At 72.4% G+C, this 225,205-nt stretch carries 198 protein-coding genes, 1 tRNA gene and 2 pseudogenes (2 of these 201 running past the window's edge); 102 read left to right on the forward strand and 99 right to left on the reverse strand.

Going from position 1 to position 225,205, the window contains the following annotated elements; genetic code table 11:
* Nucleotides 1–369: the 5' portion of a Cmx/CmrA family chloramphenicol efflux MFS transporter gene (locus Sspor_RS24220; protein WP_202203827.1), read on the reverse strand. 873 nt of this gene lie to the left of the window's left edge; 369 of the gene's 1,242 nt are visible here — the first part of the coding sequence; its start codon is at nt 367–369; its stop codon lies beyond the left edge, outside the window.
* 54 nt (nt 370–423) lie between these two features.
* Complete coding sequence (locus tag Sspor_RS24225) at nt 424–1,116, reverse strand: HD domain-containing protein (RefSeq protein WP_202200997.1); 693 nt, start codon at nt 1,114–1,116, stop codon at nt 424–426.
* A gap of 122 nt (nt 1,117–1,238) precedes the next feature.
* On the opposite strand from Sspor_RS24225, the gene Sspor_RS24230 reads away from it, so the two are divergent.
* On the forward strand, nt 1,239–1,925 hold the full coding sequence (locus Sspor_RS24230) for a copper homeostasis protein CutC (RefSeq protein WP_202200998.1): 687 nt from the start codon (nt 1,239–1,241) through the stop codon (nt 1,923–1,925).
* A gap of 117 nt (nt 1,926–2,042) precedes the next feature.
* Here Sspor_RS24230 and Sspor_RS24235 read toward each other — a convergent pair whose 3' ends face one another.
* Together Sspor_RS24235 and Sspor_RS24240 are read right to left on the reverse strand one after the other, a co-directional pair.
* Nucleotides 2,043–4,127: a HelD family protein gene (locus tag Sspor_RS24235; protein WP_202200999.1), complete on the reverse strand. Its 2,085-nt coding sequence runs from the start codon at nt 4,125–4,127 to the stop codon at nt 2,043–2,045.
* Between the two features lie 215 nt (nt 4,128–4,342).
* Complete coding sequence (locus Sspor_RS24240; RefSeq protein ID WP_202201000.1) at nt 4,343–4,816, reverse strand: hypothetical protein; 474 nt, start codon at nt 4,814–4,816, stop codon at nt 4,343–4,345.
* Nucleotides 4,817–5,033: 217 nt separating this feature from the next.
* Between Sspor_RS24240 and Sspor_RS24245 the strand changes: the two genes are divergently transcribed.
* A complete protein-coding gene (locus tag Sspor_RS24245; RefSeq protein ID WP_202201001.1) occupies nt 5,034–5,213 on the forward strand; it encodes a hypothetical protein in 180 nt (59 codons plus the stop codon).
* 47 nt (nt 5,214–5,260) lie between these two features.
* Nucleotides 5,261–6,028, forward strand: a complete 768-nt coding sequence (locus tag Sspor_RS24250; RefSeq protein ID WP_202201002.1) for a glycosyltransferase 87 family protein — start codon at nt 5,261–5,263, stop codon at nt 6,026–6,028.
* Here the strand turns inward: Sspor_RS24250 and Sspor_RS24255 are convergent.
* Both Sspor_RS24255 and Sspor_RS24260 read right to left on the reverse strand, forming a co-directional pair.
* On the reverse strand, nt 5,986–7,629 hold the full coding sequence (locus Sspor_RS24255) for a DNA repair helicase XPB (protein WP_189735079.1): 1,644 nt from the start codon (nt 7,627–7,629) through the stop codon (nt 5,986–5,988). The two genes, Sspor_RS24250 and Sspor_RS24255, sit on opposite strands and share 43 nt — an antisense overlap.
* 80 nt (nt 7,630–7,709) lie before the next feature.
* Nucleotides 7,710–8,327, reverse strand: a complete 618-nt coding sequence (locus Sspor_RS24260; protein ID WP_202203828.1) for a TetR/AcrR family transcriptional regulator — start codon at nt 8,325–8,327, stop codon at nt 7,710–7,712.
* Between the two features lie 68 nt (nt 8,328–8,395).
* Here Sspor_RS24260 and Sspor_RS24265 point away from each other — a divergent pair, with 68 nt between their 5' ends.
* From Sspor_RS24265 to Sspor_RS24275, 3 genes are all read left to right on the forward strand, one after another.
* Entirely contained in the window at nt 8,396–8,956 is a 561-nt protein-coding gene (locus Sspor_RS24265; protein WP_202201003.1) for a peroxiredoxin-like family protein, read from the forward strand.
* Nucleotides 8,953–9,444 (forward strand): N-acetyltransferase, encoded by a 492-nt coding sequence (locus Sspor_RS24270; RefSeq protein WP_237403999.1) that lies wholly within the window; start codon nt 8,953–8,955, stop codon nt 9,442–9,444. The genes Sspor_RS24265 and Sspor_RS24270 overlap by 4 nt, the downstream gene beginning before the upstream one ends.
* 219 nt (nt 9,445–9,663) lie before the next feature.
* The gene (locus Sspor_RS24275) at nt 9,664–10,206 is read left to right on the forward strand and encodes a DoxX family protein (protein WP_202201004.1); all 543 of its coding nucleotides are present in this window, start codon (nt 9,664–9,666) and stop codon (nt 10,204–10,206) included.
* A gap of 28 nt (nt 10,207–10,234) precedes the next feature.
* On the opposite strand, the gene Sspor_RS24280 is transcribed toward Sspor_RS24275, so the two are convergent.
* Nucleotides 10,235–12,721 (reverse strand): helicase-associated domain-containing protein, encoded by a 2,487-nt coding sequence (locus Sspor_RS24280; RefSeq protein WP_202201005.1) that lies wholly within the window; start codon nt 12,719–12,721, stop codon nt 10,235–10,237.
* Between the two features lie 86 nt (nt 12,722–12,807).
* Here Sspor_RS24280 and Sspor_RS24285 point away from each other — a divergent pair, with 86 nt between their 5' ends.
* Nucleotides 12,808–13,821: a hypothetical protein gene (locus Sspor_RS24285; protein ID WP_202201006.1), complete on the forward strand. Its 1,014-nt coding sequence runs from the start codon at nt 12,808–12,810 to the stop codon at nt 13,819–13,821.
* 5 nt (nt 13,822–13,826) lie between these two features.
* Here Sspor_RS24285 and Sspor_RS24290 read toward each other — a convergent pair whose 3' ends face one another.
* Nucleotides 13,827–14,669 carry a hypothetical protein gene (locus Sspor_RS24290; RefSeq protein WP_202201007.1) on the reverse strand — a complete coding sequence of 281 codons (843 nt, stop codon included), beginning with the start codon at nt 14,667–14,669 and terminating at the stop codon, nt 13,827–13,829.
* 9 nt (nt 14,670–14,678) lie between these two features.
* Nucleotides 14,679–15,176, reverse strand: a pseudogene (locus Sspor_RS24295) (SigE family RNA polymerase sigma factor).
* Between the two features lie 188 nt (nt 15,177–15,364).
* On the opposite strand from Sspor_RS24295, the gene Sspor_RS24300 reads away from it, so the two are divergent.
* Nucleotides 15,365–15,982, forward strand: coding sequence for an HAD family hydrolase (locus Sspor_RS24300; protein WP_237404000.1), 618 nt, complete (start codon nt 15,365–15,367; stop codon nt 15,980–15,982).
* A 29-nt stretch (nt 15,983–16,011) separates the two neighbouring features.
* Here the strand turns inward: Sspor_RS24300 and Sspor_RS24305 are convergent, their stop codons facing one another.
* Nucleotides 16,012–16,263, reverse strand: a complete 252-nt coding sequence (locus Sspor_RS24305; protein ID WP_189735097.1) for a hypothetical protein — start codon at nt 16,261–16,263, stop codon at nt 16,012–16,014.
* A gap of 179 nt (nt 16,264–16,442) precedes the next feature.
* Between Sspor_RS24305 and Sspor_RS41140 the strand changes: the two genes are divergently transcribed.
* Nucleotides 16,443–16,826 (forward strand): cold-shock protein, encoded by a 384-nt coding sequence (locus tag Sspor_RS41140; RefSeq protein WP_030012939.1) that lies wholly within the window; start codon nt 16,443–16,445, stop codon nt 16,824–16,826.
* Between the two features lie 75 nt (nt 16,827–16,901).
* On the opposite strand, the gene Sspor_RS24315 is transcribed toward Sspor_RS41140, so the two are convergent.
* The 4 genes from Sspor_RS24315 to Sspor_RS24330 form a co-directional block, all read right to left on the reverse strand.
* Nucleotides 16,902–17,765, reverse strand: coding sequence for a 1,4-dihydroxy-6-naphtoate synthase (locus tag Sspor_RS24315; protein ID WP_202201009.1), 864 nt, complete (start codon nt 17,763–17,765; stop codon nt 16,902–16,904).
* Nucleotides 17,746–18,477 (reverse strand): futalosine hydrolase, encoded by a 732-nt coding sequence (locus Sspor_RS24320; protein WP_202201010.1) that lies wholly within the window; start codon nt 18,475–18,477, stop codon nt 17,746–17,748. The genes Sspor_RS24315 and Sspor_RS24320 overlap by 20 nt, the downstream gene beginning before the upstream one ends.
* Before the next feature lie 13 nt (nt 18,478–18,490).
* A complete protein-coding gene (locus tag Sspor_RS24325; protein WP_202201011.1) occupies nt 18,491–18,982 on the reverse strand; it encodes a DUF2771 domain-containing protein in 492 nt (163 codons plus the stop codon).
* A 104-nt stretch (nt 18,983–19,086) separates the two neighbouring features.
* Nucleotides 19,087–20,448: an MFS transporter gene (locus Sspor_RS24330; protein WP_202201012.1), complete on the reverse strand. Its 1,362-nt coding sequence runs from the start codon at nt 20,446–20,448 to the stop codon at nt 19,087–19,089.
* 328 nt (nt 20,449–20,776) lie between these two features.
* Between Sspor_RS24330 and Sspor_RS24335 the strand changes: the two genes are divergently transcribed.
* The 3 genes from Sspor_RS24335 to Sspor_RS24345 all read left to right on the forward strand — a co-directional run bounded on the left by Sspor_RS24335 (nt 20,777) and on the right by Sspor_RS24345 (nt 23,568).
* Entirely contained in the window at nt 20,777–21,700 is a 924-nt protein-coding gene (locus Sspor_RS24335; RefSeq protein ID WP_189735105.1) for a DUF3027 domain-containing protein, read from the forward strand.
* A gap of 73 nt (nt 21,701–21,773) precedes the next feature.
* Nucleotides 21,774–21,977 (forward strand): NfeD C-terminal domain-containing protein, encoded by a 204-nt coding sequence (locus Sspor_RS24340; protein WP_505403309.1) that lies wholly within the window; start codon nt 21,774–21,776, stop codon nt 21,975–21,977.
* Between the two features lie 127 nt (nt 21,978–22,104).
* Nucleotides 22,105–23,568: a flotillin family protein gene (locus Sspor_RS24345; protein WP_202201014.1), complete on the forward strand. Its 1,464-nt coding sequence runs from the start codon at nt 22,105–22,107 to the stop codon at nt 23,566–23,568.
* 136 nt (nt 23,569–23,704) lie between these two features.
* Here the strand turns inward: Sspor_RS24345 and Sspor_RS24350 are convergent, their stop codons facing one another.
* A complete protein-coding gene (locus Sspor_RS24350) occupies nt 23,705–24,724 on the reverse strand; it encodes a PQQ-dependent sugar dehydrogenase family protein (protein ID WP_202201015.1) in 1,020 nt (339 codons plus the stop codon).
* A 76-nt stretch (nt 24,725–24,800) separates the two neighbouring features.
* On the opposite strand from Sspor_RS24350, the gene Sspor_RS24355 reads away from it, so the two are divergent.
* Together Sspor_RS24355 and Sspor_RS24360 are read left to right on the forward strand one after the other, a co-directional pair.
* Entirely contained in the window at nt 24,801–25,493 is a 693-nt protein-coding gene (locus Sspor_RS24355) for a GDSL-type esterase/lipase family protein (protein ID WP_202201016.1), read from the forward strand.
* 59 nt (nt 25,494–25,552) lie between these two features.
* Nucleotides 25,553–26,542 carry an aldo/keto reductase gene (locus Sspor_RS24360; RefSeq protein WP_202201017.1) on the forward strand — a complete coding sequence of 330 codons (990 nt, stop codon included), beginning with the start codon at nt 25,553–25,555 and terminating at the stop codon, nt 26,540–26,542.
* Nucleotides 26,543–26,722: 180 nt separating this feature from the next.
* Here Sspor_RS24360 and thpR read toward each other — a convergent pair whose 3' ends face one another.
* The 3 genes from thpR to Sspor_RS24375 form a co-directional block, all read right to left on the reverse strand.
* Nucleotides 26,723–27,277 carry an RNA 2',3'-cyclic phosphodiesterase gene (gene thpR, locus Sspor_RS24365; protein ID WP_202201018.1) on the reverse strand — a complete coding sequence of 185 codons (555 nt, stop codon included), beginning with the start codon at nt 27,275–27,277 and terminating at the stop codon, nt 26,723–26,725.
* Nucleotides 27,278–27,390: 113 nt separating this feature from the next.
* Nucleotides 27,391–28,749: an MFS transporter gene (locus Sspor_RS24370; RefSeq protein ID WP_237404001.1), complete on the reverse strand. Its 1,359-nt coding sequence runs from the start codon at nt 28,747–28,749 to the stop codon at nt 27,391–27,393.
* 26 nt (nt 28,750–28,775) lie between these two features.
* Complete coding sequence (locus Sspor_RS24375) at nt 28,776–29,213, reverse strand: MarR family winged helix-turn-helix transcriptional regulator (RefSeq protein WP_030010566.1); 438 nt, start codon at nt 29,211–29,213, stop codon at nt 28,776–28,778.
* Between the two features lie 130 nt (nt 29,214–29,343).
* Here Sspor_RS24375 and Sspor_RS24380 point away from each other — a divergent pair, with 130 nt between their 5' ends.
* Entirely contained in the window at nt 29,344–29,526 is a 183-nt protein-coding gene (locus Sspor_RS24380; RefSeq protein WP_030010567.1) for a hypothetical protein, read from the forward strand.
* Between the two features lie 19 nt (nt 29,527–29,545).
* Here Sspor_RS24380 and Sspor_RS24385 read toward each other — a convergent pair whose 3' ends face one another.
* Complete coding sequence (locus tag Sspor_RS24385) at nt 29,546–31,009, reverse strand: NCS2 family permease (RefSeq protein ID WP_202201020.1); 1,464 nt, start codon at nt 31,007–31,009, stop codon at nt 29,546–29,548.
* 128 nt (nt 31,010–31,137) lie between these two features.
* Here Sspor_RS24385 and Sspor_RS24390 point away from each other — a divergent pair, with 128 nt between their 5' ends.
* On the forward strand, nt 31,138–31,440 hold the full coding sequence (locus Sspor_RS24390) for a DUF2530 domain-containing protein (RefSeq protein WP_202201021.1): 303 nt from the start codon (nt 31,138–31,140) through the stop codon (nt 31,438–31,440).
* A 140-nt stretch (nt 31,441–31,580) separates the two neighbouring features.
* Complete coding sequence (locus Sspor_RS24395; RefSeq protein WP_202201022.1) at nt 31,581–34,046, forward strand: cation-translocating P-type ATPase; 2,466 nt, start codon at nt 31,581–31,583, stop codon at nt 34,044–34,046.
* Nucleotides 34,047–34,051: 5 nt separating this feature from the next.
* Here Sspor_RS24395 and Sspor_RS24400 read toward each other — a convergent pair whose 3' ends face one another.
* The 3 genes from Sspor_RS24400 to serC form a co-directional block, all read right to left on the reverse strand.
* On the reverse strand, nt 34,052–35,293 hold the full coding sequence (locus tag Sspor_RS24400) for an acyltransferase family protein (RefSeq protein ID WP_202201023.1): 1,242 nt from the start codon (nt 35,291–35,293) through the stop codon (nt 34,052–34,054).
* A 174-nt stretch (nt 35,294–35,467) separates the two neighbouring features.
* Nucleotides 35,468–38,599, reverse strand: coding sequence for a sacsin N-terminal ATP-binding-like domain-containing protein (locus tag Sspor_RS24405; protein WP_202201024.1), 3,132 nt, complete (start codon nt 38,597–38,599; stop codon nt 35,468–35,470).
* A 151-nt stretch (nt 38,600–38,750) separates the two neighbouring features.
* Nucleotides 38,751–39,872 (reverse strand): phosphoserine transaminase, encoded by a 1,122-nt coding sequence (serC, locus tag Sspor_RS24410; RefSeq protein WP_202201025.1) that lies wholly within the window; start codon nt 39,870–39,872, stop codon nt 38,751–38,753.
* 84 nt (nt 39,873–39,956) lie between these two features.
* Between serC and Sspor_RS24415 the strand changes: the two genes are divergently transcribed.
* From Sspor_RS24415 to Sspor_RS24425, 3 genes are read left to right on the forward strand one after another with little or no spacing between them, the layout of a single operon-like run.
* Nucleotides 39,957–42,677: an FAD-binding and (Fe-S)-binding domain-containing protein gene (locus Sspor_RS24415; RefSeq protein WP_373318817.1), complete on the forward strand. Its 2,721-nt coding sequence runs from the start codon at nt 39,957–39,959 to the stop codon at nt 42,675–42,677.
* 59 nt (nt 42,678–42,736) lie between these two features.
* On the forward strand, nt 42,737–43,693 hold the full coding sequence (locus Sspor_RS24420; RefSeq protein WP_202201026.1) for an EamA family transporter: 957 nt from the start codon (nt 42,737–42,739) through the stop codon (nt 43,691–43,693).
* The gene (locus Sspor_RS24425) at nt 43,693–44,049 is read left to right on the forward strand and encodes a DUF1801 domain-containing protein (RefSeq protein WP_202201027.1); all 357 of its coding nucleotides are present in this window, start codon (nt 43,693–43,695) and stop codon (nt 44,047–44,049) included. Before Sspor_RS24420 ends, Sspor_RS24425 begins: the two co-directional genes overlap by 1 nt.
* 1,907 nt (nt 44,050–45,956) lie before the next feature.
* Here Sspor_RS24425 and Sspor_RS24430 read toward each other — a convergent pair.
* Nucleotides 45,957–47,594 (reverse strand): alpha/beta fold hydrolase, encoded by a 1,638-nt coding sequence (locus tag Sspor_RS24430; protein WP_202201028.1) that lies wholly within the window; start codon nt 47,592–47,594, stop codon nt 45,957–45,959.
* A gap of 363 nt (nt 47,595–47,957) precedes the next feature.
* Here Sspor_RS24430 and Sspor_RS24435 point away from each other — a divergent pair, with 363 nt between their 5' ends.
* The 7 genes from Sspor_RS24435 to Sspor_RS24465 all read left to right on the forward strand — a co-directional run bounded on the left by Sspor_RS24435 (nt 47,958) and on the right by Sspor_RS24465 (nt 57,093).
* Nucleotides 47,958–48,788 carry a TIGR03084 family metal-binding protein gene (locus tag Sspor_RS24435; protein ID WP_237404002.1) on the forward strand — a complete coding sequence of 277 codons (831 nt, stop codon included), beginning with the start codon at nt 47,958–47,960 and terminating at the stop codon, nt 48,786–48,788.
* A 68-nt stretch (nt 48,789–48,856) separates the two neighbouring features.
* A complete protein-coding gene (locus Sspor_RS24440) occupies nt 48,857–50,539 on the forward strand; it encodes an acyclic terpene utilization AtuA family protein (RefSeq protein WP_237404363.1) in 1,683 nt (560 codons plus the stop codon).
* Nucleotides 50,536–52,134 (forward strand): acyl-CoA carboxylase subunit beta, encoded by a 1,599-nt coding sequence (locus Sspor_RS24445; protein WP_202201031.1) that lies wholly within the window; start codon nt 50,536–50,538, stop codon nt 52,132–52,134. The genes Sspor_RS24440 and Sspor_RS24445 overlap by 4 nt, the downstream gene beginning before the upstream one ends.
* 8 nt (nt 52,135–52,142) lie before the next feature.
* Nucleotides 52,143–54,047: an acetyl/propionyl/methylcrotonyl-CoA carboxylase subunit alpha gene (locus Sspor_RS24450; RefSeq protein WP_272934845.1), complete on the forward strand. Its 1,905-nt coding sequence runs from the start codon at nt 52,143–52,145 to the stop codon at nt 54,045–54,047.
* A complete protein-coding gene (locus Sspor_RS24455; protein WP_202201033.1) occupies nt 54,044–55,204 on the forward strand; it encodes an acyl-CoA dehydrogenase family protein in 1,161 nt (386 codons plus the stop codon). Before Sspor_RS24450 ends, Sspor_RS24455 begins: the two co-directional genes overlap by 4 nt.
* A 576-nt stretch (nt 55,205–55,780) precedes the next feature.
* Nucleotides 55,781–56,518, forward strand: a complete 738-nt coding sequence (locus Sspor_RS24460; protein WP_202201034.1) for an enoyl-CoA hydratase family protein — start codon at nt 55,781–55,783, stop codon at nt 56,516–56,518.
* Entirely contained in the window at nt 56,506–57,093 is a 588-nt protein-coding gene (locus tag Sspor_RS24465) for a TetR/AcrR family transcriptional regulator (protein WP_202201035.1), read from the forward strand. The genes Sspor_RS24460 and Sspor_RS24465 overlap by 13 nt, the downstream gene beginning before the upstream one ends.
* 64 nt (nt 57,094–57,157) lie before the next feature.
* Here the strand turns inward: Sspor_RS24465 and Sspor_RS24470 are convergent, their stop codons facing one another.
* Nucleotides 57,158–58,264: a citrate synthase 2 gene (locus tag Sspor_RS24470; protein ID WP_030390669.1), complete on the reverse strand. Its 1,107-nt coding sequence runs from the start codon at nt 58,262–58,264 to the stop codon at nt 57,158–57,160.
* A 200-nt stretch (nt 58,265–58,464) separates the two neighbouring features.
* On the opposite strand from Sspor_RS24470, the gene pdxH reads away from it, so the two are divergent.
* From pdxH to Sspor_RS24485, 3 genes are all read left to right on the forward strand, one after another.
* Nucleotides 58,465–59,127, forward strand: a complete 663-nt coding sequence (gene pdxH, locus Sspor_RS24475; protein ID WP_202201036.1) for a pyridoxamine 5'-phosphate oxidase — start codon at nt 58,465–58,467, stop codon at nt 59,125–59,127.
* A 394-nt stretch (nt 59,128–59,521) separates the two neighbouring features.
* On the forward strand, nt 59,522–59,971 hold the full coding sequence (locus Sspor_RS24480; protein WP_202201037.1) for a hypothetical protein: 450 nt from the start codon (nt 59,522–59,524) through the stop codon (nt 59,969–59,971).
* A gap of 104 nt (nt 59,972–60,075) precedes the next feature.
* Nucleotides 60,076–61,398 carry a PAS domain-containing protein gene (locus Sspor_RS24485; RefSeq protein WP_202201038.1) on the forward strand — a complete coding sequence of 441 codons (1,323 nt, stop codon included), beginning with the start codon at nt 60,076–60,078 and terminating at the stop codon, nt 61,396–61,398.
* A gap of 29 nt (nt 61,399–61,427) precedes the next feature.
* Here Sspor_RS24485 and Sspor_RS24490 read toward each other — a convergent pair whose 3' ends face one another.
* Nucleotides 61,428–62,183: an SIS domain-containing protein gene (locus Sspor_RS24490; RefSeq protein WP_202201039.1), complete on the reverse strand. Its 756-nt coding sequence runs from the start codon at nt 62,181–62,183 to the stop codon at nt 61,428–61,430.
* A 257-nt stretch (nt 62,184–62,440) separates the two neighbouring features.
* Between Sspor_RS24490 and Sspor_RS24495 the strand changes: the two genes are divergently transcribed.
* Nucleotides 62,441–63,133, forward strand: a complete 693-nt coding sequence (locus Sspor_RS24495; RefSeq protein ID WP_202201040.1) for an iron-dependent transcriptional repressor DtxR — start codon at nt 62,441–62,443, stop codon at nt 63,131–63,133.
* Between the two features lie 383 nt (nt 63,134–63,516).
* Complete coding sequence (locus tag Sspor_RS24500) at nt 63,517–64,440, forward strand: alpha/beta fold hydrolase (protein WP_202201041.1); 924 nt, start codon at nt 63,517–63,519, stop codon at nt 64,438–64,440.
* A gap of 93 nt (nt 64,441–64,533) precedes the next feature.
* On the opposite strand, the gene Sspor_RS24505 is transcribed toward Sspor_RS24500, so the two are convergent.
* The 3 genes from Sspor_RS24505 to Sspor_RS24515 form a co-directional block, all read right to left on the reverse strand.
* Nucleotides 64,534–66,267 (reverse strand): GumC domain-containing protein, encoded by a 1,734-nt coding sequence (locus Sspor_RS24505; protein WP_237404003.1) that lies wholly within the window; start codon nt 66,265–66,267, stop codon nt 64,534–64,536.
* On the reverse strand, nt 66,264–67,106 hold the full coding sequence (locus Sspor_RS24510) for an ABC transporter ATP-binding protein (protein ID WP_202201042.1): 843 nt from the start codon (nt 67,104–67,106) through the stop codon (nt 66,264–66,266). The genes Sspor_RS24505 and Sspor_RS24510 overlap by 4 nt, the downstream gene beginning before the upstream one ends.
* A gap of 138 nt (nt 67,107–67,244) precedes the next feature.
* Nucleotides 67,245–67,925 (reverse strand): bifunctional DNA primase/polymerase, encoded by a 681-nt coding sequence (locus Sspor_RS24515; protein ID WP_202203832.1) that lies wholly within the window; start codon nt 67,923–67,925, stop codon nt 67,245–67,247.
* A gap of 222 nt (nt 67,926–68,147) precedes the next feature.
* Here Sspor_RS24515 and Sspor_RS24520 point away from each other — a divergent pair, with 222 nt between their 5' ends.
* Together Sspor_RS24520 and Sspor_RS24525 are read left to right on the forward strand one after the other, a co-directional pair.
* Nucleotides 68,148–69,527, forward strand: coding sequence for an NsdA family TPR-like regulatory protein (locus Sspor_RS24520; RefSeq protein ID WP_202201043.1), 1,380 nt, complete (start codon nt 68,148–68,150; stop codon nt 69,525–69,527).
* Nucleotides 69,528–69,702: 175 nt separating this feature from the next.
* Nucleotides 69,703–71,001, forward strand: a complete 1,299-nt coding sequence (locus Sspor_RS24525; RefSeq protein ID WP_237404004.1) for a hypothetical protein — start codon at nt 69,703–69,705, stop codon at nt 70,999–71,001.
* 13 nt (nt 71,002–71,014) lie between these two features.
* Here the strand turns inward: Sspor_RS24525 and Sspor_RS24530 are convergent, their stop codons facing one another.
* Nucleotides 71,015–72,304 carry an ABC transporter substrate-binding protein gene (locus Sspor_RS24530; protein ID WP_202201045.1) on the reverse strand — a complete coding sequence of 430 codons (1,290 nt, stop codon included), beginning with the start codon at nt 72,302–72,304 and terminating at the stop codon, nt 71,015–71,017.
* A gap of 195 nt (nt 72,305–72,499) precedes the next feature.
* On the opposite strand from Sspor_RS24530, the gene Sspor_RS24535 reads away from it, so the two are divergent.
* Entirely contained in the window at nt 72,500–72,946 is a 447-nt protein-coding gene (locus Sspor_RS24535) for an SCO4402 family protein (protein ID WP_030774087.1), read from the forward strand.
* 14 nt (nt 72,947–72,960) lie between these two features.
* The gene (purU, locus tag Sspor_RS24540) at nt 72,961–73,851 is read left to right on the forward strand and encodes a formyltetrahydrofolate deformylase (protein WP_202201046.1); all 891 of its coding nucleotides are present in this window, start codon (nt 72,961–72,963) and stop codon (nt 73,849–73,851) included.
* 150 nt (nt 73,852–74,001) lie between these two features.
* Here the strand turns inward: purU and Sspor_RS24545 are convergent, their stop codons facing one another.
* Nucleotides 74,002–74,520, reverse strand: a complete 519-nt coding sequence (locus Sspor_RS24545) for an EF-hand domain-containing protein (RefSeq protein WP_202201047.1) — start codon at nt 74,518–74,520, stop codon at nt 74,002–74,004.
* Between the two features lie 306 nt (nt 74,521–74,826).
* Here Sspor_RS24545 and Sspor_RS24550 point away from each other — a divergent pair, with 306 nt between their 5' ends.
* Nucleotides 74,827–75,390, forward strand: a complete 564-nt coding sequence (locus Sspor_RS24550) for a sigma-70 family RNA polymerase sigma factor (RefSeq protein WP_202201048.1) — start codon at nt 74,827–74,829, stop codon at nt 75,388–75,390.
* A pseudogene (locus tag Sspor_RS24555) lies at nt 75,387–76,663 on the forward strand (maleylpyruvate isomerase N-terminal domain-containing protein). The gene Sspor_RS24550 and the pseudogene Sspor_RS24555 overlap by 4 nt, the downstream one beginning before the upstream one ends.
* Nucleotides 76,664–77,146: 483 nt before the next feature.
* Here the strand turns inward: Sspor_RS24555 and Sspor_RS24560 are convergent.
* Together Sspor_RS24560 and Sspor_RS24565 are read right to left on the reverse strand one after the other, a co-directional pair.
* Nucleotides 77,147–77,581: a VOC family protein gene (locus tag Sspor_RS24560; protein WP_202201049.1), complete on the reverse strand. Its 435-nt coding sequence runs from the start codon at nt 77,579–77,581 to the stop codon at nt 77,147–77,149.
* A 939-nt stretch (nt 77,582–78,520) separates the two neighbouring features.
* Nucleotides 78,521–80,074: a class I adenylate-forming enzyme family protein gene (locus Sspor_RS24565; protein WP_202201050.1), complete on the reverse strand. Its 1,554-nt coding sequence runs from the start codon at nt 80,072–80,074 to the stop codon at nt 78,521–78,523.
* Nucleotides 80,075–80,228: 154 nt separating this feature from the next.
* Here Sspor_RS24565 and Sspor_RS24570 point away from each other — a divergent pair, with 154 nt between their 5' ends.
* The 4 genes from Sspor_RS24570 (at nt 80,229) to Sspor_RS24585 (ending at nt 84,344) form a co-directional block, all read left to right on the forward strand.
* Nucleotides 80,229–81,434 carry an amidohydrolase family protein gene (locus Sspor_RS24570; RefSeq protein ID WP_202201051.1) on the forward strand — a complete coding sequence of 402 codons (1,206 nt, stop codon included), beginning with the start codon at nt 80,229–80,231 and terminating at the stop codon, nt 81,432–81,434.
* Nucleotides 81,434–82,591: an acyl-CoA dehydrogenase gene (locus Sspor_RS24575; protein WP_202201052.1), complete on the forward strand. Its 1,158-nt coding sequence runs from the start codon at nt 81,434–81,436 to the stop codon at nt 82,589–82,591. Before Sspor_RS24570 ends, Sspor_RS24575 begins: the two co-directional genes overlap by 1 nt.
* A gap of 4 nt (nt 82,592–82,595) precedes the next feature.
* The gene (locus tag Sspor_RS24580) at nt 82,596–83,525 is read left to right on the forward strand and encodes an acyl-CoA dehydrogenase family protein (protein ID WP_202201053.1); all 930 of its coding nucleotides are present in this window, start codon (nt 82,596–82,598) and stop codon (nt 83,523–83,525) included.
* A 342-nt stretch (nt 83,526–83,867) separates the two neighbouring features.
* Nucleotides 83,868–84,344, forward strand: a complete 477-nt coding sequence (locus Sspor_RS24585) for an ATP-binding protein (protein ID WP_237404005.1) — start codon at nt 83,868–83,870, stop codon at nt 84,342–84,344.
* A gap of 177 nt (nt 84,345–84,521) precedes the next feature.
* Here Sspor_RS24585 and Sspor_RS24590 read toward each other — a convergent pair whose 3' ends face one another.
* The 3 genes from Sspor_RS24590 to Sspor_RS24600 all read right to left on the reverse strand — a co-directional run bounded on the left by Sspor_RS24590 (nt 84,522) and on the right by Sspor_RS24600 (nt 87,026).
* A complete protein-coding gene (locus Sspor_RS24590; RefSeq protein ID WP_202201054.1) occupies nt 84,522–85,139 on the reverse strand; it encodes a TOPRIM nucleotidyl transferase/hydrolase domain-containing protein in 618 nt (205 codons plus the stop codon).
* Nucleotides 85,140–85,271: 132 nt separating this feature from the next.
* Complete coding sequence (locus Sspor_RS24595) at nt 85,272–85,958, reverse strand: hypothetical protein (RefSeq protein WP_202201055.1); 687 nt, start codon at nt 85,956–85,958, stop codon at nt 85,272–85,274.
* 141 nt (nt 85,959–86,099) lie between these two features.
* Nucleotides 86,100–87,026 (reverse strand): cyclase family protein, encoded by a 927-nt coding sequence (locus Sspor_RS24600; RefSeq protein WP_202201056.1) that lies wholly within the window; start codon nt 87,024–87,026, stop codon nt 86,100–86,102.
* Between the two features lie 120 nt (nt 87,027–87,146).
* Between Sspor_RS24600 and Sspor_RS24605 the strand changes: the two genes are divergently transcribed.
* The 3 genes from Sspor_RS24605 to Sspor_RS24615 are packed head-to-tail and all read left to right on the forward strand — an operon-like array spanning nt 87,147 to nt 90,334.
* Nucleotides 87,147–88,058, forward strand: coding sequence for an SDR family NAD(P)-dependent oxidoreductase (locus Sspor_RS24605; RefSeq protein WP_202201057.1), 912 nt, complete (start codon nt 87,147–87,149; stop codon nt 88,056–88,058).
* Between the two features lie 9 nt (nt 88,059–88,067).
* A complete protein-coding gene (locus Sspor_RS24610; protein WP_202201058.1) occupies nt 88,068–89,270 on the forward strand; it encodes an acyl-CoA dehydrogenase family protein in 1,203 nt (400 codons plus the stop codon).
* Entirely contained in the window at nt 89,267–90,334 is a 1,068-nt protein-coding gene (locus Sspor_RS24615; protein WP_202201059.1) for a Zn-dependent alcohol dehydrogenase, read from the forward strand. The genes Sspor_RS24610 and Sspor_RS24615 overlap by 4 nt, the downstream gene beginning before the upstream one ends.
* A gap of 88 nt (nt 90,335–90,422) precedes the next feature.
* Here the strand turns inward: Sspor_RS24615 and Sspor_RS24620 are convergent, their stop codons facing one another.
* Together Sspor_RS24620 and Sspor_RS24625 are read right to left on the reverse strand one after the other, a co-directional pair.
* On the reverse strand, nt 90,423–91,355 hold the full coding sequence (locus tag Sspor_RS24620; protein WP_202201060.1) for a D-alanyl-D-alanine carboxypeptidase family protein: 933 nt from the start codon (nt 91,353–91,355) through the stop codon (nt 90,423–90,425).
* A 187-nt stretch (nt 91,356–91,542) separates the two neighbouring features.
* Nucleotides 91,543–92,160 carry a flavin reductase family protein gene (locus Sspor_RS24625; RefSeq protein ID WP_202203834.1) on the reverse strand — a complete coding sequence of 206 codons (618 nt, stop codon included), beginning with the start codon at nt 92,158–92,160 and terminating at the stop codon, nt 91,543–91,545.
* A 246-nt stretch (nt 92,161–92,406) separates the two neighbouring features.
* Here Sspor_RS24625 and Sspor_RS24630 point away from each other — a divergent pair, with 246 nt between their 5' ends.
* The 3 genes from Sspor_RS24630 to Sspor_RS24640 all read left to right on the forward strand — a co-directional run bounded on the left by Sspor_RS24630 (nt 92,407) and on the right by Sspor_RS24640 (nt 94,935).
* On the forward strand, nt 92,407–93,225 hold the full coding sequence (locus Sspor_RS24630; RefSeq protein WP_202201061.1) for a hypothetical protein: 819 nt from the start codon (nt 92,407–92,409) through the stop codon (nt 93,223–93,225).
* A 22-nt stretch (nt 93,226–93,247) separates the two neighbouring features.
* Nucleotides 93,248–93,985, forward strand: coding sequence for a hypothetical protein (locus tag Sspor_RS24635; protein WP_202201062.1), 738 nt, complete (start codon nt 93,248–93,250; stop codon nt 93,983–93,985).
* 164 nt (nt 93,986–94,149) lie between these two features.
* A complete protein-coding gene (locus Sspor_RS24640) occupies nt 94,150–94,935 on the forward strand; it encodes a VOC family protein (RefSeq protein WP_202201063.1) in 786 nt (261 codons plus the stop codon).
* Between the two features lie 7 nt (nt 94,936–94,942).
* Here the strand turns inward: Sspor_RS24640 and Sspor_RS24645 are convergent, their stop codons facing one another.
* The 4 genes from Sspor_RS24645 to Sspor_RS24660 all read right to left on the reverse strand — a co-directional run bounded on the left by Sspor_RS24645 (nt 94,943) and on the right by Sspor_RS24660 (nt 100,029).
* Nucleotides 94,943–95,758: an enoyl-CoA hydratase/isomerase family protein gene (locus tag Sspor_RS24645; protein ID WP_202201064.1), complete on the reverse strand. Its 816-nt coding sequence runs from the start codon at nt 95,756–95,758 to the stop codon at nt 94,943–94,945.
* Between the two features lie 59 nt (nt 95,759–95,817).
* On the reverse strand, nt 95,818–98,052 hold the full coding sequence (locus Sspor_RS24650) for an acetate--CoA ligase family protein (protein WP_202201065.1): 2,235 nt from the start codon (nt 98,050–98,052) through the stop codon (nt 95,818–95,820).
* Nucleotides 98,053–98,302: 250 nt separating this feature from the next.
* Complete coding sequence (locus Sspor_RS24655; protein ID WP_202201066.1) at nt 98,303–98,875, reverse strand: hypothetical protein; 573 nt, start codon at nt 98,873–98,875, stop codon at nt 98,303–98,305.
* Nucleotides 98,872–100,029 (reverse strand): flavin-containing monooxygenase, encoded by a 1,158-nt coding sequence (locus tag Sspor_RS24660; RefSeq protein ID WP_237404006.1) that lies wholly within the window; start codon nt 100,027–100,029, stop codon nt 98,872–98,874. Before Sspor_RS24660 ends, Sspor_RS24655 begins: the two co-directional genes overlap by 4 nt.
* A 231-nt stretch (nt 100,030–100,260) precedes the next feature.
* Here Sspor_RS24660 and Sspor_RS24665 point away from each other — a divergent pair, with 231 nt between their 5' ends.
* Both Sspor_RS24665 and Sspor_RS24670 read left to right on the forward strand, forming a co-directional pair.
* A complete protein-coding gene (locus Sspor_RS24665; protein ID WP_202201068.1) occupies nt 100,261–100,713 on the forward strand; it encodes a DoxX family protein in 453 nt (150 codons plus the stop codon).
* Nucleotides 100,710–101,132, forward strand: coding sequence for a Zn-ribbon domain-containing OB-fold protein (locus Sspor_RS24670; RefSeq protein WP_202201069.1), 423 nt, complete (start codon nt 100,710–100,712; stop codon nt 101,130–101,132). The genes Sspor_RS24665 and Sspor_RS24670 overlap by 4 nt, the downstream gene beginning before the upstream one ends.
* 23 nt (nt 101,133–101,155) lie before the next feature.
* Here Sspor_RS24670 and Sspor_RS24675 read toward each other — a convergent pair whose 3' ends face one another.
* A complete protein-coding gene (locus Sspor_RS24675) occupies nt 101,156–101,869 on the reverse strand; it encodes a pyridoxine/pyridoxamine 5'-phosphate oxidase (protein ID WP_202201070.1) in 714 nt (237 codons plus the stop codon).
* Nucleotides 101,870–103,488: 1,619 nt separating this feature from the next.
* On the opposite strand from Sspor_RS24675, the gene Sspor_RS24680 reads away from it, so the two are divergent.
* Entirely contained in the window at nt 103,489–103,695 is a 207-nt protein-coding gene (locus tag Sspor_RS24680) for a DUF4287 domain-containing protein (RefSeq protein WP_150257893.1), read from the forward strand.
* A 21-nt stretch (nt 103,696–103,716) separates the two neighbouring features.
* On the opposite strand, the gene Sspor_RS24685 is transcribed toward Sspor_RS24680, so the two are convergent.
* The gene (locus Sspor_RS24685) at nt 103,717–104,934 is read right to left on the reverse strand and encodes a thiolase C-terminal domain-containing protein (protein WP_237404007.1); all 1,218 of its coding nucleotides are present in this window, start codon (nt 104,932–104,934) and stop codon (nt 103,717–103,719) included.
* Nucleotides 104,935–105,065: 131 nt separating this feature from the next.
* Here Sspor_RS24685 and Sspor_RS24690 point away from each other — a divergent pair, with 131 nt between their 5' ends.
* Together Sspor_RS24690 and Sspor_RS24695 are read left to right on the forward strand one after the other, a co-directional pair.
* Nucleotides 105,066–106,364 (forward strand): acyl-CoA dehydrogenase family protein, encoded by a 1,299-nt coding sequence (locus Sspor_RS24690; RefSeq protein ID WP_202201072.1) that lies wholly within the window; start codon nt 105,066–105,068, stop codon nt 106,362–106,364.
* Nucleotides 106,364–106,846 (forward strand): nitroreductase family deazaflavin-dependent oxidoreductase, encoded by a 483-nt coding sequence (locus tag Sspor_RS24695; protein ID WP_202201073.1) that lies wholly within the window; start codon nt 106,364–106,366, stop codon nt 106,844–106,846. The genes Sspor_RS24690 and Sspor_RS24695 overlap by 1 nt, the downstream gene beginning before the upstream one ends.
* A 62-nt stretch (nt 106,847–106,908) precedes the next feature.
* Here Sspor_RS24695 and Sspor_RS24700 read toward each other — a convergent pair whose 3' ends face one another.
* Nucleotides 106,909–107,556, reverse strand: a complete 648-nt coding sequence (locus Sspor_RS24700; RefSeq protein WP_030013555.1) for a TetR family transcriptional regulator — start codon at nt 107,554–107,556, stop codon at nt 106,909–106,911.
* A 307-nt stretch (nt 107,557–107,863) separates the two neighbouring features.
* Here Sspor_RS24700 and Sspor_RS24705 point away from each other — a divergent pair, with 307 nt between their 5' ends.
* The 3 genes from Sspor_RS24705 (at nt 107,864) to Sspor_RS24715 (ending at nt 111,865) form a co-directional block, all read left to right on the forward strand.
* Nucleotides 107,864–108,658 carry a VOC family protein gene (locus Sspor_RS24705; protein WP_202201074.1) on the forward strand — a complete coding sequence of 265 codons (795 nt, stop codon included), beginning with the start codon at nt 107,864–107,866 and terminating at the stop codon, nt 108,656–108,658.
* Nucleotides 108,659–108,884: 226 nt separating this feature from the next.
* A complete protein-coding gene (afsK, locus tag Sspor_RS24710) occupies nt 108,885–111,299 on the forward strand; it encodes a protein serine/threonine kinase AfsK (protein ID WP_202201075.1) in 2,415 nt (804 codons plus the stop codon).
* A gap of 68 nt (nt 111,300–111,367) precedes the next feature.
* Complete coding sequence (locus tag Sspor_RS24715) at nt 111,368–111,865, forward strand: peptidylprolyl isomerase (RefSeq protein WP_030009707.1); 498 nt, start codon at nt 111,368–111,370, stop codon at nt 111,863–111,865.
* Nucleotides 111,866–111,970: 105 nt separating this feature from the next.
* Here the strand turns inward: Sspor_RS24715 and Sspor_RS24720 are convergent, their stop codons facing one another.
* The gene (locus Sspor_RS24720) at nt 111,971–112,342 is read right to left on the reverse strand and encodes a DUF6193 family natural product biosynthesis protein (protein ID WP_202201076.1); all 372 of its coding nucleotides are present in this window, start codon (nt 112,340–112,342) and stop codon (nt 111,971–111,973) included.
* 9 nt (nt 112,343–112,351) lie between these two features.
* On the reverse strand, nt 112,352–117,205 hold the full coding sequence (locus tag Sspor_RS24725) for an RHS repeat-associated core domain-containing protein (protein ID WP_237404008.1): 4,854 nt from the start codon (nt 117,203–117,205) through the stop codon (nt 112,352–112,354).
* 290 nt (nt 117,206–117,495) lie between these two features.
* Between Sspor_RS24725 and Sspor_RS24730 the strand changes: the two genes are divergently transcribed.
* Nucleotides 117,496–118,110 carry a hypothetical protein gene (locus Sspor_RS24730; protein WP_202201077.1) on the forward strand — a complete coding sequence of 205 codons (615 nt, stop codon included), beginning with the start codon at nt 117,496–117,498 and terminating at the stop codon, nt 118,108–118,110.
* A 9-nt stretch (nt 118,111–118,119) separates the two neighbouring features.
* Here the strand turns inward: Sspor_RS24730 and Sspor_RS24735 are convergent, their stop codons facing one another.
* From Sspor_RS24735 to Sspor_RS24745, 3 genes are read right to left on the reverse strand one after another with little or no spacing between them, the layout of a single operon-like run.
* Nucleotides 118,120–118,896 carry an enoyl-CoA hydratase/isomerase family protein gene (locus tag Sspor_RS24735; RefSeq protein WP_202201078.1) on the reverse strand — a complete coding sequence of 259 codons (777 nt, stop codon included), beginning with the start codon at nt 118,894–118,896 and terminating at the stop codon, nt 118,120–118,122.
* The gene (locus tag Sspor_RS24740) at nt 118,893–119,348 is read right to left on the reverse strand and encodes a Zn-ribbon domain-containing OB-fold protein (RefSeq protein ID WP_202201079.1); all 456 of its coding nucleotides are present in this window, start codon (nt 119,346–119,348) and stop codon (nt 118,893–118,895) included. Before Sspor_RS24740 ends, Sspor_RS24735 begins: the two co-directional genes overlap by 4 nt.
* Before the next feature lie 4 nt (nt 119,349–119,352).
* Nucleotides 119,353–120,504 carry a lipid-transfer protein gene (locus Sspor_RS24745; RefSeq protein ID WP_202201080.1) on the reverse strand — a complete coding sequence of 384 codons (1,152 nt, stop codon included), beginning with the start codon at nt 120,502–120,504 and terminating at the stop codon, nt 119,353–119,355.
* A gap of 94 nt (nt 120,505–120,598) precedes the next feature.
* Here Sspor_RS24745 and Sspor_RS24750 point away from each other — a divergent pair, with 94 nt between their 5' ends.
* Nucleotides 120,599–122,257 (forward strand): FadD3 family acyl-CoA ligase, encoded by a 1,659-nt coding sequence (locus tag Sspor_RS24750; protein WP_202201081.1) that lies wholly within the window; start codon nt 120,599–120,601, stop codon nt 122,255–122,257.
* 6 nt (nt 122,258–122,263) lie between these two features.
* Here the strand turns inward: Sspor_RS24750 and Sspor_RS24755 are convergent, their stop codons facing one another.
* The 4 genes from Sspor_RS24755 to afsR all read right to left on the reverse strand — a co-directional run bounded on the left by Sspor_RS24755 (nt 122,264) and on the right by afsR (nt 127,255).
* On the reverse strand, nt 122,264–122,833 hold the full coding sequence (locus Sspor_RS24755) for a Uma2 family endonuclease (RefSeq protein ID WP_202201082.1): 570 nt from the start codon (nt 122,831–122,833) through the stop codon (nt 122,264–122,266).
* A gap of 64 nt (nt 122,834–122,897) precedes the next feature.
* Entirely contained in the window at nt 122,898–123,629 is a 732-nt protein-coding gene (locus Sspor_RS24760; RefSeq protein WP_202201083.1) for a class I SAM-dependent methyltransferase, read from the reverse strand.
* 130 nt (nt 123,630–123,759) lie between these two features.
* Entirely contained in the window at nt 123,760–123,945 is a 186-nt protein-coding gene (locus Sspor_RS24765; protein WP_202201084.1) for a hypothetical protein, read from the reverse strand.
* A gap of 175 nt (nt 123,946–124,120) precedes the next feature.
* Nucleotides 124,121–127,255, reverse strand: a complete 3,135-nt coding sequence (afsR, locus tag Sspor_RS24770; protein WP_237404009.1) for an SARP-family global regulator AfsR — start codon at nt 127,253–127,255, stop codon at nt 124,121–124,123.
* Nucleotides 127,256–127,387: 132 nt separating this feature from the next.
* Here afsR and Sspor_RS24775 point away from each other — a divergent pair, with 132 nt between their 5' ends.
* A complete protein-coding gene (locus tag Sspor_RS24775) occupies nt 127,388–128,614 on the forward strand; it encodes an amidohydrolase family protein (protein WP_202201085.1) in 1,227 nt (408 codons plus the stop codon).
* A gap of 119 nt (nt 128,615–128,733) precedes the next feature.
* Here Sspor_RS24775 and Sspor_RS24780 read toward each other — a convergent pair whose 3' ends face one another.
* Nucleotides 128,734–129,948 (reverse strand): MFS transporter, encoded by a 1,215-nt coding sequence (locus Sspor_RS24780; RefSeq protein ID WP_202203837.1) that lies wholly within the window; start codon nt 129,946–129,948, stop codon nt 128,734–128,736.
* A 225-nt stretch (nt 129,949–130,173) separates the two neighbouring features.
* Between Sspor_RS24780 and Sspor_RS24785 the strand changes: the two genes are divergently transcribed.
* On the forward strand, nt 130,174–130,668 hold the full coding sequence (locus tag Sspor_RS24785) for a GNAT family N-acetyltransferase (protein WP_202201086.1): 495 nt from the start codon (nt 130,174–130,176) through the stop codon (nt 130,666–130,668).
* 84 nt (nt 130,669–130,752) lie between these two features.
* The gene (locus Sspor_RS24790) at nt 130,753–131,616 is read left to right on the forward strand and encodes a trypsin-like serine peptidase (protein ID WP_202201087.1); all 864 of its coding nucleotides are present in this window, start codon (nt 130,753–130,755) and stop codon (nt 131,614–131,616) included.
* Nucleotides 131,617–131,635: 19 nt separating this feature from the next.
* On the opposite strand, the gene Sspor_RS24795 is transcribed toward Sspor_RS24790, so the two are convergent.
* The 5 genes from Sspor_RS24795 to Sspor_RS24815 form a co-directional block, all read right to left on the reverse strand.
* Complete coding sequence (locus tag Sspor_RS24795; protein WP_237404010.1) at nt 131,636–132,079, reverse strand: NUDIX hydrolase; 444 nt, start codon at nt 132,077–132,079, stop codon at nt 131,636–131,638.
* A 148-nt stretch (nt 132,080–132,227) separates the two neighbouring features.
* Complete coding sequence (locus Sspor_RS24800) at nt 132,228–133,454, reverse strand: ABC transporter permease (RefSeq protein WP_202201088.1); 1,227 nt, start codon at nt 133,452–133,454, stop codon at nt 132,228–132,230.
* A complete protein-coding gene (locus tag Sspor_RS24805; RefSeq protein WP_202201089.1) occupies nt 133,451–134,176 on the reverse strand; it encodes an ABC transporter ATP-binding protein in 726 nt (241 codons plus the stop codon). Before Sspor_RS24805 ends, Sspor_RS24800 begins: the two co-directional genes overlap by 4 nt.
* On the reverse strand, nt 134,173–135,294 hold the full coding sequence (locus Sspor_RS24810) for a peptidoglycan-binding protein (RefSeq protein ID WP_202201090.1): 1,122 nt from the start codon (nt 135,292–135,294) through the stop codon (nt 134,173–134,175). The genes Sspor_RS24805 and Sspor_RS24810 overlap by 4 nt, the downstream gene beginning before the upstream one ends.
* The gene (locus Sspor_RS24815; protein WP_202201091.1) at nt 135,291–135,776 is read right to left on the reverse strand and encodes a hypothetical protein; all 486 of its coding nucleotides are present in this window, start codon (nt 135,774–135,776) and stop codon (nt 135,291–135,293) included. The genes Sspor_RS24810 and Sspor_RS24815 overlap by 4 nt, the downstream gene beginning before the upstream one ends.
* A gap of 90 nt (nt 135,777–135,866) precedes the next feature.
* Here Sspor_RS24815 and Sspor_RS24820 point away from each other — a divergent pair, with 90 nt between their 5' ends.
* Genes Sspor_RS24820 through Sspor_RS24830 form a run of 3 tightly spaced genes read left to right on the forward strand, consistent with a single transcriptional unit; the run spans nt 135,867 to nt 138,660 of the window.
* Nucleotides 135,867–136,529 carry a response regulator transcription factor gene (locus Sspor_RS24820; protein WP_202201092.1) on the forward strand — a complete coding sequence of 221 codons (663 nt, stop codon included), beginning with the start codon at nt 135,867–135,869 and terminating at the stop codon, nt 136,527–136,529.
* Nucleotides 136,526–137,815, forward strand: coding sequence for an ATP-binding protein (locus tag Sspor_RS24825; RefSeq protein ID WP_237404011.1), 1,290 nt, complete (start codon nt 136,526–136,528; stop codon nt 137,813–137,815). Before Sspor_RS24820 ends, Sspor_RS24825 begins: the two co-directional genes overlap by 4 nt.
* Nucleotides 137,812–138,660 (forward strand): L,D-transpeptidase family protein, encoded by an 849-nt coding sequence (locus tag Sspor_RS24830; RefSeq protein WP_237404012.1) that lies wholly within the window; start codon nt 137,812–137,814, stop codon nt 138,658–138,660. Before Sspor_RS24825 ends, Sspor_RS24830 begins: the two co-directional genes overlap by 4 nt.
* Here the strand turns inward: Sspor_RS24830 and Sspor_RS24835 are convergent.
* Nucleotides 138,632–139,270 (reverse strand): transmembrane-type terpene cyclase, encoded by a 639-nt coding sequence (locus tag Sspor_RS24835; protein ID WP_237404013.1) that lies wholly within the window; start codon nt 139,268–139,270, stop codon nt 138,632–138,634. The genes Sspor_RS24830 and Sspor_RS24835 overlap by 29 nt on opposite strands.
* A 160-nt stretch (nt 139,271–139,430) precedes the next feature.
* Between Sspor_RS24835 and Sspor_RS24840 the strand changes: the two genes are divergently transcribed.
* The 5 genes from Sspor_RS24840 to Sspor_RS24860 all read left to right on the forward strand — a co-directional run bounded on the left by Sspor_RS24840 (nt 139,431) and on the right by Sspor_RS24860 (nt 145,774).
* Nucleotides 139,431–140,378, forward strand: coding sequence for a TIGR03619 family F420-dependent LLM class oxidoreductase (locus tag Sspor_RS24840; RefSeq protein ID WP_202201093.1), 948 nt, complete (start codon nt 139,431–139,433; stop codon nt 140,376–140,378).
* A gap of 52 nt (nt 140,379–140,430) precedes the next feature.
* A complete protein-coding gene (locus Sspor_RS24845) occupies nt 140,431–141,216 on the forward strand; it encodes an SDR family NAD(P)-dependent oxidoreductase (RefSeq protein WP_202201094.1) in 786 nt (261 codons plus the stop codon).
* 95 nt (nt 141,217–141,311) lie between these two features.
* Nucleotides 141,312–142,433 (forward strand): LLM class flavin-dependent oxidoreductase, encoded by a 1,122-nt coding sequence (locus Sspor_RS24850; protein ID WP_202201095.1) that lies wholly within the window; start codon nt 141,312–141,314, stop codon nt 142,431–142,433.
* 135 nt (nt 142,434–142,568) lie between these two features.
* Nucleotides 142,569–144,308, forward strand: coding sequence for an N-acyl-D-amino-acid deacylase family protein (locus tag Sspor_RS24855; RefSeq protein WP_202201096.1), 1,740 nt, complete (start codon nt 142,569–142,571; stop codon nt 144,306–144,308).
* The gene (locus Sspor_RS24860) at nt 144,305–145,774 is read left to right on the forward strand and encodes an aldehyde dehydrogenase family protein (RefSeq protein WP_202201097.1); all 1,470 of its coding nucleotides are present in this window, start codon (nt 144,305–144,307) and stop codon (nt 145,772–145,774) included. Before Sspor_RS24855 ends, Sspor_RS24860 begins: the two co-directional genes overlap by 4 nt.
* A 48-nt stretch (nt 145,775–145,822) precedes the next feature.
* Here the strand turns inward: Sspor_RS24860 and Sspor_RS24865 are convergent, their stop codons facing one another.
* Both Sspor_RS24865 and Sspor_RS24870 read right to left on the reverse strand, forming a co-directional pair.
* A complete protein-coding gene (locus Sspor_RS24865) occupies nt 145,823–147,622 on the reverse strand; it encodes an FUSC family protein (RefSeq protein WP_237404014.1) in 1,800 nt (599 codons plus the stop codon).
* A gap of 54 nt (nt 147,623–147,676) precedes the next feature.
* Nucleotides 147,677–148,765, reverse strand: coding sequence for a DNA alkylation repair protein (locus tag Sspor_RS24870; RefSeq protein ID WP_202201098.1), 1,089 nt, complete (start codon nt 148,763–148,765; stop codon nt 147,677–147,679).
* Between the two features lie 321 nt (nt 148,766–149,086).
* On the opposite strand from Sspor_RS24870, the gene Sspor_RS24875 reads away from it, so the two are divergent.
* The 4 genes from Sspor_RS24875 (at nt 149,087) to Sspor_RS24890 (ending at nt 152,641) form a co-directional block, all read left to right on the forward strand.
* Nucleotides 149,087–150,652, forward strand: coding sequence for an APC family permease (locus Sspor_RS24875; RefSeq protein ID WP_202201099.1), 1,566 nt, complete (start codon nt 149,087–149,089; stop codon nt 150,650–150,652).
* A 144-nt stretch (nt 150,653–150,796) separates the two neighbouring features.
* Nucleotides 150,797–151,087 (forward strand): hypothetical protein, encoded by a 291-nt coding sequence (locus tag Sspor_RS24880; protein ID WP_202201100.1) that lies wholly within the window; start codon nt 150,797–150,799, stop codon nt 151,085–151,087.
* 106 nt (nt 151,088–151,193) lie between these two features.
* A complete protein-coding gene (locus tag Sspor_RS24885; protein WP_202201101.1) occupies nt 151,194–151,988 on the forward strand; it encodes a bestrophin-like domain in 795 nt (264 codons plus the stop codon).
* Between the two features lie 284 nt (nt 151,989–152,272).
* Nucleotides 152,273–152,641 carry a hypothetical protein gene (locus tag Sspor_RS24890; RefSeq protein WP_202201102.1) on the forward strand — a complete coding sequence of 123 codons (369 nt, stop codon included), beginning with the start codon at nt 152,273–152,275 and terminating at the stop codon, nt 152,639–152,641.
* On the opposite strand, the gene Sspor_RS24895 is transcribed toward Sspor_RS24890, so the two are convergent.
* The 3 genes from Sspor_RS24895 to Sspor_RS24905 are packed head-to-tail and all read right to left on the reverse strand — an operon-like array spanning nt 152,622 to nt 155,077.
* Nucleotides 152,622–153,413, reverse strand: a complete 792-nt coding sequence (locus Sspor_RS24895; RefSeq protein ID WP_202201103.1) for an ABC transporter permease — start codon at nt 153,411–153,413, stop codon at nt 152,622–152,624. The two genes, Sspor_RS24890 and Sspor_RS24895, sit on opposite strands and share 20 nt — an antisense overlap.
* Nucleotides 153,410–154,372: an ATP-binding cassette domain-containing protein gene (locus Sspor_RS24900; RefSeq protein WP_202201104.1), complete on the reverse strand. Its 963-nt coding sequence runs from the start codon at nt 154,370–154,372 to the stop codon at nt 153,410–153,412. Before Sspor_RS24900 ends, Sspor_RS24895 begins: the two co-directional genes overlap by 4 nt.
* 33 nt (nt 154,373–154,405) lie before the next feature.
* Complete coding sequence (locus Sspor_RS24905) at nt 154,406–155,077, reverse strand: DUF4097 family beta strand repeat-containing protein (protein WP_202201105.1); 672 nt, start codon at nt 155,075–155,077, stop codon at nt 154,406–154,408.
* A 245-nt stretch (nt 155,078–155,322) separates the two neighbouring features.
* Here Sspor_RS24905 and Sspor_RS24910 point away from each other — a divergent pair, with 245 nt between their 5' ends.
* Nucleotides 155,323–156,078, forward strand: coding sequence for a GbsR/MarR family transcriptional regulator (locus tag Sspor_RS24910; protein WP_202201106.1), 756 nt, complete (start codon nt 155,323–155,325; stop codon nt 156,076–156,078).
* Here Sspor_RS24910 and Sspor_RS24915 read toward each other — a convergent pair.
* Nucleotides 156,075–156,446, reverse strand: a complete 372-nt coding sequence (locus Sspor_RS24915; RefSeq protein ID WP_202201107.1) for a MerR family transcriptional regulator — start codon at nt 156,444–156,446, stop codon at nt 156,075–156,077. The genes Sspor_RS24910 and Sspor_RS24915 overlap by 4 nt on opposite strands.
* 53 nt (nt 156,447–156,499) lie before the next feature.
* On the opposite strand from Sspor_RS24915, the gene Sspor_RS24920 reads away from it, so the two are divergent.
* Nucleotides 156,500–157,606 (forward strand): alkene reductase, encoded by a 1,107-nt coding sequence (locus Sspor_RS24920; protein ID WP_202201108.1) that lies wholly within the window; start codon nt 156,500–156,502, stop codon nt 157,604–157,606.
* Nucleotides 157,607–157,645: 39 nt separating this feature from the next.
* Here the strand turns inward: Sspor_RS24920 and Sspor_RS24925 are convergent, their stop codons facing one another.
* From Sspor_RS24925 to Sspor_RS24940, 4 genes are all read right to left on the reverse strand, one after another.
* Nucleotides 157,646–158,062 (reverse strand): VOC family protein, encoded by a 417-nt coding sequence (locus tag Sspor_RS24925; protein ID WP_202201109.1) that lies wholly within the window; start codon nt 158,060–158,062, stop codon nt 157,646–157,648.
* A gap of 114 nt (nt 158,063–158,176) precedes the next feature.
* Complete coding sequence (locus tag Sspor_RS24930) at nt 158,177–158,419, reverse strand: hypothetical protein (RefSeq protein WP_237404015.1); 243 nt, start codon at nt 158,417–158,419, stop codon at nt 158,177–158,179.
* A gap of 117 nt (nt 158,420–158,536) precedes the next feature.
* Nucleotides 158,537–158,725: a DUF397 domain-containing protein gene (locus Sspor_RS24935; protein ID WP_202201110.1), complete on the reverse strand. Its 189-nt coding sequence runs from the start codon at nt 158,723–158,725 to the stop codon at nt 158,537–158,539.
* Nucleotides 158,722–159,558: a helix-turn-helix domain-containing protein gene (locus Sspor_RS24940; RefSeq protein ID WP_202203843.1), complete on the reverse strand. Its 837-nt coding sequence runs from the start codon at nt 159,556–159,558 to the stop codon at nt 158,722–158,724. The genes Sspor_RS24935 and Sspor_RS24940 overlap by 4 nt, the downstream gene beginning before the upstream one ends.
* A 129-nt stretch (nt 159,559–159,687) precedes the next feature.
* On the opposite strand from Sspor_RS24940, the gene Sspor_RS24945 reads away from it, so the two are divergent.
* Together Sspor_RS24945 and Sspor_RS24950 are read left to right on the forward strand one after the other, a co-directional pair.
* Nucleotides 159,688–160,128: an ATP-binding protein gene (locus tag Sspor_RS24945; RefSeq protein WP_202201111.1), complete on the forward strand. Its 441-nt coding sequence runs from the start codon at nt 159,688–159,690 to the stop codon at nt 160,126–160,128.
* An 83-nt stretch (nt 160,129–160,211) separates the two neighbouring features.
* Nucleotides 160,212–161,420: a DUF4241 domain-containing protein gene (locus Sspor_RS24950; protein WP_202201112.1), complete on the forward strand. Its 1,209-nt coding sequence runs from the start codon at nt 160,212–160,214 to the stop codon at nt 161,418–161,420.
* A gap of 2 nt (nt 161,421–161,422) precedes the next feature.
* On the opposite strand, the gene Sspor_RS24955 is transcribed toward Sspor_RS24950, so the two are convergent.
* The 3 genes from Sspor_RS24955 to Sspor_RS24965 all read right to left on the reverse strand — a co-directional run bounded on the left by Sspor_RS24955 (nt 161,423) and on the right by Sspor_RS24965 (nt 164,124).
* A complete protein-coding gene (locus Sspor_RS24955; protein WP_202201113.1) occupies nt 161,423–161,989 on the reverse strand; it encodes a hypothetical protein in 567 nt (188 codons plus the stop codon).
* Nucleotides 161,990–162,052: 63 nt separating this feature from the next.
* On the reverse strand, nt 162,053–162,913 hold the full coding sequence (locus tag Sspor_RS24960; protein ID WP_202201114.1) for an LLM class F420-dependent oxidoreductase: 861 nt from the start codon (nt 162,911–162,913) through the stop codon (nt 162,053–162,055).
* An 89-nt stretch (nt 162,914–163,002) separates the two neighbouring features.
* Entirely contained in the window at nt 163,003–164,124 is a 1,122-nt protein-coding gene (locus Sspor_RS24965; protein ID WP_202203844.1) for an ADP-ribosylglycohydrolase family protein, read from the reverse strand.
* Nucleotides 164,125–164,897: 773 nt separating this feature from the next.
* Between Sspor_RS24965 and Sspor_RS24970 the strand changes: the two genes are divergently transcribed.
* The gene (locus Sspor_RS24970) at nt 164,898–165,962 is read left to right on the forward strand and encodes a tyrosine-protein phosphatase (RefSeq protein ID WP_202201115.1); all 1,065 of its coding nucleotides are present in this window, start codon (nt 164,898–164,900) and stop codon (nt 165,960–165,962) included.
* A gap of 80 nt (nt 165,963–166,042) precedes the next feature.
* Here the strand turns inward: Sspor_RS24970 and Sspor_RS24975 are convergent, their stop codons facing one another.
* From Sspor_RS24975 to Sspor_RS25000, 6 genes are all read right to left on the reverse strand, one after another.
* Entirely contained in the window at nt 166,043–168,619 is a 2,577-nt protein-coding gene (locus Sspor_RS24975) for a bifunctional FO biosynthesis protein CofGH (protein WP_202201116.1), read from the reverse strand.
* A gap of 40 nt (nt 168,620–168,659) precedes the next feature.
* Complete coding sequence (locus Sspor_RS24980) at nt 168,660–169,442, reverse strand: SDR family oxidoreductase (RefSeq protein ID WP_202201117.1); 783 nt, start codon at nt 169,440–169,442, stop codon at nt 168,660–168,662.
* A gap of 384 nt (nt 169,443–169,826) precedes the next feature.
* The gene (locus tag Sspor_RS24985) at nt 169,827–170,237 is read right to left on the reverse strand and encodes a contact-dependent growth inhibition system immunity protein (protein ID WP_202201118.1); all 411 of its coding nucleotides are present in this window, start codon (nt 170,235–170,237) and stop codon (nt 169,827–169,829) included.
* Between the two features lie 26 nt (nt 170,238–170,263).
* On the reverse strand, nt 170,264–174,829 hold the full coding sequence (locus Sspor_RS24990) for a putative T7SS-secreted protein (protein ID WP_202201119.1): 4,566 nt from the start codon (nt 174,827–174,829) through the stop codon (nt 170,264–170,266).
* Nucleotides 174,826–175,461, reverse strand: coding sequence for a hypothetical protein (locus Sspor_RS24995; protein ID WP_202201120.1), 636 nt, complete (start codon nt 175,459–175,461; stop codon nt 174,826–174,828). The genes Sspor_RS24990 and Sspor_RS24995 overlap by 4 nt, the downstream gene beginning before the upstream one ends.
* Nucleotides 175,458–176,033 carry a hypothetical protein gene (locus Sspor_RS25000; RefSeq protein WP_202201121.1) on the reverse strand — a complete coding sequence of 192 codons (576 nt, stop codon included), beginning with the start codon at nt 176,031–176,033 and terminating at the stop codon, nt 175,458–175,460. The genes Sspor_RS24995 and Sspor_RS25000 overlap by 4 nt, the downstream gene beginning before the upstream one ends.
* A 339-nt stretch (nt 176,034–176,372) precedes the next feature.
* Between Sspor_RS25000 and Sspor_RS25005 the strand changes: the two genes are divergently transcribed.
* The 3 genes from Sspor_RS25005 to Sspor_RS25015 all read left to right on the forward strand — a co-directional run bounded on the left by Sspor_RS25005 (nt 176,373) and on the right by Sspor_RS25015 (nt 178,558).
* Nucleotides 176,373–177,707 (forward strand): diacylglycerol/lipid kinase family protein, encoded by a 1,335-nt coding sequence (locus Sspor_RS25005; RefSeq protein WP_202201122.1) that lies wholly within the window; start codon nt 176,373–176,375, stop codon nt 177,705–177,707.
* A 75-nt stretch (nt 177,708–177,782) separates the two neighbouring features.
* The gene (locus Sspor_RS25010; protein ID WP_202201123.1) at nt 177,783–178,025 is read left to right on the forward strand and encodes an amphi-Trp domain-containing protein; all 243 of its coding nucleotides are present in this window, start codon (nt 177,783–177,785) and stop codon (nt 178,023–178,025) included.
* A complete protein-coding gene (locus Sspor_RS25015) occupies nt 178,022–178,558 on the forward strand; it encodes a hypothetical protein (protein ID WP_373318820.1) in 537 nt (178 codons plus the stop codon). The genes Sspor_RS25010 and Sspor_RS25015 overlap by 4 nt, the downstream gene beginning before the upstream one ends.
* A gap of 50 nt (nt 178,559–178,608) precedes the next feature.
* On the opposite strand, the gene Sspor_RS25020 is transcribed toward Sspor_RS25015, so the two are convergent.
* Nucleotides 178,609–179,850 carry an aminotransferase-like domain-containing protein gene (locus Sspor_RS25020; protein WP_202201124.1) on the reverse strand — a complete coding sequence of 414 codons (1,242 nt, stop codon included), beginning with the start codon at nt 179,848–179,850 and terminating at the stop codon, nt 178,609–178,611.
* Nucleotides 179,851–180,012: 162 nt separating this feature from the next.
* Here Sspor_RS25020 and Sspor_RS25025 point away from each other — a divergent pair, with 162 nt between their 5' ends.
* Entirely contained in the window at nt 180,013–180,870 is an 858-nt protein-coding gene (locus Sspor_RS25025) for a hypothetical protein (protein WP_202201125.1), read from the forward strand.
* A 229-nt stretch (nt 180,871–181,099) separates the two neighbouring features.
* Here Sspor_RS25025 and Sspor_RS25030 read toward each other — a convergent pair whose 3' ends face one another.
* The 3 genes from Sspor_RS25030 to Sspor_RS25040 all read right to left on the reverse strand — a co-directional run bounded on the left by Sspor_RS25030 (nt 181,100) and on the right by Sspor_RS25040 (nt 183,423).
* Complete coding sequence (locus tag Sspor_RS25030) at nt 181,100–181,309, reverse strand: DUF397 domain-containing protein (RefSeq protein ID WP_202201126.1); 210 nt, start codon at nt 181,307–181,309, stop codon at nt 181,100–181,102.
* Between the two features lie 220 nt (nt 181,310–181,529).
* Entirely contained in the window at nt 181,530–182,414 is an 885-nt protein-coding gene (locus Sspor_RS25035; protein WP_202201127.1) for a helix-turn-helix domain-containing protein, read from the reverse strand.
* A 274-nt stretch (nt 182,415–182,688) separates the two neighbouring features.
* Complete coding sequence (locus tag Sspor_RS25040; protein WP_030390041.1) at nt 182,689–183,423, reverse strand: GOLPH3/VPS74 family protein; 735 nt, start codon at nt 183,421–183,423, stop codon at nt 182,689–182,691.
* A 186-nt stretch (nt 183,424–183,609) separates the two neighbouring features.
* On the opposite strand from Sspor_RS25040, the gene Sspor_RS41145 reads away from it, so the two are divergent.
* From Sspor_RS41145 to Sspor_RS25060, 4 genes are all read left to right on the forward strand, one after another.
* The gene (locus tag Sspor_RS41145) at nt 183,610–186,276 is read left to right on the forward strand and encodes a D-alanyl-D-alanine carboxypeptidase (RefSeq protein ID WP_272934846.1); all 2,667 of its coding nucleotides are present in this window, start codon (nt 183,610–183,612) and stop codon (nt 186,274–186,276) included.
* 104 nt (nt 186,277–186,380) lie between these two features.
* Complete coding sequence (locus Sspor_RS25050) at nt 186,381–188,330, forward strand: DUF8823 domain-containing protein (RefSeq protein ID WP_373318821.1); 1,950 nt, start codon at nt 186,381–186,383, stop codon at nt 188,328–188,330.
* A 125-nt stretch (nt 188,331–188,455) separates the two neighbouring features.
* Complete coding sequence (locus tag Sspor_RS25055; RefSeq protein WP_237404016.1) at nt 188,456–188,659, forward strand: hypothetical protein; 204 nt, start codon at nt 188,456–188,458, stop codon at nt 188,657–188,659.
* A gap of 218 nt (nt 188,660–188,877) precedes the next feature.
* Entirely contained in the window at nt 188,878–190,224 is a 1,347-nt protein-coding gene (locus Sspor_RS25060; RefSeq protein WP_202201130.1) for an ATP-binding protein, read from the forward strand.
* Here the strand turns inward: Sspor_RS25060 and Sspor_RS25065 are convergent.
* The 3 genes from Sspor_RS25065 to Sspor_RS25075 form a co-directional block, all read right to left on the reverse strand.
* Nucleotides 190,127–190,969 carry a nitroreductase/quinone reductase family protein gene (locus Sspor_RS25065; RefSeq protein WP_202201131.1) on the reverse strand — a complete coding sequence of 281 codons (843 nt, stop codon included), beginning with the start codon at nt 190,967–190,969 and terminating at the stop codon, nt 190,127–190,129. The genes Sspor_RS25060 and Sspor_RS25065 overlap by 98 nt on opposite strands.
* 232 nt (nt 190,970–191,201) lie before the next feature.
* Nucleotides 191,202–191,274 (reverse strand) — tRNA-Arg (locus Sspor_RS25070).
* Between the two features lie 508 nt (nt 191,275–191,782).
* Nucleotides 191,783–191,938 carry a hypothetical protein gene (locus Sspor_RS25075; RefSeq protein WP_202201132.1) on the reverse strand — a complete coding sequence of 52 codons (156 nt, stop codon included), beginning with the start codon at nt 191,936–191,938 and terminating at the stop codon, nt 191,783–191,785.
* Between the two features lie 405 nt (nt 191,939–192,343).
* Here Sspor_RS25075 and Sspor_RS25080 point away from each other — a divergent pair, with 405 nt between their 5' ends.
* Both Sspor_RS25080 and Sspor_RS25085 read left to right on the forward strand, forming a co-directional pair.
* Nucleotides 192,344–193,837 (forward strand): FAD-binding oxidoreductase, encoded by a 1,494-nt coding sequence (locus Sspor_RS25080; RefSeq protein ID WP_202201133.1) that lies wholly within the window; start codon nt 192,344–192,346, stop codon nt 193,835–193,837.
* 339 nt (nt 193,838–194,176) lie between these two features.
* Entirely contained in the window at nt 194,177–195,664 is a 1,488-nt protein-coding gene (locus Sspor_RS25085) for a vanadium-dependent haloperoxidase (protein ID WP_202201134.1), read from the forward strand.
* 130 nt (nt 195,665–195,794) lie between these two features.
* Here the strand turns inward: Sspor_RS25085 and Sspor_RS25090 are convergent, their stop codons facing one another.
* Nucleotides 195,795–196,742: a LysR family transcriptional regulator gene (locus tag Sspor_RS25090; protein ID WP_202201135.1), complete on the reverse strand. Its 948-nt coding sequence runs from the start codon at nt 196,740–196,742 to the stop codon at nt 195,795–195,797.
* 71 nt (nt 196,743–196,813) lie between these two features.
* Between Sspor_RS25090 and Sspor_RS25095 the strand changes: the two genes are divergently transcribed.
* Entirely contained in the window at nt 196,814–197,548 is a 735-nt protein-coding gene (locus tag Sspor_RS25095; protein ID WP_202201136.1) for an SDR family oxidoreductase, read from the forward strand.
* Between the two features lie 148 nt (nt 197,549–197,696).
* On the forward strand, nt 197,697–198,626 hold the full coding sequence (locus tag Sspor_RS25100; RefSeq protein ID WP_202201137.1) for a hypothetical protein: 930 nt from the start codon (nt 197,697–197,699) through the stop codon (nt 198,624–198,626).
* A 110-nt stretch (nt 198,627–198,736) separates the two neighbouring features.
* Here the strand turns inward: Sspor_RS25100 and Sspor_RS41150 are convergent, their stop codons facing one another.
* Nucleotides 198,737–198,868: a hypothetical protein gene (locus Sspor_RS41150; protein WP_272934847.1), complete on the reverse strand. Its 132-nt coding sequence runs from the start codon at nt 198,866–198,868 to the stop codon at nt 198,737–198,739.
* A 300-nt stretch (nt 198,869–199,168) separates the two neighbouring features.
* Here Sspor_RS41150 and Sspor_RS25105 point away from each other — a divergent pair, with 300 nt between their 5' ends.
* A complete protein-coding gene (locus Sspor_RS25105) occupies nt 199,169–200,386 on the forward strand; it encodes a tetratricopeptide repeat protein (protein ID WP_202201138.1) in 1,218 nt (405 codons plus the stop codon).
* 167 nt (nt 200,387–200,553) lie between these two features.
* Here Sspor_RS25105 and mpaD read toward each other — a convergent pair whose 3' ends face one another.
* The 6 genes from mpaD to Sspor_RS25135 all read right to left on the reverse strand — a co-directional run bounded on the left by mpaD (nt 200,554) and on the right by Sspor_RS25135 (nt 207,695).
* Nucleotides 200,554–201,777, reverse strand: a complete 1,224-nt coding sequence (gene mpaD / locus Sspor_RS25110; protein WP_202201139.1) for a daptide-type RiPP biosynthesis aminotransferase — start codon at nt 201,775–201,777, stop codon at nt 200,554–200,556.
* Nucleotides 201,778–201,858: 81 nt separating this feature from the next.
* Complete coding sequence (locus Sspor_RS25115; RefSeq protein WP_237404368.1) at nt 201,859–203,139, reverse strand: MFS transporter; 1,281 nt, start codon at nt 203,137–203,139, stop codon at nt 201,859–201,861.
* A gap of 74 nt (nt 203,140–203,213) precedes the next feature.
* Complete coding sequence (locus Sspor_RS25120; protein ID WP_202201141.1) at nt 203,214–204,401, reverse strand: ATP-grasp domain-containing protein; 1,188 nt, start codon at nt 204,399–204,401, stop codon at nt 203,214–203,216.
* Nucleotides 204,398–205,597 carry an ATP-grasp domain-containing protein gene (locus Sspor_RS25125; RefSeq protein ID WP_202201142.1) on the reverse strand — a complete coding sequence of 400 codons (1,200 nt, stop codon included), beginning with the start codon at nt 205,595–205,597 and terminating at the stop codon, nt 204,398–204,400. The genes Sspor_RS25120 and Sspor_RS25125 overlap by 4 nt, the downstream gene beginning before the upstream one ends.
* Nucleotides 205,598–205,632: 35 nt before the next feature.
* The gene (locus Sspor_RS25130; RefSeq protein ID WP_202201143.1) at nt 205,633–206,868 is read right to left on the reverse strand and encodes an ATP-grasp domain-containing protein; all 1,236 of its coding nucleotides are present in this window, start codon (nt 206,866–206,868) and stop codon (nt 205,633–205,635) included.
* Nucleotides 206,869–206,885: 17 nt separating this feature from the next.
* Nucleotides 206,886–207,695, reverse strand: a complete 810-nt coding sequence (locus Sspor_RS25135) for a 2OG-Fe(II)-dependent halogenase WelO5 family protein (RefSeq protein ID WP_202201144.1) — start codon at nt 207,693–207,695, stop codon at nt 206,886–206,888.
* Nucleotides 207,696–208,082: 387 nt separating this feature from the next.
* Between Sspor_RS25135 and Sspor_RS25140 the strand changes: the two genes are divergently transcribed.
* The 11 genes from Sspor_RS25140 (at nt 208,083) to Sspor_RS25190 (ending at nt 219,804) form a co-directional block, all read left to right on the forward strand.
* The gene (locus Sspor_RS25140) at nt 208,083–209,207 is read left to right on the forward strand and encodes a 2-deoxy-scyllo-inosose synthase (RefSeq protein WP_202201145.1); all 1,125 of its coding nucleotides are present in this window, start codon (nt 208,083–208,085) and stop codon (nt 209,205–209,207) included.
* A complete protein-coding gene (locus Sspor_RS25145) occupies nt 209,207–209,932 on the forward strand; it encodes a cupin domain-containing protein (RefSeq protein WP_202201146.1) in 726 nt (241 codons plus the stop codon). Before Sspor_RS25140 ends, Sspor_RS25145 begins: the two co-directional genes overlap by 1 nt.
* Nucleotides 209,929–210,732, forward strand: coding sequence for an SDR family NAD(P)-dependent oxidoreductase (locus tag Sspor_RS25150; RefSeq protein ID WP_202201147.1), 804 nt, complete (start codon nt 209,929–209,931; stop codon nt 210,730–210,732). The genes Sspor_RS25145 and Sspor_RS25150 overlap by 4 nt, the downstream gene beginning before the upstream one ends.
* 66 nt (nt 210,733–210,798) lie before the next feature.
* The gene (locus tag Sspor_RS25155; RefSeq protein WP_202201148.1) at nt 210,799–212,061 is read left to right on the forward strand and encodes a DegT/DnrJ/EryC1/StrS aminotransferase family protein; all 1,263 of its coding nucleotides are present in this window, start codon (nt 210,799–210,801) and stop codon (nt 212,059–212,061) included.
* Nucleotides 212,062–212,073: 12 nt separating this feature from the next.
* Nucleotides 212,074–213,354 (forward strand): ATP-grasp domain-containing protein, encoded by a 1,281-nt coding sequence (locus Sspor_RS25160; protein WP_202201149.1) that lies wholly within the window; start codon nt 212,074–212,076, stop codon nt 213,352–213,354.
* Nucleotides 213,355–213,377: 23 nt separating this feature from the next.
* Nucleotides 213,378–214,610: an ATP-grasp domain-containing protein gene (locus tag Sspor_RS25165; protein WP_202201150.1), complete on the forward strand. Its 1,233-nt coding sequence runs from the start codon at nt 213,378–213,380 to the stop codon at nt 214,608–214,610.
* Nucleotides 214,607–215,830 (forward strand): MFS transporter, encoded by a 1,224-nt coding sequence (locus tag Sspor_RS25170; RefSeq protein WP_202201151.1) that lies wholly within the window; start codon nt 214,607–214,609, stop codon nt 215,828–215,830. The genes Sspor_RS25165 and Sspor_RS25170 overlap by 4 nt, the downstream gene beginning before the upstream one ends.
* Before the next feature lie 23 nt (nt 215,831–215,853).
* Nucleotides 215,854–216,558, forward strand: a complete 705-nt coding sequence (locus tag Sspor_RS25175; RefSeq protein WP_202201152.1) for a class II glutamine amidotransferase — start codon at nt 215,854–215,856, stop codon at nt 216,556–216,558.
* Nucleotide 216,559: 1 nt separating this feature from the next.
* Nucleotides 216,560–217,930, forward strand: coding sequence for a glutamine synthetase family protein (locus tag Sspor_RS25180; RefSeq protein WP_202201153.1), 1,371 nt, complete (start codon nt 216,560–216,562; stop codon nt 217,928–217,930).
* Nucleotides 217,931–217,959: 29 nt separating this feature from the next.
* Nucleotides 217,960–218,796 (forward strand): helix-turn-helix transcriptional regulator, encoded by an 837-nt coding sequence (locus Sspor_RS25185; protein ID WP_202201154.1) that lies wholly within the window; start codon nt 217,960–217,962, stop codon nt 218,794–218,796.
* 126 nt (nt 218,797–218,922) lie between these two features.
* Nucleotides 218,923–219,804, forward strand: coding sequence for an aminoglycoside phosphotransferase family protein (locus tag Sspor_RS25190; RefSeq protein ID WP_202203847.1), 882 nt, complete (start codon nt 218,923–218,925; stop codon nt 219,802–219,804).
* A gap of 224 nt (nt 219,805–220,028) precedes the next feature.
* Here the strand turns inward: Sspor_RS25190 and Sspor_RS25195 are convergent, their stop codons facing one another.
* The 5 genes from Sspor_RS25195 to Sspor_RS25215 form a co-directional block, all read right to left on the reverse strand.
* Nucleotides 220,029–220,826, reverse strand: a complete 798-nt coding sequence (locus Sspor_RS25195; protein WP_202201155.1) for an LLM class F420-dependent oxidoreductase — start codon at nt 220,824–220,826, stop codon at nt 220,029–220,031.
* Nucleotides 220,823–221,632 (reverse strand): phytanoyl-CoA dioxygenase family protein, encoded by an 810-nt coding sequence (locus Sspor_RS25200; protein ID WP_202201156.1) that lies wholly within the window; start codon nt 221,630–221,632, stop codon nt 220,823–220,825. Before Sspor_RS25200 ends, Sspor_RS25195 begins: the two co-directional genes overlap by 4 nt.
* Nucleotides 221,629–222,900 carry an FAD-binding protein gene (locus Sspor_RS25205; RefSeq protein ID WP_202201157.1) on the reverse strand — a complete coding sequence of 424 codons (1,272 nt, stop codon included), beginning with the start codon at nt 222,898–222,900 and terminating at the stop codon, nt 221,629–221,631. Before Sspor_RS25205 ends, Sspor_RS25200 begins: the two co-directional genes overlap by 4 nt.
* On the reverse strand, nt 222,897–223,970 hold the full coding sequence (locus Sspor_RS25210; protein ID WP_202201158.1) for a polysaccharide deacetylase family protein: 1,074 nt from the start codon (nt 223,968–223,970) through the stop codon (nt 222,897–222,899). Before Sspor_RS25210 ends, Sspor_RS25205 begins: the two co-directional genes overlap by 4 nt.
* 330 nt (nt 223,971–224,300) lie before the next feature.
* A protein-coding gene (locus Sspor_RS25215; protein WP_237404017.1) for a trypsin-like serine peptidase crosses the window boundary here: on the reverse strand, nt 224,301–225,205 show its 3' portion. It continues 1,105 nt past the right edge of the window; 905 of the gene's 2,010 nt are visible here — the last part of the coding sequence; its start codon lies off the right edge, out of view; its stop codon occupies nt 224,301–224,303.

Consider the following 225,205-nt stretch of genomic DNA (forward strand, 5'->3'; position numbering starts at 1 on the left):
GTCCTTGTCGACCATGGCGATGGCGACGGCCGCGCCCACGGCCCAGAAGCCGGCGCAGGCGAACGCGGAGACCACGCGGGAGGCGAAGAGGAGCTCGTACGAGGGGGCCAGCGCGCCCGCGACCTGCCCGAGGCCGAAGAGGCTGATGAGAGCGATGAGGGTGGTGCGGCGGGGGAGCCGCAGGGTGGCCACGGCCAGGAGCGGTGCGCCCACGACCATGCCGATCGCGAACGCGGATATGAGCAGGCCCGCCTGCGGGATGGTGACGCCCATGTCCTCGGCGATGGGCGGCAGCAGCCCGGAGAGCATGAATTCACTGGTGCCGAGCGCGAACACGGACAGTCCGAGGACGTAGACGGAGACGGGCATGCGGGGGCGTTCGGCTGAAGCGGGCATGACTGTCACCAACCAGCGCGAACGCGATCAAATTCCCCGAGGTGTTTCCGGTGCCGTGAGGGCGGCGAGCTCCGCGGCGAGGTTGGCCCGGGCCGGGGCCTCCCAGTGCGCGGCTCCGTAGGGGGTGCGGAAGAGCCTCGGCAGGTCGAGCAGCTGGCGCAGTACGGCGGCTCGGCCGGTGCGGAAGGCGTCGTCCGGGACGAAGCCGTACTCGGCGCGGACGGCGGCCGCGTAGGCGGCGTAGGCGTCGGGTGCCCCGGCGAGGACGGCCAGGTCGGCGTCGCAGAGGGCCTCGCCGTCGGTGTCGCCGGGGGCGGGGTCGTGGGTGACGGTGAGCCGGACCAGGCGGGCCACCTCGGCGGTGCGCGCGGGGTCGATGCCGAGCTCGGGGAGGGCGCGCTCGGCCAGGGCGGCGCTGCGCTCCTCGTTCTCGGACCGGTCGGGGCGGTAGACGGCGTCGTGGAACCAGGCGGCGAGCCGGACGGCGGCCGGATCGGCGGCGTGCGGGGCCAGTACGTCGATCCGTGCGAGTACGTCGGCCAGGTGGGCGGTGGTGTGGTAGCGGCGCTGCGGCTCCGCCCAGGCGGTGAGGAGCCGGTCGGCGTAGGGCGCGGGATCGCGGTCGGCGGGGGCTCCGGCCGCGGTGACGGCCGCCTGCCAGCGGGCCCGCAGGTCGGCGGTGTCCGGGTGGGTGTCGCTGCTCTGGGTGCCTGTGTCCATGGGCACATTGTGGGGTGGCGTGATTGTGCTGGTGAAGGGCGGGCGGAGGCCCGTATTCTGAATATTGGACTAGACCTATTTTCCGGAGTTTTCCCGAGCGTTCCGAAGAAGGATGGGATCGAATGAGCAACCGTGCGCTCCTGGAGGTGATCGCCCTCGACGTGGAGGACGCGGTCGCGGCCCAGGCCGGTGGGGCGGACCGACTCGAGCTGGTCACCGACATGGCCGCCGACGGGCTCACCCCGCCGCGCGAGACCTTCGCGGCGATCAGGGCGGCGGTCGACATCCCGCTGCGCGTGATGCTCCGCAAGGCGGACGGTTTCGCGGCCGGCGACGTGTCCGTCCTGGTTCGGGCGGCACGGGAACTGCGGGCGGAGGGCGCGCGGGAGTTCGTCCTCGGCTTCCTGGACGCCGACGGCGCCCCCGACCTGGCCGCCGTCGAGGCGGTCGTCGCGGAGCTGGACGGCTGCCGCTGGACCTTCCACCGGGCGATCGACCGCGCGGCGGACCGGGACCAGCTGCGCAAGGCCCTGGCGGACCTGCCCGGGCTGGACACGTACCTCACGGCGGGCTCGGCGGCGGGGGTGGAGGCCGGGCTGCCGGTGCTGCTGGCGGAGGCGGCGCGGGGTGGTGAGCCGGGGTACGGGCCGCGGATCCTGGTGGGCGGCGGGCTGACGCTCGCGCACGTGCCGGTGCTGCGCGCGGGCGGGATCGACGCCTTCCACATCGGCGGCGCGGCCCGTCCCTCCGGATGGAGCCGCCCCGTCTCGGCGGCGGCCGTCGCGGAGTGGCGCACCGCCCTGTCCTGACGGGGGCGCTGCCCCCGGCCCCCCGCTCCTCAAATGCCGCAGGGGCTGGAACATCCAGCCTCGCCGACGTTTGAGGCGCGGGGTCCGGGGCGGCGCCCCAGGAAGCGGACCCGCAGGTCAGGGCAGCAGTGCCTCGGGCAGGGCCGCCGTGTGCACCACGGAGAGGCCCGAGACCGCGCGGGTGAGGCAGACGTAGAGCCGGCGCAGGCCCGTCCGCTCGTCCGGCTCGCCGTCCACGATCGCCGCGGGCTCGTCCAGGACCACGTAGTCGTACTCCAGGCCCTTCGCCAGCGACGCCGGCACGAGCGTCAGCCGGGACTCGGCGGTCGTCTCCTCGCCGGGGGACAGGTACGGCAGGCCCGCCGCCAGCAGGGCCTCGCCCAGGACGGGGATCCGCGCGTCCGCCGCGATCAGCCCGATCGAGCCCTCGAACGCCAAGGAGTCCCGGCACGCGCCGACCACCTCCGCGTCGAGATCCGCGCTCTCCACGATCCGCAGCGAGCCCGGGGTCTCGCGCACGGAGGACACCGGGGCCAGGCCGGGGGAGATCGACGGCAGCAGCCGGGAGGCGTAGGCGATCACCTCGCGCGGCACGCGGAAGCCCGCCGTCAGCTCCTCCAGCACCGCCTGCGGCTTGCCCAGGTGCGTGAGGGCCTCGTCCCAGCTGCGCGTGGCCCACGGCGTGGTGCCCTGCGCCAGGTCGCCGAGGACCGTCGCCGAGCCGGTCGTGCAGCGCCGTCCCACGGCCCGGTACTGCATCGGGGAGAGGTCCTGCGCCTCGTCGAGGACCACGTGGCCCAGCGAATGCGTCCGTTCCACCAGGTCGGCCGCCTCGTCGATCAGGACCAGGTCCGCCGCCGACCACTTCGCCGACTTCACGCTCCGGAACGGCTTCGGCCACAGGAGCAGCTTCTGCTCGTCCTCCGTGAGGACGTCCGCCGCGTGCAGCGCGAGGAACCCGGGATCGGACAGCAGGCGCAGGACCAGCTTCGCCGGTTCGACCGGCGGCCAGATCTCCTTGACCGCCGCCTTCACCGCCGCGTTGCGGGCCACCGCGTCCTGCACCCGGTCGTCGGGGGCCTCGCCCGCCTGCTCCATCCTGACGAGCACCGCGTGCGCGATGCGCTGCGGCAGGGCCTCCCGGGCCGCGCCGTAGCGGATGTCGCGCTTCTGCAGCTCCTCGACCATCTCCTCCAGCTCGTACGCCGGTACCCGCCAGCGGCGCGAGCCGCGGACCACCATCAGCGGCTCCGTGGGGCGCGTGACGTGCGAGCGGACGGCGCGGTCCAGCACCACCGCCATCCGGGCGTCGCCCTTGACCACGGCGGTCTCGGCGGCGTCCGTGCCGCGAACCTCCAGGCCGGCGCGGGCGACCAGGTCGTCCACGGTGGCCTGCTTGACCTCCAGCTCGCCCAGGGCCGGCAGGACCTGCTCGATGTAGTGCAGGAAGGAACGGTTCGGCCCGATGACGAGCGTGCCCGTGCGGGCGAGGCGGTCCCGGTGCGCGTAGAGCAGGTACGCGACCCGGTGCAGGCCGACCGCGGTCTTGCCGGTGCCGGGGCCGCCCTGCACGCAGACGGAACCGGACAGGCCGGAGCGGACGATCTCGTCCTGCTCGGGCTGGATCGTCGCGACGATGTCGCGCATGGGGCCGACGCGCGGCCGCTCGATCTCCTGCTGGAGCAGCTTGCTGACCGCGGCCGCCTCGCCGGGGTCGGACAGGTGCTCGTCCTCGTACGCCGTCAGTTCGCCGCCGGTGTAACCGAAGCGCCTGCGCAGCGCGATGTCCTGAGGGTCGGTCTTGGAGGCCCGGTAGAACGGCTGGGAGACGGGCGCGCGCCAGTCGATGACCATGGGGTCGCCGTCGGCGTCGTGGACGTGCCGGCGGCCGATGTAGAACTGCTCGCCCTCCGCGCCCTCGGCGAGCTCCGCGCCCGGTGCGTGCAGGTAGTTGAGGCGGCCGAAGAAGAGCGGGGTGTGGGCGAGGTCGGCGAGGGCTTTGATGCGGTCGTCGATCTGGGCCTGGAGGACGATCGCGTTGACCCAGTTCGCGGTGACGTCGCGGATGTCGAGGGACTCGACGTCCTCGCGCATGGCGCGCAGGGCCGAACGCGAGGCGGTGAGGTGGGCCCGTTCGCGGCCCAGCGGGTCGGTGGGCGCGGACGGGTCGTCGTACGTGGTCTCGGGGGCGTGCGCGGGCACGGAACTGCCTCCAGCTGCTGGATGCGGAACAGATGGCCCGCCGGTTTCCGGCCGGAGGGCGGCTCTCCCCGATGAGGCGGCGGGAGGCGGCAAGAGCGGAGATTCTAGCCACCGGGGCGGTGCGGCGCGAACGAATTTATCCGGGGCGGGGATCACGAGGCCAAGGGGGCCAAGGGGACCCAGGGCGCCTGGGTGCCAGGGGGGGGCTGGAGGGATCAGGGGATCTTGAGGGAGTCGATGAGCTGCTGGTGCATTCCGTTCAGCTCCTTCTTGTCCGCCTCAAGACCGAGCGTCATGGCCAGGACCAGGTGGTCGTCGTCGGAGATGAGCCGGATGAAGCCGACCGTGGACTCGTCGCCGTTCTTGCCGGAGAGCCTCGCATCGAGGACCGGGCGGCCGTCCACCGTCGACTTGCGGACGTCATGACTGGTCACGGTCCCGAGGCCGACCAGGCTGAACGCGTCGACGAAGCCCTGCAGCTGCTCGTCCAGCGGATAGCGGTCGCCCGGCATGTCGTACACGGAGAAGCCGGAGGCTCCGGCCGTGACCGTGGCGAGGTACTGCGGGGCGGCGTACGCGTCGACGGCCGCGGCGGCAGGTCCGGCGGGGGACGTCAGCAGGGCTCCTGTGGCCAGGGCCGTCGACACGCAGAGCAGCGCGAGGCGATGCGTCCGGGAACGGTGGGTCATGCGGATCACTCCCCTGGCGTCGTCGCCGGTACCGCGGACCTTCCCAGGCTCCGTCCCGACCGGCACCCGTGCATCCGGACGGGTGTCGTACCGGGGAGTGTCAGACCTTGGTAGCCACCCCTAGGGGTGCGCATGCGACGGGAGGAGGACTCCGGGAGCCGTGAGGTTCCCTCCCGGGAGCGATGTGCGGGACGGCGCGGAAACGCACCATGGATCCATGAGCCCCGCAACCTTCACCTCGATCCAGGGCAGCCGTCCTAGCGGCGCCGACTCCGACTCCCTTCCGCGCAACGGCTTCGGCGGCATGCTGCGCGCCGTCAAGATCTTCGCGGCGACCGCCGTGAGCGTCGTCGTCCTCGGTGAGTACTCCGAGGACGCGGGCGTCATACGCCACTGACCTCGGGCCCCGCGCGGCACGTCCACTGATCCACTAGGGTCACGCGGGTGACCCGGAGTACCGTTCCCAGCCACTCACCGTCGTCGTTCGCCGGTGTGCTGCTGACCGGCTCGCTGCTGGTGCTGGGCGTTCTCTGCATCGCCCTGCGCATCCCGGTGGCCGACGCCCTCGTCCAGGGTTTCTCCGCCGCCGAGTGGGGGCCGCCCACCACGTATCCGCCGTTCGCGGCGATCCTCTTCACGCCCGCCGCGTGGCTGCCGAGCGGCGCGCTGAAGGCCGTCCTCGTCCTCGGCAACGCCGGCCTGCTCGCCCTGCTGATCACGCTGTCCTGCCGCCTCGCGGGACTTCGGTCCCGGCCCGGGCCCGTGCTGGCCGCCACCATCGCCGGGCTGTGGCTGCAGCCGCTGTTCCAGGCACCGCTGCCCGGTCTGATCAACCTGGCTCTCGCCTGCCTGGTCCTGTGGGACCTCGGCCGGCCCCGTTCCGCCCTCGGCAAGGGCTTCGCGCTGGGCGTCGCCGCCGGGATCACCCTCGCCCCGGCGGCCATCGCCGCCTACCTCCTGCTGACCCGCCGCGTCCGCGCCGGGCTCACCGCGCTGGCGGCCTCGGCCGGGACCGCCCTGCTCGGGCTGCTGGTCCTGCCGGAGGCCTCCGCCGCGTTCTGGACCCGGCACCTGGCCGACGCGGCCCGGGCCCTCGTGCTCGACTGGCCGCCGCTGTGGGTCTGGTGCGCCCCGTTACTGGCCGTCCTGACCGCCCGCGCCTGCCGGAGTCAGTCGCTGGCCAGCAGCTCGTCGGCGTCCATGATCCGGTAGGCGTACCCCTGCTCGGCGAGGAACCGCTGGCGGTGCGCCGCGAAGTCCTGGTCGATCGTGTCGCGCGCGACGACCGAGTAGAACCGCGCCTCGTGGCCGTCCGCCTTCGGCCGCAGCACGCGGCCCAGGCGCTGGGCCTCCTCCTGGCGGGAGCCGAAGGTGCCCGACACCTGGATGGCGACGGTGGCCTCCGGCAGGTCGATGGAGAAGTTCGCGACCTTCGAGACGACCAGCACGCTGATCTCGCCCTCGCGGAAGGCGTTGAAGAGCTTCTCGCGCTGCGCGTTGGACGTCTCGCCCTTGATGACGGGGGCGTCCAGGTGCTCGCCGAGCTCGTCGAGCTGGTCGATGTACTGCCCGATGACGAGGGTCTGCTCACCGCGGTGCTTGGCGACCAGGGCCTCGGTGACCTTCCGCTTCGTCGCCGTCGTCGCGCAGAAGCGGTACTTCTCCTCCGTCTCGGCGGTCGCGTACGCGAGCCGCTCCGACTCCGTCAGATTGACCCGGACCTCCACGCAGTCGGCGGGCGCGATGTAACCCTGCGCCTCGATCTCCTTCCACGGGGCGTCGAACCGCTTCGGCCCGATGAGCGAGAAGACGTCCGACTCCCGCCCGTCCTCGCGCACCAGCGTCGCGGTCAGGCCGAGCCGGCGCCGTGCCTGCAGGTCGGCGGTGAACTTGAAGACCGGCGCGGGCAGCAGGTGCACCTCGTCGTAGACGATCAGGCCCCAGTCGCGGGAGTCGAAGAGCTCCAGGTGCGGGTAGACGCCCTTCCGCTTCGTCGTCAGGACCTGGTAGGTGGCGATGGTGACGGGCCGGATCTCCTTGCGCGTACCGGAGTACTCGCCGATCTCGTCCTCCGTCAGCGAGGTCCGCTTGACCAGCTCGTGCTTCCACTGGCGGGCGGAGACGGTGTTCGTCACCAGGATCAGCGTCGTCGCCTTGGCCATCGCCATGGCCCCGGCGCCGACCAGCGTCTTGCCGGCGCCGCAGGGCAGGACGACCACACCGGAGCCGCCGTGCCAGAAGCCTTCGACGGCCTGCTGCTGGTACGGGCGCAGCGCCCAGCCGTCCTCGGCGAGCTCGATCGGGTGCGCCTCGCCGTCCACGTAACCGGCGAGGTCCTCGGCGGGCCAGCCCAGCTTGAGCAGGGTCTGCTTGATCTGCCCGCGCTCGGAGGGGTGCACGGCCACGGTGTCGGCGTCGAGCCGCGCGCCGACGAGCGGGGCGACCTTCTTGGACCGCAGGATCTCCTCCAGCACCGGCCGGTCGGTGCTGGTCAGCACCAGCCCGTGCACGGGGTGCTTGGAAAGGGTCAGGCGGCCGTAGCGCGCCATGGTCTCGGCGACGTCGACGAGGAGCGCGTGCGGGACGGGGTAGCGGGAGTACTCGACGAGCGCGTCGACGACCTGCTCGGCGTCATGCCCGGCGGCCCGGGCGTTCCACAGCCCGAGCGGGGTGATCCGGTAGGTGTGGATGTGCTCCGGGGCCCGCTCCAGCTCGGCGAAGGGGGCGATGGCGCGCCGGGCGGCTCCGGCGAGCTCGTGGTCGACTTCGAGGAGGAGGGTTTTGTCGCTCTGGACGATGAGTGGACCATTCACGCGCGGCGCCCCGTTTCATTCAGGTCAAACCTCCAGTGTGCCGTACGGGGCGGAGGCTGGGAACACGGCGCTTCGGAGGGTCAGCGGCCCAGACCGGCCAGCAGCATGGCGAGGCCGCCGTGGAACTCGCGGTCCGGGGTGAGGGAGCGGGCGCCGAGGGCGGCCTCGGTCATGTAGGGGAACTCGTCCGCCGGGAGTTCGGCGATCGCGGCGGTGCCCGCGCCGGAGAGGGCGCCGAGGTGTTCCTGCTGGATCGCGCCGATCACATAGGCGAGCAGGGTCCGCAGGGCGATGATCCGCTCCTCGGCCCCGAACCCGGCCTCGCCGAGCACCCCGAGGACGGTCTCGCCCCAGCGCAGCACGCCGGGGGAGCGGTGCCGGTGGCTCATGGTGAGCGGCAGCACGGCGGGGTGCGCGCCGACGGTGTCCCGCATCCGGTCGACGAGGAGGGTGACGCGGGCGCGCCAGGGGCCGGCGGTCAGGGGCGGCGGCGTGCTGTCGACGGCGCCGAGGACGAGTTCGACGACGAGGGCTTCCAGTTCCCCGCGGTCCGCGACGTACCGGTACAGGGCCATGGTGCTGATGCCGAGTTCGACGGCGACGGCGCGCATGGACAGCCCGGACAGGCCCTCACGGTCGATCACGGCGAGGGCCGCGGCGGCCAGTTGGTCCGGGGTGAGTGAGCGGGGGCGCGGCATGGTGTTGACAGCGTACGGCATACGCTTACGCTGTAGGTGTACGGCATACGCCTACAGAGGAGGCCCCAGTGCAGCTCGACACCGGTTCCATCGTCCGTACCCGCACCCTCACCGCCGTCGCGGACGGGGCGCCCGTGGCCGTCCCGGACCCCGGACACCTCGTCCACCTCCAGTTCCGCCGGTTCGCCGGCTGCCCCATCTGCCATCTGCACCTGCGCTCGGTGGTCCGGCGGCACGCCGAGATAGAAGCCGCCGGGATCCGGGAGGTCGTGGTCTTCCACTCCGCCGCCGGTGAACTGCGCGAGCACGTGGCCGACCTGCCCTTCGCCGTGATCGCGGACCCCCGCAAGCGGCTGTACGCGGAGTTCGGCGTGGAGTCGTCCCACCGCGCCCTGCTGGCCGCGCGCGCCTGGCGGGCGATCGCCGTCGGCACGCTCGACATCCTGCGCGGCCGGGCGAAGCCGCCGAAGCTCGTCCAGGGCGGCGGGCGCCTGGGGCTGCCCGCCGACTTCCTGATCGCGCCGGACGGGCGCGTACTGGCCGCCGGGTACGGGGTGCACGCGGACGACCAGTGGCCGGTGGAAAAGCTGCTGGCCCTGGCGGCACAGGCGCGTACCGTCCTGGCATGAGCCATGATCAGCAGCCTCTCGTACCGGCCGACTTCGCGGTGCCGCGGACCCTCGTCGCCGACGGCTTCCGGCTGGAGCCGCTCGGCGCCGAGCACAACGAGCGGGACCTCGCCGCCTGGACCGGGAGCATCGCCCACATCAGGGCGACGCCCGGGTTCGTGGGACGGGGCTGGCCGCCGGTCGCGGGGATGTCCGCCGAGGCGAACCTGGCCGACCTGGTCCGGCACGCGCGGGAGTTCGAGGAGCGCGTCGCCTTCGCCTACAGCCTCCTGGAAGGCGGAGGCGAGGGTGACGGCCAGGGCGAGGGCGACGTGATCGGCTGCCTCTACATCCACGGTTCCCGGGAGGCCCCCGGCCGGGTGTCCGTCAGCCACTGGGTGCGCGCCGACCGGGCCGCGCTGGACACGCGGGTCCACGAGCGGATCACCCACTGGCTCCGCGAGGTGTGGCCCTTCGACGCCGGGCTGGTCGACTACGCCCCCAGGTGAGGCGGGTGGCCGGCGGCGGGGTGTGGTCAGGCGTTCCAGGGCCGAACGGGTAGACGCCGGGGGCCGGGGGGGACGGGAGGCGATGTTGCGGCCCGTCCGGCGCGGCCGGGCGTCCTAGGGTGGCAGCCACCCCAGCCACCCCAGGCACCCCAGGCCCCCAGGCACCCCCACCCAGGCCCCGCAGGCGCCCACCGGCGACGTCGGAACGAACGGACCCTCATGACGCAAGCGCGCTGGGACCAGCCGCTCTTCAGCACCACCTCGGCCCCCGCCACCACCGTCACCCACGACGCCGGCCTGCTCCTGCTCCGGCTCGTCGTCGGCCTCAGCATGGCCGGCCACGGCACGATGAAGCTCTTCGGCTGGTTCGGCGGTCCGGGCCTCACCGCGACCGGCAAGGGCTTCACGATGGCCGGCTACCCCGCCGGGGACGCCATGGCCGTCATCGCCGGCCTCTCCGAGACCCTCGGCGGCCTCGGCCTCGCCCTCGGTCTGCTCACCCCGCTCGCCGGAGCGGCCCTGACCGGTGTCTTCATCAACATCATCGACGTCCGCGGCCTGAGCGCCTACTTCCCGCCCAAAGGCGTGGAACTCGAAGTGGTGCTGTTCGCCGCGGTCATCGCCCTCACCCTCACCGGCCCGGGCCGCTTCTCCGCCGACCACCACCTTCCGGTGCTGCGCGAGAACCGCCCCCGCCACGCCCTGGCCGCCCTGCTGCTGGGCGCCGTCGCCGGCTTCGTCGTCCTGATCGTCCGGGACTGACCCCCGCGCCCCCGGGTGGGGCGCTGCCTCAGAGGTGGTCGTCCGCCAGTTCCGCGACGCCGGTGATCCGGTGCAGCGCGTACGTCCGCACCTCGTCCGCCGTGTGGTCGTAACCCGTGACGAAGCCGCCCTCCACCCGGACCGGCGCGATGACCCGCTGGCTCGCCGCGCCCTCCGCGTTCACGTAGCCGATCCACACCGCCGACCCGGTCAGCGCGGCCGCCTGCACCGTCGCCAGGGTCTCCGCCGCGCTCGTGCGCGGGAGTTCGCCCGGCACCCCGGCGGCGGAGGCCGTCGCGGGCTCCTTGCGCACCGCCGTCGCCGCCACGTCCCCCGCGCGGATCGCCCGTACGGCCGCCGCCAGCAGCGTGGCGTCCGGCACCGGCGGGCCCTCCGGCACCGGTACGGGCGCCGAACGGGCCGGGGTGCGGTGGGCGTCGGCCCGCGCCACCAGCACGTCGCCGGTACGGGACTCCGCGGCCGGCGCGTAGCCCATCGCCCGCAACCCCTCCAGCAGGACCGTCGGATCCGCCTGCGCCGCCAGCACCGTCGGCGCCAGGCGGCGCAGCCCCAGCCCGGCCGAGCGCTTGTCGGCCAGGATCTCGCCCAGCATCGCGTCGTCGTCGCAGCGCACATACGAGGAGGCCGCGCCGACCCGCAGGTGCCCGTGCCGGCGGGCCACGTCGTCGATCAGGTAGGCCAGCGGCTGCGGCACCGGCGTACGGCTGTGCTCCTTGAGGAAGGCGTGCAGGTCGGCGGCCGCGTGCCCGGCGTCCAGGGCCCGGCGCACCGAGCCGGGCGTGAACCGGTACACCGTCGCCCCGCCCTTGGACTCCACGTCCGCGAGCACGGCCAGGGTGTCGCCCAGCGGGCGGCGCAGCGGGCCCGGGGCCACCGCCGTCAGGTCCGCCTGGAGCAGGACGTGGTCCACCGGCTCCGGCAGCAGCGGGGCCAGCAGCGGCGCCGGGTCGCGGTGCTCCAGCAGGGCCCGGCCGGGCCCGGACAGGGCGCCCCGCCCGGTCACGCCGAGGACCTCCGCCTCGGCCAGCGCCCACTGCGCGAGCCGGGCCCGCAGATCGCTCGCACCGCGTACGGGACGCTCCCAGGCGAGCCGCGCCAGCAGCGTCTCCGGATCGGGGGCCCCGCCCTCGGGCAGGTCGCCGAGGAGTTCCAGCACGCGCCGGCGCACCTCGGGGGCGGCGGAGCGGTCGAGTTCGGGGCCGAGGGCGGAGAGCGTGCGGCCCTTGGCGTCCTGCTCGCCGACCAGCGGGGCCGTGCGGGTCGCCGGCAGCCAGGCCGCCGCGAGCGCCGACCAGCGCTCGGCGGGCGGCAGTTCGACCCAGTCGTCGAAGGCGGGGGTGGGCGCGTACCGCTCGTCGGCCTCGCCGTCACTGGCCAGCAGACCGGCCGCGTAGGCCAGTTCCGCCCAGAAGGCCGCCTGCTGCTCGCTCGTGTCCAGCGCCGCCGCGGTCCGCTTCAGGTCCCGTACGGAGAGCCCGCCCGCCCGCAGCACCGGCGGACCGGTGTGCTCCCAGGACTTCACCAGCTCCTCGACGGTGGCCAGCGCGGCCAGCGCCTGCCCGGCGGCGTTCGCGTCCACAAGCTGTGGACGGTGCTCGCGGTGCGCGGGCACCGGCGGGGCCACGGGCGCGGTGTCCCGGTGCGCGAGCCCGCCCCGCAGGTGCAGCGCCACCTCGCGGGGCAGGACCACGGTCCGCGCCGTCGCGGGCAGCAGCAGCCCCCGGTCGCGCAGCCAGCGCACCGGCGGCGTCGGATTCGGGGTGACCTCTCCGTACGGCGGCCCCCACACGAGCCGCCCCAGTACCTGGTGCGCCTCCGCCGGAGCCTCGTCGAGCAGCGCCGACATCCGCTGCGGGTCGGTGAACAGGCCGGTCAGCGCCGCCACCGCGGACACCGGGTCATGGGTGGCGGGCAGCCCGACGGCCGCCACGATCTCCTGCACCCGGGTCGGCGACATCCCGGCGGTGGCCTCGGCGACGGTCGGACCCAGCCCGGTGGGCGAGGGCCGGGACGCGGACGGGGCCAGCAGCTCGCGCGCCGTGCGGACCAGCCGCAGCCGGTCCTCGTCGCCCCACACCAGGGCCTGGTCGCGCAGGGTGGCCAGGGCGTCGGGGAGCGCGGCGCGGGCCCGTTCGTCCTCGCCGCCCGTCAGCAGCCCCTCCAGCACCGGGTACGGGCACGGATCCGGGGCCACCGCGAGCGCCTCGGCGGTCTGCAGGGCGAACCGGTCCAGCCGGTCCAGGGCACGCACCACCGACGCCCGGGTCCCGGCCCGGGTGGCCAGCTGGGTCACGTCGCCCGGAACCGGGCCGAGCAGGTCCGGCCGGGCGCGCAACAGGGCCGCGAGCGCCGCGTCGTCACGGGCGCGCAGCGCCTCGGCGAGTGAGCGCGGGGAGCTTCCCGCCGGGCTCCCGCCGGCGGATCCCGCCGCAGTGCTTGCCTCGGGCACAGTCGCCTCCTGGTCGCGTCGGCCGGTCAGTCGGCCGGTCCCCATCCGGTCAACGGTATCCGCTGTGCCCGCAGCAGCTCCACGGGCGCACGCGCTACCTTCGGAGCAGGGGGTCAGGGAGGAGCCGGGGCGTGGGGATCGAAAGCGACCATCTGGTCTACGAATATCTGAGCCGCGTCGGGGACTTGGCGCAACAGCGGCAGCTGTCCTCCGGCGACCGGATGCGGCTGGTGTCGGGGCTGCGGGACGAGATCGACCGTCGGCGCGCCAAGTACGACCCGGACACCCCCGCCGCCGTACGGCGCATCCTGGAGCGGATCGGTACGCCCGAGGAGGTCCTGGACACCCTCGGCACGCCCGGCTCCCGGCAGGGCGCGGCCGCGGCCCCCGCGGCTGCCGCGCCCGCCGAACCCGGCCTGTCGGTCCCCGTCCAGCGGGGCCCGGGCCGCCTGCGCGGCCGGAACGCGCCCCCGGTGCCCGCGACGGAGCCCGAGAACGTGCCGCCGCACCTGGCCGGGCTGGACGAGCTCGGCCCCTCCGGCGGGGCCGAGCCCGACTGGTGGCGGGTGAGCCCGGGGACGTACGGGGCGGGCCCGCAGGTCGAGGGGTTCGCGGGCGGCATCGAGATCCCGGACCTGTTCAAGGAGGGCCCGGAGGAGGAGCCGGCGGAGGCCGGCAAGGACGGGTCGGCGCCGCCCGCGCAGGACGAGAAGGGCGCGCGGAGCCTCGTACGGTTCCTGCGCGAGCGGCGGCGCGCGAAGAAGGAGGCGGCGGCCGCCGCCGCGCCCGAAGCCGCCGCGGCCGCCGCCCGGCCGCGGCCGAACGCCTTCCTGCTGCTGGCCGCGGCCGTGCTCGTGGTCGGCGTGGTCACCGGCTACTGGCTGCTGCTCGTGGTGGGCTGGCTCCTTCCGTACGCCTCGCGGGTGCTGGGGCCCGCCGAGCGGAAATGGGCGGTCTTCGGCCCGCCCGGCGCCGTGCTCGCCGGTGCGGTGCTGTGGGTGTGGGGCCGGATGAACGGCAAGTGGGGCGAGACCCTGGCCGACGACCAGCTGAGCGGGGCGCTGCACGGGATGTGGCCGTGGGTGCTGCGGGGCGCCGCGCTGGCGTCCGCGCTGTACCTGGTGTGGCGGGCGCGGCGGCGCTAGGCGGGTCAGCCTGCCGGGACCGAGCGCTGCATCTCCTCCACCGGGTCGCGGTCGGCCGCCTTGACCAGGTCGAGGAAAGCGGAGGACGCGGCGAGGTCGAGGAGCTGTTGGGCGGTGACGGGCGCCGAGGTGTGCGACTCGTCGTGCGGGTTGACGCTCAGGGAGACGTCGCTGGCGCCGTAGCGGAACCAGACCCGGGACTCGGTGACGTCGCCGTTGTTGATCGGCGAGATCGACGCGGCGGCCTCGATGCCGCCGGGCAGGGTGGTCTTCGAGCAGACCGTGCCCTTGATCTCGCGGCAGGCCTGGGGCGCGGTGCCCGGTTCGAAGGGCCGCACCGAGAAGACGATGTGGAAGGTCTTGCCGTCCTTGGTGCCCTGGTAGTGCCGCACGCCCAGGTCGACCCGCTGAACGGTGCCGACCGACGGCGGCAGCAACTGCTGGAGCACACCGACGGCCTGGTTCTGGAAGTTCTCCTGCCGGGCCCGTTCGGCGGGCGGCAGGTCGGCCATCGACGATTCGCCCGGACTGGGTTCGAGGTGGACCGGCGGCGGCGGTGCGGAGCCCGTCGGCGGCGCGGCCACGTCGATCACCCCGGTGCTTCCGGTCGGCCCCCCGTCGTCGTCGCCGCCCGGCAGGACGAAGGCGCCGGCCAGGCCGAGCCCGGCCACGGCCAGGACCGCGCCGCCGATCGCCGCCCGGACGCGGGCCCTGTGGCGCAGGCCCTGGGCGCGGGCCGGGCCCACCAGGTCCGCCGTGACGGGCAGCTCCGCGGTGGCACGGGCCATCGCGTCCCGGACGAGCACGGCCGTGGCCCGGTCCTCGGTGTGGTCCTCGTTGGTACCCATGGCGTCTCCTCAGCTCTCGGTGGTGTAGACGTGGGCCTTGCCGAGCCGCGCGCAGCTTCGTCAGGGCGCGTGAGCACTGGCTCTTGACCGTGCCCTCGCTGCAGCGCAGCAGCTCGGCGACGGTCTCGACGCTCAGGTCCTCCCAGTAGCGCAGGACGACCATGGCCCGGGCCCGCGGCGGGAGTTCGTCCAGCGCGGCGAGCAGGGTGACCCGCAGGTCGGCGTGCTCGGGCGGGGCCGGCGGATCGGCGCGCCGGTGGGCCAGCAGGTCGCGCAGGCGCCGTCGCCGCTCGGCGAGGAAGGTGCGGGTCAGCACGGTTCTGGCGTACGCGTCGGGTATTCGGCGGTGGACACCCGCCGCCAGTGCTGGAACAGCTTCGCGAGCGTCGTCTGCGTCAGGTCGCGTGCGCCGTCGGCGCTCCCGCACAGCAGGTACGCGGTCCGGTACAGCTTGCGCTGACCGGCCCGGGCAAAGGCCTCGAAGTCGTGCTCGGTGCCTGGTGGCATCCGCCCTCCCCTTCACGTCGTGTCTCTCACCCCTGTCCTGAGCGCCGCCGCCGGGAAAAGGTTGAACACCGATGTGAAGGATTTCGAAGGAGCCGGGAACCCGCCGAGCACGAGGCGTTCTCCTGATGGTGGCCCGCGGTCGGCCCGCGGTCGGCCTCCCGTGCGGCCGCGTCGGCACAATGGACGGCATGAACCTCACCGTCGGCTTCGACCTCGACATGACCCTCATCGACTCGCGTCCGGGTATCAGGGCCGCCTACCAGGCCCTGTCGGCCGAGACGGGCACCTTCATCGACGCCGACGAGGCCGTCACCCGGCTGGGGCCGCCTCTGGAGGAGGAGCTCGCGCACTGGTTCCCGGAGGCCGAGATCCCGGCCATGGCCGACCGCTACCGGGAGATCTACCCCACCTACGCCATCGGGCCGACCCCGGCCATGCCGGGCGCCCGCGAGGCCGTCGAGGCCGTCCGGGCGCTGGGCGGCCGCGCGATCGTCGTCACCGCCAAGCACGAGCCCAACGCCCGGCTGCACCTGTCGCACCTCGGGATCGAGGCCGACGCGGTCATCGGCTGGCTGTGGGCGGAGGCCAAGGCCGGTGCGCTGCGCGAGCACGGGGCGCAGGTCTACGTCGGCGACCACGTCGGCGACGTACGCGGGGCCCGTACGGCAGGCGCGCTGTCCGTGGTGGTGCCGACCGGCCCGTGCCCGGAGGAGGAACTGCTGGAGGCGGGCGCGGACGTGGTGCTGCCCGACCTCACCGCGCTGCCGCAGTGGCTCGCGCAGTACGTCGCCGCGCAGCCGGCCTAGGGGCAGGGCCCGGGGAGGTGCCCGGGCGGCTACGCCTGTGAGGCCCGGGCCGCCCTGCGCTGCGCCGCCGCCGAGCGGAGCACGCCCGCCGCGGAGATGGCGAAGCCGACGCCCATGAGCATGCACACCGCCCACGCGTACGACGGGAACGGGTCGACGTCGAGGAAGAGCGGAGCCATGGTCGCCAGCGTGGCGACGGCCCCGGCGATGAACACGATGCCGCCGGCCTTGACGAGTCCGTCGCCGGGCCGCGCTTCGTCGGAATGAGGAGTAACAGTCACCTCACCAGGGTAGTTGCCTGGCCGAAGGCAGCCGACGGCGAAGGACCGGGGAACGTCTTGTCACCCGGCCCCTGACCATTAGCCTTGAGATGGCGGGTCACACATGGCCCGCTGCGCTGTTGTCCGGAGCCGTTCAGCGGCACTTCGGACCCCGACGAGCACAAGGACAGAGGACGGACGTGCCTACCGGCAAGGTCAAGTGGTTCAACAGTGAGAAGGGCTTCGGCTTTCTCTCCCGCGACGACGGCGGCGACGTCTTCGTCCACTCGTCGGTGCTCCCCGCCGGGGTGGACGCTCTCAAGCCCGGCCAGCGCGTCGAGTTCGGTGTCGTCGCGGGTCAGCGCGGTGACCAGGCACTTTCGGTGACGGTACTGGACCCGGCACCCTCCGTCGCGGCGGCGCAGCGGCGCAAGCCCGACGAGCTCGCCTCGATCGTGCAGGACCTCACGACCCTGCTGGAGAACATCACCCCGATGCTGGAGCGCGGCCGCTACCCCGACAAGGTGCACGGCACGAAGATCGCCGGACTGCTGCGCGCGGTGGCCGACCAGCTCGACGTCTGAGCCTCACCGGCACGCGCACGACCGCGCCCCGCCACTCGAAAGAGTGGCGGGGCGCGGTCGTGCGTACGGGGCGGCTCAGCCCCGCGGGAACTCCAGCGCGCCGGGCGCGATGGCCGGTACCAGTCCCTCGGCGGCCGCCCGGGTGAGCAGGCCGCGCACCGCCGCGTAGCCGGAGTCGCCGAGGTCGGCGGTGAACTCGTTGACGTAGAGACCGATGTGCTGGTCGGCGACGGCCGGGTCCAGCTCCTGGGCGTGCGCGCGGACGTACGGGCGGGAGGCCTCCGGGTCGTCCCAGGCCATCCGGACCGACGTACGGGCCGACTCGGCCAGCGCGCGCAGCCGTTCACCGCCCAGCGAGCGCCGGGCGATGATCGCGCCGAGCGGGATCGGCAGGCCGGTCGTGGACTCCCAGTGCTCACCCATGTCGGCCAGGCAGTGCAGCCCGTAGTCCTGATAGGTGAACCGGGCCTCGTGGATCACCAGACCGGCGTCCACCCGGCCGTCCCGGACCGCCGGCATGATCTCGTGGAACGGCAGGACGACGACCTTGCCGACGCCCTCCGGCAGCACGTCCGCCGCCCACAGCCGGAACAGCAGGTAGGCGGTGGAGCGTTCGCTCGGCACGGCGACCGTCTTCCCCGCCAGGTCCAGGCCCGGCTCGCGGGTCAGCACCAGCGGGCCGCAACCGCGCCCCAGCGCCCCGCCGCACGGCAGCAGCGCGTACTCCTCCAGCACCCACGGCAGCACCGCGTACGACACCTTCAGCACGTCCAGCTCGCCGCGCTCGGCCATGCCGTTGGTGATGTCGATGTCCGCGAAGGTGACGTCGAGGGCGGGCGCGCCCGGTACCCGGCCGTGCGCCCACGCGTCGAAGACGAACGTGTCGTTCGGGCAGGGCGAATAGGCGATCTTCAGCGGTTCACCGGTGATCGTGCTCATGGCGTTCTCCCCAGTTCGCGAGTACGGGCCCCAGCACGCGGAAGCCGTCGGCGAGCGCGGTGAGCGCGTCCCCGATCCGCCAGGCGGCACGGTCACGAGGGCCCACGGCGTTGGACACGGCGCGGATCTCCAGTACGGGCAGCCCGTGCGCGGCGGCCGCCTCCGCGACCCCGAAACCCTCCATGGCCTCGGCCCCGGCCATCGGGTGCCGGGCGGCGAGCCCGGCGGCCCGGGAGGCGGTCCCGGTCACGGTGGAAACGGTCAGCACGGGCGCGAGCAGCGCCCCGGTCGCCTCGGCGGCGCGGGCGGCGAGCTCGGCGGGCGGCAGGTGCACGCTGTGTCCGAAGCCCAGCTCCGTCACGTCGAGGAAGCCGCCGGGGGTCTCGGCCCCCAGGTCGGCGGCGACGATCGCGTCGGCGACCACGAGGGAGCCGAGCGGGGCGGCGGGCACGAACCCGCCGCCGATGCCGGCGGAGACGACGAGCGAGTAGTCGGCGAGGGCCAGGGCGGTGGCGGTCCCGGCGGCGGCCGCCGCCGGGCCGACGCCCCCGACGAGCACGTCGAAGGCGATGCCCGGAAGGTCCCGGCGGTGGATGAGGTAACCGCCGGGCAAGGTGCGTGGCTCAGGACCAGGAGTGTCCGGATGAGGGGTCAGCCCGGTGGTGACGGAGTCTGCCTCCGCCGCCACCGCGGTCACGACGAGCGCGCGCACCGCTGCCGCCCGGTTACTTGAGCTTGAGGTTGAAGGACCAGACGGCGAGCGGCTGGCCGTCCTCCGCGATCTGCAGGAACGCCAGCTTCTTCGAGGAGGGGGCCTCGCCCTGGCCACCGGTCGCGAAGACGTCGGCGCCCGGGAAGCTGCGGTAGGTGTTCGAGGAGGGCTCGGTGATCGGCTGGCCGTCCAGCACCGCCGACCAGCGCTTGCCGTCCTCGACGACCTCCGGCTCGACACCGAGACGCAGGGTGTCACCCCGGGCGTACTCGATGGTCTTGGGGTCCTTGAGGTTGGTGAGGCACTCCTGGACGCGTTCCATGGAGAGCGGCTCCTTGCCGCCGTGGCAGGACGCTTCGGCGGACACCGACGAGGTGCCGACCGTCACGGTCGCCAGCGGCGTCGGCTTCTCGCCACAGGCGGAAAGGAGGAGGAAGCCGGCGGACACGGCTCCGAGGGCCGCGACGCTGCGGCGGGCCCTACCCGAGAAAAGCGGTGCGGTCATGAGCCGAAGGCTATCGGGCCCCTGCGCTGCGCCGCTGCATGGGGTACCGGTGGCCTGCGGCGCGGCGTTGCTCCGGTTGCCCGAAGCCCCCGCCGGGCAAGGGGCTACGCCACGCGGGGGCGGGAGGTGCCCCGGTGGTGCGGGCGCGGGGCCGAGAGGACACCCCGGTAGGCCATCGTCGTGCCCATGGCCACGATCGCCGCGGCCACCGACATCCCCAGTACGCCGTTCAGCGGCAGCACGATCCCGATCGCGCCGCCCAGCACCCAGGCCACCTGGAGCAGCGTCTCCGAACGGGCGAAGGCCGAGGTCCGCACCGCCTCCGGCACGTCCCGCTGGATCATCGCGTCCAGCGACAGCTTCGCCAGCGCCTGGCAGAAGCCCGCCGTCGCGCCCAGCACGGCCATGAACAGCCCGCTGAAGAACACCGCCGCCAGAACCGCCACCGCCAGGGTCAGGCTCAGTACCGACGCGATGATGACCTCCGGCGCCCGCGCCCGCAGCCACGCGCCCGCCGCCGTCCCGCAGGCGTTGCCCACGCCCGCCGACACGCCGACGATGCCCAGCGACACCGCCGCGCTCTGCCCCGCCAGGGGATGCTCGCGCAACAGGAACGCCAGGAAGAAGATCAGGAACCCGGACAGCGCACGCATCGAGGCGTTCGCCAGCAGCCCGCACAGCACCGCCCGGCTGACCGTCCGCAGGCCCGGCCGCTTCGAATGCGCCTCGTGCGTGGACAGCCGCGCCCGGCGCTCGCCCTTGGCCTCGTCCACCTTGTGCGGCAGCGTGAACGCCGCGACCGTGCCCCACACGAAGATCACGCAGGCCCCGTACAGCGGCCACGGAGGCCCGATCAGGTGCAGGGCGGCACCCACCGGCGCCGCCGCGCCCGTGGCCAGCAGACCGGCCAGCGTGACCCGGGAGTTCGCCTTCACGAGTGAGAATTTCGGCGGCAGCAGCCGGGGCACCACCGCGCTGCGGACCACCCCGTACGCCTTGGACGCCACCAGCACGCCCAGCGCCGCCGGATACAGCTGAATGCCCCCCGTCGCCACCGCGCCCGACATCAGCAGCGCCAGCAGCGCGCGGGCCAGCATCGAGGCCGCCATGGCCGCCCGCCGGCCGTGCGGCAGCCGGTCCAGGAGCGGACCGATCACCGGGGCCAGCACGGTGAAGGGGGCCATCGTGATCGCCAGGTACAGGGCCACCCGGCCGCGCGCCTCGTCCGTGGGAACGGAGAAGAACACCGTCGAGGCCAGCGCCACCGTGATCATCACGTCACCGGCGCCGTTGATGGCGTGCAGCTCGATCAGCTTGCCGAGGCCCGATTCCCCGGCCCCGTGCGCGTGCGTGGCCCGCCGGATCCCGCGCGCCGGAAGGTGCAGCGCACGCCCGACAGCCCGGCCGGCCCGCCTGGCCGGTCCCGAGCCGTCGTCGGACGACCGTACGGGTGCCACACTCGACATAGTGCCCCACCCGGCCCCGTCCGGGCGCCTCTCGGCGCGTCGCGCACCCGGTGGCTTGTCCGCGAATCGGACCTTGCATGTGTGCCCGGGGCGTAAGACGAGGTAGCGTGCGTAGCGCGCCACCGGCGGTTGCTCCTGGCCGCGCGCCTCTTCGTGATCCCGCAGAATGGGTTGCAGTGAGGTGCGCCCGGAGTCCGATCGGGTGCGGACGTCGACGCGGCCCTCTGGTCCGCTCCGCCCGTGCCACGTACGGACAGCACCGACGGGTCGTTGTGGACGACAGTACGGACGGCGCACACGTGAGACGGCGTAGGAGAGAACGAGACCAGTGAGTGCTGCGACGACGCGAAGCCGTACCCCGCGTACCCCCGACCGCCTGTGCGTCGAGGCGGTAGAACTCGCCCGCGCGGCGGCCGAGGAGGCCGCCTTCCCCGGAGTGGTGGGCGCGCACGTCTCCGCCGTGGCGGAGGGCGACCGCGTCGTCACCCACTTCTTCGAGTCCAAGGAGCCCGGCTACCGCGGCTGGCGCTGGGCCGTCACCGTGACCCGCGCCTCCCGCGCGAAGAACGTCACCCTCGACGAAACGGTGCTGCTTCCGGGCGACGACGCCCTGCTGGCCCCCGAGTGGGTGCCGTGGAGCGAGCGGCTGCGCCCCGGCGACATGGGCCCCGGCGACCTGCTGCCCACCGACGCCGAGGACCTGCGCCTGGAGCCGGGCTGGTCGGGCGAGGACACCCCGCCGCCGAACTCCGTGGTCTCCACCGAGATGGCCGAACTGGTCGAGGCCGAGGACGCCGACGTCACCGACCGCGCGGTGGTCCCCGTACGCGGCTCCATCACCTCGGTCGCCGAGGAACTCGGCATGCGCCGGGCACGCGTGCTGTCGCGGTACGGGCTGCACACCGCCGCCGACCGCTGGGACGAGTCCTTCGGCGCCAAGACCCCGATGGCGCAGGCCGCGCCCGCGTCCTGCGTCTCCTGCGGCTTCCTCGTCGCCATCGGCGGCTCGCTCGGCCAGGCCTTCGGCGTCTGCGCCAACGAGTTCAGCCCCGCCGACGGCCGCCTGGTCTCGCTGTCCTACGGCTGCGGCGGCCACTCCGAGGCCGCGGTCATGCCGGCGCCGCTGCGGCCCGCGCCGCCGGTGCTCGACTCGATGGCCTCGGACGAGTTCACCCTGCGACCCGCCCCCGACACCGGCTCCGTCCCGGTCTCGGAGTCGGACCTGCCGGCCGCGGACCTCGGCCACTCGTAGGGCGCTCGTAGGGCGCTCGCGCCCGGCGTACCCTCGACCCATGGGGGACAGGGGCGCGGACACGGACACGGACATGGTGGGCATGACCGGCCGGGTGACCGGGACGGTCGGGCCGGGGCTGGTGGGCGAGGTCATCGTCCGGATCCGGGGCGGGGCGGAACACTTCCTCGCGCACCCGGTCGCCGGGACGGGCCGGCTCGCCGTCGGGACGGTGGTGACGGTCGTCGAGCACCTGCCGCCGCGCACGGTGTACGTGATGGCCGCCTACGACAACTGACGCCCCGTCCCACCTGTACGTATCAAGATGGCGACAAGACGCGGCCCGCATCTTCCAGCCGGGCCGCGGCAGGCGCAGACTCGGCCTCGTCGGTGCCGAACGGCACCGCGCTAAGGGGGCGTTGCCGATGGCTATCGGCGTCGTGGCGGGAATCGTTCTCGCCGCAATCGTGGCTCTGATCGGCCTGTTCAAGCTCATGTGGCGGGTGGCCGAACCGAACGAGGCACTCGTCATCTCCGGCTCCACGCACAAGACCGAGGGCCTCGGGCAGGGCATGGGGTTCCGGATCGTCACCGGTCGGGGGACGCTCGTACTTCCGGGCGTGCAGGCCGTGCGCAAGCTGTCCCTGGACCTCAACGAGACCCAGCTGTCCGTGGACTGCGTCACCCACCAGGGCATCCCGCTGCGGGTGAAGGGCGTCGTCATCTTCAAGGTCGGCGACGACCTGGTGTCGATCGCGAACGCGGCCCGCCGTTTCCTGGACCAGCAGAAGATGATGCCCGAGCGCGTGCATATCGTCTTCGCGGGCCATCTGCGCTCCATCGTGGGCGGTCTGACGGTCGAGGACATGATCCGGGACCGGGAGAAGCTGACGGGACAGACCCGGATGGCGTGCGGTACCGAGATGGAGAAGCTCGGCCTGATCGTCGACTCGCTGCAGATCCACGAGATCGAGGACCCGACCGGCTACATCAAGAACCTGGCGATGCCGCACGCGGCGGCCGTGCAGCGGGACGCGCGGATCGCGCAGGCCGAGGCGAACCGGCTGGCCACGGAGGCCGAGCAGGCCGCCTTCGCCCGGATGGCCGAGGCGACGCGCGACAGCGAGATCCTGCAGGCCGGATACCAGGCGGAGCGCGACAAGGCGGCGGCGACGGCCCGTCAGGCGGGCCCGCTGTCGGAGGCGGCCGCCCGCCAGGAGGTCGTCGTCCAGGAGACCCGGGTGGCGGAGCTGGAGGCGCACCGGCGCGAGCAGCAGCTGCAGGCGGACGTACGCAAGCCCGCGGACGCGGCGGCGTACGAGACCCGCACGCGGGCGGAGGCCGAGCGCGACGCGCGGATCTCGGCGGCGCAGGCGAAGGCGCGGGAGACGGAGCTCGCGGCGGCCGCCGAGGCGACGCGGGTGACGACGGCGGCGACCGCCGACGCGCAGGCCGTGGAGGCGCGGGGCATCGCGTCCGCGAAGGCCACGCGGGCGACCGGTGAGGCCGAGGCCGCGGCCACCCAGGCGCGGGGCCTCGCGGAGGCGGAGTCGGCGAAGGCCAAGGGCCTGGCCGAGGCGGAAGCGATCAAGGCGCGGGCCGCCGCGCTGGCCGAGAACCAGGAGGCGGTGGTCGCGCAGCAGCTGGCCGAGAACTGGCCGGCGATCGTGGAGGCGGGCGCCGGGGCCTTCGGGAACGTGGAGCACATGGTCCTGCTGAACGGGGCCGAGGGCATGTCGGAGATGTTCGCGAAGGCGCTCACGATGGGCGGCACGGGCCTGGGCGTGGCCCGCCAGCTCCTGGCCTCGATGGGCCAGGCCCCCGCCCCGGGAACTCCGTCCCCGGCCGCCCCACCGGTGAACGGCCGCATCCCGATCCGCGAGGAGTAACCCGTCAATTCAGCCCCTCCGGCGTTTGAGGAGCGGGGTCCGGGGCGGAGCCCCGGGTGCGGCTCCGCTGCCGGGGGCGCTGCCCCCGGACCCCCGCGCCTCAAACGCCGGCGAGGCTGGGATGATGCGGCGCCGGTCAGGTGCGGCGGCGTCGCAGGAGGCGCTTGGTGCCGAAGACCAGGATCAGGCCGCCCACCAGGACGAGGGCGCCCTTGCCGAAGCTGCCCGTCGGCTGCGTCGCGGGGGACGCGCCCGCCGGGGAGCCCGGCTTCGGAGAGGCCGAGGACCCGGCCGAGGGGGCGGCGGTGACCGGGACGGCGATGACGCGGCTGCCCTCGCCCTCCGCGCCGAACATCAGCGTCGAGCCGTCCGGCGTGTACGTCACCGACTCCGCCTGCCCCTGCCACGGCGCGTCCACCCGCTCGCCCTCGCCGACCGGCAGGCCGTCCTTCCACGGGTAGGTGCGGGCCGTGAAGTAGCCCCGCAGCGTCAGCCGGGTGCCGTCGGGCGAGAACGCCCCGTCCGTCACCCACGGCACGGCGGCGACCCGCCGGAACACGTTCGTGCCGCCCGTCGTCAGCTCCGCGGGACCCTCGTACAGGCCGCCCTTGTTCTCGTCCTTGCTCGCGATGTAGACGCGGCCCGTCACCGGATGGACCATCAGGGCCTCCGCGTTGCGCGCACCGTCCGCGTACTTCACCGTGAACTGCGCGGCCTCGACCGTGACATCACCCAGTTGCCTCGGTTCCGGGAAGCGGTAGATCCACACGTGGTCCCAGGTGCCGTTGCGGTTGTCGCCGATGTCCCCGACGTAGAGCTGCCCGTCCGGGCCGAGCGAGATCGCCTCGACGTCGCGCGGCGTGCCGATCCCCTTCAGCGTCACGCGGGCCACCGTCCGGCCCGTCGCCGAGTCCACCGCGTAGATGTACGGGCCGTCGTCGCTGTCGTTGTGCGTCCAGTACACGCCCGGGTGGATCCGGCTGGCGGCCAGGCCGCTCGACTCCTTGATCCGCGGGTCGGAGATGGTGAAGGAGGACGTGGCGGGGGACCCCGCCGCGAGGGCCGGGACCGGCGGCACGGCGAGTGCGGCGGCGGCGACGGCGGTGGTGACGGCAACGGCGGCGGACGCGGCGGCGGACGGCTTGGACAGGCGCATTCCCCCAGCCTGCCAGTACGTGCCGCGTGTCCGGCGTCACAGGGGTTTCTGTCGCGCGATCCGCGATGATGACCGGATGCGTTTCATGTTCGTCGGCGACTCCATGACCATCGGACGCGCCGGCGACTACACCTGGCGCTACCGGATGTGGCAGCACCTCAGCTCGACCTTCGGCGGTCCCTACCGGATCGTCGGTCCGCGCTGCGAGCTGTACGACACCGCCGCCGACACGCCCACCAGCCACGCCTACGCCGACCCGGGCTTTCCGGAGCGCGCCCGCCGCCATCTGGCCGGCTGGGGCGAGGGCTGGCAGCACATGGCCCCCCTCATCGGTCCCGCGGTCGACTCGACCGGGGCCGACGTCCTGCTGGTCTCCCTCGGGCTGATCGACCTCGGCTTCTACACCGACGCCGAGCAGACCGCCGCCAACGCCCGCCGGTTCATCGCCGGGGCCCGCGCCGCCCGCCCCGCCGTCCGCATGATCCTGCTGCCGGTCATCCCGAACAGCCGGGCCGAGGAGGACGCCCCCTTCGCGGCCGAGGTGGCCCGTTTCAACGAGCTCCTCGCGAAGGCCGTGGCCGACCTGACCACCGACGCCTCGCCGATCCTGCTGGCCGCGCGCCCGGACGCGTACGACATCCACCGCGACACCTACGACGGCACCCACCCCAACGCCTCGGGCGAGCACCGGCTGGCCGGGGAGTTCGCGGCCGTCCTGCACCAGGCGTGGGGCATCGGCGGCCCCTACCGCCGCGCGGGGGAGCCGTAACACGCCCTTCACGGCGGGGTCTTGCTTCGAGCGCACTCGAAGCAGTTGGCTAGTGGCCCATGAAGTACACGCAGCTCGGACGCACCGGCCTCAAGGTCAGCCGACTCGTTCTCGGCACCATGAACTTCGGCCCCCAGACCGGGGAGCCCGAAAGTCACTCGATCATGGACTCCGCCCTCGACGCGGGCATCAACTACTTCGACACCGCCAATGTGTACGGGTGGGGCGAGAACAAGGGCCGCACCGAGGAGATCATCGGCACCTGGTTCGCCCAGGGCGGCGACCGCCGCGAGAAGACGGTCCTCGCCACCAAGGTCTACGCCTCGATGTCCCGCGAGGGCGAGACCTGGCCCAACTACGACCGCCTGTCGGCGCTGAACATCCGGCGCGCCGTCGACGCCAGCCTCAAGCGGCTCCAGACCGACTACATCGACGTCTACCAGTTCCACCACGTCGACCGGCTGACCCCCTTCGAGGAGATCTGGCAGGCCGTCGAGGTCCTGGTCCAGCAGGGCAAGATCCTCTACGCGGGCTCCTCCAACTTCCCCGGCTGGAAGATCGCCCAGGCCAACGAGACCGCCGCCCGCCAGGGACGGCTCGGACTGGTCAGTGAGCAGTGCCTCTACAACCTCGCGGAGCGGCGCGCCGAGATGGAGGTCATCCCGGCCGCCGAGGCGTACGGGCTCGGGGTCATCCCGTGGTCCCCGCTGCACGGGGGCCTGCTGGGCGGGGTCATCAAGAAGGAGGTCCAGGGCGGCCGCCGCGCCTCCGGCCGGTCGGCGGACGCGCTGGCCAACAGCACGGTACGGGCCCAGGTGCAGGCGTACGAGGACCTGCTGGACAAGCACGGCCTGGAGCCGGGCGAAGTCGGTCTGGCCTGGCTGCTGACGCGTCCCGGGGTCACTGGGCCGATCGTCGGGCCGCGTACGCAGGAGCAGCTCGACTCGGCGCTGCGCGCGGTGGAGCTGGAGCTCTCGGACGAGGTCCTGGCGGGCCTGGAAGAGATCTTCCCCGGTCCGGGGGCATCGCCGGAGGCCTTCGCCTGGTAGGCCGGGGCCCGGGGCGAGGGGCTACTGGCCGACGGCAGCCGCCACGGCCACGACGACGAACATCAGTACGAGCACACCGGCCATGACGCGGTTTCTGGTCTTGGGATCCACCCGTCGAGCCTAACGCGGCCCGCCGGCTCTCCCGCACGCCCCCCGGCCCGAACCGGGGGGCGTGCGGGTTCAGCCGCGCAGCGGCCAGGCTCCGACGGTCTCGTAGCGGGGCTGCTCGCCCGGCACCCCGCTGACGGGGAGGTTGCTGCGGACCAGGCTGAGGGTGGCGACCTGCCAGGACGTGCCCTCGAAGGGGGCGAGGGCGTCCAGGTAGGGCCGCAGCGGGGTGGTGGCGCCGCGGCTGCGGGCCAGGGTGAGGTGCGGGGTGTACCGGTGGTGCTGCTCCATCGGTACGCCGGCCCGCCGGGCGGCGGCGTCGGCCCGGTCGGCGAGCATCCGCAGGGCGGCGAGCTCGCCGGCGGCGCCGACCCACAGGGCGCGCTCCCCGAAGTGGCCGCTGCCGTGCAGCCGCAGTGCGAAGGGGGCCGTGCGGTGGGCGGCCCGCTCCAGGCGGGTGTGCAGTTCCGGGAGCACCTCCTCCCGTACCTCGCCCATGAAGGCGAGGGTGAAGTGCCAGCCGGCCCGTCCGGTCCAGGTCAGCCGGTCGTCGTGGACCGCCTGCACGGCGGCGGCGAGCTCGGCGACGGCCGCCTCCGGCGGGAGGACGGCTGCGAACAGTCTCATGCCGGTGAGCGTAGCCGTGCGCGGCGCCGCTGTCGGGGGCTCCGCGCCCGACAGCGGCGCCGCAACGGCCGGCGGGGCTGGATGGCGCGGAGCCCCGGCAGGTCGGCTCCGGCTCAGGCCACCGTCACCAGTTCGCGGCGGGGCGGGGCGGCCGGGACGAAGGCCACGCCGCGGCGGCTCAGCCGCATGCGGAGGTTGCCGACCCGGGCCAGGACCACCGCGATCGCGACGGAGGCGGCCAGGGAGATCACGGCGCCCGAGGCCATGCCGATCCGGGCTCCGTAGGTGTCGGTGATCCAGCCCAGCAGCGGGGCGCCCAGCGGGGTGCCGCCCGTGAACACCATCATGAACAGGGCCATGACGCGGCCCCGCATCTCGGGGTCGGTCGCCATCTGCACGCTGGAGTTGGCCGTGACGTTGACCGTCAGGCCGAAGATCCCGATGGGTACGAGCAGGGCGGCGAACAGCCAGAAGCCGGGGGCGAAGGCGGTCACCAGGAGCAGGACCGAGAACAGTACGGCCGCGGCGACCAGGACCCGCAGGCGGGACTGTCCGCGCCGGGCCGCGAGCAGGGCGCCGGCCAGGGAACCGGCCGCGATCAGGGTGTTGAAGAGTCCGTAGGTGCCCGCGTCGCCGTGGAAGACGTCGCTGACGTAGGCCGAGAGCCAGATCGGGAAATTGAACCCGAAGGTGCCGATGAAGCCGACGAGCACGATCGGCCAGATCAGCTCCGGGCGGCCGGCGACGTAGCGCAGGCCTTCGCGCAGCTGTCCCTTGGCGCGGGGCCTCGGCTCGACCGGGTGCAGTTCGTTCGTGCGCATCAGCAGCAGGCCGGCGATGGGCGCGGCGAAGGACAGTCCGTTCAGCAGGAAGGCCCAGCCGGAGCCGACGGCGGTGATCAGCACACCGGCGATCGCCGGGCCGACCAGCCGCGCGGACTGGAAGTTGGCCGAGTTCAGGCTGACGGCGTTGGCCACCTGGTCCTTGCCGACCATCTCGGGGACGAAGGTCTGCCGGGCCGGGTTGTCGACGACGGTGACCAGGCCGATGGCGAAGGCGGCGAGGTAGACGTGCCACACCTGGACGTGTCCGGCCAGGGTGAGGACGGCGAGGGCGATGCCGGTCAGGCCCATCGCGCTCTGGGTGGCGAGGAGCAGTGGCCGCTTGGGCAGCCGGTCGGCGAGTACGCCGCCGTAGAGGCCGAACATCAGCATCGGCAGGAACTGCAGGGCGATGGTGATGCCGACGGCGGAGGCGGAGCCGGTCAGTGAGAGGACCAGCCAGTCCTGGGCGATGCGCTGCATCCAGGTGCCCGTGTTGGAGACGACCTGGCCGGTGGCGAAGAGCCGGTAGTTGCGGATCTTCAGCGAGCCGAACATGGAGCCCTTGCTCGCGGGTGCCGCGAGGGTCGCGGCGGTAGCGGGGGTGGATGTGTGGCCGGGTGCGGAGTCTGCTCCGGTTCCCGTACTCAAAAGCGTTCGCCTCCTGGCGTCGTTCCTCAGAGGTGCGCGAGCTTCTCCAGGACGGGTGCGGCCGCGCGGAGCTTGGCCCATTCGTCCTCGGTCAGCTCGGCTGCGAGCCCGGCCAGGAAGGCGTTGCGCTTGCGGCGGCTCTCTTCGAGCATCGCTTCGGCTTCCTCCGTCTGGCGGACCACCTTTTGGCGGCGGTCGTCGGGGTGCGGTTCCAGCGTGACCAGTCCCTTGGCTTCCAGCAACGCGACGATGCGTGTCATCGACGGCGGCTGGACGTGCTCCCGCCGGGCGAGTTCGCCGGGTGTGGCCTGGCCGCAGCGGGCGAGGGTGCCGAGGACCGACATCTCGGTCGGGCTCAGCGACTCGTCGACGCGCTGGTGCTTCAGGCGTCGCCCCAGCCGCATGACGGCGGAGCGGAGGTCGTTCACGGCGGCTGCGTCGTCGCCATGGGAGAGGTCATGCATGTATTTAGAGTAACTCATTACTCTCGCTAAGGAACACCAGTTTTCCGGCTCACACCTGGGGTCACTCATACGGGTGAGTCGGCGGCTGAAAGTGACACGCGTGCGCACCCCGTGCCCCGACTCTTTCGGCATGGGGACACATGTGCTGAGCATGCGCATAGACGGGGAGCTCCTCGACAGGCTCCGGATCCATGCGGCCAAACGCGGAATGAGCGTCCAGGACTATGTGGTCCGGACGCTCATTCGCGATGACTTCGACGAGCGCTTCAAGGCGGCCGTCGACGAGACAGAGAAGTTCTACGGGCTGACGTGAGCCGGGTCGTCTCCTCGACCTAGTGCGCGAGGCCGAGGGCGGGCATCGCGTAGTAGAAGACGAACACCGCCGACACCACGTACATGGCCACCGGGACCCCGCGGCCCCGGCCGGTCGCCAGGCGCAGGACGCAGAAGCTGATGAAGCCGATGCCGATGCCGTTGGTGATCGAGTAGGTGAAGGGCATCATCACCATGGCCAGGAAGGCCGGGACGGCGATGGTGAAGTCGCTCCAGTCGATGTCCCTGACCGAGCCCGCCAGGATCAGGAAGCCCACCGCCACGAGCGCCGGGGTGGCCGCCTGGGACGGGACCATGGTGGCGAGCGGGGCGAGGAACAGCGCCACGGCGAAGAGGCCGCCCGTCACGACGTTCGCCATGCCCGTACGGGCGCCCTCGCCGACGCCGGCCGTGGACTCCACGAAGCAGGTGGTCGCGGAGGAGGAGGTGGCGCCGCCCGAGGCGACCGCCAGGCCGTCGACGAGCAGGACCCGGTTGATCCCGGGGAACTCGCCGGTCTTCTTGTCGATCAGCTTCGCCTCGTCACCGACGCCGAGGATCGTGCCCATGGCGTCGAAGAAGCAGGACAGCAGCACGGTGAAGACGAAGAGGATGCCGGTGAGCATCCCGACCTTGCCGAAGCCGCCGAACAGGCTGACCTGGCCGACGAGCCCGAAATCGGGCGCGGCCACCGGGTTGCCGGGCCATTCGGGAACGGTCAGGCCCCAGCCGGAGTCGGGCAGCTGGACGATCAGCTGGACCACGACGGCGACGACGGTCATGGCCACGATGGAGATCAGGATCGCGCCCGGCGTCTTGCGGATCAGCAGGGCGAGGGTGAGCAGCACGCCGACCACGAAGATCAGGACGGGCCAGCCGTGCAGGTGGCCGTCGCTGCCGAGCTGGAGCGGGACCGTGGTGTGCGCGGCGTCCGGGATGCGCGAGACGAAGCCCGCGTCGACCAGGCCGATCAGCATGATGAACAGGCCGATGCCGATGGCGATGCCCTTGCGCAGGCCCAGCGGGACGGCGCTCATGACCCGCTCGCGCAGGCCGGTGGCGACCAGCAGCATCACCACGATGCCGGCCAGGACCACCATGCCCATGGCGTCGGGCCAGCTCATGCGGGGGGCGAGCTGGAGCGCGACGACCGTGTTCACGCCGAGGCCGGCGGCGAGCGCGATCGGGACGTTGCCGATGACACCCATGAGGAGGGTGGTGAAGGCCGCCGTCAGGGCGGTGGCCGTCACGAGCTGGCCGTTGTCGAGCTGGTGCCCGTACATGTCCTTCGCGCTGCCCAGGATGATCGGGTTCAGCACGATGATGTAGGCCATGGCGAAGAAGGTCGCGAAGCCGCCGCGGACCTCACGGGCGAGGGTCGAGCCGCGCTCGGAGATCTTGAAGTAGCGGTCCAGCGGGCCGGAGGGTTCCTGGGGGGAAGGCTCCGGGGCGGTCGCTGCGGGGGCGGGGGCCGGAGTGCTCATACGGTCCTCATTGGGTGGTTCATACGAAGAAAATGGGCCGCGCCCAAACCGTTTCAGTATGAACACATGAACGAAAGTGCGTCCATCTCCGCGCGTAGATGTCGTTTCGCGCCGCCTAGACTTGCCGCATGGCGAAATGGACTGCGAAGCACGAGGCGCCCGAGCCCCTGGAGGGCCCGGTCGTCGCCACCGTCACCGGTGGCACGATCCTGTGGTTCGCCCTCTTCCTGGTCCAGCTGCCCTTCTACGGGTGGTTCGCCGACCAGGGCCGCCTCTGGTGGGTCTGGACCTGCGCGGCCGGCGGCTTCCTCGGCCTGATCGGCATCTGGTACGTCCGCGGCCGCGACGCGGCGCTTGCGCGCCACGCGGCGGAACAGGTGGAACAGGCGGCCCAGGCTCCGCCGGAGCCGGAGCCCGGCCCGCAGGACTAGCGGCGGCGCGGGTGCGGGTCCGGCGGCTTCGGGGTGGGGCGACCCGCGGCGCTACCAGGGGACGATTCGGGTCATCCTGAGGTCGGATCTTCCTCCTGCTCGGCGGGTGAACAGTTCGCACCCCGTTTAACGTCGAAGGCATGACGCAGCGGGCTGGAACCGAATCCGACGGGCCGGAGCCGGGCGGCGGGACGGCCGCCCCCGCCATCGACGCGGGAGCCGAGCTGGACCCCGTACACCCGGTTCGCCCGCCCGCGCCCCTCTTCAAGCCGGGCGGCCTGAGCACGGCCGAGGTCGCCGAGCGCGTCGCACGGGGCGAGGTCAACGACGTTCCCGTCCGCAGCAGCCGCTCCACCACCGACATCGTCCGCGCCAACGTCTTCACCCGGTTCAACGCGATCATCGGCGTCCTCTGGGTGATCATGCTCTTCGTCGCGCCGATCCAGGACAGCCTCTTCGGCTTCGTGATCGTCGCGAACACCGGCATCGGCATCATCCAGGAACTGCGCGCCAAGAAGACCCTCGACAGCCTCGCCGTCATCGGCGAGGCCAAACCCAGCGTGCGCCGCGACGGCCGGACCGCCGAGATCTCCACCTCCGAGATCGTCCTCGGTGACGTCATCGAGCTCGGCCCCGGCGACAAGGTCGTCGTCGACGGATCCGTCGGCGAGGCCGACGGCCTGGAGATCGACGAATCCCTGCTCACCGGCGAGGCCGACCCCGTCCTGAAGAAGCCCGGCGACCGGGTCATGTCCGGTTCCTTCGTGGTCGCCGGCGGCGGCGCCTTCACCGCCACCAAGGTCGGCCGCGAGGCCTACGCCGCCCAGTTGGCCGAAGAGGCCTCCCGTTTCACGCTCGTCCACTCCGAGCTGCGCTCCGGCATCTCCACCATCCTCAAATACGTCACCTGGATGATGATCCCGACCTCGATCGGCCTGATCATCAGCCAGCTCCTCGTCAAGGACAACAACCTCAAGGACTCCATCGCCCGGACCGTCGGCGGCATCGTCCCGATGATCCCCGAAGGACTCGTCCTGCTCACCTCCGTGGCCTTCGCGATCGGCGTCATCCGGCTCGGCCGCAAGCAGTGCCTGGTACAGGAGCTGCCCGCCATCGAGGGCCTCGCCCGCGTCGACGTAGTCTGCCTCGACAAGACCGGAACCCTCACCGAGGGCGGCATGGACGTCACCGAGCTCCGCCCCCTCGGCGGCGCCGAGCCGGCGTACGTCAAGAAGGTGCTCGGCGCCCTCGGCGAGTCCGACCCGCGCCCCAACGCCAGCCTCCAGGCGATCATCGACGCCTATCCGGACATGGCGGAGTGGCGCTGCACCGAGTCCCTGCCCTTCTCCTCCACCCGCAAGTACAGCGGCGCCAGCTTCAGCGAGGGCGACGGCGAGAACAACACCTGGCTGCTCGGCGCCCCCGACGTACTGCTGCCCGCCGGGGACCCCGCCCTGGACGAGATCAACGACCTCAACGAGCAGGGACTACGCGTCCTGCTGCTGGCCCGTTCCGCCCGCGAACTCGACGACGCGGCCGTCGCCACCGGGGTCCGGCCGACCGCCCTGGTCGTCCTGGAACAGCGGCTGCGCCCCGACGCCGCCGACACCCTGCGCTACTTCGAGGACCAGGACGTCAAGGCGAAGGTCATCTCCGGCGACAACGCGGTCTCGGTCGGCGCGGTCGCCGGCAAGCTGGGGCTGCCGGGTGCGGAGAACACCGTGGACGCCCGCGGGCTCCCCACCGACCAGGGCGACATGGCGCAGGTCCTCGACGACAACTCCGTCTTCGGACGGGTGAGCCCGCAGCAGAAACGCGACATGGTCGGAGCCCTCCAGTCCAAGGGCCACACGGTCGCCATGACGGGCGACGGCGTCAACGACGTCCTGGCCCTCAAGGACGCGGACATCGGCGTCAGCATGGGCTCGGGCTCGGAGGCGACGAAGGCGGTGGCCCAGATCGTCCTGCTCAACAACAGCTTCTCGACGCTGCCCTCGGTGGTCGCCGAGGGCCGCCGGGTCATCGGCAACATCACCCGCGTGGCGACCCTCTTCCTCACGAAGACGGTCTACTCGGTGCTGCTGGCCATCCTGGTGGTCTGCTCGCAGGTCGAGTACCCCTTCCTGCCCCGCCACCTGACGCTGCTGTCCACGCTCACCATCGGCATCCCGGCCTTCTTCCTGGCCCTGGCCCCGAACAAGGAGCGCGCGAAACCGCACTTCGTGAAGCGGGTCATGCGCTACGCGATCCCCGGCGGCGTCATCGCGGCCGTGGCCACCTTCGTCTCGTACCTGATCGCCCGCCACCACTACACCGGCCAGGGTGCGCTCGAAGCCGAGTCCAGCGCGGCCACGCTGACCCTGTTCCTGACGTCCATGTGGGTCCTGGCGATCATCGCCCGCCCGTACACGTGGTGGCGGATGGCCCTGGTCGGCGCGATGGGCGGGGCGTTCCTGATCGTCCTCGTCGTGCCGTGGCTGCAGGACTTCTTCCAGCTCAAGCTGGTGGGCGCGGTGGTGCCGTGGATCGCGGTGGCCGTCGCCGTGGGCGCCGCCGTCCTGATCGAGTTCACCTTCAGGTGGGTCGACCGGAGGTTCCCGGCCTGACCGGGTCAGGCAACCGGTACGGGCCGCTGTCCCTCGGCCGGGGCGCCGCTGCGGGGAGCGGGGATGCCGGACGCCGGGCGGCGCGGGGCGCCGAGGTCCTTCAGGCGCATCGCCTGCCGTTCGACCAGGTGCCAGGAGAGGACCGCCGCGACCAGCGCGCCGCCCAGGGAGAGCCCCAGGTAGGCGGGGAAGCCCCAGCGCGCGCCGCCGAGGACGGCCAGTGACTGCTGGACGAGGAAGCCGTAGATGTAGATGCCGTACGAGTAGTCGTGCTTGGCGCCGATCCGCTGGAACGGCTTGGGCAGCCGGATGGCCAGCCACAGCAGCAGGTAGCAGAAGGCCGGCACGCCCAGGGCGAAGAAGTACCCGTAGTGCAGGGTCAGCAGGAACACCACGGCGCTGAGGCCCGCCAGCGGGTCGCTGACCGGGACGCGCTCCTTGTAGACCTCCAGCACCGCACCGAGGGCGAAGGCGAACCCGAGGTAGATGATGGTGTTCAGGCTCTGCGGGCCCATCAGCGGGACGATCACGTTCCCGCCGTGCGCCGCCGCCCCGGCCCCGCTGATCAGCCGGTTGCCGATCGCATCGCCGAAGACCAGGCCGCCCAGGATCACCGCCACCGCCAGGATGGTCCGCCGGGAGCGGACGAGCGAGCCGCCGAGCGCCAGCAGGGCGACGCCGAAGTAGCAGAGGATCTCGTACGCCAGCGACCACAGGGCCCCGTTCATCCCCACGTTGTGGGTGAGCCCCTTGGCGGAGGCGGTCTCCAGCACGTCGGATATGCCCCACTGGCCGATACCGACGGCCCAGTTCGCCTCGACGTAGGAGAAGGGCCCCTGCGGGTGGTCCCAGAACCCTGCCGTGCTGCCGTGCTGACGCCAGTACAGGAAGGGCGCCACGGCGAAGGCCGTGACGGCCATGCAGACCCAGAAGCCGGGCAGCAGGCGCAGCGCGCGATGCCACAGGAAACGGCCGACGGGCAGCCGGTTGCCGCTGCGCGTCACGAGGATGCCGGAGAGGAAGAAGAAGCCGAAGACGGCCATCTTCCCGAGGTCGATCTGACCCTGCGAGAAGCTGTGACCGAACTCATGGCGCCCGAAGCCGAGGACGCTCGCGTGCGAGACCACGACCGCCGACGCGAGGAGCAGCCGCAGGAGGCCCAGGCTGTTGTTCCGTCCGGAGAACAGCTCGGACACCGGCCCGCGGGACCAGCGGAAGGCTGCCGAACGGGCTCTCCTGTCGGACATGACGCTCCCCCTGAACGATTCCCTGAGGGCGCGTTCTCTACGTGGTCGTGGCTCCGCCGGTCGGACGAAAGCAACGATCAGTCTGAGTCGGCAGGTGCCGCCTGTCAAAGGGAACCCACAGCTTCCGGGCGGCCGCGCGGCCTCCTCCCGCCCCGCGGCCCTGCCCCGCGCAGGTCAGTCGAACCAGCGGTCCCGGGCCAGTTCCGCCGTGCGCGACGGGTCCTCCAGCAGCGCCGCCACCTCGAAGCGGCGCGGCCACTGGCCCGCCGACCAGGCAAGCCCGGCCGCCACGCCCTCCAGCGTGGCCGCGTGGAGGGTGCCGTCGGGGGTGCGGCGCCAGTCGAGCTCCGTGCCGCCGGCGACCAGCTCCTCGTGCTCGACGTACGTCGCGGGAGTGGCCGGACCCAGCAGGACGAGCACCGACTCCGGAACCTCGTGCGTCTCGCCGGGCGTGGTCACCTCCGCCGGAACCGTCTCCGAGAGGCGCCGGACCTGGAGCAGCTCCGCGAGATCCGCCGCGCGCGACGGGGGCACCGGCAGCAGCGGCAGCCCCGCCGTCAGCGGGAGCAGGTCCGGGGCGTCCGCGATCACCGCGTCGGCCGCGTCCACCACGAGCACCTCGCCGTCCACCACCGCGCGCAGCTCGTCCGGGAGCGTGACCTGCTCGGGGTCCAGATCGGCCAGCGCGCCGTACAGGCCGTGCAGCTGATGACCGGTGACCTCGCGGTCCGGGTCGGCGAGCCGGGCCAGCAGTTCGGCGGCGCCGCCGGGCTCGTCCAGCAGGGCCGCCACCGTCGTCCGTACGCCGAGCGCCCGCAGGACCTGCTCGTCCTCGAAGCCCGTGGCGTCCGCCGAGGTGTAGAGGCCGTCCAGCAGCGGGTCGCCGCCCGCCGCGCGCAGGCCCGCCGGGCGGCGGCCGTCGAACACCGGGTGGTCGCGCAGCCACCAGGCGGTGTACGGGCGCACCGACTGCGTGGTGCCGTCCGGCAGCAGGATCCGCACGGGCTGGGTCAGCGCGTCGCGCAGCGGCGGCTGCGCGAGCATGGCGAGCGCCTGCGGCCAGCAGTCGTCGTCGACCAGGTCGAGGTCCCGGACGGCGATCAGCTCGGTCGCCACCGGCGGTACCGGCAGCTCCGGCAGCTGGTCCAGGACGTCCTCGCACCACACGTCCACCGCGTCCAGCAGGCCCGCGTCGTCGGGCTCCGCGAAGTCGCCCTCGCGCGGTTCCAGCTCGTCCGGGTCGAGGACCACGTCGGTGGCGCGGACCAGCTGGAAGGTGGCCAGGACCCCGCACGCGGTGAGCGGGCCCGCGCCCCACCGCTCGGCGAGGTCCGCGTCCACGTACGGGACCTCGTCCTCGCGGATCACCGAGGCCAGCGGGCTGCCCGGCAGCAGGAGCTCGCCCGCCGGGACCAGTTCGCCGTCCTCGTCCGGGAGGGCCAGCGCCCCGAGCCAGGGCTCGTCGCCCGGCGCCAGATCGGCGTCCCGGACCAGCCCCAGGACCACCTCGGCCAGCTCGTCGGCGTCCAGGGTGTCGCCGTCCTCGTCCCAGATCTCCCCGGCGTCGAGGGAAGCGGCGACGGCCGCCCGCACCTGCGGGGTCGTCAGGACCGCCCGGGCCGTGGCCGGGAGCGCGCCCAGCTTCTCCAGCAGCGGGTGCGCCGCGTCCGGGTGAGCCACCTTCAGGCCCAGCCGGGCCAGACTCGCCGGCGTGTCCGCGCCGGGCAGCAGGATGTGCCGGGGCCCGATCGAGGTGCGGCCGTCGGCGAGCGGCACGGGCAGCCCGGACAGCCGGTCGGGGTCCACCCCGGCGAGGCTGTCGTAGAGCCGGTGCCACCACTCGGGGGTCCGCTCGATGCCCGCGATCCGCTCGATGGCGTCGCCCAGCGGGAGCCGGCCCACGCCCAGGGTGCGCAGTTCGGCCCGGCGCTCCAGGCCCGCCGGCAGCAGGGTCGGCAGGACCTCGGCGAGGACGCGTACGGTGTCGGCGCCCGCGCCCTCCACCACCTCGGCCTCGAAGGGGCGCAGGGCGCCCCGCTCCTCGGCGTGCTCGGGCGGCGCGGCCGGTGCGAGGAAGGCGGTACGGGGCAGGCGCTGGAGGACGGCGGCGCGCAGGGCCCCGTCGAGCTCGCCCTTGCCGAGCGGGCCGGGCACCAGGTCCACGAGGGCGGTGGTCACCGGGTCCCAGGCGCCGAGGAGTTCGGCGTACGCGTCGGCCGCGCGCTCCACGAGGAAGTCGAGCAGCGGCCCGGGCGCGGGGTGCCGGCGGGTGGTGTCGAGCGGCAGGGTCGCGATGAGCAGCGCCGGGATGCCCAGCGGCTCGTCGGTGGGCGTCGGCGCGTGCACCACGGGGGCCGTGACCGGGCGCACCGGGGCGCCTTCAGAGTCGACGGGCACCGCCCACGACACCGCCCAGGCGGGCCGCAGCCGCTCCTCGACGGGCCGGTCGGCGAGCAGCGCGCGCTCGATGGGGCCGTTGTGGCGGACGGTGCGCCAGCGGTGGGTGACCGTGCCGGAGGCGGTGGTGTCCTCGATGACCGTGTACGGGCCCTCGTCGCGCCGGTACAGGGTGCGCGTTCCCTCGGACGGGGTCTCCACGACGACCTCGCACAGCCCGGGCAGGGTGAGCAGCAGGGCGTCGTCGACGCCCGCCAGCAGCCGCTCCACCAGCCCCTCGGCGGCGGCGTCGCGCAGCGGGAGGACCACGACGGTGTCGTAGCCCTCGGGCGCGGTGCCCTCGGCCGGCAGCGGCAGGCGCAGCAGCGGAACGTGCCCGTCGCGGCGGCGCAGTTCGTCGCCGAGGCCGGGGCTGCCGACGGCCGCGCCCCGGGCCAGCTCGCGCGCCTCGGCCAGGGACCAGCGCACACCGCCGTGGCGGCCGAGCACCGCGGGTTCGTCGGAGACGGCCAGCACGGCCGCGAAGCCGACACCGAACCGGCCGACGCTGTCCCCGGAGGGCTCGCGCTTGGCGGAGGCGCGCAGGGTGCTCAGCGACTCCACGCCCGTCGCGTCCAGCGGGGCACCGGTGTTGGCGACGGCCAGCAGGGCGTGCCCGCCCTCGCCCTCGTGCAGGGTGAGCCGCAGCCGGCCCGGCACCTTGGCCCGGGCCGCGGCGTCGGCCGCGTTCTGCGCCAGCTCGACGACGAGCCGGTCCCGGTAGCCGCCCAGCGCGAGGTCCTCCTCGGCGTTGGCGTCCTCGCGGAACCGGGCCGGGCCCGCACCCCACGCGTCGAGCACCCCGCGCCGCAGCCGGGCCGTGCCGAAGGGGTCCACACCGCTCTGGGCCGCCGTCACTCGCACGCTCACGCCGCTGCCTCCAAGAATCGCCGCCGGAGCCCTGAAGGTACCGCGTACGGGAGAACCGCACGCCGGTGGCCTTCGGGGTGTCCGGGGATCGCCGAAGCCCCCGGCGACCGCAGGTCACCGGGGGCTTCGCGTCGTACCGGGCGGGTGGTGGTCAGAGCTTCTCGATCACGTGGTCGATGCAGGCCGTCAGCGCCTGCACGTCCGCCGGGTCGATCGCCGGGAACATCGCGATGCGCAGCTGGTTGCGGCCGAGCTTGCGGTACGGCTCGGTGTCCACGATCCCGTTGGCGCGCAGCACCTTGGCGACGGCCGCCGCGTCGATGTCGTCCGAGAAGTCGATCGTGCCGATGACGGAGGAGCGCTTGTCGGCGTCGACGACGAACGGGGTCGCGTACTTCGACGCCTCCGCCCAGCCGTACAGGTTGCGCGCACTGGCCGCCGTACGGCCGGTGGTGAACTCCAGACCGCCCTGGCTGTTCATCCATCGCAGCTGCTGGTCCAGCAGGAAGAGGGTGGACAGCGCCGGGGTGTTGTACGTCTGGTTCTTCAGCGAGTTGTCGATCGCCGTCGGCAGCGAGAAGAACTCCGGGATGTGCCGGCTGCCGGAGGCGTGCACGCGGGCGGCACGCTCCAGGGCGGCCGGGGAGAACGCGGCCAGCCACAGGCCGCCGTCCGAGGCGAAGGACTTCTGCGGGGCGAAGTAGTAGACGTCCGTCTCGGTGATGTCCACCGGCAGACCGCCGGCACCCGAGGTCGCGTCCACCAGAACGAGGGAACCGGCGTCGGCGCCCGCGACGCGCTTGATCGGCGCGGCCACACCCGTCGAGGTCTCGTTGTGCGTGTACGCGTACACGTCCACGCCCGCCTCGGCCACCGGCTCCGGGTGCGTGCCGGGGTCGGAGGAGATCACGGACGGCGCGTCCAGCCACGGCGCGAGCTTCGCGGCCGTGGCGAACTTCGAGGAGAACTCGCCGAAGGTGAGGTGCTGGGACTTCTGCTCGATCAGACCGGCGGTCGCGATGTCCCAGAAGGCGGTGGAGCCGCCGTTGCCCAGGATCACCTCGTAGCCCTCGGGGAGGGAGAAGAGGTCCCGGAGGCCCTGGCGCACCGATCCGACCAGGTTCTTGACCGGGGCCTGGCGGTGTGAGGTTCCGAGCAGAGAGGTACCGGTGGCGGCGAGGGCGTCCAGCGCCTCGGTCCGCACCTTGGAGGGGCCCGCGCCGAAGCGTCCGTCGGCGGGCTTGATGTCAGCGGGAATCTGGATCTCAGCCACGAGCGGAGCGTATCGGGTCCCGGTCCGCGGCTCTGAGGCGCGTCCACCCGATGAGACGGTTCCGGGCGGTGGCAGGGTGGAGTGGTGACGTCACCCGGTGAACTCGAACGGACATTGCGGGAGAACCTGCGCGGGGAGGTCGACTTCGGCGCCGCCGCGCGCGCCCTGACCACCATGGACGCCTCGAACTACCGGCGCGTACCGGTGGGAGTGGTCGCCCCGCGCGACGCCGACGACGTGGCCGCCGCCCTCGCGGTGTGCGCCGCGGCCGGGGTCCCGGTCGTCCCGCGCGGCGGCGGGACCTCCATCGCGGGCCAGGCCACCGGCGTGGGCGTGGTCCTCGACCTCACCCGGCACATGAACGCCCTGGTGTCGGTGGACCCGGAGGCCCGGACCGCCGTGGTCCAGCCCGGACTCGTCCTCGACCGGCTGCGGGACGCCGTGCGCCCGCACGGCCTGACCTTCGGGCCCGACCCTTCCACGCACTCCCGCTGCACCCTCGGCGGCATGATCGGCAACAACGCGTGCGGGGCCCACTCGGTGGCCTGGGGCACCACCGCCGACAACGTCACCGAGCTGGCCGTCACGGCGTACGGGGGCACCCCACACCGCATCGGAACCGGCTGGTCAGGCGCCCCCGCGGGCCTGCGGGACCTGGTCACCGCACATCTCGGGCCGCTGCGCACCGGGATGCCGCCCGGCTTCTCGCGGCGGATCTCCGGCTACGGCGGCCTCGACGCGCTGCTGCCCGAGCGCGGGGTCCAGCTGGCACGGGCGTTCTGCGGCAGCGAAGGCACCCTCGGGGTGGTCACGGAGGCGGTGGTGCGCCTGGTGGAGGCGCCGCGCGCACCGGTGCTCGCGGTGCTCGGGTACGCCGACGAGAGCGCGGCCGCGGAGGCGGCCGCCGGACTGCTGCCGTACGGCCCGCTGACGGTGGAGGGGATGGCCGAGGACCTGGTCGGCGGTGCGGCTTCGCAGCTGCCCCGGGGCGGGGCGTGGCTGTTCGCGGAGATGCCCGACGAGGGCGCGGCGCGGGCCCTGCTGCGGGCCGCCGACGCGGTGGACCGGCTGCTGGTCACCGACCCGGCGGCGCAGCGCGCGCTGTGGCGGATCCGCGAGGACGCGGCGGGCACGGCGACACGCATGCCCGACGGGACGATGGCCTGGCCGGGATGGGAGGACTGCGCGGTGCCGCCGGCCCGACTGGGGGCGTACCTGCGGGAGTTCCGCGCCCTGCTGGCCTCCCACGGGCTGCGCGGATCCCCGTACGGGCACTTCGGGGAGGGCTGCGTGCACGTACGGATCGACTTCGACCTGGTGTCCGCGGCGGGCATCGCCCGCTTCCGGGACTTCTCCGAAGAACTGGCCGATCTCGTGGTCGCGCACGGCGGCTCCCTGTCGGGGGAGCACGGGGACGGCCAGGCCCGCGCGGAACTGCTGCCCAGGATGTACGGGGCGGACGTGGTCCGGCTCTTCGGCGCGTACAAGGACGTGTGGGACCCGGCGGGCGGCATGAACCCGGGGATGCTGGTCAGACCGGCGCGGCTGGACGAGAACCTGCGCTTCGCGGTGCTGCCCGCCACCTCGTTCGCGGGCGAGGTCGCGCGGTGCGTGGGCGTCGCGAAGTGCCGGACCACCGATCCGGGCGGCGCCTCGGTGATGTGCCCGTCGTACCGGGTCACCGGGGAGGAACGGCACTCCACACGCGGCCGGGCCCGGCTGCTGCACGAGATGCTGGCCGGGGAGATCGTCACCGACGGCTGGCGCTCGGCGGAGGTCGCCGAGGCGCTGGACCTGTGCCTGGGCTGCAAGGGCTGCCGCAGCGACTGCCCGGTGGGCGTGGACATGGCCGCGTACAAGGCGGAGTTCCTGCACCGGCACTGGTCGGGCCGGATCCGCCCGCTGTCCCACTACACGCTGGGCGGCCTCCCGGGCTGGCTGCGCCTGATCGCCCGCCTGCGGGCGGCGGGGACGGTGAACGCCGTGGCGAGGCGCGTCCCCGTACCGGGGCTGGACCGGGAGCGGGGCGGGCGCCTGCCGGAGCTGGCGCGCGAGCCGTTCACGCGGTGGTGGCGGCGGTCGGCGAAATCGGGGCCGCCGGGGCAGGGGAGGTCCGTCACCCTCTGGCCGGACACGTTCACGGAGTACCTCGCCCCCGAGACCGGGCGCGCGGCGGTCCGCGTGCTCCGGGCGGCCGGCCTGGACGTCGACGTCCCCCGCGGGGGCACGGTCTGCTGCGGCCTGACCTACGTCTCCACCGGCCGCCTCGACCGCGCCCGCACGGTCCTGCGCCGGACACTGGACGCGCTGGGCGAGGTGCCCGGGCCCGTCGTGGTCCTGGAGCCGAGCTGCGCCGCGGCCCTGCGCGCCGACCTGCCCCCCCTGCTCCCCGACGACCCCCGCGCCGCCCGCCTCGCGGCTGCGGTGCGGACCTTCGCCGAGACCCTGGAGGAGTACGCCCCGCACTGGCGGCCGCCCCGCCTGGACCGGGAGGTCGTCGGCCAGACCCACTGCCACCAGCACGCGGTGCTCGGGGACGGCCCCGACCGGCGGCTGCGGGAGCGGGCCGGGCTGGTGGGCGAGCTCAGCGGCGGCTGCTGCGGCCTCGCGGGGAACTTCGGCTTCGAGCCCGGACACCACGAGGTGTCGGTGGCCTGCGCGGAGGAACAGCTGCTCCCGTCCCTGCGGACCGCTCCGCCGGGCACGGCGATCCAGGCGGACGGATTCTCGTGCCGCACGCAGATCGCCCAGCTCGGCGGAGCCCGGGCCCGTCACCTGGCGGAACTCCTGGCCGAGGGGCTGTGAGACAGGCCTGTAAGGCAAGACATGCGACAACACCCCTTACCTAGCCTTAGTCTGGATAAATGCCCGCACCTTCCTCTTCGACTCCGACGACCCCGACGGCCCCCGTCACCACTACGACCCCGCCGCCGACCAAGGGTTCCGGTTCCGGCTCCGCGTCCGGGCTCGGCCCCGTCGCGCTGGTGATCTCGGCGGGGATCTCGGTCCAGTTCGGCGCCGCCCTCGCGGTCATGATCATGCCGAGGGCGGGCGCCGCGGGCGTGGTCACCCTGCGCCTCGCGGCCGCCGCGATCGTGCTGCTGCTCCTGTGCCGCCCGAAGGTGCGCGGCTACTCCCGTTCCGACTGGGGCACCGTGCTCGCCTTCGGCGTCGCCATGGCCGGAATGAACGGCCTCTTCTACCAGGCCATCGACCGGATCCCGCTCGGCCCGGCCGTCACCCTGGAGGTCCTCGGCCCGCTCGTCCTCTCCGTCGTCGTCTCCCGGCGCCTGGTCAACCTCCTGTGGGCCGGCCTCGCGCTCGGCGGCGTCGTCCTGCTGTCCGGGCACGGCGGGGGCGGCCTCGGCTTCGGCTCCCTCGACCCGCTCGGCGCGGCCTACGCGCTCGGAGCGGGCGCGATGTGGGCGGCGTACATCGTGTTCAGCGCACGGACGGGCCGCCGCTTCCCGCAGGCGGACGGACTCGCTCTGGCGATGGCCGTGGCCGCGGTCATCTCGCTGCCGCTGGGCATCGCCGAAGCGGGCTCGGACCTGCTGGTCCCGAGCACCCTCGCCCTCGGCGTGGGCGTGGCCGTCCTCTCCTCGGTCCTCCCGTACACCCTGGAACTGCTCGCACTGCGGCGGATGCCGGCCCCGACCTTCGCGATCCTGATGAGCCTGGAGCCGGCCATCGCCGCCACCGCGGGCTTCCTCGTCCTGAACCAGGCCATGTCCGCCCTGGACGCCCTGGCCATCGCCCTCGTCATCGCGGCCAGCATGGGCGCGGTCCGCTCGCAGATCCGCAAGAAGGCAACCGCCTGATGGACGTCGCCACCTACCTGGCCGCGGTCCCGGAGACCCGCCGCGAGGCCCTCGTACGCCTGCGGGCGCTGTGCCTGGAGGAACTCACCGGGTTCGAGGAGCGGATCGCGTACGGGATGCCGGTGTACGTGCGGGCGGGCGGGACCGACGGCGAGATCGCCTGGGCGAACCAGAAGCAGTACATCTCCTTCTACCTGCTGCGCACGGACGTCCGCGACGCCTTCGCGGACCGCCTGGCCGCCCACGACATGGGCAAGGCATGCCTCCGCTTCCGCAACCCCGCCAAGGTCGACTTCGACCTCCTGCGCGACCTCCTGCGCGCGACGGCCCGGGCGGGGCGCGGCGAGGCCTGCTGAGGGGGTACGCATCCCGCCGGCCCCGCGGCGGCGGGGCGGTGCGCTGCGGGGCGGGGCCGCTGGGTGGTGGGGGGGGGCTTCGGTGTGCGGGAGCTTCAGGCGGCCGGAACCGGGAAGCGGGGCGGCGGCGCTGGAGGGCGGGAGCCGCTCGGGCGGAGTCGGGTGGTGGGGCGGTGGCTTCGGTGTGCGGGAGCTTCAGGCGGCCGGAACCGGGAAGCGGGGCGGCGGCGCTGGAGGGCGGGAGCCGCTCGGGCGGAGTCGGGTGGTGGGGCGGTGGCTGCGGAGGGCGGGAGCGAGGTGGGCGGGGTCGGGTGGTGGGGCGGGGGCTGCGGAGGGGCTGTTCCGCTGGGGCGGTGGTCAGTGATGTGTATGGGGGTTTCCCGTCAGTCTCATCGTCTCTCCGTGTCGGGCCGGTCCCTCAAGGGCGCTCCTTCGTCGCGTCGCTTCGCGATGGCCTTGCGGCCACCCTTGACCGACCGTCCCGCCCCGGAAATCCGAAGACTGCCGAGAAGCCCCCAAAAGAACGAGCCGGGCACTCAAGACAGGGACGGGGCGGCCAGAGACCCCCTGCCCGGTCCCGGGTGGGCACGCTCCCGAGACGGGGCCCATGACAGTCGCCGCCCGGGTCGGGGAGGCGCGTCCAATCGCTACGCGCTCCTCATCTCTCGGCGTCCGACGACCGTCTTGGGTTGGACATAGGCCGCCCACCACCCCCAGCGACTCCCCAGTCTCAGCGTCCGACGACCGTCTTGGGTTGGACATAGGCCGCCCACCACCCCCACTGACTCCCCGGTCTCAGCGTCCGACGACCGTCTTGGGTTGGACATAGGCCGCCCACCACCCCCACTGACTCCCCGGTCTCAGCGTCCGACGACCGTCTTGGGTTGGACATAGGCCGCCCACCATCCCCAGCGACTCCCCAGTCTCGGCGTCCGATGACCGTCTTGGGCTGGGCATGGGCTGCCCACCACTCACGGGTCTCTCGATGACGGCGTCCGACGACCGTCTGTGGCTGGTCATGAGCCGCCCACGCCCGTTGGGGGGCTCCCTTTTGGCGGCGGTCGGCGGTCGGCGAGCCCGCCCAGGCGCATGAGGGTCCTTTTTGGCTGCGTCTGGCCGTCGTTCGGGGTGAAAAGGCGTGGGACTGCGGCTATTTCGTCGTGGATGCAGGTCAGCGCATGTGGGTGGCCCAGAAGGCCGCCAGTTTGCCCTAATTGCCCTCGTTTGGGGGTGGGTTTGTGGTGTTGTGCTCGCGTTGACCCGGTTCCACGACGGAATAGGCGAGGTACCGGCCGTCAGTCCCTCTCAGCGGCTCTCTTCAGCACCAAACCGGCCGCCGGACGCAGGCCCGAAGAAGCACATCGGTCGTGGGCGGCTTATGAGCAGCCCCGGCCGGTCGTCGGACGCAGGTCGAGCGCCGGATTTGAGGCTGTGGGCGGCCTATGTCCAGCCCAGGACGGTCGTCGGACGCTGAGACGTGGGGAGCGCGTAGCGATGTGGTGCGCTTCCCCCGGTCCGGGCTGGGGTCTGGATGGGCCCCGTCTGTCGGGTGTCCCCGGCCCCCGTCCGGGCAGGGGGTCTCTGGCTACCCCGTCCTTCAAAGCCTGGACCGGCTCGTTCTTTTGGGGGCTTCTCGGCAGTCTTCGGATATCCGGGGCGGGACGGTCGGTCAAGGGTGGCCGTCAGGCCATCGCGTAGCGACGCGACGACGAAGGAGGAGCGCCCTTGAGGGACCGGCACGACACGGAGAGACGATGAGACTGACGGGAAACCCCCATACACATCACTGACCACCGCCCGAGCGAAACCGCCCTTCCGTAGCCACCGCCCCACCACCCGACCCCGCCCGCCCGGCTCCCGCCCCCCGCCCGGGCCGACGCGGGCGTACGGGCCCACGGGCCCATGGGTCAGCCGAGGGGGAGGTCCAGGTAGGACGGGGTGGCCTCGGGGGAGGTGAAGTCCAGGGTCGCGCGGGGGTGGTTGGCGTCGCCGTAGAACGGGTCGCGGGCGTCGATCACCAGCATCAGCCGGTTGCCGCGCGGCACGTCGTACGCCGTGGCCTGGAGCTCGATGTCCGCGCTGATCAGACTGTCGGGCGGGGAGTCGAGGTCGGTGTACGGGGCGTGCGTGATGATGTGGGCCGTGCCGTCGGGGGCCGTGTCGAGGAGGTACGCGACGAAGGTGGACCCGGGGTTCGCCGCCCGGTACGTCACCCGCAGCCGCGGTATGCCGCGCAGCCGGGTGGTCTCCCCGGCCGGGTCCGCGGTCCATACGGCGGCGACGGTGCGGTCGATGTCCTGGGTGCGGTAGATCTTCGGGCGGCCGGCGATCTCCGCGTAGCCGGACCGCACCACCGCGTCGGCGACGGTCGCCGGGGTGTCCATCCCGCACAGCACGGTCGACGTCCAGCCGGCCTGCGGTTCGTCGCCGAGTTCGCCGTCGTCCGTCAGGTGCAGCCGTTCCAGGCGTTCGGTGAGGGAGGGCCAGGTGGGGCGGGGTTCGAGGGTCTTGCTCCACATGACCTCGCCGAGTACCTGCCCCTCGGCGCCGATGCCGTTGTCGATGTCCCTGAGGTGGTGGTCGAGCCACCGGTGGGCGTCCGTCCAGATCCGGTTGGGCAGGCCGAGCATGCCCGTCATCTCCGGGCCGGAGTGGTCCCCGATGGAGACGGCGAGGCGTTTGGGGCCGGTCAGTTCGTTGAACATCTTCAGCGTCTGGTTGGGCGGGAAGAGCGTCTCGTGCCAGGCGTGCGAGAAGAAGACCGGCACCTGGCGGCGGTTGAGCTCTTTGATGTGGCTGAAGGGGGACCGCGTCTCCGCCCAGCGCAGGGTGCCCTGGACGTCGCGGTTGGCGAGGACGTTGTCGAAGACGCTCTGCGTCTGCGGGCTCAGCCGGGCCTTCGCGGCCGCGTCGAGCAGGGCCCGTACGGCCGCGATGTGCCGGGTGGAGTTCTCGTAGAAGGCCTCTCCGAGGTCGCCCCAGGTGCTGAGCGCGACGACGGCGTCGACGCGGGTGTCGTGCGCGGCGACGAGCTGGCCGATGCCGGAGCCGTACGAGTCCCCGAGGAAGCCGATCTTCGTCACCGGGCCGGAGCTGCGCTCGACGAGGTGCTCCAGGGCCCGGCTGCCGTCGGCGACGTCGAGCGGGCCCGCCACGTCGACCTGGCCCTCGGAGCCGCCGAAGCCGCGGGCGGAGTAGGCGAGGACGTTGTAGCCGCGGGCGGCGAAGAGGGAGGCCTGGACGGCGTACGGGAGCCAGCCGAGGCTGGTCCACGGCGAGGGCATGATGATCGCGGGGCGCGGCTGGGTGCCGGTGTGCCGCCAGAGCGCGGCGTCGAGGAGGTCCCCGTCGGCGCCGGTGACCTTGCCGCGGGTGAAGACGGCGACCGAGCGGACCTCGGCGATCTCGGCGGCGCGGGCGGGGGCGAGGCCGGTGACGTCGCCGCTCTCCAGGGCGGTGACGAAGGCGGTGAGGGCGGTCGTGTCGAGTTCGGGATAGAGCGAGAAGGGAGTGCGGGAGAAGGGGGTACGGGCGGCTGGAGTCACGTCGGTCCATCCTCTTCATCGTCTTCGACGTCTGCGTCGTCTTTGACGGCGTTCGTCGTCTTCGTCGAGTGACAGGAACGTGTGCGCCCGCCCGGGCCCGGAGCGGAACGTTCAGTATCGACGGGACATCCAGTGACGTATCGCGAGTTTCCGGCTTACGGCCTGAATCGCCCCCTCCGTTCCCGCGGGCCGCCGTGCGGCGGGACCTGCGGCCCGTATGCGGGCGCGGCAACTGGCGTTCCCCCGGGGCGGTTTGGTCCGGGTGGCGGGAAGACGTCGCCACCGAAGAAAATCATGCAAGCATGCTTGATTGTTTTGGTGGGTGCTGCCAGTCTTCCCCTCACGCCGAGAGGGGAGCACACCGTGCCCGATCCGTCCGCCGTCGACGCAGCCGTCGCCGTCTTCGCAGATCTGCGCGAGGAGGGCCGCGAACTGGACTCCCTGGTAGGGGATTTGGGCATTCCCGACTGGGCCCGGCCCACCCCCGCACCCGGTTGGACCATCGCCCACCAGATCGCCCACCTGCACTGGACCGACCGGGCCTCACTGCTCTCCCTCACCGACGCCACCGGCTTCGGCCACATGGTCGAGCAGGCCCTGAAGGCCCCCGACACGTTCGTCGACGAAGGCGCGCGCGAGGGCGCGGAGCTGGCCCCCGACGAGCTGCTCGCCCGCTGGCGCAGCACGCGCGCGGCCCTCGACCAGGCGCTGGCCGCGGCCTCGCCCGACACCCGCTTCCCCTGGTACGGGCCGCCGATGAAGGCCGCCTCGATGGCCAGCGCGCGGCTGATGGAGACCTGGGCGCACGGCCAGGACGTCGCCGACGCGCTCGGCGTGCGCCGTATCCCGACCGCGCGGCTGCGGCACGTGGCGCGGATCGGCGTACGGGCCCGCGACTACGCCTACGCCGTACGCGGACTGCCCGCGCCCGCCGAGGAGTTCCGGGTGGAGCTGACGGCACCCGACGGCCCGCAGGTGTGGACGTACGGCCCGCCGGAGGCCCCGCAGCGGATCACCGGCCCGGCGCTCGACTTCTGCCTCCTGGTGACCCAGCGGGCCCACCGCGCCGACCTGGCCCTGACCGCGACCGGCCCCGACGCCGACCGCTGGCTGGACATCGCCCAGGCCTTCGCCGGCCCGGCGGGGGCGGGCCGGGAGCCTGGGGCGGGCCGGGAGCCGGGGGCCGCGCGGTGACCCGGCGCCCGCTCCGCATCGGCAACGCCTCGGGCTTCTACGGGGACCGCTTCGACGCCCTGCGCGAGATGCTGACCGGCGGCCCGCTGGACGTGCTGACCGGCGACTACCTCGCCGAGCTGACCATGCTGATCCTCGGCCGCGACCGCCTGAAGAACCCCGACCTCGGCTACGCCAAGACCTTCCTGCGCCAGCTGGAGGAGGGCCTCGGGCTCGCCCACGAGCGGGGCGTACGCATCGTCGCGAACGCCGGCGGTCTCAATCCGGCCGGACTCGCCGACGCCGTACGGGCCCTGGCGGCGAAGGCGGGCGTCCCCGTGCGGGTCGCGCACGTCGAGGGAGACGACCTCACCGCGCGGGTGGACGGTGCGCTGACGGCCAACGCCTACCTGGGGGGCGCCGGGATCGCGGCCTGCCTGCGGGCGGGGGCCGACGTGGTGGTGACCGGCCGGGTCACGGACGCGGCCCTGGTCAGCGGCCCGGCTGCCTGGTGGTTCGACTGGGCCCCGGACGACTACGACAGGCTGGCGGGTGCGGTGGCCGCGGGCCACGTCCTGGAGTGCGGCACCCAGGCCACCGGCGGCAACTACTCCTTCTTCGCCCGGCACGACGTCCGCCGCCCCGGCTTCCCGCTGGCCGAGATCTCCGAGGACGGCTCGGCGGTCATCACCAAACACCCCGGCACGGGCGGAGCCGTCACCACCGGCACCGTCACCGCCCAACTCCTCTACGAGACCCAGGGCGTGCGCTACCTCGGCCCGGACGTGACCACCCGCCTGGACACCGTCCGGCTCACCGACGAGGGCGCCGACCGCGTCCGCATCGACGGCGTGCGCGGGGAGGCCCCGCCGCCTACCCTCAAGGTCGGCGTCACCCGGATCGGCGGCTGGCGCAACGAGGTCGTCTTCGTCCTGACCGGCCTGGACATCGAGGCCAAGGCGGACCTCGTCCGCACCCAGCTCGCCGAGGCGCTGGAGGGCGTGGCCGACACCACATGGACCCTGGCCCGTACCGACCACGAGGACCCCGACACCCAGGAGACGGCCGGCGCGCTGCTGCGGCTCGTGGTCCGCGACCCGTCCCCGGACCGGGTGGGCCGCGGCCTGACCTCGACCGCGATCGAACTGGCCCTCGGCAGCTACCCGGGCTTCCACGTCAGCGCCCCACCCGGCGCGGCCCAGCCCTACGGCGTCTTCGCCTCGACCTCCGCCCCCGCAGCGGACGCCGCCCACACCGCAGTCCTCCCGGACGGCACCCGCGTCCCGATTCCCGCCCCGGCCCCTCCGGCCGCCCCGGCCCCGCCGGCCCCGCCTGCATGTGAGGCGCGGGGGTCCGGGGGCACAGCCCCCGAGGGGGTCGGCGGCGCAGCCCCCGCCGGGTCCGGGGCGGAGCCCCGGGAGACCGTCCGCGCGCCCCTCGGGGCCATCGCCGGGGCCCGCAGCGGCGACAAGGGCGGCGACGCCAATGTCGGCGTCTGGACCGAGTCCGCCCCCGCATGGGCCTGGCTCCGCGCCACCCTGACCGTGGACCGCTTCCAGGCCCTGCTCCCCGAGACCCGCGGCCTCGCCGTACAGCGGCACGAACTGCCCAACCTCCGCGCCCTGAACTTCACCGTCAACGGCATCCTCGGCGACGGCGTCGCCTCCGGCCACCGCTTCGACCCCCAGGCCAAGGCCCTCGGCGAATGGCTCCGCGCCCGCCACCTCGACATCCCCGTCGCCCTCCTCCCGGCCCCGGAGGCCACCTCATGACCCGCCTCGGCACCACCGTCGACCCGCACGCCCCCGAGCACACCCGCGCCCGTACGGCCGCACTGGAGCGCCTCGCCGCCCTCGACACCGAGCACGCCAAGGCCCTGCAGGGCGGCGGAGAGAAGTACACGGCCCGCCACCAGGCCCGCGGCAAGCTCCTGGCGCGCGAGCGCGTCGAGCTGCTCCTGGACCCCGACACCCCGTTCCTGGAGCTGTCCCCGCTCGCCGCCTGGGGCAGCGACTACCCCGTCGGAGCCTCCATGGTCACCGGCATCGGCACCGTCGAAGGCGTCGAATGCCTGGTCACCGCCAACGACCCCACGGTCCGCGGCGGCGCCTCCAACCCGTGGACCCTCAAGAAGGCGCTGCGGGCCAACGAGATCGCCCGGCAGAACCGCCTCCCCGTCATCAGCCTCGTGGAGTCCGGCGGTGCCGACCTGCCCTCCCAGAAGGAGATCTTCATCCCGGGCGGCGCGATCTTCCGCGACCTCACCCGGCTCTCGGCCGAGGGCGTCCCGACCGTCGCGGTCGTCTTCGGCAACTCCACCGCCGGAGGCGCGTACATCCCCGGCATGTCCGACCACACCATCATGATCAAGGACCGTTCCAAGGTGTTCCTCGGCGGTCCGCCCCTGGTCAAGATGGCCACCGGCGAGGAGAGCGACGACGAGTCCCTCGGCGGCGCCGACATGCACGCCCGCACCTCCGGACTCGCCGACTACTACGCCCTCGACGAGTACGACGCCATCCGCCAGGCCCGCCGCGTCGTGGCCCGCCTGAACCACCGCAAGCCCCACCAGGACCCGCCGAAGGCCGAGGAACCCCTCCACGACCCCGAGGAGCTCCTCGGCATCGTCCCGCCCGACCTCAAGACCCCCTTCGACCCGCGCGAGGTCATCGCCCGGATCGTCGACGCCTCCGACTTCGACGAGTTCAAGCCCCTCTACGGCCCCAGCCTCGTCACCGGCTGGGCCACCCTGCACGGCTACCCGGTCGGCATCCTCGCCAACGCGCAGGGCGTGCTGTTCAGCGCCGAGTCCCAGAAGGCCGCCCAGTTCATCCAGCTCGCCAACCAGCGCGACATCCCCCTCCTCTTCCTCCACAACACCACCGGCTACATGGTCGGCAAGGAGTACGAGCAGGGAGGCATCATCAAGCACGGCTCGATGATGATCAACGCCGTCTCCAACTCGAAGGTCCCGCACCTGTCCGTACTCATCGGAGCCAGCTACGGCGCCGGCCACTACGGCATGTGCGGCCGCGCCTACGAGCCCCGCTTCCTCTTCGCCTGGCCCAGCGCCAAATCCGCCGTCATGGGACCCCACCAGCTGGCCGGCGTGCTCTCCATCGTGTCCCGGCAGTCCGCCGCCGCCAAGGGACAGCCCTACGACGAGGAGGCCGACGCCGGGATGCGCGCCTTCGTCGAAGCGCAGATCGAGTCCGAGTCCCTGCCGATGTTCCTGTCCGGACGGATCTACGACGACGGAGTCATCGACCCGCGCGACACCCGTACCGTCCTCGGCCTGTGCCTGTCGGCCGTCCACAACGCCCCCGTCGAGGGCGCCCGTGGCGGCTTCGGCGTCTTCCGGATGTGAGCCCGCACATGACGAACCTGACCTCCCTCCTCGTCGCCAACCGCGGCGAGATCGCCGTCCGGATCTTCCGCACCGCCCGCGCCCTGGGCCTGACCACCGTCGCCGTCCACTCCGACCCGGACGCCGACGCCCTCCACGTCCGCGACGCCGACGCGGCCGTCCGCCTGCCCGGCGCGGCCCCCGCCGACACCTACCTGCGCGGCGACCTGATCATCAAGGCCGCCCTCGCCGCCGGCGCCGACGCCGTCCACCCCGGCTACGGCTTCCTCTCCGAGAACGCCGGCTTCGCCCGCGAGGTCCAGGCCGCCGGACTGACCTGGATCGGCCCGCCCCCCGCGGCCATCGAGGCCATGGCCTCCAAGACCCGGGCCAAGGAACTGATGCGCGCCGCCGGAGTGCCGCTCCTCGACCCCGTCGACCCCGCCACCGCCACCCACGCCGACCTGCCCCTCCTCCTCAAGGCCGCGGCCGGCGGCGGCGGCCGCGGCATGCGCGTGGTCCGCGACCTCGACCAGCTCAAGGAAGCCCTGGACGCGGCCTCCGCCGAAGCCCGCTCCGCCTTCGGCGACGGCGAGGTCTTCGCCGAGCCCTACGTCGAACGCGGCCGCCACGTCGAGGTGCAGATCCTCGCCGACGCCCACGGCACCGTCTGGGCACTCGGCACCCGCGACTGCTCCCTCCAGCGCCGCCACCAGAAGGTCATCGAGGAAGCCCCCGCCCCGGGCCTCCCCGAAACCCTGCGCACGACCCTCCACGAGGCCGCCGTCGCCGCCGCCCGCGCCGTCTCGTACGAGGGAGCGGGCACGGTCGAGTTCCTCGTCACCGCCGACGGACGCCCGTACTTCCTGGAGATGAACACCCGCCTCCAGGTCGAACACCCCGTCACCGAAGCCGTATTCGATCTCGACCTCGTCGCCCTCCAGCTGCGCGTCGCCGAAGGCACGGCGCTGCCCCCGACACCCCCGCGGCCCACCGGACACGCCGTCGAGGCCCGCCTCTACGCCGAGGACCCCGCCCAGGACTGGCGCCCCCAGACCGGCACCCTGCACACCCTCGCCATCCCCGGCGGCGTCCGCGTCGACACCGGGTTCACCGACGGGGACACCGTCGGCATCCACTACGACCCCATGCTCGCCAAGGTCGTCACCCACGCCCCCACCCGCGCCGAGGCCGTCCGCGCCCTCGCCGCCGCCCTCGCCGGAGCCCGCCTCCACGGGCTCACCACCAACCGCGAACTCCTCGTACGCTCCCTGCGGCACCCGGAATTCGCCGCCGCGCAGCTCGACACCGGCTTCTACGACCGCCACCTCGACACCCTCACCGGCGGCGCCCCGGACCCCACCCCGGCCGCCCTCGCCGCCGCCCTCGCCGAGGCGGCCCCTGCCCCTGACGCCCCCCTCGCCGCCCGCCTGGGCGGCTGGCGCAACCTCCGCTCGCACCCCCACACCCGCCGCTACCGGGCCGCCGGCACCGAGTACGAGGTCCAGTACCACCCGGTGAACCACCCCGGGATCCGGGTCCTGGCCGCCACCCCCGACCTCGTCACCCTCGAAGTCGAGGGAATCCGCCGGGCGTTCCACGTGAAACAAAATTCGAACGAGATCTACGTGGACTCCGCCCTCGGCGCCCACACCTTCACCCGCGTTCCCCGCTTCCCCGATCCCCAGGACCGCACGGAACCGGGCTCGCTGCTCGCCCCCATGCCCGGCACCGTCGTCCGCATCGCCAAGGGCCTCGCCCCCGGCAGCCCCGTCACCACCGGGCAGCCCCTGCTCTGGCTGGAGGCCATGAAGATGGAGCACCGCATTCTCGCTCCCGCCTCCGGCACGCTCACCGCGCTCCACGTCGCCACCGGCCAACAGGTCGAGTACGGCGCCCTGCTCGCCGTAGTCCAGGAGGAAACGCAAGCATGAGCACCCTCATCGAAACCCAAGAGCACCACGCCCTGCGCGCCGCCGTAGCCGCCCTCGGACAGCGCTACGGCCGCGAGTACCTCGCCCGGATCGCCCGCGAAGGCGGCCACCCCGACGAGCTGTGGGCCGACGCCGCGAAGCTCGGCTACCTCGGGGTCAACCTCCCCGAGGAGTACGGCGGCGGAGGCGGCGGAATCGCCGAACTCTCCATCGTCCTGGAGGAACTGGGCGCCGCGGGCTGTCCCCTCCTCATGATGGTCGTCTCGCCCGCCATCTGCGGCACGGTCATCGCCCGCTTCGGCACCGACGCCCAGAAGCAGACCTGGCTGCCCGGCCTCGCCGACGGCAGCCGCATCATGGCCTTCGGCATCACCGAACCCGACGCCGGATCCAACTCCCACCGGATCACCACCACCGCCCGCCGCGACGGCGACGACTGGATCCTCACGGGCCGCAAGGTCTTCATCTCCGGCGTCGACATCGCCGACGCCACCCTCATCGTCGGCCGCACCGAGGACGCCCGGACGGGAAGCCTCAAGCCCTGCCTGTTCATCGTCCCGCGGGACGCCCCCGGCTTCGGCCGCACGGTCATCGACATGGAACTGGCGGCCGCGGAGAAGCAGTTCGAACTCACCCTGGACGACGTACGCCTGCCGTCCTCCGCCCTCGTGGGCGACGAGGACGCGGGCCTGCTCCAGCTGTTCGCCGGCCTCAACCCCGAACGCATCATGACGGCCGCCTTCGCCATCGGCATGGGCCGCTACGCCCTCGGCCGCGCCGTCGAGTACGCGAAGACCCGCCAGGTCTGGAAGACACCCATCGGCGCGCACCAGGCCGTGGCCCACCCGCTGGCCCAGGCCCACATCGAACTGGAACTGGCCCGCCTCATGACACAGAAGGCGGCCGCCCTGTACGACGCGGGCGACGACATGGGCGCGGGCGAGGCGGCGAACATGGCCAAGTACGCGGCCGCGGAGGCCTGTGTCCGTGCGGTCGACCAGGCCGTCCACACCCTCGGCGGCAACGGCCTCACCCGCGAATACGGCCTGGGCTCCCTGATCACCGCCTCCCGCGTGGCCCGGATCGCCCCGGTCAGCCGCGAGATGATCCTGAACTTCATCTCCCACCAAACCTTGCACCTGCCGAAGTCCTACTGACGGTGCGTCAGCCCCTGCGGGGTGCTCGGCGGTGTGCGGGTCGTCCCGGCCGGGGGTGCGCCTCAAGCGCCGGCGGGGCTGGGGTGTGCGGGCCTGTCGGCATGGGGCGGGGCGGGGTGCCGCGCCGGGGTGTCTCCTCGGCTCGCGCCTGCGGGCAGGGTCCAGCCATACGGGGTGGTTGCGCGCTCGTCCTGCGGGGACACCCCGCCACGTCCCCCCACCCCGCCGCCCAGGTGTCCGTCGAAGCCCTGCCGTGGGGCGGGGACACGCAGGAGGGTCCCCGCAGGACGAGCGCGCAACCCAGGCCGTCCAACTAGACCCCGGCCGCAGGCGCGAGCCGAGGAGACCCTCGTGCGGGGCCCCGCCCCACACCCCCCAGCCCCGCCGGCGCTTGAGGCGCACCCCGCGGCACGGGAAGGCCCGCACACCACCGAGCACCCCGCAGGGGCACGGCCCACCCGGGCCGGGACGGCCCGTACCGCACACCACCGAGCACCCCGCAGGGGAACACGTACCCTCCCCGGAGGGGACTCGGCTCCCCACGCACCCCCATCCGCACACCACTCCGGAGGAGACATGGCCCCACTCGTGCACGCCGCCCAGGCGACCGGCATCGCCACCCTCACCCTGGACTCCCCGGGCAACCGCAACGCCCTCTCCGCAGACCTCGTCGCAGACCTCCGCTCCGCGCTCGCCGCCGCGGCCGCCGACACCGCCGTCCGGGCCGTCGTCCTCACCCACACCGGCAACACCTTCTGCGCCGGGGCCGACCTCAAGTCCCCCTGCGACCCGGCCGACTTCCTGGCGCTGCTCCGCGAGACCGCCGAGCTGCCCAAGCCCGTCGTCGCCCGCGTCACCGGCCACGTACGGGCCGGCGGCCTCGGGCTGCTCGGCGCCTGCGACATCGCCGCCGCCGGACCGCAGTCCTCGTACGCCTTCACCGAGACCCATCTGGGCCTCGCCCCGGCCGTGATCTCCATGCCGCTGCTGCCGCGCCTCGAACCCCGCGCCGCCGCCCGCTACTTCCTCACCGCCGAGGCCTTCGACGCCGCCGAGGCCGCCCGGATCGGCCTCCTCACCCTGCACGGCGAGGACGTGGACGCGGCCCTGGAGCCCGTACTCGCCGGCCTGCGCAAGGCCTCCCCGCAGGGGCTGGCCGCGACCAAGGCGCTGACCTCCGCCGCCGTGCGCGAGGCCCTCACCCGCGACGGCTCCCGCCTCACCGAGCTGTCCGCAGGACTGTTCGCCTCCGCCGAGGCCCGCGAGGGCATCACCGCCCGCTTCGAGCGCCGGGAACCGTCATGGTCGCTGTGACCGGCCCCAAGCAGGCCCGCAGCCGTGTCACCCGCCGCCACCTCCTGGAGGCGGCCGTGTCCTGCCTGGCGGAGCACGGCTGGGCCGGGTCGACCGTCTCGGTCGTCGCCGAACGGGCCGGCGTCTCGCGCGGCGCCGCCCAGCACCACTTCCCGACCCGCGAGGACCTGTTCACCGCGGCCGTCGAGTACGTCGCCGAGGAGCGGTCCACCGCCCTGCGCGACCTCTTCCACGCCGGCCCGGCCGCCCGCCCCGCCGTGGTGGAGGCGCTGGTCGACCTGTACACGGGAGCCCTCTTCCGGGCCGCGCTCCAGCTGTGGGTGGCCGCCTCCAACGAGGAGCAGCTACGCCCGCGGGTCACCGAGCTGGAGGCCCGGGTCGGCCGCGAGACCCACCGCATCGCCGTCGAGCTGCTGGGCGCTGACGAGTCGGTGCCGGGCGTACGGGAGACCGTGCAGGGCCTGCTGGACATGGCGCGGGGGCTCGGCCTGGCCAACGTACTCACCGACGACACGGCCCGCCGCGCCCGGGTGGTGGCCCAGTGGTCGCGCATCCTCGACGCGGCCCTGGGCTGACGCGCGGGAACGCGAAGGGCGCCGTACCCCGCGAACGGGACACGGCGCCCTGAGCGAGCGGCGGTTACGCGGTCTCGGCGATGTCCGCGTAGCCCTCGATCTCCTGCGGGTTGCGCCGCCCCGGCCCGGTGTAGCGGGCCGAGGGCCGCACCAGGCGGCCCGTGCGCTTCTGCTCCAGGATGTGCGCCGACCAGCCGGCGGTACGGGCGCAGCTGAACATCGACGTGAACATGTGCGCGGGGACCTCGGCGAAGTCCAGCATGATCGCTGCCCAGAACTCCACGTTCGTGGCGAGCACCCGGTCGGGGCGGCGCGCGTGCAGCTCCTCCAGCGCGGCCTTCTCCAGCGCGGCGGCCACCTCGTAGCGCGGCGCGTCCAGCTCCTTGGCCGTGCGCCGCAGCACGCGGGCGCGCGGGTCCTCGGCCCGGTAGACGCGGTGCCCGAAGCCCATCAGCCGCTCGCCCTTGTCGAGGGCCTTCTTCACGTACGCCACGGCGTCGCCGGTGCGCTCGATCTCCTCGATCATGCCGAGCACGCGGGACGGCGCCCCGCCGTGCAGCGGCCCGGACATGGCGCCCACCGCGCCCGACAGCGCCGCGGCGACGTCCGCGCCGGTCGACGCGATCACCCGGGCGGTGAAGGTGGAGGCGTTCATGCCGTGCTCGGCGGCCGAGGTCCAGTACGCGTCGACGGCCTTGACGTGCCGCGGGTCCGGCTCGCCCCGCCAGCGGATCATGAACCGCTCGACGACGGACTCGGCCTTGTCGATCTCCCGCTGCGGGACCATGGGCAGGCCCTGGCCGCGGGCGGACTGGGCGACGTACGACAGTGCCATCACGGCAGCGCGCGCGAGGTCGTCGCGGGCGGTCTGCTCGTCGATGTCCAGCAGGGGTTTCAGGCCCCACACGGGGGCGAGCATGGCGAGTGCGGACTGCACGTCGACGCGGATGTCACCGGAGTGGACCGGAATGGGGAAGGGCTCGGCGGCCGGCAGGCCCGGGTTGAAAGCACCGTCGACCAGCAGGCCCCACACGTTCCCGAAGGAGACGTGGCCGACGAGATCTTCGATGTCGACGCCCCGGTAGCGGAGCGACCCGCCTTCCTTGTCGGGCTCGGCGATCTCCGTCTCGAACGCGACGACCCCTTCGAGCCCGGGTACGAAGTCGGACATCAGGCGGCTCCTCAGATAGTGCGAACACGCGCGGCTCCCGGCGTGACTCGCGGTCCGGCGCGGTCATCCCCGTTGATGCCCGGCACGGCCGTCGGTCACCCGCTCGGGGACCTTCGGACCGGCCCCAAGATTTTGGCCGTTCCGCCCCGACTGCGGAAGCGTGACATACGGCACACCGTCACCGGTCCGGCTGCGGCAGGATGGCCCGCGTGACCGATCAGGACATTGACCCCGCCATGATGCGCAAGCAGTACCGCTCGGAGATCGTCGACGAGGGCAGTCTCGCCGGGAATCCGATGGACCAGTTCGCCCTCTGGTTCCAGCAGGCCGCCGACTCGCACCTCTTCGAACCGAACGCCATGGTCGTATCGACGGCCACCTCCGACGGACGGCCGAGTTCGCGGACGGTGCTGATGAAGCAGTTCGACGGCCGGGGCTTCGTCTTCTTCACCAACTACGCCTCCCGCAAGGGCCGCGAGCTGGCCGAGAACCCGCACGTCGCGCTGCTCTTCCCCTGGCATCCGATCGCCCGCCAGGTGATCGTCACCGGTACGGCGTCCCGTATCGGCCGTGACGAGACGGCCGCGTACTTCCGCTCCCGCCCGCACGGCTCCCAGCTGGGCGCCTGGGCGAGCGAGCAGTCGAGCGTGATCGGCTCCCGCGCGGAGCTGGACCGGCGCTACGCCGAGCTGGAGGCCCGCTACCCGGAGGGCGAGCAGGTGCCGGTCCCGCCGGAGTGGGGCGGCCTGCGCGTGGTGCCGCGGGAGATCGAGTTCTGGCAGGGCCACGAGAACCGCCTGCACGACCGGCTGCGCTACACCCTGGACGGGGAGGAGTGGCACGTGGACCGGCTCTGCCCGTAGCCGTGCGGCGCCGGGGCGGTACACGCAGACGACCCGCGGGCTCGGGTTTCTCTCCTGCAGTGAGAGAAGCCGGCCGGACGTACCGGCGAGCCCGCGGGTCGGGTGACTGCTTGGGATTGGCGCCAGGCGTTCCGCCGGGCACCGCACTGGGTGCGTTGCTGACGACGGGCGCTTAGCCCGCAGTCACCTCACGCGTCCGGTTTCCGTACATTTCGGGAACCACCTCCCTTCTCGTGTAAGTCAGAGCCTAGGCAGGCGCACCGACGGCCACAAGCGTTTTATTTCTCGATCACCGCGAGCGAGGATGCCCCCACGGGAGCGATCGGCACGGGGGACACACGGACGGCGACCACGGGGCCCTTCCACGCCACTACGGGCACAGGGCCCGGAACTGGTGCTTCTACGGCACGGTCTCGGCCGGGCTCTCGTCGACCGGGAGGGCATCGTCGTGCGCGGCCTGCGCCCGCCGCGCCGCCTCGCCTGGGACGGCATCCACGACATCCGGTGCGTGGCCGTCCCCGCGGGACGCGGCTGGGGGCCCGGCACCGTCACGTATGCCTACCGCACCGACGGCCGGCGCGTCCTGTTGCTGTGTGTGGACGACGAGGAGCTCCCGGCCCTGGAGCCGGAGCTCGCCTTCCTGCGGGCGCTCCTGGTGCGGCGGCGGAGCGCCGGCCGGGTCCCCGATCCGCGGGCGGAGCCGCGTATCGCCCTGCAGAACGCGCGCGAGGAGGCCTGGGACCGGTGGTTCGACGGGTGGCGGTCGTACGTGCTCATCTTCGGTGTGGCCGCCGCCGTCCTCGCGGGGATCGTCCTCACGACATGGCTCGGCGGACCGGCCTGACCGGATTTCGTATCCCTAATCCGGCGAAAGCGGTGTGGTGTGGGTCACGTTCGAGTTCAATGATCTGACGTGCCGCATACGCGAACACCTGCTGGGGGTTCCAGGTGAGTGCTTACGGGCGTAACGAGACCGCTGACGATCTGCTCGCCGCGCTGTTGGACGGGATGGACGCAGCCCTGTGCGCGTTCGACTCCGACGGGGTGATCACCCACTGGAACCGCGAGGCCGAGCGGATCCTGGGGTGGACCGCCGCCGAGGCCGTGGGGCGCAAGGGCTTCGAGGGGTGGGCGGTGCGTGCCGCCGACGCGCACGACGTCCAGGACCGGCTGATGGCCGCCCGGCAGGTGCCCGGCCGGCAGGTGCACGAGTTCGCGCTGCTGACCAAGGACGGCGGGCGCGTCCTCGTGCGGACCCAGTCCGCCGGGGTGCCCGGTGCGGACGGGAAACCCGCCGGGGTGTACTGCGCCTTCAGCGAGGTGCACGCCCAGATCGACCTGGAGCGCTCCATCGCGCTGAGCGAGGCCCTGCTGGAGGACGCCTCGTGGGGCGTGGTCCTGGTCGACGTCGATCTGCGGCCCGCCGTGGTCAACGCGCACGCCGCACGGGCCTTCGGGGCCGGCCGCACCGCGCTCCTCGGGCGGCCCCTGGGGGAACTGCTGGTCCAGGGCGTCGAGGAGTTGGAGGGCGCGCTCCAGTACGTGCTCGCCGAGGGGGCCCCGTCCGCGCCGGTGGAGATGTGGGTGTCGGTGCGCACGCCGGAGGGGGTGCGGCGCAGGTGCTGGCGGTGCGGGTTCCTGCGGCTGGCTTCGCCGCTCGCGGAGGAGCCGGTACCGCTGGGCGTCGGCTGGCTGTTCCAGGACGTCACCGAGGCCCGCCAGGAGCAGCTGGACACCGCGCAGCTGCGGTTCCGCTCGCACCAGCTCCACCGCGCGGGGCGGGCCGCCGCCGAGTGCGAGGACCCGGCCGAGGCGGCCGCCGTACGCCTGGACTTCGCCCTGGCCGGCTTCGCGGAGCACGCGCTGCTGGACGTACTGGACCCGACGGCCGATCCCGAGCGGCGAAGGCTCGTACGGTCGGCCGCGTCGCCGCCGGCGCTGCCGGGCCCGGGGTCGATCCCGGTCCGGTACGCGGCCGGGCACCCGGCGCTGCAGGCCCTGGACCGGATCGGCTCGGTGCGTACGAGTGCCCCGCGCGGGGAGGCGGACGCGGAGTGGGCGCGGGCCCGCCGGTGGCCCGAGGACGCCGCGCACGGGCTGTGCACGGTGCTGCGGAGCCGGGGGCGGACCCTGGGGGCGCTGACGTTCCTGCGCGGACCCTCGCGGGTGGCCTTCGAGCGCGTGGACGCGGCGTACGCGGAGGAGGTCGCGGCCCGGGTCGCGGCCGACCTGGACCTGGCGGCGGGTCCGGCCGGCCCGGACGGGGGCTGATGGCGCGGCGCGCGCCCGCGCCGTGGGGCTCAGTGCCGGAAGAAGATCCGGTCGCCGTACTCCTGCATCACGCGGCCGTTCCACTCGTGGCCGCCGTCGACGTTGCCCGAGCGCAGCAGCGGGGGCTCGACCCCGCGGGCCGCGAGCTCGCCGGCCGCGGCCGCCATGACCGCCTGCATGATCGCGCTGGTCACGACGGTGGAGGCGGGGGCGAAGGGCGCGTCGATGCCGTCGATGCTCAGCTCGGCGTCACCGACCGCGATCTTGCTGTCGAGGACGACGTCGCAGTGGTCCTTGAGGAAGGTGCCGGAGAGGTGCCGTGACTTGGTCCCGGTCGCGTACGCCACCGAGGTCACGCCGATGACCTTGAGGCCGATGGCGCGGGCGTTCATCGCCATCTCGACGGGCAGGGCGTTGCGTCCGGAGAGGGAGATGATCACGAGGACGTCGCCGTCGGAGGCGGGGCTGCTGTCGAGGACGGCGCCGGCCAGGCCGTCGACCCGTTCCAGGGCGCTGCCCAGGGTCGCGGGCATGACGTCGATGCCGGCCGTGCCGGGGACGGCGAGGAAGTTCATCAGGGCCAGTCCGCCGGCCCGGTAGACGACGTCCTGGGCGGGCAGCGAGGAGTGCCCGGCGCCGAAGGCGAAGAGCCGGTTGCCGGAGGCGACCGCGTCGGCGACGAGGGAGCCTGCCTCGGCGATGTGCGCGGCCTCCTCGTCCCGCACGCGCTCCAGCAGACCGATGGCGGCATCGAAGAACTGACCGGCCAGCTTGCTCTCGCTCATACGCCGATGGCCCTTCCAGGGGTGGGGGAGCGTCCGTGTCCGCCGCTCACCGTGCGGTCTGGACCAAGGGCGTGTCAATACGAACGTCAATCCCGGGCCGAAAGCTCTGGTCGCGCGCCCCGCGCATCTCCGGTGGATCTTCCCCGGGATGTCCGGGAGATGTCCGTGAGGGCTCTTGACCCTTGGCACGGGACGGTTGTCGGCCCGATGCGTCAGAATTGGGGGCAGGGCCAGCGCACGCTATCCGAGGGGCACGAATGTCCGGACTGATCGATACCACGGAGATGTATCTCCGCACCATCCTCGAGCTGGAAGAGGAAGGCGTGGTACCCATGCGCGCCCGCATCGCCGAGCGGCTCGACCAGAGCGGTCCGACGGTGAGCCAGACGGTGGCGCGCATGGAGCGGGACGGCTTGGTGGCGGTCGCCAGCGACCGGCACCTTGAGCTGACGGAGGAGGGGCGTCGACTGGCTACGCGTGTCATGCGCAAGCACCGGCTCGCGGAGTGTCTGCTCGTCGACGTCATCGGGCTGGAGTGGGAGCAGGTGCACGCGGAGGCCTGCCGGTGGGAGCACGTGATGAGCGAGGCGGTGGAGCGGCGGGTGCTGGAGCTGCTGCGCCACCCGACCGAGTCGCCGTACGGGAACCCGATCCCCGGGCTGGAGGAGCTGGGTGAGAAGGCCGAGGCCGACCCGTTCCTCGAGGACGGCATGGTCAGTCTGTCCGAGCTCGACCCGGGTTCCGAGGGCAAGACGGTGGTCGTCCGCCGGATCGGTGAGCCGATCCAGACGGATGCGCAGCTGATGTACACGCTCCGGCGGGCCGGCGTGCAGCCCGGCTCGGTGGTGAGCGTGACCGAGTCCCCGGGGGGCGTGCTGGTCGGCAGTGGCGGCGAGGCCGCCGAGCTGGACGTGGAGGTCGCTTCGCACGTGTTCGTCGCGAAGCGCTGATCTCCGCGGTGCGTCGGCGTTCGCGTCGGTGCCCGCGTCGACGCGGATGCGTCCGGTGGACCGGTCCGTACGAGCCGTGACTCGGGGGTTCCTGCCTCACGGGTCGTTACCCGTATGGAAGACCAGCCCTTGGTGTGGGCGGTCCCGGCGCCTTTCGGCGCCGGGACCGGTCCTCCCCTTGTGACCTGGAGCCCCGAGCTCTCAAGGTCGTCCCCTCGGACCGTCTTCCCCGAGCGGCCCGCCTCCCTGTTGAAAGGATCTCCATCGGCAGTGGCGGCCAATCCTTGAGCAAGGTCACTCGAAAGAGCGGTGTTGGGGACGAGAAACCCGTTTTCGAATATGGGTTCGATAGTCTGGCGGGGAGCGAAGGGGGTGCATCTGCGGTGGTACAGCGCGTCGATGTGACAGGGGCCGAAGGTGTCCGCCTGGCTGCCTGGGAGTTCCGCGAAGCAGAGGCCGAGCCCGACACCCGCCCGGGCGTGCTGTTACTGCACGGCCTGATGGGCCGCGCCTTCCACTGGGCAGGCACCGCCCGCTGGCTCCGCGAGCGCCGCCGCGTCGTGGCCCTGGACCAGCGCGGACACGGCCAGAGCGCCCGCCCGCCCGCCGCCTCCGGCGGCACCCCGACCGCCCTGGGCCGCGAGGCCTTCGTGGCGGACGCCGAAGCCACCGTCGAGCAGCTCGGCCTCGCCCCCGTGACCCTGATCGGCCACTCCATGGGCGCCCTCACCGCCTGGCAGCTCGCGGCCCGCCGCCCGGACCTGGTCGAAGCCGTGGTCATCTGCGACATGCGCGCCTCCGCCCTGGGCGCGGCCTCCCAGCAGGAGTGGGAGGACTGGTTCCACCACTGGCCTCTGCCCTTTCCCACCCAGGACGCGGCCCGCCGCTGGTTCGGCGAGGACGACCCCCGGGTGGAGCGGCCCGATCCCGGCCGCGGCGCCTTCTTCGCCGAGGTCATGCACGAGGCGTCGGACGGCTGGCGTCCGGTCTTCTCCCGCCGCCAGATGCTGACGGCCCGCGAGACGTGGGTGTACGACGCCCACTGGGAGGAGCTCGCCCAGGTCCGCTGCCCGACCCTGGTGGTCCGCGGCCTGGACGGCGAACTGGGCCGGGCCGAGGCCCAGGAAATGGTCCGCGTCCTCCCGGCCGGCCAGTACGCGGAAATCCCCGACGCGGGCCACTACCTCCACTACGACCAGCCGACGGCCTGGCGCGAAGTCCTGGAACCCTTCCTCGACGGCATCAAAACCGAGACCCCCGACACCCACCCGACGCACCTGCCGCGGAGCCGACCGATGCCGGAGTGACGGGAACGGGCCGGGCTCCGCCCCCGTGAGGGAGCGGAGCCCGGCCCGTTCCGGCGCGGTCGCCGGTCAGCGGTCGGCAGTCGCGGTCGCCGGTCAGCCCTTGCTGACCGCCCACAGGATCTCCGGGAGCTTGCGCGCCACCGTGGGGGCCGCGAGTCGCAGGCCCGCCCAGGCGGCCAGCGTGCCCCAGGCCGCACCCAGCGGGAGCACGATCCAGGAGATGTCCTGGTGGTCACCCACGTTGAGCCAGATCGTCATGACGATCACCGGCGCGGAGACGATCGCCGAGACCACCATCCCGGCGAGGATTCCGCCCCAGGCGAGACCGCCCTGCCCCGGGGCGACGTTCTTGAAGGCGCCGTCCGACGGGATCGAGTACGGGAAGTGGGCCGAGGCCAGCGCACCCGTGCAGAGCATCGAACCCAGCAGGGCCAGGGCCAGGCCCGTGGCCGCCGGGAGGGCGGACCAGTCGCCGATCACCGCGGCCGTGACCGAGGTGACCAGCACCGTGTACGGGACGGTGACCAGGGCCAGCGCGGCGGCCCGCGCGCGCAGTTCGACGTACGCGTCGCGCGTGGAGGAGATGGTCTGCGCGACCATCCAGAACGCCGAGGTGTCCTGACCGAACTGGTTGTACATCAGCATGCCGAGCATGCCCGCGCCGAAGCAGCCGAGGTATACGGACCCCGAGCCCTGGAGGGCGTTGAAGACAGGGATGATCACGCCGATCGCCAGCGAGGTCACCCAGCCCGACTTGGTCTTCGGATCGCGGACGGCGTAGCGCAGGGTGCGCCGCATCGTCGCTCCCGTGCGTCCGGCGGGCAGCAGGGACCGCCGGCCGCCCGCGCCGCGGTCCTTCATCGGCCGGGCCGCGGTGATGGTCGAGCCGTCCGGGGTGACCATCAGCCGGGTCAGGGTCCGCTCCCAGAACCACAGGAGGGCGATCACCGCGGCCAGGGTCAGGGCCAGCTGGGCGGCCGCCACCCCGTACGCGCCCTCGCTCGCCGAGTCCACCATGCCGATGGCGGTCGCCGGCGGCAGCCAGCGCACGACATCCTCGACGGGCTCCAGCGAGGCCAGGCCACCCGCCTGGAACAGGCTCTGGCTGGCGAAGTTGGCCACCTGCCCGCCCACCGCGATCAGCAGGCCGCTGAGCACGGCCAGGTCGCGTCCCTTGCGGCTGGTGAGCAGCCGTACGTTGGCCGTGGCCACCGCCCGGGCGAGGGCCACGCAGCCGAGCACCAGCAGGGGCGCGGCCACCACCGCGGCCACCGCGCCGGCTGCGCCGCGTGCCACGGCCAGTACGGAACCGATGGCCAGGCACAGGGTGAACAGCGGCCCGATGCCGACCAGCGAGGAGGCGAGGAGGGCCTGTACGAGAGGACGCGGGCGCAGCGGCAGCATGACCAGCCGGCTCGGGTCGAGGGTCTCGTCCCCGGAGGGGAAGAACAGCGGCATGAAGGTCCAGCCGAGGGCCAGGATCGCGGCCAGCAGCACGACGACCGTGCCCGCGTGGGCGTTCCCGTGCAGCAGGGCCAGGCCGAGCGTCACGAAGAAGCCGACGACCAGGGCGAGGGCGAGCGTCGAGAAGTAGGCGGCCTTGCGCTTCGAGGAGCCCTTCAGTCCGTTGCGCAGCAGCGACAGCTTGAGGCGGACGAAGACCGGGGTCAGCGGGACCGACGCGGCGGACGGGACCCGGGTGGCGCCTGCGGCGCCTGCGGCGTCCGTGGGCCCCGGGGCTCCGGAGGCGGAGGCGGTCACGGTGCCGGCCGGTCCGGCAGCCGTTCCGGTAGCCGGGTTGGCGGGCGAGGGCGAGGACGAGGTCATCGCGATCCCGCCCCGGAGCCGCCGCCGAGCCAGTCCAGCGAGTCACCGGCCGCGTCCCGCCCGTGTGCGCCGACCAGTTCGAGGAAGGCGGCCTGCAGCGAGGGCGCGGAGCCCCGTACGTCGGCCAGCGGGCCCGCGGCGCGGATCCGGCCGGCGGCCATCACGGCCACCCAGTCGCACAGCGACTCGACGAGCTCCATCACGTGGGAGGAGAAGATGACCGTGGCACCGGAGGCCGTGTAGCGCTCCAGCACCCCGCGGATGGTCTGCGCCGACACCGGGTCGACGCCCTCGAACGGCTCGTCCAGGAAGAGCACTTCGGGGTTGTGCAGCAGCGCCGCCGCCAGGCCGATCTTCTTGCGCATACCGGTCGAGTAGTCCACGACCAGTTTGTGCTGCGAGCCCGCGAGGTCGAGGACGTCCAGCAGCTGCGTCGCCCGCTTGTCGGTCTCCTCGCCCGGCAGCCCGCGCAGCCGGCCCATGTAGCCGAGCAGTTCGCGTCCCGACAGCCGCTCGAAGAGCCGCAGCCCCTCGGGCAGTACGCCGATCCGCGCCTTCACCTCGGTCGGGTCCGCCCACACGTCGTGCCCCGCGACGTGGACCCGCCCCATGTCCGGGCGCAGCAGGCCGGTCACCATCGACAGCGTGGTCGTCTTGCCCGCGCCGTTGGGGCCCACCAGGCCGATGAACTGCCCCGCGGGCAGCTCCAGGTCTATCCCGGCGACGGCCACCTGCTCGCCGAACCGCTTCCACAGACCTTCCACGCGCACGGCGGGCGGCGCGGATCGCGCGCCACCCGTTCCGTACGTTCCACCCGTCGCATCGCCCTGGTCCGGCATGCGCCTGCCTCTCATTACGTCCCCGTTGGTCGTTCCTTCTTCACCATAGGAGGAGGGGGAGAGGCTTGAGCAGTTACTTATGTCATCAGTTTTCGCCCTGATTTCGCAGGTCGGCAGGGCGGGGTCCGGGTGTCCGGGTCAGCCCTGGCGGCGCTTGCGTTCCGCCGCGGCCTCACTGCCGCACGCGTACGCCAGAGCGTCGATCAGCTCCTCGGTGTCCGGCAGCCACCGGTTCGCCGGCGTGGGCCGCCGCGCCCACTGGACCGAGCCCCGGCCGCCGAACCGGGTGGGCGGCGCCGCCACGTACTCGCCCTCGCCCCGTGCCACCAGGTCGATCGTGGCGGCCGGCCAGCCCAGCTTGCGCACCAGGTCGGGCACCTTGACGCCGGCGCCCGGCAGGACGAAGAACAGCATCCGGTGTTCGGGCGTGAGCGTGACCGGCCCGAGGGTGCGCTCCATCCGCTCCAGCCGCGCCAGCGCGAGGAATCCGGCCGACTCGGGCACGTCGAGCGCGTCGAAGGTCCGGCCCGTCGGCAGCAGGATCGAGGCCTGCGGGTGCTTCGCCCAGATCCGGCGCACCTGCACCGCGCTGCCGGTGGCGTGCGCCGCCCAGTCCTTCACCGCCGGGTGCGCGCCGGGCGCCGGGCAGTCCTCGGCCCCGCAGGAGCACAGCTCGCGGCCGTCCCCGGGCTCCAACCAGGTGCCGGCGAAGACATCCCAGTGCCGTTCTTCCGCGTACCGCACGGCATGGTCCAGCAGCTGCTCGCCGCGCTGCTTGGGGATGGGTGCGGTCTCCGTGACTCCGATGGTCTCTTCCACGCCCATCACAACTCTCCGGGTCACCCGGGGTTACGGGCGTAAACCCGGCGGCGGGCGGAGCATCGATCCTGCATACGGGGCGCACTGATGCACGCGTGGGGGCGCGTAGGAGGCCGGGGCGCCGGAGTTGGGTAGCGACACGACGCAGAGCGGAAGATTCTCCGCACATCAGGCGGGAAGTGATCATTCCAACGGATCACCCGCGGTCAGCAGGGGGTTTTCATGGCAGCCAGGCCTCTCGTCGCCCGCCAGCCGAACGAACGGCTGCAGGCGCTCATCCAGGAAGCCGGGTGCTCCAACGCCGGGCTAGCCCGGCGCGTGAACATGTGCGGGGCCGAGCACGGTCTCGATCTCCGCTACGACAAGACCTCCGTGGCCCGGTGGCTGCGCGGCCAGCAGCCGCGCGGCCGGGCTCCCGGAATCATCGCCGAGGCGCTCGGGCGCAAACTCGGCCGGACCGTCACGATCGACGAGATCGGCATGGCCAACGGCAAGAACCTCGCTTCAGGGGTCGGCCTGCAGTTCTCCCCGACCGTCGTCGGCGCCATCGAGCAGGTCTGCGAGCTGTGGCGCAGCGATGTCGGCCGCCGTGACTTCCTCGCCGGCTCCAGCGTGGCCGCCTCCGCGCTCGTCGAGCCGAGCCGCGACTGGCTGATCACCGGGGCCGACACCCAGGTGGCCCGCAGTGGCGGCTCGCGGGTCGGCATGCCGGACGTCGAGGCGGTCCGCGCGACCACCGAGGCGCTCAAGGACCTCGACCACCGCTTCGGCAGCGGGCACGTCAGGCCGGTGGTCGTGCACTACCTCAACTCGGTGGTGTCCGGGCTGATCGGCGGCTCGTACCGGGAACCCGTCGGGCGGGCCCTGTTCGCGGCGGTGGCCCGGCTGACCGAGCTCGCCGGCTACATGGCGGTGGACACGGGCCAGCCGGGCCTGGCCCAGCGCTACTACATCCAGGCGCTGCGCCTGGCCCAGGCGGCGGGGGACCGGGCGTACGGGGGCTACGTGCTCGCAGCGTCCATGAGCCACCTGGCCGCCGAACTGGGCAACCCGAGGGAGATCGCGCAGCTGGCCCGGGCCGCCCAGGAGGGGACGCGCGGGCAGGTCACCCCGCGGGTCGAGGCCATGTTCTACGCGGCCGAGGCGCGCGGGCACGCGCTGCTCGGGGACACCCGGGCGACGGCGGTGCTGTCCGGGCGGGCGGTGAGCGCGCTGGAGCGGGCCGAGCCGGAGTCGGGTGACGACCCGGTGTGGATCCGCCACTTCGACGCGGCGTACCTGGCGGACGAGCTGGCCCACTGCCACCGCGACCTGGGCCAGGCGGACGCGGCGGCCAGGCGGGCGGAGGAGGCCCTGCGGGGTCTCCCGGCGGGCAAGGCACGCCGCCGGGCGATCGGGCTGCTGCTGCTGGCGGCGGCGCAGGTGCAGCAGCGGGAGGTGGAACAGGCCTGCCTGACGGCGACGCAGGCGGCGGAGCTGCTGGAGGGGCTCCGCTCGAACCGGGGCGTGGAGTACCTGGACGACTTCCGGGCGCGGCTGGAGCCGTACCGGGAGGAGGCGGCGGTGCGGGAGTTCGCGGCGCGGCTGGAGGTGACGGCCTAGGAATGTCCGGCGCCGACCGTTCGGGGCTGTGTTCCCGGCCCCGGGCCCCGGATGTCGGCGCAGCCGGTTCGGTCGGCCGGGGTGGGGTTCGGGGTGCTCTCCCGGTGGCGGTGCGTGACCGGGTAGCGTGAGCCGACGGTTCCGTAGGGTCGGGCGAGTCGGAGAAGGAGTCCCGGTGACGCAGAACGGACAAGGGGGCGCCCCCCAGCAGGGTGCCCCGTGGGGTCCGGACCCGGCGTCCGGATATCCGGCGTACCCGGATCAGCAGCAGCCGCCGCAGGAGCAGCAGCCGCAGCCCGGGGCCGCGTACGGATACCCGCAGGCCTACCCCGGCGCGGAGGCCGTGCCCGGGCACGTGGTGGGACCCGGCTACGAGGGGCCGGGGGATCCGCACGGCTACGGCTACCCCCCGCTGCCCGAGGCCGCGACCCAGTACATCCCGCCGGTCCCGGCCGCCCCGGCCCACGATGAGGCCGCGACCCAGTACATCCCGCCGGTCCCGGCCGCCCCGGCCCACGATGAGGCCGCGACCCAGTACATCCCGCCGGTGCCGGCGGGTCCCGGGCACGACGAGGCGGCGACGCAGTACATACCGCCGGTCCCGGCGGCCCCCGTGCACGAGGCGGCGACCCAGTACATGCCGCCGGTCCCCGCCGCCGAAGGGTTCGACGGGCTCTTCCGCGGCGACGACGCCGCCGGGCAGACGCAGCACCTGCCGCCCGTACAGGATCCCGTGCTGCGCCGGCCGTCGCCGCGTCCCCACCCGCAGCAGCCCCAGTACCAGCAGCCGCACCAGCCGCCGCAGCAGCAGTACGCCCCGCCCCCGCCGCCCCCGGAGCCCGCGCGCAAGGTATCGCCCGCGATCATCGCGGCGGTGGTCATCGGCCTGGCCGTCGTCGGGCTCGGCGTCGGTTCGCTGCTCGCCGACGGCAAGCCGCAGAACAACGACCCCGGCGCGGTCGCCGACGCCCCGGCCGCGAACGGCGGATCCGCGGCCCCCGGCGGTGAGGCTCCGGTCGACCCGGCCCGCCCGCAGGCCGTCCAGCTCGACAAGGTCCTCGCGGACAGCAACGACAGCCGGGCCGCGGTGATCAAGGCCGTGGAGGACATCAAGGCCTGCAGCAACCTCGACCAGGCGGCCGCCGACCTGCGCGACGCGGCCCGCCAGCGCGAGGAGCTCGTCACCCGTCTCCAGGAGCTGAAGCTGGACCAGCTGCCGGACCACGTCAAGCTGTCCGCGTCCCTGACCAAGGCCTGGCAGTCCTCCGCGGACGCCGACAACAGCTACGCGGCCTGGGCGGACGACGTGGACGACGACAAGTGCAAGGACGGCAAGGCCAAGGCCACCAAGAACGCCTCCGAGGGCAACAAGTCCAGCGGCGAGGCGACGAAGGCCAAGGAGTCCGCCGCGACCCTGTGGAACGCGATCGCCGGCAAGTACGGCCTCACCAAGCGGGACAAGACCCAGCTTTGAGAGCCGGTTCGGATCAGGCCGTGGGCGGGGCCGCCACCAGGGTCGGGGTCATGTCCAGGGACTGCTCGCCGGGCTGTGCCACGAGCCGCCCGGCCTGCACGATCTGGAAGGTGACCTGGCCGTTGACGATGCGGGGGAAGCCGGCGACGGCGCGCATGTCCTGGTAGCGCCAGCTCAGGGCCGGGGTGAGGCCGCCGGTGTTGACCGGCTGCGACTCGTTCAGGGCCCGCTTGACCGTGCGGCCGGTGACGGGCGCGTCCGACGCGAAGCGCTTGAGGATCTCGCTGAGCACCGTGTACGCGATCCAGGTGGTCTGCGCCCCGCTGTCGTCGGGGTCGACGCTGTCGTCGCCGAAGGCGAACTCGGAGACCACCTTCCGCATGGGCTCCCAGAGGGGATCGGCGGACACCGGGTACCAGCTGGTCAGGTAGGCGCCCTCGAAGGGGCTCTCCTTGCCGCCGGTGCGGTCCACGAGGGACTGGCTCACGCTGCCCAGGACGGAGGAGATCTGCGGCTTCTTGCGCTGGGCGTCGGTCCGGCGGAAGGCGTCGAAGAAGGTCTCGGTGCGCTCGCCGAGGACGGCGGTCACGCAGCCCTTCTCCTTTTCCTTCTCCTTGCCGGTGCCGCTGGTGTGCGCGAGGGCCTCGCGGGCCTGCGCCACGAAGTCGGCGGAGTCCTCGGCGGCCCGGATGTCGGATGCGTCCGCCATCTTGTTGGCCCGCAGTCCGGCGTTGAGGAGGACCGGCAGGGTGTCGCCCGCGATGGTGTCGGGGCGGACCAGGGCGACCTGGTTGCAGGCGCGGCCCAGCTGGTGGCCGGCCCCGGCGATGAGGACGGGCTGGCCGCCGTTGACCGGGTAGGACAGGGGGGACTGGAACTCCTCGGAGGAGACTCCGTAGCCGCCGATGAAGGGGATGCCCTCCGCCTCCAGCGGGGCCATGAAGGCGCGTCCGTGCTGGCTGTAGGAGCCGACGACGGCGACCGCCTTCTCGGCGACGGCCTTGCGGGCGCAGTCGGCGGCACCGGAGGGCGTGTTCTTCTCGTTGCAGGTCAGTACGCGCAGTTTGCGCCCGTTGATCCCGCCCTTGGAGTTCACGTAGCGCTCGTACGCCTTGGCCATGCCGGTCATTCCGGGCATGTTGGTCGCTTTGGTCTCTTCGGGGGCGAAGGTCATGACGGTGACGGTCCCGCCGGACCCTCCGGAACCCCCGGGGAGCGCCCCGCACGCGGCGATGAGGCACGTACCCATCGCCGTGGCCACGAAGGTGCGGGAGAGGGATACGGCGCGTCGCGAGATGGTCATGTCCATGCACCATTCCGCCCCGCTGGTAACTGTCGAGTGAGATGGACACAACATCGGGTGACGGCCAGGTGAATTGCGGGGGCGCCGTCGCCGTGGGCGCCTCAAGATCGCGCTGAACAGGAACGTACGATCGAAAGCGTGACATTCGCCCAAGGTTCGAAGAACTCTTCCCGACGCGGCGGCCGCTCCTCCACCATGGGCGGCATGCCCCTCAATGACATGCCGTGGTGGCGCTGGCGCAGCAACGTGCGCTCGGCGCTGCACATGCTTTCCGATCCGGTCTTCCACGAGGACACCTGGCTGACCGGCGACGAGGCGTACGGCGACATCACCGACGCCGTGTACCGGCTCGTCGAGGACACTTGGCTCGACAGCTGGTCCGCCGAGAAGTACGTCGGCACGATCTTCCGCGACTCGCAGGAGGCGGCCGTCGTCGACCTCGCCGTGCTGCGGGTGCTCCGCATCCTCCACCAGGTCGGGCCCGACGCCCCCGTCTCCGCCTACCTGGAGCACCACGCGTGGCCCGAGGCGGTACGTGCCGCGCGCGAGGCGCACGTACGGCTGGCGGAAGCCGACGGGGACGACCCCGACGTGCGACCGACATCGCTCGATGCGCTGAAGATCCTCACCCGCGCGGTGTGAAAGGCTGTGCGGTCATGAGCGACCCGCACACCGAGGCCCCGGCCCAGCACCAGCCCCAGCCGCAGTACGTCCTGACCATGTCCTGCCCCGACAAGCAGGGCATCGTGCATGCCGTGTCGAGTTACCTCTTCATGACCGGATGCAACATCGTGGACAGCCAGCAGTTCGGAGACCGGGAGACCGGGCTCTTCTTCATGCGGGTGCACTTCGAGGCCGAGCCCCCGGTGACGGTCGACAAGCTGCGCGCCAGCTTCGCCGCGATCGGCGACTCGTTCAAGATGGACTGGCAGATCCACCGCTCCGAGGAGCGCATGCGGATCATCCTCATGGTGTCCAAGTTCGGGCACTGCCTGAACGACCTGCTGTTCCGTACGCGGATCGGCGCCCTGCCGGTGGAGATCGCGGCCGTGGTCTCCAACCACACCGACTTCGCCGAACTGGTCGGCTCCTACGACATCCCGTTCGTGCACATTCCGGTCACGAAGGACACGAAGGCGGAGGCGGAGGAGCGGCTGCTGGAGCTGGTGCGCGCCGAGAACGTCGACCTGGTGGTCCTGGCGCGCTACATGCAGGTGCTGTCGGACAAGCTGTGCACGGAACTGAGCGGGCGGATCATCAACATCCACCACTCGTTCCTGCCGAGCTTCAAGGGCGCGAAGCCGTACCACCAGGCGCACGCGCGAGGCGTGAAGCTGATCGGCGCGACCGCGCACTACGTGACGGCGAACCTCGACGAGGGACCGATCATCGAGCAGGAGGTCGAGCGGGTCGGCCACGAGGTGACGCCGGACCAGCTGGTGGCGATCGGGCGGGACGTGGAGTGCCAGGCGCTCGCGCGCGCGGTGAAGTGGCACAGCGAGCACCGCGTGCTCCTGAACGGCGCCCGCACGGTGGTGTTCGCGTAGCGAAGTACGGCCCCGCCGGCGTGTGAGGCGCGGTCGGCCCGTGCGGGCCGGGCTGCCGGGGGCGCTGCCCCCGGACCCCCGCGCCTCGCACGCCGACGGGGCTGGATCGTGTCGGCGCAGCCGGATGTACGGCCGGGCGCGCCGCAGGCGTTACGCGTCGGGGGCTTCCACCCCGCAGTAGCCCGCGAAGGCCGCCAGGATCTCGTCCTCCGAGATACGGCCGTCGCGGTCCGCGTCCAGGGCCGCCGCCACCTCGGTGGCCAGCTCCGGGGCGGTGCCCAGGACGCGCAGCACCCGGGCCGCGTTCGGTGGCGTCGCGCCGCCGCCGTCCTCGTCCGCCACCGCGATCACGGCCCGCAGGAACGGCCGCGCGATCTCCGCGAACCGCTCCGGGTTGTCGCGCAGCCGCTTCGCGGCCCCGGTGATGAACTCCTCGCGGGACACCCGCTGGTCCCCGTCGACGTCCGCGATGCCGGCCATTCCCTGCCAGAAGGCCTCGGCGCCCGCGAAGACGGCCTGGCCCTTGTCCGACCGGGCGGTGGTACCGAATTCGGCCAGGACGGCCTTAGCGGCCGCGCTGAAGTCCTCCCGGTCGATATAGCCGGACCCGTCCTGGTCGAAGGTGGCGAATCGGGCGGCGATCTTGCGCTCGTATTCTGCGCTGTCCATTTCGGCGTTCCGCCTTCACGTGTGCAGTGGGGTTCAGATCAAGACAAGACAAGGCAGGAGCGTAAGGCCTATGTGGCCTGCGCGTTAAGCGAAGTGGTCAAGGAGGCGGCCGCATCGAACCCGCGCACGGGGAGCGCGGTGGGGCGCGTACACCTGTCCCCATGTGCCGTCGGCCGTACCACCGTTCACGCCCTGCCACGCGCCTATCACGCAGGGCGCACTTCCAGGGTGAGGTTCTCGCAAAAGAGGCGCGATCCGCCATGTGCCCACTACATTCGATGCGTCGACACACGGCTGGGGGCATTCATGCCGAAGGACGCACCACCGCGCTGGGACCGCCGCATGCAGCAGCGACTCGCCCGTGGCGAGGCCGCCGCGCTCGGGGAGCTGTACGACCGGTTCGCCTCGCTCGTGCACAGCCTGGCGCACCGGGTGCTGGGCGACGAGAAGGCGGCTGACCGGATCACCCGCGAGGTGTTCGGCTACATCTGGGAGAACCCGGACGCCTACGACCCCAAGCAGGGCTCCATGCGCTCATGGGTCGCCCGGATCACCCAGGGCCAGGCCGTTGCCCGGCTGCGCCAGGCCGAACTGGGCCGGGGCTCCCGCGAGGAGCTGGAGCAGAAGGTGCGCAGCGCCAACGCGGCCGCCCGCGCCGACTACATCGTCACCTCGATGCCCGCGCCCCTGCGCGCCGCGCTGGAACTCGCGTACTTCAAGCGGCGCGACTACCGGCAGGCCGCCGCCGACCTGCAGATCAGCGAGGACGAGGCGCGGCGCAGGCTGCGGCTCGGGCTGCAGTTGCTGTCGACCGCCAACGCCCTCCCGCAGGAGGAATCCGCCCAGTCCGGATATGGAACACCCCGATGAACGGCCCTCCCCAGTCGCCCGATGACGGATACGAGCGTCCCGGCGGCGGCCAGGCACGGATACCGGGTCCGCGCGGCGCCGCCGACGACCTCGACCCGGGGCACGCGCCGCGGTTGATGCCGCCGCCGATCGAGCTGCCGCCGTTCGAGCCGGTGCCGTTCGAGCCGGCGCCACCGCCCTCGCACTCCGTGCTGAAGTCCCTGCTCGGCGCGTGGGCACTGGCGGCCTGCTCCGCCGAGGAGACCCAGGCGGTGGAGGACCACCTCACCGAGTGCGCGCCCTGCGCGGAGGAGGCGCTGCGGCTGCGCGACGCGGTGGGGCTGCTGCACCCGGAGGAGAACCTCGACCTGAAACCGCTGCTGCGCTCGCGCGTCCTGGAGGACTGCCTGGGCAAGCGGCCGGCCCGCATTCCGGTGCCGGTGTGGGCGAGTCCGTACGACACCGAGACCGCGCGGCTCGACGCGCTGCTGCAGGACTTCGGGGACTCGGAATGGCACACCCCGGTGCGGCTCAAGTGGTTCGAGGAGGAACGGCGCCGGTCGCAGCGGACCACGGTGGCGGGGGTGATCGGCCATCTGCTGTCGGTGGACGGGCTGATCGCCTCGGCGCTGGGGCTCGACGACCCGCTGGGTCCGGACGCGCCGAAGGGCGGTCCGACCCTGCGGACCGAGCACTTCTGGGGTGCGTCGCCGTACCCGGTCACCCGGCAGGTCCGCGACCCGTGGCGGGAACAGGGCCACACGCTGGTGCGTACGGTCTCCTTCGCGGGCCGGGGAGTCGCCGAGCTGGCGGTGGACTACGGGGGCTTCGCGCTGCCGCTCGGAGACGCCTTCCTGGAACGGGCCTTCGAGTGCTGGGTGCACGCGTGGGACATCGCGGAGGCGGTGGACTACCCGTACGAGCCGCCGTCCGGGCCGCACCTGCACGGGATGATCGACCTGGCGGCGCGGCTCCTGCCGAGCGCGCTGGCGCAGCGCAGGCGTGCGGGTCTGGCCGCCCCGGCGCGGGGCCTGGTCGCGGCGGGCGCGCCCGGGCGGACCCTGCACCTGGAGATCGAGGGAGCGGGCGGCGGAGGCTGGGACATCGCGCTGGACTCGCCGGGAGCGAAACCGTCGCCGGAACGGACGGTCGCGGAGATCGCCCTGGACGGCATCGAGTTCTGCCAGCTGGCCGCCGGGCACATCTCCCCGGAGGAGGCGCGGTGGGCCAGCACGGTGACCGCGAGGCGATCCGCGATGTCCTGTTCGCGGCGGCCTCACTGAGCAGGCTGTAGGAGCGAGGCCGCTGCGGGCGGGGTCGGGTGGTGGGGCGGGGGCTCCGGAGGGCGGGAGCTGCTCGGGCGGTGGTCAGTGATGTGCTTGGGGGTTTCCCGTCAGTCTCATCGTCTCTCCGTGTCGGGCCGGTCCCTCAAGGGCGCTCGTTCCTCGCGTCGCTTCGCGATGGCCTTCGGCCACCCTTGACCGACCGTCCCGCCCCGGAAATCCGAAGACTGCCGAGAAGCCCCCAAAAGAACGAGCCGGTCCAGGCTCCAAGGGACGGGGCGGCCAGAGATGCCCGGCCCGGTCGGGGGCGGGGACACCCGACAGACGGGGGCCCATGGCAGCGGCCTGCCGGGTCGGGGGAGGCGCGTCCAATCGCTACGCGCTCCCGACGTCTCAGCGTCTCCAGCCCGTCGTGGGCCGGACATAGGCCGCCCCGGATCGCTACGCGCTTCTCGCGGACCGCGACCGGCGGCCGTCCGTGGCTGATCCGCCCGTCAGTCCAGGCAGAACTCGTTCCCCTCAGGGTCGGCCATGACGATGATCCCCTGATCCATGGCATTGCCGTCCAAGCGGTACAGCCGCTTCGCGCCCAGGCCTTCCAGCCGGGTGCACTCCTCCTCCAGCACGGCCATCCGCTCGTCCCCCTTGAGGCCGGGGGCGGAGCGCACGTCCAGATGCAGGCGGTTCTTGCCGGTCTTTCCCTCCGGGACCTGCTGGAAGAAGATCCTCGGCCCCTTTCCGTCCGGATCCGTGATGGCGGACCGGCTGTTGTGCTGCTCGGGCGGTACGCCCCAAGCGGTGAGTGCGGCCGGCCAGTCGGGGAACCCCTCGGGCGGGGGCTGGACCTGGTAACCCAGCGCCTGCGCCCAGAACACCGCCTGCGCTCCCGGATCCGCGCAGTCGTACGTCACCTGGAACTCCTTGGCCATGCTTCCTCCAACCGCCCGGAATCTGCTCGCGTCCTCGCCGAGCGCTCCCATCCTCCCGGCTGACGAGAAGAGTTCAACTCATTTGGCCCGCGTCAAACGATCACATTCGCCGTGCATCCGGCGGGTGGCTCGATGTCGACGGACGGACGCCGGACTGCGGCTATTCCGTCGTGCATCCGGGTCAGCCCACGTGTGCGTCTCAAAGGCCAGCCGTTTGGGTCTTATTGCCCCTATTTACACCCCAGCTCGTGAGCCCGGTGCTGCGATGACCCTTGTTCACGACGCAATAGCCGAGGAATGAGCCGCCAGTCCCTCTCCGCCGCCCCCGCCGGCCGTCGGACGCGCGCCGACGGGTGGTGGGCCGTCTTGCCCGGCCCCCGGCCGGTCGTCGGACGCAGGTCGAGCGCCGAACCGAGGCCGTGGGCGGCCTATGTCCAGCCCAGGCCGGCCGTCGGACGCAGGTCGAGCGCCAGATCGAGGCCTTGGGCGGCCTATGTCCAGCCCAGGACGGTCGTCGGACGCTGAGACATCAGGAGCGCGTAGCGATTGGACGCGCCTCCCCCGATCCGGGTCCGGGTCTGGATGGGCCCCGTCTGTCGGGTGTCCCTGCCCCCGTCCGGGCAGGGGGTCTCTGGCCGCCCCGTCCTGATCCTTGAGTGCCCGGCTCGTTCTTTTGGGGGCTTCTCGGCAGTCTTCGGATTTCCGGGGCGGGTCGGTCGGTCAAGGGTGGCCGTCAGGCCATCGCGTAGCGACGCGACGACGAAGGAGGAGCGCCCTTGAGGGACCGGCCCGCCGCGGAGAGACGATGAGACTGACGGGAAACCCCCAAGCACGTCACTGACCACCGCTCCCGTGGATTCCGCTCCTCCCGCAGCCGTCCCGCGCCTGGAAAGGTGGGTCCCCCGTCTCCCCATCCCCCCCCCGCCACCCCCGTCCCCCCTACGCGTATCGCTCGCGCAGTTTGTACTTCAGGACCTTGCGCAGAGTGTCGTTGCGGGGGAGGGCCTCCAGGAGTTCCAGTTGTTCCGGGAGTTTGTGGGTGGCCAGGCCTTGGGTGCGGAGGTAGGCGGTCAGCTGGGGGAGGGTCAGGGGGGCGGCCGACGGAGGTTGTTCCACGACCGCGCAGACGCGTTCGCCGCGGGTCGGGTCCGGGAGGCCGATGACCGCGACGTCCGTGACGCCGGGGAGCTGGTGGAGGAGGTCCTCGATCTCCTTCGCCGAGATGTTCTCGCCCTTGCGGATGATGACGTCCTTGCTGCGGCCGGTGAGGACCAGGTAGCCGTCCTCCGTGAGGTGGCCGAGGTCGCCCGTGACCAGGTAGCCGTCGCGGTCGAAGGCCTCGGTCCGCTCGTCGCCGTTCAGGTAGCCCTGGCAGACGGCCTCGCCCCGGAGGCGGACCTCGCCGTCCGTGTCCGGGGGCAGTTCGGTGCCGTCCGGGGTGGTGATGCGGATGGACATGCCCGCCGGGGGGCGGCCCTCGGTGGCGGCGAGGTTCTCGGGGGTGTCGTCCGGGGCGCCCATGGTGATCATCGGGACCTCGGTCATGCCGTAGCCGTGGGTCAGCTGGCAGCGCAGTTCCCGTACGACCGCGTGGTAGATCTCCGGGGGTTTGGGGGCGCCGCCGCCCGCCAGGAGGCGCAGGGTGGGGATCAGCGGGATGTCCGGGGCCTTGCGCTGCTCGGTCAGGAACATGGAGTAGAAGGCCGTCGATCCGCCGGCCACGGTGACCCCGTGGCGGCGGTACCCGTCCAGCGCGTCCGGCATCGCGAACTTCTCGAAGAGGACGGCGGGGAAGCCGTACAGGAGCAGCATCACCAGGTAGTCGGGGCCGCCTATGTGCGCGTACGGGAAGGCCATGGAGCCGACGTCGGAGGGGCGCAGGCGCAGGGCGTGGGCGAGGCAGGAGCCGCCCGCGATCAGGGAGCGGTCGGTGTGCAGGACGCCCTTGGGGTCGGAGGTGGTGCCGGAGGTCCAGTAGATCCAGCGGACGTCGGTGCCGGAGGCGGGTGGCGCGGGGAGGGTGGCCGGGTCGCCCTCGGGGAGGGTGTCGTAGGCCTCCAGGACGCCGCGCGCGCCGAGGCGGGAGGCCATGGCGGTGTGGTCGAAGCCGCGCCAGGTTCCGGGGACGGCGAAGTACTCGGCCTTGGACTCGCGGAGGGCGAAGCCGACCTCGCGGTCCCGGTAGAAGGGGATGACGGGGGTCTGGACGGCGCCGATGCGGGCGAGGGCGGCGGAGAGCAGCACGGTCTCGATGCGGGTGGGGAGCTGCCAGGCGGCGACGGTGCCGGGGCGTACGCCCGTGTCGTGCAGGCCGGCGGCGACGCGTTCGGCGCGGTCGTGCAGTTCGCCGAAGGTGAGCCGGCGGTCGTGGGCGGGGTGGTCGGCCGCCTCGATCAGGGCGGTGGTGTCCGGGGTCAGTGCGGCCCGGCGGGAGATGAGTTCCCACAGGGTGCGGGACCGGCTCAGTTCTGTCGCGGTCGCGGTGTCCGTCATCCCAGACCTCCCCTTGGCCGAGCTCGTGGCCGAACCTTGAGCTGACGGATAGTCAGATCAAGCGCAGAGCGTAGGGCGCCGACGCTTGTCGGTCCAGGGGTGGCGGGGCTAGCTTGTTTCTGACGATCCATCAGATCGGTGAATTGGGGAGACCATGGAACTGCCTCGGATCATCAGCGTCGACGACCACGTGATCGAGCCCGCGCACCTGTTCGATGTCTGGCTGCCCGCGAAGTACCGCGACCGCGGGCCCAAGGCGCTCACCGCCGGCATCGGCGAACTCGCCTACACCGGCGGCAAGTACGTCATCACCATGGACCCCGACGGACCGCCGACCGACTGGTGGATCTACGAGGACCTGAAGTTCCCGTACAAGCGCAACATCGCCGCCGTCGGCTTCGACCGCGACGACATGACCCTGGAGGGCATCACCCGCGAGGAGATGCGCCGCGGCTGCTGGGACCCCAAGGCGCGCCTGCTCGACATGGACCTGAACCATGTCGAGGCGTCGCTGTGCTTCCCGACGTTCCCGCGCTTCTGCGGCCAGACCTTCGCCGAGGCCCATGACAAGGAGGTCGCCCTCGCCTGCGTGCGCGCCTACAACGACTGGATGGTCGAGGAGTGGTGCGGGGACAGCGGCGGCCGGCTGATTCCGCTGTGCATCATCCCGCTCTGGGACATCGACCTCGCCGTCGCCGAGATCCGGCGCAACGCGGCCCGCGGGGTGAAGGCGGTGACCTTCTCCGAGATTCCCACCTACCTCGGCCTGCCCTCCATCCACTCCGGCTACTGGGACCCCTTCTTCGCCGTCTGCCAGGAGACCGGCACGGTGATCAACATGCACATCGGGTCCAGCTCCCAGATGCCCGCCGCCTCCCCCGACGCGCCCCCCGCCGTCCAGGCCTCGCTCAGCTTCAACAACGCGATGGCCTCGATGATGGACTTCCTCTTCAGCGGGGTGCTCGTCAAGTTCCCCACGCTCAAGCTCGCCTACAGCGAGGGCCAGATGGGCTGGATCCCCTACGCCCTGGAGCGCGCCGACGACGTCTGGGAGGAGCACCGGGCCTGGGGCGGGGTCCGCGACCTGATCCCCGAGCCGCCGTCCACCTACTACTACCGGCAGATGTTCTGCTGCTTCTTCCGCGACAAGCACGGGATCGCCTCCCTCGACGTCGTCGGCCGCGACAACGCCACCTTCGAGACCGACTACCCGCACGTGGACTCGACCTTCCCGCACACCAAGGAGGTCGCCCTCGACCACGTGAAGGGGCTCGACGACGAGACGGTCTACAAGCTGATGCGCGGCAACGCCATCCGCATGCTCGACCTGTCCTTCGACCGGGACCGCACGAGCCGCTGATGGACCTGACCTACACCGAGGAGGAGCAGGACTTCCGGGCCCGGCTGCGCGCGTGGCTCGCCAAGGTGCTCCCCGAGCTGCCCGCCCGGCCGTCCCCGGACGACTGGCCGGGCCGGCGCGCGTACGACCTCGGCTGGCAGCGCAGGCTGTACGAGGCCGGGTACGCGGGCCTGCACTGGCCGGTCGACGCGGGCGGCCGGGGGGCCACCCCGACCCAGCACCTGATCTTCCTGGAGGAGACCGAGCGCGCCGGGGCCCCCTACGTCGGCGCGAACTTCGTCGGGCTGCTGCACGCCGGCCCGACGATCGCCGCCGAGGGCACGGCCGCGCAGCGGGCGCGCTGGCTGCCGCCCGTGCTGCGCGGCGACGAGGTGTGGTGCCAGGGGTTCAGCGAGCCGGACGCGGGCTCCGACCTGGCCTCCCTGCGGACGCGGGCCGTGCGGGACGGCGACGACTACGTGATCAGCGGGTCCAAGATCTGGACCTCGCACGCGGAGGTAGCCGACTGGTGCGAGCTGCTCGTACGCACGGACCCCGACGCCCCCAAGCACCGCGGGATCACCTGGCTGGCCATGCCGATGGACGCGCCGGGAGTCACCGTACGGCCGCTGCGCACGCTCGCCGGGTCGACGGAGTTCGCGGAGATGTTCCTCGACGACGTCCGGGTCCCGGTGGCCGACCGGGTCGGCGCGGAGAACGACGGCTGGCGGGTCACCATGGTCACGCTGTCCTTCGAGCGGGGCACCGCCTTCGTCGGCGAGGTCGTCGCCTGCCGCCGGACCCTGGGGGAACTGGCCCGGACCGCGAAGGCCAACGGCCGCTGGGACGACCCGGTCCTGCGGCGCAGGCTGGGGCGGCTGTACGGGGAGTTCGGAGCGCTGTGGCGGCTCACCCAGTGGAACGTGAGCGAGGCCGGGCGGTCGGCGGGCGGGGTCCCCGGCATCGGCGGTTCCGTCTTCAAGCTCGCCTACTCGCACGCCCGCCAGGAGCTGTACGACACGGCGGCGGAGGTCCTCGGGGCCCAGTCCCTGTCCCTGGAGGAGGAGTGGACCCTGGACCGGCTCTCCTCCCTCTCGTACACGATCGCGGCGGGCACCTCGCAGATCCAGCGGAACATCGTCGCCGAGCGGATCCTCGGCCTCCCGAAGGGCCGGTGAGGGCATGGACTTCCAGCCGACCGAGGACCAGAAGGACCTGCGGGCGGGCGTACGGGACCTCCTGGCGGGCCGGTACGGCCGCGAGGCGCTGCGCGCCTCCCTGGACACGGGCACCGCCGTGGACCGGGGGCTGTGGCGGGAGCTGGGGGCGGCGGGCTTCTTCGCGCTGCGCCTGCCCGAATCCGAGGGCGGTGTCGGCCTGGGGCTGCCGGAGGCGGTCCTGGTCTTCGAGGAGGCCGGGCGGGCGCTGGTGCCCGGGCCGCTGGTGGCCACGCACCTGGCTGCCGGGGTGGTCCCGGGGGCGGCGGCGGGAACGGCGGTGGTGAGCGCCTTCGACCTGGGCGGGCGGCTGGTGGCCCACCTCGGGGAGGCGGACGCGGTGCTGGGGGCGTCCGCGGTGCCGGCGGGCGAGCCGGTGCGCTCGGTGGACCCGCTGACCCCACTGCACCGGGTGGCCTCGTACGGCGGCGGCGGCGACGGCAACGGCCGCAGCGTCGGCGACTGTTCCGCGTTCCGCGAGGCGGGCGCGCTGCTGACGGCGGCGCTGCAGCTCGGGAGCGCGTTGCGGACGGTGGAGCTGGCGGTGCGGTACGCGGGCGAGCGCGAGCAGTTCGGGCAGCCGATCGGGGCGTTCCAGGCGGTCAAGCATCTGTGCGCGGGGATGCTGGTGCGGGCGGAGGTGGCCCGTACGGCGGTCTACGCGGCGGCGGTGACGCAGGACCCGGGCGAGGTGGCCGCGGCCAAGCTCCTCGCGGACGGGGCGGCGGTGGGCAACGCCCGGGACTGCCTGCAGGTGCACGGCGGGATGGGTTTCACCTGGGAGGCCGACGTGCACCTGCACCTGAAGCGGGCCTGGGTGCGGTCCGAGCAGTGGCGGACGGCGGGGGAGGCGGAGGAGCTGCTGGCGCAGGAGCTGCTGGGCTCGGCCGGGTAGGTTCCCGGTCGGCGGACGTCGCTCACGGTGATGTGGAGGCACGGGAAGGACGGCGCGGGACGCATGTCCGATTACAGAGAGTTGATATCGGTTTGTGTCCTTCGCCCAACCCATTGCGGCCCGGAAGCGGGGGCCTGCTCCGGTACGCTCCCACGAATGCGAGCGGTTGAGCGGCGCGAGCGTCGCACAGTATGCACCACGCCCACTCCTTCGCGGGGGAATATGCCCGAAGCGCTTGTTGTGGTGACTGTATGTCAACCATGCTGCTACGGAAGGGGGTCACAGTCGGTGATCCCGTCCTGTCGCGAGGCGAAGTGTCCGCCGGTTCGGATGGTGTGAGCGGTGCAGGTGCTTCAGGTTCAGCTGGAGGTCGGTGCGGATCCCGCCGAGGTCGGCCGGGCCCGCCGGTGGGCGCGTTCCCGGCTGGCGGGGTCGGGCATAGGGGACGACGAACCGCTCGCCGAGACGCTGATCCTGCTGATCTCCGAACTGGTCACGAACGCGGTCGTGCACACGGGCTGTCCGGCCGTGCTGCGGATGCTGTTCGGGGGGCCGGGGGTGCGGGTCGAGGTGGCCGACGCGAGCGACCGGGCGCCGAGCCGCCGGCAGGCGTGCGGGGAGGACACGGGCGGGCGCGGGCTCGAACTGGTCGACGGGTTGGCGGACCGCTGGGGCTGGCAGCGCGAGGGCGCGGGCAAGCAGATCTGGTGCGAGATCGACCGCGCGGAGAAATCCACCTCGGACTGCGCCTCCGCATGCTCCTCGGACGGCCCGTCGGAATGTCATACCCCGCCTCGGGAACCGCGCGTGTACCTCTAACGAGGTGTTGACGGTTCGTCACATCTTGATCACCCTGGTGTGGAGCGATTCGACGCGAGGGGACGCCAAGGACAGGCCTTGACGAGTGCGGGTCGTGGGGTGGCGGCCGCTCGGGGCGTGCATGCGCGCCGCCGCCACCCGCAGAACCTGCCTGGTCCGGCCGCCAGCCGGCGCCGGTCACAGGCACGCCAGGAGATCGTCGAGCGGGGCCGGTGTCCGGTCGGGGGCCAGGGCCTCGACGAGCAGGCGGCCGTAGCGGATCTTGCGGCCCTTCTGCGTGCCGAGGAAGCGCCGCACCTGCTGCTGCCGGGGCCGGCCGTGCTGCGCGGGCTGGCGCAGGAAGGTCTGCCAGGCGCGGAGGTCGCCCTCGGCCCCGAAGATCTCCTCGACCGCCGCCGGGCCGAGGGCGCGGATGAGCTCCTCCTCCAGGTCCGCCACGCACACGAAGAAGCCCCGGCGCGGCGCCCGCGCCCGGTCCAGGCCGCGGTCGTAGAAGGGCTGCTCGCGCTCGTCGCACAGTCCCGTCAGGCGCAGGCCCAGGCCGGGCGGCCCGAGGAGTGCGGCGTAGCGGGCCACGCTCATCGCCCCGCCCATCGGTACGACGCACACTCCCTCGGCGGCGAGGTCGCGGCCGCGCCGTGCGGCCAGTGCCTCGACGGCCGCGTGATCGCTGGGCCCTTCCAGGAGCACCGCCGTCCGTACGTTGAGGCGGACGGCCAGTTCGCGTGCGGCCCCGCCGGGTCCGCCGCCCGCCCAGCCGGTGACCGCATCCCGGAACGCCCGCATGTCCGTCATAGGGCGAGTCTGCGCCTTCGCCGGCGCCGGAGCACGGAATTTTCGGGCCGGCCGCCCTCCCTGTGACCGGGCCGGGCGCGGGCGCGGCCTGCGGCGGTGGCGGTGGAGCGGTGCCGCCGCCGCAGGGGCCGCTCAGCCGTCGGTGCAGATCACGTCGTACGGGCGGCCGATCGCGATGGTCAGCTCGATCGGGTCGGTGGTGCCGGAGGGGCACTCGGACTTCGTCTTGACGAGGCCGAGCACCTTCTGGGCGCCCGAACCGCCGCAGGCGACCTCCTTGGCCTGGGAGGTCACGCAGTCACCCTTCACCAGCTGGCCGCCGCCGGCGCCGGCGTCACCGGGGTGGTCGCCCGAGAGGTTGCGGCCGCAGACGGTGTTGGTGGGGATGCCGCTCCCCTTGCCGCCGTAGGAGATGCTCACGTCGATCATCAGGTCCGTGCCGGGCGGGCACTGGACCGCGTTCGGGAGGATGCTGGCCTCCTTGATGTCGATGGCCTTGAAGGTGGCCCCGGAGTCGGAGCAGCCCGCCCGCTTGTATCCGTCCGGTGCCTTGGACGGGTCGGGGCCGCCGCAGTCGCCGACCTTCCACGAACTGGAGGTGTCGGAGGAGGACTCGGGGGATCCGGGGTCCTTGGCGGTGGGCTTGGTGGAGGGGGAGGCGGAGGGGGACGCCGTCGGCTTGCCGTCGTCCTTGCGGAGGGACTGCATGATGAAGTAGCCGCCGATGATGACCACGGCGAGGACGATGACGGCGACGACGTTGCCGCCCGAGCGGCGCCTGGGGGCGGGCGGCGGCGTTACCTGGTACGGGTTGGCCATGCGAGCTTCTCCTGCGGGGAAGGTGGTGGGGACGGGGCGTGACGCGCGTACGGTGACGCGGCATGTACACCTCATGGTTCCACCGCCCACGGCTCGCGGGTGGCCGGGGCCGTCCGGTCCGGCGCCGCCTGCCCGCCGGGCTCAGAGGACGGCCACCGGGGCCACGGGGGTGCCGGTGCCGCCGACGAAGGGTTCCGGCATCGCGGAGAGGAGGAAGGCGTACCGGTTTTCTTCTGCACAGGCTGTGGACAACTTTTCGAGGTTCCAGTTCTGGCCCTGGTGCATGCCCATCTCGACCAGGTGGAGGGCGTGGACCGGCAGCCACAGGTTCTCGACCTCCGGCGGGAAGATCTCGAAGGTCAGGGTGTCGTTCGCGACGGCCGCCACGTCCCGCGCGTGGAACCACTCGGGGGTGCGGACGGACAGTCCGGGCGAGGGGAACCCGTAGCCGTGCTTGTCGCCCGCCAGGTAGACCTGGATCTGGCCGGTGCGGACCAGGACGATGTCACCGGGGCGGACGGTGACCCCGCCGAACTCCTCGGCCTCCGTCAGGTCCCCGGGGGTCACCGCGTGGTCCCCCGGCAGCCGGTCCAGCCCCTTGGTGCGCGCGACGTCGAGGAGCACGCCGCGCGAGACGATGTGTCCGGCCTTGTCTATGCCGCTGAACTCGGCGCGGCCGTGTGCCGTGATGGTGCCGGCCGGGCGGCCGTTGTAGATCTTCCCCGAGTGCGAGACGTGGGTGAGGGCGTCCCAGTGGGTGCCCGCCTGGAGGCCCATGCTCACGGCGTCGTCGCTGCACGCCACCGTTCCGGGGCCGAAGAGCTCCTGGTTGATCTGCACCATCGTGTGCAGCGGGTTGATCCGGCCGGGGATCATGCCGACCTGGACCCCGTCCTCCTTGAGCGGCAGGGCGAGCGGGATCCGGCGGCCGGTGCGGATCTCGGCCGCGGCGCCCCGGACCACCTCGTCGGTGATCAGGTTCAGGGTGCCGATCTCGTCGTCGGCTCCCCAGCGTCCCCAGTTGTTGACGCGCTTGGCGATGTCGTGGAACTCGGCGGGCAGGGTCATGGGCGTCGACAGCTCCTTGCGTGGATGCGGTGGTTACGACGTCAACGAGGGCTTGTGCAGGTGTATCTGACTACCCATAGAATCTAACGGTCCGTCAGAAATCGCGGGAAGGGGCCGGACGTGGGGAACTTCTTGGCAGGCAAGGTCGTGGCCGTCACCGGCGCCGGCCGGGGCATCGGACGGGCCGTGGCACTCGCCGCGGCCGCCGAGGGCGCCAAGGTCGTCGTCAACGACTACGGGGTCGGGATCGAGGGCGCGGAGCCCACCAGCGAGATCGCCGAAGCCGTGGTGAAGGAGATCACCGCCCTCGGCGGGGAGGCCGTCGCCGTCGCCGACGACATCTCCACCATGGCGGGCGGCCAGCGCCTCGTCGACACCGCGCTCGCACGGTACGGACGCATCGACGGAGTCGTCTGCGTGGCCGGCATCCTGCGCGAACGGATGCTGTTCAACATGTCCGAGGAGGAGTGGGACCCGGTCGTCGCCACCCACCTCAAGGGAACCTTCACCGTCTTCCGCGCCGCCTCCGCCGTCATGCGCCGGCAGGGCACGGGCACCCTGATCGGCTTCACCAGCGGCAACCACCAGGGCTCCGTCGCCCAGGCCAACTACAGCGCTGCCAAGGGCGGGATCATCTCCCTCGTCCGCTCCGCCGCACTGGGCCTGGCCAAGTACGGGGTCACGGCCAACGCCGTCGCACCCGTCGCCCGCACCCGCATGTCCGCGAACGTCCCCATGGAGCTCAAGGAGATCGGCGAGCCCGAGGACGTGGCGGCGCTGGTCACCTACCTGCTCAGCGACCGGGCCCGGGCCGAGGACATCACCGGGCAGGTCTACACGATCGCCGGCCCGAAGATCGCCGTCTGGGCGCAGCCGCGCGAGCTGCGCGCCGGATACGCCGAGGGCTCCTGGACGCCGGAGAAGATCGCCGACTTCCTGCCCGGCACGGTCGGCACCGACCCGATGCCGATGCTCGCGCAACTGGAGGCGATGGCGAAGGCGGCGGCCGCCAAGGACCGCCCCAACGCGTAGGGGCGCGGCGTGGACTTCAGTTTCGGGGCCGAGGACGAGGAGCTGCGGCGGCGCGCCCGGGCGTGGCTGGCGGAGCACCTCGTGGGCCCGTACGCGCAGGCCGTCGGCCTCGGCGGCCCGGGCAGCGAGCACGAGGGGACCGGGATCCGGCGGGCGTGGGAGCGCGAGCTCGGCCGGGGCGGCTGGATCGGGCAGGGCTGGGAGGCCGACGGGTGGGGCAACCGGCGGCTGTCGCTGACCGGGCAGGTGGTGTGGGCGGAGGAGTACGCGGCCCTGCGCGCGCCCGGCCGGGTCGGCCACATCGGCGAGAACCTCCTCGCCCCGACCCTCATCGCGTACGGGTCGCCCGAGCAGCGGGACCGGTTCCTGCCCGGCATCGCGCGGGGGGAGGAGCTGTGGTGCCAGGGCTACAGCGAGCCGGGCGCCGGGTCCGACCTCGCGGGGATCCGTACGGCCGCGGTACGGGACGCGGCCGACGGGCTGTACCGGGTCACCGGCCAGAAGATCTGGACCTCGCTCGCCCAGGACGCCGACTGGTGCTTCGTCCTGGCCCGCACCGAGCCCGGCTCGCGCCGCCACCGGGGGCTGTCGTTCCTGCTCGTACGCATGGACCAGCCCGGCCGCGTCGAGGTCCGGCCCATCCGGCAGATGTCGGGCACGAGCGAGTTCAACGAGGTGTTCTTCGACGGGGCGGTCGCGGCGGAGGTCGTCGGCGCCGAGGGCGACGGCTGGACCGTGGCCATGGGCCTGCTCGCCCTGGAGCGGGGCGTCTCGACCCTGGTGCAGCAGATCGGGTTCGCGGCGGAACTGGAGCGCGTACTGGCGTCGTACGCGGCACGGGCCGCCGCCGGAGCCGGGGACGCCGTCCTGCGGGAGCGGCTGGTCCGGCAGTGGGCGCAGCTGCGCACCATGCGGTGGAACGCGCTGCGCACCCTGGGAGCCGAGGGGGACGCGGGCGCGCCCAGCGTGGCCAAGCTGCTGTGGGGCGGCTGGCACCGGCGGCTGGGGGAGCTGGCGGTGGAGGTCCGCGGCGCGGCGGCTTCCGCCGGGCCGGCGGGCTGGGCGCCCGGGCTCCCGTACGAACTCGGACTCGACGAGGAGCAGCGCCTGTTCCTGTTCACCCGCGCCGACACCATCTACGGCGGCTCGGACGAGATCCAGCGGAACATCATCGCCGAGCGTGTGCTCGGCCTGCCTAAGGAGCCCAGGTGAGAGGCGTCGTGTTCGACGGCAAGCAGGCCCAGGTGGTCGACGACCTGGAGATCCGGGACCCGGGGCCGGGGGAGGTGCTGGTCGCGATCGGGGCGGCCGGGCTGTGTCACAGCGACCTGTCGGTGATCGACGGGACGATCCCCTTCCCGCCGCCGGTGGTGCTCGGGCACGAGGGCGCGGGCATCGTGGAGGCGGTGGGGGCGGGCGTCACGCACGTGGAGCCGGGCGACCACGTGGCTCTGTCCACCCTCGCCAACTGCGGGGCGTGCGCGGACTGCGACCGGGGCCGGCCGACGATGTGCCGCAAGGCGATCGGGATGCCGGGCCGGCCGTTCTCGCGGGGCGGGCAGCCGCTGTTCCAGTTCGCCTCCAACTCCGCCTTCGCGGAGCGGACGATCGTCAGGGCCGTGCAGGCGGTGAAGATCCCGGCCGACATTCCGCTGACCTCGGCGGCGCTCATCGGCTGCGGGGTCCTCACGGGCGTGGGGGCGGTACTGAACCGGGCGCGCGTGGACCGGGGCGAGAGCGTGGTCGTCATCGGCACCGGCGGCATCGGGCTGAACGTGCTGCAGGGGGCCCGGATCGCGGGTGCCACGACGATCGTGGCGGTGGACGCGAACCCGGCGAAGGAGGCGGTGGCCCGGCAGTTCGGCGCCACGCACTTCATCGACGCCTCCGCCGTGGCCGACTCGTCGGAGGCGGTCCGCGAGATCCTGCCGACCGGCGCCGACCACGCCTTCGAGTGCGTGGGCAACGTCAAGCTGATCCGCCAGGCGATCGACCTCCTCGACCGGCACGGGCAGGCGATCCTGCTCGGCGTGCCCGGCTTCCGGGAGGAGGCGTCGTTCCTCGTGTCGTCCATGTACCTGGACAAGACGATCATGGGCTGCCGGTACGGGTCCTCGCGCCCGCAGCGTGACATCGCGCTGTACGCCGAGCTCTACCGGCAGGGCAGGCTGCTGCTGGACGAGCTGGTGACGGAGGTCTACCCGGTCGAGGACTTCGCGAAGGCCGTGGACGACGCCCACCACGGGCGGGTGGCGCGCGGCGTGCTCACCTTCTGACGCCCTCCTGCCGGTGCCCGCAAACGCCTCGGCTCCTCCGCCGGCGGGATCGCACCCGCCGGCGGAGGAGCCGTGAACCGTGTCACCGTCAGTCGAGGACGTCCGGGATCGGGTCGGTGTTGCCGCGCTGCAGTGCCGCCCCGGAGCCGGTGCTCGAACCGAGCGCCCAGTCCATCAGCGCCATGGAGTCCACGTAGCGCTCCTCGTCGTTCAGCAGCACGCCGATGACGGTCTTGCCGTTACGGGTCGCGGAGAAGACGAGGCACTTGCCGGCGGCGGTGCCGGTGCCGGTCTTGACGCCGGTCGCACCCGGGTAGGCGTAGCCGGTGGGACGCTCGCGGATCAGCAGGTTGCTGTTGCCCCAGGTGGCGTCGGTCGAGGTGCCGCCCGTGCTGTAGGTCGTCGCCGCCACGATCTTCGGGAAGGCGACGCCCGACATCGCGTACTTGGTGAGCTTCGCCATGTCGCGCGCGGTGGTGAGGTTGTTGCCGGTCGGCGAGATGCCGTCGAAGGAGTCGTAGACGGTCTTGGTCATGCCCAGTGCCTTCGCCTTGGCGTTCATCTGCGCGATGAAGTCCGCGGTGCGGGCCTGGGTGGTCGCGCCCTTGCCGAAGGTGTCGGCGAGGGCGTAGGCGGCGTCGCAGCCCGACGGGAGCATCAGCCCGTACAGCAGCTGGCGGACCGTCGGGGTGGACCCCACCTTCAGGTGGGCCGAGCTGGCGCCCTCGCGGACGACGTAGTCCGCGTACTCCTGCTTGATGGTGACCTTCTGGTCGTAGTTCAGGTCGGGCGTACGCATCACGACCTGAGCGGTCATGATCTTGGTCGTGCTCGCCATCTGCCGCTGGGTGTCGGCGTCCTTGCTGGTGAGCGTGGCCCCGCTGGTGGCGTCGATCAGGATCGCGCCGGCGGCCGTGACGGGAGGTGCGGCGACCGGGGCCGCCGAGGAGGTCGGCGAAGCGACCACCAGAAGGGTCCCGGTGGCGACCGCGACGGCGACGGCGCCGCGCGTGCGGCGCATCAGGTTCAGTATCAAGTCAAATCCCCGCGTATTCGAAGAATTCCGAAGGGGATGGAACGCCTGAGTGCCCCGCCCCCCGTGGGGAGCTTACGCAGCGGATCCGACACCAGGCACCGAACGGCGTGAGCGGGACCGGTCCACGGGTGTCCGGCGGGCGGCCGGAGGGCAGTCGGCGGTCACTCCATGGTCAGTCGGCGAGGCGGCCGAAGCGGCCCTTGTGGAAGAGGAGCGGTTCGCCCTCGCCTGCGGCGCCCATGGCCACCACCCGGCCCACGACGATGAGATGGTCCCCGCCGGTGTGGACGGCCTGGATCCGGCAGTCGATCCAGGCGGGCACGGCGTCGAGCTGCGGCGATCCCGTGACGGGGGCCGGGGTGTGGGTCACACCGGCGAACTTGTCCGCGCCGCTGACGGCGAAGGACCGGCACAGCTCACCCTGTTCGGCCCCGAGGATGTTGACGCAGAACACCCCGGCGCGGGCGATCCGCGGCCACGTGGTCGACGTACGGGCCACCATGAAGGTGACCAGGGGCGGGTCGAGGGAGAGCGAGGCGAAGGACTGGCAGGCGAAGCCGGCCGGGCCGTCCTCGTCCTCGCCGGGCGGCGCGGTGATGACGGTGACCCCGCTGGCGAAGTTCCCCAGCACGGCCCTGAACTCGGTGGGGGACACCGGCGCGCGCTCGTCCGCGCCGACGGCCCGCAGGTCGGGACGCGGCAGCGCGTCGACGGGCTCGGTCTCCTGCTGCGCCGAGGCGGAGGTGGGGGAGCCGACTGTCCTGAGGTATCGGACGACGGTGGCCGCCATCCCTGCATGTCCCATCACACCCACGATTGAAACTGACGAGCCGTCAGATAGGAAGGGGCCGGCATGCGGCATGTCGGCGGATCGCGCTGACCTCGGACCTTCGCGCCGGGCGCAGGCGACCCTCTGTGATCCGGCCACTGTCCTGAACTACCTTGTGAGCAAGGTGACATGAGGCGCCAGTCGGACCGCGGTACCCCGTGTGTATGGTCATGGCCAACGACAGGGACGTCGGGGGCTGGGGTGGTCATGGGCAACGGTTTTCGCTACCGGGCCGAGCGGATCTCACTGGGTGCGATGGCTACGGCGGGCATCGGGGTCCTGCTCGCCGACGTCCTCGGCTGGCTCGACAGGATGGCCCCCGGGGGCACGCTCCCGAAGATCACGCTGCTCATCCTGAGCACCGTCACGCTCTTCCTGCTGATGGAGTTCGACCGCCTGAAGGTGCTCGACAGCATCAGCACCCAGATCTCCGGCCTCACGCTCGACGGCCTCACCGGCGAGCTCCGCCGCCAGCACTACCTCGGTGTGACGAGGGTCCACCCGGAATTCCCCACCGCGGAGTTCAAGCGGCTCGTGGGCGGTGCCCGGCGCGAGGTGGCCGTGCTGCAGACCTGGATACCCAACCTCGACGGCCTCGAGACGGAGCTGGAGAAGGCCGTCACCGAACGGGAGGTCGAGGTGCGCATCCTGCTGGTGCACCCGAAATCCGCCGTGGTGGACCTGCGCGACCAGGCGCTGCGCAACACGAGCAGCTCGGTGTCGGTGGACGCCAGCCTCGACATCCTCCACAGGCTCCACGGCCGTCTTCCGCGGGAACTGCAGGGCAAGCTCAAGGTGCGGGTGTACAACTCCCTGCCGTCGATCGCCGTGTACAAGGCCGACGAGCACTATCTGGTCAGCTCCTTCCTGCACGGGCAGCTCGCCATCGAGTCCACGCAGATCGAGATAGACGGGTGCGACTCCGTGATGGGCCGGCAGGTCCAGAAGGAGCTGGACACCCTGTGGGACATCGGTCACGAAGTGGATCTGCGCGATCCGGCGAGATCGATCGACATCAGTCAGTGATCCGGGAGTGAGGAGTAGGACCGTGTGGGAACTGGACAGGTTCGAGGACGACCTGATCGAGCGGTACAGGCAGCATCCGGTGCTCGCGAACATCACGCGGCTCCCGGCGGAGGAGTTCGCCGAGATCCTGCTCCAGCGGCGTTTCCTGTCGCTCGCCTTCACCCCGGCCTACGACCTGGCGATCGACCTCCTGCAGGACGAGGTGGGGCTGAGGACCGCCCGGAAGATCCTGCGCGAGGAGTACCCGGACGCCCGCGGGAACACGAAGTCGCACCGCGAGGACATGACGGACGACATGCTCCAGCTCGGGATCTCCCGCACTGCCCTCGTCCGTTCGCGGCCCACGGCGGCGACCAGGCGGGCCATCGAGGACACCTTCGCTCTCATCGCCGACGCGGGCGACCACGACCGCGCCGACCTCGTGCTTCTGACGGTCCTGCGCTTCTGGGGCGAGATCCTGGTTTCCGTCGAGTACGGGCGGCTGTGGGAGCGGATGGAGCCCCTGCTGGTGCACGACGGCGAGAACCGCTCGCGCTTCTACTACCCGCACCACTGGCACGACGCCAAGAAGCACTCGCTGGAGACCGTGAACCTGCTGGCCACCAGCCACTCCGACCGGCTGGGCACCCGGCTGAGGGAGCTGCTCGGCGACGACGACGGGACGGTCGACTGCTTCAAGGACGCGGAGCGGCGCTCGCTGCGGCTCAAGGCGGACTTCTACGACCAGTTCCTGCCGGCACTGGAGCGGGTCCCGAGCTGAAACGGCGCCCGCGGACGGCGCACCCGCGGCGGCCGCGCCGGGCGGCCCGTACACCCGCACGGGTGAAACCCCCCGCCCCCGGGGGTCCGTACGCCCGGGTGCGGGGGGAGGCTCGGCATCGTGGCAGCGACCTCGTACCGCCGCCGTACCCCGGGAGGACCCCCATGCTCGGCACCGACTTCACCACCGGATCACCCAACTGGCTCGACCTCGGTAGCCCGGACACCGGGGTGGCCGCCGCGTTCTACGACGCCGTCCTGGGCTGGGAGTTCGTCTCCGCCGGGCCCGAGGCGGGTGGGTACGGGTTCTTCCAGGTGGACGGCAAGACCGTCGCCGCGCTCGGGCCGCTCACCGACGAGGGGGCCACGTCCGCCTGGATGCAGCACTTCATGAGCCCCGACATCCAGGCGACCACCGCGGCCGTGCGCGAGGGCGGCGGCACGGTCCGGATGGAGCCCATGGACGTCATGGGCGAGGGCTGGCTGGCCCAGTACACGGACCCGCAGGGCGCCGAGTTCGCCTGCTGGCAGCCCGGGAAGACCGGCGGACTCCAGCTGACCTCCGCCGACAACGCGCTGGTGTGGACCGAACTCCACGTCGCGGACCCCGTCGCCGACATCGCCTTCTACTCGGGGCTGTTCGGCTGGCGCAGCGCCGAGATGCCCGCGCCCGGAATGATGTACCGGGTGCTGAGCACCGCCGAAGGGGACCAGCAGGACGCCTCCTTCGGCGGGGCCGCCCCCTTCATGGGCGAGGGGGAGGGCGAGCGGGCGCGCTGGGTGCCCTACTTCATGGCGGCGGACGTCGACGCGACCGTCACCGCGGCCAAGTCGAACGGCGGCTCCGTGGTCATGCCGGCCACCGACCTGCCCGAGGTCGGCCGGATCGCCTGGCTGGCCGACCCGGCCGGAGCGGTGTTCGCGCTGCTCAAGCCCGACCCGCGGATGTAGCGGACGGTCAGCGGCCGAGGTACTTGGGCGTGCGGCGCTCCACGAAGCTCGCCACGCCCTCGTTCGCGTCCGCCGTACCCATGTTGATCTCCTGCGCGGTGGCCTCGGCGGCCAGCGAGGCCGCCCGGTCACCGTCCAGGGAGGCGTTGACCAGCTGCTTGGTCATGGCCAGGGCCCGGGTGGGCCCCTGCGCGAGCCGCTCGGCCCACGCACGGGCCGTCGCCTCCAGCTCCTCGGCCGCGACCACCCGGTTGACCAGGCCCAGGCGCTGCGCCTCGGCGGCCGGGACGGCGTCCCCGAAGAACATCAGCTCCTTGGCCTTCTGCGGGCCGACGAGCCGGGGCAGCAGATACGCGCCCCCGCCGTCGGGGACCAGGCCGCGGCGGACGAACACCTCGATGAAGCGGGCCGGTTCGGCGGCGATCACGAGGTCGCAGGCGAGGGCGAGGTGCGCGCCGATACCGGCGGCCGTGCCGTTGACGGCGGCGAGTACGGGCTTCTCGCAGTCGAGCACGGCGGTGATCAGGCGCTGCGCACCGAGCCGGATCATGCGGGCGACGTCCCCGGCGACGCGCTCGCCGCCGGGGCTGCCGGGGACGCCGGGGCTGCCGCGCAGGTCGGCGCCCGCGCAGAAGCCCTTGCCGGTGGCGGTGACGACGACCGCGCGGACCGCCGGGTCGGCGGACGCCTCGGCGAGCAGCGCGATGACGCGTTCGCGCTGGTCCCAGGTGACGGCGTTCATCGCCTCGGGGCGGTTGAGGGTGATCCAGGAGACGTTGTTCTCCGTGCGGTGGAGGACTTCGTCCTCGGGGTCGGCGGTCATGGGTGAACTCCCCTTCGTGGGTGGACGGACGTGGCCGGGGCCGCCGGGCCGGCGCGGCGTCAGCGGCAGATGGCCAGGGCGTCCAGGGCCACCGCACCCTGGCCGCGGGGGAGGACCATCAGGGGGTTGATGTCCAGCTCGGACAGCTCGTCGCCGAGTTCGAGGGCCATCCGCTGGATGCGCAGGACGACCTCCACCAGGGCGTCCACATCGGCCGGGGGCGCCCCCCGTACGCCCTCCAGCAGTGCGTGCCCGCGCAGCTCCCGCAGCATCGCCCGCGCCTGGTCCTCGCCGAACGGCGGCACGCGGACCGCCGCGTCGTGCAGGACCTCCACCAGGACCCCGCCGAGGCCGACGGTCACGGTGGGGCCGAAGAGGTCGTCCTGGGTCACGCCGACGACCATCTCCACGCCCCGCTCCACCATCTGGCAGACCAGGATCCCGTCGAGCGGCACGTTCTCGTAGCGCGCGATGTCGGTCAGCTCCCGGTACGCGTCTCGGATCTGGCTCGCCGAGGTCAGGCCGATCTTCACGAGGCCGAGCTCGGTCTTGTGGCCCAGCTGCGGGCCCGAGGCCTTCATCACGACCGGGTAGCCGACCAGCCCGGCCGCGCGGACCGCCGCCGCCGCGCTGGTCACCAGCTGCTCGCGGGGGACCCGTATCCCGTAGGCGCGCAGGAGCTGCTTCGCCGCGTGCTCGCTGAGCTGCTGCGACGGCCGCATGAGGGCTTGCGCCTTGCGGTACGAGGGCGACGGCGTGCGCGGTGCGTCCTCGAACGGGGAGCGGTAGCCGGAGGTGAAGCGGTGGTGGCCGAGGTAGGCGCGTACGGCGGTGATGCAGTTGCCGAAGGTACGGAAGGTGGCCACGCGGGAGGAGCCGAGGAGGGTGGTGCGGTAGGCGTCCTCGGTGCCGACGGGGGAGCCCCAGATCACGCAGACCAGCTTGTCGCTCTGCTCGGCGGCGTCCACCAGGTCCTGCGCGAGCCTGTCGCTCATGGGCGGGAAGGGGCCGGTGATCGGGCAGATCAGGACGCCTACGGACGGGTCGGCGAGGATCGCGTCGATGATCTTCCGGCCGCGCCAGTCGCCGACCGGGTGGCCGCCGTTGTCGACCGGGTTGGCGACGTTCAGGTACCCGGGGATCCACTGGTGGAGCTCGTCCTGCTTGGCCTGCGAGAGGGTCGGCAGGGTCAGGCCCGCCTCGGTGGCCAGGTCGGAGAAGTGCGCCCCGGTGCCGCCGGAGATGGAGTAGACGACGACCCCGTCGGCCTTGGGCTTGCGGGCCCGGGCGAGCAGGGCGGCCGTGTCCTGGAGCTCGTCGAGACCGTCGACGCGGATGACGCCGAACTGGCGCATGGCGGCGTCCACGACGGTGTCGGCGCCGGTCAGCTTCCCGGTGTGGGAGGCGGCCATGCGCGCGCCGGTCTCGGTGCGGCCGACCTTGACGGCGACGACGGGGACGCCGTTGCGGGCGGCCCGGTCGGCGGCGAGCAGGAAGGACCGGCCGTCCTTGAGGCCCTCCACGTAGCAGGCGATGGCCCCGACCTCGGGCTGCTCGGCGAAGTAGGAGATGAAGTCGGAGGTCTCCAGGTCCGCCTCGTTGCCGGTGGGTGCCCAGTGGGAGAGCCGGATGCCCAGTTCCTGGAGGGTGTAGACGGGCCGGCCCTGATGGCCCGACTGGGTGATGAGCGCGATCGCCGGGCCGTCGAGGTCCTCGCGGAACTCCTCGAAGGCGTTGAGGTTGGTGTTGGGGCCCAGCAGGCGCAGGCCGGAGCCCCGGACGGCGGCGCCGAGCCGCTCCTGGGCGGCGGCGCCCGTCTCGCCGGTCTCGGCGAAGCCGGAGGCGAAGGCGACCGCGAACTTGACCTTGGTCTCGGCCAGTTGCTCGATGACGGGGAGCGGGTCGGCGACGAGGAGGACGGCGAGGTCCACCTGTTCGGGGAGGTCGGCCACGGAGGCGTGGCAGGTCAGCCCGAAGACGGTGGGGCGGGTGGGGTGCACGGGGTGGATCCGGGCACCGACGCGCCCCGCCCAGGCGATGAGCTGGCGGGTGATGCCGGTGTTCGGCCGGCCCTCCGTGTCGGAGGCGCCGATGACGGCCACGGATTCGGGCCGGAAGAACCGGTCCAGGTCGGGCACGTCGGCGTGCAGCGGGCGTCCGCTGACGTCCAGGGCGGCCGCGTCGTCGGCGGAGGGGGCCGCCGACGAGTGGACGGCGGTCCTGGGAGACTCCCCGCAGGCCTCGACACGTGCGCGGAAGTCGGTGGTGAGGGTGCCGTGAGTAGATCCAAGCATCGTTGCCGCCCACTCCTGCTCGATGAACCTCGATGGAACTCGATAACTGACGTGCAGTCAGATTACTTAACTGACGTGCCGTCAGGAACAGGGCTGCGCAGGAAAGGTGTGGAGGTGGTGTGGTGAAGTGAACGGTGACAGATCCCGCCGGGACCGGTCCAGGGCGCGATTCGGCCGACCCGGACCGGCGGGCCGGTGGGGCCGGCGGGCCGGCGGGGCCGGTGGGTCGGTCCGGGCCGGCGGGCCGGTCTCAGAGCAGCGCCGACTCCACCCGGCCGGTGAAGGCGCCGCCCACCTGTTCCGCCAGCCAGTGGATGCGGGCGGTGTGTGCGGGCCAGGCGGCGTTCTTCACGTGCACGTGCACGGTGTGGTCCCCGAACAGTTCGTCCTGGAACAGGTCGCGCGAGTTAACCGACAGCGTGAGGTACGCGTACTTCTGCGAGACGCGTTCCAGCCCGGCCGCGGGCACCTCGGGCCAGGCGTCCAGGTCGAAGCGGACGGCCGCGGGATCGGAACCCAGCGCGGCGATGAACGGCTCGGCGAGATCGAGCGGGTGGCACCAGTCGAACACCCGGATCGGCAGGCACCGCGCCGGGTCGTCGCCGGCGTCCGACGAACCGTGCGCGCCCCCGGGCGAAGAGGACCATTTGAGGCCGGGCAGCAGCCCGAGCAGGCGCGCCAGGACTTCCGGCGACCGGATCACCGCTTCGAAGTCGACCTCCGAGTTCACGGTGTCGGCGATGTCCAGCAGGGTGCGCACGGCCCGCAGTGCCTCCCCCAGGTCGGGGGTCGTCAGGATGGCGGCGGCGTCGGAGTTGCTCATCGTGTCCCCTTGGCGGCACGGCGGGCGACCGCCTTGGCGATCTTCTCCGCGTCCATGGCCATCTCCCGGAACATCCCGCTGATGGGGTTGGAGAAGCCGGTGAAGTACAGGCCGCGGGCCTGCTCGGGGGTGCGGGCGCCCTGCGCGCGGGGCAGGCCGCCCTCGTCGAGCACCCCGAGGTGGCCGACCAGCCCCTCCAGCGCCCGGCGGTAGCCGGTCGCCGCGATCACCGTGTCCGGGGCGATCCGCGAGCCGTCCGCGAGTACCACCTCGGCGCCGTCGAAGGCCTCGACGGCGGCCACCGGTTCCACCTTGCCGCCGCGGACGGCGTCGACCAGCCCGACGTCCTGAACCGGTATCGACCCCTGCTTGACCCTGCGGTACAGGCCGGTGTCCGGGCGCGGAAGCCCGTAGGCGGACAGGTCCGGGACGGAGACCCCGGCGATGAGCACCGCCAGCCGGTCCACGACCGGCGCGGGCAGCCGCCGCGCGAGGATCCCGCTGCGCTGGGCCGGCCAGCCCGCGGTGGCACGGCGCATGATGTGCGGCGCGGTGCGCACCGCGAGCCGCACCCGGGCCGCGCCGCCCTCGACGAGGTCGACGGCTATCTCGGCGCCGGTGTTGCCGACGCCGACGACGAGGACGTCCTGGCCCGCGTACGGCTGGGGATTGCGGTATTCGCGGGCGTGCAGCAGCCGGCCCTCGTACGCGTCCCGGCCCGGCCAGTCGGGGAGTGCGGGGGTGTGGTTGTACCCGGTGGCGACGACCACGGCCGCGGCCGCCAGCTCCCGGCCGCCGCTGGCGTGCAGGATCCAGCCCTCCTCGCCCTCGGGCGCGGGCTCGATCCGGGTCACCTCGACGCCGGTCACCAGCTCCAGCTCGTGGAACTCGGCGTACTTCTCCAGGTAGCGCACGACGTTGTCGCGGGAGACCCAGCGCCCGAAGCGGCGCGGCATGGCCAGGCCGGGCAGGGCCGAGAGCCGGCGCGTGGTGTGCAGGTGCAGCCGGTCGTAGTGCTGCCGCCAGGAGGCACCGACCGCGTCGGACTTCTCGACGACGACCGCGCGTACCCCGCGGGCGCGCAGCGCGGCGGCCGCGGCGAGGCCGCCGGGGCCGGCCCCGATGACGTACACGGGGCGGGGCTGGGTGGTCATGTCGGGTGCTGTGGGGTCTCCGGGCATGAGGTGTGATCGTATCGCCACGCTGGGTTGATGGGTCTCGGTCGGGCGGGGAATCGATTGCGGATCGATCACGGCGCGCGGAACGCCCGCGGCGCCGTGGATCCGCGGCCGGCCGGGGCCTTGCGCGATCGCGCCGGATCCGCTCAACTGACGTACCGTCAGATAGAGCGTGCGCGTCGATCGCGAGAGGGGTGGGGGCCGCCGATGCAGACCATCTGGCTCAGTGGGGCCGAATGGCTCGCCGTGCTCCGGATAGGCCTCGGCCTGTGGTGGCTGGAGAGCTGGCGGCACAAGGACAAGAAGGGCTGGTTCGAGCGCGGCACCGGCATCGCCTGGGCCGCCGACGTCGCCGGCAAACACCGCTGGACCTTCGTCAAGGGCGGCTTCGAGCTGGTCGTCGCGCCGCGGCCGAAGGCGATGGCGTACATCGTCGTCTACGCGGAACTCGCCCTCGGGCTGGGCCTGGTACTCGGCTTCCTCACCCCGGTCGCACTGGCCGGCGGCCTCCTGCTGAACCTGCTCTACCTCGTGCTGATGATCCACGACTGGGCCGAGCAGGGCCAGAACGCGATGATGGCACTCATCTCGCTCGTCGCCCTCCTCGCCATGTCCTGGCAGACCTGGTCCCTCGACGCGGCGATCGGACTCTTCCTGTGACCGGCACGGCGCGGTACGACCTCCCCGAGGCCGACGCGTTCACCCGCCCCTACTGGGACGCGGCGGCCGCGGGACGGCTGCTGCTGCGGCGCTGCGCCGACTGCGGGCGGGCGCACCACTACCCGCGCGAGTTCTGCCCGTTCTGCTGGGCGGGCGAGGACCGCGTGACCTGGGAGAGCGCCGGCGGCCGGGCGACCCTCTACACGTGGTCGGTGATCCACCGCAACGACCTCCCGCCCTTCGGCACGCGCGTCCCGTACACGGCGGCGGTCGTCGACCTCGCCGAGGGCCCGCGGATGATGACCGAGGTGGTGGACTGCGAGGCGGCGGAGCTGCGCATCGGCATGCCGCTGGCGGTCACCTTCCGCGAGGCGGCGGACGGGGTGTGGGTGGCGGTCTTCCGGCCGGCGCCCGACTGAGGGCCTCCACCGGGCGGCGGCGGTCAGGGCCAGAGCAGCTCGCGGTCCCAGGAGCCCTCCGCGGTACGGGAGTACCGCAGGCGGACGTGCCGGCGCGCGGCATCCCCCTGGAAGAACTCCACCTCGGCGGGATCCAGCACGTACCGCGTCCACGTCGGAGCCGGCGCGTCCGGCTCGGCTCCGGCCCGCTCCCAGGCCGCCGCCGAGACCCGCGCCAGCTCCTCCACGGAGCCGAGCACCTCGCTCTGCCGGCCCGTGAGCGCGGCGGCGAGCGCGCCGCGCGAGCGGACCGCCAGGTCCGCCCGGCTCTCCTCGGGCCCGCAGGCGCTGACCCGGCCCCGCACGCGGACCTGGCGGCCCACGGACGGCCAGTAGAACCCGAGCGCCGCCTCCGGCCGCCCGGCCAGCTGCACGCCCTTGGCGCTGGTGGCGTGCGAGGCGAAGTGCCAGCCGCGCGCGTCGGCCTCGTGCAGCATCAGCGTCCGCACGTCGGGCCGCCCCTGCCCGTCCACGGTGGCCAGACTCATGGTGTGCGGCTCCAACTGCCCCGCCCGCGCGGCATGCACGAACCACTCCCGGAACAGCGCCACGGGCTCACCGGGCGCGGCCGCGGTATCGAACCCGGGGAGCGGGGAGTCCCACACGCGCAGGGAATGCAGGGTGGCGTGGAAGACGTCACTGCTGATCTCGCCGGGCTCACCGGTCTCGTGGATCTCGCCGATCTCGCTGCTGCTCATGGGGCCCATGGAACAGCAGGACGGGCCCGGCAGGCCAGTGGGGGCGGGCCGGGGCTCCGGGCGCGCGGGGCCGGGCGGCGGGGGGTCGGTTGGCGGGGCGGGGGCTGCGGAGGGGCGGTTCCGCTCGGGCGGTGGTCAGAGAGGCGTATGGGGGCTTCCCGTCAGTCCCATCGTCCCTCCGTGTCGGGCCGGCCCCTCAAGGGCGCTCCTCCTTCGTCGTCGCGTCGCTACGCGATGGCCTGACGGCCACCCTTGACCGACCGACCCGCCCCGGAGAAACGAAAGACTGCCGGGAAGCCCCCAAAGGAACGGGCCGGGCCCTCAAGGATCAGGACGGGGCGGTCGGAGATGCCCTGCCCGGTCCCGGGCGGGCACATTCCCGAGACGGGGCCCATGACAGCCGCCGCCCGCGTCGGGGGAAGCGCCCCACATCGCTACGCGCTCCCCACGTCTCAGCGTCCGACGACCGTCCTGGGATGGACATAGGCCGCCCACGACCTCGACCCGGCACTCGACCTGCGACCGACGACCGTCCGGGGCCGGTCATAAGCCGCTCACCATCCACGCGCTTCTCGCTGACGGCGGCCGACGGTCGGCGCGCGCCCAGGTGCGTTGAGGGTCCTCTTTGACTGCGTCTGGCCGTCGTCCGGGGCGAAAAGGGCGTGGGACTGCGGCTATTTCGTCGTGGATGCAGGTCAGCGCACATGGGTGGCCCAGAAGGCCGCTAATTTGCCCCAATTGCCCCTGTTTGGGGGTTGGTTTGTGGTGTCGTGGTCTCGCTGACCCGGTTCCACGACGGAATACCGGAGCTGTCAGCCGTGAGTCCCTCTCGACGGCTCTCATCAGCCCCTAACTGCCCGCCGGACGCAGTCTGGGAGAAGCAAATGGGTGGTGGGCGGCTTGCGTCCAGGCCCGGCCGGTCGTCGGACGCAGGTCGTGCGTCGGATCGAGGTCGTGGGCGGCTTGTGGCGGGCCCCGGACGGTCGTCGGTCGCAGGTCGAGTGCCGGATCGAGGCTGTGGGCGGCCTATGTCCGGCCCACGACGGGCTGGAGACGCTGAGAGATGGGGAGCGCGTAGCGATGTGGGGCGCTTCCCCCGACCCGGCAGGCTGCTGTCATGGGCCCCGCCTGTCGGGTGTGCCCGCCCCCGTCCGGGCAGGGGGTCTCTGGCCGCCCCGTCCTGATCCTTGAGTGCCCGGCTCGTTCTTTTGGGGGCTTCTCGGCAGTCTTCGGATTTCCGGGGCGGGTCGGTCGGTCAAGGGTGGCCGAAGGCCATCGCGTAGCGACGCGACGAAGGAGCGCCCTTGAGGGGCCGGCCCGACACGGAGAGACGATGAGACTGACGGGAAACCCCCATACGCGTCACTGACCACCGCCCGGGCGGCTCCCGCCTGCCGGAGCTGCCGCCCGGTCTGCCGGTTCGGGGCGCTTGGCTTTCGTCGTCCGGGGCGGGTGCCGCGCTGTCCGGGCCTGGCTCCCGCGTGCCGGGGCTGCCGCCCGGCTTCCGTGGGCTCGGTCTTGGCCGCGAAGAAATACGCCGTCTCACCGATGAGTTGCCCGCGCGGCGGGAGTCATCATTACGACACGCACCGCACGCCGCCATTCTGAGGAGATCCGTCATGGCCGAGACGGCCAAGGGCCCCGCCAGCTATTTCCCCTCGATCGAGAAGAAGTACGGACGTCCGATCGGGGAGTGGCAGGACCTCATCCGGTCCTCGCCGCTGACCAAGCACATGGAGCTCGTGTCCTGGCTCAAGACCGAGCACGGGCTCGGGCACGGTCACGCCAACGCGCTCGTGGCGCACACCCTCGCCGAGGGGAAGTAGGCCGCCCCCGGGCGGGGGCGCTCACCCCCGCCCCAGCAGGACCGTTCCCGACGAGCAGAACCAGCCGCCCGTGCCCGAGGCCAGGGCCACCTCCGGGAGGCGGCCGCCGGGTTTGGTGACCTGGCCGGCCCCCGCCTCGCCGCGGAGCTGGCGGACCGCCTCGACCAGGAGGAACAGGCCGCGCATGCCCGGGTGGCAGGCTGAGAGGCCGCCGCCGTCGGTGTTGACGGGGAGTTCCCCGTCGCGCAGCAGGCGCCCCTTCTCCACGAACGCCCCGCCCTCGCCCTTCGCGCAGAAGCCGAGGTCCTCCAGGGTCACCAGGGTCATGTAGGTGAAGGCGTCGTAGATCTCCGCGAGGTCCACGTCCGCCGGGGTGAGGCCGGCCCGCTCGAAGGCGATGCGGCCCGAGACGGCCGCCGGGGACACCGTGAAGTCCTCCCACTCCGACATGGTGGTGTGGGAGACGGAGGTGCCCGCCCCCAGGATCCAGACGGGGGCCTTCGCGGTGTCGGGTACGTAGTCCTCCGCGGCCAGGAGTACCGCGCAGCCGCCGTCCGAGCGGATGCAGCAGTGCAGCTTCGTGAACGGGTCCGCGATCATGTCGGAGGAGAGGACCTCGTCCACCGTGAGCGGGTCGCGGAACATCGCGTCCGGGTTCGTGGCCGCGTTCGCCCGGGCCTGTACGGCGACGGAGGCGAGCTGCTCCAGCGTCGTCCCGTACTCGTGCATGTGGCGGCGGGCGGCCATGGCGTACTTGGAGATCAGCGTGTGGCCGTACGGGACCTCGAACTGCAGCGGTCCCCGCGCTCCGAAGGAGAGGTTGGACGTGCGGCGCCGCGCCTTGATGTCCGCGCGGGCCGTGGAGCCGTAGACCAGGAGCACGGCGTTGGCGTGCCCGGCGGCGATCGCGTCCGCCGCGTGGGCGGCCATGACCTCCCAGGTTGAGCCGCCGACCGAGGTGGAGTCGACCCAGGTGGGGCGCAGGCCCAGGTACTCGGCCACCTCGACCGGTGCGAGCGTGCCGAGGCCGGCCGAGGCGAAGCCGTCGATGACGGAGCGGTCGAGGCCGGAGTCGGCCAGGGCCCGCCGGGCGGCCTGCGCGTGCAGGGCGTAGGGGGTGGGGCCGTCGACCCGTCCGCAGTCCGAGAGGGCGACGCCGACCACGGCGACCCTCCGGCGGGCGCGGGGTGCGGGTCCGGACGTGAGTCCAGGTGTGGGTCCAGATGTGGGTCCAGGCATGAGGGGACGGTATATCTGACGAAGTGTCAGACGCTAGACCCCGCCGCGCAACCCGCCCCCGCCGCCCCCTGTGCTTCTGTCCCCGCCGGGCCTAACATGACGGCCCGTCAGATACGGGGAGGAGCCCGACGATGGATGCCGCCTTCACCGCGGAGCAGGACGAGATACGCCGTACCCTGCGCGAGATCCTGGGCAAACGCTGCGGCCCCGACGAGGTCAAGGCCGCAGTCCGCACCGCTGCCGGACACGACCGCGAGCTGTGGCAGCAGCTCTCCCGGCAGCTCGGGCTGCCGGGCATCGCCGTCGCCGAGGAGTACGGCGGCGTCGGCTGCGCCCCCGCCGACCTGGCGCTGGCCTGCGAGGAGACCGGGCGGGTGCTGCTGCCCTCGCCGCTGCTGGCCACCGCCGCGCTGTGCGTGCCGCTGGTCACCGCCCTCGGTACCGCCGCCCAGCGCTCCGCGCTGCTCCCGCCGCTGGCGACGGGCGGGCTGACCGCCGCCCTCGCCGTCAGCGGCCCGGCGCTGGCCACCGCCCTTGCGCTGACCGGCGAGGACGCCTCCGGGCAGTGGTCCGGTGGTGGCCGCGCGGGCGGGGTCCAGGCCCGGGCCGTCGCGGCCGACGCCGCCGGGGGCGGCTGGCGGCTGTACGGGGAGGCCGCCCAGGTGCTCGACGGGCACAGCGCCGGCCTGCTGCTGGTCGCGGCCCACACCGGCGGCTTCGCGCGCAGCCGTACGCTGCTGTTCCTCGTACGGGAGGACGCGCCGGGGCTCGTACGGTCCCGGCAGGCCGTCCTGGACGAGACCCGCCCGCAGGCCAGGATCGAACTGCGGGACGTCCCGGCAGAGTTGCTCGGCGGCGAAGGGGCCGATGTGCTCGGCGCGCTCGCCGCCACCGGGCGCACCGCCTCCGCCGTACTGGCCGCCGAGGCGGTCGGCGCGGCCGGTCAGGCGCTGGCCCGCACGGTGGAGTACGTACGCGGGCGCGAGCAGTTCGGCCGGGCGATCGGCTCCTTCCAGGCGGTCAAGCACCGCCTCGCCGACCTGTACGTGCAGGTGCAGGCGGCCCGCTCGGCGGCCTACTACGCGGCCTGGGACCCGGACCAGGGCGGCCTCGCCCTCGCGCAGTGCCTGGAGGCCCTGCGGATGACCGCGGGGGAGGCGATCCAGCTGCACGGCGGCATCGGCTTCACCTGGGAGCACGACGCGCACCTCTACTTCAAGCGGGCGGCGGCCGACGAGCTGCTGTTCGGCCCGGTCCACCGGCTCCGGGCGCACGCCGCCAACCGCGCGGGCCTGTTCGCGGACCCGGCGGCGGCCATGGGGCCCCTTCCGGCGCCGGCCGCGCGGGAGGCCTCCGCGCCGCCCGCGTCGCCGTCCACGTCTGCGCCCCCGCCCGCGTCCCCGCCCGCACAAGAGAAGGTGGCCGTCTGATGGCTCGCGTGGCTCCCGGCGTCAAGCTGATGCAGAAGGTCTCCTCGACCATGCTGTTCGCCAAGATCGCACCGCACTTCATCCCCGCCATGGACAAGGCCGTGCACAGGCTGACCCGCGGCAAGGTCATCCTCAGTGCCCAGATGCTGCCGGGCGTGATCCTCACGGCCAAGGGCGCCAGGACCGGTGAGCCGCGCACGACCCCGCTCGCCTGCATGCCGGAGGACGGCGCGACGACGTGGATCCTGATCGGCTCCAACTTCGGCCGGCCCGGGCACCCGGCATGGACCGGGAACCTGCTCAAGCACCCGGACGCGGACGTGAGTTGGCAAGGCCGGGACATCCCCGTCCGGGCCCGGCTGCTGGCGGGTGAGGAACGCGCGGAGGCGTGGCAGGCGGTGCTGAGGTTCTGGCCGCCGTATGCGGCGTACCAGGCGCGCATCGAGCGCGAGATCCGGTTGTTCCGCCTGGAGCGTCGCTGATCGCAGGCGGAGGCGATCGGGCGTGGTCGGCGGGCCCCTGGAGGGCGTCCGGGGGTCCGCCGCTACTTCGTGGGCTTCTTGCCCGTGATGCCGAGGTGGACGAGCAGTGCCAGGTTCGGCTTGAGCTCGGCCTGCTTGACGCCCCAGGTCTGGAAGCCCTTCTGGTGCGAGGCGACCGCGGCCAGCATCGCGACCAGTGAACCGGCCATCGCCGCGGGGCTGATGTCCTTGTCGACCTTGCCCTTGGCCTGGAGCTCCTTCATCGATTCCGTGAGGGAGTTGGTGACCGAGTTCAGGATCTTCATGCGGATCTTGTAGAAGCGCTTGTCGCCCTCGGCCGCGCCGAGGTCGACGACCCGCAGGATCGCGTCGTTGCGGCGCCAGAATTCCAGGAAGCCCTCGACGAGTTCCTCGGCGGCGGCCCACCCTGACTTGCCGACCCAGGTCCGACCCTCGACGAGCGACGTCAACTGCGCGCCCTCGGTCGCCATTTGTTCGGCGATCTCCAGGACGGCGCCCTCGACGTCCGGGAAGTACTGGTAGAAGGTCGCGGGGGAGGTACCGGCCTTGCGGGCGACGTCGATCACTTTGACGTCGCGGTACGGCGAGGAGCTGAGCATCTCGCTGAGGCAGTCGAGCAGCTTCTGCCGCGTCGCCTGGCCGCGCCGGCCGGCGACACGCCCGTCGACGGTGCGTACTTGTCCTGTCATGCCGTCAGCTTACCGAGGGGTGATCGGCGCGCTATTCGGCCGCCTGCAAATGGGGTTACGGGGTCGCTGGCCTGGGCGGAAGACGGTCGCGGGCCGCGGCGCAGGCGCATTTCGGCCGGGAAACGGGTCCCGCGCGCCCCCGGCCGGGCCGCGCGGCGCGCCGGCCGCCGGCCCGGGCGTGTCGCCCGGTTCCACGGGATTTCCCCCGAATAGTCTTATCAACAGGCTGTGGACAAGTTTTCGGGCGGATCATGGCTGAGAGGGTTGGGAGGGTACACACCCCCGCACAACGGAAGGAAACGGGCCCATGGCCGCATTCGCGGAAGGCGCACCCTGCTGGGTGGACGCCTCGCTTCCGGACGTCGAGGCGGGCAAGCGCTTCTACGGTGAGCTCTTCGGGTGGACCTTCGCCGAAGGCGCGGGCGCCGAGTACGGCCACTACACCCAGGCCTACAGCCGCGGCCGCAACGTCGCCGCCCTCGCTCCCAAGCCCGACGGCCGCATGCCCACCGTCTGGGGGATCTACCTCTACACCACCGACGCCTACGCCTGCGCGCAGCGCATCCGCGCCGCCGGCGGCCAGATGGTGATGGACCCGATGCCGGTCGGCCCGTACGGCACCGCGGCGATGGCCGCCGACCCCGGCGGCGCCGTCTTCGGCCTGTGGCAGCCCGGCACCCACCACGGCTTCGACGCCCAGCAGGAGCCGTACACGTACTGCTGGAGCGAGGTCTACACCCGGGCCCGCGACGCCGTCGACGTCTTCTACGCCAAGGTCTTCGGCTACGTCCCGCAGGACCAGGACGACGCCGGCGTCGAGTACCGCATCTGGTCCCCGCCCGGAACCGCGCCCGGCACGGACACCGCCGTCCTCGGCCGCAGCCTGATCACCGAAGCCTTCCCCGAAGCCATGCCCGCGCACTTCCTCGCCTACTTCGCCGTACCGGACTGCGACCAGTCGGTCGCCATGGTGCAGCGGCTCGGCGGCCGGGTCACCGCCGACCCCTTCGACACCCCCTACGGGAGGATCGCGGTCGTCGCCGACAACCAGGGGGCGGTCTTCGGGCTGCTCTCGGAACCCCGGACCAAGCCGGCCGCGTAACCCCGCCCACCAGGCCGGGAAGCCCGCGCCGCCGCCCTCCCGGGAAGATCGCCGAGCAGATCACACCGCCCTGCTCGACGTGCCGGGGCCGGACCGGGTCCGGGCCTGACAGAATCGGGGTTGCTCGACCCGGGCGGCGCCCGGAGTGAGACGCTGCACGGGGCAGGGCCCCGTGCCGGTGGAAGCGGGCCCGCTGAGTGGCCCGTACGGGGAGGTGTGGAGGCGAGTGGTGGAGCAGCTGACGCAGCACGACCCGAGACGGATCGGCCCCTTCGAGGTGCTGGGACGGCTCGGCGCCGGCGGCATGGGGCTGGTCTATCTCGCGCGGTCCGCGTCCGGACGGCGGGTCGCGATCAAGACGGTGCGCACCGAGCTCGCCGAGGACCAGCTCTTCCGGGTCCGCTTCACGCGTGAGGTGGAGGCGGCCCGTGCCGTGTCCGGCTTCTACACGGCGGCCGTGGTCGACGCGGACCCGCGGGCCGCCGTGCCGTGGCTGGCCACCGCGTACGTCCCGGCGCCCTCCCTGGAGGAGATCGTCAACGAGTGCGGGCCGATGCCCGCCCAGGCCGTACGGTGGCTCGCGGCCGGCATCGCCGAGGCCCTGCAGTCCATCCACGGCGCCGGCCTGGTCCACCGCGACCTGAAGCCGTCCAACGTGCTCGTCGTCGAGGACGGCCCGCGCGTGATCGACTTCGGCATCGCGAGCGGGGTCTCCAACACCCGGCTGACCATGACGAACGTCGCCGTCGGCACCCCCGCCTACATGTCGCCCGAGCAGGCCAAGGACTCGCGCAGCGTCAAGGGCGCCAGCGATGTCTTCTCGCTCGGCTCCACCCTCGTCTTCGCCGCCACCGGGCACCCGCCGTACCACGGGGCGAACCCGGTGGAGACGGTCTTCATGCTGCTGCGTGAGGGCCCCAACCTGGAGGGGCTGCCCGCCGAGCTGCGGCCGCTGATCGACTCCTGCATGCAGATGGACGCCACGCTGCGGCCCACCCCCGCCGACCTGCAGGCGCAGCTCGCGCCGCACCTGTTCGACGGCGGCGACGACAGCGGTACGGCCTCGGCGTGGCTGCCCGCCCGGGCCGTCGCGATGATCGAGGCCCGGCGCGCGGGGCACCGTACGCCGCCCGTGCCCGTCCCCGCGGTGCCGGCGCCCGGCTCGGGCTCCGGGGGCCGCGGGTCGGGCTCCGAGGCCGCCACGCACCGCCGCCCGCGCGGGGCCGACTCGTGGGTGGACCCGCGTACCGGCCAGGCCGTCCCGCAGCGCCCGCACCACCCGCCGATGTCCCCGGTGCCCTCGGGTGAGCCGGTGCGCCTGGGCGGGTCGCCGGTGCCGATCGGGCCCGGGCCGCGTGCGAGCACCTCGGCGCCGGCCGCGCACGCCTCGTCCTCCGCCCCGGACTCGGCGACCGGCTGGATCCGCCCGCCGGGCGGGTCGGTGGCCGCCCCGTCGGCGGTGCAGCCCGTACCGGGCTCCGTACCGGGCCCCGGCCCGGCCCCGGACAGCGGCCGCTGGCGGCCGTGGCGCTTCCGCATGTCCAACGAGGTCTGGGGCACTCCGACCGTCGCCGGGAACCTGCTCTACGTGACCTCCTTCGAGGTCCACGCGCTGGACGTGGCGAGCGGCCGCCGCCAGTTCAAGACCCGCGACGTCGCCTGGTCCATGGCGGTCGCCGACGGCCGGATCCACGCGTCCGACGGCCCCTCCCTCTACGCGCTCGACGCCGGGGACGGCTCCGAGCGGTGGCGGCTGTCCACCGACGCCTGGGTGTACGCGCTGCGCGCCGAGCGCGGCACGGTCGGCACCGCCACGCGCGGCGGCGGCGTACAGGGCCGGGAGGCCTCCAACGGCCACAAGCTGTGGGAGCTGACCGGCGCGCAGAGCGACTTCGAGACCCCGGAGGCGGCCCCCGTCCTCCACGACGGCACGGTGTACGTGTGGCAGGACGCGCGGCTGCGCGCCCTGGACGCGCGCACCGGCCGCGAGTCCTGGTCCTATCCGATCGGTGACGCGGCCTCCTGCGGGAACGTACCCGTCCGGGTCACTCCGGCCCCGGACGGCAACGTCTACGTCGCGGCCGGCACCCGGGTCATCTCGGTGGACCGGGCCTCGGGCCGGGTCCGCTGGCACTTCGAGGCCCCCGCGGTCTTCCTGGCGCCCCCGGCCTTCGCGCCGGGCGCGGCCGTCACCGGCGGCGGGGTGTACCTCGTGGACTACCTGGGCACGGTCTACGCCCTCGACGCGGCCACCGGCCAGGACCGCTGGCGGATCGCGACGGAGGCACGGCAGTCCGCGGACCCGGTGGTGGTCGTGAGCGGCAACGTCCACCTGGGCGCGGGCAGCGCCCTGTACACGCTCGACGCGGTCACCGGCACCCCGAAGTGGCGGTTCGCGGCGGGCGGCGAGATCACCGGCCTGCCGGCGGTGGCGGACGGCCGGGTGCACTTCGGTTCGGCCGACCACTGCCTGTACACGCTGGACGCGGCGGGCGGCCAGCTGCGCTGGAAGCTGGCCACGGGCGGTGAGATCACGGGTGCCCCGGTGGCGGAGGCGGGCGTGGTCTACGCGTGCAGCAAGGACCGCTGCGTGTACGCCCTGGACGCGGCGAAGGGCACGGGCACCCGTACGAGCGGTTGACCTGCGCGGAGGCGGGGCTGCGGCCCCGCCGGGTAGCGCACCGCACCGGGAGTGACAGGATGGACCCCATGAGCAACGTCTACTTCGACATCACCATCAACGGCGCCCCCGCCGGCCGCATCGTCTTCAACCTCTTCGACGAGGTCGTCCCGAAGACCGCGCAGAACTTCCGGGAGCTGTGCACCGGCCAGAACGGCTACGGCTACGCCGGCTCGGGCTTCCACCGCGTCATCCCGCAGTTCATGCTGCAGGGCGGTGACTTCACCAACCACAACGGCACCGGCGGCAAGTCCATCTACGGCGAGAAGTTCGAGGACGAGAACTTCAAGCTGAAGCACGACCGCCCGTACCTGCTGTCGATGGCGAACGCCGGCCGCAACACCAACGGCTCGCAGTTCTTCATCACCACCGTCGTCACCTCGTGGCTCGACGGCAAGCACGTCGTCTTCGGCGAGGTCGTCTCGGGCCAGGAGCTCGTGGACCAGATCGAGGCCCTGGGCTCCCAGTCCGGCGCCCCCAAGGGCAAGGTCGAGATCGCGGCCTCCGGCGTCGTCGACGCCGCCTGACCCCACCCCGCCAGCCCGGCCGGTCGGCCCCGCCCCCTCCGGGGGCCGGGGCCGCCGCCATGTCCGGGGGCCGTCAGGCGCCCCGTGCCGTTCGCCGCGGCGGCCTCACAGGTCGTTCGCGGTGCCGTCGATCGCCGGGCCGCAGTCCTCGGGGAGGTGCGCCGCGATCAGGCGGTAGGCCTCCTCCGCCGTCTCCGTCACGCCGAGCAGGGTGCTGTCGGACTGCCTTCGTACGCGGTAGCCGCCGGCGGCCTGCGGGAAGGCGGTACCGATGTCCCGGGTCCACGGGTACCGGATGCACCGGCTGAGGTACAGCACACCGTGGCTGACCGCGGGGAACAGCTCCCGCAGTGCCGGATGGCCGTACGCGGCACGAGGCACGGCGGGATCGATCCGGTCCGGACCGTAGTCCAGGACGGTCTGCCATGAGCGCGCCACGATCTCCGCCGCGGCCGGGGAAACTTCATCGTTCGTCATGCGGTGACATCACTTCTTCTTGTGCAGCGCCGAGAGGTCTGGGGTGATCTCCGGGATATCCGGTTTGGGTACGTGGATCCGCTGGTTCTCCGAGTACCAGTGGATCTCCTCCCAGGGGCGTCCGGGACGCTCGTGGTCCGCATCACCCCAGGCGGCGGCTCCGTCATGCTGGGTGACGGCGAGCGCGACCTGGCTCATCTCCCATGCCGTTCCATCGCCTCGGAGAGGATAGTTGTCCTCGTGCAGGGTGTTGAATTGTGCGCCGTGCCGAGCCGCTGTCTGGAAGGCGTCCACGATGTCTTCGGGCGTATTCCAGTTGCCTACCCGGCCGGAACTGTTCGGCATCCCGTCAAGGGTGATCGACAACGTCGTGCCTCGATCGTTGACCGCGCTCATGACATTGGTCATCCAGACCGGACCGCCTGCCTCCGACGCTGCGTAGGCGGAACCGTTGTACGTGTGGGCCCCAGGATCCCGTGGTCTGGTCGGGTCGTGGTACTCAGGGTCGTTCGGGTCGTTCCGCAGATACCTGGCCAGACTGTTGGACTGGTCATCGGGGGCGACGTTCGGACCCAGCACCACGCTGTGCCGGTGCTCCGTATTCTTGCTGTGCGGGCACATCGCCAGGCCCAGCGGGTCGATCCACGTCGTCGGGTTGTCGACGTACGCGAAGGCGTTGGGCGCCGGGGTCAGACCGAGGGGGTCCGGGGAGACGTACCGGCCGGAAGCCGGGTCGTAGTGGCGGTGCCGGTTGTAGTGGAGCTCCGACTCCGGGTCGAAGTACTGGCCGGGGAAGCGGAGCGGAGTGTAGGCCGTCGCGTCCCGGTTCCAGGTGGTGATGCCCCAGAGCGTGGTGCGCGTGTGCCAGGCCACGTTGCCCTGCTCGTCGACGAGCTCGCGAGGTGTTCCGATCAGATCCGTGGCGATGGCGAAGAAGCGGCTGTCGATCTCCGCCTGGTCCAGCAGGCGGCGTTCCACCTGGGTGACCGGCTTCACGCCGTCGTGGTCCCACGTCAGTGCGACGGTCTCCCGGGAGCCGTGGGTGTGGGTCACCTGCTCGATGAGGGTGTCGCCGTCCCAGGTGAACGTCACTTCCTCGGCGACCGACGACGAATCCGCCGACAGGCGCTGCTTCGCGATGCGCCGGCCCAGCGCGTCGTACAGGTACCGCCAGCGACTGCCGTCCGGGGTGTCGACCGAGACGAGTCGGTCTTCCGCGTCCCAGCCGTAGCGCCAGGTTTCCGGCTTGCGCGAGAGACGGCGCTTCTGCCGCAGGACCACCCGCCCCTGTGCGTCATGTTCGTAGCGGACCGAACCTGCCCCTGTGAGGCGGGTGCCCACGTACGTGCGGGGACCCGCGGCGCTGTCGTCCGTAGGCCATGAGGCCTCGGTCTGGTTCCCGGACGCGTCGTAGGCGTACTGCTCGCTCCAGTTCGCGGCGGTCACACCCGTGACCCGGCCCTCGCGGGTCAGATCGAACCGGCGTCGGCCGGCGAGGTGGTCGTCGACCGTGGTCAGGTGGCCGTCCGGACGGTAGCCGTAGACGCGGTGCTGGACAGTCCGGTCGTCGTCGGCCCGGACCTGCTGGTCCGTCAGGCGCCCCTGGTCGTCGTACGCGTGGGCGATGGTCAGCGTTTCGCCGATGCGGCGAATGGTTTCGCGGCCCGCCTCGTCGAACTCGAAGGTCACCTGGCGGCCCGAGGCGTTGAGCAGGGCGCTGCGATCTCCGGGGAAGGCCCAGGAGCTGACCGCTCCGGTCGGAGTGGTGCGGCGGATCCGGCGGCCGGCCTCGTCATGGGTGTGGGTGAGCTCGCGGCCGTTGCACAGCTCGCGAAGGATCCTCCCCGCACGGTCCCGCACGTACAGCAGCTCCGCGTCGGGGCCGACAGCCCGTTCCAGGCGGCCGGAAGCGTCGTAGGTGAAGCGGGTGAGTACGCCTTCGGCGTCCTTGACCACCACTCGGCCGTCGGAGTCGCGCTCGTATTGGACCGTCTGGCCGATGCCATTGGTGCGGCTGGTCAGCCGACCGATCGCGTCGTGGGTATAGCGCATGACACGGCCGTCGAAGTCCGTCTCGGACGTGAGGCGTCCGGCTGCGTCACGCGTGTAGGTCCAGGACGAGCCGGCAGGATCGGTGACCTGAGTGAGGCGCAGTTCTGTGTCGTACGCGAAGGAGTGGCGAGCTCCCTCCGGTGTGATGCGGGCTGTGACCAGGTCGAAGTGGGTGTACTCGAAGCGGGACTCGCCTCCCGCCGCGTCCACGTGGGTGAGGCAGTTCCCCTCACCGTCGTACGTCCAGGACTGGGTGGATCCGTCGGAGTCGGTACGCCGCGTCGGTTTGCCCTCGACCGTCCACTCCAGCTGTGTGGCGCGGCCGTGAGGATCGGAGATCCGGGTAGGGCGGCCGAAGGCGTCCCGCTCGTACGTTGTGATCACGCCCGACGGACCTCGGACGGCCAGTGGGAGGCCGGCCGCGTCGCAGACCAGGCGGTCCGACGTGTCGTCGGAATGGTCCACGCCGGTCAGGTGGCCCGATGCGTTGTGGGCGAGCCGGGTTGTCGTGCCGTTCGGGCGGGTGAAGAGAGTCGGGTTTCCTCGGTCGTCGTACTCCTGGCGGGACGTCGAGCCGTCGGGGCCGGTGACGGAGGTGAGCTGGTGCTGGTCGTTGTACTCGACCGTGGCCGTGCCGCCGTCCGGGTGGACGATGCGCACGAGGTCGCCTCGCCCGTCATAGGTGTACGTCGTGGTCCGGCCGAGCGGGTCGGTCTGGGCGAGCAGGCGGTCGTACGGGTCCCAGAGCCGACGGACCGTGTGGCCGAGCGGGTCGGTCTCGGCGATGACCTGGAGGTGGTCGTTGAACCGGAAGACAGTGGCCGCGCCCGTGGAGTCGGTGTAGCGGGTGGTTCCGGAAGCGCTGTCGTACTCGAAGGCGGAGGAGAGGAAGCCGTCGGGGCCCGTGGTGCGTACGACCCGGCCGGCAGAGTCGTAGGAATAGCGGAAGGTGGAGTCGTTGCGGTCGGTCCACGACGTGATGCGGGCGTGCTCGTCGTAGGTCAGACGCTGAGCCCGACCGGAGGAGTCGGCGACGGTGGTGAGGTTTCCGGACTCGTCGTAGCCGTACGCCATGACGGTGACGGGCCCGTCCCCGGTACGCAAGTCCATGGCGTTGATCCGCTGGTCGTCCGTGGTGAGCCGGACGGTGTAGCCGCCGCTGTGCGAGACGGTGGTGGGGGCTCCGTCGGTGGCCCGGGCGAAGGCGATGACGTTGTCATTGCGGTCTTCGATCCTGGTCAGCCAGTACGCCGTGGAGGCGCTGTACGGGCTGCCGGTGAAGGACTTCGTCAGCCCGGACCGAGTGTCGGTGACGGTGTAGGTCGTCTCGTCGTCGTACTGACCGCCGTGGGTGAGGGCGAGCCGCGGGCCCTCGAGCGGCAGGACCGGGTCGTCGCCTGCCTGTGGGAACCGGGGGTAGACGAGAAGGGAGCCGTCCTCACGGGCCCAGATCAGGCCGCCGCCGAGCGCGTCGCTCTCCAGTCGCTCATCAAGGGTGGAGGCCCAACTTCGTCCGAACCACTGGCCGTAGCGGTACCCGGACAGGTGCGTGCGCTTGAGGACGAGCGGAAGGGTGCCGGGCAGCGCGAGGTCCGTCTGCGGCAGTGTCATCTCGCCGGTGACGACATCGATGGGGTCGTTCTCGCACCGCTTCTTCTCGAGCGAAATGCCGTTGCGGCGGGGCTCGTCCTTGGCCTTGTGCAACGAGTCGGGCTTCGTGCGGCTGCTCGCGTCCCGGCCGTCGGAACCGCGACCGTCGTTCCCGCCCTTGTTGTTGCCACCGTCCTTCTTCAGACGGTTGAAGTCGTCGTGGAGGGCTTGGTCGTTCTTCTTGTGGTCGGTGGATATCTGCTTGACGGCTCGGGGGAGGGTGGTACCGACATGGTCGCCCATGGCTTTGGTGGCTTTGGTGAGGGCGGCGAGGGCTTTGTCCGCGACGGGGTCGATGGCCTGAGCGATGGAGTCGCGGCCTCTGGTGCGGCCGTGGTGGGACTTGGCCTTGGTCAGCTTCGAGCTGGTCTTGCCGTGGATGCCGGTGCTGACGGCGTTGAGGTGAGTGCCGGCGCGGTCGTGCTCGCTGTGCTCGATGTGCAGGTCGGTCAGGCCGGTGCCTCCCCCGCCGGAGCCGCTGCCTGCGGAGGCGAGGTGGAGGGCTTCCTTGCCGGACTGGACGCCGTCGTTGAATCCGTCCTTTCCGGCGTTCTTGGTCTGGTCGAGGTCGACGCCGTCCTGGAAGCCGAGGGCCATCGAGCCGAGCTGGACGACGAGGTCGGCGGCCATCCCTTCCAGGGCGGCGACGGCCGGTTCGGTCATCGCGGAGACGATGTAGCCGACGGCCTCCTCGACGCACTCCTTGATGAGCCGCTTCACGACTTCCTGGGTCAGACGCATCGCCGCCGCGCCGAACAGGGCGGAGAGGCCGGCGGTGACCGGGATGAGGGAGAGGGCTATACCGGCTTCGGCGGCGAGATAGCCCAACTGGACGAGAGCCGCGTACTTCATGCCCTCGACGGCCCCGGCCGCCATGTCCATCGCTCCGGCGATGGTGCGGGCCGCCTCGGCAATGTCCTTGAAATGCTTGGTCTTTACGGTGTTCCAGTGCTTGTTGAGGGCCTCGATCGACTCGCCCTTGCTCGCCGAGAGCAGGCGCTCGACGTGGTTGTTGGCGAGCTGGCCGTCGTCCAACAGGTCCTCGGCGAACTCGCGGAGCGAGTCGGCCATGGCCCGGTAGGCGTCCTCGTCCACGTTCGGCCAGGCCACACCGATCAGATCCAGCAGTGTGTCCGCCCAGTCAGGCACCGTGACAGCCACGCGCCCACCCCCCCCCGTGGTAGTGAACATTCTCAGACGCTTGTGCGAATTCTTGCATGGCGGTCTGGCAATGCGGCGCAGTGAAAGCCCAGTTGGCCTTGGTGTACAGGGCGAGTGGGATGGTTTCGGCTTTCCTGTTCGGTTTGCTCGGGCTATCAGCGGGGGTTGCGCCGAGGGTCGTTCGCGCAGCCGTTGCCTGTGCCGCGGCGCAGAGTCTTTATGTCCCCCATACGTGGCGCGTCCCGGCTGGTAGCGTGGCCCGCCGTTGTCCACGGGGAGGGGTTCGGGCCATGGTGGCTGGACGTCGTATCAGGTTCACCGCGGTGCTGGTGGGCGTGGTGCTCGCGCTGACCGGGTTCTCGTCGCACGGCGGCAGCAGCGGCGGCAAGAGCAAGAGCAAGAGCAGCAGCGGTGGCGGATGCTCCAGCTCCAAGAGCAAGAAGAAGGGCCACGGCGGCAGCAACAACGGCAACGGCACGGCCTCCGCGTCGCCCTCGGCAAGTCCGAGCGGCGCCCCGGCCACGGCCGTCGTGGTCACCTGCGTCGGCGCCACCCCACCGGTCACCACCGTCAGGTTCACCTCGAACGCGGACCGCAAGGCGACCTTCGCGGTGACCCTGTACCGGGAGGGCGCGAACGGCACCACCGTCGAGTCCACCGAGGTCAAGGCGACCCTGGAGGCCCGTGAGACCCGTACGGTCGAGGTCGCTCTCCAGGAGCCCGCGCGCGCGGCCGAGGTCACCACGTGCCGCCTCGACCGGCCCCGGCAGACGTCCGACAGCTCGACGACGGGCTCGGCCGGGACCACCTCGGGCGGCTCCGGCTCCACGCCCGGGAGCACGCCCGGCTCCACGCCCGGGTCCACCCCGAAGAAGCCCGGCCCGAAGTCCACGCGCAAGCCCTGAGGCCCGCCCTCAGCGCAGCCTGAACTCCGTACCGGGCCGCCGGGAGGCGAACAGCTCCGCCTGCCGTTCCGGCGCCAGGTTCCCCAGCGCGATCAGCGCCGGAGCCTGGGCCAGGGCCTGCTGGAGCGCGGCCTGCTTCGCCGACCACAGGGCCCGTACGGTGCCCTGCACGGCCTCCGTCGGGAAGCCGGCCAGGGCCTGCGCCGCCCGCAGGGCCGCCGGGAGCAGTTCCCCGGGCGCGGTCAGCTCCGAGACGAGCCCGATCTCGTGGGCGCGGCGCGCGGAGAGCCGTTCCGCCGTGCCCATCAGGGACATCCGGGCCGCCTCGCCGAAGGGCATCCGCTGGGCCATGTAGACGGCCTCGTACGCGCTGACCATGCCGTAGGTGGTGTGCGGGTCGAAGAAGGTGGCGGTCTCGGAGGCGATCAGGAACTCCGCCTCGCCCAGCAGGTAGAAGGCCCCGCCGCAGGCCATGCCGTTGACGGCGGCGACGACCGGCTTCCACAGGTCGCCCGCCTTGGGGCCGATGGCGATCAGCGGATCGTCGGCGGAGTAGGGGGAGGCGGGCTGCGGCACGTCGACGCCCCGGTCGATGCCGGTGCAGAAGGCGGCCGTACCGGCGCCGGTCAGCACCACGGCCCGCATCTCCTCGTCGAACCGCAACTCCCGCCACACCGCGCCCAGTTCCGCGGCGGTCTCCAGGTCTACGGCGTTGTGCCGGTGCTCCCGGTCCAGGGTGACGACCGCGACACCGGTCTCCTTGTCCCGTTCCACCCGCACGGTCATGACTTCTCCAGCATCCAGCGGGGCACGGTCATGCCGCCCGTCTCGGTGAAGACCACGTGCACGCGGGCGCCGATCCGCAGCCGGGCCGGGTCCACCGAGTCGAGCGGGGCGTCGGCGGAGGTGACCAGGTTCCCGGCGAGCCGGATGTGGGGGGCGTCGGCGAGCTCCACGAGGATCACGTTGTACGGGGCCTGCGCGGCGTACGCGGGCAGCAGCGGCGGGTGCGGGCGAACGTAGGACCAGATGCGGCCGCGGCCGCTCATACGGCGCCACTCGCTGTCGAAGGACCGGCAGTGCGGGCAGCAGGGCCGGGGCGGGAAGCGCAGCCGGCCGCAGGCGGCGCAGGCCTGGACGCGGAGCTCGCCCCGGGCGGCGTACTCCCAGAAGGGGGCGCCGTCCTCGTCGGGGACCGGGAGGAGGAGTTCGTCGGCGGCTGCGGGCGTGGTGGTCATCGGGTCAGCTCCTCAGCAGGATCGCGGACGTCGGGACTCCCTCGCCCGCCGTCACCAGGCAGGTCGCGGCGTCCGGCACCTGGGCGGTGGAGATGCCGCGCAGCTGCTTGACGCCCTCGTTGATCAGGTTGAAACCGTGTACGTACGCCTCGGACAGGCCGCCGCCCCCGGTGTTGATGGGGAGCCGGCCGCCCCTCTCCAGGGCGCCGCCCTCGGTGAAGGCGGCACCCTCGCCGCGGCCGCAGAAGCCGTAGCCCTCCAGGGAGAGCGGGATCAGGGGGGTGAAGGCGTCGTAGATCTGGGCGACGTCGACGTCCTGGGGCCCGAAGTCGGCCTGCTTCCACAGGTGGCGGGCGGCGGTCCAGGCGGGCCCGGACAGCGGGTCGTCGTTCCAGTAGTTGACCATGCCGTGGTGCTGGGAGGGCAGGCCCTGGGCGACGGAGTGGACGTAGACGGGCTTGTGGCGGCAGTCGCGGGCGCGCTCGGCGGAGACGATCACGCAGGCCAGCGCGCCGTCGGTCTCCAGGCAGTTGTCGAAGAGGCAGAGCGGGTCGCTGATCATGCGGGAGGTCATGTACATCTCGCGGGTCAGCGGGCGCTCGTACATCATCGCTGCCGGGTTCTCGTTGGCGCGGTTGCGGCAGGCCATGGCGACGTTGAACAGGTGGTCGCGGGTGGCGCCGTACTCGTGCATGTAGCGGCGGGCGAGCATGCCGATCTCGTCGGCGGGCCGCAGCAGGCCGAAGGGGCGGGTCCACTGGCCGGGGGTGGGCAGCTGGACGGCGGTGTTCTTCCAGGGGCGGGGGCCCGAGCCGCGTTTGCGGGAGCGCCAGGCGACGCCGACGGTGGCCTGGCCGGTGGCGACGGCGGAGGCGAGGTGGCCGACGGTGGCGCAGGAACCGCCGCCGCCGTAGCCGATCTTGGAGAAGAAGGTGACGTCGCCGGCGCCGATGGCCTTGGCGACCTCGACCTCGTCGGTCTCCTCCATGGTGTAGGAGGCGAAGGCGTCGACCTCGGACGGTTCGATGCCGGCGTCGGCGAGGGCCGCGAGGATGGCCCGGCAGGCCAGCTCCTTCTCGGACTGCGGCAGTTGTTTGGCAAAGGCGGTCTGCCCGATGCCGACTATCGCCGTCGCGTCCTTGAGCGTTGCCGCCATCGCCACCTCCGGGGTGCGCCAGTACTGACAGCCGCGAAGGCTACAGCTAATCTGACGGATAGTCAGCTACTGGGTCTGCGGGAAGGTGGCACGCATGGGCGGCGACGGGCACGGCGACGGGCACGGCGACACGCGCGACGACCGGCACGAGGACGGACGCGGGGATCTGCGCTGGGGCAGCATCGCGCAGCTCGTCCGGTCGGCGGCGGCACGGTACGCGGACCGCGAGGCCGTCGTCGACGGGCGCACCCGGATCAGTTACGCGCAGCTCGGCGAGCGCGTCGAGCGGGCCGCCGCCGCCTGCGTCGCCGCCGGGATCGAACCCGGCGACCGGGTCGCTGTCTGGGCCCCCAACACCCTGGAGTGGATCGTCTCCGCCCTCGGCGCCGTCTCGGCCGGCGCGGCGCTCGTCCCCCTCAACACCCGTTTCAGGGGCACGGAGGCCGCCTACGTCCTGGAGCGGAGCCGGGCCCGGCTGCTCTTCGTCACCGGCACCTTCCTCGGCACCTCCTACGTCGCCTCCCTGCGCCGCGCGGCGGCCGAGGGCCCCGGCGGCGGCCCGCTGCCCGGGCTCCCGCACCTGGAGCAGGTCGTCGTCCTCGCCGACGACGCCCCCGACTCCTTCCGCACCTGGAAGGACTTCCTGGCGGGCGGGGACGGCGTACCGGCCGCGGCGGTCCGCGAGCGCGCCGAGGCCATCCGACCCGAGTCCCCCTCCGACATCATCTTCACCTCCGGCACCACCGGCAGTCCCAAGGGCGCGGTCATCACCCATGGCCAGTCCCTGCGCTGCTACGACGTGTGGAGCGAGCTCGCCGGCCTGCGCGAGGGCGACCGCTACCTGATCGTGAACCCCTTCTTCCACACCTTCGGCTACAAGGCCGGGATCATCGCCTGCCTGATGCGCGGGGCCACGATGGTGCCGCAGCCGGTGTTCAACGTGGACACCGTCCTCGCGAACGTCGCCGCCGAGCGGATCTCCGTACTCCCGGGGCCGCCCACCCTCCACCAGTCGCTCCTGGACCACCCGCAGCGCGACCACCACGACCTGTCCGCCCTGCGCCTGGTCGTCACCGGCGCGGCCGTGGTCCCGCTGCGGCTCGTCGAACGGCTGCGCGGCGAGCTGCACATCGCCACCGTCCTCACGGCGTACGGGCTCTCCGAGGCCAGCGGCATCGTCACCATGTGCCGGCGGGGCGACGCGGCGGAGACCGTCTCCGCCACCTCGGGGCGGGCCATCCCGGACACGGAGGTGGTGATCCTGGACGCGGACGGGCGGCCGCAGCCGGCCGGGCGCGCGGGCGAGATCGCGGTCCGCGGCTACCACGTCATGCAGGGCTATTTCGAGGACCCCGAGGAGACCACCAGGACGATCACCCCCGAGGGCTGGCTGCACACCGGCGACGTGGGGGTCCTGGACGAGGACGGCAACCTTCGGATCACCGACCGGATCAAGGACATGTTCATCGTCGGCGGGTTCAACGCCTACCCCGCCGAGATCGAGCAGCTCCTCGGCCTCCACCCGGACATCGCGGACGTCGCGGTGATCGGCATCCCGGACCCCAGGCTGGGCGAGGTCGGCAAGGCCTACGCGGTCCGCCGCCCCGGCTCCACCGTCACCGCGGACGACCTGATCGCCTGGTCGCGCCGCGAGATGGCCAACTACAAGGTGCCGCGCGCGGTCGAGTTCGTGACGGAACTCCCGCGCAACGCGAGCGGCAAAATCCTCAAACGCGCCCTGCGCACCGGCTGAGGCGGATCAGGGGACGAGGCCGCCCAGATCGATGGTCGCGGCGAACGGAACCGCCACCTTGAGCCACTCCCGGATTCCGGTCGCGACGTACGACCGGGTGACGGTGTCCAGCTCGTAGACGTGGACGGCGGGCCCGGTCGTCTCGTCCTCGACACGCCAGAAGTGGGGGATTCCCGCCTGGGCGTATTTGAAGGGCTTGATGGAACGGTCGCGGTCCGCCGACTCCTCGGACACCACTTCGATCACCAGAACCACCTCGTCGGGGAGGTAGCGGGTGCGGTCCGGGTCGTAGGGGACGGCCGCAGCCAGGATGTCCGGTTCCGGACGGCTCTTCCGGTCGAGCCGTACGGTCATCTCCCGTTCGATCTCGATGCCTTCAGGTGCCGCCTGCCGCACGGCGAAGGTCAGGTTCTCCACGAGCCGGGAGTGCCAGGACCGCTGTGGGGACACCATGAAGATCAGCGCTCCGTCGATGAGCTCGGTGTGCCGGGGAGCCTGGGGCAGGTGATCGAGGTCGTCCGCTTCCCAGCCGCTCGGGCGGGGCGGGAGCATCCATTCGGGGAGCTCGGCGGCCATGGTGTCCTCCAGGGGTGCGCTGGTTCAGCCTATTCGGCGGCGCCCTCGCGTACCGGGGAACGGCCTAGCGGCGGCGGGCCAGGACCAGGCGCCAGTTCGGGGTGCCGTCCGGGCGGTGGCCGAAGTGGGGGAGGGGGACCGTCTCCACCGTGAAGCCGGCCGCCCTCAGGTCTTCGCCGACCGGGCCCAGCGGGAAGGTGCGGTAGTACATGACGAACGGGGGGCGCCACACCGCGTTGCGCACCCGCATCGCCGCGTCGAAGCCCGTCGTCGCCCACCACACCCGGGAGCCGAGCGGCAGCGGGGCGCCGATCGGGAAGGCGAAGACGCCGCCCTCGCGCAGGGCCGCGTGGACGCCGGAGAAGAGCGCGGGCCGTTCCTTCGGGAGGAAGTGGCCGAAGGCGCCGAAGCTGACCGCCAGGTCGTAGCGGTCCGCGAGGGAGGCCGGCAGGGCCCGCGCGTCGGCCCGTACGAAGTCCACGCGGTCGGCGTCCGCGGCGTACCGGCGCTCGGCCTGCGCGAGCATGCCCGCGCTCAGGTCCACCCCGGTGATCCGGTCGCGGCACAGCCGGCGCAGCATGTCGATCCCGGCACCCGTGCCGCAGCACACGTCCAGGCCGGCCCCGAAGCCGCCCTCCACCTGGGCCAGGGTCTCCTCGACGGCGTCGAGCATCCGGTCCGGGGTGCGGAAGGGGGTGTGGTCGAACTTCGGCGCGAGGAGGTCGTAGCCCCGCTCGACCGAGGAGAGGCCCTGCACTGCCAGTTCGCGGACGCTCGGCCCGTGGGAGGAGAACACGCTCCCAGCCTATGCCGCCCGTGCCCGCACATACGTGTACGGCGGCCGCGGTGGCTCCCCCTCCGGGCCACCGCGACCGCCGTACTTCCCCCGTACTCCCCCGTGGAGTCCCCCGTACGTCTTGCGCGTGCTACGGGCGCGGACCGGACGCGTGGTTGTCCAGCGTCTGGATCTCCTCGTCCGTGGTGGGGACGGCCGGAGCCGGCTCCTTCTCGAGCGGCTTGATCTCGATGCCCGAGGCGTGGTTGTCCAGGGTCTCGATCTCGACGCCCGAGGCGTGGTTGTCGAGCGGCTTGAGGTTCTCGTTCGTCGTCATCGATTCTCCTGATGGTTTAGGGCTGGGCCCGTTCGGCGATTCCCCCGATGACCGCCGAACGGGTAGTCCACCAACCGACCCGGATGCTCCCCCGAGGCGCCGGGTCGATGCACTTATCGTGTCGGACGGCGATAAACGAACGATGAACGCCGTGTTCATCCGGTTCCGTCGCAGCTCAGGCAGCGATCTCCGAGGCCAGCAGGGCCTGCACCTCGCCCAGTTCGGCCGACCTCAGCTGCGTGAACACCGCCTCCGCGTCCCGCCAGCACGCCCGCGCGCGGTCCCGCTGCCCCAGCCGCCGCAGCGCCTTGCCGAGCACCGTCAGGACCGTCGCCCGGCGCCACTCCCCGCCGATGCCGCGCAGCGCGATCGCCTGCTCGGCGTGCGAGGCGGCCAGGGTGGGCCGGCGCGCCGCCAGGTGGGCCTCGGCGAGCCGGAAGTGGGTCACGCCCTCCCACAGCGGCTGGCGGTTCTCGTGGAACAGCGACAGCGCCTCGGCGAGCTGCGCCAGGGCCTCGCCGAGCCGCCCCGCCTGGGTGAGGGCGATGCCGAGCGCGTAGCGGCCGTTGGCCAGGCGCAGGCTCAGGCCCATCCGGTCGTAGATGGCGATGCCCTGCTGGGCCAGGTCTATGGCGCTGGGCAGGCGGCCCAGTTCCACATGGATGCGGGAGAGGTTGCACAGGGCGCTGGCCTCGCCGACGTTGTTGCCGTCGGCGCGGAAGCACTCGATGGCCTGCAGCAGGTAGCGCTCGCCGTCCGCGTGCCGGCCCTCGTACAGCGCGATGATCCCCCGGTCGTTGGGGGCCCAGCACATGGGCAGCGGGTCGCCGGCCTCCCGGGCGAGCACGGTGGCCCGCGCGGCCTCGTCGTCGGCCTCGGCGAAGCGGCCCGCGACCAGGTGGACGTTGGTGAGGGTGGTGCGGGCGCGGCCCTCGGCGTACGGGTCCTTCGCGGCCTGGCCGGCGTCGCGCAGGGCGACCGCGGCCGACTCGTACTGGCGGGAGTTGGCCCCGGACTCGGCGAGGTCCTTGGCCGCCCACAGCAGGTCCACGGCCCGGCGCAGGACCAGTGACTCGCCGCCCCGTACGGAGGCCTGCCGTACGCACGCCAGCAGCGGGTCGGCCTCGGCGTACAGCCAGTCCAGGGCGGCGCGCGGCTCGGCGAACACCAGCCCGGGGTAGTGGGTGTCGGACAGGTGCGCGGGCAGCCGGTCGCCCGGGCGTTCCAGGGCGTAGACCCCGGAGGCGGTGGCCAGGTAGAAGTCCAGCAGCCGGTCCAGGGCCGCCTCGCGCCCGCTGGGCGGCTGCTCGTCGCGTTCGGCGCAGGCACGCGCGTAGAGGCGTACGAGGTCGTGGAAGCGGTAGCGGCCGGGAGCGGCGGATTCCAGCAGGGAACAGTCGACTAAGGCCTCCAGGAGGTCCTCGGTGTCGTACTCGGGAAGGTCGAGCACGGCCGCTGCCGCCGAGAGGGAGATGTCGGGCCCGTCGGCGAGTCCGAGGAGGCGGAAGGCGCGCTGCTGGGCGGGCTCCAGCTGGCCGTAGCCGAGCTCGAAGGTGGCCTTGACGGCGAGGTCGCCGGTCTGGAGCTCGTCGAGGCGGCGGCGCTCGTCGGCGAGCTTGGCGGCCAGGACGGACACGGTCCAGGTGCGGCGGGCGGCGAGCCGGGAGGCGGCGATGCGGATGGCCAGCGGCAGGAAGCCGCAGGCGCCCACGACGTCGAGGGCGGCCTGGCGCTCGGCGCGTACGCGTTCCTCGCCGACGATCCGGGTGAAGAGCTGGAGTGCCTCCTCGGGGCTCATCACGTCGAGGTCGACGAGATGGGCGCCGGCGAGGCCCGCCATGCGGACCCGGCTGGTGACGAGGGCGGCGCAGCCGGCGGTGCCCGGCAGCAGCGGGCGGACCTGGGCGGCGTCACGGGCGTTGTCGAGGAGGACCAGGACGCGGCGGCCGTCGAGGATGGAGCGGTAGAGCGCGGCCCGCTCGGCGGGCGAGTCGGGGATGGCCGTGTCGGGGGTGCCGAGGGCGCGCAGGAAGGAGCCGAGGACGGCCTCCGGTTCGGCGGGGCGGGCCTCGGTGCCCTGGAGGTCGACGTAGAGCTGGCCGTCGGGGAAGTGCGGGCGGGCGGCGTGGGCCACGTGCACGGCGAGGGTGGTCTTGCCGACGCCGCCGATGCCGGCGAGCGCGGAGACGGCCATGACCTGGTCCAGGGCGCCGCCGCCGAGGATGGCGCCGAGTTCGGCGACGAAGCTGGCGCGGCCGGTGAAGTCGGGGACGGTCGCAGGCAATTGGGCGGGCCTCACGTGGACGGTCGCGGCGGCCGGGGCCGGGTCCTCCGCGCGGGCGAGATCGGCATCGGCGTTGAGGATGCGCTGCTGGAGCGCGGCCAGTTCGGGGCGCGGGTCGACGCCGAGCTCGTCGGCGAGGAGGCGGCGGGTGTCGGCGTAGACGGCGAGGGCCTCGGCCTGCCGGCCGCTGCGGTAGAGGGCGAGCATCAGCAGCTCGCGCAGGCGTTCGCGCAGCGGGTGGGCGGCGGTGAGGGCGGTGAGCTCGGAGACGGCCTCGGCGTGGTGGCCGACCTCCAGGTCGAGGTCGAGGCGGGTCTCCAGCAGCTGGAGGCGCCATTCGGCGAGCCGGATGCGCTCGGTCTCGGCGTGCGGGCCGGGGATGCCGGCGAGGGGCTCACCCTCCCAGAGGTCGAGGGCGCGGGCCAGGAGCGTCCGGGCGAGGGTGCGGTCACCGGCGGTCCGGGCCGTTTCGGCGTCGGCGGCGAGGCTGCGGGCGACGCCGAGGTCGAGGGTGGCGGCGGAGCGCAGCCGGATGGCGTAGCCGCCGGACTCGGTGACGAGGAGGCCGGGGGCGACGACCTTGCGCAGGCGGGAGGCGTACGTGCGGATGGTGGCCAGGGCTTGCTGCGGCGGGTCCTCGCCCCATATGGCGTCGATGAGTTCGGGCGCGGTGGCGGTGCGGCCGTCGCGCAGCAGGAGTACGGCGAGCAGGGCGCGCTGCTGGGGGGTGCCGGAGGGCAGGAGCTCGCCGCCTCGCCAGGCGCGGACGGGCCCGAGGACGGCGAAGCGGAACTCGCCGGGGCCGGTGGCGCCGGCGGTGTCGGCCGTGTCGGTGATGGTTCCGGCTCCGGTTCCGGTTCCGGCCGCGGCGGCCGTGCCCGCGGCGGTGTCGGTGGTCGGGGCGCCGGCCGCGGGTGCGGGGGTCGCGCGGGCGGGGGGCGCCCCCGGACCGACCTCGGGTGCGGCGGCAGCCGTACGGGCCTCGGGATGTTTCCGCGGGCTCGGGATGGCCGGTACGCCGTCCATCTGTCGTCCCCCTGCCTTCCGTTCGGTGTAAGGGTCAGTCTGCCCTGTCTCGCGCGTACACGTCAGCCCGTACATGACCGATCACAGCCCAACTAGCTGACGGTTCGTCAGATCAGCGCTACCGTATGCGTCATGGAGACCTTCCCGAAGATCATCTCGGTGGACGACCACACGGTTGAACCTCCCCACGTCTGGCGGGACCGTCTCCCGTCCAGATACCGCGACATCGGTCCCCGCGTCGTCCGCGCCCCCTTGAAGGAAATGACCTTCCTCGGCGGCAAGTTCGCGCCCGTGATGGGAGCCAAGGGCGACGACGGCCCCATCGGCGACTGGTGGGTCTACGAGGACCTGCACCGGCCGCTCACCCGCCTCGACACCGCGGTCGGGTACGACCGCGACGAGATCAAACTGGAAGTCATCACCTACGAGCAGATGCGCCCCGGGTCCTTCTCGGTTCCCGACCGGCTCGCGGACATGGACGTCAACCACGTCCAGTCGGCCCTCTGCTTCCCCACGTTCCCCCGCTTCTGCGGCCAGACCTTCACCGAGGCCAAGGACCGTGAACTGGGACTCCTCGGCGTACGGGCCTACAACGACTGGATGGTGGAGGAGTGGTGCGGCCCCGACGCCGGCGGCCGCCTCATCCCCCTCACCCTGATCCCCCTCTGGGACGCCCGCCTCGCCGCCGCCGAGGTCCGCCGCAACGCGGCGCGCGGGGTGCGCGCGGTCGCCTTCTCCGAGATACCCCCGCACCTGGGCCTCCCCTCCGTCCACACGGACGAGTGGGACCCCTTCCTGGAGGCGTGCAACGAGACCGGCACGGTCATCGCCATGCACATCGGCTCCTCCTCCCGCATGCCGTCCACCTCGGCCGACGCCCCGCCCGCGGTCGGCTCCACCATCACCTTCGCCAACTGCTGCTTCTCGATGGTCGACTGGCTGATGAGCGGCAAGTTCGAGCGCTTCCCCAACCTGAAGATCATGTACGCGGAGGGCCAGATCGGCTGGATCCCGTACATCCTGGAACGCGCGAACGTGGTCTGGGAGGAGAACCGCGGCTGGGGCGGAGTCGCGGACAAGGTGCTGCGCCCGCCGTCGGAGCTCTTCGCCGAGCACGTCTTCGGCTGCTTCTTCGACGACGCCTTCGGCCTGAAGAACCTCGACTCGATCGGCGTCGCCAACGTCCTCTACGAGACGGACTACCCGCACTCCGACTCGACCTGGCCCAAGTCCCGCGAGGTCGGCGAGGCCCAGATGGGCCACCTGGCGCCGGACGTGGTGGACCGCATCGTGCGCGGCAACGCGATCGACCTGCTCGGACTCACGGCGGACGGCCTGTGGGCGGGCCCGGGGGCCTGAGCCGGCGCGCGTGAGCCGGCCATCGGCAGCGGTGGCGGTCGCCGTCCCGTACGCGTACACCGTGCTCGCACGCGTACGCCGTGCCCGTAGGGCGTGGCCCGCCCGGCCCCTCCGGCCGGTCACGCCCTACGGGCATCCGCGCCCGCCCGCGCGCCCGCCCGCGCCCGCGACACCAGCAGCGCCGTGGCCAGCCCCGCCACCGTCAGCACCGGCAGCAGCACCCGTACGTCCGCGAAGGCCACCAGCGCCGCACCCAGCGCCAGGGCCAGCGCATTCGGTACGAAGATCAGGGTGTTCGCCGTGGCCGCGGCGCGGCCCAGCACGTCGTCCGGGACCTCGCGCTGCACCGCCGTCAGCGCGGCGATCAGTACGCACGGCAGCCCGGCGCCGACGGCCGCGCTGCCCGCCAGGGCCACCGCGTCGTACGGCAGCGCGCGGGCCCCGGCGCCCAGGGCGAACAGCGCCACTCCGGCCGCCGCGAACACCGGCTCCGGCATCCTCCGCAGCAGCGGGCCCGCCACGAGCCCGCTCAGGACCGAACCCGCGCCCTGCACCGCGTACAGCACCCCCACGTAAGTGGGCGCGTGCCCCAGTACGTCCCCGGCGACCGCGTAGACCATCGCGCCGTTCAGTCCGGCCAGGAACATCACGGCGGCGCCGGCCGCCACCAGCGTGCGCACCACCGGCACCCGCCACAGCTGCACCCCGCCCGCCGCCATCCGCGCGAAGGTGCCCGCGTCGTCCCGGATCCGCTCGCGCGCCGGGGGTTCCTCGCGTACCCGCAGCAGGGCGAAGATCCCCGCAGCCAGGGCGAAGGTCACCGCGTCGAGCAGGGCCACCGAAGCCCCGCCGGACCGTGCGAACAGGGCCGCGCCCACCAGCGGCGCCAGGAGTTTCATGCCCTCGTCGGCCGTCAGCCGCAGCCCGTTGAAGTCCCCCAGGAGCCGCCCGCCCACGACCCGCGGAACCAGGGCCGCCTCCGCCGCCCCGTGCACGGTGCCGCACGTCCCGTACACGAGCAGTACCGCGAACAGCAGCCACACCCGGTCCGCCGAGTCGACCAGGAGCAGTACGGGCAGCAGGGCGGCCATCACGAGGCCGAGGGCGACCAGCAGCGGCCGCCGGGGCAGCCGGTCGGCGAGCGCCCCCAGGGCCGGCCCGGCCAGGACCGGCGCCCACATGGTGAACACGGTCAGTGCCGCGAGCGCGTCCGACCCGGTCAGTGACTTCACCCAGACCCCGGCCACCAGCCACATCGCGGTCGTCCCGAAGCCGGAGACCACCACCCCGGACAGGTAGAGCCGCGCGTCGCGGTCCCGCAGGACCTTCCCCATGCCTCGATCGATCACCCGCTCAGCCTGTGTTCTAAGGCGGGGGCCGGGGATCGGGCAGACGACCTATACGGCGCACCGGGACTCCCCGGAGGCTTCGCCGGGGCCTATCGGGCCTGTCGGGCCTGTCGGGCCTGTCGGGCCGGTCGGGCCTGTCGGGCCGGTCGGGCCTGTGGGGCCTGTGGGGCCTGTGGGGCCTGTCGGGCCGACAGTGCGTAGCATCGAGCGGTGCCCCGGCTCCAGTTGCTCCGCCTCGACCACGCCCCGGCCCTGCTCGCGTTCGAGCGGGAGAACCGCGCCTACTTCGCCGCGGCCGTCCCGGACCGGGGCGATCGCTACTTCGCCGACTTCGACGAGCGGCACACCGCGCTGTTGGCCGAGCAGGCCACCGGGCTGTGCTTCTTCCACGTCCTGGTGGGCGACGGCGGTGAGGTGGTGGGCCGGGTCAACCTGGTGGACGTGGCGGACGGTTCGGCCGAGCTCGGCTACCGGATCGCCGAGCGGGCCACGGGCCGGGGTCTGGCGACGGCCGCGGTCCGGGAAGTCTGTGGGCTGGCGCTCGCGCGGTACGGACTGACCTCGCTGCGGGCCGTCACCACGCTCGACAACGCCGGGTCGCGGGCGGTGCTCGCCCGCACGGGATTCGTGCCCACCGGCGAGGTCGATCCGGACGGCCGCCCGGGCATGGGTTTCGTGTGCGAGCTGCCGGTCGGACCCGTCTGACGAGGGGGCCTCGGGCCGTCCCCGTTCTTGCAACCAGCCCTGCCGCCGGGGCATGCTTCGCCAGGGCGAAGCGGAAGGATGATCATGCCGGTGGACAAGCGGACCGTCGTGACTGCGGTGCTGTGTGCGGTGGCGGCTCTGGGGGCATCCGCCGCGGTGGCCAAGTTGGCGCCGCCGCCCGAAGAGGTCCCGCAGGTACGGGCGAAGGCCGCGCCGGGAGCCTCGCCGAGCGGGTCGCCCTCGCCATCGCGATCGCAAGCGGCGAAGCCCCAGCTCTCCGCGCCGCCCGCCACCACCCTGCCGCCGGCCGTCACCCCGCCGCCCGGTGGGCCCGCCGCCTTCACCGGGGCCCTGTTCACCAACGGCCTGGACAGTGACCATTTCTGCACCGCCACCGTGGTGAGCAGCCCCGGCCGGAACCTGATCATCACGGCCGGCCACTGCCTGCTCGAAGGGGACCAGAGCGGCGGGAGCGCCGTCTTCGCCCCCGCCTACGCCAACGGGGTCGCCCCGTACGGCACATGGAAGATCCAGCAGGTCTACGAGGACGACCGCTGGGCCGAGGGCACGGACGACGACTACGACCTCGCCTTCGCCCGCCTCGCCCCGGACGACAAGGGCCGCACCATCGAGGACGTGACCGGCGGGGCCGTCCTCGACACGAGCGGCCGCGTGGGCGAGGAGGTCACCGTCACCGGTTACCCCGCCGACCGCAAGGTGCCCCGTACCTGCACGTCGGTCGCGGTCCGCGAGAGCGACACCCAGCAGCGCTTCGACTGCGCCGACTTCCCGGGCGGCACCAGCGGCAGCGCGTGGATCGCCCGCGACGGAAAGATCATCGGCATCCTCACGGGCGGGGAGACGGACGACGTGTCGACCAGCACGGTCCTCGGCGAGTACGCGGCCTCCCTCTACGCCAAGGCCACGGCGAAGACCCCGGCGGCATAGGCCGGCGTCCGCGTCGGCCTCAGGCCAGCAGTCCCAGGTGGACCGGCTCCGTCGGGGCGTTCGCCAGGAGGTCCGGCAGGCGCGGGGGCCACAGGGGTTCGCCCAGGGTGGCCAGGCGCTGCGGCGAGAGCCACTGCCAGTGGATGTCCGGGGACTCCAGGACCGGTTCGCGGTGCGGGCCCGTGGTGACGTAGATGTGTTCGTGCTGGCGGACCGGGATCCCCTGGTGCGTGAAGTCGTGCTCCCAGGTGCAGAGCAGCCGTTCGGGTTCCAGGTCGGTCCACCCGGTCTCCTCGCGCAGCTCGCGCCGTACGCAGTCCTCGGGGCTCTCGCCGGGATCGATGCCACCGCCGGGCGGCAGCCAGTGGATGCCCACCTCCACGTTGTCCTCCCGGAAGAGGAACACGGACCCGGCGGGGGACAGGATGACAACACGCGCTGCGTGACGTGGAGTTCGCATCATCGATTCAATGTACGCCGGTGATCGGTTCCGGGGGATGGGCTTGCACCTGGCCTTTTACCGCCGTTTGCCCGCCCGTCCCCCGGGTCCGTCCCCCGGGCCCGACCCCGGGCGCCTTCCCCGGCGCCGGACACCCCGCCGGATCCGGTCGCTACGCCGCCGCCAGCGCCAGCGTCGGCGACAGCCGGGCCGCGCGGACGGCCGGGTAGAGCCCGGCCAGGGTGCCGATCAGCAGGGTGGCGGCGAAGCCGCCGGTCACCGCCCAGAGGGGGACCACCCAGGGCAGGTCGCCGGCCCGGGCGTAGACCGCCGTGGCCGCGCCGCCCAGGGCGATGCCCGCCAGGCCGCCGAGGCCGGACAGCAGCAGGGACTCCGTCACGAACTGGATCCGGATCTGGCCCTTCGTGCCGCCCAGGGACCGCCGCAGGCCGATCTCGTGGCGCCGTTCCAGCACCGAGATGATCATGGTGTTGGCGACGCCGACCCCGCCCACCAGCAGTGCGATCCCGCCCAGCCCCAGCAGCAGCGTGCTGAACGCGCCCTCCGTGGCCGCTTTCGCCTGGAGCGCCGCCGACGGGTCGGTGACCTGCACCGCGCTCGGGGTCTGCGGGTTGGCCGTCCGGGGGATGAGCGCGCGGACCGCCGCCACCCGGTCGTCCGCCGACCGCTCGTACACCGCCGTCGGATGGCCGTCGAAGCCCAGCAGCTGCTCGGCCGCGTCCCACCCGATCAGCGCGGAGCGCTCGATCTCCGGCGCCAGCGGGACCGGTTCCAGGATGCCGGTCACCGTGAAGTACCGGCCGCCGATGAAGACCTGCTGCCCCGGTGCGGTGATGCCGAGCCGGCGCGCGGAGACGTTCCCGAGCACCACCGAGGGGTAGCGGCCGGTCGCGGCGTTGAGCCAGGAGCCGCTCGCCATCCGCGCGCGCAGGGTGCCCGGCAGGTCGTCTCCGGCCGCCTTGAGCACGATCCCGCCCGTCTCCCCTTTCGGGATGTTCTCCGACCTGCGTACGGACTCGGGGACGTCCCCCGTGGTGCCGACCGACTCGACCCCCGCGATCCGGGAGATCATGCCCGGGGCGTCCTTGGGCAGCTTGGTGTCCTGCCCGCTGAACATCCCCTGGCCCGGCTTCGCGACCAGCATGTTCGTACCGAGCCTGTCGAGCTCCCGCAGCAGCTTCGCCTGGCTGGAGGAGGAGATCCCGACCACCGCGATCATCGTCGCGATGCCGATGGCGATGCCCAGCGCGGACAGGAACACCCGCGTCGGCCGCGAGCGCAGGCCCGCCGATCCGACGTGCAGGACGTCCCGCGGGGACAGCCTCGGCGGGGTCAGCCGCCGGGCGCGCGCCCGCGTACGGGGTTTCGCGCGGCTCATGACGCCCCCTCCGCCCGGCCGCGTACGTCCGCGACGACCTCCCCGTCGCGGATCCGTACCTGCCGCGGCAGGCTCGCCGCGATCTCCTGGTCGTGGGTGATCACCGCGATGGTGGCGCCGTCCCGGTTCAGCTCGCGCAGCAGCTCCATCACCGACTCCCCGGACGCCGTGTCCAGGGCGCCCGTCGGCTCGTCGGCCAGCAGCAGGTCCGGCGCGCCCGCCACCGCCCGGGCGATCGCCACGCGCTGCTTCTGACCGCCGGACAGTTCGTGCGGCCGGTGGTCCATCCGGTCGCCGAGGCCCACCCGGTCCAGTGCCCGGGCCGCCAGGCGCAGCCGTTCGGCCCGCGGGAGACCGCTGTAGAGCAGCCCCTCGGCGACGTTCGCCCGGGCGCTGATGCCCGGCACCAGGTGGAAGGACTGAAAGACGAAGCCGACGTGCCGGGAGCGCAGGGCCGACAGCGCACGGTCCGAGAGGGCCGCGATGTCGTACCCGGCGATGCGTACGCCGCCCGCCGTCGGGCGGTCCAGGGTGCCGACGATGTGCAGCAGGGTCGACTTGCCGGAGCCCGACGGGCCGACGATGGCGAGGAGTTCCCCGGCGGTGACGGTCAGGTCGACCCCGCGCAGGGCCGCGACCCCGCCCGGGTACTCCTTGGCGACTCCGGTCAGTTCCACGACCGGGTCCGGATGCGCAGGCGGATGCGTCGTCGTGGCCGTCACAGCTTCGGGATCCCCACCTGCATGCCCTCCTTGAGGGCGTCGCCGGTCACCTCGACCCGGCCGTTGCCGAACATGCCCAGCCCGACCGGGACCTCGCGGGCCCGGCCGTCCTCGACGACCTGGACGCCGAAGCCGCCGCCCGCGAGCGCGAGCAGCGCGTTGACCGGTACGGAGAGCACGCCCTTGCGGGTCTCGCCGGTCAGGCCGACGGTCACCGGGGACTGGTCCGGGGCGCTCACCGTGCCGGGCTGGTCGAAGGCGACGACCACCTCGATCCGGGCCTTGTCGTCGCCGCCGCCCGCTCCGCCGCCGCCCTGCCCGCCGCCGCCCGCTCCGCCGTTCCCGTCGTCGGGCCGGGCGGCCCCGCCCACCGAGTCGATCTTCCCGGTGGCGCTGGTACCGCCCGGCAGCCGTACGGTCACCGGGTCGCCCGCCTTCGCCGCGCCCGCCTTCACCGCGTCCAGCCGGAAGCGGACGATCCGCTCGGTGCCCGTCACCGTCAGCACCGGCTTGCCCGGCGCCAGCTCGTCACCGACCGCCGCGTCGCCTCCGCGCACCCGCTGCGGCCCCGAGGCGAAGGCGATGTCCTCCTTGGCGACCTCGCCCGTCTCCGCCGCCTTGTGCGCCTTCTGCCACCGCTTGACCGCCGTGGCCGTGCCCGCGGTGAAGGCGCCGTCCTGCGGGTCGAGCCCGGTCCCGTACCCGAGCGCCTGGAGGTTCCGCTTGAGCTGCTTGACGTCCTCGCCCTTGTCGCCGGCCTTCAGCGGCCGGTACATCGGCGTGGACCCGTACATGAGCCGCACCGCCTTGCCGTTGACCTCGTACAGCTTCCCGTCCCGCTCCACCGCCGAGCCCTCGCCGGCGGTCCACGTCAGCACGCCGGGCCCGGCCGCGTTCAGCTTGCGCTCCCGCGCGTAGCCGAGGGTGCCCTCCACCTGGAGGCCCGAGCTGAGGTCGCCGCGCACGACCGGTGCCGTGGCCGGCGGCAGTCCGCCGACCGTGCTGCGCTCCTGCCCGCCCGCGTCCCGCTGCGGCTGCGTCATGACCGCCCAGCCGCCGCCCGAGACGGCCAGTACGGTGGCCAGCGAGCCCAGCAGCCACGTGGCCCGCTTCCTCATCGGGCCGTTTCGCACTTCTTCACGGCCTCCTCGAAGGCCTTCTCCTGCCCCTTGGGTATCTCGGTGGCGCTCTTCATGCCGCCGTTGTACTCAGGGTCCTTCAGGGCGACGCCGTTCTCGCGCATGCACCGGATCCACTCCAGCTCCTTGTCCTTCTCCTCCTGCGTGGGCTCCTTGCCGGCGCCGGTGCCCGTGCTCATCCCGCACTTCTTCATGGCCTCCTGCATCTTCTGCGGGTCGGCGTCCCCGCCGATCGTCATCCCGCGCGGGTCCTGGCCCGGCTCGGGGTCGGGCACGTCGATGCCGTTCTCGCGCAGGCACTGGCGCATCTTGACGGCGTTGTCGGCCACCGTGCCGTCCCCGCCCCCGCCACCGCCGGAGGAGTCCTCCCTCCCCGCCGACGCGTCGTTCGCGCAGGCGGTGGCGAACAGGGTCAGCCCGGTGACGACCGCGGCCGTGGTCATGATCAGGGATCGCTTCATGGGCCCGAGCCTGCGGTGAAAGGGCCTTTCGCTTCCCTCTCGCACTCTGCTTACGACGGCGAAATACCGATCTCCGGTAAAGAGGACGCCATGCGCGTACTGGTGGTGGAGGACGAGGAATTCCTCCGGGAGATGATCGCCGAGGGGCTGCGCCGCGACGCGCTCGCCGTCGACGAGGCGGGCGACGGGCTGGAGGCCCTGCGGCGCCTGCGCCTCGGCGAGTACGACGTCCTCGTCCTGGACCGCGACCTGCCCGGCCTGCACGGCGACGAGGTCTGCCGGCAGGTCGTGCGCGAGCGGCTGCTGACCCGCGTCCTGATGCTGACCGCCTCCGGGACCGTACGGGACCGCGTGGAGGGCCTCGGCCTCGGCGCCGACGACTACCTCACCAAGCCCTTCGCCTACGACGAGCTCCTCGCCCGGGTCCTGGCGCTGGGCCGGCGCGCCCGCCCCGCGCTGCCGCCCGTACTGGAGCGCGCCGGGGTCGCCGTCGACACGGCCCGGCGCGGCGCCACCCGCGACGGGCACCGGCTCGCCCTGTCCCGCAAGGAGTTCGCGGTGCTGGAGGCGCTGCTGCGGGCCGAGGGCGCCGTCGTCAGCAACGACGACCTGATCGAGCAGGTGTGGGAGCAGGACACCAGCTACTCCACCAACGCCGTCCGCGTCACCCTCAGCAAGCTCCGCGCCAAGCTGGGCGAGCCGCCGCTGATCGAGACCGTGCCGGGCGCGGGCTACCGGATCGCGGCCCGGTGAGCGGGCGCCCGTCGACGGGGCTGCTGCGCACCGAGCGGGGCCGCCTCACCGCCCTGTACGGATCCCTGCTGCTCCTGGCGGGCGGCGGCCTGGTGGCGCTGGTCTACCTCCTCGTCGGCCAGGGCCTCTACGCGAGCGTCAGCGGGGCCGTCCGCACGGTCTCCCCGGCGTACGCCGTCCCCTCACCGGGGGCCGTCCCCGGCGAGAGGATCACCCCGGCGTGCCCCTGCGAACCGGCGCGGAAACTGCCCCCGGGCCAGACCCCCACGATCGAACAGCTGGAGCGCTACGCGTACACCCAGAACCTCTCCGACGCCGTCACCGACGCCACCCGGCACCGGCTGCTCATGTACTCCCTCCTGGCGCTGGCGGTCTTCGCCGTGCTGTCGATCTGGCTCGCCTGGTGGATGGCCGGCCGGGTGCTGCGGCCCGTCGGCGTGATCACCGAGACCGCGCGCCGTCTGTCCGGGGAGAACCTGGACGAGCGGATCTCCCTCGACGCGCCGCCCGGTGAGCTCAAGCAGCTGGCCGACACCTTCGACGCGATGCTGGGGAGGATGGAGCAGCTGGTCTCGGCGCAGCGGCGGTTCGCGGCGAACGCGGCGCACGAGCTGCGCACCCCGCTCGCGGTGCAGCGGGCGGCGGCCGAGATCGGTCTGGCGGGGGACCCGTCGCCGGAGAAGGTGGCCCGGATCCGCGCCAAGCTGATCGGTGTCGCCGACTCCAGCGAGCACCTCATCGAGTCCCTGCTGCTGCTCGCCGTCTCGGAGCAGGGACTGGAGTCCACCGCTCCGGTGGATCTGGCGGCGCTCGCGGCGGCCGAGCTGGCGGCGTGTCCGCAGCAGGGGCTGACCGTCGTACGGACCCTCGCGCCGCTGACCGTGCCGGGCGACCGGACCCTGCTGGGGCATCTGCTGCGGAACCTGCTGGCCAACGCGGTACGCCACAACCGCGCCGACGGCCGGATCACCGTGTCCACCTCGGCCGAGGGGGAACTGACGGTGTCGAACACCGGCCCCGTGATCGATCCGGCGGACGTGCCGGGGCTGCTGGAGCCCTTCCGCAGGCGCGGCGAACGGCTGCACACCGCGGGTGAGGGGGCCGGGTTGGGGCTGTCGATCGTGGCGTCGATCGCGCGGGCGCACGGGGCGGAGCTGGTGGCGCGGGCCAATCCGGACCCGGAGGGCGGCCTGACGGTCCGCGTCCGCTTCCCGGACATCAGCCGGGCGCGCGCGTCGCAGCCACCCGGGCTGCGGGGGCCCGCTGATGTACGGTCGGAGGAATGAGCAAGCACGTCCGAGCCCGCTCCCGTCCGTCCGGCAAGCCCCGCGCGGTCCGCAGGTCCCCCCGGGTGGCTCTCGCCGCCGTGCTCGGCCTGGCGACCTTCACAGCCGGCTGGGTGTATGCGGCCCAGGACCCGGACCAGGCCCCCAATCCGCGGCCGCAGGCCCGCGCGGACGCCCGCCCGCAGGCCGAGGACCGGGCCGCGCGTGACGCCCGGCGGGCCGCGCAGCGGGCCGCCGAGCAGGCTGCCAGGCAAGCCGCCCAGGGCCTGACCGGTGTCAGTGAGCAGACCCGGGCCCGGATCCCCGCCGAGTCCCGTCAGCTCATCCTGGTCACCGGCAAGGCGCTCGACTCCTCGGAGTCCACCGCCGCCTTCTACACGCGCCCCGCGGCCGGCGCCGACTGGGTCCGGGCCGAGACCTGGCCGGCCCGCAACGGGGCCAACGGCTGGTCCACCGAGCGGGTGTACGGGGACCTGACCTCGCCGATGGGTGTCTTCGCGCTCACCGACGCGGGCGGACTGCTGCCGAAGCCGCCGGGGACCCGGCTCCCGTACGACGAGGACAACGGCTTCGTCCCTTCGGGCCTCGGGGTGAACGGGGAGTCCCTGGCGGGCTCCTTCGACTACGTCGTCGCCATCGACTTCAACCGCAGGCCGGGCCGGTCCCCGCTGGACCCGGTCATGCCGGACGGCGAGGACAAGGGCGGCAACATCTGGCTGCACGTGGACCACGACGGCCCCTCGCAGGGCTGTGTGGGCATCCCGAAGGCGGCCATGAAGAAGGTCCTGGAGACCCTCGATCCGGCCGCGAAGCCGGTCATCGTGATGGGGCCGGAAGGCTTCTGAGGCGGGTGAGGCGGGGCCGCAGCAGCAGCCCGATGTAGGCCAGGTCGAAGACGCTGCACAGGATGCCGAGGCCGAGGATGAACGGCGCGTCCTCCACCACCCCGAACAGCAGGGTCGGGGCGAGCGTCCCCAGCCATTTGGCGACGGCGATCGTCAGGGACTGGCCGAGCGGCCCCTGCCGGGACACGTAGAAGGCGATGAACAGGCCCGACATCAGCAGGTTCTGCAGGAAAGCCGAGTACCGGGTCGCGTCGTGCACCCCGAAGTGCGCCAGGAACAGCCACTGCACGGCGAATCCGGTACCGAAGACGAGTACCGACCAGCCGGCGAAGAGCGGCCGGGTCACGAACTCCGGCAGCTCGGCCCGCCCGAAGCGCAGGTAGGTGTAGACGATCACCACGTCGGCCACCGCCCACACCACGTTGACCACGCCCTGCGGGGAGATCCCGACCGAGATGTCGCGGACCGCGTAGGTGGTCTCCCAGGCGAAGTTGAGCGCGAGGGCGGCGACGGGCATCGCGTACGTCCGGTCCCGCAGCCCGACGCGGATCGCCTCCACGTACACGACCGTCCAGGCGATCCCGCTGACCAGTGTGAGTATCAGATCCACGCGCGAACCCTAGCGAGGGGACCGGGGAAACGGAACGGGGCGCGGGAACGCCCCGTTCGGTCCGGGGTGTGCCGCACCCCTTGTCTGACGATCCGTCAGCTACGACGATGGCCCCGCACCGATATGACGAATCGGCAGACGAAGGCGAGGCGGGCCCGCCATGGCGCGCGTATTTCCGCAAGGTCGGCTGGTCTACGGGATGCAGCTCCCGGTCCAGTCGCAGAGCACCATCTACGCCGAACCCTGGGAGGCGTCGGCCACCGCCGCCGATCTCGCCGGGATCGCGCGGGCCGCCGACCGGGCCGGCTTCGGGTACGTGGCCACCTGTGACCACGTGGCGATCCCGCGACGGCTCGCGGGTCCCATGAGCACCGTCTGGTACGACCCGGTGGCCACCCTGTCCTTCCTCGCCGGGATCACCGAGCGCGTGCGGCTCCTGAGCCACGTGGCGATCCTGGGCCTGCGCCACCCGCTGATCAGCGCCAAGCAGTACGCCACCCTCGACCACCTCTCCGGCGGCCGGCTGATCCTCGGGGTGGGCGCCGGGCACGTGCAGGAGGAGTTCGAGGTCCTCGGCGTGGACTTCGCGCGCCGCGGGGCCGTCCTCGACGAGACCCTGGACGCGCTGCGGGCGGCGCTCGGACCCGAGGAGTACCCGGAATTCGAGGGCGAGCTGTTCTCCTTCAAGGACCTCGGCCAGCTGCCGCGGCCCGCGCAGGAGCGGATCCCCGTCTGGGTCGGCGGCTCCTCGGCCGCCGCCGTGCGCCGCGCCGCGGTCCGCGGGGACGGCTGGCTCCCGCAGGGCGACCCGCGCGACAGGCTCCCGGCGCAGATCGCCCGTATCGCGCGGCTGCGCGCCGAGGCCGGCGTCGACGGGCCCTTCGAGTTCGGTGCGATCACCGAGGCGCTGTACGTCGGCGAGCCCGGCTGGGACACCGGCCGCCGCACCCTCACCGGCAAGGCGGAGGCGCTCGCCGAGTCGCTGCGGGAGTACGGGGCGCTCGGCGTGGACCAGATCCAGGTGCGCTTCCGCAGCCGCGACCGCGCCGAACTCGTCGATCAGATCACCGCTTTCGGGGCCGAGGTGGCCCCCCTCCTCAACGACTGAACGACGAAGCGACCGAACGACGAAGCGACCGAGCGACAAGGGGCTGACGGACATGGGCAAGCTGGACGGGCGTGTCGTGATCATCACCGGTGCGGCACGCGGCCAGGGCGAGCAGGAGGCCCGGCTCTTCGCCGCCGAGGGGGCGAGGGTGCTCCTCGGTGACGTGCTGGACGAGCAGGGCGCGGCGGTGGCCAAGGACATCGGCGAGGATCGGGCCCGGTACGTACGGATGGACGTGAGCCGGGAGGAGGACTGGGCGGCCGCGGTCGCCGCAGCGAAGGAGGCCTTCGGTCCGGTCGACGGCCTGGTCAACAACGCGGGCATCCTGCGCTTCAACGAGCTGACCGCGACCCCGCTGGAGGAGTTCCAGCAGGTGGTCCAGGTCAACCAGGTGGGCGCCTTCCTCGGCATCAAGACGGTGGCCCCCGAGATCGAGGCGGCCGGAGGCGGCACCATCGTCAACACCTCCTCGTATACGGGCCTGACGGGCATGGCGTACGTCGGCACGTACGCCGCCACCAAGGCGGCGATCCTCGGCCTCACCCGGGTGGCCGCGCTGGAGCTGGCGGGCAAGGGCATCCGGGTCAACGCGATGTGCCCGGGCGCCGTGGACACCCCGATGGCCAACCCGGGTCTGCTGGACCCGGCGAACATGACCGACGAGGCCAGGGACGCGATGGCGGAGCTCTACAAGCGGGTGGTCCCGATGGGGCGGGTGGGGCAGCCGGAGGAGATCGCGAAGCTGGCGCTCTTCCTGACGGGCGAGGACTCCTCCTACATCACGGGCCAGCCGTTCGTGATCGACGGCGGCTGGATGGCGGGCGTCAGCATTCTCTGATGGGGCGTCAGGTATTGACGCTCGCACCCCCGCAGTGGAACAGTCGGGACATCGAATCTGACGGAACGTCAGAAACCAAAGGACGGTGAACCCCCTTGGAATTCGGGCTCTTTGTGCAGGGATACGTGCCTGAGGCGCGGTCCAAGGTCGACCCCGAGGCAGAGCACAAGGCGCTGATCGAGGAGACCGAGTACGTCATACAGGCGGACAAGTCCGGCTTCAAGTACGCCTGGGCCTCCGAGCACCACTTCCTGGAGGAGTACTCGCACCTGTCGGCGAACGAGGTGTTCCTCGGGTACCTCGCCCACGCCACCGAGCGCATCCACCTCGGCTCCGGCATCTTCAACCCGCTCGCCCCGGTGAACCACCCGGTCAAGGTGGCGGAGAAGGTCGCCATGCTCGACCACCTCTCCAAGGGCCGCTTCGAGTTCGGCACCGGCCGCGGCGCCGGCAGCCACGAGATCCTCGGCTTCCTGCCGGGCATCGAGGACATGAACGGCACCAAGGAGATCTGGGAGGAGACCATCGCGGAGTTCCCCAAGATGTTCCTCCAGGAGGAGTACGAGGGGTTCCAGGGCAAGCACTGGTCGCTGCCGCCGCGGAAGATCTTCCCCAAGCCGTACGGGAAGGCCCACCCCGCCATGTGGTACGCGGCCGGGTCCCCGTCCTCGTACGCGATGGCGGCCAAGAAGGGCCTCGGCGTGCTGGGCTTCAGCGTGCAGAAGGTCTCCGACATGGAGTGGGTCCTCGACCAGTACAAGACGGCCGTCCGGGAGGCGAAGGCCATCGGCGCCTTCGTCAACGACAACGTCATGGTCACCTCGACCGCGATCTGCGCCGAGACCCATGACAAGGCCGTCGAGATCGCCGTCAACGCCCACATGAACCGCTTCCAGTCGCTGGTCTTCCGCTACCACGACACCTTCCCGCGGCCCGAGGCGATCCCGCAGTGGCCCGAGACCCTGCCGGAGTACAACGCGGAGATCATCGAACTGCTGATCGCCGAGGAACTGCTGATCTGCGGCGACCCGTCGGAGGTCCGGGCCCAGTGCAAGCGCTGGGAGCAGGCCGGCGCCGACCAGCTCTCCTTCGGTCTGCCGACCGGTGTCTCGCCCGAGGACACGATGACGACGATCAAGCTGATCGGCGAACACGTGATCCCCCACATCGACACGGACCCGGTCCACCGCACGACCCGCTTCCGTCAGTCCGCGTAGCCCCCCAGTACGGGGACGGCGTCTTCCCGGACCGCCGCCCCGAACCCAGCCCCGGCCGGGCGGCCACCGGCCGGGGCCACAACCAGCCTCGCCGGCGGTTCGCACGCCGGCGAGGCTCAAGTGCGAAGGGACGTCATGCTCGACCACCTGATCAAGGGCGCGACCGTCGTGGACGGCACCGGCGCCCCCGCCCGCGTCGCCGACCTCGGTATCCGCGACGGCCGCATCGCCGTCATCGGCGAGCCCGGCACCGTCACCGAAGAGGCCCGCACCACCGAGGACGCCACGGGGCTGGTCCTCACCCCCGGCTTCATCGACCCGCACACGCACTACGACGCCCAGCTCTTCTGGGACCCGTACGCCACGCCGTCCATGAACCACGGCGTGACCACCGTCGCCGGCGGCAACTGCGGCTTCACCCTGGCGCCCCTGAACCCGGCCCGCCCCGAGGACGCCGACTACACCCGCCGCATGATGAGCAAGGTCGAGGGCATGGCCCTCAAGGCCCTGGAGGAGGGCGTCGACTGGACCTGGTCCACCTTCGGCGAGTACCTCGACGCCCTGGAGGGACGGATCGCCGTCAACGCCGGGTTCATGGTCGGGCACTGCGCACTGCGCCGCCACGTGATGGGCGAGGACGCCGTCGGCGGCCAGCCCACCCCCGAGCAGCTCCAGGCCATGCTCGACCTCTTCCACGACGCCATGAACGCCGGCGCCTGGGGCCTGTCCACCACCCAGTCCTCCACCCACTCCGACGGGTCCGGCGCCCCCGTCGCCTCCCGGCACGCCAAGCCCGCCGAGCTGCTCGCGCTGTCGAAGGCGGTCGCCGAACACGAGGGCACCCAGCTGGAGGCCATCGTCGCCGGCTGCCTCGACCAGTTCTCGGACGACGAGATCGACCTCTTCGTGGAGATGAGCGCCGCCGCCGGACGGCCCCTCAACTGGAACGTCCTCACCATCGACGCCTCCGTCCCCGAGCGCGTCCCGCGCCAGCTGATCCCCAGCGAGCGCGCCCGCAAGGCGGGCGGCCGGATCGTCGCGCTGACGATGCCCATCCTGACCCCGATGAACATGTCGCTGGGGACCTTCTGCGCGCTCAACCTCATCCCCGGCTGGGGCGAGATCCTCGGCCTGCCCGTCCCCGAGCGGATCGAGAAGCTCCGCGACGCCGACGTACGCGCCGAGATGCTGCGCCGCGCCGACAGCAAGGAGGCCGGCGTCTTCCGGCGCCTCGCCAACTTCGGCCGGTACGTCATAGGGGACACGTACAGCAAGGAGAACGAGGGGCTCTCCGGGCGGGTCGTGAACGACATCGCCGCCGAACGCGGCCAGGACGCGTTCCAGTGCCTCGTGGAGATCTGCGCCCACGACGACCTGCGCACGGTGCTCTGGCCGATGCCCACCGACAACGACCCGGCGAGCTGGGCCCTGCGCCAGGAGACCTGGCAGCACGAGGACGTCATGCTCGGCGGCTCCGACGCCGGCGCGCACCTGGACCGGATGTGCGGAGCCCCGTACACGACCCGCTTCCTCGGGGACTGCCTGCGCGGCCGCAAGCTGGTGCCGCTGGAGCAGGCGGTACGGATGCTCACCGACGACCCCGCCCGGCTGTTCGGGCTGCGCGAGCGCGGCCGCCTCGTCGAGGGCTTCCACGCGGACCTGGTCCTCTTCGACCCGCAGCGGATCGAGGCCGGTCCCGCCACCCTGGTCCACGACCTGCCCGGGGACAGCCCGCGGCTGGACGCGCGGGCCATCGGCATCGTCTCCGTACGCGTCAACGGCGTGGAGACCATCCGCGACGACGAGGTGACGGGGGCGGTTCCGGGCACCGTGCTCCGGTCCGGCCGGGACACGAGGACGGTGAGCACCCGATGACCGGCGCAACGCAGCGGCTCTACATCGGCGGCGAGTGGGTGGAGCCCGCGGGCGGTCACTACGAGGTGATCAACCCGGCGGACGAGTCGGTGGTCGGGCTCGCGCCCGAGGCCTCGCGCGGGCAGGTCGAGGAGGCGGCGCGCGCCGCGGCCGAGGCCTTCGAGAGCTGGTCGCGGACGACGCCCGAGGCCCGCGCGGCGATCCTGGACCGGGCCGCGGACATCATGCAGCGCGAGTTCGATCCGTGGACGGCGCTGGCCCGGGCCGAGACGGGCGCGCCGACCGGCATCGCGCGCGGCATGCAGGTGGGCGTCGGCGTCGCCCGCTTCCGCCGGTACGCCGAGGGGGCCCTGGAGCCGGTCGAGAAGGGCCTGCCGCCACAGGTCACGGAAGCCGGACCGATGGGGCGGGCGAGCATCCTGGGCGCGCTGGAGGTACGCCAGCCGGTCGGCGTGGTCACCTGCATCACCTCCTACAACAACCCGTGGGCGAACCCGGCGGGCAAGGTGGCCCCGGCCCTGGCCATGGGCAACACGGTGGTGGTCAAACCGGCGCCGCAGGACCCGCTGTCGGTGTTCAGGATGGCGGACGCCCTGCACGAGGCCGGGGTGCCCGCGGGCGTGGTGAACGTCGTGGGCGGGCAGTCGGTGGAGGTCGGCGAGGCGGCCGTGGACTCCCCGCACGTGGACATGGTGTCCTTCACCGGCTCCACGGCGGTCGGGCAGCGCATCGCGGAGGTCTGCGGCCGCACGATGAAGCGGCAGCTGATGGAACTGGGCGGCAAGGGCGCGGCGATCGTCTTCGAGGACGCGGACCTCGACGCGGCGGTGATGGGGATCGGGACGACCTTCTCCTTCTACTCCGGGCAGATCTGCACGGCCCCGACCCGGGTGATCGTCCACCGGTCGGTCCACGACCGGCTGATCGAGAAGCTCACCGGCTACCTGGCCTTCATGCAGGTCGGCGATCCGGCGGCGGCCGGGACGGTCGTCGGCCCGGTCATCTCGGCGGCGCACCGCGACCGCGTGGAGTCGTACATCGAGCTGGGGAGGAAGGAAGGGGCGCGGATCGCCCACGGCGGCGAGCGCCCCGTGGTCGGCGACGGCCGCGGCTTCTACGTGGCTCCCACCCTGCTCGTCGACTGCACGAACGACATGCGGGTGGTCCGGGAGGAGATCTTCGGCCCGGTGGTCGTGGTGGTCCCCTTCGACGGCGGCGAGGACGAGGCGATCCGGCTCGCCAACGACAGCGACTTCGGGCTGCTGAGCTACGTGTGGTCGGGGGATTCGGCGCGCGCGTTCCGCGTGGCGCGGCGGCTGCGCTCGGGCGGCGTCGGGGTGAACACCATCGGCCGCAACATGGAGGCGCCGTTCGGCGGCTTCAAGCGCAGCGGGGTGGGGCGCGACGTGGGCTCGTACGCGCTGCACGCCTACAGCGAGACGCAGTCGATCGTCTGGACCGGCTGAGGGCATGGCCGCGGCCGGCCGGGGGCGGGTGCCCCCGGCCGGACCGTGTCATGTCCGGGGTGCGCGCCCGGTGCGCGGGGGCTCTCGGTAGCCGAGGGCCGCGGCCAGTTCCCCGTCGCCGCCGCGGAACGAGGCGAAGCCCTTCGGGTCGTCCGTCTCCAGCCGGCGCAGGGCGGCGGCCGCCCGGTCGCGGGGCGGGCCGTCGTCGTCGGGCAGCCGCCACTCGAAGTACAGCGATCCGCCGGTGCCCGGAGGCGGCGCGGACGGCGTGTACGCGAGATGGACCACCGTGGTGTCCGGGTCCCGCCAGTCGGTGCCGATCCAACGCGGCGCGAGTTCCCACCGGCCCGTCAGTCCGGGGCGGTCGCGCAGGCCGGCCGCGATCAGCCGGGCGGTGCTGCGGGCCGGCCAGCACCAGGACAGGTCCCGCTCGGCGCGCTCGACCTCGGCGTCGTACGCGGCCGCGTCGAAGCGGTACGGGGGCGGCTGCGGGCCGACCGCACCGCGCCAGCCGTCCCACACCACCTCGCCGCCGTCCCGGCGGATCGTCACGTACAGCGCGCCGCAGCACAGCTCGGTGCAGTCCGCCTGGGCGAGCTGCACCTCCCGCGGCTCCGGTCCGGCGCGCAGCGCGCCGCTGTCGAGCAGGTACTCGGGCGGGAGCCCCGGCCCCTTCCCGAAGAGCGCGGGGACGAGCGGGACCCCGTCGGCCAGGATCCGCGTCTCGACGGCGGAGGAGTCCGCGGACGCGTGGACGACGGCCACCTCCCACCGCGGGCGGTCACCGGCCTCGGTCCGTGCGAAGGGGAGGTGCCGGTTGCGCGGGAACCATCCCGCCCGCCGGTCGCCGGGTACGGGGCCCGGCGCGGCCCCGGCGAACAGCCGGTCCAGGGCGTCGAGCAGGGCCCGGCGCCGTCCGGGCCGCCAGTTCAGCAGGACGGCCGGGCCGCTGTGCAGGTCGAGGGCGACCGACAGCAGCAGCGACCGGTGCTCCGGGGCCGGGGGCAGCCGGTCGGCGTGCCGGACCAGGGCCTCGTACACGGCCCGGGCGGGCAGGTAGTCGAGGATCTCGGGGCGGCTGCTGCGCGGGTCGGCCATCCGGTGCAGCAGCCGGCCGGTCAGCGCGAGCAGTTCGGCGTCCCGAGGCCTGGCCCGGAGCAGCCCGAGCAGGTCGGCGGCCTCGGCGATGCGCCGGGCGAGCCACATGGCCCGGTCCTCGTCCGGCAGGGACAGCAGGGCGGACCGGGTGGCCTCCGCGTCGCCGGTGGCGATCGCCTCGGTCAGCGGTGTCAGCTCCCCGGCCCGGTCGCGGCCGCGGATGACCAGCAGGGCGGCCGCCTGACGGTCGAGCGGGTCGAGTGCGGCGCTCGCCGCGGATCCGAGGCCGGAGAGTGTGCCGAGGGCCTTGAGGCAGGGCACGTCCTCGGGCTCGCCGAGGCGGATCAGCAGGGCGATGCCGATGCTGACGGCCGCCACGGTGGTGCCGGTGCGGGTCAGTTGCCGGGCGGTGCGCCGGGCGGCTTCCTCGTCGCTCAGGGGCAGTCGCGCGGTGTGCGCGCGCAGGGTGCGGTGGGGCATCACCAGCCGGCGGGCCCGCTGGTGGAGGACCTCGGCGGCTCTCACGGGGTCGGGGTCGCAGAGGGGATCGGTGAGCGCGGCGGTGACTTCGAACCGCGCCTCTTCCCAGGTCAGGCCCTTGCGGGAGGGCTCCGGCGGGGATCCGTCGGGCAGGGGACGGCCGTTGCGCGGGACACGCCCGTCCGGCTCGCCGCCGCGGAGGGAGAGGGCGTGGTCGTAGAGGGAGATCGTCCTGGGGGCGAGCGGCTCGCGCTCGTCGCGGACGCTCATCGGGCGGAGTGGGACTCGATTCCGTAGGTCATGAGGTGCAGCATGCCGCAGTGATCATCCGGCGTCCACGGAAAAAGCGGCCTCGCCGCGGACCCGGCCGTTGATCTGGAGCTGCACCAGGTGCTCGCCCGAGTGGTAGCGGCGGGTGGTGATCGGCTTGAACGAGTGCCGCTTGGTGCCGCCGAGGGTCTCGCCGGCGGCCAGCGGGCGGGTGACGAGCTTGAAGACCTTCGGGGTGCGGGTGCCGTTCGCCTTGGTGTGGTGCACGACGTAGTCGATGACCAGCTCGGCCGGGAGCTCGCCGGTGTTGGTGACCGCCCAGTCGAAGACGAGGTACTCGCCGACGGCGACGCGCGGGGTGGTCACCACCGGCCCGTGCACGGTGACCGGTACGTCCGGGGCGTGCCCGAGCAGCGTCAGCGCCTCGGGCCGGCCGGCCTTGATCAGCGTGCGCAGCCCGTGGCGTACGACGCGGTCGGTCGTGGCCCCGGGCTCGGCCAGCCAGCGGGCCGCGGTCTCGACCGCGAGGGCGGGGTGGTCGCGGGCGATGTCGTTGAGGTGGTTGGAGACGGAGCGGCGGACGTACTCGGACCCGTCGCGGTAGAGGGCGTCCAGCACCGGCAGGGCCGGCCGCGGGTCGGCGACGAAGGCGGGCAGCTGCGGGGCCCACGGCAGCCGGGGCCGGGTGCCCTCGCTGGCGAGGCGGCGTACGTGCGGGTCCGGGTCGTCCGTCCACTTCTGTACGACGGCCAGGGCGCGGGCCGGGTCGGCGCGCAGGAAGGGCCGTACGGCGGACTCGGCGGTCAGCCGGGAGGTGAGGTCGTGCAGCAGGTCCAGCCCGGGCTCGAACGCCTCCAGCCCGCGGACGGCGACGGCCTCGTTGACGGGGAAGGTCATCCAGCCCTCGAAGCCGGGCCGGGCGAGGGCGGTGCGTACGACGGCCTCGAAGGCGGGCCAGTCGTCGGGCAGGTCGTCGAGCACGGCGTCGCGGACGGCGGCGACGCGGCCGCTGAAGGCCAGCCCGTCGAGGGCGCCGGCGCAAGCGAGCAGGGCCGGCGAGGACCGGCGGCCGGCGGCGCTCGCGAGCAGCCGGGCGAGTGAGGTGACGGTGTCCGCGCTGAGGAGCTCATCGGCCGTGGGCATGGGGCCAGTCTCGCGGATGACGTCCCGGTCCGGGGGCCGGTCAGGCGGCCGGTCCGGGACGAGCAGTCCTGCCTGTTACCGCTGGTCACCGCAAAGTCACGACGGAAACTTTGAATATTCGCAAAACGGACATGGCTGCGGTTTCCGTATGCCGAAAGAGTCTTGGCCGAGCCTTCCGAAGCGCGGGCGCATGGCAAAGTGAACCTTGTATTAAGTGCTCATGAACCGGGTCGCTGTCTGGATTCGAAGGCTTTCGAAGGCTCCGAGTTCCGGACGCCGATCATCCATATGTGGAAAACGCACCATCTAACGTCCTGACTCATGACTCAGCTGGACGTTCGGCCTCGGGCCGGAGACACGGTAAGCGGCGTCGTCGAGGGCGACGTCCGCGGCAAGGGCCTCGGCAAGGGGTCCGTCGGACTGGTCGGAAGCGCCGTCATCGGCATCTCCACCGTCGCCCCGGTCTACTGCCTGACCTCGACCCTCGGCTCCACCGCCGGTGAGGTCGGCATGCAGATGCCCGCGATCTTCCTCGCCGGTTTCCTCCCGATGCTCCTGGTCGCCTTCGCCTACCGCGAGCTCAACAAGGCCATGCCGGACTGCGGCACCTCCTTCACCTGGACCGTGAAGGCCTTCGGCCCGCGGATCGGCTGGATGTGCGGCTGGGGCCTGGTGATCGCCACGATCATCGTGCTCTCCAACCTCGCGGGCGTCGCCACCTCGTACTTCTGGCTGCTGGCCGGCGAGATCACGAACAACGCGTCGATCGCGGCCCTGGACGACGACAAGCTCGTCCACATCGTCACCTGCCTCACCCTGATCGCCGTCGCCACCGCCATCAGCTACCGCGGTATGACCGCCACCAAGGGCGTCCAGTACGCCCTGGTCGGACTCCAGCTCGTCGTGCTTGCGATCTTCGTCGCCATGGCCTTCCAGAAGGCCTCCGCCGGCACCTTCGACACCGGCCTGGACTTCTCCTGGTCCTGGATGAACCCCTTCGCGGTCGAGTCCATGGCGGCCTTCACCGCCGGACTCTCGCTCTCGATCTTCATGTACTGGGGCTGGGACGCGTGCCTGGCCACCAACGAGGAGACCACCGGCTCCACGAAGACCCCCGGCCGTGCCTCGCTCATCGCGATGATCGTCCTGGTCGGCTCCTACCTGGCCACCGGCGTCGCCGCCCAGATGGCCGTCGGCTCCGGCGGCGAGGGCCTCGGCCTCGCCAACGAGGAGACCTCCGGGAACGTCTTCGCCGCACTCGCCGGCCCCGTCATGGGCCCGGTCCTCGGCATCCTGCTCTTCGTGGCCGTCCTGGCCTCCGCCGCGGCCTCCCTGCAGACCACCTTCATCCCGGTGGCCCGCACGGTCCTCGCCATGTCGACGTACGAGGCCCTGCCGCCCTCCTACGCCAAGGTCCACCCGCGCTTCAAGACCCCGGGCCGCGCCACCGTCATGGCGGGCGTCGCGACCGGCGTCTTCTACACGGTGATGACCCTGGTCAGCGAGAACGTCCTCACCGACACGATCTTCGCGCTCGGCCTGATGATCTGCTTCTACTACTCGCTGACGGCCTTCGCCTGCGTCTGGTACTTCCGCGGCGAGCTGCGCCGCTCCGCCCGCGACCTGTTCTTCAAGGGCGTCTTCCCGGTCCTGGGCGGCCTGCTGCTGGCCGCGGTCTTCTTCAAGACCCTGTACGACGCCTGGGACCCGTCCTACGGCTCCGGCTCCACGCTGCCCGGCCTCGACGTCGGCAACGTCTTCGTCATCGGCGTCGGCCTGCTGGCCCTCGGCCTGGTGATCATGTTCGTCACCGAGCGCCGCAGCCCCGCCTTCTTCCGCGGCCAGGTCCTGACGAAGTCCACCCCGTCCCTGGTGGTCGAGGACTGACCGACCCCGCGCCCCGCGCCCACCCGCTGAGTCATGCCCACGGCCCCGGATCGATTCCCCCGATCCGGGGCCGCGGGCGTAGCGGGCGCACTTCGCGCGGTCGCGGGCGGTGACCCGGGGTGTGGCGGGGTCGTTGGGCCGGGCATGAACGCCATGAAGCGCACCCTCTCCGCCCTGGTCGTCTCCGGTGGCGCCGCCCTCGCACTGATCCCCGTCGCCGCGCACGCCGACGAGCCCGCCGGGCAGGCGCCCCCGGTCGTCGGCCGCGTCGTCGACATCGTCGACCACCCGACCCAGGCCGTACAGGACACCAAGACCGCGGTGGGCGTGACCGCCCAGGCCGCCGGGTCCGCCACCCAGGCCACCGACTCCTCCCTCAGGGGCACCGGCTCGGCCCTGGCCGCCGGGCTCCCGGAGGCCCCCAAGGTCGAGTGACCCGAGCCGCCGGGCCCCCGACCGGCTCGGCGCCGCCGCGGCTCCCACCCCGCAGGAGCCGCGGCGGGGGCCGGGTTCCCGGGCGGCCTCGCTCGTTGGGCAGGACATGATCCTCTGGCTGCTCAACCACCTCAGCACCTTCGTCATCGCCGTCCTCGTGGTCGGCGGCATCACCGGCCTCGCCGTGGCCGGGAGCGTGGCCGCCCGCCGCCGGTTCCCGCACCTGGCCCAGGGCGAGCACAACGAGATGGTCGGGGTCGCGCTCGGCATGTTCGGCGCGATCTACGGCATCATCCTCGCCTTCGTCGTCGTCACCCTGTGGACGCAGCGGGAGAACACCGAGACCATCGTCGCCACCGAGGCCAGCGGGCTCGCCGCCGTCGTGCGCAGCGCCGACGCCTTCCCCGACGCCGACCGGGCGCGCGTGCACCAGGCGGTGGGCGCGTACACGCACGCCGTCGTCGAGGTGCAGTGGCCGCTCATGCGCGTGGGCCGGCCGAGCTTCGAGGCGACCGGCGAGCAGACCCAGGGCCTCTACCGGGCCCTCATGGCGTACGAGCCGCAGGGCCCCCGCGCCGAGACCTTCTACGCCGAAGCCGTCACCCGTCTGAACGATGTCAACACCCAGCGCCGGGCCCGCGTCACCATGGCCGAGACCTCACTGCCCGTCCTGCTCCAAGTGCTGGTCTACGGGGGCGCGTTCGTGATCGTCCCGCTGACCTTCCTGTTCGGGCTGCGCAGCCTGAAGATGCAGCTGCTCTTCGTGTCGGCGGTGGCCGGGCTGATCGGCTTCAGCCTGCTGCTGGTGGTGGCACTGGACCGCCCCTTCGCGGGGGACCTGAGCGTGAGCCCGGCCCCGTACAAGGAGGCGGCTCTGGCGAGGTTCTGGGCCGCCGGCTGAGCGGGTCGCGGGCTGTCAAGTCCCGAACTTCAGCGACGTGACGCGATCGGCTCCCTCGGGCTGACTGGAGGCACGGGCTTAGGCCGTCTCTTTCGGATCTTGCCGGGCCCGGCCCGCCCGGCACGGCACCTCGCCGCGTTGTCGGAGCGCCCGAGTACGTCCAGTACACGGGCGCCCGTCCGCCTTGCGAGGCACCGCACCGGACGACCCGGGCTCATCCGCCAAGATCCGAAAGAGGCGACCTAACCCCCGCCGCACGCCTCCGCCTCCCGAGGAGCACTCCCATGGCCGGCCTCCACACCCGCACGCCCACCCGTACCGGCACCGCCGCCGGTTCCCGCACCTGGCGCCGGCGGGTCGTCCTGACCGTCGCCGCGGCCGCCCTGGCCACGCTGGCCGTCGCGGGAGCCTGCCGGGCGTACGGCGCCCTCGCCGCCCAGGCGGCACCGCGCGCCCCGCACTCCTCCACCGTCCGGGTGCCCGACCACGACGGCGGCTCCGGCCGCCGCCTGTGGTCGGTGTTCAAGCACCTCTGGACGAACGCCGACGGGCGGCGTACTCCGACCGTCGTGTCGGGTACGCCGCCCAGGGGCGGGACGGTGGTGCGGGAGGGGTCCCGCTCGCTCATACCGGTTACTTCGGGTCGCGGTTGAACGAGGCCGCCGACCAGCGGTAGCCGAGCACCGTCAGGCCGATGCACCAGGCGACCGCGAGCCAGCCGTTGTAGCCGATCTCGGTGCCGAGGAGCAGGCCGCGCAGGGTCTCGATGGCCGGGGTGAAGGGCTGGTACTGGGCGATCGGCTGGAACCAGCCCGGCATCGCCTCGACCGGGGTGAACGCGCTGGAGATGAGCGGCAGCAGGATCAGCGGCGTCGCGCTGTTGCTCGCGGCCTCGGCGTTCGGGCTGGCCGTGCCCATCCCGACGGCGATCCAGGTGAGCGCCGTGGCGAAGAGGGCGATCAGCCCGAACGCGGCCAGCCATTCCAGGGCCGTGGCATCGGTGGACCGGAAGCCGATGGCGACACCCACGGCGCCGACGAGGACCACGCTGGCGAGGGACTGCAGGACGCTGCCGACGACGTGCCCGATGAGCACGGAGCCGCGGTGGATCGCCATCGTGCGGAAGCGGGCGATGATGCCCTCGGACATGTCGGTGGAGACGGACACCGCGGCCCCGATGACGGTGCTGCCGATGGTCATCAGCAGCACGCCCGGGACGACGTACGCGATGTAGTCGGAGCGGTCGGCGGCTCCGCCGCCCATGCCGGCGCTCATCACGTCGCCGAAGATGTAGACGAAGAGCAGCAGCAGCATCACCGGGGTGAGCAGCAGGTTCAGAGTCAGTGACGGGTAGCGCCGGACGTGCAGGAGGTTGCGGCGCAGCATCGTGGAGCAGTCGCGGGCGGCGAGGGAGAGGGAGCTCATCGGACGTTCTCCTTGGACTGGTTGGGGATGCCGGCCGGGCCGGTGAGGGCGAAGAACACGTCGTCGAGGTCGGGGGTGTGGACGGTCAGCTCGTCCGCCTCGATGCCGGCGGCCTCCAGCCGGTCGAGGACCGTGCGCAGGTCGCGCTGGCTGCCGTCGCTGGGGATCTGCAGCGCCAGCGCCTCGTCGTCCCGGGTGACCCCGGGCAGGGCGAGGGCCGCGGACCGGTGGGCGGCCGGGTCGGTGAAGCGGAGCCGGATGTGTCCGCCCGGGATCAGCCGCTTGAGTTCCTCGGCGCTCCCTTCGGCCGCGATCCTGCCGTCGTTGAGCACGGCGATGCGGTCGGCGAGCTGGTCGGCCTCCTCCAGGTACTGGGTGGTGAGGAAGACGGTGACGCCGCCGGTGACGAGTTCGCGGATGATCTGCCACATGTTGTGGCGGCTGCGCGGGTCGAGGCCCGTGGTGGGCTCGTCGAGGAAGATGACCCGCGGGGCGCCGACCAGCGTCATCGCGATGTCGAGGCGGCGCTTCATACCGCCCGAGTAGCCGGCGGCCGGCTTCTTGGCGGCCTCGACCAGGTCGAAGCGCTCCAGCAGTTCGCCGGTCACCCGCCGCCCCTCGCGGCGGGAGAGGTGGTGCAGGTCCGCCATGAGGAGCATGTTCTCCTCCCCGGTGATCAGGCCGTCGACGGCGGAGAACTGGCCGGTGACACCGATCGAGGCGCGCACGGCCTGCGGGTCGGCGGCCAGGTCGTGGCCGTTGACGTGGACGGCTCCCGTGCCGGGGTCCGCGCGGAGGAGCGTGGAGAGGATCTTCACTGCGGTGGTCTTGCCGGCGCCGTTCGGGCCGAGCAGGGAGAAGACCGTACCAGCGGGGACCGCGAGGTCGATGCCGTCGAGAACGAGCTTGTCGCCGTAGGACTTGCGCAGCCCGTGCGCGGCGATGGCCAGGTTGGTCATGGGGAGTGCTCCTTCGGACGCGGTGGCTGCGGGTCAGATGCTGCGGGCGCTGATGTCGCCGTAGGCGGTGGTGGCGCGGATGTTCAGGCCGGCGGCGGCGCCGTCGGTGTTGGTGAGGGCGTTGTGGATGCGGCCGTACGCGGTACCGGCGTCCAGGGAGGCGGAGACCCCGCGGGCGGCGCCGACGGTGATGTCGCCCGCCTGGGTGGACAGTTCGAAGGTGCCGTGCACGGCCTCGGCGATCTGGAGGTCGCCCTTCTGGGTGCTGATCCGCGCCGGGCCGCCCAGGCGGCCGACGGAGACGTCGCCCGCCATGAGGGTGACCTGTGCGCTCGCGGTCTCGTCGATCTTGACGGTGCCCTGGGCGCTCTCGAAGCTGACGTCGCCGAGCCGTCCGACGCCCCGGAACTCGGCGGCCGCCGTCTTCGCCTCGACGCGGGAGCCGGCGGGCAGCTGGACGGTGATCTCGACGTAGCCCGAGTTGCCGAGGATCCGGTTCTTCGGGGGTGCGGCCGCGATCCGCAGTACACCGTCCTTGTACTCGGCGGTCGTCCGTTCGGCGGCCTTCACGTCGCGGCCCTTGGAGGCGTCGGCCGGGAGGATCTCGACGGTGGTGTCGGCCCGGTCGGCGGCGATGAACCGGATGAGCCCGGCCGGGACGTCCAGGACGGCGGCGATCGGGGCGGTGGTGGCGAACTTCTGCATGGTGCTTCTCCTTCATCAGCGGCTGCGCCTTGTGCGCCCCGCGGTTTCTGATGAACGAAAAGCTACGTTGCGTTCGCTGAACTGGCAACACTCTCGTTGCGCTACATCCTTGTTATTGCAGGTCAGGGATAAGATTTCATTGCAATGGTTTCGAGCTTAACGCAACGGTGATGCGCCAGTGCGTTGCAATGAAATGACGGTGAACGCTATAGTGGGAGACACCACGGACCATGAAGGAGACCGCGATGCCGGGAGGCAGGCTCAATCAGCAGGAACGCCAGCAGATCGCGCTGGGGCTGGCCGACGGCCTCGCCTACGCCGAGATCGCCAGGCGCCTCGACCGCCCGACCTCGACGATCTCGCGCGAGGTGATGCGCAACGGCGGCCCCAACGCCTACCGGGCCGACCTGGCCCACCGCGCCACCGAACGCCGTGCCCACCGGCGCGGTCAGGCGGCCCCGCGGGGACCGGAGGCGCTCCCGCAGGCCCACGGACGCGACCCCGAGGCGGTACGCGAGTTCGAGGACGTGTTCACCGACGTCCTCATCCAGGCCGGCACGCCCAAGATGATGGCCCGGGTGATGTCCTGCCTGTACATCACGGACTCGGGCAGCCTCACCGCGTCCGAACTCGTCCAGCGCCTCCAGGTCAGCCCGGCGTCCATCTCCAAGGCCATCACGTTCCTGGAGGGCCAGGGCCTCGTCCGCAGGGAACGCGACGAACGCCGCCGCGAGCGCTACTTCGTCGACGACGACGTCTGGTACCAGGCGATGATCGCCAGCGCCCGCGCCAACGCCCTGATCATAGAAACCGCCCGTCAGGGCGTCGGAGTCCTCGGCCCCGACACCCCGGCCGCCAACCGCCTGGAGAACATCGCCCGCTTCATGGACTTCGTCTCCGAGAGCCTGACCCGCGCCGCTGAACAGGCGCGCGAGGTCCTCCACACGAAGCCGGGCACACCCCCGGTCCCCCCGGGAGACGACACGGACGACACGGCCTAAGCGACCGTCGCGCGGCCCGCCGCCGCCTCGATCACCTCGTCGAGCACCTCGCGGGAGCGGACCAGATCACCGATCATGCGGTCGATCCGCTCCCGCTCCGTGGCGAGTTCGGCCACCAGCGCCGGAGTGGCGCGCACCGACGGGCCGCCGTCCTCGTCCCGCATGCAGGGCAGGATCTGCGCGATCTTCGCGCTGTGCAGGCCGGCCGCGTACAGCTCCTGGATCCGGATGACCCGGTCGACCGCCCGCTCGGGGAAGTCCCGGTGGCCGCCGGGCGTCCGGTCCGAAGCGAGCAGGCCCTGCTGCTCGTAGTAGCGCAGCGAACGCTCACCGACCCCGGTGCGCGCCGCCAGTTCACCGATCCGCATGCCCCACCCCAGCCCTTGAACCTGACACCAGTGTCAGCTTTTACGGTACCGGCATGACGCAGACACAGCACGGTCCCGCCGCTTCCCGCCTCTTCGGATCCGCCCGGCTCGGCGGCCTGGAACTGCCCAACCGCCTGGTGATGGCCCCGCTGACCCGCAACCGCGCCGGGGCCGACGGAGTCCCCGGCGAACTCATGGCCACGTACTACGCGCAGCGCGCCTCGGCCGGCCTGATCATCGCCGAGGCCAGCACACCGAACGCCGCCGGGCAGACCTACCCGCACATCCCCGGCATCCACACTCCGGCACAGACCGCCGGGTGGCGCCGGGTCACCGAGGCCGTGCGGGCCGCCGGCGGCGGGGAGATGTTCCTCCAGCTCCAGCACGGCGGCCGGGTCGGCCACCCCGACACCAGCGGGTACGTACCTCTCGCCCCGTCCGCGGTGCCGTTCCCCGAGCAGCTGCACACCCCTGGCGGCCTGCGCGACGGCGTCGTACCGCGCGCGATGACGGCCGAGGACATCCGGGCCACGGTGGCCGACTTCGCGAGCGCGGCCCGCAACGCCGTCGGGGCGGGCTTCGCCGGGGTGGAGGTGCACTCCGCCAACGGCCACCTGCTGCACCAGTTCCTCGCCGCCAACACCAACCGCCGTACCGACGAGTGGGGCGGCCCGGTCGAGAACCGCATCCGGTTCACCGTCGAGGTGGTCCGGGCCGTCACCGAGGCCATCGGCGCGGAGCGGGTCGGCGTACGCGTCTCGCCCGGAATCAACGTCAACGGGATCGAGGAGGGCGACACCGAGGAGATCTACCCGGCCCTGGTCAAGGCCCTGGCCGACCTGGCACCGGCCTACCTGCACCAGGTCCACGCCGACCCCGACCGGCCCGCCTTCGCGCAGATCCGCCGCGACTGGCCCGGCACCCTGATCGCCAACCCGGCGCTCTCCCGCGAGGAGGTCGCGGCCGACGGCGGCAAGCGGCGGGCCGAACGCCTGCTGTCCGAAGGCGCCGACCTCGTGGCGCTGGGCCGGGGCTTCCTCGCCAACCCCGACTTCGTCGAGCGGCTGCGCACGGACGCGCCGCTCAACGAGATCCGGCCGGAGTTCCTGATGCACGTACAGGGCGCGGAGGGCTACACGGACTACCCGGCCCTCGCCTGAAACGGGCTGCCGGACGCGCGTCGTATCCGCGGGCCCGGACTACGAGGACGCGGCGGCCTGGCCCCAGGTGCGGGAGCAGAGCACGAGGCGGTAGCCGTCGGGGTCGGCGACCGTGACTCCCCACTCGTCCCAGTACGGATTGTGGGCGGCGACCCGGGTTCCGCCGTGCTCGACCAGGCGCTGGACGAGGGCCTCGTCGGGAGCCTCGCCGAGATAGACCACGAACAGGTCGTCGACGGTCGGCGCGGGCACGATCGGGTTCGAGTCGTCCCGGGTGAGCTCGAAGTGCCAGCCGCCCCCGGCCGGGCCGACCATCAGCAGGTCGTGCTCCCCGGCCACGCTCTCGGCGCTCCGCCACTGCACTTCCAGCCCGAGCCCGTCGACGTAGAACCGCTCGGCGGCCGCCAGGTCGAGCGAGGGCCGGGCGACGCGGACATGCGCATGTGAATCGATCATGAATGCCAGGGTACGAAACCCCGCCGGATCAGGCGTGGTTGGGCCGACCGGTCCACGGCCGACCCGTCGGCCGGAAACCCTGGGTGACGGGCCCCGGCCGACGGACGCCGGTGGTCAGGCGCCCAGGTGGTAGCCCTTGGCCCAGTCCTTCTCGCCCTCGTTCTCGCAGTTGTCGGCGTACAGGGGGCCGATCTTCGCCGGAACACCGGCGAACGAGGAGCAGTGGGAGGCGAAGGCCTTGTGGCCGGCGGAGAAGCCTTCGATGTCGACACCGTCGTTGGCCAGGGCCGCGCCGGCGCCGCCCAGCAGGATGCCGGCGGCCAGGACAGACGCCGTCAGGGCAGAGCGAATACGCATGACACTCTCCTAAGATCTCGATCGACGCGCCGGACAGACGGCACGCGACCAGCTCAACATCACGGAGAGTTCACGGGAAACGGTCTTTCACCCCAATGGCGGTCACCCTCTGTAGCCTCAGGTGTTCGCGGTGACCTCCGCCAGGAAGGCGTCCCAGCTCGCGCCCGTGACGGCCAGCTCGGGCCCGGCCGTCACCTTGGAGTCCCGGACGTGGACGAGGCCGGCACGGGCGGCGACCTCGACGCAGTCGTCGCCGTCGCCGCTGCTGTAACTGCTCTTGAACCAGCTGAGTGGGGAGCTGTTCACAGGGATCCTCGCATTCGCATCAACAGGGCCCTGCTGTCGGCAGGGTTGAGGGCCTGGATGCGAAGTTTGGCATACCGCAGGTGAAGGAGACTCAGGTCTTTCGGGTCAGTCAGGACACGGCCCGATTGCTGCCCTTCGGTGTAGCCCACCCACTCGTGGTCCTGGGTTTCGAGGAGGCGGAAGGGGCCGCCGAGACCCGCGTGTTCGGGGCTGACGAGCGGCATGATCTGCAGATCCACATTGGGCAGTTGCGCGCATTCCAGCATGTGGTCGATCAGCTGTCGGGTCACCTCCGGCCCACCGGTCTGCCTCAGGATCACGGCCTCGTCGACGATGAAGCTGAAGACCGTGTACGGGGTGCGGAACAGCAGCTGCTGCCGCTCCAGCCGGGCCGTGATGCGCTCCTCGACCTCCTCGGCGGTGGGTGGCGGCAGGACGGCGTCCACCAGAGCCCGCGCGTACGACTCCGGCTGCAGCAGCCCCGGGACGGACCGGCACTCGTAGGTGTTGAGGATGACGGCGCCCTCCTCCAGCTCCGCCCACCGGCGGCACCAGGACGCCAGGCCGCGTCGCCGCGACAGCTGCCGGGCCGCGATGTCGATGACGCCGAAGGTGTCCAGGACCGATTCGGTCTTGGTGATGAACTTCTTCGACGGATGCCGCCGGCCCTGTTCCACGGACCCGACGTACTGGACCGAGTACCCGATCAGCGGCGCCAGTTGCTCCTGGGTCAGGCCGACGCGTTTGCGGGAGGCCTTGACGGTCTCGCCGAAGCTGCGCAGGTTGTCGTCCGGTTCGACCTCGCCGTCACCGCTGCCGTCGGCACTCACCATGGCGGTCACCTCCCCGGGGGAAATGCTCACGCATCGTTACTTCCACTGTCCAGGGAGTGAACTCGTACAGTTGGTTTGTACGAGTCCGCTTGGTGTTGAACGACCCAGGCCAAGCGGGATGTTGACGCCATGACCGCACCTTCCGGCTCCGCCCGGGCCCTCGTACGCGTGTTCACTCAGCGTTTCAGCTGCACCCGCCGCGGGGCGCGCCTCGCCCGACAGCTGGCCCTCGTCGAACTCCACGACTGGGGCATCCCGGAAACCACCGCGCTCGCCGCCGACGCGGGACTCGTCGTGGCCGAACTCGCCGCCAACGCCGTGCTCCACGGGCGCGTTCCCGGGCGGGACTTCGAGCTCCGGATGACCCTGCTGGAGGGCGTGCTGCGCATCGAGGTCTCCGACGGCCGCGCGGACCGGCGCCCCGCCGTACGGCCGCACGCCTACCAGGCGGAATCCGGCTACGGCCTGCGCATCGTGGACGCCGTCGCCGTCGGCTGGGGCGTACGGGACCGGCTGATCGGCAAGACGGTCTGGGCCGAGCTGACGCACCGGGCCGGGAGGCGGACGTAGGCGTCCGCCCCGAGCGCTGTCGGTGGCAGCCCTTATCGTGCGATCAGGTGCGGGAACGGGCGCGAGCGGACGGGGGCGGCGGCATGCGGATGGAGTACGCGGACGGGTGGGACCCGCTGTCACGGGTGGCGGGGCGGGAGTTGTCCGCCGGGGAGGCGCGGGAGCGGGACGCCGCCGGGCTGACGTACGCCGTGCTGCACCGGGTTCCGGGGCGGGCGCTGCCGGCCGTGGTGCGGCGGGTGTCCTGGCGGAGCGGCCTGGTCGAGGTGTGGGCGTACGACGAGCAGGGCCGTCGGACGTTCGAAGCGGACCTGAGCATGCTGGTGGAGGAGGACCGGCTGCTGAACCGGCGCCTGACCGGCTGGCAGTATCCCGGTCCGGCGACCGCCGAGTCCGCCCAGGACTGTCCGCGCACCGTGGTCGAGATCGCCTCCGACGGCACCGGGCGCATCGCGCACCGGCCCACGGGCGTGCGCGGCTCCTCGCTGGAGGCGGAGCTCACCGTCCCGGAGGACCAGTGCTGGTCCGCCCGGCCCGCCTTCGGCGGGTGGCGGCCGTTCACGGCCGACGACCACCTGCCGCAGTGGGTACGGGAGCACCTGGCCACCGCCGGGACACCGGAAGCACCGGTGTCCTGGCGGCGGGTGCCGTCCCCCATGGAGACCTCGGTCGACTTCGGCAGGCTGTTCCAACCCGGTATGGCCATGGCGAGCCCCTACGGCGGCGTGATGACCTCCACGGAGCCGAGGCCCGCCGGGACCCTCTGCCTGCCCGGCGGGCTGCTGGGCATCGGATGCCCCGCGCAGGACGACGAGCCGCGCCTGGTCCTCGCCGTCCCGCCGGGGGAGTACCGGCTGGACGAGGCCCAGGCCGCGGAGGAGGGCGAGCGTGCGGAGGGCACCGCCGTCCGCGTGCACCTCGGCGAGGGCCCCGCCGTGTCCTGGGAGATGCTCCTGGGGCCGGGCGACGACCCGTGGCTGCTGCGCGAGGGCGAGGCGTACGGCTTCGGTACGGACGCCGCGATGGGCGCCTTCGCCGATGCCGGGGCGTGGCGGTCGCTCCAGCGGCGCTTCGTGGCGGCGCTCCACGACCACGACGACGAGGGCTGGACGATAGGCACCGACTCCGACTTCTTCCTGCGGACCCGCGAGCCCGGCTCCGGCGTCGGGCTGGCCGGCTTCGGCCTGAGCTCGGACGGCGTCCATCCCGTCTGGCTGGGCCGCTCCTCCGCCGGGGAGCCCGTCGCCGCCGTGGTGCTCCTGGACGGCGTACCGGAGCTCTGGGCGGGCTGAGGTCAGCTACGCCAGCGCGGAGCCTCCTCGTCCGGGGTGTCCGGGCTCGCGAAGTGGAAGGGGACGCCCAGGTGCTCGGCCAGGGCGGTGCCCGCGTGGGTGGCAGCGGTCGCCGAGGGGTGGAGGCCGCCGGTGTCGGCGTCGCCCAGGGCCCGGACCGCCGTGCCCCAGTAGATCGTGGCGAGGCACTTCTGCCCGACGGGCTCCTCCGTGAGGGCCAGCAGGTTCACGAACCAGTCGTGCACCGTGTCCCCGTCCCAGACCGCCTCTATCGCCACCACCCGGCCCGGTATGCCGTGGGCGAGGGCGGCGAGCGAGTCGAAGTCGATCGGGCAGTCGGGGGTGCGGGCCACCCGGTCCCCGTGGTGCTCGTAGCGCATGCTCACGATCAGCTGGGCCTGCTTCAGGCCGACGTCACCGGCGCGGCCGGCGTCCCACACCAGCCTGACGGCCTGCATGTAGCGGTCCTGGAGGACGTATCCGTCGGCCTGCCTGCGGATGCCCTCCGGGAGCGCCGCCCACTGGTTCTCGCTGTCCCGGTCCACGCCGTCCGCCGCTCGGTTCGTCATGGAGTCATGATCGGCGGGGTGGTGGCGCGTCGGCGAGGGGATTTCGGCGGACCAGGAGGCCGCTCAGAGGTACTGGGCGAACTCGTCCAGTGTGCGCAGGACTTCCGGCTTCGACGCCGAGGGGAGCTGGAGGACGACCTCCTCGATGCCGAGGTCGGCGTAATGGCTCATCTTGCCCGGGGTCGGCCGGACCGCGTACGGGACCACGTGGAGGGACTTCGGGTCGCGTCCGGCGGTCTCCCAGAGCCGGCGCAGTACGGGGAGGGACTCGGTGAGGCCGCCGCCGCCGATGGGGAGCCAGCCGTCGGCGTGGTCGGCGATGGCGGCGAAGAGCTTGGGGCCGGCCGCGCCGCCGATCAGGGTGCGGGGGCCGTACAGGGGGGCGCCCGGGCCGAGTTCGCGCGGGGGCTGGACCGGCTTCGGGTAGGCGGTGCTGGCCTGGACGGAGCAGTACTGGCCGACGTACGCGGTGGGCTCCGGGGACCACAGGGCGCGCATCAGGGCCATCCGGTCGCGGACCAGGTCGCGGCGGGTGCGCCACTCGACGCCGTGGTCGGCGGCCTCCTCGACGTTCCAGCCGTAACCGATGCCGAGGGTGAAACGGCCGTGGGAGAGGTGGTCCAGGGTGGCGACCTGCTTGGCGAGGCCGATCGGGTCGTGCTGGGAGACCAGGGTGATGCCGGTGCCGAGCTGGAGCCGGTCGGTGACGGCGGCGGCCTGGCCGAGGGCGACGAACGGGTCGAGGGTGCGCCCGTACATCTCGGGGAGTTCGCCGCCCATGGGCGCGGCGGTCTCGCGGGTGACCGGGATGTGGGTGTGCTCCGGGAGGTAGAGGCCGGAGAACCCGCGCTCTTCGAGGCTGTGGGCCAGCCCGACGGGAGAGATGGTGCGGTCGGTGAGGAAGATGGTCGTGGCGATCCGCATGGGCTCTGGCACCTCCGAGACGTGGGACCCGCCACGGTACGGGCTGGACCCCCGAATGTTGAGGGGGCGTCAGGTGCGGGGGTCGGGGTTCAGCCGCGCGGGTAGCGGGCGAGCCAGCCCGGGGAGGCGGCGGTGGGGCTGTGCAGGCTCGGGCCCTGGGTCATCTCCAGGGCGAAGTCGTCGGCGAGTTCCAGCAGCGCGGAGCGGCCTTCGAGCTCGGCGAGCCAGGCGGCCGGGAGGGCCGTCTCGCCGTGCAGGGCGCCGAGCAGGGCCCCGCACAGGGCGCCGGCGGCGATGGAGTCGCCGCCGTGGTTGACGGCGAGGCGCAGGCCCCGCGGGACGTCCTCGGCGACCAGGGCGCAGTAGACGGCGGCGCCGAGGGCGCCGGCGGCGTCGGATCCGTCGCCCGCCCCGTCGCAGGCGAGGGCTTCGACGGCGTCGGGGCCGGGCGAGCCCTGGGTGACGGCGGCCAGGGCGCGCTGCAGGGCGTCGGTGACGGGCTGGTGCCCGGGGCGGGAGCCCAGCAGGCCCAGGGCGCGCTGGACGGCGGAGTCGAGGGAGTCGCCGCGGACCAGGCCGTGGACGATGACGGCGACGGCCCCGGCCGACAGGTGGGCGGTGGGATGGCCGTGGCTCTGCGCGGCGCATTCGACGGACAGCTGGAGGACGAGGGTGGGCTCCCAGCCGACCAGCAGCCCGAAGGGTGCCGAGCGGGTGGCCGCGGCCGCGTCGCGGGCGGTGGGGTTCTTCGGCTGGTCGAGGGTGCCGAGGACGTCGTCGGCGAAGCCGGTCAGGCAGGCGCGGTGCGGGGCGCGGCGGGCGTAGAGCCATTCCTCCTGCGCGAGCCAGCCGTTGTCCTTGCGGCGCTCGTCGGGGCCCCAGTCGTGCTGGGTGGCGGCCCAGCGCAGGTAGGCGCGGTGGATGTCGGTGGGCGGGTGCCAGGCGCCGGTGTCACGGCGTACGTGGGCCCGTATCAGCCCGTCCACGGTGAAGAGGGAGAGCTGGGTGGCGGCGGTGACCCGGCCGCGGCGCCCGAGGGCGGGGGCCGGACCGGTCAGGCCGTCCGGTCCGTGGGCCTCGCGCAGGGCGGTGAGGGAGAGGTCGGCGGCGGGTGCGCCGAGGGCGTCGCCGAGGGCCGAGCCGAGGAGGGTGCCGCGGACCCGGCTGCGGAAGTCCTGCTGCTCGACGCGACCCCAGAGGCCGGTGGCGATGCCGCGGCCGAGCGTGCGGTTCGCCCCGGCGGGGCCCGGACCGCCCGGGGCGGCGCGGCCGCGCGGGGGCGCGGCGGGGGCGGCGTGGACGTGCAGGGGTGCGGCGGGCGCGTCGCCCCCGGGGCTCTCGCCCGGGCCGTGGCCCTGCGGGCCGGGGCCGGGCGCGGGGGCTGCCGCGGAGGCGCCGGCCGCATGGCCGGCACCCGCGGTGGCGGTCCCGCCCGACGGGCCGGTTCCTCCTGCCGGGCCGGCACCTGAGGCGGCGGGTCCGTCTGCGTGGCCGGCGCCCGCAAGGGCGGCACCGTCCACCGGTTTGGGGCCGGGGCCGGGCGCCGGGGCGGCGTGGACGTGCAGGGGTCCGGCGGGGCCTGCGCCCTGCGGGCCTGCGCCCGGGGCGGGGACGACGACCATCGGGCCGGGGCCGGGCGGTGGTCCGGGGGCGGGCGGGGCGGTGTGCGGGCTGCCGGAACCGTGGTTCGTGCTGTTCACTGCGTCCATTCCCGGCACCGCGCCCCCCGCTGACCAGTCCACTCGATGCCGGCGTCCCTGCCCGTACCCGCCGCGCACGCGAACCCGCACTGTAGTGGACAGGATCGGTCGAATCCGGAAGTGGTCGGCCACGGGTCCCGTAAGTGAGCGTAGATCGGCCAGAATCCGAACACTTCCGGCCGCGACCCGGCAGGTGGCACGTTTTGCCAGTCGCCTTCGAGCCGGTCGTTTTCGGTCACGCCTCGTTCATCGGACGTTCTCCGCGGCCGCCCAGCCTCGGAGCCATGAAGAAGGCCCTCCTCGCCGCGACCCTCGTCGCCTCCGCGGTCACCGTCTCCCTGGTCGCGGCCCCGCTCGCCTCCGCCACCGGCTGGGACCGGCACGACCGGTCCGCCGTCCCGTTCACCGAAGCCACCGTCACCGCCGGGGCCGACGGCTCCTTCACCCTCCAGTGGAAGGCCCGCGGCACCGACCGGGTCCAGATCAGGGCGAACGGCAAGGTCGTCGCGAAGGGCGGCTCCCAGGGCCGCGCCGTGGTCACGGGCCTGCCCGCCGCCGACCGCCAGTGGTTCGACTTCAAGCCCGGGCACGGCCAGGGCCTGCGCCTCGCCGACCGCCTGATCAAGCTGGACGGCACCGCCAACTTCCGTGACGCCGGCGGCTACCGCACCAGCACCGGCCAGTGGGTCAAGATGGGCGAGATCTACCGCTCCGACGCCCTGAACAAGCTGACCGGGAACGACCTCGCCAAGCTCCAGCGCCTGCGCGTCAGGACGGTCTTCGACCTCCGCATGGAGGACGAGCGCACCAAGGACGCCGACAAGGTGCCCACGGGCGCCGCCTACGTCGTCGCCGACGTCTTCGCGGGCTCCGGTTCCTTCCAGACCATGCCCCGCACCCCCGACGAGGCCGTCAAGGCCATGGTCGACGCCGAGCGGGCGATGGTCTCCGGCGCCGGCGGCAAGAAGGCGTACACCCAGGTCTTCGAAGGCATCGAGCGCGACCGCGCCCGCTCCGTCCTCTTCCACTGCACGGCGGGCAAGGACCGCACCGGCTGGGCGGGCGCCACCCTGCTGACCGCCCTCGGCGTGCCCCGCGAGACCGTCGAGGCCGACTACCTGGCCAGCAACGACTACCGCAAGGCCGCCAACGACGCGATCCTCTCCCGCCTGCCCGCCCAGCAGGCCGCCGTCTACAAGCCGCTGCTCGACGTGCGTCCCGAGTACCTGAACGCGGGCTACGACGAGGTCGCGTCGAAGTACGGCTCCTTCGACCGCTACCTCAGGGACGGGCTCGGCATCGACGCCCGCGAACTGAAGGAGCTGAAGAAGGACCTCCTCGTCGGCTGATCCCCGTCGGCCGAGACCCGGCACGCGCCGCCGCGGAGGGAAGCCGGGTCACCGGCTCCCCTCCGTCCGCGCGTCCGCGTTCAGTCCAGTACGGGCAGCAGCTCCGGCAGGTGCCCGTCCGAGGCGCGGGCCGCGTCCTGCCGCTCCCGCGGCACCTCCCCGTACAGCGTCGTACGGGCCTTCGCGGGCCGTCCGGCCGCCTCCGCCACGGCGATCAGGTCCTGCACCGACTTGTACGAGCCGTAGCTCGACCCGGCCATGCGCGAGATGGTCTCCTCCATCAGCGTCCCGCCCAGGTCGTTCGCCCCGGACCGGAGCATCTCGGCCGCGCCCTCCGCCCCCAGCTTCACCCAGCTCGTCTGGATGTTGGGGATGTGCGGGTGCAGCAGGATCCGGGCCATCGCCGTCACCGCCCGGTTGTCGCGGACCGTCGGACCCGGCCGCGCGATGCCCGCGAGGTACACGGGCGCGTTGGTGTGGATGAAGGGGAGCGTGACGAACTCCGTGAAACCGCCGGTCTGCTGCTGGATCCGGGCCAGGGTGCGGAAGTGACCGAGCCAGTGCCGCGGCTGGTCCACGTGCCCGTACATCATCGTGGACGAGGAGCGGATCCCGAGCTCGTGCGCGGTGGTGATCACATCGATCCAGTCCGCCGTCGGCAGCTTGCCCTTGGTGAGCACCCAGCGGACCTCGTCGTCCAGGATCTCCGCCGCCGTACCGGGGATCGAGTCCAGGCCCGCCTCCTTGGCCGCCGTCAGCCAGTCCCGTACGGACATCCCCGTGCGGGTCGCCCCGTTGACCACCTCCATCGGCGAGAAGGCGTGCACGTGCATGCCGGGGACCCGCTGCTTCACGGCGCGCGCGATGTCGAAGTAGGCCGTCCCGGGCAGGTCCGGGTGGATGCCGCCCTGCATGCACACCTCGACCGCGCCCACGTCCCAGGCCTGGGCGGCCCGGTCGGCGACCTGGTCGAGGGAGAGGGTGTAGGCGTCGGCGTCCGTGCGGCGCTGCGCGAAGGCGCAGAAACGGCAGCCGGTGTAGCAGACGTTGGTGAAGTTGATGTTCCGCGTGACGATGTACGTGACCTCGTCGCCCACGACCGACCTGCGCAGGTCGTCGGCGATGCGGCACAGCGCGTCCAGGGCCGGCCCGTCCGCGTGCAGCAGCGCCAGCGCCTGGGCGTCCGTCAGCTTCGTCGGATCGTCGGCGGCCTGCGCGAGGGCGCCCCGAACGTCGGTGTCGATGCGCTCGGCGACCATCCCGGGCGCGGCCGCCTCCCGCAGCGCCTCCCAGTCCCCGTACACGTCGTCGAAGTCGTCGCGGCGGTCGCCGGTGCGGCCCTCGGTGTCGATGGTGGCGTGCAGGTCGGTGCGTCCGTACGCGGTGAAGCCCTCGTCCGGCTCCTGCCACGGCCGGCCCTCGACGGCGGCGCCCTCGTCGGCCAGCCCGGACTGCGGGTCGGCCAGCGCCCGGACGTGCGGCAGCAGGCGCGGGTCCAGCCAGGGCTCGCCGCGCTGCAGGAACTCCGGATAGATGGTGAGGCGTTCGCGCAGCTCGAAGCCGGCGGCGGCGGTCCGCGTGGCCAGCTCCTCGATGTGCGGCCAGGGCCGCTCGGGGTTGACGTGGTCGGGGGTCAGCGGGGAGACCCCGCCCCAGTCGTCGATGCCGGCGCCGATGAGCAGCGCGTACTCGGCGTCCACCAGGTTCGGCGGGGCCTGGATGCGGGCGCTCGGGCCCAGGATGTGCCGGGCGACGGCGATGGCGGCGGCCAGCTCCTCCAGCTCCGCGTCCGGCATGCCGCGCATGGCGGTGTCCGGCTTGGCGCGGAAGTTCTGGACGATGACCTCCTGGATGCCGTGGTAGGCGCGCTGGATCCGGCGCAGCTCGAAGAAGGCGTCGGCGCGCTCCTCGTAGGACTCGCCGATACCGATGAGGACGCCGGTGGTGAAGGGGACGTTGGAGCGGCCCGCGTCCTCCAGCACCCGCAGCCGGACGGCCGGGTCCTTGTCGGGGGAGCCGTGGTGGGGACCGCCCGGCTCGGACCACAGGCGGGTGGCGGTGGTCTCCAGCATCATGCCCATGGACGGTGCGACGGGCTTGAGGCGCTGGAGATCGGACCAGGACAGGACGCCGGGGTTGAGGTGCGGCAGCAGGCCGGTCTCCTCCAGGACCCGGATCGCCATGGCGCGCACGTAGGCGAGGGTGTCGTCGTAGCCGTGCGCGTCGAGCCACTCGCGGGCCTCGGGCCAGCGGTCCTCGGGGCGGTCGCCCAGGGTGAAGAGGGCTTCCTTGCAGCCCATCGCCGCGCCCTGGCGGGCGATGTCGAGGACCTCGTCGGGGGAGAGGTACATCCCGTGCCCGCTCTTGCGCAGCTTTCCGGGGACGGTGACGAAGGTGCAGTAGTGGCACCTGTCGCGGCAGAGGCGGGTGAGGGGGATGAAGACCTTGCGGGAGTACGTGATGACACCGGGGCGCCCGGCGGCGGCGAGCCCGGCGTCCCTTACCCGTGCGGCGGAGGCGGCGAGGTCCCTGAGGGCCTCGCCGCGCGCCCGGAGGAGTACGGCCGCCTCGGTCGCGTCGAGCGCGACGCCGTCGCGGGCCCGCCGGAGCGCGCGGCGCATCGCGTTGTCGGTCGGTGCGTCACTCGGAGTGGTCATGGGCCGAGCATACGATCCGGTGATCCGGGCGTGGAGCGGGTCACCGCATCAGCTCACCGGCGTTGACCAGCAGAGACTGGCCGGTTACCGCCCGGGCCCGGTCGGAGGCGAGGAAAGCGACGGAGTCGGCGACGTCCCCGTCGGTGGCCAGATCGGGCAGCGCCATCCGCTGGGTGAGGCGGGCGTGCACCTCGGCCTCGGGGACGCCCTCGGTGTGGGCGGTGAAGGTGACGAAGGCCTGCACGGGCGGGCCCCACATCCACCCGGGCAGCACGGTGTTGACGCGGATCCGGTGCGGGCCGAGCTCGCGGGCCATGGAGTACATGGCGGAGGTCAGCGCCCCCTTGGAGGCGGCGTAGGCGGCCTGCTGCACCTCGTTGGGCGCGGCGACGGCCGACTGCGTCCCGATGATCACCACGGACCCGCCGCGCTCCTTGAGTGCGGGCACGCACGCGCGGGTCATCTTCAGCGTCCCCAGCAGATTGACGTCGATGATCTGCTGCCAGGTCCCGAAGTCGGCGTCCTCCAGGCCCCCGAAGTAGGAGTCCCAGGCGGCGACGTGGACGACGGCGTCGATCCGGCCGAAACGGGTGAGCGCGAGCTCGGCGAGGGCCGCGCACTGCGTCTCGTCGGTGATGTCGGTGGCGCGGTAGGCGGTGTGCGCTCCGTCGGGGTCGATCTCGGCGGCGGATTTGGCGAGATTCGCCTCGGTCCGCGCTCCGAGCACGGCGTTCCCGCCGTCGCGCACGACGGTGGCGGCCACCTGGTGCCCGAGCCCGGCCCCGACCCCGGAGACGATGACGGTCTTCCCTCGCAGCAGCATGACGGACCTCCGGGCACACGGGATATCTGACGGTGCGTCAGGCTACGGCGCGGGCGGGGCGGTGTGAAGGGGTGCGGATCCGAAGAGTGGCGGGGGCGGAGGCCGCCGCCGGTCCCGGCCGCGCCGACCGGGTGTGCGCCCGAGGCGCGGAAGGGCGACGGGCCACCGCGGTCACCGACCGCGAACGCCCCACGGCGGCTCGCCGGACATGTGCCATCCCCCGGGGTGCCTCGGCGAGAAGCGCCCGCACGTGCGGGTTGCTGCTGCGGTACAGACGACCGGCCAGCGCCTGCCCGGTCCCCGCGGCCCGGTGCACCGCGGCGACGGCATGGGCCATGGCGCGCCCCGACGAGGCGGCACGCGGTTTCCCTCATGGGCGTCGGATCACTCTGTGGAATTCTTCAGAAATTGCGCTCGGTCGCGTTCAATGTACGGAGAAATGTCGGCCAGCAGACTCAAGACCTCCCGCATTTCTCTCGCGAGGTCGGGGTGGTCGGCCCAGGTCTCTGCTCTTCGGGTGAGTACTGCCGACAATAGGTCATCGTCGTAGAACCCTCCTTCGCTCTGGGACGGTGCGCTGTCATGGAGAATCTCGACTGCCAGTGGAAGTGTCCATCGAAGCCCGACGTCCTGCCCGATGAGGCGTCCGAGTTCATACGCCGTCAACTCGCCGATCGGACGCTTCCGCAACCGGTGGATGGCCTTGACCAGGCTCGTTGACTCGGTCGGCGGCTCCGGCCAGCTATCCCCTTCGAGTTCCTCGATGGTTCGGTTGCGTTCTTGGGTTTTCTTCATCTGCAGCCTTCGTGTGTGGTCGGGGGCTATCTGTGGCCGATTGAATGGAGGAATCCATTGAGTCGGTCCAGCATTCGAATGGTTTCCTTCCGCTTGTTGATCAACACTTCGAGCCCGCGTTCGGTTAGGGTGTCTGGGGGGTTGGAAATCTCGCGCTCCAGCGTCCGCCTTACGCTGTCGAGTGCGCTTCTGGCCTGGGACAGGTCCTGTATGTGATCGAACGGGGTTCCGTCCTTCTTTCTCGCTACGACTTCCCCGGCGGCTTCTCTTCGTGCGGCGTCGTAGTGATTGTGATTCGGCTGGGAGTTTATTTCTCCTATGGGGTCCGGCTTGATGTTTTCGAGCTTTTCGATCGCGCGCTGAGCTGCTTCGCTGAGCCCGAGCTCGGGGCACGGTGTCAAGCCCAACGGATCCGACCACGTGTGAGGGTTGTGGACGTACGTCGCCGGGTTCGGGGCCGGGGCCAGGCCCAGGGGGTCCGGGGTGAGGTAGCGGGCCGTTTCGGGGTCGTACGTGCGGAAGTAGTTGTGGTGGAGGCCCGATTCGGGGTCAAAGTACTGGCCCGGGAAGCGCAGTGGCGTGTAGGCCACGGCGTCGCGGGTCCAGGTGGTGGAGCCCCAGAGGGTCGAGCGGGCGCGCCAGGCGATCTCGCCCGACTCGTCGATCAGTTCGCGCGGAGTGCCGATGAGGTCGGTGACGATGGCGAAGAAGCGGTCGTCCGTGGTGCCGAGGACGCTCTCCGCCTGGGTGAGCGGGTGCAGGCCGTGGTGGGTCCAGGTGAGGGTGACCGGGCCTTGCGTCTGCTCGCAGAGGGTGGTGCCGTCCCACGTGAAGAGGACCTCTTCCACGACCTCGCCGGTGGGCGCCAGGCGCTGCTTGGCCGTGCGGCGGGACAGGGCGTCGTAGCGGTAGCGCCAGCGCGTGCCGTCCGGGGTGGTGACCCCGACGAGGCGGTCTTCCGCGTCCCATGCGTAGGCCCAGGTGTCCGGCTTGCGGGAGAGGCGGGTCTTCTGGCGGAGGGTGACCCGGCCGAGGGCGTCGTGTTCGTAGCGGATCGAGCCGGCGCGGGTGATGCGAGTGCCCTCGTAATCACGCGCGCCCTGAGCCTCCGCGCCCGGGTGGCGGGACGGCCAGGAGGCGCTGGTCTGGTTGCCGGCGTCGTCGTAGGCGTAGCGCTCGGTCCAGTCGGACGCGTCGACCGCCGTGACCCGGGCTGCCGGGTCCAGGGTGAAGGTGCGGGGACCGGCGAGCGCGTCGTCGATCGCCGTGAGGGCGCCGTCCGCGCGGTAGCTGTAGCCGCGGCGCTGGAGGGTGCGGCCGTCCTGGCCGACGAGGTGCTGGTCGGTGAGACGTCCCACCGGGTCGTAGGCGTGCGCCAGGGCCAGGTCCGGGCCGATGGTGCGGGTCAGCTCCCGGCCCGTGGCGTCCCGCTCGAACGTCAGCGTGCGGCCCGAGGCGCTGAGGGCGCTGCGCCGGCCCGCCGCGTCGTACGTCCACTCGGAGAAGGCCCCGCCGGGTGTGGTGCGGCCGGCCCGGCGGCCCGCGACGTCGTAGGTGCGGGTGAGGGTGCGTCCGTCGACCGTCTCCGAGACGACGCGGCCGTACAGGTCCCGTTGCAGGGTCAGCGTGGTGCCGTCCGGCGAGACCGCCCGCGCGAGCTCGTCGAAGTCGTCGTACTCGTACGACGTGATGCCGTCCGCCGTCTCCTTGTGCAGGAGCTGGGAGAGGGCACCGTGCGCGTACGTGGTCGTGGCGCCGACGGCGTTCGTACGGGAGACCAGGCGGCCTGCGGCGTCGTAGCCGTAGCTCAGCGTGCGGCCGTCGAAGTCCGTCTCGCAGGCCAGTCGCCCGGCGGGGTCGTAGGCGTAGGTCCAGGTCAGGCCCTGGGGGTTGGTGACCGAGGTGAGGCGCAGCTCGGTGTCGTGGGTGAAGGAGTGGCGGACGCCGTCCGGGCCCGTGCGGGCCGTGAGGAGGTCGAAGTCCCCGTACTCGGAGAGCGTCAGCCCGCCCATCGGGTCGGTGTGGGAGGTGCAGTTGCCCTCGCCGTCGTAGGTCCACGACTCCGTGCCGCCGTCCGCGGTCTCCCGCCGGAGCAGGCGGCCCTCCACGCTCCACGTGAGGCGGGTGGTGTGGCCGAGGGCGTCGGTGACGGTGACCGGGCGGCCGAAGGGGTCGCGCGTGTATGTGGTCGTGGCGCCCAGCGGGTCGGTGATCTCCATGGGCAGGCCGGCCGGGTCGCAGCGGACCGTCGTGACCGCGCCCAGGACGTCCGTCACCGAGGCCAGGTGGCCGCGGGCGTCGTACGTGAAGCGGTTCGTGGCCCCGTGCGCCGCGGTGGCGGAGGTGCGGTTGCCGCGCTCGTCGTACGTCGCCCGCGTGACCCGGCCATCGGGCTGGATCACCGTGACCGGCAGGCCCAGCGCGTCGTACGCGGCCCGTACCTCACGGCCGTCGGGGCGGACCACCGTGGTGAGCCGGCCCTGCTCGTCGTAGACGTAGCGGGTCGTGTGGCCGAGCGCGTCGGTGCGGGTCAGGAGGCGGTTGTACGCGTCGTGCGTGAACCGGGTGGTCGCGCCCGTCGGGTCGATCTCGGCCGTGATCCGGGCGCGGTCGTCGACCAGGTACCGGGTCTCGTGGCCGTGGGAGTCGGTGTAGGTGGTGGAGCCGTCCTCGTAGGCGAAGCGGACGTCGAGGTGGCCGTTGGTGCCGGACTGGGCGGTGCAGCGGTGCTGCTCGTCGTAGACGTAGTCGAAGTGGCGGTCGTTGGTGTCGGTCCAGGAGGTGATCCGGCCGAGTTCGTCGTAGCCGAAGCGGAGCGGGCGGCCCGAGGAGTTGGTGACGTGGGTGAGGTGGCCATCCGTGTACGCGTAGCGGAGCACTTCGGTGCCGTCGGCGAGGGCGAGGCCGGTTATTCGGCCTTCCGACGAGCCGAGGCGCACCTCGTAGCCGCCACTGTGGGACAGGGCGGTCGGGGTGCCTGACGCGTCGTACTCGAACGTGATCCAGGCGCCGCCCCGGTCGTCGAGCTGGCTGAGGAGGCCCTCGTCCGTGAAGTGGCGGACGTGTCCGGACTCGGGGTCGGTGACCGTGTAGCCGCCGTCCGCATCGAGGACGAGCGGCCACCGCTGACCGTGGCCGGGGAGTACGGGGACTCCGGGCTCGGGGTGCGGGTAGGCGAGCAGGCTGCCGTCCTCGCGGACGAGGATCACGCCTTCCTCGTCGATCTCCAGACGCTGGTCGACCGTGGACGCCCAGCTCGGGCCGAACCAGCGGCCCGCGCGGTACGAGGACTCGAAGGTGCGGGTGAAGACGAGCGGCAGCGCGCCGGGGAGGACCAGGTCGGTCTGCGGGAGGATCATCCGGCCCGTCGCCACGTCGACCGGGTCGCCGTCGCACTTCAGGCCCGCCTTGCGGCGGGCGGCGGCCTCGGCTTCGGCCTTCGCGGCCGTCCGCGCCGCTTCCTTGCTCGCCGTCTTCTCGGCGAATCGCAGCCCGGTCCGGAGGGTGGGCAGGCCCTTGGTGCCGATGAGATCGGGGAGGATGCGGCCCTTGAATTCGCTGGGGTCCGCCATATAGCTGTCGATCATCGGGCCGGGGATGCGCTCGGGGTGGGACGCGGTGGAGACGAGACCGGCCAGCGTCATGTTGAGGTTCTGCTGGAAGTCGGCCGGGTGCGTCAGGTTGAACACGTCGAAGGGGTTCACGCTGCGTGCGAAGTTCAGCGTTCCCGCCGTGCCCTTCGCCACGCCGCCCACGACGTGGGTGAGCTCGAACACCTCCGAGCCCGCGTAGTCGGTGATCTGGGCCATCAGCCGGTCCGTCGCCGGCATCTCAGCCGGGGCGTGCTCCATGGCCGCTTTGAGCGTGCGTTCAGCCGTCATGGCCGCCTCGTCGCGCTGCCTGCGGGCCTCTTCCAGGATCTCCTTGGCCCGCTTGAGGGCTGCTGCACCCGGATCGGCGCCCTCGACAGGGATCGGGCCGGGATCACGGCCGGCCTGCGCCGCCGCCTTGTAGGCGTCCTCCTTGGCAACGTGTGCGTCGTGGGCTTCCTTCGTCGCCTTCACCGCGGCCTTGTGCAGGTCGATGGCCGACTGGGCCTGCTTCTGAGCCCATTCCACCGTCTCCGCGTACCGGCTGAGCGCAGCGCATGCCGACTCGCATGCGTCGGAGGCGCGCAGCCAGTCGGTGGGATGCAGGGCGAACTTCGCGCGGAAGGCGTCGGCCGCCTGCCCCTTCCACTGGTCCGAGTCGAGGGCCTTCATGCCCTGGCCGACCCGCTCGAACGCCGCCCGGAAGTCCGCCAGATGCTTGGCCGACTCCCGGAGCGCCGACGACTTGCCGTGGATCAGCTCGTTGGCCTGCTCGCTCTCGCCGAGCTGCTGTTCGGGTACCGAGGCGCCGAGCCGGGAGGCCAGTCCGTCGCCGAAGTCCTCGACCGTGTCCGCCCAGCCGTGCGCGCCCGCACGATCGAGGAGGCCGCCCACCTCGTCGGTGGCCCTGTCGACGCCGTGGCCGATGACCTTCTTGGCTGAATCGACCTTCTCGTCGATCGCGTCGAGACCCTTGTCGACCAGCCTGCCCCAGTCCGTCATCGGCCCGCACCGCCCGGCTGTGCCTCGGGTGCCGGGCCGACCGTGCCGTCGACCAGTGCGTCCGCCTCATCCCGCAGTCCGACCGCATCGATGATCTGGTTGGACAGCAGGATGTCGGAACTGTTCAGGTCCCGGACCGCGCTCTTCCAGGCCTCGTTGCCGTTCTCCGAGGCGTGTGCGAAGGATTCCGGCTCGTAGTCCGCGTTCTTGATCTGGGTGATCGGGTTGTCGGAGAGGACCTCGCCCCAGTCCTTGGCGATGATGTCCTTCTCCTCGGCGTACGGGTTGCCGAGTGCCGCGTTCGCCACGACTTTGAAGCTGCCCTGGATGTACTGGTCCTGCTCGTACACCGCGCCGGCCGACAGCCCCACGTTCAGGGCGAACATGTTCCCCTGCTGCACCAGCGAGCGCACCCCCCAGCCCCAGCGCTCGCAGAACGTGCCCAGAGTGGACGCCAGGCTCTCGTGCCCGGTCTCCATCCCCGAGAGAGCCAGCTCGGTGAAGCCGCCGCCCATGCTCGCCGTGCCCACCGACCCGAGCTCCTTCAACTCGGCCAGGCTCGCCGTGATTCCCTGCGCGATCAGCGCCAACGCCTGCTTCGAGACATCGAGATCCGACCCGTCCCCGCTCATGCGGCCATCCCCCCGTCGAGTGCCGCGGCATCCGGCACGATCCCTCGAACCGGCGGGAACGCCAGCCCGTCCGGCCCCGCGGCGTTCCACGCGACCCCGCACGGAAAGTCCAGCGCCGGCACCAGCTCGTCGAGCAGGCGCGCACCGACCACGCGCCGGTACGCCCACTCCCGGTCGCCCTCGCCGCGCGCCTCGGCGAACCGGGCCAGCGCCTCCTCGTCCGAGAACGCGCAGATCCAGTCCAGCCCCCCGAGTTCGGCCGTCCACAGGCCGTCTCGTACGTCCAGCGGCACCAGAACCACCTGGCTGCGGAATTCCGCCAGCCGCTCCAGTACCGCCTCTCGTGCTTCGACCGCCGGATCGGCTACCGCCGGATCGGCTACCGCCGGATCGGCTACCGCCGGATCGGCTACCGCCGGATCGGCTACCGCCGGATCGGCTACCGCCGGATCGGCTACCGCCGGATCGGCTACCGCCGGATCGGCTACCGCCGGATCGGCTACCGCCGGTCCGTCGGCTGCCTGGACGGCAGCGGCCCGCAGGCGGCTCCACTCCTCGTCGAACCCCCCCACCCCAGCCCCCGTACACCTTGATCGAACTCACTTTTGCACGGCTTGGCATGTCGGCGAAATTTACTGTTCGGTAGCGCGCACATTTCGCCAGGCGCGTCGAATCCCTGGTCGGCGATGTGGGTGCCGGAGGCAAGAGTGCTGGTGGTTGAGGGGTGCTCCATTGGCCTCACGGGGCCGATGGCGAGGTCGTTCGTTGCATGAGTAACTAAATCTCCCGCTCTCCTTAAGTGGCGTCGCCCCGGCTGCGTCGCGTCGACGGCCGATGCTCCTCGGGGGATGATCGGAGAGGACCACACCCTCGTGGTGGAGATCCACGGCACGAGGCGAGGACGTGAGGGCATGGCACTCCCGCATACTTCCGGCGCGTCCCGGCGGGCTCGGCCTTGGGCCCTGCTGGCCGTGGTCTGTGCGGTGTTCGCGGCGCTCACCCTGGTCGCCGAGGGGATCGTCGGGGGGCTGCTCGTCCTCGTCGTCGGGGTGGCCGGGGCGGCGCTCACGGCCATGGGGACCTGGTGGGTGGTGTCCCATCGCGGGGTCGTACGGCTGGTCGGCACCCTGCTGGTGGTCGGCGCGCCGGTGGCCATCCTGCTCATCTACGCCCAGGCGGACCTGTGGCCCACGGCGCTGGTCGCCATCGCGCTCTGGGCGGCCGCCGTGGCCTGCGCGCGTACCGCGCTGCGCGCCGCGCGGCGGCCCGACGGCATGCGGGCCGTCGCACGGGCCGCGCCCCGGCACCCGGTGCTGATCATGAATCCGAAGTCCGGCGGCGGGAAGGTCGGCCGGTTCGGCCTCGTCGAGAAGAGCGAGGCCCTCGGCGCCCGGGTGGTGCTGCTGGACCCGGAGGTCGTGACGGACGTCGCCGCTCTCGCCCGGCAGGCGGTGGCCGAGGGCGCGGACCTGCTCGGGGTGGCCGGCGGCGACGGGACCCAGGCCCGCGTGGCCGAGGTGGCGGCCGAGTACGACCTGCCGTTCCTCGTGATCTCCGCGGGCACCCGGAACCATTTCGCGATGGACCTCGGGCTGGACCGCGAGGACCCCGCCCGCTGCCTGGACGCACTGGCCGACGGGGAGGAGCTCAGGGTCGACCTGGGGGTCGTGGGCGGCCACGCCTTCGTCAACACCGCCTCCTTCGGCGTCTACGCGGAGATCGTGCAGCGGCCGGAGTACCGGGACGCCAAGGCGGACTCGGCCCTGGCCGCACTGCCGGACCTCCTGCTCGGCTACGCCGGCACCACTCTCGACGCGGCCACCGACGGGACGCGGCTGGAGGCCCAGCAGGCGCTGCTGGTCAGCAACAACCCGTACTCGTCCCCCGAACCGATGGGGGCCCGCAGGTCCCGGCTCGACCTCGGCGTGCTCGGAGTCGTCGGGATCCGGGTGAACAACGCCGCCCAGGCGGCCGACGTGGCCCTGCGCGGAGCGAGGGCGGCGGGCCTGCACCTGCTCACCTCCCGCGAGGTCGTCATCGGATCGGCCGCGGAGCGCGTCGCCGTCGCCGTGGACGGCGAGGCGCTCACCATGCCCACACCCGTGATCTGCTCCATCCGCCCCGGAGCACTGCGCGTACGGGTCCCCAGGCTCCGCCCGGGGGCCCCGGAGGCCGCCCCGCCCATGCAGTGGAGCGAGGTCCTCGCTCTGGCCCTGAACCGGCCGGGGGCCGGCGCGGCCGGTTGAAGCCCGGGATGCCCGACCTCCGGTGCGGCGTCACAATGAGCCTTACCCGGTGTTCGTAGCGGATTGGAGACATCCGTGAAGGACCTCAAGTTTGAGCAGAAGAGTTCCCTTTCCCGCCTCGAGGCCGCCGATCAGCTCGCCGCCCTCGCCGAGGCGCTGCGCCACGGCGGCAACGCCGAACTGGAACTCGGCCCCGGGAAGATGAGTCTGCGCGTCCCCGATGAGCTCCGTACCGAGATCGAGGTCGAGATCGGTGACGGGGAGATCGAGATGGAGATCGAACTCAAGTGGCCCACCACGCAGGCCAAGGTCGCGTGACAGCGCCCTCGGACGGCCCGGAGCCGGCCCCGGAGCCGGCCCCGGAGCGGGCCCCGGAGCGGGAGCCCGGGCGCGGGGACTACAGCGGCGCCGTCTACGGTTCCCTGCTCGCCGCCTCCGTGGTGGTCGGCGCCGGGACGCTCGGCAACTTCCCGCGGCTGGAACTCGTCGCGCTGCTGCTGGGTACCGGTGTGGTGTTCTGGGCCGCGCACGTCTTCGCCAGCCTCTTCGGGGTGCGCATGGCGCACCACCTGAGCTGGGGCGTGGTGCGCAGTACGGCCAGGGAGGAGCGCCCGATCATCAAGGCGGCGGTCCCACCGGCCGTCGCCGCGCTGGTCGCCCCGCTGTTCGGCCTGGGGCACCAGGGCATCGTGTGGCTGGCGCTCGTGGTCGCCCTGGTCGGCCAGGTCGGCTGGGCCACCGTGGCCGCCGCCCGCGCCGGGGCCTCGCGCCGGATGATGATGCTGGCCGGCGCGATCAACCTCTTCCTCGGGGTGCTCATCGTGCTGCTCAAGGTCGCCCTGCAGCACTGAGGGCGGTGGCGTCGGCGGCGCTACCGCTACCGCTACCGCCACCGGCCACGTCACCGGAGCCGCTTGTCCTCGTATTCCTCCAGTGCCGCGCCCAGCCGGCCGACGCCCTCGGTGATCTCGGCCGGGGTGTGCGTCGTGAAGGAGAGGCGCAGCGTCCGGGGGTCCGGGGCGGTGGCGTAGAAGGGGGCGCCCGGGACGAAGGCGACGCCGTGGGCCACGGCCGTCCTCAGGAGGTCCGCCGCGTCGTGGTCCTCCGGCAGGCGGGCCCAGGTGAACATGCCGCCCGCGGGCAGGTTCCACTCGCAGTCCGCCTCCAGGGTCCGGCTCAGGGCACTCTGCAGGGCGTCGCGCCGCTCGCGGTAGGCGGTACGGACCGCGGCTATGTGCGCGTCGAGGTCCACCGCCGCGAGGTAGTGCGCCGCGGCCAGCTGGTCCACCGTCGAGGTGTGGAGGTCCGCCGCCTGCTTCGCGACCACCGCCGCACGCCGCAGCGCCGCGGGGGCCCGGAGCCAGCCCAGCCGGAGGCCGGGAGCCATGACCTTCGAGAAGCTGCCGAGCAGGGCCGTACGGTCCTCCGCGCCCGGGTGCGCGGCGAGCCACGGGACGTCGGAGCCCTCGTAGCGGAGCTCCCCGTACGGGTCGTCCTCCACCAGCCACAGCCCGAGCCGCGCCGCCGTGTCCGCGACCGCCGCCCGGCGGGCGGCCGGGAGGGTGCGGCCCGTCGGGTTCTGGAAGGTGGGAACGGTGTACAGCAGCTTCGGCCGCTCGCGCGCGACGACGTCCGCCAGCGCGTCCGGCAGGATGCCCTCCGCGTCGCAGGGCACGGCCACCACCCGCGCTCCCGCCAGCCGGAAGCACTGGAGGGCGGCGAGGTAGGTGGGGTTCTCGACCAGCACCACGTCACCCGGTTCGACCAGGGTGGCGGTGATGAGGGTGAGGGCCTGCTGCGAGCCCGAGGTGATGACTACGTCGTCCGGGCCGGTCGGCAGCCCGCGCGCGCTCGCCCGGGCGGCGACGGCCTCGCGGAGTTCCGGTGCGCCCTCGGTGGTCGAGTACTGGAGCGCGCGCCGCGCGGACACCGAGAAGGCGGCCTCGTACGCGGTCCGCAGGCCCTCGGTGTCGAAGAGCTCGGGCGCCGGCAGGCCGCCGGCGAGGGAGATGATCCCGGGGCGTTCGGTCAGCGCGAGGATCTCGCGTACGGGGGAGCCCTCCACGGAGGTGGCGCGGGCGGCGAACGCGGGCGGCGGTGCGACGGCGGCGGGGGTGGAGGTGGTGGTTGCGGCGGCGGGCACGGGCAGCTCCTTCAGGAGGCGGGTGCGCGCATCGTAGCGAGGGAAGTTGTAGACGGCACGTATATATCAGGGGGTGGACCGGTGGACCGGTGGCCCGGCCGCCGGCGCTCCCCGGCCCCCCGACCCCTCCCCATCTGATGCCGCATCAGCTAGACCGTTCCCATGACGACAGGAGAGCAGGACCCGCAGCAGGACACCCGCGTCGAGGACTACGCCGAGCTCGCGGCCGTCGGCCCCTACGGAGTCCGCCCCGGCCATGCGCTGATCACCATGGTGGAACCGCACCCGGGCCACGAGTACGCGTACAACCGCTGGTACGAGGACGACCACTACTACGCCGGCGCCATGGCCATGCCCTGGATGTACGCGGGCCGCCGCTGGGTGGCCACCCGCGAGCTGCAGGAGCTGCGCTACCCCGAGAAGTCGGCCGTCGCCCAGCCCGTCACCGCGGGCTGCTACATATCGACGTACTGGGTCACCCAGGGGCGCTACGACGAGCACATGAAGTGGACCGTCGGCATCAACAAGCGTCTGAACCGCGACGGCCGGGTCTACCAGGACCGCACCCACGTCTTCACGTCCTTCCAGGACCACGCCGCCACCGTCTACCGCGACGGCGCCGCCGGCCCGCGGGACTTCCATGCCCTGGACCACCCGTACGAGGGCCTCGTCGTCCAGGTCGTCGACGCCGACGGGCCCGAGCAGCGGGCCGAGTTGCTGGAGTGGCTGCGCTCGCGCGCCCTGCCGAAGCGGCTGCACGGCGGCCCGGCCGCGATGGTGACGGTCTTCCGCCCCACTCCGCTGCCCGGTGACCGGATGACGTACGTCAAGCAGGTGGAGGGGGTGGACACCCGCCTCACGCTGCTGTGGTTCCTCCAGGACGACCCCCGGACCTGCTGGGACCGTTTCCAGGGGCTGGACACGGAGGTCGCGGAGGCGGGACTGGGGCGGGTGGAACTGGTGGCGCCGTTCATCCCGACGGTGCCGGGGACCGACCGTTACGTCGATCAGCTGCGCTGAGGGAGCCTTCGGCGCCCCGGGCATGGCCGAGCCCCCTCGGCCAAGACGGCGGGTCGGTCGAGAGGGCTCCAGTCAGTGACACGGGTGACGCGGGTGACGCAGGTGATGCTGGTTCTGCGGGTGCCGCCCGCTGTGCGGGTGATGCGGCAGCCGGTCCCGCCGGTGCTGGTGCCGGACGCGGAGACCGAACGGTAGGGACGGCGAGGACGGTCGGGACGCGCCGTGACGTTCAGGCGAGGCGTCCCAGCCGGCCCTCGGTGACGTCGGCGACGAACGAGGTCCAGGAGTCGGGGGCGAAGGTGAGGGACGGTCCGTCCTGCACCTTCGAGTCGCGGACGGCGATGGCCTCCATGACAGGGGACTTGACCTCGACGCAGGCGCCGTTGGCGGAGTAGGAGGACTTGATCCAGTTGGCCGTGGCGCCCTGGCGAATAGCCATGTTTCTCTCCGGTGAGCGAGTAGTTCCGGTGGTTCCGGTGTCCCGTCGGCCAATGTTCCGGCCGACGTGATCGACGCTACCGGCAGCTCCTGACGGGTGAAGGGGCCATTCACCCGACCGGGTGGCATATTCCATTCAAGCCTTCTGTGGCTGGGGAGTGACGGTGTACCGTACCGGCCCGCTCGCCGCGCACACGGTGGATATCGGTGGTATCCGGCCGCTATGCGCCCTTGTCTGCATATTGGTTGATGATCCCCGAGATGAAGTCGCGGGTCTGGTCGACGTTGAGGGCCTGCGCGCGCAGGTGCTCGTACATCACGCTGTACTTCTGGACGTCGTTGGCCTTCTCCAGGTACAGGTCGCTCGTCACGCCCTCGATGTAGACGACGGTCGAATCGGACGCGTCCGGGAACTCCAGGATCGCGTACTGGCCGTTCACGCCGGGGTGCGCGCCCAGCTCGAAGGGCATCACCTGCACCGTGACGTGCGGCTGCTCCGACTGCTCTATCAAGTATTCGAGCTGCCGGATCATCAACTGGGCGTCGCCCACGCGCCGGCGCAGCGCTGCCTCGTCGATCACGGCCCACAGCCGCAGCGGGCCGAGGTCAGGGTTGTTGTTCTCCGTCTCGGAGAGCCGCTTCTGGCGGTGCATCCGGACCTGGACGCGCTTGTCGACGTCGGCCGGGGCGGTCTCCGGCCACGCGCCGCGGACGAGGGACTGGGCGTACTCCGTCGTCTGGAGCAGCCCCGGGATCACCAGGGGCTCGTACGTGCGCAGGCTGGCGGCGTCCGTCTCCAGGCCGATGTAGACGCTGTACGGGATGTCGCCGAAGGCGTGCCACCAGCCCTGCTGGCGGGAGTCCTTGGCCATCTGCATGAGCGAGTCGATGAGGCGGCGGTCCTCGACCTCGTAGACGTCGCAGAGGTCACGGACATCGCGCTGGCTGATGGAGCGGCGGCCGTTCTCCAGTCCGCTGATCTTCGACTGGGAGACGAGGAGGCGCTCGGCGACCTGTTCGGCCGTCATGCCCTTGTCCTCGCGGAGCTTGCGCAACTCCATGCCCAGTCGGCGGCGTCGGACGGTGGGATTGACATTGGACGCCACGTGAACGGCACCTCCGCCTTCTTCTGTCGTTGCAGCTGTTCTCTCTGCGTATCTGGTCTTGAGCAGACTGCCACCGAAGCGGGCGGCGCCGCTGGGGAACGGCCCGAAACACAGACGCGCGGGGTGGCGGGACCGGCGAACCGGCCCCGCCACCCCGCGCGCTGGCGGCTCCCGAACCGACCGCGTCCTCGCGGACGTCGGTCGGGGCGGTGGCGTTGCGATGGTGGTGCGGTGAAACGGGTGGAACGGTGGAACGGGGGTGGAGCGGGGTGGATCAGTGCGCGGCCGCGCGGGCCATCGCGCCCGTCCGGCGCGGCTGCAGCGGAACGCTGCTCGCCGTGGCACGGGCCGGCGGTGCGGGTGCGCGGTCACGGCGTGGCTGTGCGGCCACACCGTTCTGGACGTCCATCACGGCATGCGCCACGAGTCCGCCCATCGGGTCGTGCCGGATCAGGTCCCGTAGCCGGGATCTGGACGACCGCCCCTCGTTGCCGGGGTACAGGTGCTTGCCGAGTCCGACCGCGTGGGCCAGTGCGGCGAGCGCCGCGGTCCGCGGGTCCGGCGGTACGCCGGTGCGGATCGCACTGTCGAGCCGGGCTCGGATCTCCCGGCTGATCTCCGTGTCCGTCGCTTGGTAGCGAGTCGTCGGCAGCACTCCGCACATCTGTCCCGCGACGGCATGGACCATGCCGCAACGCTCCAGATGAGCGAGGTAAATCTGGCGGAGCCCCAGCCGGGGTCCGCCGATCCAGTGGACGGCCCGTACCGGGCTGCCGCGCCTGCGCAGCAGTTCCAGTGCGGAGTCCAGAGTCGGATCTCCTGTCGGCCGTGGCATCACCACGGCGATACGATCCCCATCAGGGGCTATCCGTCCTGCCAGAGCCAGCTCCACTAGCTGTGCCCCGGCCAGGCCGAGGTCGAGCGACTGCGGCTGCGCCGTGGTACCCGTGGCCGGGTCCAAGGCGAGCAGCAGAAGCTCCTCCGGAATTGTTCTGCGGCTCCTGCCCATCCATGCCTCCCCGCGTGGATGAGTGACAGGGTGACGCCTCTCACATTCATCTGTCGAGAGCGCGTGGCCGCTTTGTGGGGGAACCCGCAGCTATGTCGTTCTCGTCTCGCACGGGGGCGATGCTCCCGAGACGGGACACTGTTAGACATTCGGACAGCCGGACGTGGCGGCGATGGAGGAGGAACGGTGGCGGGCGAGTCCCCCGACAAGTCGGTAGATGAAGGAGCGCCGGGGGCGGCGGAGTCGTCCGCGGAGCGTGATCCGAGGCTGTCGGTGTTCCGGCCCCGGGACCCCGAGAACGGCGCGGCCGTGGCCGCCGGTGCCAGTGCCGGTGCCGGTGCCGGTGCCAGTGCCGGTGTCGATGTTCAGGTCGATGCCCGAGCCGAGTCCGAAGCCGAGGCCAAGTCCGAGGCCGGGGCCGGGGCCGAGCCCGAGCCCGAGCCCGAGCCCGAGCCCGAGCCCGAGCCCGAGTCCGGGGCCGAAGCCCGAGCTGAGTCCGGAGCCGAGGCCGGAGCCGAGCCCGAGGCCGGAGCCGGCGGGCGGGATCCGCTGCGGGACGCGGTGGCGGCGTGGGTCGCCTCCGCCGACGGCGCCGATGCCGCTGCGAGCGAAGCCGAAGATTCCGCTTCGGTGGACGACGAGGCGGGCGCGGACGAGCCCGACGCCGCCGAGCCCGACGCCGCCGAGTCCGGCGCACCGGATGCCCGTACCGAGGCTCCGGACCCCGATTCCGACTCCAGCTCGGATTCCGTTTCTGAATCCTCCGCTGCCCCCGCTCCGGTCGTCGAGGCGAAGCCCGCGGCCGAGAAGCCCGAGGCCGAAAAGCCCGCCGACAGTGAGCGCACCGCGGTGTTCCGCGCCTTCACGCCTGCCGCGCCCAAGCCCGCGGCCGAGAAGCCGAAGGCCGAAGGGCCCGCGGACAGTGAGCGCACTGCCGTGTTCCGTGCCTTCAAGACGGATTCCGTTTCGACTCCCGCGGCGGAGCGGACGGAGCCTGCGGCCGAGAAGCCGAAGGCCGATGAGTCGGCGGACAGCGAGCGCACCGCGGTGTTCCGCGCCGTGAAGCCCGCTTCCGCTTCCGCTTCCGCCTCGGCGCCCGCCGCGAAGCCGAAGCCGGAGCCGGAGCAGGAACCGAAGCAGGAACCGAAGCCGGCCCCCGCGGCCGAGAAACCGAAGGCCGAAGAGCCCGCGGACAGCGAGCGCACCGCCGTCTTCCGTGTCCCGAAGGCGGACGCCGCCGCCGGGGCGCAGGCCCCGAAGCCGGCCCCCGCCAAGCCCGCCCCCGCCAGGCCGAACCTGGCCAAGCCCGCCGAGGCCAGGCTCGCCGCCAAGCCGGCCGAGGCCAAGCCCGCCGAGGCCAAGCCGACCGGCGCGAAGCCCGCCGACGTCAAGCCCGACGCCGAGTCGCCCAAGGGCAGCACCTTCGTGCCGCTGCGTCCGGAGGGCATCGCTCCCGCGACCGCGCCCGCGCCGAAGCCCGCCGCCGGGCAGCGGCCCAAGGTTCCGGTTCCGCCCGCCGCCGCGCGGTTCGACCACTCCGAGCGGACCACGCAGCAGCCGCTGCCGCCCAAGCCGCCGCTCGACATGCTGGCGGACCTCACCAACAACCCGCCCCCGCCGCCGAGCCCGATGCGCACCGCCATCCGGCGGGTCAAGATCTACGCGCCGCTCGTCGTGCTCCTGGCGGTCATCCTGGCCGTGGTGCAGCTGGTGCGCCCGCTGCCCGAGCCGAAGCTCGTCATGACCGCGAAGTCCTCGTACACCTTCGAGGGCGCCAAGCCCCAGCTGCCGTGGCCCACCGAGGGGCAGGCGTACATGGCGGCCGCCGGTCTCGGCACGCTCGGCCAGTCCGGCGAGCAGAAGCCCGTGCCGATCGCGAGCGTCACCAAGTCGATGACGGCGTACATCATCCTGCGCGACCACCCCATCAAGAAGGGTGAGCAGGGCCAGATGATCGAGGTCGACAAGACGGCCGAGACCGAGGGCAAGAAGAACAACTCGACCGACAACGAGTCCACCCTCGACACGGTCAAGGAGGGCGACAAGATCACGGAGTACGACGCGATCGCCGCCCTGATGATCCCGTCGGCCAACAACATCGCGCGGCTGCTCGCGCGCTGGGACTCCGGGTCGCAGGAGGCGTTCGTCAAGAAGATGAACGACACCGCCAAGGAACTCGGCATGACCAACACGACGTACACGGACCCCTCGGGCCTGGACGCGACCACGGTCAGCACCGCCGAGGACCAGGTGAAGCTGGGCCTGAAGCTGGTCGAGATCGAGACGCTGCTCGACATCACCAAGAAGCCGAACTGGGTCGACCCGTCCGGCAAGAGCTGGCGCAACTGGAACGGCCTCACCGGACCCGCCGGCGCGCTCGGCATCAAGACCGGTACGACGACCAAGGCGGGCGGAAACCTGCTCTTCGCCGCGCAGAAGAAGGTCGGCAACACCAACCAGCTGATCGTCGGAGCCGTCCTCGGCCAGCACAAGCCGTCGATCATCGACACCGTGCTCGCCGCGAGCAAGGAGCTGATGGTCGCCACCCAGAAGTCCCTCGACGGAGCGACCGTCGTGAAGAAGGGCGACGTCGTGGGCTACGTCGACGACGGGCTCGGCGGCCGCACGCCGGTCGTGGCCACCGCCGACGTGCAGGCGGTCGGCTGGGCCTCGCTGACGGTGTCCATCAAGCTCGCGGACGGCGGCGGCAAGCTGCCGCAGACCGCGAAGGCCGGGACCGAGGTCGGCCTGCTGACCGTCGGCGAGGGTGCCAGCCAGGTCAAGGTGCCGGTGGCGCTCAAGACCGAACTGGCCGCGCCGGGCATCGGCAGCAAGCTGACGCGCGTCGGCTGACATCCGGTGAGAGCGTGGATCCGGCGCCCCGGGCAACCCCGGGGCGCCGGGCCACGTCTTGGCTCCCGGGAAGTTCGTGGACTCATGGGTTGGGGAGTGCGGCAGTGACCACCGCTGAGCAGCAGGGCCGGCGCCAGGAGGCCATCCCGTCGGCCGACGCGCCCACCGTGGTCGACGCGCCCACCGTGGTCGACGCGCCCACCGTGGTCGCCGGGTCCGCCGGGTCCGGGGGGCTCTCCGTGCCCGTGCCCGGAGGCATACGGCCGCCCCGCGGCCCGCTGGGGGCCGTTCTCGACGGGGCCCGGCGCCGTCCGGTGATCGTCGCCACCGTCCTCGCCGCGCTGCTGCACGTCGTCTGGTTCTTCTGCTTCGCCAACAGCGGCGGTGACCTCGCAGCGCAAGACGCCTGGGCCGAGTTCGTCGGCCGTCATCCCGACTCCGCGTACAACCTCGCCTGGTACGGGGGCATGCACCCCGTCTCGTACAGCGTGGTCTCGCCGTACCTCATGCACATGCTCGGCGTCCGGACCACGATGATGGTCGCCGGTACCGTCTCGGCCGGGCTGCTCGCTCTGATCCTCACCCGCTGCCGCGGTGCCGTGCGCGAACCCCTGTGGCCCGCCCTGGCCGGGGTCTACGGGTTGTTCTGCAACGCACTCTCGGGCCGCGTCACCTTCGGCCTCGGCGTGATGTTCGCGCTGGGCGCCGTCGCCGCCGTCTTCTGCTGGCCCCGCAAATGGGCGGAGCGGCGCTGGGCCAAGGCCGCGGTGGCGGCCCCGCTGGCCGGTCTCGCGACCGCCGCCAGCCCCGTCGCCGGGCTCTTCCTCGGGGTGATCGCGGCCGCGCTGTTCCTGAGCCGGCGGCGCCCGGGCGCGTACGCGCTGGGGCTGGCCCCGGTGGCCGTGGTCGGGCTGTCGGCGTGGCTGTTCCCGTTCTCCGGGACGCAGCCGATGAAGATCGGCTCGGCCGGGCTCCCGTTCGTGTTCGGGCTGCTGATCGTCTTCCTCGTACCGAGGCGCTGGAAGACCGTCCGGATCGCCTCGGCGGTCTACTCCCTCGGGGTCTTCCTGACCTGGGTGATCGACTCCCAGGTCGGCTCGAACGTCACCCGCATGGTCATGCTGTTCGGCGGGGTCGCGCTGCTCGCGGCCCTCCCGTACGAGCTCCCGCGCTCGCGGCGCTGGTACGCGGTGCTGCTGGCCTTCGTCGGACTGAACGCCTGGATCACCACGAACAGCGTCACCGACATCGTCCGCACCACCCCGCTGGCCGCCTGGAGCCGGGAGCTGGCCCCGCTCGTCGACCAGCTGCAGAAGGCGGGCGCCGACCGCGGCCGGGTCGAGGTGGTCCCCGCCAGCAGCCACCGCGAGTCCTCCGCCTTCCCCTCGTACGTGAACCTCGCGCGCGGCTGGAACCGGCAGGCCGACCTGGAGCGCAACCCGCTCTTCTACGACGACACCCTCGGCGCCGACAGCTACCGGGCCTGGCTGGAGCGCTGGGCCGTGCACTACGTGGTGCTGCCCGCCGACAAACCCGACTCGGGCGGTGAGGACGAGGCCAAGCTGGTGCGCGGCGGGCTCCCGTACCTCCAGCAGGTGTGGGGCGACGCGAACTGGCAGCTCTTCAAGGTCGAGCAGCCCACCGACCTGGTGGCCGGGCCGGCGACCGTGGTGCGGGCGAGCGCCGACCAGCTGGTCGTCGACGTGAAGCAGCCCGGGCGGGTCCTCGTACGGATCCCGCACTCGCCGTGGCTGGGGCTCGTGGACGCGGCGGGCAAGGCGGTACCGCCGCCGCAGGAGACCTTCGCCTCGAAGGCGCGGGGCGGGAGCGGGGAGGGCGGCGCGCTGCGCAAGCAGTACGCGAACACGGCGGGATGCCTCTTCAAGGCCGCTCCGGACGACACCGGGGACGTGTGGACGGAGCTGCTGGCGCCGGCGCCGGGGCAGTACCGGGTGGCGGCGAAGTACCAGCTGCCGCGGGGGACGCCCTGCCCGGAGGACCTGGTGCACCAGACGCTGGGCCAGCCGAAGCGTCCGGCCCCGCCGCGTCCCTGATCGAGGCTCTCGGCCGACGCCCTTGATCGGAATTCTTTGCACACCGGTCCGGGTGCGTGGGTCCGTATATGTGCATACGATCCGAGTAGTCCGATTGGGTGCTTCCCGAAGGAGTTGACGACGGGATGAACAAAGAGCAGAAGCGGGATGTCCGGGCGGCCATCGCGAAGGCGCAGGAGACGGCGCAACCGCCGCGCGGTCCGGGACACGGCTTCAGCGGTCCGGTACGGAGCAAGGTCAAGGGCGGATCGCACACGAAGGCCGCCCTCAAGCGGGCCGGCACTCCGCAGGGCGACCGTATCGGCGAACGCAGCAGTGGCCTGAGCTGACCGTGATGGCACAGCCCTTCCGGCCCGAGCCGGAAGGGCTTCGTGCGCTGCATCCGCTCCGTGCGCTTCGTGTGCTCCGTGCGCCGCATCCGCTCCGTGGCGGGCCTCGCATCCGCCGCGATCTGGCCTGATTCCGGCCTGATCCGGTCGGATCCGGTGCGATCCGGCCGGATCCCGCCGGTCACCCGCCGGGGATCGCCCATTACCGTGACGTGACCATGAACGACACGCAGCGCGACGAGCGGCTGCCGCCGCGCCCGCGGCTGCCCGCCTGGACCTCCACCCTGACCTGGAAGGCCACGGTCTTCATCACCCTCATGTGCTGCGGACTCGCGGCGCTGCTGGGCTGCCTCGTGCACGGCGCCATGACCCACCAGACCGTGGGAGCGGCCCGCGAGAAGGCGCTGATCCGGCTGGAACGGAGCATCGAGGCCTACGAGACCGGCGCACGCATGCCGCGCGGCGAGGGCATCGACCCCGCGGGACTGCCGCCGGAGCTGCGCGCCCTGGCCGTCGGCGGCAGGCGCGGTACGGCAGTCGGCCGCTACCGGGGCCGGCCCGTGATGTGGGCCGCCGGGCCCGCCGCGCACGGCAGCGCGATAGCCGTCTCCGTGGACTTCCGCGCGAGCGAGCGGACCATCGCCGAACTGGACCGGGCCATCCTCGGCTCCTCCGCGCTCGCCATCGGCGGCACCCTCCTCATCGGCGCGTTCGTCGTCACCCGGATCACCCGGCGGCTGCACCTGACCGCGCAGGTGGCACGCCGGATCAGCAGCGGGGACCTGGACGCGCGGGTCGCCGACAGCACGCGCAGCCAGGACGAGGTGGCGGCGGTCTCCCGGGCCCTGGACACCATGGCCTCGTCGCTCCAGGGCAAGCTCGAAGCGGAGCAGCGGTTCACGGCGGACGTCGCCCACGAGCTGCGCACCCCGCTGACCGGCCTGAACGCGGCCGCCGAGCTCCTGCCGCCGGGCCGCCCGGCCGAGCTCGTACGGGACCGGGTCCGGGCGATGCGCTCGCTGACCGAGGACCTGCTGGAGATCTCCCGGCTGGAGACGCGCGGCGAACGCCTGGAACTGGACTCGCACGACCTGGCCGACCTGGCGGCGCGCACGATCCGCGCCTCGGGTACCGACACGGCCCTGGAGGTGGGCGGCCCGCGCGGCGCCCTGCGGGTGGACACGGACCGGCGGCGTCTGGAGCGGATCCTGGGCAACCTCGTGGCCAACGCGCACAGTCACGGCGAGGCCCCCGTCACGCTCACGGTCGACGGCCGGACCCTGACCGTGACGGACTCGGGCCCCGGCTATCCGGAGTACCTGCTGACCACCGGCCCGCAGCGGTTCCGTACGGAGGGCACGAACAAGGGCCACGGGCTGGGCCTGACCATCGCCGCCGGCCAGGCCCGCGTCCTCGGCGCCACCCTCACCTTCCGCAACCGGCAGGCGGGCGGCGCCGAGGCTCGCGTCACGCTTCCAGGGCCCGCAGCACCGGCAGCAACTGCGCCTCCTCGCCGTCGAGATGAGCCTCCAGCTCCCGGCTCATCCGTTCCACCCGCTCGCTGAATCCGGCACCGGGCGCGTCCAGCGCGCGTACCAGCTCCGCCTGGAGGCGGGCGATCGTGGCGTGCTCGGCGCCGATCCGGCGGAAGAACTCCCGCATGGGGGGATGCCGCTGCTCCAGGTACGGGAAGAGGCCGGCGTCCTCGCTCCGGTGGTGGAACTCCAGCGAATGGCAGAACGCGAGGCAGTGCTGGCGCAGTTGCAGCCCGAGCGAGGCCGCCCCGGCGCCCTGCGGCTCCGCGCGCGCGAGGTCCCGTACGAGGGCCAGCTGCGCCCGCAGCCAGCCGTGCACGTCGAGCAGCTTCCCGGCGATCCCGCCCTCCCGGGACGGGGCCCCGTGCGTGCGGAGCAGCGCGACGACGGGGATCACCCGGCGGGTGCCCGCCTGGTACTCCCCGTACCCGGGCTCCGCGCGGACGATCCTCGCGAACAGCTCGTCCCGCCGAGCCCCTTCGGCGGGGACGGCGACGGCCTCGTACTCCTCGGCCCCGGTCTCGACCTGTACGAGGGGACGCGCGAGCAGGTTGTGGTACCAGGCGGGATGCCGGTCGGCCCCGGCGGCGGACCCGACGACGAGCAACTCCCCGCCGCCGTCCCCGCGGACGAACCCGAGCGGGACGGTGTGCGGCTTCCCGGACCTGGCGCCGGTGGTGGTGAGCAGGATCAGCTCGGAACCCGCGAAGGGCCCGCCGACCTGGCCGGCGTTCGCCCTGAACTCTTCGATGACGGTGTGATTGAACGATGACATGGAGTGTTGTATCCCTCACGGTGTGCGTGCGTGCGACGGCAGCGAAAACAACCGAGGGAGATCACCCGTAGCCGGTGGCATACATGCCCATGGGCCCGGTCCTTCACCAACAGGTGCCTGCCCAACCACCGCCCGGCCCACATCTCAGTAGGCGGCGTCACGCGACACGTACGCCATGTAACCACAACGCGAAGAGGCCCCGCGATCGATATCGACCGCGGGGCCTCGTCCGTGCCCTCGGCAGGATTCGAACCTGCGACACCGGCTTTAGGAGAGCCGTGCTCTATCCCCTGAGCTACGAAGGCGGGGGCTTGTCGCGAACCTTGCCGGAAACCCCGCTGGGGCCGCCCGACTCGGACGGACAAACGTCCTGGTCAGCTTGCGTGCGTACGCGGAGGGGGCAGCGTCCTCGCGGACACTTTCCCGGGCACACGCCTGGTAGCCGACTGACCGCTGACAGCCTAGCGGATCAGGCTGCCCGAGGTCGCCTCGATTGGCGTGCGGCTCGGCCACGTCCATCTCGGGCCCTGTGACCTGCGCGTTTCGGTGATGCCGGGTCCGCGGCGCCTCTGTCGGGACGGTAGGTGCGTTGGGCGAGGCGCTTCCGGATGTCCGTTTCGCGTCCGGGGGTGGCTCTGGTCGTCTGCGAGTCCGGGCGAGGAAAGACGGCCGTGCCCTCTGTGGGTACGGCCGTCGCGCTGTCTGTGGGGGTCTGCGGATCTCGGAGGGCGCTCTTGAGGGCGGTGAACTCCCGTACCGCGACCGCCGCTTCGTCCTCGTACTCACCACCGGCGACGTGCGAGAAGGAGAGGATCACGCGAGTCCAGAACCCGTCGTCACGGCCTGAGGCGAAGAACCACTTCGTACCGCGACCTTCTTCTTCGCCTTCTCGCCGTTCTCGTTGTACGTGCGGGCTGCGGGGTCTCCACGGTGGTTGCGGATCTCTCCGGTGACCGGATCAGCGGGCATCTCCCTGCGATGGCCTCCGTCCGTGTAACGGGGATCGCCCTGCCCGTTGTAACCGACGACGGCCGCCGCACGGTCGAGGGCAGTTCATCCTGCATTCGGCCGAAACGCTATGCCCTTCACGGAATATCAAGAATGAGTAGCTGATACTCAAATCACCTACGCGTGGGCCCACCCCCGGGGGTTCCGGAGGAACTGCAGCCCATCCACGGCCCGGTATTGCTGCCGTATCACCAGCCAAGCACATCGGGTTCGCGCTGCGGAGCTACGGCGTCAGCCCCTACAGCCGATATCGCGAGTGTGTCGACGCAGCCCACAGCAGACGTCCTTGCTACTGTCCACATCACCGAAATCGCCCGTAAGGGAATTATTCGCGCCTACCGGCGGCCGAGAGGAAAAAGACGGATTATGAATGACTTTTCCCGTCGCAAACTACTCAAGGCGACCGCGGTCGCCGGTGCCGGCGCGGTCGTCGCGCAAGGCGTCACGACGGCGGAGGCCCACGGTGCGAGCGCCGTGAGCGAGCCCCCCAAGCACACGAAGTGCCCGCCGGCGAAGCTGACCGGCCGCATCGTCCGCCCCGACAACGCCGGGTACACGGAAGCCCGCCTCGGCTGGGACCAGCTCTTCTCCCACTACCCGCTGGTCATCGTCTTCGCCCAGAACACCCAGGACGTGGTCAACGCCCTGACGTGGTCCCGGCAGAACGACGTCGCGGTACGGGTCCGGAGCGGCCGCCACAGCCTTGAGGGCTGGTCGAACGTCGACAACGGTCTCGTGATCGACATCAGCGAGCTGAAGTCGGTCCACATCGACAGCGGCGCCCGTATCGCGACGGTCGGCGCCGGACTCAGCCAGCTGGAAGCGGTGACCACGCTCGCGGAGCAGAATTTCGCGGTGACGACGGGGACCGAAGGCACCGTGGGCCTGTCCGGGGCGACGCTCGGCGGCGGTTTCGGCTTCCTCACTCGCTGGCTCGGCATGGCCTGCGACAGCCTGATCGGTGCTGAGATCGTGGTTGCGGAAGGCGACGAGTGCGCCAAGGTGGTCAAGGTCGACCCGCACAACAACCAGGACCTGCTCTGGGCGCTGCGCGGAGCCGGCAACGGCAACTTCGGGATCGTCACCTCACTCACTTACAGAGTGGCCCCGCTGAAGAGCGTTACGTACCTGCAGGCCACTTGGACCGGAATCGGCGACCTGCGCAGGCTCTTCGACACCTATCAGCGCACTGCGCCGTACCTCGACGACCGCCTCGGCACCCAGCTCGAAATCCACCGGAACCAGATCTTCCTGTTCGGGGTCCTCGCGGAAGGAACACCGGCGGAGGCGAAGAAGCTGCTGGAGCCGCTCCTGTCGATCGACAGCCCGCAAGTGGCGGTGCAGGTGGGGAACTGGGGCGACGTGTATTCCGGCTTCCAGATCCCGACCGCGGACGAACCCGCGAACTGGAAGTTCTACTCCCAGTTCACCAGAAAGCCGTTCCCGAGCAAGGCGATCGATGTGATCGTCTCGTTCATGCAGGACGCGCCCACGGACGACAGCAACTTCTTCGCGCAGGCGTTCGGCGGGGCGGTCAGAAAGAGCCCCCGTGGCGGCACCGCGTTCCCGCACCGTGACGCGCTCTTCTACTCCGAGCCCGGTGCCGGCTGGGGCACCCGCTCCGATGAGCCGGGCGTCTGCGACCCGCTCACCCCGCAGGCCCAGGCCTGGATCGCCGAATTCAGCCTGGCCCTGCGTCCCTATGTGGACGGCGCCTACGTCAACGTGCCGAACGTGGGCATGCAGGACTGGGAGACCGCCTACTGGGGATCCAACTTCGACCGACTGCGCACGATCAAGGCGGAGTACGACCCGCACAACGTCTTCAAGTACGAGCAGAGCATTCCGCCCGCGTCCTGATGAACGGAGCAGGGCCTGCGCCCCCTCCCCCGACCGGTGAGGGGGCGCAGCCGCGTCGACGGCCTCCGCCGGGTTGAACGGGTCGCCCACGGCTCGGCTTGGGCGGGCGGGACGGGTATTCCAGCGGCGGCGACGGCATGCGCTCGGGAAGTTGCGGCCGTTCGTGGCCAGTTGGTGCGCTGCCCGCCCATCGCGACCGCGATCGGATGAGCATTTCCGCGTACATACCGATGAACACAAGAGCGTCGCCATATCGGCGCGGTTCACTCAAATCTTGATATTTCCGACATTGCTCTTTCACTGTTGATCAGCGACGTCGAAGGGAATGTTGTGCCCCCCATGCCCAACCCCGGCCGTCAGTCGGCCGCGAAGTCCGCGCTCCCGCGCTCGAAGTCCCGCGCCGGCAGGCGCCTGGGACGGCTCCGGGCCGTCGTCGTGGCCGGTGCCCTGCTTGCCGGGCTGAGTCCGGTGGCGGCCGCTGCGCCGCAGGCTGCCGCCGGGCCGGAGAGCAAGGGCGATCCGACGCAGTACTGGAACAAGGTCCTGCTTCAGACGTTCCGCAATGCGCGGGGTTGGGACGCCTCGCCCGGCAAACTCTCCCGATCCGGAGCCATGGTCTTCGCGGCCATCTACAACGCCGAGAGCGCCTACCAGAACACGTACGGAACGATGAAGTACGAGCCGTACCTCAACCGGCCGCTCAAGTACGCCACCGACTCGTCGGAGCCGCGCGCGGACGAAGAGGAGCGGCTGATCGACCGCACGGCGTACCGGATGCTCTCCGAGCTGTACCCGGGCGACCGGGCCTTCATCGACGCCCGGTACGAGGCCCGGACCGGCCGCTCCCCCCGCTCCCCCGACCCCCTCGACCGCCTCGTGGTCGACCGCGTGGTGAGGCAGATCAACAAGGCCCGGGCGGACGACGGTTCGGACAACCCGGAGCTCTACGACGGCGACACCACCACACCCGGAGCCTGGCGGCCGACGGGCGAAGAGGCGACGGCCGACGAAGGGGCCTGCCAGGAACCTGGCGACGCGGTGACCCCGAACTGGGGCAAGGTGAAGCCGTTCGTGCTCCGCTCCGGTTCGCAGTTCCGGCCTCCCAGCCTGCGCGGCTTCACTTCCTACGACGAGCTGGTGAACAGCCCGGAGTACGCGCGCCAGGTCGACGAGGTGCGACGCGTGGGTGCCGTCGACTCCACCGAGCGCACCCGCGAACAGACCGTCATCGGCTGGTTCTGGGACCACGACCTGAACGGCACCTACCACCCCCCGGGGCAGCTGCTCCAGCTGACCGGGACGGTCGCCAAGAAGTTCGAGCTCGACACGTACGAGACGACCCGCTTGTTCGCACTGTCGGCGCTGACCCTGGCGGACGCCGGGATCGCGGCCTGGGACAGCAAGTTCGACGGCCCCATCAACGAATGGCGTCCGGTGTCCGCGATCCAGGCGCTGGGCGGAGAGAACGCGAACTGGCAGCCCCTCAGCGCGGACCGGGCGGGAACGCCGTGGACCCCGTGCTTCATCGCCTGGACCTCCGGGCACGCCAACTTCACCGGTGCGTGGGCAGTCGCGATGCAGAACTTCTTCGGCCGTGACGAAGCCTCGTTCACCGCGCAGTCCGAGGACCCGCACACCCTCGAGCGGTTCCGCCGGATGAACAGCTTCAGCCAGGTTGCCGAGGAGGGCGAGTTCAGTCGAATGTGGCTGGGCGCGCACTTCCGCTGGGACGCCGAGGACGGGAGGGAGATCGGCACCAACGTCGGCCACTACGTGTTCGCCAACGCGCTCCAGCCGACGCGATCGGGCCGTCCGCATCAGCAGTGAACCGACGCCCTGGCCCGAGCCGATTCGGCAGTTTCCACGGCAAGCCTCTGACCTGGGCTTCTAGGGTTTCCGTCAAGCCCCACGAAGGCGGGGGCTTGTCGGAAACGCTGGCGAGGGAGGAGCGCCCCGGTCAGTGGGCCAGTACGGTCATGTGGTCGGGGTGGTGGGCGGCGACGTCGTGGGCGGCTTGGACGAAGGCGGCGACGGCTGCGGAGCGCGAGGTCTCCGGCCAGGCGACCACGACCGCGCTGGGGCTGAGGCCGGTGACCGGCCGGTAGGCGATGTCCGGGCGCTGGTGCCGCTCGGTGGTGGAGAGCGCCAGGAACGCCACCGCCTGGCCCAGCGCGACCACCTCAAGGAGTTGCTCGACGCTGGCCACGAGCGGCCCCTCGGGAGCGTCGGCCGGCGCCAAGCCCGGGTGGCCGTCGCCTGCTTCCGCTCCGTCGCGTCCCGTGTAGTGGGCGGTGGTGGAGGGGGCGGCCCCCTTCCAGCGCGGGATCGGTTCGCCCTGGAGGTCGGTCAGCCGCAGTCGCCGGCGTCCGGCCAGGCGGTGCGCGGCGGGGAGGACGGCCAGTCGCGGTTCGACCACGAGCGTCTGGGAATCCAGCCCTTGACCGTCGAACGGGCTGCGCAGCAGCGCCACATCGGCACGGCCGTCCCGCAGCATGGCGATCGGCTCTCCGCTGCCGCCGACGACGACTTCAGGCGGCGGCAGATGCGAACCCGTTCCCCGGTAGGCGGCGAGGATCTCCCGCAGCAGCCCGGCATCGCCTCCCGGCTTGACCGCCACGACGAGCTGCGGTGTCGGCTGACCGGCCCGGCGTGCTCGCCGGGCCGCCGCATGCACCGCGTCGACCGCGATCCGGGCCTGGTCGAGCAGCACCCGACCGGCGTCGGTCAGCCGCACCTGCCGGGTGGTGCGCTCCAGCAGGCGTACCCCGAGCCGGGACTCCATCTGAGCGATCGCCTTCGACAGCGGGGGCTGCGCCATCCCCAGGCGTTGCGCGGCCCGGCTGAAGTTCAGTTCCTCCGCGACCGCGATGAAGTACCTCAGCTCCCGCACCTCCAGCTCACTCATATCCGTGGACTATAGATCCAGAGTCTTCCGGTCTTTCCCTGCCGCCCGTGGGTGAGGGGAGGCTGGGTGCCATGACGACTTCGCAGAAGACCGCCCTGATCACCGGCGCGAACAAGGGCATCGGCAAGGAAACGGCGCGCAGGCTCGCAGCCCTCGGCATCACCGTGCTGATCGGCGCCCGCAACGCCGAGCGCGGCGAGGCGGCGGCCGAGGAGCTTCGTGCGGACGGCGCCGACGTACGGTTCGTTCCCCTCGACGTCACCGACGAGACCTCGGTCCAGGCCGCCGCCCAGCACATCGACGCCACGTTCGGCCGCCTCGACATCCTCGTCAACAACGCCGCGATCGCCGCCGGACCGCAGAAGCCGAGTGAGACCCCGGCCGCAGCCGTCCGGGAGGTCTACGAGACCAACGTGTTCGGCGTCATCGCGGTGACCCACGCCATGCTCCCCCTGCTGCGCCGCTCCGCCGCCGCACGCATCGTCAACATGTCCAGCGAACTCGGCTCCCTCACCCACTTCTCCGACCCGGGCAGCCCGTGGTCCGCCTACTACTCGATCCTCCTCCCTTACTGCACGTCGAAGAGCGCGCTGAACGCGGTCACCGTGCTCTACGCCAATGAACTGCGCGACGAAGGGATCCTGGTCAACGCCGTGAGTCCCGGCTACTGCGCGACCGACCTCAACCGCCACAGCGGGATGCGCACGGCGGAGGAGGGCGCGACCGTGGCGGTCGACCTGGCGACTGCGGGCGACGACGGCCCGACCGGCGCCTTCTTCGCCGAGGACGGGCCGATTCCCTGGTGAGACCATGCCGTGCTTCTTCGCCCGGAACCGAGCGGCCCGCGGCCGATGTTGACGGACTGCGCACCCTCGCGCGCGTCTGGCGCACGTTCGCCGACACCATGGAGGACGTAGCGGCAGCTGCCGACAGGCTCTACGACGGGACGTGTCCGTGACGTACAACCTCCTTACCGTCGACGCCGTCAGCCCCGAGGCCATGGCCCGCGCCCTTGCCGGATGCCTGGGTATCGCGGTGGGTGACGTGGACGTGGCCGATTCCGAGGGCGACCCCGACCTCCGGAACTGGGATGCGCCCGTCTCGTGCGAGTACCGGGCAGTCCGCGGTGATGTGGCCTGGTCGCTGGACATCCATGCGCAGGAGCATGTCGCCGGCCAGCCGCCCGAGTCCGACCTTGCCGCGGGGTTCGCGAAGGCCGCGGTGACGACCGTCCTGTTTCCCGCCGAGGAAGCACCGCCCAGTGCCTACTGGGCGGTGACGCCGGAGGGTCTTCTCACTCGTGCCCGGCTCGAACCGTCCGACGGCGAGCCTTCCCGGTACGAGGTCACCGCCGTCGAGGCGCCGGTGCCGCAACTGCCCCGGGCGACCGTGACGCGATTCGCCGAGATCGTACGGGAACAGCGGCCGGACACGCCGGTGGCCCGGGCCTTCGCGGTATCGGTGGAGAAGGTGCGGCAGGCCGCCCCGGGCCTCGCGAGGCCTTCCCTCGACGACGGCACCGCCGGCCCCGTCCGGACCGCGAAGGGCAACCTGGTGGCGTGGGAGAGGGGCATCACGCAAATGGAGTCCGGGTGGGCGCCGTCCGGATGGTATCCGGCCTGCCTTTACCGGGAGCGGCTGGAATGCCGGGACGAGCTCGCCGGTATCGGGGCGCGCCTGCCCCGTGACGTCGCCGAGCTACTCGACGAGGCCCTTGAGCAGTTGGACGGACGGTTCGCCGCTGCGACGGAGGAAGACCCGTCGGGGAGCCTGCGCAGAGAGCTGACCGGTGGCTCCGCGGAGCGGACGCCGGTCGGCTGGTGGTGGCGTCGTCGCCCGAATCCCAGGCCCTGGCACGGCCCTGACGCCGTGCAGCCGGCCTGAGCCCGCCCGGGCGGCATGGCGCTCACATGCGTACGGCCCGCCTCCTTCACGGGTGGCGGGCCGTACTCGGTAAGGCCGCGCTGCTGCGGCTCGCGCGTCTCATGGCGGGGTCAGGGCCAGTCGATCACGTCGGACGTGGTCCCGGCGGCGAGCGCGGGGGCGACCGAGGGGGTCGGGACCGGCCAGTCGATGTCCGCCCTGACCGTGGCGGCGAAGGCCAAGGTGGAAATCAAGATCGCCACGGAAGCGGCAAGGGTACGCATGCGCATGACAGCTCCAAACAGACCGAGGACAAGACAGGCAAGGGGGAAAGGTCCAGATGAGGCAGGGGGTCGACGCTCCGCAACAGCGTCGAACCGGGCCCCGTGACCCCTTCCGGCAGCCGAGCTTGCCAAATATTGCCAACGCGGTCAACCAAAAATCTGCACCTCTCGCAAGGTCGTGGCAGAGCGTCAGGCAGCAGGTTTGCCAAACCGCCCACGGCTGACTAAAGTGACGCGGAGGGGGCTGGCCGCATCCGAAGAATTGAATGTAGGGTCCACATGGCAACAGAGCCGTCCTTCGGGCTCCGCCTCAAGGCGTTGAGACAACAGCAAGGGCTCTCCCAAGCCGCACTGGCGGGCGATGAAATCTCGACGGGATACCTGTCGCGCCTGGAGTCGGGCGCCCGGACTCCCACGGAGCGGGTGATCGTCTATCTTGCCAAGCGGCTGGATGTGGACCGCTCGGCCTTTTACATCCAGCCGAGCAGCAGTTCGCTCTCCCAGGCACTGAGTCTTGCCACGTCCTCGGACAGCAGTGAGGCAACCGAGGACCTCATCGACGTCGTCGCCACCTCCCGTGACGAGGACCCGCTGCTGCGCTGGCAGGCGCTGTGGCTGATCGAGCGGTACTGGCACGCGCGGGGCGAGCAGGCCCAGGAGCTGGCCTGCCTCGAAGAGCTGACCGGCATCGCCGACGAGCTCGAACTGCCCGCACTGCAGTGCAGGTCGAAGAGCCGCCTCGCCCGCTGCCTGCGTTCCACGGGGGACGTCGCCCGCGCGCTGGAGCTCGCCGTCAGCGCCCACCAGGTCGCCAAGCAGGCCGGCCTGCCGGTGTCCGACGAGGCGAACGCGCTGCTCGCCCTGGTCTCCGTCGAGGCGGAGGCGGGCCGGCTGCCCGACGCACGGGCGCACGCCGAAGAGCTGGTCGGGCTGGTGACCGAGGCGCCGGAGACCCTGCGCGCCGAAGCGCTCTGGACGGCCGCCACGGTCAGTTCGCGCCAGGGGGACGACGACGCCGCGCGCGCGTTCCTGCAGCAGGCCATGGCCATCCTGGACAGTCGCGTCGCTCCCGTGCTGTGGGCCCGGCTGCGGCTGGCCGCGGCCTCCCTGCACCTGCAGGGCGCGCCGCCGTCCACCGAGTCCGCGGGTGTCTACCTGAAGGAGGCGGAGGAGGCGTTCGCCCTCGTCGGTACGCCGCTCCAGCAGCAGGAGATCCTGGTGCTGAAGGCCCACCTCGCGTTCGAGGAGGGCCGGTACGCCGACGCCCGCGCGGCTCACTCCCGGCTCGACGTCGACGAGCTGATGCTCAACTACCGCGACCGGATAAGGCTCCAGACCCTGGACAGCAGGCTGCTGATCGTGGAGGGCCGCCGCAAGGAAGGGCTTGCCCAGCTCAAGCAGTTGGGCGAGGACGCCCGACGCGCGGCCAACCTCGACCTGGCCGCCGAGATCTGGCAGGTCCTGGCCGAGACCCTGGAGCACAGCGCCGCCGGCTGACCCCCGGTCGTCGCCGAGTCGCCGAGTCGTCCAGTCGCCGAGTCGCCGGGGCGCCGCGCCCGGCGGGTACGCGGTCCGCGACGCACAACGCCCGAGGCTCCCCACCGGTATCGGCGGGGAGCCTTCGGACGTTGAGCGTGGCCGGCCATGGACTCGCCGGCGGGCCCTCAGATCTCGTCGAGGGCCGCGCGCAGCCCGTTCGCGAGCTCCTCGAACTCCTCGTCGGAGTAGGTCAGCGACGGGACCAGCATGATGAAGTCGGTACCCGGCTGGACGATCAGGCCGTGGCGGCGGGCCGCCGCGGTGAGCGCGTCGGAGGGGACCGACAGCTGGATGCCGCGGAAGCAGCCGAGGCCGCGGGTCTCCACGACCAGCGGGTGGGAGGAGATCTCCTCCAGCAGGGCGTCGAGCTTCTGGGTGAGCTTCTGCGCCAGGGCGACCGCGTCGAGGCGCTCCATCTCCGCGATGGTGGCGATGATGGCGGCGCAGCTGGTGGGCGAGCCGGCCTGGGTCTCGCCGTGGAAGAGGACGGCGTCGGTGCGCTCGAACATCTCGCAGACGTCGTGGGAGACGACGATGGCGGAGGCGGCGCACGTGCCGTTGGTGAGGCCCTTGGACGTGATCATCACGTCGGGCTTGAAGGGCCAGTTCTGGGAGGCGAAGTAGCTGCCGGTGCGGCCGAAGCCGGTGGCGACCTCGTCGGCGATCACGAGGAACCCGTAGCGCGCACGGAGGTCCTCGATGGCGCCGAGGAGCTCGTCGGAGACCGGGTGGGCGCCGGTGCCGAGGACGGGTTCCAGGATGACGGCGGCGATCTTGTCGCCTTCCCTGTCCAGCAGCTCGACCAGCTCGGTGACGTCCTCGTGGCTGACGTGCCGGACCTTGCTGCGGTCGACGCGGTAGACGTCCTGCCCCAGCGGCTGGCCCGTCAGGGCGAAGCTGCCGTAGGTCAGGCCGTGCCAGCTGTTCTTGAGGCCGACGACCACGTCGCGGTTCTCTTCGCCGCGCAGTGCCTGGTAGTGGCGGACCAGCTTCATCATCACGTCGTTGGCGGCGCCGCCGGAGGTGGAGAAGAGGACGCGGCCGAAGTGGTCGGGGCCGCTGACGTCCAGCACCGCCCGGGCGGCCTGCTCGGCGAGGCGGTGCCCGCCGCGGAAGAGGGGCAGGTAGGACGCGGTGTTCAGGCAGTCGGTGATGGCCTCGGTGACGGCCTTGTTGCCGTAGCCGAGGTTGGCGTTCCACAGGCCGCTCATCACGTCGAGGGCGGAGGTGCCGTCGGCGAAGTGGACCCGGTTGCCCTCGCAGGCGATCCCGTGGACCTCGGGCCGTCCGTAGCGGCTGGGCTGGACGAGCGATTCCCACAGCGGGTAGCGGTCGGTGTTGACGGTCATGTGAAGCCTCCCAGTTGGTTGGTGATGTCAGAGATGTCTTGTCAGCGCGTCAGTTCGTCGGCTCGTCGGCTCGTCGGCTCGTCAGCTCGTTTGCGCGGTGCGTTCGGCCGAGCGCAGGGACTTCCGTCCGACGAGCGCGAAGGCCAGCCATCCGATGACGGAGATCACCGCCATGGTCAAGATCGCGTTCCAGAGGCCGATCCGTTCGCCGAGGACGCCGCTGAGCAGCGCGCCGAGGGGGAAGGGGCCGTAGGTGAGCATCCGGTAGGCGGCCGTCGCGCGGCCGATCACGTCGAGCGGGATGACCGACTGCCGGAAGGCGACGACGTGGACGTTGTAGATCGTCAGGCCGAAGCCGTAGATCCCGAAGGCCAGGACGGCGAGCAGGAAGCTGGACCACTCGGACCCGCCGGTCAGTGCGAGCAGCAGGGGGGCACCGGACGCCGCGCCCATCGACACGACCAGGGTGGACGAGAAGCCGAGGCGCTCTCCGAGCGGTTTTGCGGCCATCGCGCCGAGCAGGGAGCCGAGGGCCCCCAGGGCCAGGACGGTGCCGACCCCGCCGGCGTCCATGTGCAGTTCCTTGACGGCGTACACCAGGAACAGGGTCATGACGGCCTGCTCGCAGAAGTTGAACCAGCCCGCCTGGAAGGTGAGGACCCGCAGCACCCGTTGGCGCCAGAGCATGCCGAAGCTGGTGAAGATGTCGGCGAACCGGGGCCGGTTCGCCGCCGCGTCCCCGGTGCGGGCCGGCTCGCGGTGGCGGATGAGGTACAGGACCACGAAGGCGGCCAGGTACGAGGCGACGTTGGCGAGGATGGCGAACCAGGCGCCGAGGGATTTGGTCAGCAGGCCGCCCAGGCCGGGGCCGCCGATCTGCGACACCGAGTACGAGGCCTGCAGTTTGCTGTTGGCCTCGACCAGGTCGTCCTGCCGCACGATGACCGGCAGGTACGCGATGTAGGCGACCTCGAACACCGCGGTGCAGGCGCCCACCACGAAGGCGATGGCGCACAGCGCCGGTATCGACAGGGCGTCGGCGAAGTACAGCACCGGCACCACGGCCAGGGCGAGGGCCCGCCCGAGATTGGCGCCCAGGAGGATCCGGCGGCGGTCCCACGTGTCGATCAGCAGACCGGCCAGCGGCGTCACGCACAGGGCGGGCAGCAGCTGCATGCCGGACACCAGGCCGACCTCCGAGGCGCTGGCGTCCATGACCCCGAGGACCAGCAGGGGCAGGGCGAGTTGGGTGACCTGCGCCCCGATCTGGGCGACGGTCTCGCCGGACCAGAGCTTCAGGAAGTCGTAGTTGCGCCACAGGCCCCGGTGGGGCGCGGGCCCGGTCTTCGGCGCGGTTTCCATCGTCAGCACGTACTTCTTCTCCCTGCTCGCCCCGGCCGGCTCCGCGTCGCGGGCGGAGCCGGCCGTAGGATCGGCTAGTCGTCGCCCTGGTAGACCGGGGCGCCGTTGTCCAAGAGGTGCAGGGCTTCGGCGACCTGCTCGCGCGAGCCGGCCAGTACCGCGTGCCCGTTGCGTCCTCCGATGCCGCGCGGGGCGTCGGTGACCGCGCCCTCCGGCTCGAAGTAGCAGAGTTCGTGCAGCACTTCGGCGAACGGCGCCGCGATCGCGTCGTCCAGGGTCACCGGGTGCCGGAACGGCGTCACGCCGTCACCGTTGAAGAACCTGATGGCGGCCCGTTCCACTGAGGGCGCCTCCGGGGACACCGGGCTGCCGACGACCGCCCCGAGCTCCGCGAGGTAGAGGTTCCATCCGGTGGCCAGGGCCACCAGGCGGGGAATCTGGTCCCCCGCGGGCCGTCCCGCGACCTCCATCAGCACCGGACCGTCCGGCGTCAGCCGGAACTCGGCGTGGGACACGCCCGCTTCCATCCCGAGGCCTTCGACCACACGGACGGTCTCGTACTCCAGCTGCTCGCGGACCTCGTCCGGCAGTACGGCCGGGGACACGTGGCCGACCTCCGCGAAGTACGGCGGCCTGCTCAGGTGCTTCTCGGTGACCGAGACGATCTCGGTCTTTCCGGGGGCCCAGGTGACCGCTTCGACGCTGTACTCGGTGCCGGACACGTAGCGGTCGACCGCCACCCGGCCGGTGCGCGCCGCGTCCAGTGCGAAGGCGAAGGCCTCCGGCAGGTCGTCCGGGCCGCGCACGATCTTGACGCCGCCGCTGCCGCCGTAGTCGGTGGGCTTGACGACGGCCGGGTACCGGCCGCCGATCAGCCGCTCACATTCGGCCAGGTCCCGGGCGACCCCCAGCTGCGGGGTCGGAAGCCCGAGTTCCCGCAGGCGGCCGTGCATGACGCCCTTGTCCCGGAAGTGGCCGGCCGGCATGCGGGTGGCCGGTACGCCGAGCTGCGCGGCGACCTCGCGGGCGAGGTCGGTGGACAGCTCCTCCCAGCACAGGACGGCGTCCCACTCGAAGTCGGCGGAGCGGGCGGCGGCCAGCATCGCCTCGACGGAGAACCGGTCGCCGGCCCGCCACCAGTCCACCAGGCTGACGGGGATGCGGTGGGCGAGGTCGATGACACCGACGAAGTGTCCGGCGTCGCGCAGCGAGCGCAGCCCGAACTCCTTCTTCTCGCCCAGTCCCGCGATCAGTACCCTCATCGCCGGGTCTCCCCGAAGGTGGCCAGTGCCTTGTCCAGCTGGGCGAAGGCGCTGTCCGTCGAGCACCGCAGCAGGCCGGCGCCGTGCAGCTCGGTGATCCACTTCTTGGTGGCCGCGGGCTCGGCGACGGTGACGATGACCTGCATGTGGTCGGAGTCGATGAAGCACCGGTTGGTGGGCGTACGGGCCGTGACCGTCATGAGGTTGCTGCCCTCGGGCTCCGCCGGCAGCGGGTTCCCGGGAACCTCGGTGGACGGCAGCTCGATCGCGACCAGGCGCTGGGTGACCTCGGGGAGGTCCTCGCCCGTGGCGACCGCGACGAAGACCGAGTGCGGGTCGGTGCCGGTGGCGACGGAGTCCAGGTCGGACAGGCCGCCCAGCCGGGCGTTGATCTCCAGCAGGCACAGGTCGCCGTCGACGACCGCGAAGTCGATCTGCCAGGGTCCGTACGGAACGAGGTTCTGCTCGATGTCGAGGATCAGCCGGTCCAGGGAGGCGGCGGCGCGCTCGGGCAGCGCGAAGGGCATGGCCCGCGCCCGGAAGGAGGGGTCCAGTCCGGTGTCCAGGCTGCCCAGGGAGGCGACGGGCCAGCGGACGTGCGTGCCGCCGGAGCTGATCACCTCGACCCCGCACTCGAAGCCCTGCTGGAAGCGCTGCACGATCATCGGCAGGCCCGGCTCGCCGGCCAGCACCGCGTCCAGGTCGGCGGCCGACTGCACGAAGAACCGGCCGTCGCCCGCCTGGGACTGGGCCTCCTTGAGGACGACGGGGAAGCCCAGCCGGTCCACGGCCGCGCGGACCTCACCGGCGTCGGTGCACACGGCGCCCTCGGGCACCGGCCAGCCGCGCGCGACCGCCGTCTCGTGCAGGGTCACCTTGTCGCAGGCGACCTCGGCGAACGCGGCCGGGTGCGCCAGGAAGTGTCCGTCCCACTTGCCGACAGCCTCGCCGTAGGCGAGGGGGAGCTGTTCCTGTCCGTGGGCGTACGGATTGGCGATCGCCACGTCCGCCCGCTCCTCGGCCAGGACCTCCAGGACGTCCGCGGCGTCCCAGTCGAGGCCGATGCGCTTGACCTCGACGTCGAAGCCGTCGAAGTCCACCGCGGAGTACACCACTACATCCGTGATGCCGCGTGCGCGCAGCCCCGGAAGGATCCGGGCGAGTTTGTACTCGCCGAAAATGACCGCCTTCGCCATGTGCCTGCCCCTGTCAGAGGAATCGTCGTGCGTTGTCATCGGTTCTGGTCGCCCAGCGGGGTGCCGGCGAGCGTCACCTTGTCCGCGAGCGCCAGCAGTCGTTCGTCCACGTCGGAGACGCTGTCTCCGGTCGCGATCACGAAGCCCGCGCGGCCGAGGAACTGCCTCGGCGGCAGGCGAAGTTCGGTGCCCGGTTCGCTGACCCGCCGTACCTCGTGCACCCACGGCTCGTCGGCGAGCCCGGCCGGGACCTCGATGTCGTCGAACGTGAGGTCCGCGGCGGGGTAGAGGAAGCGGATGCCGACCAGGCGGTCCGGCTCCGGCATCGGCCCGGGTTCGCGGCCGGTGGCGACGGCGCCGAGGACGCCGCCGATCGACAGGCCCGGGGCCGCGATCTCCGCGAGGTGGGGGATGAGGTCGCCGCCGAGCCGGCCGTTGACCTCGACGACCTTGGGGCCGTCTGCGGTGAGCATCAGCTCGGTGTGGGTGACGGCGCGGTCGATGCCGAGGGCCTCGTTCGCGGCGATCACCACCTCGCGGACCGCGGCCTCGGTCCGGGCGTCCAGGACCTTGCCGACGACGTGCGCCACTTCCTCGAAGTACGGCGGGTAGCCGGTGCGCTTCGCCGAGATCGAGAAGGGCACGACCTTGCCGTCGAGCACCCAGCTGTCCACCGCGATCTCCGGGCCGGCCAGGAACTCCTCCACGAGGACCAGTCCGTCCTCGATGGAGGGGTTCTCCGCGTCGCGGACGAGCGCGAACGTCTCCCGCAGCTCGGCCTCGGAGCGGACGATCCGCACGGCGATGCTCGCGGCCTGGCCCCGGGGCTTGAGGACCACGGGGTAGCCGATGGTCTCGGCCGCGGCCGCCGCCTCGGCCTCGGAGCCGGCGAGCTCGTAACGGGCCGACGCGACACCGGTCGCCCGGAAGCGCTCGCGCTGGCGGGCCTTGTCGCGGCAGGCGCGCGCCGCCTCGACCGGCATGGTCGCCACGCCGAGTTCGGCGCCGACCTCCGCGGCCACGCGGACCTGCATCTCGTCCCAGGTGAGCACGCCGGCCACGTCGTGCAGCGCGGCGAGTTCCCTGGCCGCGGCCAGTACCTGCGCGCGGTCCTTCAGCTCGACCTCGCGGTGGTCGGCCACGTACGGCGCCTGCCAGGCCAGCGGGGTCTGGGCGATCAGCAGGACGCGGTGGCGCTCGGCCAGACCGCGCAGTGCGTAGTCGCGGAAGTGCTGGTCCCCGGATCCGATGACCAGGATGTTCTCGCTCATGTCCCGTCCCCCGGCCGTCAGATCCACGCGACGGCTTCGGCGAGCTCGTCGTCGTAGAAGCCGAAGAAGAAGCCCATGGTGATCCGGTCGGAGCCGGAGACCTGCTCGATGGAGTGGTAGTACGTGGGGTTGAGCAGGTAGACGTCGCCGGCCCGCGGCTTGAACTCGTGCGCGGGGGCGTCGCCCGTCACCGCCTCGTCGTAGCCGAGACCGCCGACGATCTTGTACTGGTTGTCCTCCTCGGACCACCGCTTGCGGTGGATCCGCAGCTCGCCGCCGTCCTCGCACTCCTGGATGCACACCACGCAGCTGAGCTGGTGGCGCAGGTCGGCCAGGGCCAGCCCGGTGCCCGCGGCGTCGCGCATGATGTTGTCGTTGTGCAGCGGGGTGCGGATGTTGTCCGCGTAGATCCGTACGTTCTGCTGCGAGTAGCTGCGGCCGTCGGCCTCGACCTCGGTGTCGAACCGCTTCAGGCCCAGTACTTCGGCCAGCCGCTGACGGGTCCGCGCGCCGAGGTCGACGCCGATGGACTCGGTGAACTCGTTGGCCTTCTGCGCCTCGGCGAAGTAGGTGTCCGGCTCGTGCAGGTGCTTGGCCAGGTACGGGCCGATGGTGGTGAGGCTGCCGTTGCTGTACTGCGTGGTCGACGCCTGGCCGAAGACCGGCGCGAGCCGCTCCCGGTTCGCGTCGAACTCGGACTCGGGCAGCAGATTGCGCAGCACCACGACGGCCACCGTGCCGTCGGCCAAGCGCCTGACCAGGTCCGCTCCGTCGATGTCCGTGTCGCGATCGACGTCGATGACGATGCGACCCCATTGCTCAGTCACCCTAAAAACCTCCTGCCGGTATGGCTCATCAGGCGGTGTGATCGCCGTCCCGGACCGGAACATTGCCATGGTTGCCAAATGTTGGCAAGTGGTTGATGCCTCTCGGTGACAAGCCCTTTTGCCTGCATGGATGGAATCACGCGCGCGTGGCCGGGGCCGAACAGGCTCTCCCTGCGGCATGGTCCGGGCCGGTGGGGGAGTCGGCCGCTGGCACGACGTTGCCAAACGTTGCCTGACGTTGCTACGGTCGGCGCCACCAGCCGGGAGATGGCGTGCCATCCGGCGACGACTGGCCGCGGCCGCACCCGAGCGAGTTGCTCAGCCGCCCAGCGCAAGTTCGAACCAGTGAATGGGGAAGTTGTGTCTCTGTTGGCCGAAGTTATGACCGTGAGCGAGCGCGAGATCCGTTTCGGCGGCGTGCGCTACGGGTTCTCCGTCGGACACGGTCCGACGTCGCTGAGCGCCCTGACGCGCAAACTGGGAGGCCTCGACGCCGACCGATTCGTGATCGTCGCCGACGCCGGCCTGTCCGAGGAGCAGATCGACGAGATCGCCCGGTGCGCCGGCGAGGTCGCGCCCACCACGGTGCTGCCCGTCCTGGCCGACGAGAAGGCCAAGAGCCTCGACGTGGTCAACTCCCTCGCCGAGCGGCTGATCCCGACCGGCGTCACGCGGCGCTCCGTCATCATCGCCCTGGGCGGCGGCCTGGTCGGCAACATGGCCGGCCTGCTCAGCGCCCTGGTGTTCCGGGGTCTGCGCCTCGTGCACATCCCGACCACGCTGCTGGCCATGTCCGACTCGGTGCTCTCACTGAAGCAGGCGGTCAACTCCAGCGTCGGCAAGAACCACCTGGGCACCTTCCACGCCCCGGTCTTCGTGTGGAACCACCTGGACTTCCTGCGCACGCTGCCCGCGGACGAGACCCGCTCGGCGCTCTGCGAAATGATCAAGAACGTGCTGGGCATCGTGCCGGACCGGTACGCGGACGTGGCCGCCCGGCTGCGCGCCGACGCGCAGTACACCCCGGAGGACATCGCCTGGTTCATCGACCTGTGCGTGGACGCCAAGTCCGCCGTGATGCGCGACGACCTGCACGAGCGCGGCGACGCCCTCGTCCTGGAGTACGGCCACACCATCGGCCACGCGGCCGAGCTGCTCACCGGCGGCGAGCTGCGCCACGGCTACGCCATCGGCCTGGGCATGCTCGCGGCCGCCCGGATCGCACGCGAACTGGGCCTGCTGACCGCCGAGGAGGAGGCCGCGCACCGCGAGCTGCTCGTCCTCAACGGCGCCCCCACCGTACTGCCCGCCGGGGTCACCCTGGAGGGGGTGCTGCGCACCATCTCGCTCGACAACAAGCGCGGCTACGTCAAGGGGACCGCCGGCACCCGCGACCTCATCCTCCTGGAGGGGCTCGGCAAGCCGCACCGCCCGGGCGGCGCCCAGATCACCCAGGTGCCCGAGGCCGTCGTCCGCCTCGGCATCGAGTCCATCACCGCCGAGGTGGCGTGATGGCGACCATCGTCCGCGGCGAGCGGTCCCCGTTCGGCCCGATCATCAACGACACCAGCGGTCCGGCCCTCACCCACCGCCAGGTCGGCGGCGAGGGCGCGTGCCGGTGGAAGATGCTGATGAACGGCATGCACCTGGAAGGCGAGTGGAACTGCGTCGAGTACGTGGTCCTCACCCCCGGCGCCTCCGTCGGTGAGCACGTGCACATGCGCACCGAGGAGATCTACTACATCGTCCGCGGCCAGGCCGTGGTCACCATGAACGACGTCGAACTGCACGCCGGCCCCGGCGACCTGATCACGACGCCGATCGGGGCGGCCCACTCCATCGCCAACCGCTCCGACGAGGAGATGCACTTCTTCGTCATCGAGGTGTACCCGGGCGAGGGACGGGCGGCCGCACCGGCCCACCTGAACGTACCGGCCCGGCTGCCGGACACCGACGGCGTGCGGCGCGCGACCGTCGACCTGCGCCCGTACTTCACCGGTGACTGGGACTCCTTCACCCTGCTGGACGTGCCGGGCGGCGACACCGTCACCGAGGAGGCGCAGGCAGGCCACGCCCAGGTGCTCCATCTGCTGGACGGCAACGCCGAGTTCGAGGTGTACGGGGAGCGGCACGAAGGCGGGCCCGGGCTGTCGCTCGCGATCCCGCCCCACACTCCCTGGACGGTGCGCGCGGCGGGACCGGTCTCGCTGATCAGCACCCGGGTGGCGGTCCGATGAACCTGGGACTCGACGGCCGGCGCGTGCTCATCACCGGCGCGGCCAGCGGGATCGGCGCGGCCACGGCCATGGCCTTCGCGGCCGAGGGCGCCAGGCTCGGTCTGGTGGACCGGGACGCCGAGGGCCTGTCCGCGGTCGCGGACGCGATCCGCGACAAGGGCGGGGAGGTCCGCGTGCGGACCGCCGACCTCTCCACCGCCGACGGCGTGCACAGCGGGGTCACCGGCATCCTCGACGGCTGGAACGGCACGACCGACGTACTGGTCAACAACGTCGGGCAGTGCCTGGCCCGGTCCTTCGACGACCTGACCGACGCCGACTACCTGGCGACCTTCGAGATCAACTTCCTCAGCGCGGTACGGGCGATCCGCCTGGTCCTGCCGGGGATGCGCGCGCAGGGCCACGGCAGCGTGGTGACCAACACCTCCGACCTGGCGCGCCAGCCCGAACCCGGGCTGGTCGACTACCAGATGTCCAAGGTGGGCCTGGTCAGCCTGACCAAGAGCCTCGCACTCTCCGAGGGCCCCGGCATCCGCGTCAACGCGGTCGCCCCCGGCCCCGTGTGGACCCCCTTGTGGACCCGGCCCGGCGGCTTCGCCGACACCCTGGGCGACCTGCACGGCCGGGACGCCGAGGCGGCGGTCAGGCACGAGCTCGGCCGGCGTCAGCTGCCCCTGGGGCGGATGGGCGAGCCGGACGAGATCGCCCAGGTGATCACCTTCATGGCCTCGGACGCAGCCGCCTTCGTCACCGGAAGTGTCTGGGGCGTCGACGGCGGCACCATCCGCGGCCTGCTCTGACACCCGGCCCCGCCCCGCCCCACCCCTTCCGCCCCACCCTTCCCGACGGACGAGAAAGGCCGTGTCATGACGCTCGCCCTGCACGGCGGAGACCCGGTGCGCACCGCCGGCTGGCCGCTGTGGCCGCAGCCCGCCTCAGAGGCCGTGCAGCAGCTCACCGAAGTGCTGCACTCCGCACGCTGGTCGATCAGCGGACCCTACCGGGGCACGGACACCAAGGAGCGGACCTTCGCCCGGATGTTCGCGCAGTACAACGAGGTCGCGCACTGCGTGCCGACGGCCAGCGGCACGGCCGCGCTGATGATCTCCCTGGAGGCGTGCGGGGTCGGCGCGGGTGACGAGGTCATCGTGCCGGGGATCTCCTGGGTCGCGACCGCGTCGACCGTGCTCGCCGTGAACGCGGTCCCGGTCTTCGTCGACGTCGACCCGGACACCCTGTGCATGGACCCGGCGGCCGCGGAAGCGGCCATCACCCCCGCCACCAAGGCGATCGTCGTCGTCCACCTGTACTCGGCACTCGCCGACATGGACGCGCTGCGCGACCTGGCCCGGCGCCACGACCTCACCCTCATCGAGGACGCCGCACAGGCGCACGGCGCGGTCTACCGGGGAGCCGCGGCCGGCACCATGGGCCGCGCCGGAGCGTTCAGCATGCACCACACCAAGGTGCTGACCTGCGGAGAAGGCGGCGCGGCCGTCACCGCCGACCCGGAGCTGGCCCGGCGGATGGCCGAACTGCGCGCCGACGGCCGCCACCAGCCCGACCGGCCACCGCCGCTGCACGAGATGGAACTGGTCACCACCGGCACCCTGATGGGCAGCAACCGTGCGCTGTCGGAGTTCCACGCGGCGGTGCTCATCGCCCAGCTCGGCCGGCTGGACCGGCAGAACGAACAGCGGGCGCTGCAGGCCGCCGTACTGGAGAAGGCGCTGGCCGACCTCGGCTTCGCCACCCAGCGGACCTCCGACGGAACGGAGCGGCGGACCTACTTCGGGTTCGTGATCCGGCTGCCCGAGGAGTTCGACGGCATCGACAGCGCCGCGGCCGGCGCCGCGCTGAGCGCGGAGCTGGGCCTGCCGGTCAAGCCGGTCTACCCGGCGATCCCGGCCAGCCCGCTGTACCGGCCGGACAGCCGCCGCAGGTTCGACCTCGGTGCCGCACACCGCGGGCGGATCGACCGGGCCCGGCACCGGCTGCCCGTCAGCGAGCGGGTCGCCGCCCGTCACCTGACCTTCCACCACAGCGCGCTGCTCGGGGAGCGGTCCGATGTGGACGACATCGTGGCCGCGCTCGGCAAGCTGCGGGACCACCGCGCCGAACTCGGCTGAGGAGAGGAACCCATGAACGCCACATCCGCCGCACCGGTGGTCGTCATCGTCGACGGCTACTCCAACTCCGGTGCCTACGCAGCGGAGTACGCCCGGCTCGGAATCGACGCGCTGCACGTGCAGAGCACGGCGGAGTTCCTGCCCAAGATGGTCCCGCCGGACCTGTCCGTGTACCGGGAGACCTTCGTGTGCGCCGGCGCCGACGCGGTCGACGCCACCGTGGAACGGCTGCGCGCCTACGCCCCGATCGCGGTGGTCGCCGGTCAGGAGCCCGGGGTCCCGCTGGCGGACCTGCTGAGCGAACGGCTCGGGGTGGCGACCAACGGCACCGCGAAGTCCGCGGCCCGGCGCGACAAGTTCACCATGATCGAGACCGTGCGGGCGGCCGGCCTGCACTGCGCCGGACAGTACGTAGGCTCCGACCCGGCCGAGATCACCCGCTGGGCCCGCGAGCACGGAAGCTACCCGGTGGTGGTCAAGCCGCGCAGCTCGTCCTCCTCGGACAACGTGTTCATCTGCGGGTCGGAGGCGGAGGTGGCGCAGGCCGCCCGAGCGGTCCTGGACGGCATCACCATGTACGACCAGCGCAACACCGACGTCCTCGTCCAGTCCTACCTGGACGGCACGGAGTACATCGTGGACACGGTCAGCGCGGCCGGGCAGCACACGGTGTGCGGAGTGTGGCGCTACGACAAGAACCTGCTGCCCTCCGGCAGGCCCGTCTACGACCTGGACGTGCTGCAGGACCCGGACGCACCGCACGTGCGCGAACTGATCGCCTACGTACTGCGGGTCCTGGAGGCCCTGGGCATCGAGCACGGCCCCGGCCACGCCGAAGTGATCATGACGGAATCGGGCCCGGCCCTGGTGGAGCTGGGCGCCCGGCTGAACGGGAACATGAACCCCGCCCACCACGACGCGTTCAGCGGGACCAACCCGGCGCGCCTGGGCGCCCTCGCCTACGCGCGGCCCGCCGAGTTCACCGCCCGCTACGGCGGCCGGGTCTACGCCAAGAGCTGTGAGGCGGTCGTCCACAACGCCGCCACCGCCCGCGAGGGCCTCGTGGCCGGGATCGACCAGGCCGTGGTCGACAAGATCGCCTCGCTGCCCACGGTCCGGGAAGTGGTGGTCCGGCGCCCGGCCGGGACCCGGCTGGTGCCCACCGTCGACCTGATGACCAGTCCCATGCGCGTGTTCCACACCGGTGGCTCGCACGCCGAGATCCTCGCCGACTACCAGGTCATCGGGCAGCTGACCGAGGACGTCTTCCGGCTGGCCGACCCGGCCGCCTGACCCGCAAGCTCCCAGGGAGAACCATGAACGACACACCCAGGTCTCTGCTGTTCTGGGGCGGGTCCGCGCCGATGGACCTCGGCCGCGACGTGGGCACCCGGCTGCTCCGGCAGGCCGCCGCCCGCAAGGTCGGCACGCAGGTCACCGTCGAGTTCCCGGACGTGCCCGAACTGGCCGCACTCGCCGGCGCCCTGCACCGTACCGAGGTCGAGGACCCGGCGGCGGCCGCGGCCTGGGCCCGGGGACGGCAGTTCGACGTGGTCCTCGGCGTCAGGGAGCAGGTACAGGTCGCCCTCGCCGAGGTCGCCCGGGCCGTGGGCGCACCCGGCAACCCGCCGGAGGCCGTGCGTACCGTCCGCGACAAGGACCGCTGCCGTCAGGCGCTGCGCGAAGCCGGCCTGCCGCAGCCGGAGTTCCGGCTGTGCGCGGATCTCGCCGAGGCCCGGGCCTTCCTGGAGGGCACGGCCGGGCCGTGGATCGTGAAGCCGCGGGACGCCTCCGGCAGCCTCGGCGTCCGCAAGGTCACCGCGCCCGGGGAGCTGGCGGACGCCGTCGCCGCGCTGCCCGCCCGTACGGAGTTCATCGTCGAGCAGTTCGTCGAGGGCCCCGAGTACAGCGTCGAAGGCGTGTTCCTGCGCGGTGAGCCCCGGGTACTGGCGGTGACCGAGAAGAAGCTGCTGCCGCCGCCGAATTTCGTGGAGGCCGGGCATGTGCTGCCCGCCGACCTGCCCACCGGGCTCCGCCAGGAGTTCGAGCAGGCCGTGACCGGTGCCCTGAAGGCACTGGAGCTGCGGTTCGGCGTCTTCCACGTCGAGCTGTGGTCCACCGCGGACGGTCCGGTGCTCGGCGAGGTCCACGTACGCAACGGCGGCGACTGGATCCACCTGATGCTCGAACACGCCATACCCGGGCTCGACCTGTTCGGCCTGGTGATCGACGACGCGCTCGGCTCGGACACCGGCGCGTACGAGCTGACGCCCTCCAGGGCGGCGGCCGTCCGCTTCCTCGCGCCGCCCCCGGGCCGGGTGAGCCGGGTCGCCGGCTGGGACGAGGTACTGCGGCACCCGGCCGTACTGAAGGCGGACCTGACCGTACGGCCGGGAGACGTCGTCGGGGAGATCCGCGAGTCCTACGACCGGGCCGGATACCTCGTGGTCGGCGCCGACACCCCCCGCCAGGCGGCGGAACTCGCCGAACGGCTGGCCGCGGCGGTCCGCTTCGAGACGGAAGCCGAGACGGAAGAGGCCGGGGCATGAACCGCAGGGCCTTCACCGCCTGGCTGTCCGCCGACCACGTGGCCGGCAACCTCGGCCAGTACATGATCCTCCCCGTACTGGGCGTCTTCCTGACCGCCCAGGTCGGCGGCGAGTGGATCGTCGGCGTCGGGCTGTTCCTCTACAGCGCGTCCGCCGGGGTCTGCGCGCTGCTGGTGAACCGCTGGCTGCCCCGGTTCAGCATCGTCGGCGCCATGACCGGCAGTACGGTGCTGTCCGCGCTGGGCTTCGGCCTGATGCCCTACAGCCACGACGCCGCGGTCCAGATCCTGCTGATCGTCCTGGCCGGCTTCGGCGGCAGCGTCCACTTCCTGCTGTCCAGGGTCCTGGTCGCCGAGGCGGTCCCCGACGCCGTCGGGCGCCACCGGGTGTACTCGGTCCTGCAGATCGCGGTGAACCTGGCCGCGGCGCTCGGCCCGTTCCTCGCCGGGCTGCTGTACTCGTCGGCCGACCCCCGGGTGCTGCTCACCACCGTCGCCGGGTGCTATCTGCTCGCCGGGCTGTCGCTGCGGTTCGGCATCCCGAGGGAGCTCCGGCCCACCGCGACGTCCAGCCGGTGGCCCGTCAGCCGGGCCGTGCTGCGGCTGGTCCGGGACGACTCCTCGATCCGCCGGACGGTGGCGATCTGCGTCCTCGGCGCCTTCGTCTACGGCCAGCTGTACTCCGCGTTCGCCCTCTTCGTCGCCCGCGACGTCGACTCCGCACTGGTGCGGGCCGCGCTGCTCGCCGCGCCCGCCCTGGCCATCGTCGTCTTCCAGACGGCCGTCACCGGCGCCACGGGCAGGCTGCTGGCCAAAGGCACCCGGCCGTTCACGCTGCTGGTGTACGGCGCCGTGCTGTTCAGCGCCTCGATGGTGGTGCTGGGCGTGGGACTGCCCGTCGTGCTCGGCGCCGCGCTGGCCGTCGCGCTGTTCTCCACCGCCGAAATGCTGTTCACCCCCATGGTGAGCACCGCGTTCGCCGGTCTGCCGATCAGGTCCACGCTGGAAGCCTTCAACCTGCGCCAGGTCAGCTGGACCGCAGGTGAGGCGCTCGGCTCGCTGGCCGGCGGCACCGTGTTCCTCGCCCTGGACCGGGCGGGCCTCGCCCACGGCTACTGGCTGGGCGTGGCGCTGGGCACGGGCGCCCTCCTCCACGTGCTCGCCCGCCGCGTCCCCCGGCGCGACACGGCCGTCACCCTCACCCGAGAACCGGCCGCCTGAGCCGGGAGAGACAAGGACCCACCATGTGCCGACTCATCCTCGCCTCCGGGGATTTCGCCGTAGCGGACATCACCGCCGCCGCCCTGGACATGAGCTGTGGCCGGACCGCCGATCACGACAACCCCACCAAGGTGCACGCGCACGGGTGGGGCGCGGTCTGGCGCGAGCCCGGGCAGGGGCTGCGTGCGCACACCGACGTCCGGCCGTTCGCCGACAGCCTGCACGCGTCCCCGCTGCCGGACACCAAGACCGACTTCCTGGCCGTCCACACGCGCAACGCGAGCCTGGAGTCCCAGCGCGGCCTCGGCTTCACCCACCCGCTGACGCGGGACGACGGCTGGTACTTCATGCACAACGGCTACCTGCCGACCGCGTACCAGGGGCTGGGCCTGCCCGCCTCCGAGTTCGACTCGCGCGAGTACTTCGACTACCTCGTCCCGCACGGCGCCGACGGCCTCGACGCGGCGCAGGCACTCGCCAAGCTGGACGCGCTGCCGCCCGGCGGGAACTCCGGCAACGCCATCGCCGTGCATCCCGGGGCCGCCTACCTCGTGCACTGGAGCGCGCCCGGGGTGGCCACCCCGGTGTTCTTCGCGATGCAGCGCCTGAGCCTGCCCGGCCTGGAGGTCATCGCCTCCGAGGTGGTCCCGGGACTCGCCCCGGCCGGGCAGTGGGAACCGCTGCCGGCCGGGACCGTCTCGTACTTCCCGTTCCCGAAGGAGGCGTGAGATGTCCGGGACCGGCGACGCGTACCGGCAGGTACTCCAGAAGATCGACGCGCACGGCGTCGAGCTGATCCGCTTCCTGTGGGTCGACCACAACGGCATCGTCCGGGGCAAGGCGGTGACCCGCCGGTACCTGGAATCCCGGATGGCATCGGGCATCGGGCTGGCCAAGTCCCGGCAGGCGGCCGGCCTCATGGACATCGGTGTGCCGGTGCCCGGCTTCGACGCCGTCGGCGAGGTGCGCCTGGTCCCCGACCCCGAGACCTTCGTCGCGCTCCCGCACGCGCCGGGCTCCGGCGCCATGCTGTGCGACCTGGTCCAGCTGGACGACGAGCCCTGGGACGCCTGCCCCCGTACCTTCCTGAAGTCCGCGCTCGCGGCGGCGGGCGAACGGGAGGTCGTGGCCTCCTTCGAACCGGAGTTCACGCTCTGCGGCACCCGGCCGGAGGCCGGCGCGCTGCACGTGCTCGACGACAGCCTGTGCTTCGACAACACCGGCTTCGACGCCGCCAACGACTACGTGATCCAGCTGCTTCGGGGCCTGCAGGGGCAGGGCATCGACGTGGAGGTGTACCACCCCGAATTCGGCGCCGGACAGCACGAGATGACCCTGCGGCACGGACCGGCCCTGCGGGCGGCCGACCTCTCGGTGTGGCAGAAGGTGATCACCCGGGGGATGGCCTCCTCCATGGGCCTGTGGGCGACCTTCGCCCCCACCCCCGCCCCCGGCTTCCGGGGCAACGGCAATCACCTGCACCTGTCCATGTGGCAGGACCGCACGGGCCGGGGCAAGGAGAACGTGTTCGCCGACGGCGCGGACGCACTGGGCCTGTCCGAGACGGCCTACCACTTCATCGGCGGGGTGCTCCGGCACCTGCCCGGCCTGCTGGCCCTGACCTGTCCCAGCGTCAACAGCTACGAGCGGCTGCGGCCGGGCATGTGGTCCGGCGCGCACGCCGGCTACGGCCAGGACAACCGGGAAGCCGCCGTACGGATCCCGAGCAGGCTGCGCGGCGCCGCGGCCGCGTCCACCAACGTCGAGCTCAAGGCGGTCGACTCCACCGCCAATCCGTACCTGGCCATGGGCGCGGTGATCTACGCGGGCATGGACGGCATCAACCACCGCATCGATCCGGGACCCCAGCTCGCGGAGGACCCCAACGGGCTGTCCGACGCGGAACGCGACCGCCTCGGGCTGGGCCTGCCCCGGTCCCTGGAGGAGTCGCTGGAGGCACTGCGCCGGGACGACTACCTGATGGACGTCCTGGGTCCGCTGCGCCGGCAGGTGTATCCCGCGATCAAGGAAGCCGACATCCGGGCGGTCAAGGAGATGGGGGACGACCTCGCCTTCCTGACCTACACCACCCGCTACTGACGGGCCCGCGCCCGTCACCGGAGGTCGCAGTGCTGGAACAACCCGCCTTCGGGCTGCGGCTGAGGGCCTTGCGCAAGGAGCGAGGACTGTCGCAGGCCGCGCTGGCCGCCGGCGGCCTTTCCACCGGCTACCTGTCCCGGCTTGAGTCGGGCACCCGGCCGCCCACCCGACGGGTCCTCGAACATCTCACCAGGCAGCTGGGCCTGCCGCCGTCGGCCTTCGCCAGGAAGTCGAGCCGGAGCCTGGCCCTGGCCCTGGCCCTGGCCGTGTCCTCGGCGCGCATCGGCACGGTCGCCGACGATCTCGCCGTGCTGCTGCACGCGGGCGAGGACCGGCTCGATCCCGGCCTGCGCTGGCAGTCGCTGTGGCTGCTGGCCTCGGTACGGGACGAGGAGGCCCGGTACGAGGACGCACACGAGCTCCTCGTCGAGCTCGGCGAGCTCAGCGAGTCGATCGGCATCCCCGAGCTGACCGTACGAGCCCGCACCCGGCTGTCCCGGTGCTCCCTGCGGCTGGGGAACGCCGACAGCGCCCGCGCCGAGGCACAGGAGGCACACCGCCTGGCCGAGGGCCTGTCGGTGGACGACCGGTCCGACGCCCTGCACGCGCTGATCCGCGCGGAGGCCGAGTCGGGCCGCCCGGACGAGGCCCGGGCCCACGCCCGCGAACTGTGCGAGATCACCGCGGCGGAGCCCGGGCCCCTGCACGTCGAGGCCCTGTGGGTGGCGAGCACGCTGCACGCCCGCCAGGGCGACCACGCGCAAGCCCGCCGATTAGGGGAACGCGCCCTGGACCGGCTGAGCCGCGAGAAGAACGCGTGGCTGCCGTGGGCGGCCCTGCTCCACCTCCGCCCACCCGGTCCATGACCGGACCCGCGGCCGGCCCTCCGGGGCCGGCCGCTTTTTCACCTGCCGTTTTCCCACCCCGGGTCGCGATCCGAATATGCGACGATCCGGGCAGCGATCGAGAGGGCTGACAGACACATGGGCAAGATGCACGCGGACCAGACGGAGACCGACGCCGGCCTGGTCCGGCGGCTGCTGCGCGCTCAGTTCCCCCAGTGGGCGGACCTTCCGGTCACCCCGCTCGCCTCCGGAGGAACGGTCAACGCGATCTACCGGCTCGGCGAGGACCTGACCGTCCGGCTCCCGCTGCGTCCCGGCGGAGCCGAGGCCATCGCCATGGAGGCAGGGCTGCTCCCGAGGCTGGCGCCGCTGCTGCCCCTGCCCATCCCCGAGGTGGTGGCGACCGGCGTCCCTGGCGAGGAGTACCCCCTGGCCTGGGCGGTGCACCGGTGGATCGAGGGCCGCACCCCCGTCGAGGGCGACCTCGCCGACCCCGAGCGCGTGGCCCGCGACCTCGCCGGCTTCGCGGTCGCCATCCGGGGGATCGACCTCCCCGGAGGTCCGCCCGCGCACCGCGGCGAGCCGCTGATCGCCGAGGACCGGGAGATGCGGGCGGCGATCGAGGCGCTGCGCCGCACCGACGAGCCCTTCGACGCCGACGAGATCACCGCGGCCTGGGACGAGGCACTCGCCGCGCCCCGGTGGACGGGCCCGGCCTGCTGGACGCACTCCGACCTGATGCCGAGCAACCTGCTGCTCGCCGGCGACCGCATCGGCGCGGTCATCGACTTCGGCACCGTCGGCATGGGCGAACCGGCCACCGATCTCATCCCGGCCTGGAACCTGCTGCCCGCCCCGGCGCGGCGGGCGTACCGCGATGCCGTGGACGTGGACGACGCGACCTGGGCCCGCAGCCGGGGCTGGGCGCTGTCCATGGCGGTCATCCAGCTGCCGTACTACCGGAGCACCAACCCGGTCATCTCGGCCAACGCCCGGCACGTCATCCGGGAGGTCCTCGCCTCCGCATAGCGCGGACCGGGACGACGGCACGGACGACGGCACACACGAGAGGGGCACTCCCGGTCGGGAGCGCCCCTCTTCTTCGGTGCGTCTGTGTCCGTGTCCGTGTCCGTGTCCGCGCCGCGGCCGCGGCCGCGGCCGTGGCTAGGCGGTCTGCTGCCTGGTGAAGACCGCCTCGCGCCGGACCAGCCGCCAGTGCAGCCGGATCCGCCGGTGGAGCATGTCGATCGTGCTCACGCGTTCGTCCCGTCGCGCCAGTCGATCCACCGGCGGAGCGTGCCGAGGTCGAAATCGGGGCCGCCGGCGCCGACGATGAACAGCGAGACGCCGAGTTCCCGCAGCTCGGGCCCCATTTCCCGCGGGTCGCCCTCGTGGGCGGCCAGGCCGGACACGCTCGTCGACACCTCGATCTCGGCCGGATCCCGGCCGACGTCCGCGCAGTGCTTGTGCAGGACGGACAGCTTGTGCCGGATGGTCGCCGGGTCGTGGAAGGCGTGCCAGATGTCCGCGTGTTCGGCCACCAGGCGCAGGGTGCGCTTCTCGCCGCCCCCGCCGAGCAGCAGGGGCAGCCGCCCGGCCGGAGCCGGATTGAGGTTCGACAGCCGGGACTTCACCCGGGGGATCGCAGCGGCGAGCTCCCGGAGCCGCTCGCCGTCGGAGCCGAACGGATAGCCGTAGCCGGTGAAGTCCTTCTCGCACCATCCGGAGCCGAGACCGAGCATGGCCCGTCCGCCGCTGATGTGGTCGACCGTGCGGGCCATGTCCGCGAGCAGATCGGGATTGCGGTACCCGACACAGCTCACCAGCGGCCCGAGCTGCACCGTGGAGGTGGACTCGGCCAGCGCCGCGAGGACCGTCCAGCATTCGAAGTGCTTGCCTTCCGGCTCTCCGGTGAGCGGGAAGAAGTGGTCCCAGATGAAGATCGCGTCCGCGCCGAGCGCCTCGGCCTCGGCCGCGGTCCGCCGGATCGTCGCGTAGTCGGCGTGCTCGGGCTGCAGCTGCAGCCCGATGCGTACGGGACGCCCGCTCATGCCGGCCTGCTGTACTCGGCGAAGGTCAGCTCGGTGAACAGCTCCGACCGGTCCGGCGCCAGGTTCAGCTCCCGGGCCCGCCGCAGCATGTAACGCCAGTACGGCTTGACCGGCGGCCACAGCGGGCCGACCTCGCAGTAGGAGGCGTCGACGAAGTAGCGGGGCTTGCCCAGCACACCCGGGCGGGGCCGGCGGGCGTGGAACAGCGCCGAGTGCAGTACGACGGTGCTGCCCGGGGGCAGCTCCTCCAGCACGACCTCACCGGGCAGCGGCTCGGTGCCCAGGTGCGCGCGGGCCGTCTTGTCCACGCGCTCGCGGTGCGAACCGGGCAGCACGACGAGCGAGGAGGTGTCGGTGCTCAGGCCGTCCAGGTAGTGCAGGGCGTGGATCATGGTCGCGGAGCGGTCGGTCTGCGTGCTGTGCTCGTAGTCGTGGTGCCACGGCTTGCCGGGGATGTCCGGGGCCTGGCGGTCGCTGTGCAGGTGGTGGAAGGCGTAGGGCGCGCCCACCAGCTGGTCGAGTATCTCCAGCAGCGGGGACCAGGTGATCAGCTCGCCGTGGGCGGGCAGTTCCAGCTCCATGACCGGCGGCACGCCGAACTTCTCCGGGTCCTTCACCGAGTCGATGGAACGCGCCCGCAGGCCGTCGTCCACCCACCGGTCGACCTCGTGCCTCATCCGGGCGACCAGGTCCCGATCGAGGAAGCCGGGCAGGACCAGGTAGCCGAGCTCCTGGAACTGCCGCAGCTGATCGGGACGCAATGCGGCCGGCTTGTCGTGGGCGAGCAGAAGAGCGTTCGGTGTCATCGCATTACCCCCATTGTTTTCTGCGGATTGGTGAAGAACTGATCGGTGAACGCGGAACGGAACTTGCCGTCCGGGTCGTGCTGCTCCGCGAGGCGGACGAAGTCCGCGGCGCGCGGATAGCCGGCGGTGATCCGCTCGGCCGGGGTCTCGGTGAGCTTGGCCCAGTGCGGCCGGGCGCCCAGGGGCATCAGCTGCTCCTCGACGGCGGCGATCACCGGTCGTACCGCGGGCAGGTCCTTGAGCCAGGTGAAGTGGAAGGTGACGGTGTCCCGTCCGTAGGCGGAGCTCAGCCACAGGTCGTCGCCGCGGACCGTGCGCACCTCGGCGATGTGCAGCACCGGCGCGATCCGGTCGCCCAGGGCCCGGAGCGCGGCGAACGCGGCGGCCGCCAGGCTCCGGGGCACGAAGTACTCCGACTGCAACTCCTCGCCGGCGCCCGGCGTGAGCTCGGGCGGGAAGTGCGGCAGCCGCTGGTACCAGGGGCCGGGCACGCCCAGCTGCTCGGTGCTGGAACCGGGATCGACCCCGGGCACCGGGTGCATCGGCGCGGCCGCCCCGCGTCCGCGGCCCCAGCCGGAGTCGGGCCGGTCGGTACGGCGCTTGAGCCACACCGAGCCGTGGCCGCTGCGCCAGTCGGTGAACAGGCTGACGCTGTAGGCCGCACCGAACACCGCGTCCAGGTCGGCGGCGACCTCGTCCAGCGGCACGTCCGGGCAGACCGTCTGCGCCACCTGGTAGGCGGGTTCGAGGTCCAGGGTGAGCCGGGTGACCACGCCCAGTGCTCCCAGCGCCACCACCGCGCCGGCGAACTCCGGGTGGGTGTCCCGGCGCAGTTCGACCAGGTCGCCCTGCGGACCGACGAGTTCCAGTGCGGACACCGCCGCGGCCAGACAGCGCTGGCTGTCCCCCGAACCGTGGGTTCCGGTGGCGACGGATCCGGCCACCGAAATGTGCGGCAGGGAGGCCATGTTGCCCAGCGCCCAGCCCGCCCGGTGCAGGTACGGCGCCAGCTCGGCGTAGCGCGTGCCCGCCGCCACCGTCACGGTACCGGCCTGCGGATCCAGCTCCATGGACTCCGGGAGCCCGTCCAGACGTACGAGATCGCCCGTGGTGTCGGCGACCCCGCTGAACGAGTGCCGCGTGCCCAGCGCGCGGATCCGGTCCGTGCCGGCGACGAGCGCACGCAGTGCGTCGACGGTGCGCGGCCGGTGCACCCGGCGCGCGCCGTAGGTCAGGCTGTTCGCCCAGTTGCTCAGCGTCCCGGTCATCGCATGCACCGCCGGCCACCGACGAGCGCGGGTGCGGGTACGGGCGCGTGTGCGCCCAGCTGCTGCTCGACCGGGACGATGCGGAAACCGCGTTCCAGCAGCCCCTCGATCATCGGGGCCAGGGCGGCCACCGTCTGCGAGCGGTCGCCGCCGCTGTCGTGCAGCAGGACGATGGAACCGGGCCGGGCCTGCTCGACCACGCTGGTGGCGATGGTGCCCGCGCCGGGCATGGCCCAGTCGTCGGGGGCCACGTCCCACAGCACCGTGGTCAGTCCCGCTTCCGCGAGCCAGCCCAGCGTCTCCGGGGTGCGCGAGCCGTACGGAGGCCGGAAGAGGGTGGGTGCCCGGCCGCCGGTGGCCGCGGCGATCGCCTCGTTGGTCCGGTCCAGCTGCTCGACGAGCTGGGGCCGCGTCAGTTCGAAGAGCATGGGGTGCGACCAGGTGTGGTTCGCGATGCCGTGGCCCTCCTCCCGCATGCGGGCGAGGTACTCGGGATAGGCCGACGCGTACATGCCGGTGCAGAAGAAGGTGGCCGGCACGTCGTAGCGCTGCAGGACGTCCAGCACCTGCCCGGTGTAGGGCGGCTGCGGGCCGTCGTCGAAGGTCAGCGAGATCTCCCGGCGCTCACCGCTGCCCCGGCTGACGCAGGTACCCCGCCGGGTCCACTCGGCCAGGGCCTGCTCGCTGCCGCGGGCGGACTCCACAAGGTCGCCCTCCCGCCCGGTCTGGGTGCCCCGGTCGCGCTGCAGCCGGGTCAGTGCGCCGAGTCCCCGGAGCGCGGCCGCGGCGATGTCGGCGGCGGGCACCGAGGAGAAGACCGGGCGTTCGCCCAGGTGCTGGGGGTCCGCGCGGTAGACGGTCAGACCCTCGGCCATCATGCGCCCGTCGAGCACCCCGTTGGTGCTGTCGACGACGGCGGCCGGCTCCTCCTCGAAGCCCCGCAGGTAGCCGATCAGTTCGTGGGTGTGCCGGGGTCCGAACCGCCGTGTCGGCCGCCGCTGCTCCCCGTGCTCGTCGATGACGTCCACCGTGAAGCCGTCGGCGCTCCAGGAGATTCCTGAATAGAGCATCTGCCCCCCAGCTTGGCAAATTAGTGTCAACGTGTGTCAGATCTGCCCAGCACAACAGTGCTGGCTGTCGCGCCAGTGCATGCTGCGTGGACCCCACGAGCATTGTTGATTGGCACACTGGTGTCAAGATCTGGCAATTAAGTTGCCTGGGGGTGGCCGCGGCTGGGCGGGAGGTGGTGAGGGAGGTGCGGTGGGCCGGTCACCTGAAAAGCCGAACCCGCGGCCGTCTTCGCCCGGGAAGGGCGGAAGACGGCCGCGGGCGGGGTGCCGCGGGCGAGGATGCGGCCCGGTGGACGATGGCCGGCTGGGGGCGGGTCCGGGGCCGGTGCCTCAGGTCCTCGGGGGGACGAGCATGCGCTCCGAGCCCAGGCCGTTCATCCGGGTGTCCCGGTACATGGTGGTCTCGCCGTCGCTCCAGCGGATGATGAGGTCGTTGGTGAGCCCGTCGCCCGTGAACTGGCCGGTGGTCATGACCTCACTGTGGGTCCACGTCTTGTTGGGGCCGTGGACGGGCTGCTCGGCGCCCAGGCCGCCGGTGGTGGTGCCGACGTAGTTGTTGAGCGCGCCGCTGGACCAGCGGACCATGAGGTCCCACTTCTGGTTGCCGGAGTACTGCCCGGAGGTCAGCAGCGTGGCGTCCTTCCAGGTGCTGTTGGGGTCCTTGAGCTTGTACTCCTGGCCCATGGTGCCGGCGCTCACGTTGGTGAAGAGGCTGAGCTCGCCGTCGGACCAGCGCACCATGAGGTCGGTGACGTAGGTGGAGGCGTTGAACCGGCCGGCGGCGATCTGGGTGGCGTGGCTCCAGATGGACCCGGACGGGGCCATCTCGATCGACGTGCCGAGGCCGTTGGAGCCGACGTCGCCGTGCAGGGTCATCCGTCCGTCGTCCCAGCGGACCATGAGGTCGAACTCGCCGGTGCCGGTGAAATCGCCGGCGGTGATGGTGGCGATGGGCTTCCAGGTGCCGTTGGGCGCCAGGAGCTGGCGCTCCGGCAGGAAGCCGCCCTGGCCGTCACCGGGGAAGAGGGTGACCTCGCCGTCCGTCCAGACCACGAGCAGGCTGCTGCGGCCGTTGCCGGTGAAGTCGCCGGAGGCCATCGCCTTGGCGTGGGTCCACAGGTCCCCGAGGCCGGGCAGGAGGGGGCTGTCCGTGGGTCCCTGGTACGGCGGCCGGGGGAGTTTGTCCGGGTCGCGGCCGGCGCCGGCGTCGTCGTACAGGTCCTGGGCGTCCTTGC

Source organism: Streptomyces spororaveus, from assembly GCF_016755875.1.
Taxonomy (GTDB): Bacteria; Actinomycetota; Actinomycetes; order Streptomycetales; family Streptomycetaceae; genus Streptomyces; species Streptomyces spororaveus.

What these genes read in the sequence shown, in the direction of transcription:
- Sspor_RS24230 (WP_202200998.1), top strand. Translation starts at nt 1,239, where the DNA reads ATGAGCAACCGTGCGCTCCTGGAGGTGATCGCCCTCGACGTGGAGGAC.
- Sspor_RS24740 (WP_202201079.1), bottom strand. Translation starts at nt 119,348, where the DNA reads ATGACCACCACGCCCGCAGCCGCCGACGAACTCCTCCTCCCGGTCCCC.
- Sspor_RS25175 (WP_202201152.1), top strand. Translation starts at nt 215,854, where the DNA reads ATGTGCCGACTCATCCTCGCCTCCGGGGATTTCGCCGTAGCGGACATC.
- Sspor_RS24630 (WP_202201061.1), top strand. Translation starts at nt 92,407, where the DNA reads ATGGGCAACGGTTTTCGCTACCGGGCCGAGCGGATCTCACTGGGTGCG.
- Sspor_RS24645 (WP_202201064.1), bottom strand. Translation starts at nt 95,758, where the DNA reads ATGACCGCCGACCCCGAGGACGAAGTCCTCCACCGCACGGAGAACAAC.
- Sspor_RS25170 (WP_202201151.1), top strand. Translation starts at nt 214,607, where the DNA reads ATGAACCGCAGGGCCTTCACCGCCTGGCTGTCCGCCGACCACGTGGCC.
- Sspor_RS24815 (WP_202201091.1), bottom strand. Translation starts at nt 135,776, where the DNA reads ATGAAGCGATCCCTGATCATGACCACGGCCGCGGTCGTCACCGGGCTG.
- Sspor_RS24400 (WP_202201023.1), bottom strand. Translation starts at nt 35,293, where the DNA reads ATGTCCGACAGGAGAGCCCGTTCGGCAGCCTTCCGCTGGTCCCGCGGG.
- Sspor_RS24360 (WP_202201017.1), top strand. Translation starts at nt 25,553, where the DNA reads ATGAAGTACACGCAGCTCGGACGCACCGGCCTCAAGGTCAGCCGACTC.
- Sspor_RS24985 (WP_202201118.1), bottom strand. Translation starts at nt 170,237, where the DNA reads ATGAAGAAAACCCAAGAACGCAACCGAACCATCGAGGAACTCGAAGGG.
- Sspor_RS25200 (WP_202201156.1), bottom strand. Translation starts at nt 221,632, where the DNA reads ATGACACCGAACGCTCTTCTGCTCGCCCACGACAAGCCGGCCGCATTG.
- Sspor_RS25125 (WP_202201142.1), bottom strand. Translation starts at nt 205,597, where the DNA reads ATGGCGAAGGCGGTCATTTTCGGCGAGTACAAACTCGCCCGGATCCTT.
- Sspor_RS24700 (WP_030013555.1), bottom strand. Translation starts at nt 107,556, where the DNA reads ATGACAGGACAAGTACGCACCGTCGACGGGCGTGTCGCCGGCCGGCGC.
- Sspor_RS24755 (WP_202201082.1), bottom strand. Translation starts at nt 122,833, where the DNA reads ATGGCCGCCGAGCTCCCCGAATGGATGCTCCCGCCCCGCCCGAGCGGC.
- Sspor_RS24940 (WP_202203843.1), bottom strand. Translation starts at nt 159,558, where the DNA reads ATGGTGAGTGCCGACGGCAGCGGTGACGGCGAGGTCGAACCGGACGAC.
- Sspor_RS24460 (WP_202201034.1), top strand. Translation starts at nt 55,781, where the DNA reads ATGGCCCCACTCGTGCACGCCGCCCAGGCGACCGGCATCGCCACCCTC.
- thpR (WP_202201018.1), bottom strand. Translation starts at nt 27,277, where the DNA reads ATGAGACTGTTCGCAGCCGTCCTCCCGCCGGAGGCGGCCGTCGCCGAG.
- Sspor_RS24355 (WP_202201016.1), top strand. Translation starts at nt 24,801, where the DNA reads ATGCGTTTCATGTTCGTCGGCGACTCCATGACCATCGGACGCGCCGGC.
- Sspor_RS24290 (WP_202201007.1), bottom strand. Translation starts at nt 14,669, where the DNA reads ATGGGTACCAACGAGGACCACACCGAGGACCGGGCCACGGCCGTGCTC.
- Sspor_RS25120 (WP_202201141.1), bottom strand. Translation starts at nt 204,401, where the DNA reads ATGAGGGTACTGATCGCGGGACTGGGCGAGAAGAAGGAGTTCGGGCTG.
- Sspor_RS24930 (WP_237404015.1), bottom strand. Translation starts at nt 158,419, where the DNA reads ATGCGTATTCGCTCTGCCCTGACGGCGTCTGTCCTGGCCGCCGGCATC.
- Sspor_RS24920 (WP_202201108.1), top strand. Translation starts at nt 156,500, where the DNA reads ATGACGCAGACACAGCACGGTCCCGCCGCTTCCCGCCTCTTCGGATCC.
- Sspor_RS24795 (WP_237404010.1), bottom strand. Translation starts at nt 132,079, where the DNA reads ATGATGCGAACTCCACGTCACGCAGCGCGTGTTGTCATCCTGTCCCCC.
- Sspor_RS24810 (WP_202201090.1), bottom strand. Translation starts at nt 135,294, where the DNA reads ATGAGGAAGCGGGCCACGTGGCTGCTGGGCTCGCTGGCCACCGTACTG.
- Sspor_RS24300 (WP_237404000.1), top strand. Translation starts at nt 15,365, where the DNA reads ATGAACCTCACCGTCGGCTTCGACCTCGACATGACCCTCATCGACTCG.
- Sspor_RS24580 (WP_202201053.1), top strand. Translation starts at nt 82,596, where the DNA reads ATGGACTTCCAGCCGACCGAGGACCAGAAGGACCTGCGGGCGGGCGTA.
- Sspor_RS25165 (WP_202201150.1), top strand. Translation starts at nt 213,378, where the DNA reads ATGAACGACACACCCAGGTCTCTGCTGTTCTGGGGCGGGTCCGCGCCG.
- Sspor_RS24530 (WP_202201045.1), bottom strand. Translation starts at nt 72,304, where the DNA reads ATGACCATCTCGCGACGCGCCGTATCCCTCTCCCGCACCTTCGTGGCC.
- Sspor_RS24855 (WP_202201096.1), top strand. Translation starts at nt 142,569, where the DNA reads ATGCTCGACCACCTGATCAAGGGCGCGACCGTCGTGGACGGCACCGGC.
- Sspor_RS25090 (WP_202201135.1), bottom strand. Translation starts at nt 196,742, where the DNA reads ATGAGTGAGCTGGAGGTGCGGGAGCTGAGGTACTTCATCGCGGTCGCG.
- Sspor_RS24375 (WP_030010566.1), bottom strand. Translation starts at nt 29,213, where the DNA reads ATGCATGACCTCTCCCATGGCGACGACGCAGCCGCCGTGAACGACCTC.
- Sspor_RS25150 (WP_202201147.1), top strand. Translation starts at nt 209,929, where the DNA reads ATGAACCTGGGACTCGACGGCCGGCGCGTGCTCATCACCGGCGCGGCC.
- Sspor_RS24340 (WP_505403309.1), top strand. Translation starts at nt 21,774, where the DNA reads ATGGTGGGCATGACCGGCCGGGTGACCGGGACGGTCGGGCCGGGGCTG.
- Sspor_RS24470 (WP_030390669.1), bottom strand. Translation starts at nt 58,264, where the DNA reads ATGTCCGACTTCGTACCCGGGCTCGAAGGGGTCGTCGCGTTCGAGACG.
- Sspor_RS25075 (WP_202201132.1), bottom strand. Translation starts at nt 191,938, where the DNA reads ATGCCCGCTGATCCGGTCACCGGAGAGATCCGCAACCACCGTGGAGAC.
- Sspor_RS24925 (WP_202201109.1), bottom strand. Translation starts at nt 158,062, where the DNA reads ATGATCGATTCACATGCGCATGTCCGCGTCGCCCGGCCCTCGCTCGAC.
- Sspor_RS25095 (WP_202201136.1), top strand. Translation starts at nt 196,814, where the DNA reads ATGACGACTTCGCAGAAGACCGCCCTGATCACCGGCGCGAACAAGGGC.
- Sspor_RS24330 (WP_202201012.1), bottom strand. Translation starts at nt 20,448, where the DNA reads ATGTCGAGTGTGGCACCCGTACGGTCGTCCGACGACGGCTCGGGACCG.
- Sspor_RS24275 (WP_202201004.1), top strand. Translation starts at nt 9,664, where the DNA reads ATGACGCAAGCGCGCTGGGACCAGCCGCTCTTCAGCACCACCTCGGCC.
- Sspor_RS24890 (WP_202201102.1), top strand. Translation starts at nt 152,273, where the DNA reads ATGGCCGGCCTCCACACCCGCACGCCCACCCGTACCGGCACCGCCGCC.
- Sspor_RS24910 (WP_202201106.1), top strand. Translation starts at nt 155,323, where the DNA reads ATGCCGGGAGGCAGGCTCAATCAGCAGGAACGCCAGCAGATCGCGCTG.
- Sspor_RS24450 (WP_272934845.1), top strand. Translation starts at nt 52,143, where the DNA reads ATGACGAACCTGACCTCCCTCCTCGTCGCCAACCGCGGCGAGATCGCC.
- Sspor_RS25085 (WP_202201134.1), top strand. Translation starts at nt 194,177, where the DNA reads ATGCCCAACCCCGGCCGTCAGTCGGCCGCGAAGTCCGCGCTCCCGCGC.
- Sspor_RS24595 (WP_202201055.1), bottom strand. Translation starts at nt 85,958, where the DNA reads ATGGCCAACCCGTACCAGGTAACGCCGCCGCCCGCCCCCAGGCGCCGC.
- Sspor_RS25195 (WP_202201155.1), bottom strand. Translation starts at nt 220,826, where the DNA reads ATGAGCGGGCGTCCCGTACGCATCGGGCTGCAGCTGCAGCCCGAGCAC.
- Sspor_RS24955 (WP_202201113.1), bottom strand. Translation starts at nt 161,989, where the DNA reads ATGACGAACCGAGCGGCGGACGGCGTGGACCGGGACAGCGAGAACCAG.
- Sspor_RS25130 (WP_202201143.1), bottom strand. Translation starts at nt 206,868, where the DNA reads ATGAGCGAGAACATCCTGGTCATCGGATCCGGGGACCAGCACTTCCGC.
- Sspor_RS25080 (WP_202201133.1), top strand. Translation starts at nt 192,344, where the DNA reads ATGAATGACTTTTCCCGTCGCAAACTACTCAAGGCGACCGCGGTCGCC.
- pdxH (WP_202201036.1), top strand. Translation starts at nt 58,465, where the DNA reads ATGGCCCGCGTGACCGATCAGGACATTGACCCCGCCATGATGCGCAAG.
- Sspor_RS24675 (WP_202201070.1), bottom strand. Translation starts at nt 101,869, where the DNA reads ATGAGCAGCAGCGAGATCGGCGAGATCCACGAGACCGGTGAGCCCGGC.
- Sspor_RS24280 (WP_202201005.1), bottom strand. Translation starts at nt 12,721, where the DNA reads ATGGGGACCGGCCGACTGACCGGCCGACGCGACCAGGAGGCGACTGTG.
- Sspor_RS25205 (WP_202201157.1), bottom strand. Translation starts at nt 222,900, where the DNA reads ATGACCGGGACGCTGAGCAACTGGGCGAACAGCCTGACCTACGGCGCG.
- Sspor_RS24545 (WP_202201047.1), bottom strand. Translation starts at nt 74,520, where the DNA reads ATGGACAGCGCAGAATACGAGCGCAAGATCGCCGCCCGATTCGCCACC.
- Sspor_RS24730 (WP_202201077.1), top strand. Translation starts at nt 117,496, where the DNA reads ATGGTGGCTGGACGTCGTATCAGGTTCACCGCGGTGCTGGTGGGCGTG.
- Sspor_RS24590 (WP_202201054.1), bottom strand. Translation starts at nt 85,139, where the DNA reads ATGACGGACATGCGGGCGTTCCGGGATGCGGTCACCGGCTGGGCGGGC.
- Sspor_RS24520 (WP_202201043.1), top strand. Translation starts at nt 68,148, where the DNA reads ATGGCAGCCAGGCCTCTCGTCGCCCGCCAGCCGAACGAACGGCTGCAG.
- Sspor_RS24455 (WP_202201033.1), top strand. Translation starts at nt 54,044, where the DNA reads ATGAGCACCCTCATCGAAACCCAAGAGCACCACGCCCTGCGCGCCGCC.
- Sspor_RS24960 (WP_202201114.1), bottom strand. Translation starts at nt 162,913, where the DNA reads ATGCGGATCGCCACGACCATCTTCCTCACCGACCGCACCATCTCTCCC.
- Sspor_RS24845 (WP_202201094.1), top strand. Translation starts at nt 140,431, where the DNA reads ATGGGCAAGCTGGACGGGCGTGTCGTGATCATCACCGGTGCGGCACGC.
- Sspor_RS25180 (WP_202201153.1), top strand. Translation starts at nt 216,560, where the DNA reads ATGTCCGGGACCGGCGACGCGTACCGGCAGGTACTCCAGAAGATCGAC.
- Sspor_RS25115 (WP_237404368.1), bottom strand. Translation starts at nt 203,139, where the DNA reads ATGGAAACCGCGCCGAAGACCGGGCCCGCGCCCCACCGGGGCCTGTGG.
- Sspor_RS25030 (WP_202201126.1), bottom strand. Translation starts at nt 181,309, where the DNA reads ATGGCTATTCGCCAGGGCGCCACGGCCAACTGGATCAAGTCCTCCTAC.
- Sspor_RS25160 (WP_202201149.1), top strand. Translation starts at nt 212,074, where the DNA reads ATGAACGCCACATCCGCCGCACCGGTGGTCGTCATCGTCGACGGCTAC.
- Sspor_RS24735 (WP_202201078.1), bottom strand. Translation starts at nt 118,896, where the DNA reads ATGACCGTGCGGGTGGAACGGGACAAGGAGACCGGTGTCGCGGTCGTC.
- Sspor_RS24830 (WP_237404012.1), top strand. Translation starts at nt 137,812, where the DNA reads ATGAGCAAGCACGTCCGAGCCCGCTCCCGTCCGTCCGGCAAGCCCCGC.
- Sspor_RS24510 (WP_202201042.1), bottom strand. Translation starts at nt 67,106, where the DNA reads ATGCCGGACCAGGGCGATGCGACGGGTGGAACGTACGGAACGGGTGGC.
- Sspor_RS24490 (WP_202201039.1), bottom strand. Translation starts at nt 62,183, where the DNA reads ATGAGCGAGAGCAAGCTGGCCGGTCAGTTCTTCGATGCCGCCATCGGT.
- Sspor_RS24875 (WP_202201099.1), top strand. Translation starts at nt 149,087, where the DNA reads ATGACTCAGCTGGACGTTCGGCCTCGGGCCGGAGACACGGTAAGCGGC.
- Sspor_RS24895 (WP_202201103.1), bottom strand. Translation starts at nt 153,413, where the DNA reads ATGAGCTCCCTCTCCCTCGCCGCCCGCGACTGCTCCACGATGCTGCGC.
- Sspor_RS24970 (WP_202201115.1), top strand. Translation starts at nt 164,898, where the DNA reads ATGAAGAAGGCCCTCCTCGCCGCGACCCTCGTCGCCTCCGCGGTCACC.
- Sspor_RS24865 (WP_237404014.1), bottom strand. Translation starts at nt 147,622, where the DNA reads ATGAGCGTCCGCGACGAGCGCGAGCCGCTCGCCCCCAGGACGATCTCC.
- Sspor_RS24240 (WP_202201000.1), bottom strand. Translation starts at nt 4,816, where the DNA reads ATGACCCACCGTTCCCGGACGCATCGCCTCGCGCTGCTCTGCGTGTCG.
- Sspor_RS24270 (WP_237403999.1), top strand. Translation starts at nt 8,953, where the DNA reads ATGAGCCATGATCAGCAGCCTCTCGTACCGGCCGACTTCGCGGTGCCG.
- Sspor_RS24600 (WP_202201056.1), bottom strand. Translation starts at nt 87,026, where the DNA reads ATGACCCTGCCCGCCGAGTTCCACGACATCGCCAAGCGCGTCAACAAC.
- Sspor_RS24680 (WP_150257893.1), top strand. Translation starts at nt 103,489, where the DNA reads ATGGCCGAGACGGCCAAGGGCCCCGCCAGCTATTTCCCCTCGATCGAG.
- Sspor_RS25190 (WP_202203847.1), top strand. Translation starts at nt 218,923, where the DNA reads ATGCACGCGGACCAGACGGAGACCGACGCCGGCCTGGTCCGGCGGCTG.
- Sspor_RS24245 (WP_202201001.1), top strand. Translation starts at nt 5,034, where the DNA reads ATGAGCCCCGCAACCTTCACCTCGATCCAGGGCAGCCGTCCTAGCGGC.
- Sspor_RS24385 (WP_202201020.1), bottom strand. Translation starts at nt 31,009, where the DNA reads ATGAGCACTCCGGCCCCCGCCCCCGCAGCGACCGCCCCGGAGCCTTCC.
- Sspor_RS24980 (WP_202201117.1), bottom strand. Translation starts at nt 169,442, where the DNA reads ATGCTGCTGCGAGGGAAGACCGTCATCGTCTCCGGGGTCGGGGCCGGG.
- Sspor_RS24565 (WP_202201050.1), bottom strand. Translation starts at nt 80,074, where the DNA reads ATGACGGACACCGCGACCGCGACAGAACTGAGCCGGTCCCGCACCCTG.
- Sspor_RS24840 (WP_202201093.1), top strand. Translation starts at nt 139,431, where the DNA reads ATGGCGCGCGTATTTCCGCAAGGTCGGCTGGTCTACGGGATGCAGCTC.
- Sspor_RS24775 (WP_202201085.1), top strand. Translation starts at nt 127,388, where the DNA reads ATGGAGACCTTCCCGAAGATCATCTCGGTGGACGACCACACGGTTGAA.
- Sspor_RS24620 (WP_202201060.1), bottom strand. Translation starts at nt 91,355, where the DNA reads ATGCGCCGCACGCGCGGCGCCGTCGCCGTCGCGGTCGCCACCGGGACC.
- Sspor_RS24995 (WP_202201120.1), bottom strand. Translation starts at nt 175,461, where the DNA reads ATGAGCGGGGACGGGTCGGATCTCGATGTCTCGAAGCAGGCGTTGGCG.
- Sspor_RS24350 (WP_202201015.1), bottom strand. Translation starts at nt 24,724, where the DNA reads ATGCGCCTGTCCAAGCCGTCCGCCGCCGCGTCCGCCGCCGTTGCCGTC.
- Sspor_RS24690 (WP_202201072.1), top strand. Translation starts at nt 105,066, where the DNA reads ATGGATGCCGCCTTCACCGCGGAGCAGGACGAGATACGCCGTACCCTG.
- Sspor_RS24425 (WP_202201027.1), top strand. Translation starts at nt 43,693, where the DNA reads ATGGACGTCGCCACCTACCTGGCCGCGGTCCCGGAGACCCGCCGCGAG.
- Sspor_RS24860 (WP_202201097.1), top strand. Translation starts at nt 144,305, where the DNA reads ATGACCGGCGCAACGCAGCGGCTCTACATCGGCGGCGAGTGGGTGGAG.
- Sspor_RS24660 (WP_237404006.1), bottom strand. Translation starts at nt 100,029, where the DNA reads ATGACCACCCAGCCCCGCCCCGTGTACGTCATCGGGGCCGGCCCCGGC.
- Sspor_RS24640 (WP_202201063.1), top strand. Translation starts at nt 94,150, where the DNA reads ATGCTCGGCACCGACTTCACCACCGGATCACCCAACTGGCTCGACCTC.
- Sspor_RS24905 (WP_202201105.1), bottom strand. Translation starts at nt 155,077, where the DNA reads ATGCAGAAGTTCGCCACCACCGCCCCGATCGCCGCCGTCCTGGACGTC.
- Sspor_RS24990 (WP_202201119.1), bottom strand. Translation starts at nt 174,829, where the DNA reads ATGACGGACTGGGGCAGGCTGGTCGACAAGGGTCTCGACGCGATCGAC.
- Sspor_RS24900 (WP_202201104.1), bottom strand. Translation starts at nt 154,372, where the DNA reads ATGACCAACCTGGCCATCGCCGCGCACGGGCTGCGCAAGTCCTACGGC.
- Sspor_RS24550 (WP_202201048.1), top strand. Translation starts at nt 74,827, where the DNA reads ATGCCGAAGGACGCACCACCGCGCTGGGACCGCCGCATGCAGCAGCGA.
- Sspor_RS24915 (WP_202201107.1), bottom strand. Translation starts at nt 156,446, where the DNA reads ATGCGGATCGGTGAACTGGCGGCGCGCACCGGGGTCGGTGAGCGTTCG.
- Sspor_RS24420 (WP_202201026.1), top strand. Translation starts at nt 42,737, where the DNA reads ATGCCCGCACCTTCCTCTTCGACTCCGACGACCCCGACGGCCCCCGTC.
- Sspor_RS24325 (WP_202201011.1), bottom strand. Translation starts at nt 18,982, where the DNA reads ATGACCGCACCGCTTTTCTCGGGTAGGGCCCGCCGCAGCGTCGCGGCC.
- Sspor_RS24395 (WP_202201022.1), top strand. Translation starts at nt 31,581, where the DNA reads ATGACGCAGCGGGCTGGAACCGAATCCGACGGGCCGGAGCCGGGCGGC.
- Sspor_RS24790 (WP_202201087.1), top strand. Translation starts at nt 130,753, where the DNA reads ATGCCGGTGGACAAGCGGACCGTCGTGACTGCGGTGCTGTGTGCGGTG.
- afsR (WP_237404009.1), bottom strand. Translation starts at nt 127,255, where the DNA reads ATGGACGGCGTACCGGCCATCCCGAGCCCGCGGAAACATCCCGAGGCC.
- Sspor_RS24570 (WP_202201051.1), top strand. Translation starts at nt 80,229, where the DNA reads ATGGAACTGCCTCGGATCATCAGCGTCGACGACCACGTGATCGAGCCC.
- Sspor_RS24705 (WP_202201074.1), top strand. Translation starts at nt 107,864, where the DNA reads ATGGCCGCATTCGCGGAAGGCGCACCCTGCTGGGTGGACGCCTCGCTT.
- Sspor_RS24225 (WP_202200997.1), bottom strand. Translation starts at nt 1,116, where the DNA reads ATGGACACAGGCACCCAGAGCAGCGACACCCACCCGGACACCGCCGAC.
- Sspor_RS24750 (WP_202201081.1), top strand. Translation starts at nt 120,599, where the DNA reads ATGGGCGGCGACGGGCACGGCGACGGGCACGGCGACACGCGCGACGAC.
- Sspor_RS24975 (WP_202201116.1), bottom strand. Translation starts at nt 168,619, where the DNA reads ATGACCACTCCGAGTGACGCACCGACCGACAACGCGATGCGCCGCGCG.
- Sspor_RS24440 (WP_237404363.1), top strand. Translation starts at nt 48,857, where the DNA reads ATGCTGACCGGCGGCCCGCTGGACGTGCTGACCGGCGACTACCTCGCC.
- Sspor_RS25005 (WP_202201122.1), top strand. Translation starts at nt 176,373, where the DNA reads ATGGCACTCCCGCATACTTCCGGCGCGTCCCGGCGGGCTCGGCCTTGG.
- Sspor_RS24715 (WP_030009707.1), top strand. Translation starts at nt 111,368, where the DNA reads ATGAGCAACGTCTACTTCGACATCACCATCAACGGCGCCCCCGCCGGC.
- Sspor_RS24885 (WP_202201101.1), top strand. Translation starts at nt 151,194, where the DNA reads ATGATCCTCTGGCTGCTCAACCACCTCAGCACCTTCGTCATCGCCGTC.
- mpaD (WP_202201139.1), bottom strand. Translation starts at nt 201,777, where the DNA reads ATGACCGTCAACACCGACCGCTACCCGCTGTGGGAATCGCTCGTCCAG.
- Sspor_RS25025 (WP_202201125.1), top strand. Translation starts at nt 180,013, where the DNA reads ATGACGACAGGAGAGCAGGACCCGCAGCAGGACACCCGCGTCGAGGAC.
- Sspor_RS24950 (WP_202201112.1), top strand. Translation starts at nt 160,212, where the DNA reads ATGCGGATGGAGTACGCGGACGGGTGGGACCCGCTGTCACGGGTGGCG.
- Sspor_RS25105 (WP_202201138.1), top strand. Translation starts at nt 199,169, where the DNA reads ATGGCAACAGAGCCGTCCTTCGGGCTCCGCCTCAAGGCGTTGAGACAA.
- Sspor_RS24505 (WP_237404003.1), bottom strand. Translation starts at nt 66,267, where the DNA reads ATGACCTCGTCCTCGCCCTCGCCCGCCAACCCGGCTACCGGAACGGCT.
- Sspor_RS24800 (WP_202201088.1), bottom strand. Translation starts at nt 133,454, where the DNA reads ATGAGCCGCGCGAAACCCCGTACGCGGGCGCGCGCCCGGCGGCTGACC.
- Sspor_RS24870 (WP_202201098.1), bottom strand. Translation starts at nt 148,765, where the DNA reads ATGCCCACGGCCGATGAGCTCCTCAGCGCGGACACCGTCACCTCACTC.
- Sspor_RS24945 (WP_202201111.1), top strand. Translation starts at nt 159,688, where the DNA reads ATGACCGCACCTTCCGGCTCCGCCCGGGCCCTCGTACGCGTGTTCACT.
- Sspor_RS24665 (WP_202201068.1), top strand. Translation starts at nt 100,261, where the DNA reads ATGCAGACCATCTGGCTCAGTGGGGCCGAATGGCTCGCCGTGCTCCGG.
- Sspor_RS24260 (WP_202203828.1), bottom strand. Translation starts at nt 8,327, where the DNA reads ATGCCGCGCCCCCGCTCACTCACCCCGGACCAACTGGCCGCCGCGGCC.
- Sspor_RS24765 (WP_202201084.1), bottom strand. Translation starts at nt 123,945, where the DNA reads ATGACGACGAACGAGAACCTCAAGCCGCTCGACAACCACGCCTCGGGC.
- Sspor_RS24315 (WP_202201009.1), bottom strand. Translation starts at nt 17,765, where the DNA reads ATGAGCACGATCACCGGTGAACCGCTGAAGATCGCCTATTCGCCCTGC.
- Sspor_RS24390 (WP_202201021.1), top strand. Translation starts at nt 31,138, where the DNA reads ATGGCGAAATGGACTGCGAAGCACGAGGCGCCCGAGCCCCTGGAGGGC.
- Sspor_RS24465 (WP_202201035.1), top strand. Translation starts at nt 56,506, where the DNA reads ATGGTCGCTGTGACCGGCCCCAAGCAGGCCCGCAGCCGTGTCACCCGC.
- Sspor_RS24655 (WP_202201066.1), bottom strand. Translation starts at nt 98,875, where the DNA reads ATGAGCAACTCCGACGCCGCCGCCATCCTGACGACCCCCGACCTGGGG.
- Sspor_RS24495 (WP_202201040.1), top strand. Translation starts at nt 62,441, where the DNA reads ATGTCCGGACTGATCGATACCACGGAGATGTATCTCCGCACCATCCTC.
- purU (WP_202201046.1), top strand. Translation starts at nt 72,961, where the DNA reads ATGAGCGACCCGCACACCGAGGCCCCGGCCCAGCACCAGCCCCAGCCG.
- Sspor_RS25040 (WP_030390041.1), bottom strand. Translation starts at nt 183,423, where the DNA reads ATGGGCAGGAGCCGCAGAACAATTCCGGAGGAGCTTCTGCTGCTCGCC.
- Sspor_RS24380 (WP_030010567.1), top strand. Translation starts at nt 29,344, where the DNA reads ATGGGGACACATGTGCTGAGCATGCGCATAGACGGGGAGCTCCTCGAC.
- Sspor_RS24445 (WP_202201031.1), top strand. Translation starts at nt 50,536, where the DNA reads ATGACCCGCCTCGGCACCACCGTCGACCCGCACGCCCCCGAGCACACC.
- Sspor_RS24345 (WP_202201014.1), top strand. Translation starts at nt 22,105, where the DNA reads ATGGCTATCGGCGTCGTGGCGGGAATCGTTCTCGCCGCAATCGTGGCT.
- Sspor_RS25145 (WP_202201146.1), top strand. Translation starts at nt 209,207, where the DNA reads ATGGCGACCATCGTCCGCGGCGAGCGGTCCCCGTTCGGCCCGATCATC.
- Sspor_RS24695 (WP_202201073.1), top strand. Translation starts at nt 106,364, where the DNA reads ATGGCTCGCGTGGCTCCCGGCGTCAAGCTGATGCAGAAGGTCTCCTCG.
- Sspor_RS24820 (WP_202201092.1), top strand. Translation starts at nt 135,867, where the DNA reads ATGCGCGTACTGGTGGTGGAGGACGAGGAATTCCTCCGGGAGATGATC.
- Sspor_RS25155 (WP_202201148.1), top strand. Translation starts at nt 210,799, where the DNA reads ATGACGCTCGCCCTGCACGGCGGAGACCCGGTGCGCACCGCCGGCTGG.
- Sspor_RS24650 (WP_202201065.1), bottom strand. Translation starts at nt 98,052, where the DNA reads ATGCTTGGATCTACTCACGGCACCCTCACCACCGACTTCCGCGCACGT.
- Sspor_RS24780 (WP_202203837.1), bottom strand. Translation starts at nt 129,948, where the DNA reads ATGGGGAAGGTCCTGCGGGACCGCGACGCGCGGCTCTACCTGTCCGGG.
- Sspor_RS24535 (WP_030774087.1), top strand. Translation starts at nt 72,500, where the DNA reads ATGGGCGGCATGCCCCTCAATGACATGCCGTGGTGGCGCTGGCGCAGC.
- Sspor_RS24880 (WP_202201100.1), top strand. Translation starts at nt 150,797, where the DNA reads ATGAACGCCATGAAGCGCACCCTCTCCGCCCTGGTCGTCTCCGGTGGC.
- Sspor_RS24560 (WP_202201049.1), bottom strand. Translation starts at nt 77,581, where the DNA reads ATGGCCAAGGAGTTCCAGGTGACGTACGACTGCGCGGATCCGGGAGCG.
- Sspor_RS24685 (WP_237404007.1), bottom strand. Translation starts at nt 104,934, where the DNA reads ATGCCTGGACCCACATCTGGACCCACACCTGGACTCACGTCCGGACCC.
- Sspor_RS25055 (WP_237404016.1), top strand. Translation starts at nt 188,456, where the DNA reads ATGAACAAAGAGCAGAAGCGGGATGTCCGGGCGGCCATCGCGAAGGCG.
- Sspor_RS25210 (WP_202201158.1), bottom strand. Translation starts at nt 223,970, where the DNA reads ATGCTCTATTCAGGAATCTCCTGGAGCGCCGACGGCTTCACGGTGGAC.
- Sspor_RS24720 (WP_202201076.1), bottom strand. Translation starts at nt 112,342, where the DNA reads ATGACGAACGATGAAGTTTCCCCGGCCGCGGCGGAGATCGTGGCGCGC.
- Sspor_RS25065 (WP_202201131.1), bottom strand. Translation starts at nt 190,969, where the DNA reads ATGTCATCGTTCAATCACACCGTCATCGAAGAGTTCAGGGCGAACGCC.
- Sspor_RS24745 (WP_202201080.1), bottom strand. Translation starts at nt 120,504, where the DNA reads ATGGCGGCAACGCTCAAGGACGCGACGGCGATAGTCGGCATCGGGCAG.
- Sspor_RS24625 (WP_202203834.1), bottom strand. Translation starts at nt 92,160, where the DNA reads ATGGCGGCCACCGTCGTCCGATACCTCAGGACAGTCGGCTCCCCCACC.
- Sspor_RS24575 (WP_202201052.1), top strand. Translation starts at nt 81,434, where the DNA reads ATGGACCTGACCTACACCGAGGAGGAGCAGGACTTCCGGGCCCGGCTG.
- Sspor_RS25060 (WP_202201130.1), top strand. Translation starts at nt 188,878, where the DNA reads ATGAACGACACGCAGCGCGACGAGCGGCTGCCGCCGCGCCCGCGGCTG.